185 protein-coding genes and 1 riboswitch (1 of these 186 cut by a window edge) are annotated in these 191,178 nt (G+C 58.2%); of the genes, 80 read left to right on the forward strand and 105 right to left on the reverse strand.

Annotated features, from left to right (window positions below; all coding sequences use genetic code 11):
- A protein-coding gene (locus AC2FF7_RS09395) for an S-methyl-5'-thioadenosine phosphorylase (RefSeq protein WP_496905553.1) crosses the window boundary here: on the forward strand, window positions 1–808 show its 3' portion. Its footprint begins 65 nt before the window's first position; the window shows 808 of its 873 coding nt (coding positions 66–873); the start codon falls outside the window, past its left edge; it ends in the stop codon at window positions 806–808.
- Between the two features lie 6 nt (window positions 809–814).
- On the opposite strand, the gene AC2FF7_RS09400 is transcribed toward AC2FF7_RS09395, so the two are convergent.
- Entirely contained in the window at window positions 815–1,675 is an 861-nt protein-coding gene (locus tag AC2FF7_RS09400; RefSeq protein WP_480866151.1) for an alpha/beta hydrolase, read from the reverse strand.
- Between the two features lie 247 nt (window positions 1,676–1,922).
- Between AC2FF7_RS09400 and AC2FF7_RS09405 the strand changes: the two genes are divergently transcribed.
- Together AC2FF7_RS09405 and AC2FF7_RS09410 are read left to right on the forward strand one after the other, a co-directional pair.
- Window positions 1,923–2,927: a DUF418 domain-containing protein gene (locus AC2FF7_RS09405; RefSeq protein ID WP_480866153.1), complete on the forward strand. Its 1,005-nt coding sequence runs from the start codon at window positions 1,923–1,925 to the stop codon at window positions 2,925–2,927.
- Window positions 2,928–2,979: 52 nt separating this feature from the next.
- Window positions 2,980–3,609, forward strand: coding sequence for a LysE family translocator (locus AC2FF7_RS09410; RefSeq protein ID WP_480866154.1), 630 nt, complete (start codon window positions 2,980–2,982; stop codon window positions 3,607–3,609).
- Here AC2FF7_RS09410 and AC2FF7_RS09415 read toward each other — a convergent pair.
- Window positions 3,606–3,779, reverse strand: a complete 174-nt coding sequence (locus tag AC2FF7_RS09415; protein WP_170354960.1) for a hypothetical protein — start codon at window positions 3,777–3,779, stop codon at window positions 3,606–3,608. The genes AC2FF7_RS09410 and AC2FF7_RS09415 overlap by 4 nt on opposite strands.
- A 320-nt stretch (window positions 3,780–4,099) precedes the next feature.
- Between AC2FF7_RS09415 and AC2FF7_RS09420 the strand changes: the two genes are divergently transcribed.
- Both AC2FF7_RS09420 and AC2FF7_RS09425 read left to right on the forward strand, forming a co-directional pair.
- A complete protein-coding gene (locus tag AC2FF7_RS09420; RefSeq protein WP_170354959.1) occupies window positions 4,100–4,639 on the forward strand; it encodes an adenine phosphoribosyltransferase in 540 nt (179 codons plus the stop codon).
- 171 nt (window positions 4,640–4,810) lie between these two features.
- Window positions 4,811–5,290, forward strand: coding sequence for a fasciclin domain-containing protein (locus AC2FF7_RS09425; RefSeq protein ID WP_170354958.1), 480 nt, complete (start codon window positions 4,811–4,813; stop codon window positions 5,288–5,290).
- Between the two features lie 40 nt (window positions 5,291–5,330).
- Here the strand turns inward: AC2FF7_RS09425 and AC2FF7_RS09430 are convergent, their stop codons facing one another.
- From AC2FF7_RS09430 to coxB, 11 genes are all read right to left on the reverse strand, one after another.
- Window positions 5,331–6,743 (reverse strand): FAD-binding oxidoreductase, encoded by a 1,413-nt coding sequence (locus AC2FF7_RS09430; RefSeq protein ID WP_496905554.1) that lies wholly within the window; start codon window positions 6,741–6,743, stop codon window positions 5,331–5,333.
- Window positions 6,744–6,781: 38 nt separating this feature from the next.
- Entirely contained in the window at window positions 6,782–7,600 is an 819-nt protein-coding gene (locus tag AC2FF7_RS09435; RefSeq protein ID WP_170756468.1) for an MBL fold metallo-hydrolase, read from the reverse strand.
- Between the two features lie 102 nt (window positions 7,601–7,702).
- Window positions 7,703–8,287, reverse strand: a complete 585-nt coding sequence (locus tag AC2FF7_RS09440; RefSeq protein WP_496905605.1) for a GNAT family N-acetyltransferase — start codon at window positions 8,285–8,287, stop codon at window positions 7,703–7,705.
- Window positions 8,287–9,549 (reverse strand): M16 family metallopeptidase, encoded by a 1,263-nt coding sequence (locus AC2FF7_RS09445; protein ID WP_496905555.1) that lies wholly within the window; start codon window positions 9,547–9,549, stop codon window positions 8,287–8,289. Before AC2FF7_RS09445 ends, AC2FF7_RS09440 begins: the two co-directional genes overlap by 1 nt.
- Complete coding sequence (thrC, locus tag AC2FF7_RS09450; RefSeq protein ID WP_480866159.1) at window positions 9,546–10,934, reverse strand: threonine synthase; 1,389 nt, start codon at window positions 10,932–10,934, stop codon at window positions 9,546–9,548. Before thrC ends, AC2FF7_RS09445 begins: the two co-directional genes overlap by 4 nt.
- Window positions 10,931–11,608: an SURF1 family protein gene (locus AC2FF7_RS09455; protein ID WP_496905556.1), complete on the reverse strand. Its 678-nt coding sequence runs from the start codon at window positions 11,606–11,608 to the stop codon at window positions 10,931–10,933. The genes thrC and AC2FF7_RS09455 overlap by 4 nt, the downstream gene beginning before the upstream one ends.
- A gap of 155 nt (window positions 11,609–11,763) precedes the next feature.
- Window positions 11,764–12,579 (reverse strand): cytochrome c oxidase subunit 3, encoded by an 816-nt coding sequence (locus AC2FF7_RS09460; RefSeq protein WP_480866162.1) that lies wholly within the window; start codon window positions 12,577–12,579, stop codon window positions 11,764–11,766.
- A 22-nt stretch (window positions 12,580–12,601) separates the two neighbouring features.
- Window positions 12,602–13,177, reverse strand: a complete 576-nt coding sequence (locus AC2FF7_RS09465) for a cytochrome c oxidase assembly protein (protein ID WP_480866164.1) — start codon at window positions 13,175–13,177, stop codon at window positions 12,602–12,604.
- Window positions 13,177–13,338, reverse strand: coding sequence for a cytochrome c oxidase system small membrane protein (locus AC2FF7_RS09470; RefSeq protein WP_209194069.1), 162 nt, complete (start codon window positions 13,336–13,338; stop codon window positions 13,177–13,179). Before AC2FF7_RS09470 ends, AC2FF7_RS09465 begins: the two co-directional genes overlap by 1 nt.
- The gene (gene cyoE, locus AC2FF7_RS09475) at window positions 13,335–14,291 is read right to left on the reverse strand and encodes a heme o synthase (protein ID WP_170354947.1); all 957 of its coding nucleotides are present in this window, start codon (window positions 14,289–14,291) and stop codon (window positions 13,335–13,337) included. The genes AC2FF7_RS09470 and cyoE overlap by 4 nt, the downstream gene beginning before the upstream one ends.
- Before the next feature lie 73 nt (window positions 14,292–14,364).
- Window positions 14,365–15,276 (reverse strand): cytochrome c oxidase subunit II, encoded by a 912-nt coding sequence (coxB, locus tag AC2FF7_RS09480; protein ID WP_170354946.1) that lies wholly within the window; start codon window positions 15,274–15,276, stop codon window positions 14,365–14,367.
- A gap of 176 nt (window positions 15,277–15,452) precedes the next feature.
- Here coxB and tldD point away from each other — a divergent pair, with 176 nt between their 5' ends.
- From tldD to AC2FF7_RS09505, 5 genes are all read left to right on the forward strand, one after another.
- Window positions 15,453–16,874: a metalloprotease TldD gene (gene tldD, locus AC2FF7_RS09485; RefSeq protein ID WP_480866166.1), complete on the forward strand. Its 1,422-nt coding sequence runs from the start codon at window positions 15,453–15,455 to the stop codon at window positions 16,872–16,874.
- A gap of 239 nt (window positions 16,875–17,113) precedes the next feature.
- Window positions 17,114–18,244, forward strand: coding sequence for a DNA-processing protein DprA (dprA, locus tag AC2FF7_RS09490; RefSeq protein ID WP_496905557.1), 1,131 nt, complete (start codon window positions 17,114–17,116; stop codon window positions 18,242–18,244).
- A 152-nt stretch (window positions 18,245–18,396) separates the two neighbouring features.
- Window positions 18,397–21,036 (forward strand): type I DNA topoisomerase, encoded by a 2,640-nt coding sequence (gene topA / locus AC2FF7_RS09495; protein WP_480866169.1) that lies wholly within the window; start codon window positions 18,397–18,399, stop codon window positions 21,034–21,036.
- A gap of 91 nt (window positions 21,037–21,127) precedes the next feature.
- A complete protein-coding gene (locus AC2FF7_RS09500) occupies window positions 21,128–21,832 on the forward strand; it encodes a CoA transferase subunit A (RefSeq protein WP_170354942.1) in 705 nt (234 codons plus the stop codon).
- Window positions 21,832–22,458 (forward strand): 3-oxoacid CoA-transferase subunit B, encoded by a 627-nt coding sequence (locus tag AC2FF7_RS09505; protein WP_496905558.1) that lies wholly within the window; start codon window positions 21,832–21,834, stop codon window positions 22,456–22,458. The genes AC2FF7_RS09500 and AC2FF7_RS09505 overlap by 1 nt, the downstream gene beginning before the upstream one ends.
- Before the next feature lie 34 nt (window positions 22,459–22,492).
- Here AC2FF7_RS09505 and AC2FF7_RS09510 read toward each other — a convergent pair whose 3' ends face one another.
- Window positions 22,493–23,353 (reverse strand): lytic transglycosylase domain-containing protein, encoded by an 861-nt coding sequence (locus AC2FF7_RS09510; RefSeq protein ID WP_496905559.1) that lies wholly within the window; start codon window positions 23,351–23,353, stop codon window positions 22,493–22,495.
- 355 nt (window positions 23,354–23,708) lie between these two features.
- Between AC2FF7_RS09510 and AC2FF7_RS09515 the strand changes: the two genes are divergently transcribed.
- From AC2FF7_RS09515 to pdeM, 15 genes are all read left to right on the forward strand, one after another.
- On the forward strand, window positions 23,709–23,918 hold the full coding sequence (locus AC2FF7_RS09515; protein ID WP_170354939.1) for a Flp family type IVb pilin: 210 nt from the start codon (window positions 23,709–23,711) through the stop codon (window positions 23,916–23,918).
- A gap of 86 nt (window positions 23,919–24,004) precedes the next feature.
- A complete protein-coding gene (locus tag AC2FF7_RS09520) occupies window positions 24,005–24,208 on the forward strand; it encodes a hypothetical protein (RefSeq protein ID WP_480866171.1) in 204 nt (67 codons plus the stop codon).
- 154 nt (window positions 24,209–24,362) lie between these two features.
- Complete coding sequence (gene cpaB, locus AC2FF7_RS09525; protein ID WP_170753757.1) at window positions 24,363–25,238, forward strand: Flp pilus assembly protein CpaB; 876 nt, start codon at window positions 24,363–24,365, stop codon at window positions 25,236–25,238.
- 191 nt (window positions 25,239–25,429) lie between these two features.
- The gene (locus AC2FF7_RS09530; RefSeq protein WP_480866173.1) at window positions 25,430–26,836 is read left to right on the forward strand and encodes a type II and III secretion system protein family protein; all 1,407 of its coding nucleotides are present in this window, start codon (window positions 25,430–25,432) and stop codon (window positions 26,834–26,836) included.
- A 17-nt stretch (window positions 26,837–26,853) separates the two neighbouring features.
- On the forward strand, window positions 26,854–27,477 hold the full coding sequence (locus tag AC2FF7_RS09535) for an OmpA family protein (RefSeq protein ID WP_480866175.1): 624 nt from the start codon (window positions 26,854–26,856) through the stop codon (window positions 27,475–27,477).
- A 200-nt stretch (window positions 27,478–27,677) separates the two neighbouring features.
- Window positions 27,678–28,913 (forward strand): CpaE/TadZ family protein, encoded by a 1,236-nt coding sequence (locus AC2FF7_RS09540; protein ID WP_480866176.1) that lies wholly within the window; start codon window positions 27,678–27,680, stop codon window positions 28,911–28,913.
- A gap of 24 nt (window positions 28,914–28,937) precedes the next feature.
- Window positions 28,938–30,377 (forward strand): TadA family conjugal transfer-associated ATPase, encoded by a 1,440-nt coding sequence (locus AC2FF7_RS09545; protein ID WP_480866178.1) that lies wholly within the window; start codon window positions 28,938–28,940, stop codon window positions 30,375–30,377.
- Window positions 30,378–30,389: 12 nt separating this feature from the next.
- Window positions 30,390–31,358 carry a type II secretion system F family protein gene (locus tag AC2FF7_RS09550; protein WP_170354932.1) on the forward strand — a complete coding sequence of 323 codons (969 nt, stop codon included), beginning with the start codon at window positions 30,390–30,392 and terminating at the stop codon, window positions 31,356–31,358.
- 10 nt (window positions 31,359–31,368) lie between these two features.
- The gene (locus tag AC2FF7_RS09555) at window positions 31,369–32,358 is read left to right on the forward strand and encodes a type II secretion system F family protein (RefSeq protein WP_496905560.1); all 990 of its coding nucleotides are present in this window, start codon (window positions 31,369–31,371) and stop codon (window positions 32,356–32,358) included.
- Window positions 32,359–32,407: 49 nt separating this feature from the next.
- Entirely contained in the window at window positions 32,408–32,962 is a 555-nt protein-coding gene (locus AC2FF7_RS09560) for a tetratricopeptide repeat protein (protein ID WP_480866182.1), read from the forward strand.
- Window positions 32,963–32,973: 11 nt separating this feature from the next.
- Window positions 32,974–33,825, forward strand: a complete 852-nt coding sequence (locus tag AC2FF7_RS09565; protein ID WP_170753748.1) for a tetratricopeptide repeat protein — start codon at window positions 32,974–32,976, stop codon at window positions 33,823–33,825.
- 4 nt (window positions 33,826–33,829) lie between these two features.
- Window positions 33,830–34,375, forward strand: a complete 546-nt coding sequence (locus AC2FF7_RS09570) for a prepilin peptidase (protein ID WP_496848690.1) — start codon at window positions 33,830–33,832, stop codon at window positions 34,373–34,375.
- 115 nt (window positions 34,376–34,490) lie between these two features.
- Window positions 34,491–35,798, forward strand: coding sequence for a DUF8689 domain-containing protein (locus AC2FF7_RS09575; RefSeq protein WP_170724506.1), 1,308 nt, complete (start codon window positions 34,491–34,493; stop codon window positions 35,796–35,798).
- Window positions 35,799–35,837: 39 nt separating this feature from the next.
- Window positions 35,838–38,261 (forward strand): ligase-associated DNA damage response DEXH box helicase, encoded by a 2,424-nt coding sequence (locus tag AC2FF7_RS09580; protein ID WP_496905561.1) that lies wholly within the window; start codon window positions 35,838–35,840, stop codon window positions 38,259–38,261.
- An 18-nt stretch (window positions 38,262–38,279) separates the two neighbouring features.
- On the forward strand, window positions 38,280–38,942 hold the full coding sequence (gene pdeM / locus AC2FF7_RS09585; protein ID WP_496905562.1) for a ligase-associated DNA damage response endonuclease PdeM: 663 nt from the start codon (window positions 38,280–38,282) through the stop codon (window positions 38,940–38,942).
- 5 nt (window positions 38,943–38,947) lie between these two features.
- Here pdeM and AC2FF7_RS09590 read toward each other — a convergent pair whose 3' ends face one another.
- The 14 genes from AC2FF7_RS09590 to ybgC all read right to left on the reverse strand — a co-directional run bounded on the left by AC2FF7_RS09590 (window position 38,948) and on the right by ybgC (window position 52,529).
- Window positions 38,948–39,694: a LytTR family DNA-binding domain-containing protein gene (locus AC2FF7_RS09590; RefSeq protein WP_480866190.1), complete on the reverse strand. Its 747-nt coding sequence runs from the start codon at window positions 39,692–39,694 to the stop codon at window positions 38,948–38,950.
- Window positions 39,695–39,897: 203 nt separating this feature from the next.
- A complete protein-coding gene (folD, locus tag AC2FF7_RS09595; RefSeq protein WP_480866191.1) occupies window positions 39,898–40,788 on the reverse strand; it encodes a bifunctional methylenetetrahydrofolate dehydrogenase/methenyltetrahydrofolate cyclohydrolase FolD in 891 nt (296 codons plus the stop codon).
- Window positions 40,789–40,836: 48 nt separating this feature from the next.
- Entirely contained in the window at window positions 40,837–41,142 is a 306-nt protein-coding gene (locus AC2FF7_RS09600; protein ID WP_170354923.1) for a chorismate mutase, read from the reverse strand.
- Between the two features lie 58 nt (window positions 41,143–41,200).
- The gene (locus AC2FF7_RS09605; RefSeq protein WP_170769970.1) at window positions 41,201–42,877 is read right to left on the reverse strand and encodes a formate--tetrahydrofolate ligase; all 1,677 of its coding nucleotides are present in this window, start codon (window positions 42,875–42,877) and stop codon (window positions 41,201–41,203) included.
- A gap of 186 nt (window positions 42,878–43,063) precedes the next feature.
- On the reverse strand, window positions 43,064–43,639 hold the full coding sequence (locus AC2FF7_RS09610) for an MOSC domain-containing protein (protein ID WP_496905563.1): 576 nt from the start codon (window positions 43,637–43,639) through the stop codon (window positions 43,064–43,066).
- Between the two features lie 94 nt (window positions 43,640–43,733).
- Window positions 43,734–45,650 (reverse strand): ATP-dependent zinc metalloprotease FtsH, encoded by a 1,917-nt coding sequence (gene ftsH, locus AC2FF7_RS09615; protein WP_170354920.1) that lies wholly within the window; start codon window positions 45,648–45,650, stop codon window positions 43,734–43,736.
- A 76-nt stretch (window positions 45,651–45,726) separates the two neighbouring features.
- On the reverse strand, window positions 45,727–46,980 hold the full coding sequence (gene tilS, locus AC2FF7_RS09620) for a tRNA lysidine(34) synthetase TilS (RefSeq protein WP_480866195.1): 1,254 nt from the start codon (window positions 46,978–46,980) through the stop codon (window positions 45,727–45,729).
- Window positions 46,977–47,801, reverse strand: a complete 825-nt coding sequence (gene ybgF, locus AC2FF7_RS09625) for a tol-pal system protein YbgF (RefSeq protein ID WP_170753733.1) — start codon at window positions 47,799–47,801, stop codon at window positions 46,977–46,979. Before ybgF ends, tilS begins: the two co-directional genes overlap by 4 nt.
- Window positions 47,802–47,805: 4 nt before the next feature.
- The gene (gene pal, locus AC2FF7_RS09630) at window positions 47,806–48,318 is read right to left on the reverse strand and encodes a peptidoglycan-associated lipoprotein Pal (protein WP_496905564.1); all 513 of its coding nucleotides are present in this window, start codon (window positions 48,316–48,318) and stop codon (window positions 47,806–47,808) included.
- 87 nt (window positions 48,319–48,405) lie between these two features.
- Window positions 48,406–49,725, reverse strand: a complete 1,320-nt coding sequence (gene tolB / locus AC2FF7_RS09635; RefSeq protein ID WP_480866197.1) for a Tol-Pal system beta propeller repeat protein TolB — start codon at window positions 49,723–49,725, stop codon at window positions 48,406–48,408.
- On the reverse strand, window positions 49,722–50,828 hold the full coding sequence (gene tolA / locus AC2FF7_RS09640; protein ID WP_496905565.1) for a cell envelope integrity protein TolA: 1,107 nt from the start codon (window positions 50,826–50,828) through the stop codon (window positions 49,722–49,724). Before tolA ends, tolB begins: the two co-directional genes overlap by 4 nt.
- A 9-nt stretch (window positions 50,829–50,837) precedes the next feature.
- Window positions 50,838–51,314: a protein TolR gene (gene tolR, locus AC2FF7_RS09645; RefSeq protein ID WP_170753725.1), complete on the reverse strand. Its 477-nt coding sequence runs from the start codon at window positions 51,312–51,314 to the stop codon at window positions 50,838–50,840.
- Between the two features lies 1 nt (window position 51,315).
- Window positions 51,316–52,011: a protein TolQ gene (gene tolQ, locus AC2FF7_RS09650; protein ID WP_170354913.1), complete on the reverse strand. Its 696-nt coding sequence runs from the start codon at window positions 52,009–52,011 to the stop codon at window positions 51,316–51,318.
- Between the two features lie 110 nt (window positions 52,012–52,121).
- Window positions 52,122–52,529: a tol-pal system-associated acyl-CoA thioesterase gene (ybgC, locus tag AC2FF7_RS09655; RefSeq protein ID WP_480866201.1), complete on the reverse strand. Its 408-nt coding sequence runs from the start codon at window positions 52,527–52,529 to the stop codon at window positions 52,122–52,124.
- Window positions 52,530–52,720: 191 nt separating this feature from the next.
- Here ybgC and AC2FF7_RS09660 point away from each other — a divergent pair, with 191 nt between their 5' ends.
- Window positions 52,721–54,415, forward strand: coding sequence for a SulP family inorganic anion transporter (locus tag AC2FF7_RS09660; protein WP_480866202.1), 1,695 nt, complete (start codon window positions 52,721–52,723; stop codon window positions 54,413–54,415).
- Between the two features lie 8 nt (window positions 54,416–54,423).
- Here the strand turns inward: AC2FF7_RS09660 and AC2FF7_RS09665 are convergent, their stop codons facing one another.
- The 4 genes from AC2FF7_RS09665 to ruvC all read right to left on the reverse strand — a co-directional run bounded on the left by AC2FF7_RS09665 (window position 54,424) and on the right by ruvC (window position 57,304).
- Window positions 54,424–55,047: a hypothetical protein gene (locus AC2FF7_RS09665; RefSeq protein WP_496905566.1), complete on the reverse strand. Its 624-nt coding sequence runs from the start codon at window positions 55,045–55,047 to the stop codon at window positions 54,424–54,426.
- Window positions 55,048–55,108: 61 nt separating this feature from the next.
- Window positions 55,109–56,128 carry a Holliday junction branch migration DNA helicase RuvB gene (ruvB, locus tag AC2FF7_RS09670; RefSeq protein WP_480866206.1) on the reverse strand — a complete coding sequence of 340 codons (1,020 nt, stop codon included), beginning with the start codon at window positions 56,126–56,128 and terminating at the stop codon, window positions 55,109–55,111.
- A 4-nt stretch (window positions 56,129–56,132) separates the two neighbouring features.
- Window positions 56,133–56,810: a Holliday junction branch migration protein RuvA gene (gene ruvA / locus AC2FF7_RS09675; RefSeq protein ID WP_496905567.1), complete on the reverse strand. Its 678-nt coding sequence runs from the start codon at window positions 56,808–56,810 to the stop codon at window positions 56,133–56,135.
- On the reverse strand, window positions 56,807–57,304 hold the full coding sequence (ruvC, locus tag AC2FF7_RS09680) for a crossover junction endodeoxyribonuclease RuvC (RefSeq protein WP_480866209.1): 498 nt from the start codon (window positions 57,302–57,304) through the stop codon (window positions 56,807–56,809). The genes ruvA and ruvC overlap by 4 nt, the downstream gene beginning before the upstream one ends.
- Before the next feature lie 333 nt (window positions 57,305–57,637).
- Here ruvC and AC2FF7_RS09685 point away from each other — a divergent pair, with 333 nt between their 5' ends.
- A complete protein-coding gene (locus tag AC2FF7_RS09685; protein ID WP_480866211.1) occupies window positions 57,638–57,850 on the forward strand; it encodes a DUF1127 domain-containing protein in 213 nt (70 codons plus the stop codon).
- A 106-nt stretch (window positions 57,851–57,956) separates the two neighbouring features.
- Here AC2FF7_RS09685 and AC2FF7_RS09690 read toward each other — a convergent pair whose 3' ends face one another.
- The 4 genes from AC2FF7_RS09690 to AC2FF7_RS09705 form a co-directional block, all read right to left on the reverse strand.
- Window positions 57,957–58,301 (reverse strand): hypothetical protein, encoded by a 345-nt coding sequence (locus tag AC2FF7_RS09690; protein ID WP_170355063.1) that lies wholly within the window; start codon window positions 58,299–58,301, stop codon window positions 57,957–57,959.
- A 104-nt stretch (window positions 58,302–58,405) separates the two neighbouring features.
- A complete protein-coding gene (locus tag AC2FF7_RS09695; protein ID WP_496905568.1) occupies window positions 58,406–59,278 on the reverse strand; it encodes a 50S ribosomal protein L11 methyltransferase in 873 nt (290 codons plus the stop codon).
- A gap of 64 nt (window positions 59,279–59,342) precedes the next feature.
- Window positions 59,343–60,575, reverse strand: coding sequence for an MFS transporter (locus AC2FF7_RS09700; RefSeq protein WP_496905569.1), 1,233 nt, complete (start codon window positions 60,573–60,575; stop codon window positions 59,343–59,345).
- A gap of 73 nt (window positions 60,576–60,648) precedes the next feature.
- Window positions 60,649–62,874: a primosomal protein N' gene (locus AC2FF7_RS09705; RefSeq protein WP_496905570.1), complete on the reverse strand. Its 2,226-nt coding sequence runs from the start codon at window positions 62,872–62,874 to the stop codon at window positions 60,649–60,651.
- A gap of 59 nt (window positions 62,875–62,933) precedes the next feature.
- Here AC2FF7_RS09705 and fsa point away from each other — a divergent pair, with 59 nt between their 5' ends.
- The 4 genes from fsa to AC2FF7_RS09725 all read left to right on the forward strand — a co-directional run bounded on the left by fsa (window position 62,934) and on the right by AC2FF7_RS09725 (window position 66,177).
- The gene (gene fsa, locus AC2FF7_RS09710) at window positions 62,934–63,587 is read left to right on the forward strand and encodes a fructose-6-phosphate aldolase (protein WP_170354905.1); all 654 of its coding nucleotides are present in this window, start codon (window positions 62,934–62,936) and stop codon (window positions 63,585–63,587) included.
- A gap of 200 nt (window positions 63,588–63,787) precedes the next feature.
- Entirely contained in the window at window positions 63,788–64,495 is a 708-nt protein-coding gene (locus AC2FF7_RS09715; RefSeq protein ID WP_480866218.1) for a DUF484 family protein, read from the forward strand.
- Window positions 64,492–65,412: a tyrosine recombinase XerC gene (locus AC2FF7_RS09720; protein WP_496905571.1), complete on the forward strand. Its 921-nt coding sequence runs from the start codon at window positions 64,492–64,494 to the stop codon at window positions 65,410–65,412. The genes AC2FF7_RS09715 and AC2FF7_RS09720 overlap by 4 nt, the downstream gene beginning before the upstream one ends.
- Before the next feature lie 69 nt (window positions 65,413–65,481).
- Window positions 65,482–66,177: a CDP-alcohol phosphatidyltransferase family protein gene (locus AC2FF7_RS09725; RefSeq protein WP_170354902.1), complete on the forward strand. Its 696-nt coding sequence runs from the start codon at window positions 65,482–65,484 to the stop codon at window positions 66,175–66,177.
- Here AC2FF7_RS09725 and AC2FF7_RS09730 read toward each other — a convergent pair.
- From AC2FF7_RS09730 to AC2FF7_RS09765, 8 genes are all read right to left on the reverse strand, one after another.
- Window positions 66,174–66,641: a hypothetical protein gene (locus tag AC2FF7_RS09730; RefSeq protein ID WP_170354901.1), complete on the reverse strand. Its 468-nt coding sequence runs from the start codon at window positions 66,639–66,641 to the stop codon at window positions 66,174–66,176. The two genes, AC2FF7_RS09725 and AC2FF7_RS09730, sit on opposite strands and share 4 nt — an antisense overlap.
- A 76-nt stretch (window positions 66,642–66,717) precedes the next feature.
- Window positions 66,718–67,173: a methylated-DNA--[protein]-cysteine S-methyltransferase gene (locus AC2FF7_RS09735; RefSeq protein ID WP_496848661.1), complete on the reverse strand. Its 456-nt coding sequence runs from the start codon at window positions 67,171–67,173 to the stop codon at window positions 66,718–66,720.
- A gap of 124 nt (window positions 67,174–67,297) precedes the next feature.
- Window positions 67,298–70,201, reverse strand: a complete 2,904-nt coding sequence (gene ileS, locus AC2FF7_RS09740; RefSeq protein WP_480866222.1) for an isoleucine--tRNA ligase — start codon at window positions 70,199–70,201, stop codon at window positions 67,298–67,300.
- A gap of 162 nt (window positions 70,202–70,363) precedes the next feature.
- Window positions 70,364–73,057 (reverse strand): DUF2339 domain-containing protein, encoded by a 2,694-nt coding sequence (locus AC2FF7_RS09745; protein WP_496905572.1) that lies wholly within the window; start codon window positions 73,055–73,057, stop codon window positions 70,364–70,366.
- Window positions 73,058–73,320: 263 nt separating this feature from the next.
- Entirely contained in the window at window positions 73,321–74,031 is a 711-nt protein-coding gene (locus AC2FF7_RS09750; RefSeq protein ID WP_353390645.1) for a VIT1/CCC1 transporter family protein, read from the reverse strand.
- Between the two features lie 54 nt (window positions 74,032–74,085).
- Window positions 74,086–75,075 carry a YcjF family protein gene (locus AC2FF7_RS09755; RefSeq protein WP_480866226.1) on the reverse strand — a complete coding sequence of 330 codons (990 nt, stop codon included), beginning with the start codon at window positions 75,073–75,075 and terminating at the stop codon, window positions 74,086–74,088.
- Window positions 75,068–75,523 (reverse strand): GNAT family N-acetyltransferase, encoded by a 456-nt coding sequence (locus AC2FF7_RS09760; RefSeq protein ID WP_480866227.1) that lies wholly within the window; start codon window positions 75,521–75,523, stop codon window positions 75,068–75,070. The genes AC2FF7_RS09755 and AC2FF7_RS09760 overlap by 8 nt, the downstream gene beginning before the upstream one ends.
- The gene (locus AC2FF7_RS09765) at window positions 75,520–76,932 is read right to left on the reverse strand and encodes a YcjX family GTP-binding protein (RefSeq protein WP_496905573.1); all 1,413 of its coding nucleotides are present in this window, start codon (window positions 76,930–76,932) and stop codon (window positions 75,520–75,522) included. The genes AC2FF7_RS09760 and AC2FF7_RS09765 overlap by 4 nt, the downstream gene beginning before the upstream one ends.
- A gap of 107 nt (window positions 76,933–77,039) precedes the next feature.
- Between AC2FF7_RS09765 and truA the strand changes: the two genes are divergently transcribed.
- Window positions 77,040–77,807, forward strand: a complete 768-nt coding sequence (gene truA / locus AC2FF7_RS09770; RefSeq protein ID WP_496905574.1) for a tRNA pseudouridine(38-40) synthase TruA — start codon at window positions 77,040–77,042, stop codon at window positions 77,805–77,807.
- Here truA and AC2FF7_RS09775 read toward each other — a convergent pair.
- The 4 genes from AC2FF7_RS09775 to AC2FF7_RS09790 are packed head-to-tail and all read right to left on the reverse strand — an operon-like array spanning window position 77,804 to window position 81,501.
- Window positions 77,804–78,745, reverse strand: coding sequence for a nickel/cobalt transporter (locus AC2FF7_RS09775; protein ID WP_480866231.1), 942 nt, complete (start codon window positions 78,743–78,745; stop codon window positions 77,804–77,806). The two genes, truA and AC2FF7_RS09775, sit on opposite strands and share 4 nt — an antisense overlap.
- Window positions 78,730–79,431, reverse strand: coding sequence for a DUF1007 family protein (locus AC2FF7_RS09780; RefSeq protein ID WP_331251870.1), 702 nt, complete (start codon window positions 79,429–79,431; stop codon window positions 78,730–78,732). Before AC2FF7_RS09780 ends, AC2FF7_RS09775 begins: the two co-directional genes overlap by 16 nt.
- 19 nt (window positions 79,432–79,450) lie before the next feature.
- Window positions 79,451–80,257, reverse strand: a complete 807-nt coding sequence (locus AC2FF7_RS09785; protein WP_480866233.1) for a thioesterase family protein — start codon at window positions 80,255–80,257, stop codon at window positions 79,451–79,453.
- An 8-nt stretch (window positions 80,258–80,265) separates the two neighbouring features.
- Window positions 80,266–81,501, reverse strand: a complete 1,236-nt coding sequence (locus tag AC2FF7_RS09790; protein ID WP_480866235.1) for an acyl-CoA dehydrogenase family protein — start codon at window positions 81,499–81,501, stop codon at window positions 80,266–80,268.
- 123 nt (window positions 81,502–81,624) lie between these two features.
- On the opposite strand from AC2FF7_RS09790, the gene AC2FF7_RS09795 reads away from it, so the two are divergent.
- Complete coding sequence (locus tag AC2FF7_RS09795) at window positions 81,625–82,560, forward strand: 2-hydroxyacid dehydrogenase (RefSeq protein WP_496905575.1); 936 nt, start codon at window positions 81,625–81,627, stop codon at window positions 82,558–82,560.
- 6 nt (window positions 82,561–82,566) lie between these two features.
- Here AC2FF7_RS09795 and AC2FF7_RS09800 read toward each other — a convergent pair whose 3' ends face one another.
- Complete coding sequence (locus AC2FF7_RS09800) at window positions 82,567–82,923, reverse strand: hypothetical protein (RefSeq protein WP_170753687.1); 357 nt, start codon at window positions 82,921–82,923, stop codon at window positions 82,567–82,569.
- A gap of 176 nt (window positions 82,924–83,099) precedes the next feature.
- Between AC2FF7_RS09800 and AC2FF7_RS09805 the strand changes: the two genes are divergently transcribed.
- The 3 genes from AC2FF7_RS09805 (at window position 83,100) to AC2FF7_RS09815 (ending at window position 85,387) form a co-directional block, all read left to right on the forward strand.
- Window positions 83,100–83,933 carry a bifunctional allantoicase/(S)-ureidoglycine aminohydrolase gene (locus AC2FF7_RS09805; RefSeq protein WP_480866238.1) on the forward strand — a complete coding sequence of 278 codons (834 nt, stop codon included), beginning with the start codon at window positions 83,100–83,102 and terminating at the stop codon, window positions 83,931–83,933.
- Window positions 83,934–84,022: 89 nt separating this feature from the next.
- Window positions 84,023–84,346, forward strand: coding sequence for a hypothetical protein (locus tag AC2FF7_RS09810; RefSeq protein WP_170354885.1), 324 nt, complete (start codon window positions 84,023–84,025; stop codon window positions 84,344–84,346).
- 54 nt (window positions 84,347–84,400) lie between these two features.
- Complete coding sequence (locus AC2FF7_RS09815) at window positions 84,401–85,387, forward strand: type I glyceraldehyde-3-phosphate dehydrogenase (RefSeq protein ID WP_480866240.1); 987 nt, start codon at window positions 84,401–84,403, stop codon at window positions 85,385–85,387.
- Between the two features lie 9 nt (window positions 85,388–85,396).
- Here the strand turns inward: AC2FF7_RS09815 and AC2FF7_RS09820 are convergent, their stop codons facing one another.
- Together AC2FF7_RS09820 and puuE are read right to left on the reverse strand one after the other, a co-directional pair.
- Complete coding sequence (locus AC2FF7_RS09820) at window positions 85,397–85,882, reverse strand: ureidoglycolate lyase (RefSeq protein WP_480866242.1); 486 nt, start codon at window positions 85,880–85,882, stop codon at window positions 85,397–85,399.
- Entirely contained in the window at window positions 85,879–87,297 is a 1,419-nt protein-coding gene (puuE, locus tag AC2FF7_RS09825; RefSeq protein ID WP_496905576.1) for an allantoinase PuuE, read from the reverse strand. The genes AC2FF7_RS09820 and puuE overlap by 4 nt, the downstream gene beginning before the upstream one ends.
- Before the next feature lie 161 nt (window positions 87,298–87,458).
- On the opposite strand from puuE, the gene uraH reads away from it, so the two are divergent.
- Complete coding sequence (gene uraH, locus AC2FF7_RS09830; protein WP_170354881.1) at window positions 87,459–87,815, forward strand: hydroxyisourate hydrolase; 357 nt, start codon at window positions 87,459–87,461, stop codon at window positions 87,813–87,815.
- 200 nt (window positions 87,816–88,015) lie between these two features.
- On the opposite strand, the gene AC2FF7_RS09835 is transcribed toward uraH, so the two are convergent.
- Window positions 88,016–88,936 carry a LysR family transcriptional regulator gene (locus tag AC2FF7_RS09835; RefSeq protein WP_170354880.1) on the reverse strand — a complete coding sequence of 307 codons (921 nt, stop codon included), beginning with the start codon at window positions 88,934–88,936 and terminating at the stop codon, window positions 88,016–88,018.
- 96 nt (window positions 88,937–89,032) lie between these two features.
- Here AC2FF7_RS09835 and AC2FF7_RS09840 point away from each other — a divergent pair, with 96 nt between their 5' ends.
- The 3 genes from AC2FF7_RS09840 (at window position 89,033) to AC2FF7_RS09850 (ending at window position 96,300) form a co-directional block, all read left to right on the forward strand.
- A complete protein-coding gene (locus tag AC2FF7_RS09840) occupies window positions 89,033–90,256 on the forward strand; it encodes a urate hydroxylase PuuD (protein WP_496905577.1) in 1,224 nt (407 codons plus the stop codon).
- Window positions 90,257–90,415: 159 nt separating this feature from the next.
- The gene (locus AC2FF7_RS09845; protein ID WP_353390668.1) at window positions 90,416–92,221 is read left to right on the forward strand and encodes an autotransporter assembly complex protein TamA; all 1,806 of its coding nucleotides are present in this window, start codon (window positions 90,416–90,418) and stop codon (window positions 92,219–92,221) included.
- Window positions 92,218–96,300 carry a translocation/assembly module TamB domain-containing protein gene (locus AC2FF7_RS09850; RefSeq protein WP_496905578.1) on the forward strand — a complete coding sequence of 1,361 codons (4,083 nt, stop codon included), beginning with the start codon at window positions 92,218–92,220 and terminating at the stop codon, window positions 96,298–96,300. Before AC2FF7_RS09845 ends, AC2FF7_RS09850 begins: the two co-directional genes overlap by 4 nt.
- Here the strand turns inward: AC2FF7_RS09850 and AC2FF7_RS09855 are convergent.
- The 5 genes from AC2FF7_RS09855 to AC2FF7_RS09875 all read right to left on the reverse strand — a co-directional run bounded on the left by AC2FF7_RS09855 (window position 96,294) and on the right by AC2FF7_RS09875 (window position 103,164).
- Entirely contained in the window at window positions 96,294–96,803 is a 510-nt protein-coding gene (locus AC2FF7_RS09855) for a thioesterase family protein (RefSeq protein ID WP_480866251.1), read from the reverse strand. The genes AC2FF7_RS09850 and AC2FF7_RS09855 overlap by 7 nt on opposite strands.
- On the reverse strand, window positions 96,796–97,584 hold the full coding sequence (locus AC2FF7_RS09860; protein WP_496905579.1) for a cyclase family protein: 789 nt from the start codon (window positions 97,582–97,584) through the stop codon (window positions 96,796–96,798). Before AC2FF7_RS09860 ends, AC2FF7_RS09855 begins: the two co-directional genes overlap by 8 nt.
- Before the next feature lie 111 nt (window positions 97,585–97,695).
- A complete protein-coding gene (gene fdhF / locus AC2FF7_RS09865; RefSeq protein ID WP_496905580.1) occupies window positions 97,696–100,479 on the reverse strand; it encodes a formate dehydrogenase subunit alpha in 2,784 nt (927 codons plus the stop codon).
- Window positions 100,480–100,493: 14 nt separating this feature from the next.
- A complete protein-coding gene (locus tag AC2FF7_RS09870) occupies window positions 100,494–102,197 on the reverse strand; it encodes an NAD(P)H-dependent oxidoreductase subunit E (RefSeq protein WP_480866257.1) in 1,704 nt (567 codons plus the stop codon).
- An 85-nt stretch (window positions 102,198–102,282) separates the two neighbouring features.
- Window positions 102,283–103,164: a LysR family transcriptional regulator gene (locus AC2FF7_RS09875; protein WP_170753949.1), complete on the reverse strand. Its 882-nt coding sequence runs from the start codon at window positions 103,162–103,164 to the stop codon at window positions 102,283–102,285.
- A 156-nt stretch (window positions 103,165–103,320) separates the two neighbouring features.
- On the opposite strand from AC2FF7_RS09875, the gene AC2FF7_RS09880 reads away from it, so the two are divergent.
- Window positions 103,321–103,677 carry a YybH family protein gene (locus AC2FF7_RS09880; protein WP_480866259.1) on the forward strand — a complete coding sequence of 119 codons (357 nt, stop codon included), beginning with the start codon at window positions 103,321–103,323 and terminating at the stop codon, window positions 103,675–103,677.
- Window positions 103,678–103,699: 22 nt separating this feature from the next.
- Here the strand turns inward: AC2FF7_RS09880 and ychF are convergent, their stop codons facing one another.
- Window positions 103,700–104,797: a redox-regulated ATPase YchF gene (gene ychF / locus AC2FF7_RS09885; RefSeq protein WP_170354871.1), complete on the reverse strand. Its 1,098-nt coding sequence runs from the start codon at window positions 104,795–104,797 to the stop codon at window positions 103,700–103,702.
- 193 nt (window positions 104,798–104,990) lie between these two features.
- Here ychF and AC2FF7_RS09890 point away from each other — a divergent pair, with 193 nt between their 5' ends.
- From AC2FF7_RS09890 to AC2FF7_RS09920, 7 genes are all read left to right on the forward strand, one after another.
- Entirely contained in the window at window positions 104,991–105,476 is a 486-nt protein-coding gene (locus AC2FF7_RS09890; RefSeq protein ID WP_480866261.1) for an acyloxyacyl hydrolase, read from the forward strand.
- Window positions 105,477–105,554: 78 nt separating this feature from the next.
- A complete protein-coding gene (gene trpA / locus AC2FF7_RS09895; RefSeq protein WP_170753947.1) occupies window positions 105,555–106,346 on the forward strand; it encodes a tryptophan synthase subunit alpha in 792 nt (263 codons plus the stop codon).
- Window positions 106,347–106,506: 160 nt separating this feature from the next.
- A complete protein-coding gene (locus AC2FF7_RS09900; protein WP_170354869.1) occupies window positions 106,507–107,673 on the forward strand; it encodes an alpha-hydroxy acid oxidase in 1,167 nt (388 codons plus the stop codon).
- Between the two features lie 249 nt (window positions 107,674–107,922).
- A complete protein-coding gene (locus AC2FF7_RS09905; protein ID WP_170354868.1) occupies window positions 107,923–108,570 on the forward strand; it encodes a 50S ribosomal protein L25/general stress protein Ctc in 648 nt (215 codons plus the stop codon).
- A 129-nt stretch (window positions 108,571–108,699) separates the two neighbouring features.
- On the forward strand, window positions 108,700–109,377 hold the full coding sequence (pth, locus tag AC2FF7_RS09910) for an aminoacyl-tRNA hydrolase (protein ID WP_480866263.1): 678 nt from the start codon (window positions 108,700–108,702) through the stop codon (window positions 109,375–109,377).
- 82 nt (window positions 109,378–109,459) lie between these two features.
- Complete coding sequence (locus AC2FF7_RS09915; RefSeq protein ID WP_496905581.1) at window positions 109,460–110,623, forward strand: serine hydrolase domain-containing protein; 1,164 nt, start codon at window positions 109,460–109,462, stop codon at window positions 110,621–110,623.
- Between the two features lie 9 nt (window positions 110,624–110,632).
- Window positions 110,633–111,007 carry a DUF2237 family protein gene (locus tag AC2FF7_RS09920; protein WP_480866267.1) on the forward strand — a complete coding sequence of 125 codons (375 nt, stop codon included), beginning with the start codon at window positions 110,633–110,635 and terminating at the stop codon, window positions 111,005–111,007.
- Between the two features lie 66 nt (window positions 111,008–111,073).
- Here AC2FF7_RS09920 and trpB read toward each other — a convergent pair whose 3' ends face one another.
- From trpB to AC2FF7_RS09960, 8 genes are all read right to left on the reverse strand, one after another.
- Window positions 111,074–112,321: a tryptophan synthase subunit beta gene (trpB, locus tag AC2FF7_RS09925; RefSeq protein ID WP_170354864.1), complete on the reverse strand. Its 1,248-nt coding sequence runs from the start codon at window positions 112,319–112,321 to the stop codon at window positions 111,074–111,076.
- Window positions 112,322–112,413: 92 nt separating this feature from the next.
- Entirely contained in the window at window positions 112,414–113,064 is a 651-nt protein-coding gene (locus AC2FF7_RS09930) for a phosphoribosylanthranilate isomerase (RefSeq protein WP_170753650.1), read from the reverse strand.
- A 6-nt stretch (window positions 113,065–113,070) separates the two neighbouring features.
- Entirely contained in the window at window positions 113,071–113,421 is a 351-nt protein-coding gene (locus AC2FF7_RS09935; protein ID WP_170355059.1) for a lipopolysaccharide assembly protein LapA domain-containing protein, read from the reverse strand.
- Between the two features lie 6 nt (window positions 113,422–113,427).
- On the reverse strand, window positions 113,428–113,712 hold the full coding sequence (ihfB, locus tag AC2FF7_RS09940) for an integration host factor subunit beta (RefSeq protein WP_170354862.1): 285 nt from the start codon (window positions 113,710–113,712) through the stop codon (window positions 113,428–113,430).
- 270 nt (window positions 113,713–113,982) lie between these two features.
- Window positions 113,983–115,659 carry a 30S ribosomal protein S1 gene (rpsA, locus tag AC2FF7_RS09945; protein WP_170354861.1) on the reverse strand — a complete coding sequence of 559 codons (1,677 nt, stop codon included), beginning with the start codon at window positions 115,657–115,659 and terminating at the stop codon, window positions 113,983–113,985.
- A 237-nt stretch (window positions 115,660–115,896) separates the two neighbouring features.
- Window positions 115,897–116,217 carry a DUF6525 family protein gene (locus AC2FF7_RS09950; protein ID WP_480866650.1) on the reverse strand — a complete coding sequence of 107 codons (321 nt, stop codon included), beginning with the start codon at window positions 116,215–116,217 and terminating at the stop codon, window positions 115,897–115,899.
- A 126-nt stretch (window positions 116,218–116,343) separates the two neighbouring features.
- Complete coding sequence (locus AC2FF7_RS09955) at window positions 116,344–118,023, reverse strand: tryptophan halogenase family protein (protein WP_480866270.1); 1,680 nt, start codon at window positions 118,021–118,023, stop codon at window positions 116,344–116,346.
- Between the two features lie 137 nt (window positions 118,024–118,160).
- On the reverse strand, window positions 118,161–118,694 hold the full coding sequence (locus tag AC2FF7_RS09960) for a hypothetical protein (protein WP_170354858.1): 534 nt from the start codon (window positions 118,692–118,694) through the stop codon (window positions 118,161–118,163).
- Between the two features lie 218 nt (window positions 118,695–118,912).
- Between AC2FF7_RS09960 and AC2FF7_RS09965 the strand changes: the two genes are divergently transcribed.
- The gene (locus tag AC2FF7_RS09965; protein WP_170753648.1) at window positions 118,913–119,392 is read left to right on the forward strand and encodes a YHS domain-containing (seleno)protein; all 480 of its coding nucleotides are present in this window, start codon (window positions 118,913–118,915) and stop codon (window positions 119,390–119,392) included.
- Window positions 119,393–119,419: 27 nt separating this feature from the next.
- On the opposite strand, the gene cmk is transcribed toward AC2FF7_RS09965, so the two are convergent.
- The 10 genes from cmk to miaB all read right to left on the reverse strand — a co-directional run bounded on the left by cmk (window position 119,420) and on the right by miaB (window position 129,953).
- Window positions 119,420–120,037, reverse strand: a complete 618-nt coding sequence (gene cmk, locus AC2FF7_RS09970) for a (d)CMP kinase (protein ID WP_496905582.1) — start codon at window positions 120,035–120,037, stop codon at window positions 119,420–119,422.
- Complete coding sequence (aroA, locus tag AC2FF7_RS09975) at window positions 120,034–121,380, reverse strand: 3-phosphoshikimate 1-carboxyvinyltransferase (protein ID WP_480866273.1); 1,347 nt, start codon at window positions 121,378–121,380, stop codon at window positions 120,034–120,036. Before aroA ends, cmk begins: the two co-directional genes overlap by 4 nt.
- A gap of 69 nt (window positions 121,381–121,449) precedes the next feature.
- Window positions 121,450–122,160, reverse strand: coding sequence for a tRNA (guanosine(46)-N7)-methyltransferase TrmB (gene trmB, locus AC2FF7_RS09980; RefSeq protein WP_496905583.1), 711 nt, complete (start codon window positions 122,158–122,160; stop codon window positions 121,450–121,452).
- 123 nt (window positions 122,161–122,283) lie between these two features.
- A complete protein-coding gene (gene metK, locus AC2FF7_RS09985) occupies window positions 122,284–123,465 on the reverse strand; it encodes a methionine adenosyltransferase (protein WP_496905584.1) in 1,182 nt (393 codons plus the stop codon).
- A 5-nt stretch (window positions 123,466–123,470) separates the two neighbouring features.
- Window positions 123,471–123,519: riboswitch (SAM-SAH riboswitch) on the reverse strand.
- 47 nt (window positions 123,520–123,566) lie between these two features.
- Window positions 123,567–125,027: an apolipoprotein N-acyltransferase gene (lnt, locus tag AC2FF7_RS09990; RefSeq protein ID WP_496905585.1), complete on the reverse strand. Its 1,461-nt coding sequence runs from the start codon at window positions 125,025–125,027 to the stop codon at window positions 123,567–123,569.
- 26 nt (window positions 125,028–125,053) lie between these two features.
- On the reverse strand, window positions 125,054–125,941 hold the full coding sequence (locus tag AC2FF7_RS09995; protein WP_480866281.1) for a hemolysin family protein: 888 nt from the start codon (window positions 125,939–125,941) through the stop codon (window positions 125,054–125,056).
- 36 nt (window positions 125,942–125,977) lie between these two features.
- Window positions 125,978–126,469, reverse strand: a complete 492-nt coding sequence (gene ybeY / locus AC2FF7_RS10000; protein ID WP_480866283.1) for an rRNA maturation RNase YbeY — start codon at window positions 126,467–126,469, stop codon at window positions 125,978–125,980.
- Window positions 126,470–126,510: 41 nt separating this feature from the next.
- Window positions 126,511–127,530 carry a PhoH family protein gene (locus tag AC2FF7_RS10005; RefSeq protein ID WP_170354849.1) on the reverse strand — a complete coding sequence of 340 codons (1,020 nt, stop codon included), beginning with the start codon at window positions 127,528–127,530 and terminating at the stop codon, window positions 126,511–126,513.
- 159 nt (window positions 127,531–127,689) lie between these two features.
- A complete protein-coding gene (locus AC2FF7_RS10010; protein WP_480866284.1) occupies window positions 127,690–128,451 on the reverse strand; it encodes an outer membrane protein in 762 nt (253 codons plus the stop codon).
- 182 nt (window positions 128,452–128,633) lie between these two features.
- Window positions 128,634–129,953: a tRNA (N6-isopentenyl adenosine(37)-C2)-methylthiotransferase MiaB gene (gene miaB / locus AC2FF7_RS10015; protein WP_480866286.1), complete on the reverse strand. Its 1,320-nt coding sequence runs from the start codon at window positions 129,951–129,953 to the stop codon at window positions 128,634–128,636.
- Window positions 129,954–130,074: 121 nt separating this feature from the next.
- Here miaB and AC2FF7_RS10020 point away from each other — a divergent pair, with 121 nt between their 5' ends.
- Window positions 130,075–130,938, forward strand: coding sequence for a hypothetical protein (locus AC2FF7_RS10020; RefSeq protein ID WP_170753945.1), 864 nt, complete (start codon window positions 130,075–130,077; stop codon window positions 130,936–130,938).
- A gap of 68 nt (window positions 130,939–131,006) precedes the next feature.
- Here AC2FF7_RS10020 and AC2FF7_RS10025 read toward each other — a convergent pair whose 3' ends face one another.
- Window positions 131,007–131,804: a phytanoyl-CoA dioxygenase family protein gene (locus tag AC2FF7_RS10025; RefSeq protein ID WP_480866288.1), complete on the reverse strand. Its 798-nt coding sequence runs from the start codon at window positions 131,802–131,804 to the stop codon at window positions 131,007–131,009.
- Window positions 131,805–131,890: 86 nt separating this feature from the next.
- On the opposite strand from AC2FF7_RS10025, the gene AC2FF7_RS10030 reads away from it, so the two are divergent.
- Window positions 131,891–132,781, forward strand: a complete 891-nt coding sequence (locus tag AC2FF7_RS10030; protein ID WP_480866290.1) for a LysR family transcriptional regulator — start codon at window positions 131,891–131,893, stop codon at window positions 132,779–132,781.
- A gap of 2 nt (window positions 132,782–132,783) precedes the next feature.
- Here the strand turns inward: AC2FF7_RS10030 and irrA are convergent, their stop codons facing one another.
- On the reverse strand, window positions 132,784–133,200 hold the full coding sequence (irrA, locus tag AC2FF7_RS10035; protein ID WP_170354845.1) for an iron response transcriptional regulator IrrA: 417 nt from the start codon (window positions 133,198–133,200) through the stop codon (window positions 132,784–132,786).
- 189 nt (window positions 133,201–133,389) lie between these two features.
- Between irrA and fabA the strand changes: the two genes are divergently transcribed.
- From fabA to AC2FF7_RS10050, 3 genes are read left to right on the forward strand one after another with little or no spacing between them, the layout of a single operon-like run.
- A complete protein-coding gene (gene fabA, locus AC2FF7_RS10040) occupies window positions 133,390–133,899 on the forward strand; it encodes a bifunctional 3-hydroxydecanoyl-ACP dehydratase/trans-2-decenoyl-ACP isomerase (RefSeq protein WP_480866652.1) in 510 nt (169 codons plus the stop codon).
- Between the two features lie 31 nt (window positions 133,900–133,930).
- The gene (fabB, locus tag AC2FF7_RS10045; protein ID WP_480866291.1) at window positions 133,931–135,160 is read left to right on the forward strand and encodes a beta-ketoacyl-ACP synthase I; all 1,230 of its coding nucleotides are present in this window, start codon (window positions 133,931–133,933) and stop codon (window positions 135,158–135,160) included.
- A gap of 5 nt (window positions 135,161–135,165) precedes the next feature.
- Window positions 135,166–135,957 (forward strand): enoyl-ACP reductase FabI, encoded by a 792-nt coding sequence (locus tag AC2FF7_RS10050; RefSeq protein WP_480494153.1) that lies wholly within the window; start codon window positions 135,166–135,168, stop codon window positions 135,955–135,957.
- Window positions 135,958–136,227: 270 nt separating this feature from the next.
- On the opposite strand, the gene AC2FF7_RS10055 is transcribed toward AC2FF7_RS10050, so the two are convergent.
- Entirely contained in the window at window positions 136,228–136,656 is a 429-nt protein-coding gene (locus tag AC2FF7_RS10055) for an FKBP-type peptidyl-prolyl cis-trans isomerase (protein ID WP_170354841.1), read from the reverse strand.
- Between the two features lie 126 nt (window positions 136,657–136,782).
- Here AC2FF7_RS10055 and AC2FF7_RS10060 point away from each other — a divergent pair, with 126 nt between their 5' ends.
- From AC2FF7_RS10060 to AC2FF7_RS10100, 9 genes are all read left to right on the forward strand, one after another.
- Entirely contained in the window at window positions 136,783–137,469 is a 687-nt protein-coding gene (locus AC2FF7_RS10060; protein WP_496905586.1) for a haloacid dehalogenase type II, read from the forward strand.
- The gene (locus tag AC2FF7_RS10065; RefSeq protein WP_480866295.1) at window positions 137,469–138,296 is read left to right on the forward strand and encodes an alpha/beta fold hydrolase; all 828 of its coding nucleotides are present in this window, start codon (window positions 137,469–137,471) and stop codon (window positions 138,294–138,296) included. The genes AC2FF7_RS10060 and AC2FF7_RS10065 overlap by 1 nt, the downstream gene beginning before the upstream one ends.
- Window positions 138,293–139,267: a threonine ammonia-lyase gene (locus tag AC2FF7_RS10070; RefSeq protein WP_480866296.1), complete on the forward strand. Its 975-nt coding sequence runs from the start codon at window positions 138,293–138,295 to the stop codon at window positions 139,265–139,267. Before AC2FF7_RS10065 ends, AC2FF7_RS10070 begins: the two co-directional genes overlap by 4 nt.
- A gap of 59 nt (window positions 139,268–139,326) precedes the next feature.
- A complete protein-coding gene (gene pcaD, locus AC2FF7_RS10075; RefSeq protein ID WP_496905587.1) occupies window positions 139,327–140,115 on the forward strand; it encodes a 3-oxoadipate enol-lactonase in 789 nt (262 codons plus the stop codon).
- Between the two features lie 12 nt (window positions 140,116–140,127).
- Window positions 140,128–140,859 carry an alpha/beta fold hydrolase gene (locus tag AC2FF7_RS10080; RefSeq protein ID WP_480866298.1) on the forward strand — a complete coding sequence of 244 codons (732 nt, stop codon included), beginning with the start codon at window positions 140,128–140,130 and terminating at the stop codon, window positions 140,857–140,859.
- Window positions 140,860–140,919: 60 nt separating this feature from the next.
- Window positions 140,920–142,119 carry a TCR/Tet family MFS transporter gene (locus tag AC2FF7_RS10085; protein WP_496905588.1) on the forward strand — a complete coding sequence of 400 codons (1,200 nt, stop codon included), beginning with the start codon at window positions 140,920–140,922 and terminating at the stop codon, window positions 142,117–142,119.
- A gap of 81 nt (window positions 142,120–142,200) precedes the next feature.
- Window positions 142,201–143,295: a Zn-dependent alcohol dehydrogenase gene (locus AC2FF7_RS10090; RefSeq protein WP_496905589.1), complete on the forward strand. Its 1,095-nt coding sequence runs from the start codon at window positions 142,201–142,203 to the stop codon at window positions 143,293–143,295.
- 23 nt (window positions 143,296–143,318) lie between these two features.
- Window positions 143,319–144,551: a mandelate racemase/muconate lactonizing enzyme family protein gene (locus AC2FF7_RS10095; protein WP_496905590.1), complete on the forward strand. Its 1,233-nt coding sequence runs from the start codon at window positions 143,319–143,321 to the stop codon at window positions 144,549–144,551.
- A 109-nt stretch (window positions 144,552–144,660) separates the two neighbouring features.
- Window positions 144,661–144,948, forward strand: a complete 288-nt coding sequence (locus AC2FF7_RS10100) for an ArsR/SmtB family transcription factor (RefSeq protein WP_170355056.1) — start codon at window positions 144,661–144,663, stop codon at window positions 144,946–144,948.
- On the opposite strand, the gene AC2FF7_RS10105 is transcribed toward AC2FF7_RS10100, so the two are convergent.
- Entirely contained in the window at window positions 144,945–147,941 is a 2,997-nt protein-coding gene (locus tag AC2FF7_RS10105; RefSeq protein ID WP_496905606.1) for a cyclic nucleotide-binding domain-containing protein, read from the reverse strand. The two genes, AC2FF7_RS10100 and AC2FF7_RS10105, sit on opposite strands and share 4 nt — an antisense overlap.
- A 244-nt stretch (window positions 147,942–148,185) precedes the next feature.
- Here AC2FF7_RS10105 and AC2FF7_RS10110 point away from each other — a divergent pair, with 244 nt between their 5' ends.
- The gene (locus AC2FF7_RS10110) at window positions 148,186–148,545 is read left to right on the forward strand and encodes a DUF3307 domain-containing protein (protein WP_170355054.1); all 360 of its coding nucleotides are present in this window, start codon (window positions 148,186–148,188) and stop codon (window positions 148,543–148,545) included.
- Here the strand turns inward: AC2FF7_RS10110 and AC2FF7_RS10115 are convergent.
- The 7 genes from AC2FF7_RS10115 to AC2FF7_RS10145 form a co-directional block, all read right to left on the reverse strand.
- Window positions 148,542–149,273 (reverse strand): hypothetical protein, encoded by a 732-nt coding sequence (locus AC2FF7_RS10115; protein ID WP_480866306.1) that lies wholly within the window; start codon window positions 149,271–149,273, stop codon window positions 148,542–148,544. The genes AC2FF7_RS10110 and AC2FF7_RS10115 overlap by 4 nt on opposite strands.
- A 57-nt stretch (window positions 149,274–149,330) precedes the next feature.
- Window positions 149,331–150,635 carry an NAD(P)/FAD-dependent oxidoreductase gene (locus AC2FF7_RS10120; protein WP_480866308.1) on the reverse strand — a complete coding sequence of 435 codons (1,305 nt, stop codon included), beginning with the start codon at window positions 150,633–150,635 and terminating at the stop codon, window positions 149,331–149,333.
- Entirely contained in the window at window positions 150,632–151,303 is a 672-nt protein-coding gene (locus AC2FF7_RS10125) for a TetR/AcrR family transcriptional regulator (protein WP_170354830.1), read from the reverse strand. The genes AC2FF7_RS10120 and AC2FF7_RS10125 overlap by 4 nt, the downstream gene beginning before the upstream one ends.
- Window positions 151,304–152,845, reverse strand: a complete 1,542-nt coding sequence (locus tag AC2FF7_RS10130) for a trimethylamine methyltransferase family protein (RefSeq protein WP_496905591.1) — start codon at window positions 152,843–152,845, stop codon at window positions 151,304–151,306.
- Between the two features lie 2 nt (window positions 152,846–152,847).
- The gene (locus AC2FF7_RS10135; protein WP_496905592.1) at window positions 152,848–155,250 is read right to left on the reverse strand and encodes a GcvT family protein; all 2,403 of its coding nucleotides are present in this window, start codon (window positions 155,248–155,250) and stop codon (window positions 152,848–152,850) included.
- Between the two features lie 111 nt (window positions 155,251–155,361).
- On the reverse strand, window positions 155,362–155,991 hold the full coding sequence (locus tag AC2FF7_RS10140; RefSeq protein ID WP_480866316.1) for a glutathione S-transferase family protein: 630 nt from the start codon (window positions 155,989–155,991) through the stop codon (window positions 155,362–155,364).
- 11 nt (window positions 155,992–156,002) lie between these two features.
- Window positions 156,003–156,533, reverse strand: coding sequence for a class I SAM-dependent methyltransferase (locus tag AC2FF7_RS10145; RefSeq protein ID WP_170753598.1), 531 nt, complete (start codon window positions 156,531–156,533; stop codon window positions 156,003–156,005).
- A gap of 200 nt (window positions 156,534–156,733) precedes the next feature.
- Here AC2FF7_RS10145 and AC2FF7_RS10150 point away from each other — a divergent pair, with 200 nt between their 5' ends.
- Genes AC2FF7_RS10150 through AC2FF7_RS10170 form a run of 5 tightly spaced genes read left to right on the forward strand, consistent with a single transcriptional unit; the run spans window position 156,734 to window position 163,954 of the window.
- Window positions 156,734–158,506, forward strand: a complete 1,773-nt coding sequence (locus tag AC2FF7_RS10150) for an ABC transporter ATP-binding protein (protein WP_170354825.1) — start codon at window positions 156,734–156,736, stop codon at window positions 158,504–158,506.
- Window positions 158,499–160,409, forward strand: coding sequence for an ABC transporter substrate-binding protein (locus tag AC2FF7_RS10155; RefSeq protein WP_496905593.1), 1,911 nt, complete (start codon window positions 158,499–158,501; stop codon window positions 160,407–160,409). Before AC2FF7_RS10150 ends, AC2FF7_RS10155 begins: the two co-directional genes overlap by 8 nt.
- A 13-nt stretch (window positions 160,410–160,422) precedes the next feature.
- On the forward strand, window positions 160,423–161,451 hold the full coding sequence (locus tag AC2FF7_RS10160; RefSeq protein WP_170753594.1) for an ABC transporter permease: 1,029 nt from the start codon (window positions 160,423–160,425) through the stop codon (window positions 161,449–161,451).
- The gene (locus AC2FF7_RS10165) at window positions 161,448–162,602 is read left to right on the forward strand and encodes an ABC transporter permease (protein WP_170354822.1); all 1,155 of its coding nucleotides are present in this window, start codon (window positions 161,448–161,450) and stop codon (window positions 162,600–162,602) included. The genes AC2FF7_RS10160 and AC2FF7_RS10165 overlap by 4 nt, the downstream gene beginning before the upstream one ends.
- Window positions 162,599–163,954 (forward strand): CoA transferase, encoded by a 1,356-nt coding sequence (locus AC2FF7_RS10170; protein ID WP_496905594.1) that lies wholly within the window; start codon window positions 162,599–162,601, stop codon window positions 163,952–163,954. Before AC2FF7_RS10165 ends, AC2FF7_RS10170 begins: the two co-directional genes overlap by 4 nt.
- 88 nt (window positions 163,955–164,042) lie before the next feature.
- Here AC2FF7_RS10170 and AC2FF7_RS10175 read toward each other — a convergent pair whose 3' ends face one another.
- Window positions 164,043–166,418, reverse strand: coding sequence for a mechanosensitive ion channel domain-containing protein (locus tag AC2FF7_RS10175; protein WP_480866319.1), 2,376 nt, complete (start codon window positions 166,416–166,418; stop codon window positions 164,043–164,045).
- A gap of 368 nt (window positions 166,419–166,786) precedes the next feature.
- On the opposite strand from AC2FF7_RS10175, the gene AC2FF7_RS10180 reads away from it, so the two are divergent.
- Genes AC2FF7_RS10180 through AC2FF7_RS10210 form a run of 7 tightly spaced genes read left to right on the forward strand, consistent with a single transcriptional unit; the run spans window position 166,787 to window position 173,290 of the window.
- Complete coding sequence (locus AC2FF7_RS10180) at window positions 166,787–168,001, forward strand: glycosyltransferase family protein (RefSeq protein ID WP_496905595.1); 1,215 nt, start codon at window positions 166,787–166,789, stop codon at window positions 167,999–168,001.
- On the forward strand, window positions 167,998–169,245 hold the full coding sequence (locus tag AC2FF7_RS10185; protein WP_480866322.1) for a glycosyltransferase: 1,248 nt from the start codon (window positions 167,998–168,000) through the stop codon (window positions 169,243–169,245). Before AC2FF7_RS10180 ends, AC2FF7_RS10185 begins: the two co-directional genes overlap by 4 nt.
- Window positions 169,245–170,321 carry a glycosyltransferase family 4 protein gene (locus AC2FF7_RS10190; RefSeq protein ID WP_496905596.1) on the forward strand — a complete coding sequence of 359 codons (1,077 nt, stop codon included), beginning with the start codon at window positions 169,245–169,247 and terminating at the stop codon, window positions 170,319–170,321. The genes AC2FF7_RS10185 and AC2FF7_RS10190 overlap by 1 nt, the downstream gene beginning before the upstream one ends.
- Window positions 170,318–170,902 carry a histidine phosphatase family protein gene (locus AC2FF7_RS10195; RefSeq protein WP_480866326.1) on the forward strand — a complete coding sequence of 195 codons (585 nt, stop codon included), beginning with the start codon at window positions 170,318–170,320 and terminating at the stop codon, window positions 170,900–170,902. Before AC2FF7_RS10190 ends, AC2FF7_RS10195 begins: the two co-directional genes overlap by 4 nt.
- The gene (locus AC2FF7_RS10200) at window positions 170,899–172,041 is read left to right on the forward strand and encodes a glycosyltransferase family protein (protein WP_480866328.1); all 1,143 of its coding nucleotides are present in this window, start codon (window positions 170,899–170,901) and stop codon (window positions 172,039–172,041) included. The genes AC2FF7_RS10195 and AC2FF7_RS10200 overlap by 4 nt, the downstream gene beginning before the upstream one ends.
- Window positions 172,038–172,802: a polysaccharide deacetylase family protein gene (locus AC2FF7_RS10205; RefSeq protein WP_480866330.1), complete on the forward strand. Its 765-nt coding sequence runs from the start codon at window positions 172,038–172,040 to the stop codon at window positions 172,800–172,802. The genes AC2FF7_RS10200 and AC2FF7_RS10205 overlap by 4 nt, the downstream gene beginning before the upstream one ends.
- A complete protein-coding gene (locus AC2FF7_RS10210; protein ID WP_480866331.1) occupies window positions 172,799–173,290 on the forward strand; it encodes a class I SAM-dependent methyltransferase in 492 nt (163 codons plus the stop codon). Before AC2FF7_RS10205 ends, AC2FF7_RS10210 begins: the two co-directional genes overlap by 4 nt.
- Before the next feature lie 9 nt (window positions 173,291–173,299).
- On the opposite strand, the gene AC2FF7_RS10215 is transcribed toward AC2FF7_RS10210, so the two are convergent.
- Window positions 173,300–174,439 (reverse strand): alpha-D-ribose 1-methylphosphonate 5-triphosphate diphosphatase, encoded by a 1,140-nt coding sequence (locus AC2FF7_RS10215; RefSeq protein ID WP_480866332.1) that lies wholly within the window; start codon window positions 174,437–174,439, stop codon window positions 173,300–173,302.
- A 52-nt stretch (window positions 174,440–174,491) separates the two neighbouring features.
- Between AC2FF7_RS10215 and AC2FF7_RS10220 the strand changes: the two genes are divergently transcribed.
- Window positions 174,492–175,175, forward strand: coding sequence for a DUF1045 domain-containing protein (locus AC2FF7_RS10220; RefSeq protein ID WP_496905597.1), 684 nt, complete (start codon window positions 174,492–174,494; stop codon window positions 175,173–175,175).
- On the opposite strand, the gene phnN is transcribed toward AC2FF7_RS10220, so the two are convergent.
- Genes phnN through phnG form a run of 9 tightly spaced genes read right to left on the reverse strand, consistent with a single transcriptional unit; the run spans window position 175,157 to window position 181,142 of the window.
- Window positions 175,157–175,705 carry a phosphonate metabolism protein/1,5-bisphosphokinase (PRPP-forming) PhnN gene (phnN, locus tag AC2FF7_RS10225; RefSeq protein ID WP_480866334.1) on the reverse strand — a complete coding sequence of 183 codons (549 nt, stop codon included), beginning with the start codon at window positions 175,703–175,705 and terminating at the stop codon, window positions 175,157–175,159. The genes AC2FF7_RS10220 and phnN overlap by 19 nt on opposite strands.
- Window positions 175,702–176,385, reverse strand: a complete 684-nt coding sequence (phnL, locus tag AC2FF7_RS10230; RefSeq protein WP_170790316.1) for a phosphonate C-P lyase system protein PhnL — start codon at window positions 176,383–176,385, stop codon at window positions 175,702–175,704. Before phnL ends, phnN begins: the two co-directional genes overlap by 4 nt.
- Window positions 176,386–176,388: 3 nt before the next feature.
- Entirely contained in the window at window positions 176,389–177,159 is a 771-nt protein-coding gene (gene phnK, locus AC2FF7_RS10235; RefSeq protein WP_480866336.1) for a phosphonate C-P lyase system protein PhnK, read from the reverse strand.
- A 4-nt stretch (window positions 177,160–177,163) separates the two neighbouring features.
- Window positions 177,164–177,568 carry a VOC family protein gene (locus AC2FF7_RS10240; RefSeq protein ID WP_496905598.1) on the reverse strand — a complete coding sequence of 135 codons (405 nt, stop codon included), beginning with the start codon at window positions 177,566–177,568 and terminating at the stop codon, window positions 177,164–177,166.
- On the reverse strand, window positions 177,565–178,425 hold the full coding sequence (locus tag AC2FF7_RS10245; protein WP_170354806.1) for an alpha-D-ribose 1-methylphosphonate 5-phosphate C-P-lyase PhnJ: 861 nt from the start codon (window positions 178,423–178,425) through the stop codon (window positions 177,565–177,567). The genes AC2FF7_RS10240 and AC2FF7_RS10245 overlap by 4 nt, the downstream gene beginning before the upstream one ends.
- A complete protein-coding gene (locus AC2FF7_RS10250; RefSeq protein ID WP_496905599.1) occupies window positions 178,422–179,018 on the reverse strand; it encodes an HAD family hydrolase in 597 nt (198 codons plus the stop codon). The genes AC2FF7_RS10245 and AC2FF7_RS10250 overlap by 4 nt, the downstream gene beginning before the upstream one ends.
- On the reverse strand, window positions 179,015–180,106 hold the full coding sequence (locus AC2FF7_RS10255) for a carbon-phosphorus lyase complex subunit (RefSeq protein WP_496905600.1): 1,092 nt from the start codon (window positions 180,104–180,106) through the stop codon (window positions 179,015–179,017). The genes AC2FF7_RS10250 and AC2FF7_RS10255 overlap by 4 nt, the downstream gene beginning before the upstream one ends.
- A 2-nt stretch (window positions 180,107–180,108) precedes the next feature.
- Window positions 180,109–180,684: a phosphonate C-P lyase system protein PhnH gene (gene phnH / locus AC2FF7_RS10260; RefSeq protein WP_480866345.1), complete on the reverse strand. Its 576-nt coding sequence runs from the start codon at window positions 180,682–180,684 to the stop codon at window positions 180,109–180,111.
- Window positions 180,684–181,142, reverse strand: coding sequence for a phosphonate C-P lyase system protein PhnG (gene phnG, locus AC2FF7_RS10265; protein ID WP_480866347.1), 459 nt, complete (start codon window positions 181,140–181,142; stop codon window positions 180,684–180,686). Before phnG ends, phnH begins: the two co-directional genes overlap by 1 nt.
- A 103-nt stretch (window positions 181,143–181,245) precedes the next feature.
- Between phnG and phnF the strand changes: the two genes are divergently transcribed.
- A complete protein-coding gene (gene phnF, locus AC2FF7_RS10270; protein ID WP_480866348.1) occupies window positions 181,246–181,956 on the forward strand; it encodes a phosphonate metabolism transcriptional regulator PhnF in 711 nt (236 codons plus the stop codon).
- A gap of 162 nt (window positions 181,957–182,118) precedes the next feature.
- Here the strand turns inward: phnF and AC2FF7_RS10275 are convergent, their stop codons facing one another.
- The 5 genes from AC2FF7_RS10275 to phnC all read right to left on the reverse strand — a co-directional run bounded on the left by AC2FF7_RS10275 (window position 182,119) and on the right by phnC (window position 186,837).
- The gene (locus tag AC2FF7_RS10275; RefSeq protein WP_496905601.1) at window positions 182,119–182,733 is read right to left on the reverse strand and encodes an LbetaH domain-containing protein; all 615 of its coding nucleotides are present in this window, start codon (window positions 182,731–182,733) and stop codon (window positions 182,119–182,121) included.
- A gap of 22 nt (window positions 182,734–182,755) precedes the next feature.
- Window positions 182,756–184,102, reverse strand: coding sequence for a phosphonate ABC transporter, permease protein PhnE (gene phnE, locus AC2FF7_RS10280; protein ID WP_496848574.1), 1,347 nt, complete (start codon window positions 184,100–184,102; stop codon window positions 182,756–182,758).
- Entirely contained in the window at window positions 184,099–184,980 is an 882-nt protein-coding gene (phnE, locus tag AC2FF7_RS10285; RefSeq protein WP_496905602.1) for a phosphonate ABC transporter, permease protein PhnE, read from the reverse strand. Before phnE (AC2FF7_RS10285) ends, phnE (AC2FF7_RS10280) begins: the two co-directional genes overlap by 4 nt.
- 69 nt (window positions 184,981–185,049) lie before the next feature.
- Window positions 185,050–185,952, reverse strand: a complete 903-nt coding sequence (gene phnD, locus AC2FF7_RS10290; RefSeq protein WP_480494071.1) for a phosphonate ABC transporter substrate-binding protein — start codon at window positions 185,950–185,952, stop codon at window positions 185,050–185,052.
- Window positions 185,953–186,015: 63 nt separating this feature from the next.
- Window positions 186,016–186,837: a phosphonate ABC transporter ATP-binding protein gene (gene phnC / locus AC2FF7_RS10295; protein WP_209193932.1), complete on the reverse strand. Its 822-nt coding sequence runs from the start codon at window positions 186,835–186,837 to the stop codon at window positions 186,016–186,018.
- A gap of 168 nt (window positions 186,838–187,005) precedes the next feature.
- Here phnC and rpe point away from each other — a divergent pair, with 168 nt between their 5' ends.
- Complete coding sequence (gene rpe / locus AC2FF7_RS10300; RefSeq protein WP_170753549.1) at window positions 187,006–187,692, forward strand: ribulose-phosphate 3-epimerase; 687 nt, start codon at window positions 187,006–187,008, stop codon at window positions 187,690–187,692.
- A 113-nt stretch (window positions 187,693–187,805) separates the two neighbouring features.
- Entirely contained in the window at window positions 187,806–188,024 is a 219-nt protein-coding gene (locus AC2FF7_RS10305; RefSeq protein WP_480866358.1) for a hypothetical protein, read from the forward strand.
- A gap of 85 nt (window positions 188,025–188,109) precedes the next feature.
- Here AC2FF7_RS10305 and AC2FF7_RS10310 read toward each other — a convergent pair whose 3' ends face one another.
- Both AC2FF7_RS10310 and AC2FF7_RS10315 read right to left on the reverse strand, forming a co-directional pair.
- Window positions 188,110–188,856 carry an FkbM family methyltransferase gene (locus AC2FF7_RS10310; RefSeq protein WP_496905603.1) on the reverse strand — a complete coding sequence of 249 codons (747 nt, stop codon included), beginning with the start codon at window positions 188,854–188,856 and terminating at the stop codon, window positions 188,110–188,112.
- Between the two features lie 349 nt (window positions 188,857–189,205).
- Window positions 189,206–190,918: an amidohydrolase gene (locus AC2FF7_RS10315; RefSeq protein ID WP_480866361.1), complete on the reverse strand. Its 1,713-nt coding sequence runs from the start codon at window positions 190,916–190,918 to the stop codon at window positions 189,206–189,208.
- Between the last annotated feature and the right edge of the window lie 260 nt (window positions 190,919–191,178).

The raw sequence follows: 191,178 nt of genomic DNA on the forward strand, positions 1-191,178 counted from the left end.
CGCTGAATGGGTCACTGTTGAAACACCATGGGGCAATCCGTCAGATCAAATCCTGACGGGATCACTGAACGGGGTCGAGATGGCGTTCCTGCCGCGCCACGGGCGCGGCCACGTGCATTCCCCTACCGAGGTTCCATATCGCGCGAATATCGATGCGCTGAAACGGCTGGGCGTAAGCGATGTCATCTCGGTCTCGGCCTGCGGGTCATTTCGCGAGCATATGGCGCCGGGTGATTTCGTGATCGTGGATCAATTCATCGACCGGACTTTTGCCCGCGACAAAAGCTTTTTCGGTACTGGCTGTGTAGCCCATGTCAGCGTCGCCCACCCGACGTGCCCCCGCCTGTCGGATGCATGCGAAACCGCTGGCAAGGCGGCAGGGATAAACATCCACCGGGGCGGAACCTATCTGGCGATGGAGGGACCGCAATTCTCGACGCTGGCGGAATCCAAAATGTACCGCGAACACTTGGGCTGCGACGTGATCGGAATGACCAACATGCCCGAGGCCAAGCTCGCCCGTGAGGCCGAGCTGTGTTACGCCTCGATCGCGATGGTCACCGACTACGACAGTTGGCACCCGGACCATGGCGAAGTCGACGTGACCGCAATCATTGCAACTCTGACCGGGAATGCCGAGAAAGGGCGCGCACTGGTCAAGGGGTTGCCCGATCTGCTTGGGCCGGACCGTGCGCCTTGTCCTCATGGCTGTGACCGGGCGCTGGAATATGCGATCCTGACCGCGCCTGAAAAACGCGACCCGGCCCTGCTGGCTAAACTGGATGCTGTGGCTGGTCGGGTATTGTAATCCGGCCTACCGCGACAGGGCTGTTTGCACCTCATCCCACAGGCCATGTGACCATAGGTCGTTATGCGTTCCGCCCGGGATGACGAACAACTGAACGGTCTCGCCTGCCAGTGCGGCCAAAGCCTGACCGTGCGCAACCGGAATGGTCTCATCCAGAGTTCCGTGGAAGATCAGAGTCGGCACTTTAACACTCTCAATCAGGTCCCGAGTTCTAAACTGGTCCTTCATCAGGGCAGAGACAGGCAGAAAAGGATAGCGCTCGGCCGCGATGTCCACTGTCGCTGTGTAAGGAGCCTCAAGCACCAGCATTCGGGCATTCGGGCGTTTGGCTGCTACGGCCGCTGCAATTCCTGTCCCCAGGCTTTGACCATGCAAAATGACCGAGGCACCATCGGCCTTTAGCCGGTCATACATCAAAATCGCATCCGCGATCAGCGCCTCCTCTGAAGGTTCGCCGGCACTTCCGGGAAAACCACGGTAACTTGGGGCGAACAGGCCAAACCCACTGTTGAGAATTTCGCGCAACCTGTCGGATCGGTCGCTCAGGTTCCCGCTCTGACCATGAAAGAACAGTACCGTCGGCGCACCTTCTCGCACCGCAGGGGCTGACCATGCTGTGAGCAAAGTGCCATCAGCCATGGGCAGTGACACAACCTCCATGTCCGCTAACCCAACTTCTGATGGTTTCGGCAATTCACCATCGGGTTTGAAAACCAATGATTGCTGGTTGAAATAGATGTACCCAAGCACGCCTGAATAGAGCATTCCGACCAACAGAAAAGCCACTACAAGGCACAGCTTCAGCCGCCCGAACCCGGACCGGGCAGAATTTGTGCGCGCGTTCGTAGCGGTCGTCTCAGTCACCATTATCAACTCCTTTGCGCTGCACGTGGTTTCGTCCGAGGTCGTGCATCACGTGCCACGTTTCAAGGCGCAACTCGCGAGTTTAATCCAATCTTTATCTGCGGCGGTGGGGCAGGTCACCTCTTGTGTACCGAACCCAAAATGATCCGTTGCCCGCGCTCGCGATTTGTTTATCCCGGTTGGGAATTTAAGCCGCAGTTGCGCCACAATGGCGTGTCAAACCGAGGTCGAGACCGCATCAGAGGGCAGTATGCAAAGATACGAGGCTTTGGACGCAGCCAGGTTTCTGGCCTATTGCGGCATGGTGTTGGTGAACTTCCGCATCGCAGCACAGGTCGTTCCGGGTCAGGATTGGGCCTCTGGTTTTATAGACGCATTAGAAGGGCGCGCGGCGGCCTTGTTTGTCATTTTAGCAGGCATTGGGATCGGATTGGCCCGGCTCTCGGTCAGCTTGTTGCTTCGACGCGCGGCGTTTCTGTTTGTGCTCGGCCTAATCAACATGACGGTGTTTGACGCCGATATCCTGCATTTCTACGCGTTGTATTTCCTGATTGGAGCCGCATTTCTGGCATCCTCTCCACGCGGTTTGTGGCTTGGGGCACTGGGAATCGTTGGGCTATCTGTTCTGGCGCACCTGACCTTCGATTATGATCGGGGTTGGGATTGGCGCACGCTGACCTACACCGACCTTTGGACCCTGCCCGGCTTTCTGCGCAACGCTGTTTTCAATGGCTGGCACCCAGTGTTGCCATGGGCTGCTCTCCTTTTGATCGGCATGGCCATCGGGCGGTCGCAACTGCATACGATCTGCATTCAACACCGCCTGATCATGTGGGGATTTGGAGCCGCGGTGTTGGCCCTGTTTCCCAGGATACTGGTCTCGGACCCTTATCTTGGTACCGCGTCGATACCGCCCGGCCCGTTCTATATCCTGGCAGGAACCGGATCATCCTGCGTCGTAATCGGGTTGCTGCTGAAGCTTTGGCCACGCATTCAGCGACTGGGAATTGCTGCAGCCCTAACAGCACCGGGACGCATCAGCCTGACGCTGTATGTGGCGCATATTCTGATTGGCATGGGTATTCTGGACGAAGCCGGATTGCTGAACGGTTCCCTGAGCGCGGTTCAGATTTTAGGGTATGGCGTTGGGTTCTGTGTCGCATCCTCCGGATTTGCACTGGTTTGGCGTCGGAGCTTCTATCGCGGTCCGCTTGAAGCTTTGATGCGCTTCGTGACGGATCGTTCGAGGGCTTGACCTGACGCCAGCGCACAGGCTTTGTGGTGCAAAACGTTTAACAGGATGCCTTATGTCCCTTGATCTCTGGCTTGCCTTTGTGGCTGCTTCGACCGCTTTGCTGCTGATCCCCGGCCCAACCGTTCTGCTGGTTCTCAGCTATGCGTTGTCCAAAGGGCGCAGCGTCGCTGTCGCCTCGGCCACAGGGGTCGCTTTGGGCGATCTGGTCGCGATGACAGCGTCATTGCTTGGGTTGGGGGCGTTGGTTCTGGCATCAGCAACCTTGTTTTCGGTGCTGAAATGGGTAGGCGCGGCTTATCTGATCTGGCTTGGAGTAAAGCTTTTACGCAGCGCGCCCATGGGCGGCGTAGAGACGGTAGAGACCGGTCGCGATGTTACAACGCGCAGTGTCTTTGGGCACGCTGCAGCTGTCACGGCCCTGAACCCGAAATCGATTGCGTTCTTCATCGCATTTGTCCCGCAGTTCATTCGTCCAACAGACCCCCTGGGCCCGCAATTCGCCATCTTAATCGCGACATTTGTCGGCCTCGCATGGCTGAACGCTCTTGCCTATGCGTTGATGGCTGACAGGTTGCGCATGATGATCGGACGCGCAGGCGTCCTGAATGCCATGACAAAATTTGGAGGGTTGACCCTGATCGGAATGGGCGTGGCGACCGCAGTCCTGCGGCGCCCGGCCTAATCCTCGGCGTTTTCCTTCATGAAACCGCGGATGAACCGCCGGATTTCCCGTGCGGCCGAGGTATCCAATTCTTTGCACAGCTCAACGAAAGCATCACGCTCGTCTTTGTCTAAACGCAGAACCAATTGACTGTTTTTCTTGGTAGAACCTTTACCGTCTTTCTTAGCCACGCGCCCTATCCCTGACAGACCCTTGATTCTTTGTGCGATGCAATGTATATACATAGCATAGAAATTGTAGTTATCGAGCACCTAACAATAAAAAAGGATTATGGCAATGAATCTGCATGCTGCTCAGGCATTTCTTTTGCGAGACCAACGCAATTGGCGCAAACCCCATTTGTCGTGGCTGCCTTCGTCTCTGTACCGATACAAGAGCTTGCCGAACGTTCTTTTGAAACGCCGCAAATAAGATCACACAATCAATCCTTGCATGACTGACCCCAATGGGCCAAACAGCCCAGCGTATTCTGACGCCAAAGGGGTCCGCCATGTCCAGAAACAAGTCGGTCAAGGATTACATCCGCACCATCGTCGACTTCCCACATGAAGGGATCATGTTCCGCGATGTGACCACCCTGTTCGCAGACCCACGTGGGTTTCGCATGGCGATTGATCAGATGCTGCATCCCTATGCGGGCGAACGCATCGACAAGGTCGTGGGCCTAGAGGCACGTGGCTTTATTCTGGGTGGCGCGATTGCTCATCAGCTTAGCGTTGGCTTCGTTCCAATCCGCAAGAAGGGCAAGCTGCCCGGCACCACGATCAGCCAAGACTACAAACTGGAATATGGTGAGGCCATCGTCGAAATCCACGATGACGCGATCCAGCCCGGCGAGAAGATTCTTGTCGTGGATGACTTGCTGGCCACAGGTGGCACCGCAGCGGCTGGCATCAAACTGATCGAACGATTGGGCGGAGAGATCGTGTCCTGCTCGTTCATCATCGACCTGCCCGAGCTAGGCGGCCGCAAAGTTCTGGAAGATCTGGACATGGATGTGCATGTTTTGTGTGAATTCGAAGGTCTTTGACGGCCCTTCGATCACAAAAACGTGAGTGGAAATTCCAACCCGCGTCGGCTTAGCGCGGGTCACTGCATATTCAATAACAATTTATCGATATATTCAGTGATCTTGTTGTGATTGGGCGCCGTACCCCTTGTCGATGCCACTGACGGCATTCCAACAAGGGAATCTGTTACCATGTTTCGCAAACTCGCTATTGCCGGTGTGTCCGGCGCTCTGATCGCATCGGCTGCATTCGCCGGAGCCAAGAAAGACATCGTGGACACCGCTGTCGGCGCGGGCAGCTTTGAAACTCTGGTCGCCGCCGTTCAGGCCGCCGAGCTGGTTGATACGCTGAAAGGCGATGGCCCGTTCACTGTCTTCGCGCCGACCGATGAAGCCTTCGCAGCTCTGCCCGAAGGTACCGTCGAGACACTGCTGAAGCCCGAGAACAAAGATCAGTTGATCGCCGTTCTGACCTATCATGTGGTACCGGGCAAGGTGATGTCGGGCGATCTGTCCGATGACATGACGGCTGCAACCGTTCAAGGCGGCGAAGTGACGATTGATCTGGACAATGGCGTGATGGTCAACGACGCGTCTGTCGTTCAGGCAGATATCGAAACAACGAATGGCGTTATCCACGTCATCGACAAAGTGATTCTGCCGGCCTCGTAAAACGGCCACAAGCGGCTCGGGGACACCCGAGCCGCATCTATCACTTCAGAACAGCCCCGGGGTTCATAATACCCTTTGGATCAAGCGCTGACTTGATAGCCCGCATGGCGGCCAGCTTGGCCGGATCCCCATACCTTTCAAGATCATCCGTTTTCAGGCGACCGACACCATGCTCGGCGCTAACTGACCCGCCGAGCTTATCCACCAGATCGTGGATAACGCGTTTTATTTGTCCGCGCTGCGCATCATAGTCCGACCTTTGGCGCCCGGCCGGAGGGAACACGTTGTAGTGCAGATTCCCATCACCCAGATGGCCAAAGCAGTTGATACGGAACGGTCCAATCCGCGCAAGTTCGTCCGGACCCTGCCGGATGAACTCGGGAATATCCGAAATCGGCACTGAAATATCATGACTAGAAACCGAGCCGATTAACTGGTTCGCCTCGGGAATGCGCTCGCGTACTGCCCATAAGTCCGCCCGCTGGGCCTCGCTTTGCGCGATCACGGCATCCATGACAAGGCCCCGTGTGTCCGCAGCAGCGTACAGCGTCTCTAGCGCTGTCTGAGGGTCCAATCCGCCGAACAAACCAACCTCGATCAGTACCGACCATTCGGGTGAAATCGCGAAAGGCTGGCGAACGTCCGGCAACACCTCGGACAAAAACTGCAACCCCTGCCTGTGGATCAGTTCGAACGTGCTGACACCATCGCCCAACTGATCCCGCGCCAGAGCCAACAGATCTATGGCCGCCTCAGGCGACGTAACCTGTACCATCGCCGTTCCGACCCCGGCCGGACGCGGGGACAGCTTGAGAGACGCCGCCGTGATGATGCCCAACGTTCCCTCGGACCCGATCAGCAGATTGCGCAGATCATAGCCGGTATTGTCCTTGCGCAACCGGCTGAGCCCGTGCCAGACCTCACCATTCGGCAAGACCGCCTCAAGCCCCAGGCACAGATCGCGCGCATTGCCATAGCGCAGCACATTGACCCCGCCCGCATTGGTCGCAAGATTGCCGCCTATCCGGCACGATCCTTCTGCAGCCAAGGACAAAGGAAACAGGCGGTTGTTACTCTGGGCGGCGGCCTGCACATCAACAAGGACAGCGCCTGCTTCGGCAATCAGGATATTCTCCGTCGGATGAACAGCGCGGATCGCGGTCATCCGCTCTAGCGATATCAAAAGGGGCGCAGGTCCGGCGGAAATGACTTGTCCTCCAACCAGTCCAGTCCCGCCTCCATAGGGGACAACAGGCACCGACGCGGCAGAAGCCAGCTGCACCAGGGCCGCGACCTCTTCTGTTCTGCGTGGGGCCGCCAATAGGCCGACCTGCCCTGAAAACCTGCGACGCGGCTCCTCAGCATAGCGCGGTTCAGGCTTGCGCAAGACCTCGTCGCCAAGGGCGTCACGGACGGATTGGGCAAAGGCGTCATCAGCGGGATTCAAAGTCATAGGCTTTCCTTGCCCAAGTCCGGCAGACCCGACAAGCTTTATTCGATGTCAATCAGGTATTGAGGCTCCAAAACCACGACCGTTGGCCGGTCCGGAAGGGTGCGAAGCGAAACGACCAACTCAGAAACACCTTCCCGCTCGACTGGAAATTCGTCCCGGATATCGACGAGAAACCGATCCAACGAAAAGCCTGAAAACCAATGCATCGGAATAATGACCGAACTTTTCAACCGTTTCAGCACCTGCACCATCTCGGGCAAAGGCATGGTCGTCCCCCCATCCACGGCTGCCATGACCACATCCAACCGTCCCAAGGCCGCAAACTGCGCATCTGACGGGATATGGTGCAAATGCCCCAGATGCCCGATGCAGAGCCCTTCAATCTCAAATACAAAAATCGAATTCCCACGTTCCTCGACGCCGCCATAAACGGATCGAATATCGGTCGAAACATTGCGCACCAGCATCTCACCCAGATCCAGATGATGCTCGATCCCCTGCCCGAACTCTCCCCAGCCTGGCAACACATGGGGAATCGCCGGGTCCGGGTTCGCGGTCCAATGGGTGCTGTGCGCATGGTTCATCGTCACCACATCCGGGATCAGGTCCGCACCGCCAATGAAACCCGTAAAGTCCGTGACCGCGTTCAGCCCCCCCTGCGTCTGGATCAGAAACGAAGCATGAGCGACATAGCTGATCCGAACCGAGAACTCAGGCACCGGGTCCGTCCAAGCCGCCTTGTGAACATATTCAATGCCGGGCGCCGCATCGGCAATAGCAATGCAATGGCTCGGTCGTCGCTCCTGCGCGACTGCCCCGCCTGACATCACCAAAACTGCTGCAACCACCCAGCGCATAACCCGATATTAGCGCAGTTGCGCCCCAAGTCATGCCCCTTGTTCATCTGGCCATAAATATCTCGGGGGAGGCGCGGCCTGCCGCTACGGGGGCAGAGCCCCCTACCCCGCGTCGGTCTTGCCGCGCCGGTCGGAACGCAGACAGGCATACAAAACATGGGTCCGCCATCGCCCGTTGATCTGCAAATAGGACTGCGCCACGCCCTCGTATTTGAACGCAGACCGCTCCAGCAATCCCCGCGACGCTTTGTTCTCGGGCAGACACGCTGCTTCGATCCGGCTCAGGTCCAGCCGGGTAAAGGCGTGGTGAACAACCGCCCCGATCGCTTCCCGCATATACCCGTTGCGGGCATAGGCCTGACCAGTCCAGTACCCCAGTGTCCCAGCTTGTGCAGGGCCACGTCGAACATTGTCCAAAGTGATCGCGCCAACAAGCGTGTCATCTTTCCGGCGAAACAAAAACAGCGGTATCGCCGTGCCGCTGGCCACCGACCTCTGCGCCCAATAGACCCGGTTGGTAAATGACTTGCGGCTCAGGTGATCCTTGGCCCAGATCGGTTCCCAGGGGGTCAGGTACTCTTTCGAGGCCCGCCGCAGAGCCGCCCAATCGTTGAAATCAGAATGCACTGGCGGGCGCAGGCTGAGGCGCGCTGTCTCGAGTTTCAGCTTGCGTCGGCCCAGAAGCATCACGCCGCGCGCCTCTCCTGCAATTCCACCAAAGTGGGCGCGCCCGAGACCGGACCATAAAGCGCCAGCGCCGCCGGGGCCTGCACCGCCATGGTTTCGGCAAAGGCGCGCACGTCCTCGGTGCTGACCGCGTCAATCTTGGCGACCGTATCCTCAAGCGAGGGCACCCGGCCCCAAATCTGCACCAGCCGCGCCAGACGTTCGGCCCGGTTCGATGGGCTCTCCAACCCCATCAGCATCCCGGCTTTCATCTGGGCACGGGCGCGGGCGACTTCTTCCGGGCTCATATCCTCGGCAGCGCGCTTCATCTCGTCGATGGTGATCGTCGCCAGCTCACCCACCTGATCGGCCGAGGTTCCTGCGTAGATCGTCGTCGTGCCGGTATCCGCATAGGCCCCGGTCTGAGCGAAGATTGTATAGCAAAGCCCGCGGCTTTCGCGCACCTCTTGGAACAGGCGCGAGGACATGCCGCCGCCCAAAGCCGTGGAATAAATCTGCGCCGTATAGATCGCATCATCACGATAGCCTGGGCTTTCCAACGCCAGCGCGAAATGCGCCTGTTCTAGCGATTTTTCCTGCCGCGCTTCGCCACCGGTGAACTTCGCGGCCTCAACAATCAACCCTTTACGCGGTTGCAGATGACCGAACATCTCTTCGGCCATTTTCATCAGTGCATCATGATCCACAGCACCCGCCGCCGACAGGATCATCTGCTCGGGGCCATAATGCTCGGACACAAAGCCCGACAGGTCTTCGCGCGAAAACGCGCTGACCCGCTCGGTCGGCCCCAGAATGGTGCGGCCCAGGGGCTGATCGTGATAGCTCTGTTCTTGCAACCAGTCGAAAATCACATCGTCTGGCGTGTCATAAGCCTGACCGATTTCCTGCAGGATCACGCCACGCTCGACCTCGATCTCGCGCGGGTCGAAGATGGGGTTCAGAACGATGTCGCCGATCACATCCATCGCCAGCGCGACGTCATCTTTCAGAACGCGGGCGTAATAGGCCGTCACCTCGCGCGAGGTATAGGCGTTGATATAGCCGCCCACATCCTCGATCGCCTCGGCGATTTGCAGCGCAGACCGCCGCTCGGTTCCCTTGAACGCCATGTGTTCTAGGAAATGCGCGATGCCGTTCTGTTCGATCCGCTCGTTCCGCGCACCCGCGGTCACCCAGATGCCGATGGCCGCAGATTGCAGCCCCGGCATGTTCTCACTGACGATCCGAAATCCGTTCTTCAGTTGGTCTTGTCTGACAGTCACTCGGCGATATGCCCTTTGATATGATCCTCGAGGGCACCCAGATCATTGGCAATCCGTGTCACCCGTTCCGGACGTTCATACAGATCAGACATGCGGGATGGAAGAGGCGGATGTTCTCCGCTCGCCTTCTCGACCGCCGCCGGGAATTTCGCTGGGTGAGCAGTGGCCAGAGTGATCATTGGTACATCCGCCGTACGGTGATCTTCACCCACCTTGATGCCGATGGCCGAATGCGGGCAAACCAGCTCAGCGCTATGGGCCAGCGTGTGTTTGATCGTCTCTAGCGTTTCATCCTCGGAGACACGACCCGAGTCGAAGCTTTCGCGCAGGGCTTCCATCGCGCCCTGACTGACGTTGAAGCCACCGCTTTTCAGCTCATCCATCAACTGCGCCACAGCGCTGCCATCCTCGCCATAGGCATAGTACAGCGCCCGTTCAAAGTTCGAGCTGACCTGAATATCCATCGACGGGCTGATCGAAGGGATGGTGTCGCCCTTGAAATACCCCTCACCCGATAGGCAGCGATGCAAAATGTCGTTCTGGTTGGTCGCCACAACCAGACGGTCTATGGGCAAACCCATGCGCTTGGCCAGGTAGCCCGCAAAGATGTCGCCAAAGTTGCCGGTTGGCACAGTAAAGCTGACCTTGCGATGCGGCGCGCCAACACTGACAGCCGCCGAGAAGTAATAGACGATCTGAGCCAGCACCCGCGCAAAGTTGATCGAGTTCACACCGGCCAGTTTCACACCGTCACGGAAATCGAAATCGTTGAACATATCCTTAAGCGCGGCCTGGCAATCGTCGAAATCACCATCCACGGCGAGCGCATGCACATTGCTGTCCGCAGGCGTCGTCATCTGGCGGCGCTGCACCTCGGACACGCGGCCATGCGGAAACAGGATGAACACATCCACCGCGTCCAGTCCGCGAAACGCCTCAATGGCTGCGGAACCCGTGTCGCCACTGGTCGCGCCAACGATGGTCACACGATCATTGCGCCGCTTCAGGGCCACCTGGAAAAGCTGGCCGATCAGCTGCATGGCAAAGTCCTTGAAGGCCAGCGTGGGGCCGTGGAACAGTTCCAGCAGGAAGTGGTTCTCGTTCAGCTGCTTAATCGGCGCGCGGGCGTCATGGCCGAAACCTTCGTAAGCGCGGGCAACGATGTCCTTGAACTCCTGCTCGGTGAACGAGCCGCTGACATAGGGCCACATCACGCGGAACGCGATCTCTTCATAGGGCAGACCAGCCAAAGCGGCAATCTCATCATGGCTCATCACCGGGATCTCGGCGGGCAGGTACAAGCCGCCATCGCGGGCAAGGCCGGTCAGCATCGCCTCTTCAAAGGTCAGTTCCGGCGCTTGGCCACGGGTCGAGATATATTTCATTGCTCTTCACTCTGTGCAGGGGCGCGGTTGCGCCACAGGAAATAACCGGTCATTGCGGCCCAGACCAGAGCCAGACCAAACCATGTGATTGCATATTGTAGGTGATCGTTGGGGATGCCCGCCGTGTCCACCGGCAAAGGTGTGATGCCCGGGTCGGTTTCCGACCGGGCGATCAGCAGGATGGGTTCGGCCCCCAACGCGGCGGCCAGATTGGGCACGTCTCGCGCGAACCAGATGTTGTCGTCGATATCGGGTTCGGGCGTGTAGCTGTCGATCTCATCCGGCCAATGCAGGTTGCCGATCACTGTCATCGAACCGGTGAGACGCTCGGCCTGTTTTGCCGTGGTCGGTACAAAGCCGCGATCCACCAGAATGGTGCGGTCCTCAGTGCTGAAAGACTGGATGATCCGATAGCCCGCGCCAACCTGCTTGACCGAGACCAAAACGTGGATTTCCCCCGGCTCCATATCGCCCGAAATTGTCACGGGCAGGTATTTGTCGCCATCTTCCGATACGCTCTGGGGCAGGCTCACAGGTTCAGCAGCGATACGCGCGTCGATCTCGGCCAGAACACCTTCTTTCCAGGCCAGTCGCTGCACCTGCCAGAGGCCCAGCGAGATCAGCACGCCCAGACCGGCAAAGCCAAAGATCAGCAGGAACAGAATGCGGCGCATAGTCAGGTGAAACCTTGTTACAGAAACCGGCGTCTTGTTAAGGGCGGAGCGGCCCCGATTGCAACCGCGCAATTGTATCGGGCGCAATCTTGCGCCCCTGACAGAGAAAAAGCCGCCCCAACGGGCGGCTTTTGCAATTTACCGATCTGAGCGGATCAGAACAGCGGGGCCTGACCCCAGATGTAGACGGCGAAGAACAGGAACAGCCAGACAACGTCGACGAAGTGCCAGTACCATGCAGCCGCCTCAAAACCCACATGTTTCTCAGGCGTGAAATCCCCGCGTAGAGCCCGGATCAGGCAGACCGTCAGGAAGATCGTTCCGATGATCACATGGGCACCATGAAAACCGGTTGCCATGAAGAAGTTCGAATAGAACTGGTCACCACCAAACTCCCAACCTTCATGGGCCAGCAGTTCGTAATATTCGTAGCCCTGCAGCGCAGTGAAGAGGATACCCAGAACGATACCGATGGCCAGACCGTTGATCAGCGCCTTGCGGTCGTTGTCGTGCACCAGCGCGTGGTGCGCCCATGTGATCGCGCAGCCCGACAGCAGCAGGACCAGAGTGTTGATCAGCGGCAGGTGAAACGGGTCAACTGCGTGGATATCGGGCTGGATGTACTCTGTTCCGGCATAGTCGTACATCGGGTACATGCGATGTTTGAAGAACGACCAAAACCAGGCAAAGAAGAACATCACCTCGGACATGACGAACAGGATGAAGCCATAGCGCAGGCCGATGCGCACCACCGGCGTGTGGTCGCCCGCGCGGCTTTCGGCCACGACCTCGGACCACCAGGCGAACATGGTGTAAAGAACGGCGACCAGACCCATCCAGAACATGAACGATGTGATGCCGTGCATCCAAAGGACAGCACCGAACAGCATCACAAAGCCACCAATGGCCCCTATCAGCGGCCATACCGACGGCGGCAGAATATGATAATCGTGGTTTTTAGCGTGTGCCATCAGCGTCCCTCACCTAAAGGCGTTAGTTCGTGTTTGTATCAGCCTGCGCGTCAAGGGCGGCATAGCCCTCGGGCAGGTCAATTTCGTAGAATGTATACGACAGAGTGATCGTATGCACATATTTCGCTTCCAGATCCTCGACCATGTCAGGGTCGACGAAAAAGCTTACCGGCATCTGAACCCGTTCGCCGGGTTGTAGTACCTGTTCTTCAAAGCAAAAACAGGCAATTTTCTGGAAATACCCACCCGCCGAATAAGGCGCGACATTGTACGATGCCTGCCCAGCGATCGGGCGGTCTGTCGGGTTGTACGCCTCGTAGAAAGCCAAGCCAGTCTCGCCGATGCGCACTTCCATTTCGCGTTCGACCGGTTTGAACTCCCACGCCATATCCTTGGCTTTTGACGCGTCAAAACGGACGGTGACAGTGCGGTCCAGAATATCCTCGGGCGCGGTTTCGGCCACGCCAGTCGTGCCGCCGAATCCGGTGACGCGGCAGAACCAATCGTAAAACGGCACAGCCGCCCAGGCGAGGCTGCCCATCAGCACCACGACGCCCACGGTCTGCGCAACCGTCTTTTGAGGACCGGACAGAGCCATCAGTTCTGCACCTCCTGCGGCGCCATGTTGAAATCCGTGCCCGAGACTTTCACGATCGTCAGGCCGAAAATAATCACGATGAACGCGGCCAGCGTCAGACCCACGCCCAGATTGCGGCTAAAGCGGCGTTCGTGCAATTCATGGCTTTTGCGCAAGCTCATGACCAGCCTCCCAGCCCGTAGGGTTTCAGCAAAGCCTCAACCAGAATCGCGCCGAAATGCAGGAACAGATACAGCAGCGACAGTTTGAAAAAGCTCCGCTCAACCTTGAAGTTGTCCGCCTCGGAATCTTCCTCGGTCCGTCGCGAGATCTGCCATGCGCCGCGCAGGAACAATGCATTCATCACAACGGCGACAGTCAGGTATATCGGACCACCAATGCCCGAGAACGCGGTGCCCACGGCCAGCGTGGCAAGCAGAGCCGTGTAAACCAGAATATGCCAGCGCGTCGCGCGGCGACCATGGGTCACGGTCAGCATCGGCACGCCTGCATCGTCGTAGTCCGAGCGCATGAACAGCGCCAATGCCCAGAAATGCGGCGGGGTCCACATGAAGGTCAGGGCGAACATCAACCAAGGCTCGATCGACATCGTCCCAGTGGCCGCGACCCAACCGATCACCGGAGGGAAGGCCCCTGCCGCACCGCCGATTACGATGTTCTGCGGCGTCGAGCGTTTCAGCCACATCGTGTAGACGACGACGTAAAAGAAGATGGTGAATGCCAGAAACGCACCGGCAAACCAGTTGGTCGCCAGCCCCAGCATGATCACCGACAGGCCCGACAGTGCCAGCCCCAACGACAGCGCCTCGCCTTCCTGCACTTTACCCGCCGGAATCGGTCGGCCCTTGGTGCGCTTCATCACCCGATCAATGTCCGCATCCCACCACATGTTCAGCGCGCCAGACGCGCCGCCGCCGATGGCGATGAACAAAATGGCACAGAACCCGACAAAAGGGTGCACCGGCACTGGCGCGGCCAGCAGACCCACCAAGGCCGTGAACACGACCAGTGACATCACGCGCGGCTTCAGCAGGGCGAAATAATCGCCAAAGCTGGCCTCATCCGCGTGCGCCGGGGCGGTCACTTGGCTGGCATTGATGCTTGCGTCGCTCATGTCGGGTCCTTCTGGGGCAGAAGCTGCGCGCTCCCCGCGCAGCCTGCGTGTTTCAACCTAGGCCGCGAAGGGCTTAGTTCGAGGCAACTTGGTACGAGACAGGCTGGCCAGCATACTCTTCCAGAGCACCTTGCAGCCATTCCTCGTACGCTTCTTCGCTGACCACTTTGACGGTGATCGGCATATAGGCGTGATCCTTGCCACACAATTCGGAACACTGACCGAAATAGATGCCTTCTTTATCGGCCTGGAACCACAGTTCGGCCAAACGACCAGGCACACCGTCCTGCTTCACACCGAACGAGGGAATGGTCCACGAGTGAATCACGTCTGAGGCCGTAACCTGCATCACGATCACCTTGCCGACAGGGACGACAACAGCCGTATCGGTTGCCAGCAGCCACTCGTCATCGCTGTAACCCGCGTCAGCCAGTTTGGCGCGCATCGCATCATCCAGAACGAACGGCGTTACATCAGCATCAGCCGGGCGCGCACCTTCGTCCAGTGTCGCAGGATGGCCCAACAGATAGCTATCGAAGGCGAAGTCGTGATCGACATACTCATAGGTCCAGTACCACTGGTTACCCACGACCTTGATGACCACATCGCCTTCGGGAATTTCCTGTTGTTTGAACAGAACCGGCAATGAAAACGCACCGATGAAAACAAGAATCAGAATCGGGCCAAGCGTCCAGGCGATCTCGACCGGAGTGTAATGCGAAAACCGCGCCGGTGTCGGGTTGGCACGTTGATTGTAGCGCACGATGCAGTAAACCAGCAGGCCCGCAACAAAAATACAGATTGCGGTGATGATCACCAGAATCATCCCGTCCAGCCTTTGGATTCCTGTTGCCAAATCCGTCACAGCGGGCTGGAAGCCAACACCGCCTGCGACCGGTTTGCCAATAATCTCAAGCTCCTGAGCCATGGCGGGCAGGCTGGATAGGGCTGTCATAAAGCCCGAAAGCATCAAAGCATTCTTCATATTCTGTCCTGATCGTTTGATCTTTGCGTCCCTGGCGAAAAGGTGTGAATCAGTCGCACCTCTCCCGTTGTCTTTAGCCGCGTTAAAAACCATATTCCGGTGGGTAGATAAAGCAAAATGCTTGCGTCAAACAGACGCTATTTTTGATCTGGATCAAACCCGAAAGGTCCCAACCCATGCCCAACGACCCGTTTCGACCATTTGAAAGCGCTTTACCACACGACGAAGCGCTTGCGGTTTTGCGCTCTGCCACTGCCGGCGCCGAGGACGGAGAATTGTTTGTCGAACGCAGGAAATCCGAGTCGCTGATCTTTGACGACGGGCGTTTGAAAACGGCATCCTACGACGCCTCCGAAGGATTCGGCCTGCGCGCCGTGCAGGGTGAAGTGGCCGGTTACGCCCATTCGACTGATGTCTCGATTGGTGCGTTGAAACGGGCCGCGGAAACGGCTCGCCTGGCGGTTGGCGATGGCGGCGGCACCTTGGCGGATGCGCCTCGGGCCACCAACACGCGGCTTTATACGGACGAAGACCCGATCGAATCCGCCACCTTTCCGGTCAAGATCGAAACGTTGCGCGAGATCGATGCTTTTTCCCGTGATTTGGACACGCGGGTCGTACAGGTCAGCGCCACTATCGCCGCGTCAGTACAAGAAGTCGAGATTCTACGCCCCGACGGCCTGATCGTTCGGGACGTGCGCCCTATGACCCGTCTGAATGTCTCGGTCATCGTGGAACAGAACGGACGGCGCGAAAGCGGCTCGGCGGGCGGAGGAGGTCGCGTGGGCCTGGACGGTCTGATAGACCCCGCCGATTGGCAGGACAAGGCACGCGAAGCGCTGCGGATCGCATTGGTCAATCTGGACGCCGTCCCTGCCCCGGCAGGTGTAATGGAAGTCGCGCTCGGCCCTGGCTGGCCAGGCATCCTGTTGCACGAGGCGATCGGCCATGGACTAGAGGGCGACTTCAACCGCAAGGGCAGCTCGGCTTTTGCCGGGCTGATGGGGCAGCAGATCGCCTCAAAAGGGGTCACGGTTGTGGATGACGGCACGATTGTGGATCGGCGCGGCTCGATCTCGGTTGATGATGAGGGCACGCCCAGTTCGCGCACCGTCCTCATCGAGGACGGCGTCCTGACCGGCTACATGCAGGACCGCCAGAACGCGCGCCTGATGGGGGTTTCGCCAACCGGCAATGGCCGCCGCCAAAGCTATGCACATAAACCTATGCCACGTATGACCAACACTGTGATGCTGGGCGGAAATGCCGACCCCGCATCACTGGTGGCCGAAATCAAAGACGGAATCTGGGCCGTTGGTTTTGGTGGTGGTCAGGTCGACATCACCAATGGCAAATTCGTGTTTTCCTGCACCGAGGCGTATCGGGTGGAAAACGGCAAAATCGGAGCGCCGGTAAAGGGCGCAACCCTGATCGGGGATGGACCATCCGCGCTGAACCGCATTCGAGGGTTGGGCAATGATATGGAATTGGACCCCGGCATGGGAACGTGCGGCAAAGACGGTCAGTGGGTGCCTGTAGGCGTTGGACAGCCGACTGTCTTAATGGATGGGCTAACCGTCGGCGGATCAGCGGCATAGGTCAGAATCAAAACGGTTTTCTCGGGGTGCAGGGTTAACACGGCGCCCCGATGACTGCTTATTGGCTCCAGAAACACTTCGGTTTATCGCGCAGCGCCTCGAAATTTTTCCCATTCTTTTCAGAGAATTATAGCATCTTCACGACTCAATTCGAAAGAATATTGGGAAAATTTGAAGCGATTCAGAAGCTGTTAACTCCTGCAGTCGTAAACCAGTTCTGCAATCAGGCGGAGCAACGGATGACCGAAGAGCAGCTTTCTTCCTATCACCCCACACTCCCACCCACCACGGAAGAGGATCGGTTTTCCTGGCTTCGTCTGTTGCGCTCTCGCAAGGTTGGTCCGGCGACGTTTCGTCGGCTGCTGCGGGAACATGGCTCAGCGCAGAATGCGCTGGCCGCGCTGCCCGAAATGGCACGCGCCGCCGGTATTGAAGGGTATGAAACGTGCCCGCCCGGCGTGATTGAGGCGGAACTCAAGGCCGCAAAAGCTGCCAAAGCGCAGCTTTTGTGCCTTGGGTCCGCCGATTTTCCTGACGCTTTGAACGATCTCAATGATGCCCCGCCAATGCTGTGGGCCATCGGCGACGTGTCGATATTACACCGCCCTACGGTGGCGATGGTTGGCGCGCGCAATTGCTCGTCACTCGGCGCGCGGATGGCGCGAGGGCTGGCGACGGATCTGGGCAAAAAGGGACATGTCATCGTCTCGGGCCTTGCACGCGGGATCGACACCGCGGCGCATATGGCCGCTTTGGATACAGGTACTGTTGCTGTAATGGCCGGTGGCGTCGATGTGATCTATCCCGCCGAGAATACTGATCTCGCCCATAAAATCGCCGAATCCGGGTTGCGTGTATCGGAGCAGCCCATGGGCGTGACACCGCTAGCCCGGCATTTTCCGCGCCGCAACCGGATCATCTCGGGTCTGGCCCAAGCGGTTGTGGTGGTCGAAGCTGCCGCAAAATCCGGCAGCCTGATCACCGCGCGCGACGCGCTGGATCAGGGGCGCGAGGTTCTGGCCGTCCCCGGCCACCCGTTTGATGCCCGCGCGGGCGGTTGCAACCTGTTGATCCGCGATGGCGCGACTTTGGTGCGATCGGCCGAGGATGTGATCGAATCCTTGCCGAAACGCGATCTTCTTACTGCCGACCGACCCAAAGAATCGCCTGTTCAATCGACAACCCCCACGACGGTTGCAGCGTTGCACGAGACGATTTTAGCATGCCTTGGCCCCTCGCCTATAGCCGAAGATCAACTTATCCGCGATATCGCGGCGACGGCGGGCGAGATCGGGCCCGCGCTTGTCGATCTGGAGTTAGATGGGCGGATACAAAGACAGCCCGGCGGGTTGTTGTCCCTCTCGACCTGACCTGCCGGACGCACCGTTATTCTGTGCGTATCAATTTGAAATTCCCGCCAAATTCCTGTGCCTAAAGGAACGCATTGACAATTCGCTCTTGCCCTCCACATTTTGCACCATCATAGAAGGCGCATAATCCGTCGAGCGAGGTTTCACCTTAAATGCCTGTAGTTGTTGTAGAATCCCCTGCCAAGGCCAAAACGATCAATAAATATCTTGGCCCCGACTACACGGTTCTGGCGTCTTATGGCCATGTGCGCGACCTTCCACCCAAAGATGGATCCGTCGATCCCGAACATGAATTCGAGATGAAATGGGAGGTCGGCAATGACAGCCGCAAGCATGTCAAAGCCATCGCTGACGCGCTGAAAGAAGACAACGCCCTGATCCTCGCCACTGACCCCGATCGCGAGGGCGAGGCGATCAGCTGGCACCTGCAAGAGGCGCTGACCAAGCGCCGCTCGATCAAGAAGGACACGCCCGTCAGCCGTGTGACTTTCAACGCCATCACCAAGGACGCCGTGACCGAAGCGATGCAGAACCCGCGTCAGGTCGATATGCCGCTGGTCGAGGCTTATCTGGCCCGCCGCGCGCTGGACTATCTGGTGGGGTTCAACCTGTCCCCCGTCCTGTGGCGCAAGCTGCCCGGTGCGAAATCGGCAGGACGCGTACAATCCGTCTGCCTGCGCTTGATCGTCGAGCGCGAGATGGAGATCGAGGCGTTCAAACCAGTCGAATACTGGTCGGTCAAAGCTCTGTTCGAAACTCCGCGCGGCCAGACTTATGAGGCGCGTCTGGTCACGCTGGCCGGGAACAAGCTGGACAAGCATGATCTGAAGAACGCTACGCAGGCGGAGCTGGCCGTTCAGGCGATCACCAGCCGCGCGCTAACCGTAACCTCGGTAGAGGCGAGACCGGCGGCTCGGAACCCCAGCGCGCCATTCATGACCTCGACCCTGCAGCAGGAAGCCAGCCGCAAGTTCGGCATGGGCGCGCGTCACGCGATGCAGGTGGCGCAGCGCCTGTATGAGGCAGGCTACATCACTTATATGCGGACTGACGGCATCGACATGGCCCCCGAGGCCGTGGCCGCCACCCGCGATACAATCACCGACCGCTATGGCGCGGATTACGTACCCGACAGCCCGCGCATCTATAAAAACAAGGCCAAGAACGCGCAGGAAGCGCACGAATGTATCCGCCCCACGGATATGACCCGCGATGCCAGCGACCTGAAGGTCACGGATGAGGATCAGCGCAAACTTTATGATCTGATTTGGAAACGCACCATTGCCTGTCAGATGGCCGCCGCACGGCTGGAACGCACCACGGTCGAGATCGGCAGCGATGACGGTCAGGTCGGCCTGCGCGCCACTGGTCAGGTGGTCATGTTCGACGGATTCATGCGCGTCTATGAGGAAGGCCGCGACGACGTGGCCGATGACGACGACAAGCGCCTGCCGCAGATCACGCAAGGCGATCCGGCGCGGTTCGCCAAGACCTCGCTGAAGGATCAATTCGTCAAGGCCACCAGCGACGACAAACAGGCCGTGCTGGCCGAGAATGAAGCCGTGCTGGCCCTGCAACACCACACGCAGCCACCCCCGCGCTATACCGAGGCCACTTTGGTCAAACGGATGGAGGAGCTAGGTATCGGGCGCCCGTCCACCTATGCCAGCATCGTGACCACGATTCAGGACCGCGAATATGTGCGCAAGGACAAGAACCGGCTGATCCCCGAGGAAAAGGGCCGGATCGTCACAATCTTTTTGCTGAACTTCTTCCGTCAGTATGTTGGCTATGAGTTCACGGCCAATCTGGAAGGCGAGCTTGACGATGTGAGCGCCGGCGACCGCGACTACAAAGACCTGTTGGGCAAGTTCTGGCGTGATTTCTCGGCCGCGATTGGTGAGACATCCGAGCTGCGGATTTCCGAAGTGCTAGACAAGCTGGATGAGGCATTGGCGCCCCAGCTGTATCCACCGCGTGAGGATGGGTCCGACCCGCGCGTTTGTCCGAAATGCGGCGTGGGACAACTGCACCTGAAAACCTCGCGCACCGGCGGGTTTGTGGGCTGTGGCAACTATCCCGAATGCACCTATACCCGCCCCATCGCAGGCGAAGGGGCCGAGGGCGACGAACGTCTGCTGGGCGAAGATGCGGGCGATGAGATCTGGTTGAAATCCGGTCGGTTCGGGCCTTATGTCCAGCGCGGCGAACCCACGCCCGAGAACAAGAAACCGCCCCGTGCGTCCCTGCCTCGCGGCTGGAGCAAGGACGACATGGATCTGGACAAGGCACTGACCCTGCTGTCCCTGCCCCGCCAGATCGGTGAACACCCCGAGGGCGGCATGATCAGCTCGAATTTCGGGCGGTTCGGGCCGTATATCATGCACCAGATGCCGGAAGAGGCTAAGCCGGTCTACGCGAACCTCAAAGACCCCAATGACGTCTTTGAAATTGGTATGAACCGCGCGGTTGAGATGCTGGCTGAAAAACGCGCCAATCCGGGGCGTGGACGGCGGGCGGCGGCCAAGCCGCTGAAAGAGCTGGGTGATCACCCCGATGGCGGCGTGATGCAGGTGCTGGACGGGCGCTATGGGCCTTATGTGAAATGGGAAAAGGTCAACGCGACCATTCCCAAGGACATCAAGCCCGAAGACGTGACGCAGGAAATGGCCATCGAACTGGTCAACGAACGCGCGGCCAAGAAAGGCACCAAGAAGAAGGCTACCCCCAAGAAGAAAGCCGCGCCAAAGAAAACCGCAGCCGCCAAAAAGACGACCAACAAGGCGGAATAGGTAGAAATACCACCACCCCCTTGGTTTCATTGACTTCCCCGTGACGTGGCGGCACAACTCGCCCAACACCATGTCATTGGGGGAGTTTTCCATGAAGAAAATCTATGCCAATGCCTCTGAGGCGCTCGACGGAGTGATCTCGGATGGCATGTTGATCGCAGCGGGCGGGTTTGGCCTGTGCGGCATCCCGGAACTTCTGCTTGAGGCGATCAAAGCCTCGGGCGCGAAGGATCTGACCTTTGCCTCGAACAATGCGGGCGTCGACGATTTTGGGATCGGCATTCTGCTGCAAACCCGTCAGGTCAAGAAGATGATCAGCTCGTATGTCGGAGAAAACGCCGAGTTCATGCGTCAGTATCTCAGTGGCGAGCTGGAACTAGAGTTCAACCCGCAAGGCACGCTGGCCGAGCGGATGCGCGCAGGTGGCGCGGGTATTCCCGGTTTCTACACCAAGACAGGCGTAGGCACCGTGATCGCCGAGGGCAAAGAGCATAAGGACTTCAACGGCGAGACATATATCATGGAGGAAGGCATCTTTGCCGACCTCGCCATCGTCAAAGCGTGGAAGGCGGACGAGACCGGCAATCTGGTGTTCCGCAAGACAGCTCGTAATTTCAACGTGCCAGCGGCCACATGTGGCAAAGTCTGTGTGGTCGAAGTCGAAGAGATCGTGCCCACCGGGTCGTTGGACCCCGACAGCATCCACCTGCCCGGCATCTATGTGCACCGCATCATTCAGGGCAGCCACGAAAAGCGCATCGAACAGCGCACCACCCGCAAGAAGGAGGACGCATAATGCCTTGGGATCGTAATCAGATGGCCGCCCGCGCGGCGGATGAGCTGGAAGACGGTATGTATGTGAACCTCGGCATCGGTATCCCGACGCTGGTGGCAAACTATGTGGGTGACAAGGACATTACACTGCAATCCGAGAACGGAATGCTGGGCATGGGCCCTTTCCCTTTTGAGGGCGAGGAAGACCCCGACCTGATCAATGCGGGTAAGCAGACGATAACCGAACTGTCTCGCACCGCTTATTTCGACAGTGCAACCTCATTCGCCATGATCCGCGGCGGCAAGATCGCAGCGGCCATTCTGGGCGCGATGGAGGTGGACGAGAAAGGCGATCTGGCCAACTGGATGATCCCAGGCAAGCTGGTCAAAGGCATGGGCGGCGCGATGGATCTGGTGGCTGGCGTAGGCCGCGTGATCGTCGTTATGGATCACACCAACAAACACGGCGACTCGAAAGTGCTGAAAGAATGCACCCTGCCCCTAACCGGTCAGGGTGTGGTCGATCGCATCATCACCAACCTGGGCGTGTTGGACGTGGTTGAAGGCGGCCTGCGCATCGTCGAACTGGCCGATGGCGTCAGCGAAGACGAGATGCGCGCCGCCACCGAGGCGACAATCTTCGCCTGAACCAAAGAAGGCCCACCAACCTGCGTGGGCCTTCTTAGTTTGCCGTCTGGAAAACGCACCCGTCCGAGATGAGCTGCGGAGGGGTCAGACACAAAGCCCGCGCGACCTGAAACGCGGCAAGCACTTTGGGCACGTAGTTGCGCGTCTCTTTATAGGGCGGTACCCCGCCATGTTTGCGGACGGCCCCTTCACCTGCATTATAACCAGCCAACACAAGGATCGGGTCGTTTCCGAACTCTTCCATCAACCAGTTTAAATACTTCACCCCGCCCGAGATGTTCTGACCGGGATGGAAGCTGTCCTCAACGCCAAACCGCCTTGCCGTTGCTGGCATCAATTGCATCAACCCCTGAGCACCCGCGTGGCTGACCGCGTCAGCCCGGCCAGCAGATTCAACCGATATCACGGCCAACACCAGCGCAGGCGAAACATTCGTACCAACTGTCGAGCGCAGGATATCGACCCCTTGCTGCTGAGCGATGTTCTGCAAAGTCTGCAATCGCGGAGAGGACACGTTGACGGCTACTAATGCCTGTATCGCTTGATCAAGACGTCCTGCGCCGGCTTGATCTAGCGCGGGCGACACTTCTTCCCAAAAAGCCGTATAGGACCCGGCGGGTTTGTCAGCCCCGCCCGGCAAACTCGGCGGCGCGACTCGTGTACGTGTAATAATCTCGGATTCTTGCAGGTCCGCACCAGTGCTGGGCGCCGAAGGTCGGGCTGCGTGTTCCTCTGGCGATATCTGCACGGTGATCTTGGGCCGCGATCCAGGTTTCGGCGGCTTCACCCTTTTATAGACGCCACGTGGTTCAATTGTCTGAGCAACAACAGAGCCCGGCCCTGTCAACAGCATTGCCACCGCACCGGCGCAGAGTATTGCGTCCCGCAGATTCATTTTGCCCGCCTCATGAATTTTTCTTTTGACTGATTTGAACCAAGAATCTGCGTTCAAAGCCATAAAAACAACGTGAATTGGGGCATTTTCGCCTCATTTGCCGTAAAATTACATCGGAACAGTGAGGTCGACATACGTTTTTCGATTTTTTATTTATTTATTTTCAATGCGTTACCCAAATTCCTGCGAAAAAGTTAAACTTCCGCGAAAAAAAATGTGATTTGGCCCAATTCCTGCCACGCCTGACCGTCAAACATAATGCCATACCGAGACGGTCGAGAGCGGACTGAGAGAGAAAGCTCTGAAAGACGCCAAGGTTTAATTGACTTTTTTGATCCTTTAGGAGGGACGTAACATGATCAAGTTCATCAAGAACTTCCGCAAAGACGAAGACGGCGCAGTAACAGTTGACTGGGTTGTTCTGACCGCAGCCATCGTTGGCCTGGCAGCAGTTGCTTACACCCAGGTTGGTGAAGGTACCAACCAGCTGGCGAACACCGTCGAAGGCGCGCTGTCGGGTACTGCAGTTTCGACTCCGGTGACCACCATCACACCGCAAAGCTAAGTTTAGTACTTAACGTACTTGAAGGGGGCCACGGTTTCAGAGCGTGGCCCTTTTTTTATAAACTTTCTTTATATGTTGGGTCTCTCATGATGCACAGAATTGCAAACTTTGCTGCACACGAAGATGGGGCCGTTACCGTTGATTGGGTGGTTCTAACGGCCGGTTTGGTTGGTTTTGGGTCAATCATTTTCCTGAACCTTTCAGATCCGATTCAACACGTTGATTCGGAAACAGGAACTGCGCTTTCTTCGATGGAAGTTCATCAACCTGAATTCAATATCAGCTACTGACTCATCAGTCGGTGACCAAACTCATGATTTGGCACGGACGAAAAAAAAATCAAAGATTGTCCCCCTTTTCGACACAATTCGTCGATAGCTGTGATTGAGATTAGCTGCGCATGACGGCAGCAAAACCAAAACAGAAAAATACGAGGGTACGCAAATGCGCGCAGTATTTGGACTTGTCCTGATTGTCGGGGTCGCTTTGGCCGGTGGCGCTGTTTATCTGGCGCAAGACTACATCGCACAAACTCAAGCCCAGCTTGAACGAGAGAAAAAAGCCGCGCAAGACGCGATGGCAAATGCCACCAACATCGCCACCGTGGACGTTTTTGTATCGAACCGCCCGTTGAAATACGGAGAGCGCCTGGTTCAAGAGGATGTCCGACTTGTCAAATGGCCTGAAGACGCACTTCCAGAAGGTACCTTCCAGGAACTGGCCACATTGTTTCCCGAAGACGCAAAAGGCGACAGGTATATTCTGAGAGCCATGGAGAAAAATGAGGCTCTGCTGGAAGTCAAGGTCACCAAACCTGGAGAATCTGCTGGATTGACCTCGCGCCTCCAAAAGGGAATGCGCGCCTTTGCTATCAGAGTCGACGTTGCGTCAGGAGTATCCGGCTTTTTGCGTCCAGGTGACAATGTCGATGTTTACTGGACTGGTTCAGTTTCAGGGGCCCTTGCGGGTGAAGGTGGTGAAATCACGCGCCTGATCCAAACCAACGTTGAACTGATTGCCGTCGACCAAACGGCAGGGTCTGATCTGACGGGCGCAAGCATCGCGCGTACGGTGACCGTGGCCGCAACGCCTGAACAGATTGCGTCTCTGGCGCAGGCACAAAACACCGGACGGATGTCTCTGGCCTTGGTGGGTGTTCAGGACGAAACGGTCGCCAGCGCGATTGAGGTTGATCAGCGAAAGCTATTGGGAATCAAGGAAGCCGCGCCTGTCGAGGCAAAGGTGGAAGAGCGCAAGTGCTACACCAATATCCGGCGTGGTGCAGAAATTGTTCAGAGTCAAATTCCCTGTACAAACTAACGTTAAATCAGGGATTTACTGGCACAAGCCGCGCACCCAGCGCGGCTTGTTTCATTTTGGTTGTTGCGAATTGTCCACATAAGGAAAATTCCAGAAACCATTGATTATTGCAATAAATTAGCAATTGACGCAGTGTTATTGCACATAAGGCATTAGCCCTAAAACGAGGCGTGATCGGAGAGGCAGGTCACATGAAAATACATTCTTGGATTAGCGCAACCCTTCTGGGGTTGGCGCTTGTAATGAGTTCCGTCGGCGATGCCGCCTGGGCTCAAAATCTTCGTGTGGTAAAGAAGGGCACAGCGGAAACGCTGGACGTCCCGATGAACCGCGCAATTGTTGTTGAGAGTGAGGAACCGTTTGCCGAACTCAGCATTGCCAACGCGGGAATCGCTGATATTTCGTCGCTTTCGGACCGTACCATTTATGTATTGGGCAAGGCGCCCGGTCTGACCACTCTGACATTGTTCGACGGTGCTGGCAATTTGCTGGCCAACGTGCGCGTTCGGGTTTCCCCGGATGTATCCGAATTCAAAGAGCGGCTGCGGCAGATCCTGCCGAATGAGCCGATCGAAGTGCGGACCGCAAATGACGGTATTGTACTGTCGGGCACCATCTCTAGCTCAGCCAAACTGGCGCGGGCATTGGAACTGGCCGAGCGCTACGCGCCCGAGCGTGTTTCCAACCTGATGTCGGTCGGCGGCGTCCAGCAAGTCATGCTGAAAGTGCGCTTTGCCGAAATGAGCCGATCAGTGGCAAAAAGCCTGACGGCGTCGCTGGGCTTTGGAGGAAGCGACGTAACCGGGGGTTTCAACACACTTAACTCTGCCGGTGCTTTGGCTAACGCGTTGAATAATAACATTCCTCTGCAACAAACCAACACAGGTGCGATCCTGTTCGGTTTTGGCGCAGGGTCCACACAGGTTCGCTTGTTGCTGGAAGCGCTCGAAGCTAAAGGTTTGGCGCGTAGCCTTGCGGAACCGAACCTGTCCGCGCTGTCGGGTCAGGAAGCAGAATTCCTTGCTGGTGGCGAAGTTCCGATCCCGGTTCCCGCGGATGACGGCAACATCGCGATTGAATACCGCGCATTTGGTGTTCAGATCCTGTTTGTTCCGCGCGTTGTGGACGGCGACTTGATCAACCTGGAAATGGGTACGTCAGTGTCGGCAATCGACAACAGCTCGGACTTCACGATTGCGGGTAACAACGTACCGTCCTTTATCACCCGTCGGACCAGAACCACGGTTGAGCTGCGGGATGGTGAGAGCTTTGCGATTGCGGGGCTTATTCAGGATGACTTCAGCGACTTGAACAATCAGGTTCCGTGGCTCGGCGATGTTCCCGTACTGGGTGCGCTGTTCCGCAGTGCTGAATACCAGCGCCAGCAAACGGAACTCGTCGTGATCGTCACCGCGCATCTGGTCTCGCCCACACGTGGTGAAGCGCTGGCTCTGCCGACCGACCGGGTCAAGCCCCCAAGCGAGTTTGATCTGTTCATCAACGGCAAGACAGCACGCACCGAACGTTTAGGATCAGGTGGTGCGTCTGAAGTCGCCAAACAGGATTTTGGTAGCTCCTACGGCTACATCCTGGAATGATTAGGAGGATAGGACCAATGCAGAAGTGGATTATAGCACTGGGTCTTTCGGTCGCTGTCGCCGCTTGTACGCGTGAGGCCGGATATGAAATCGACCAAGGTGCCTTCGGAAACGCAACTCTGAACAACCAGCAGGTTCTGACAGGTGAACTCACCTATGCTCAGATCCTGGGTCGCAGGTTCGCGGCGGAAGTGCCAACGCAGATCAACTTTGCGTTCGACAGCGCACAGCTTGATGCAAACGCACAGCGTGTACTGTTACGGCAAGCCGATTGGATCAAGCAGTTCCCCGAAGCGCGCTTCCGCGTGTACGGCCATACGGACCGAGTCGGCTCTCAGTCGTATAACCAAAGCCTAGGCCAGCGTCGCGCCAATGCAGCGGTCGCGTTCCTGACACGGCAAGGTATTTCGCGGTCACGGCTAGAAGCTGTTGTTTCCTTCGGTAAAACGCAGCCTCTGATCGACACGCCGAACAGGGATCGACGCAACCGCCGTACGATTACAGAAGTGTCTGGCTTTGTAGATCGCAAACCTCAGTTGCTTGACGGCAAGTACGCAGAAGTCATCTACCGCGAATACGTTGAAAGCGCGACAACCGAGAGCTTCATCGTAGACACAGACGCCGCCGAGGCATCTGAGTAATAATAACGCGAATTGGGCGACATCGTCGCCCAATTCCCAACAATTGGTTCTTTTGCGCCCCATTCTCGCCTAAGTTCCAAGCCAAATTCTCAACAATTGGGTGTAGTGCGGCAAAAAAAGCCGCAACCGGGCATCAGCTCGCCGAGGCAAACCTGAACGGTTCGTCGCGGTTTGCTGCCCTCTGGACGAGGATTTTGTTAATGACGAACGCCACGACAAACGAAGACAACAACGCCATTCTGGCCTGCACGATCAGTCGTGACGTCCAGAACTTTGATCTGCTGATTGAAGACATGGAAGCGGCACTGGGTGAGCGTTGGGGCGATCTGGGATTTGCAGAAGCTCTTGCGTTTTTCGGCCAGCCTGAAGCCGACAGTTTAGAATTCGTGGCCCTAGCTATTGATGGTGAGGACGAAGATGACCTGACCATGATGGGTGAAATCATCTCTCGCGCGAAGGAAAAGAGGATCAAAGTGGTCCTGATCGCCGAGGACGTGACTCCTGCTGCGTTGCACCAACTCTTGCGGAAAGGCGCTGATGAATTCGTCCCCTACCCGCTTCCGGAAGGTGAGTTGCAGGAAGCCATTGCGCGTATGAACAAATCTGATCCCGCGGTTGTGACACAGGAAACGGCCGTGTCTCTGCCCCAAGGGGCATCAAAGGAAGGTGCCTTGTTTGTGGTTCACGGATTGGCCGGTGGAGTCGGATCTACCACCATGGCCGTGAACCTGGCTTGGGAACTTGCGACCACGTCGGACAAGACTTCTCCCAAGGTATGCCTGATCGACCTGGATCTTCAGTTTGGCACGGTCTCGACTTACCTGGATCTACCGCGCCGAGAAACAGTGTTCGAAATGCTGTCTGACACGGCGTCCATGGATGACGACATGTTCTCTCAGGCGCTGCAGTCCTACGAGGACAAGATGGAGGTTCTGACCGCGCCGTCTGATATGGTGCCGTTGGATCTGATCACTCCGGAAGATATCCAGCGCGTTATTGACACTGCGCGCAAGCATTTTGACTACGTGATTGTCGATATGCCGTCGACTTTGGTGCAATGGTCTGAGACCATCCTGCAAGCGGCCCATGTGTATTTTGCAGTCATCGAACTCGACATGCGCTCGGCCCAAAACGCCCTGCGTCTGAAGCGCGCTCTTCAGGCGGAAGAGCTACCGTTCAACAAACTGCGTTTCGCGTTGAACCGAGCTCCGAAGTTTACCGATCTGAACGGGAAAAGCCGCGTCAAGCGGATGGGTGAAAGCCTTGGAATATCCATCGACCTGCAACTGCCGGACGGGGGAAAACCCGTCATGCAAAGCGGTGACCATGGTTTACCGCTGGCAAGTTCAGCCGCCAAAAACCCACTGCGCCGTGAAATCGCAAAGCTGGCAAAATCGCTCCACAGCCTTGGCAGCAGCGACGCAGAAGCTGCGTAAGACAGGTCCGAAAGGGGAACCGCCGTGTTTTCAAGATACAAAAAACAGCCCGAAGCGCAGCCTGTTCAGGCCGAGGTCAAGGCGACAACGCCCACCTCTGCAGCCCCACAGGCACCCACAGCAAACGCGATGATCCGCAAGCCTGTGGCAAAAAAGGCCGCTGAACCGACAGCATCCGATCGCGAGCGCAAGCGCAAAGAGCGGTTGAGCGAGATCAAGATCGAGTTGCACCGTGAACTACTTGAAAACCTGAACCTTGCTGCACTGGAAAACGCCAACGAATCCGACCTTCGCTCAGAAATCAGTGCCATTGCGAGTGAAGTCCTTGAGACCAAGAACATTGTTCTGAATCGGGACGATCGTTTCCAACTGAACAAAGAGCTTTATGACGAAGTTACCGGTCTTGGCCCGCTTGAGACCTTGCTGCAAGACGACACGGTCAACGATATCTTGGTGAACGGTCCGCAGCAGATTTTTGTGGAGCGTGCCGGTAAGCTGGAAATCAGCGACATCACCTTCAAGGACGAAAAGCACCTGATGCGGATCATCGACAAGATCGTATCCGCTGTGGGTCGCCGTGTTGATGAATCCAACCCTTATGTTGACGCCCGCTTGGCAGATGGGTCGCGTTTCAACGCCATGGTGCCGCCGATTGCGGTTGATGGCTCGTTGGTGTCCATTCGTAAGTTCAAAAAGGACAAACTGGGCATCGACGACCTGGTCAATTTTGGTGCGTTCACCGAAGAAATGGCCGCCTATTTGCAAGCTGCGGTGTCGACACGCCTGAACGTGATCGTTTCGGGTGGTACGGGTTCTGGTAAAACGACCACGCTGAACGCTCTGTCCAGCTTTATCGACGATGCCGAACGCATCCTGACCATCGAGGATACGGCGGAACTTCAGTTGCAACAGACCCATGTAGGCCGGATGGAAAGCCGTCCACCAAACGTAGAAGGCAAAGGCGAAGTCAGCCCGCGCGACTGTCTGAAGAACGCCCTGCGTATGCGTCCCGACCGCATCATCGTGGGTGAGACGCGTGGCGCCGAGGTGATCGACATGTTGCAGGCCATGAACACTGGCCACGATGGTTCGATGACGACAATCCACGCCAACTCGGCCCGAGATGGCATTTCGCGTTTGGAAAACATGATCGCAATGGCAGGTATCGAAATGCCGATCAAAGCGGTCCGCAGCCAGATCTCAAGCGCTGTGAACCTGATTGTACAGGCCAGCCGTTTGCAGGATGGTTCACGCCGAATGACCTCGATCACCGAGATCACGGGCATGGAAGGTGATGTTATCTCAATGCAAGAAATCTTTAGATTTCAGCGTGTTGGACTTACACCCGACAACAAGATTATAGGCCATTTCACGGCCACCGGCGTACGCAGCCACTATTCCGAACGCTTCCGGTTGTGGGGCTTTGACCTGCCCGCCGCCATCTATGAACCAACTACGATGTAAGGAGAACCTGAGATGCAACTGCCTATTGAGGCTCTCATATATGTCGTGATCTTCGTCGCCGTTCTGGCTCTGGTCGAAGGTATTTATCTGGTCGCATTCGGCAAATCCATCAGCCTGAACAGCCGCGTAAACCGGCGTTTGGACATGTTGGACAAGGGCGTCGGCCGAGAACAAGTGCTTGAGCAGCTGCGTAAAGAGATGCAGCAGCACATGCAAACGCAGTCCATCCCGCTTTATTCACTGCTCGCGGATAAGGCGCAGAAGGCTGCGATTGCGTTCTCGCCGCGCCAATTGATCATGATAATGGTGCTGGTTTCTGCTTTCGCCTTTGTCGGGCTCAGCATCGGCACCGCCACTGCAACATTTCTGAGGATAGCCATCTCGATCGCTATCGGTGTCGGTGGCGTTTATGCTTGGGTCAATCATAAAGCTTCGAAAAGGATGGCTTTGCTAGAGGAACAACTGCCCGACGCAGTAGAGCTGATGGTTCGTTCTTTGCGGGTGGGCAATCCGTTTGTATCCTCGATCCAGATTGTTGCAAATGAAGTCCAAGATCCCCTGGCAACCGAGTTTGGCGTCATCGCAGATGAGTGCGCCTATGGCCGTGACGTCGGCGAAGCGCTGAAAGACCTGGCGCAGCGGCTGGACATGCAGGACCTTCGCTTCTTGTCTGTTGCGGTCGGCATCCAACAGCAATCCGGTGGTAACCTGGCGGAAATTCTGGCCGGTCTGGCACAGGTGATCCGCGCTCGTTTCCGCCTGTTCAGAAGGGTCAAGGCCATCACCGCCGAGGCCAAATGGTCGGGCAAGTTCCTGTCAGGTTTCCCTGTCTTCTGTCTTGTCTTCATCCTTGTGAAAGACCCCGGTTATTATGACGAGGTGATTGACCATCCGTGGTTCATTCCGGCCTGCTTCTTTGTCGGCATCATGCTGACGTTGAACCTGATCGTCATGCGCATTTTGACAAACATTAAGGTCTGAGGGCAGTACCATGGAATTTTTGAACCGAATCAACACCTTACTGACTGAAAGCCTTGGACAGTTCGGTCCGCTTATTGTCGTCGGTGTCCTCGGCCTGATCATGATCCTGGTCGCGGTTCCTTTGATGATGAACCAACCAGAAGATCCGTTGAAAAAGCTACAGCGTTCAACGGCAGCTCCGAAGAAAACGAAAAAGGGCAAGCAGGATCGCCTGCGCAACGCCGGCCGCAACGAACAGCTTGAAAAGTTTTCTACGTTCCTGGAACCGCAGAACCAGGAAGAGCTGTCAGCGATGCAGCTTAAACTGCGGCAGGCGGGATATCACTCTAAGGACGCGGTACGGTTCTTTCACTTCGCCCAGTTTGCTTTGGGGATGGTCGGTATAGCGATCGGCGTGATGTTGGTGACCGTTTTGGCTGGGGACAACGAGTTTACCGGCCAACAAATGGCGATCCGCATTGGTTTCCCCGCCATCGCCTTATACTTCCTTCCACGGTATTGGATCACCCGCCGTGTAGCAGAACGCGAAGAAGCCATTGTCGCCGGTTTTCCTGATACCCTTGACCTGATGCTTGTCTGTGTTGAGGCAGGCCAGTCTTTGGATCAGGCTATCGTGCGCGTCGCGGCTGAGATGAAGGCTTCCTATCCCGACATTGCGCAGGAATTCGAGGTTGTAGCCCACGAAATGAAAGCTGGTAAGGACAAGGACACTGTTCTTCGGGATTTCGGAACACGTTGCGGCGTTCAGGACGTCAGTTCATTCGTGACCGTTATGATCCAATCGGCCACATTCGGTACTTCGATTGCCGAAGCTCTACGTGTTTATGCCGGCGAAATGCGTGACAAACGCGTGATGCGTGCAGAAGAAGCTGCTAACAAGTTGCCAACGAAAATGACACTTGCCACAATGATGCTGACGGTGCCGCCGTTGCTGGTCATTCTGGTTGGACCTTCGGCAAAAGGTATCGCAGAGTTTGCAGGCGGTAATCCAGGGGGCTGATAGCCTTATGATTTCAACACTCAGGTGTGTCCGGCCAAGGATTCGCCACGTGATCGGGGCCGCCATGGTATGTGCCATGGTGGCCTCTTGCACAGAAAACCTGCCTGGTGATTTGGATGCTCCGGGCATTGATCCACAAGGCCAAGGTCAGGATCCTTTGGTGGTCGGGAACCGACTGCTGCGGGCCGGTGAGTATGACTTGGCACTGGATTCCTTTGCCCGCGCCGCGCTGAACCAGGGCATGACCGCCGAAATCATGGCTGCCATGGGCACTGCCAACCTGGGATTGCGCCAGTTGAAGCCCGCCGAAACTCTGCTGCGTCGCGCCGTTTCCGAGGAACCCGACTGGCCGGTTGCATGGAACAATCTGGGCGTCATTCTGATGGAGAAAGGCGAGTATCCAGAGGCGGCTCAGGTGTTTCGACGGGCTTTTGCGTTAGACAATGGCGAAAGTGACGCAATTCGGGACAATCTGCGCTTAGCACTCGCAAAAATGGAAAATTCTGATAATACTGACGTCGAAGAACAAGAATACACGCTGGAGCAACAAGGCGACGGGCAATTCAAGCTTCGCAAGCTTCAGGAAAACAGGCAAGAGCAGTAAGGGACGCAAAAATGCGCCAACAATTCTTGATTATGTCATTGGTGACGTGCGGGCTGATCCTGTCCGCCTGCGCGAAAGAAACCGAGGAAGAAAAGGTCGAAAAGACGTTTCAGGAAGTGAACGTTATCGACGAAACCAACCTGAACGAAGTGTTGCTAACAGCAGCCGATCCTAATGAGGCCGTCACCTATTTTCAGGGTGCTGCAGCCAAGAATCCCGGTCGCATTGACCTGCAAAGAGGGCTGGCGATTTCGTTGGCGCGGGCAAAGCGCACCACCGAGGCAGCAGCCGCCTGGAAAAAAGTGACCACCATGAAGGGCTCGGCCAGTGTTGATCGGGTCGAATATGCCGACGCACTGGTTCGCGCAGGAAACTGGACCGAGGCGAAAAAAGTACTGGATTCCGTTCCGCCGACTTTCGAGACCTTCAAAAGGTATCGGTTGGAGGCTGTTGTCGCCGACTCAAACCAGGACTGGAAACGGGCGGATCAATTCTATGAAACGGCGATTGGCCTGACCACGCGGCCTGGCGGCGTGATGAACAACTGGGGCTATTCCAAACTGACACGCGGTCAATATGAAGAAGCCGAGCGCTTGTTCGCTGAAGCCATTCGACAGGACAAGTCTCTGTTCACAGCCAAAAACAACCTAGTTCTTGCCCGCGCGGCGCAAGGCAATTACAGCATGCCGGTCGTGCCGCTGACACAGGCCGAACGGGCCATGCTGTTGAATACTATGGGCATTTCCGCGGTCAAACAGGGCGATGTAACAACTGCAAAGAACCTGTTCCGCGAAGCGATTGCCACGCATCCGCAACATTTCGAAGAAGCCGTCCGCTCGTTGCGCGCGCTCGAGGAAGCCTAAGTTGATGCAAATTCCGGCAGCCGCGGCGGGGTGGTTCTTGCCTTTCGTTCTGCCGATCTGCTTTTATGTCGCGTTCACCGATATGCGCGACATGTTGATCAAGAACCACGCGGTTATTGCCTTGGCCGGAGTATTTGCCTTTGTCGGTCTGATCGTCATCCCGCCATGGACGACCGATTGGTCCGAAGGCTGGATCGGCCCCTTTGCGGTAACGCTTCCGCCCTACCTTTGGCAGTTGCTGCACATTCTTGTCGCTTTAGTAATAGGCATTCTTGCCAACGCCGCCGGGGTCATGGGAGCGGGCGACGCCAAATTTATTGCGGCTGCTTCCGCGTTCGTTTGGGGCGGCGACTATGTGACGATGATGTTCATTCTAATGTCCACAACGCTCGCAGCGTTTGTAACGCACAGGCTGGCCAAAAACACTGCTTTGCGCGCTATCGCACCTAATTGGGAAAGTTGGTCCCGCGACAAACAGTTTCCCATGGGATTTGCACTTGGCGGCAGCCTCGCCATCTACCTGATCCTTGGGACTGTTTACGGCTCGTAAACTATCATTACTCCGCCTTGTCCCCGCCTTGGTGATGCCACAAAGCGGGACCAGATTTTTCGCAAGCGGCCCGAGTGGGCCAATGGCGTGAATACTGGATGGATGAGCACCCCTCATGAATATGCAGACGACCTCGGTAATGGCCCCCCCTGCCCCCAAAGGCTTGGGCGAAATGCAATTGCCCATCGTGATGATGCGGGACATTTTGTTGAAAACCATTTTTCGCAAGAACGTTGATACGGTCTCGGAAGTGGCGGAAGCGATCTGCCTTCCGGGCTCGGTGACTCAAGAACTGATCGATATCTCGCGCGAACAGAAACTGATCGAGGCGACAGGTACCCTGAACGCCAACAGCGGCAACGAGATGGGCTATCAGTTGACAGATGCAGGTAAAGCCCGTGCACTGGACGCGCTCAGCCAGTCGGAATATTTCGGTGCCATGCCGGTTCCACTGGATGTCTACCGCGAACAGGTCAAACGCCAATCCATCCGAAACATTCAGGTCACCCGCGACCAGCTAACCGGGGCAATGGGGCATCTGGTTCTGCCCGACAGTCTTTTGGATCACCTTGGACCTGCAGTAAGCGCAGGCCGTTCGATCCTGATGTATGGTCCTCCGGGCAACGGTAAGTCGTCCATCTCAAACGGTATTCGTGACGCGCTTGGCGACAATGTCTATGTCCCGCGCGCAATTGAATATGCCGGTCAGGTGATCACCGTTTATGATCCGATCGTTCACACAGCCATCGAGCAAGAGGCCGACGACCCCAACAGCCTACGCCGCCGCAAACGGTTCGATTCACGCTATGTACAATGCGAGCGCCCCACCGTTGTGACCGGTGGTGAACTGTCGCTCAGCATGCTGGACTTGGTCTACAACCCCACTGCGCGGACCTATCAGGCCCCACTGCAGCTTAAATCGACGGGCGGCATCTTTATCGTGGACGACCTTGGACGTCAGGCCGAGCCTCCGCAGGCACTGATCAACCGCTGGATCGTTCCGCTGGAAGAAAGCAAGGATATCCTCGGTTTGCAGTCAGGTGAGAAATTCGAGGTGCCTTTTGACACGCTGGTCATCTTCTCGACCAACTTCCACCCGAATGAAATCTTCGACCAAGCGGCCCTGCGTCGGATTTTCTTCAAGATCAAGATCGACGGGCCGAACCAGGAAAACTTCCTGAAAATCTTTGCAATGGTCGCCCGCAAACGCGGGATGCCGCTGGATGAGGCCGCGCTGGTGCATCTGCTGAAGGTCAAGTATCCGACCATTAACAATATCTATGCGAACTATCAGCCGATCTTCCTGATCGACCAGATGATCTCGATCTGCGAATTCGAAGGCATCCCCTACCAGATGAGCCCCGACCTGATCGACCGCGCCTGGGCCAACATGTTCGTGCGCGAAGAAAAGATCGTTCACTAAGCCACTGTCATTTCGATGCCGGGCAGGTAGTCTGCGCCCATGACGCAGATTCCCACCCGGATCACCGACTGGTTCACCGCCAAAGGTTGGTCGATCCACCCTCATCAGCAACAGATGTTCGACCGGGCTGCCGATTCGGCAACGCTGCTGATTGCGCCGACGGGTGGGGGTAAGACCATGGCCGGATTTCTGCCGACTCTGGCGCAGTTGGCCGATGGCGCGCATAGCGGTCTGCACACGATCTATGTCTCGCCCCTAAAAGCGCTGGCCGCCGATATCCGCCGCAACCTGCGCGGCCCTGCTGACGAAATGGGCCTGCCCATCCGGATCGAGGACCGCACTGGCGACACCTCGGCTACGCAGAAGAAACGTCAGCGCGTGGACCCGCCGCATATCTTGCTGACGACGCCGGAAAGTCTTGCTCTGCTGACCTCGTATGAGGACGCGCCGCGCATGTTTGCGGGGGTGCAGCGGGTGATCATCGACGAAATTCACGCGCTGGCCGAAAGCAAGCGCGGTGATCAGTTGATGCTGGCGCTTGCGCGTTTGCAATCATTGTGCCCTGATCTGCGCCGGGTGGGTCTGTCGGCCACGGTCGAAGACCCGCAGGCCATCGCGCGCTTTCTGGCACGCCACCCTGACCCCTGCCAGATCGTGCAGGCCGATCCAGGTCCGGACCCCGACATTCGGATGCTGGAAACGCAGGAGCTGCCGCCTTGGGCCGGGGGCGGTGCCGCCTATGCCATCCCCGCTGTGCTGGAGCAGATCAAACAGCACAAGACCACGCTGATCTTTCACAACACCCGCGCGCAAGCCGAGATATTCTTTCACAATCTCTGGCTGGCTAATGACGATGCGTTGCCCATCGGTATCCATCACGGCAGCCTTGACCGGCAACAGCGCGAGCGGGTCGAGGCCGCCATGGTACGCGGCGATCTGCGCGCCATCGTCTGCACCGGCAGCCTTGATCTGGGCATCGATTGGGGCGACGTGGACCTTGTGATCCAGATCGGTGCGCCGAAGAACGTCAAACGGCTGGTCCAGCGGATCGGGCGGGCCAATCACCGATACAACGCGCCCTCCAAGGCCCTACTGGTGCCGGCCAACCGGTTCGAGGTGGTAGAATGCGTCGCAGCGCTTGAGGCCGCCCGCGCGCATGATCTGGACGGAGAGCCACGCGGCGCAGGCCCCCGTGACGTGCTGTGCCAACATATCCTGATCGCGGCGGCGGCGGGGCCGTTTGATGCGGATACGCTCTATTCCGAAATGACAACCGCCGGGCCTTTTGCCGATCTCAGCCGCATGCAGTTCGATGATTGTCTGGAGTTTTGCGCCACCGGCGGCTACGCCCTGCGCGCCTATGACCGCTGGCAGCGGCTGCAACAGCGCCCTGACGGTCTATGGCAACTGCGTGATCCCCGTGCCGCGCAGCGTATCCGCATGAACCTTGGCACCATTCAGGACACCGATACGCTGAAAGTGCGCCTGAAACGCAGTCGGGGCGGCAGGCCACTGGGCGAGGTCGAAGAGGCCTTTGCCGCCTCGCTGACCCCCGGCGATACCTTCCTGATCGGCGGTCAGATCGTGCGCTATGAGGGGCTGCGCGAGATGACGGTCGAGGTCAGCCGCCGCGCGGACAAAAAGCCCAAGATCGCCACCTTCTCGGGCACCAAATTTGCCACCTCAACCCAGTTGAGCGATCGTATTCTGCGCATGTTCGCGCAACCTGGCTGGCCGCAACTGCCCGCGCATACGGCCGAGTGGCTGACGCTCCAGCGGCAGGTCTCGCGCCTGCCCAACCGCGACAGGCTGCTAATCGAAAGCTTTCCCGATAATGGGCGCGAACACCTCTGCGTCTACGGTTTTGCGGGTCGCAACGCGCAGCAAACACTGGGCTTGTTGCTGACAAAACGGATGGAAGAAACCGGCCTTGCCCCCTTGGGCTTTGTCGCGACCGACTACGCAACGTTGATTTGGGGGTTGGATGCCGTAACGGACCCCCGCCCACTGTTTCAACTAGAGGCACTGCGCAATGGGCTTGAAACTTGGTTGGCCGGGAACGCCGTTATGAAGCGAACCTTCCGGGCCTCAGCCACTATTGCAGGGCTAATCGAACGCAACACGGGCGGACAACGCAGAAGCGGTCGTCAGGCAACGTTTTCTTCGGATATTTTGTACGACACATTGCTGAAATACGACCCCGATCACCTGCTGATGCAAATTACCCGTGAAGAAGCCATGCGAGGCCTGGTCGACTTCGGGCGGATCGAAGCCATGATTGCGCGAATCGGCGACCAGATCGACTTGAAACGGCTGAACCGGGTGTCACCCCTTGCGGCACCGCTGTTTCTTGAGGTTGGAAAGGTCCCAGTCAAAGGATCAGCCGAAGAGCGCCTGCTGGCCGAAGAGAGCGCGCGTTTGCTGCAAGAGGCGGGCTTGGAATCACTTGCCTCGGGCGCGTAAACAAGCAAAGAACGTACCATGAACGAATTGTCGTTTTCCTTCGCCGGTCATGACCTGCGCGCACTTGGAACCGGGGCTTTGTGGTGGCCGGAAGAAAGCCTTCTATGCGTTTCGGATTTGCATCTGGGAAAGGCAGAACGCATCGCACGGCGAGGAGGCGCTTCACTACCGCCCTACGACACGCTGGACACGCTGGTGCGGTTAGCAAACGATATGGAATACACCAAAGCAACCACAGTGATTTGCCTTGGTGACAGCTTTGACGACCTAGATGTGGCCTCGGCCCTTGGAAATCGGGAAAAGCTGCAACTCGCGGCGTTGCAAGCCGGTCGGACCTGGATTTGGATCGAAGGCAACCACGACCCCGGCCCGGTCGAATTGGGTGGCACCCATCTGGCTGAGCACAAGCTGCGATCGCTTGTGTTCCGACACATAGCCCTACCGGACGGTCAAGCAGAGGTTTCAGGTCACTACCATCCCAAGGCTCGGTTCCGGCTGCGCGGACGAACAATCACGCGTGCTGCGTTTCTGGTCGACGAAACGCGCCTACTGTTGCCCGCGTATGGTACATACACCGGCGGTCTATACAGCTCTGACGAGGCGCTAAAAGGACTAATGAGCGACCGCGCTATGGCGATTCTAACGGGCCAATCCCCGCAGATGATCCCGATGCCTCGCTGAGGCGTTTAGATCACGCCGTCTTTTTCAAGTATGGGTTTGTACTTGCGACTGACTGGGACCAGTTCGCCATTTGTCAGGCGTAGAAAAGTTTTTCCGTGACTCTTTTCAATCCCGGTCACAGCAGCGTCGACCACCCAGTGCGAGCGGTGGGTGCAATGCCCACGCTCGGGCTCCATCTCGGCAATGGCATCGGTAAACCTTGATCGGATGGTGAAAAGTCCCTCGGTTGTGACGACGTCAACGGAATGATCCCGGACTGCCAAACGCAGAACCTGCCCCGTGAACTCTTGCGGCAATCGTCTGTAAAGTCGTGGCGCAAAGCGGTTGATGTCATGATCCGTAGGAGGCTGAACCGGAGCCCGCCGGATGATCAACAACCCGGTCGTAAACAAAGCTCCGTAAGATACCACTGACAGAACATCTGGTGCCTGCTGCCCACCAGCCGAGAAGACAAGCAAGGTCATCAACCACAGCGAAGGAACGAACAGCGCAAAAGCAACAAACGTAAAAGCAAGATCCCACCCCGTGAAAGAGGTTTCAGCGAACCATTTCTTCAGCAGTTGTCGCGCCGCCCATGTCACCCCCAAAGCCAAGGCTGTGACCCCGGTCCAAAATATCAAGCGCAAGGAAAAGCTCAGATCCATATTCTGGAACGGTTGAAATGCAATGGCCATTAAGGGCAGGAAAATCGCACCGGCAACCACCCGGCGCATCGTAAACTCGGCAACCAATGAGCTTAGTTTATTCGGCATGACAGCTCAGATACTCTCTCCTGTTTCCAGTCGAGCATGACACTGAAACGTCTAACTCGCTGAGATCATAGGTTTATCATCGTTCTCGCCATATTCAAACCCTGCCAGATTAAGTTTCGTTGATTGTTCCGTGAAACAATCGGGCCGGTAAGTGTTTCCACTCCCGGCCCGTCGTATTCTTTGGTTCGCGCGGATCGTACGCGCTAGACCGTCAGCCCTTCAGGTTCCGGCAGGCTGTTTGCACGGCAGCAGGCGGTCAGGGTGTTGGCCAGCAGGCAGGCGATAGTCATCGGACCGACACCGCCCGGAACCGGGGTGATTGCGCCTGCACGCTCGGCCGCGCTGGCATAGTCCACGTCACCGACCAGCTTGTTCTTGCCGTCACGCTCGATCCGGTTGATGCCTACGTCGATTACGGTTGCGCCTTCTTTGATCCAGTCGCCCGGCACCATTTCGGGGCGGCCAACGGCGGCGACGACGATGTCGGCCCGGCGCACAACGTCTGGCAAGTCCTTGGTGCGCGAATGCGCGATGGTCACGGTACAGCTGTCACCCAGCAGCAGCTGCGCCATCGGCTTGCCCACGATATTCGAACGACCAATAACCACCGCGTCCATCCCCGACAGGGACCCGTGGTAGTCACGCAGCATCATCAGGCAGCCCAGCGGGGTGCAGGGCACCATCGATTTCTGGCCCGTCCCCAGCAAACCCACGTTCGAGATATGGAAGCCGTCCACATCCTTGGCCGGGGCGATCGAGTTGATCACAAGGTCTTCATTCAGGTGCTTGGGCAGCGGCAGCTGGACCAGAATACCGTGTACGGCCGGGTCGTTGTTCAGCTTGTCGATCAGCGCCAGCAGATCTTCTTCCGAGGTCTCGACATCCAGCTTATGCTCGTACGAGTTCATGCCGACCTCGACGGTCTGTTTGCCTTTCGAGCGCACATAGACCTGGCTGGCCGGGTCTTCACCAACCAGAACTACGGCCAGACCGGGCGTGATGCCGCTTTGCTCTTTCAGCTTCGCAACCTGATCCGCCACCTGCACGCGCACTTTCGCCGCAAAAGCTTTACCGTCGATAACCTCGGCTACCATCCTGTCATCCCTTCTATCAAAAACGGATCAGGCGCCTGAAACGCCCGATCAGTCGGCGCCGAGCACACGTTCCTCGCGTGCGATCGACCAATCAATCAATATGCGCCACAGCCGTTCGGCCAGGTCCGGGTCCATACCCAGATCGTCCGAACTTGCGCGCACGCGCTGCACCACTTCCTCGACACGGTCCGGGATGCGGGCGGGCAGCCCCTCGGCAGGTTTCAACTGCGAGGCGCGGTCGATATATCCCGCACGCATCACCAACATCTCGATCAGTTGGCGGTCCAGCTTGTCGATCTGAACCCGCAGTTCCTGCATCGAATGACAGTCCTGCGGAGGTGTCAGAGTGGGCATGTTCGTCTCCTCATGGCCCGGGGATATCCCCGGACCACGAGATGTCTTATTTGGGGGCTTAGAACAAGCCCTCGATCTCGCCTGCGTCGTTAAGGCAGATGGTTTCCGCGGCCGGTTTGCGGGGCAGACCGGGCATGGTCATGATCTCACCACAGACAACCACGATGAAGCCGGCACCAGCGGACAGGCGGACTTCACGCACCGGGACCGAGTGGCCGGTGGGCGCACCGCGCAGGGTCGGATCGGTCGAGAACGAGTACTGGGTTTTCGCCATGCAGACCGGCAGGTTGCCATAGCCCGCGTCTTCCCACTCGCGCAGTTGGTTACGGATTTTGTTGTCGGCCAGAACCTCATCGGCGCGGTAGATGCGCTTGGCGATGGTTTCAACCTTCTCGAACAGCGGCATGTCATCGGGGTAGATCGGCGCGAAGTTAGCAGTGCCACCTTCAACGATTTCCACGACTTTTTCGGCCAGCGGTGCCGAGCCTTCCGAGCCCAGTTCCCAGTGACGTGACAGAACCGCTTCGACTCCGTGATCGGCGCAATATTTCTTGACCGCATCAACTTCGGCATCAGTGTCGGTGACAAAATGGTTGATGGCGACAACAACAGGCACACCGAAGGATTTCACGTTCTCGATGTGGCGACCCAGGTTAGCGCAGCCGGACTGAACCGCATCGACGTTTTCTGCGCCCAAGTCAGCCTTGGCGACGCCGCCGTTCATCTTCATCGCGCGCACGGTGGCAACCAGCACCACGGCAGACGGGGCAATGCCCGCCTTGCGGCACTTGATGTTCATGAACTTCTCGGCACCCAGGTCGGCCCCAAAACCTGCTTCGGTGACGACATAGTCAGCCACTTTCAGCGCGGTCTTGGTCGCGATGACCGAGTTACAGCCGTGCGCGATGTTCGCGAAGGGGCCGCCATGGACGAAGGCCGGGTTGTTTTCCAGTGTCTGCACCAGGTTCGGCTGCATTGCGTCTTTCAGCAGAACGGTCATTGCGCCTTCGGCCTTGATGTCGCGGCAGTAAACCGGGGTCTTGTCGCGGCGGTAAGCAACGATGATGTCGCCCAGACGCTTCTCCAGGTCTTTCAGGTCGTTGGCCAGGCACAGGATCGCCATAACTTCGGACGCAACGGTGATGTCAAAGCCAGCCTCACGCGGGAAGCCGTTCGACACGCCGCCCAGCGAGGCGGTGATCTGGCGCAGAGCACGGTCGTTCATGTCAACCACACGACGCCATGCAACGCGACGGATGTCGATGTCGCACTCGTTGCCCCAATAGATGTGGTTGTCGATCATCGCCGACAGCAGCGAGTGGGCCGAGGTGATGGCATGGAAGTCACCAGTGAAGTGCAGGTTCATCTCTTCCATCGGAACAACCTGTGCGTAACCGCCACCTGCAGCGCCGCCCTTCATGCCGAAGTTCGGGCCTAGCGAGGCTTCGCGGATACAGATCATCGCGTTCTTGCCAATGCGGTTCAGACCGTCGCCCAGACCAACGGTGGTGGTGGTCTTGCCTTCACCCGCAGGGGTCGGGTTGATCGCGGTGACAAGGATCAGCTTGCCGTCTTCGCGGTCTTGAACCGAGTTGATGAAGTCCTGGCTGACCTTCGCCTTGTCGTGGCCATAGGGCAGCAGATCGGCGGATTCGATGCCGATCTTGGCACCGATTTCCTGAATCGGCTTCTTATTCGCTTCGCGGGCGATTTCGATGTCGGATTTATAGCTCATTGGGCAGGGTCCCTGATTGAATGCCGTGCAAAACCGACGCAGGGCGTCGGCGCTGGTCAACCCATACCGTCGTGTACCGTGGCGATAGATGTGGATTCCGACATAATCATGTCTTGAAACGGCGTAGCGTCACTTACAGGGTGGCGTCACGTAACTTTGATCGTTTCGCATCGGAAAGCCTGTGTCTTAAGGTGCCCAAGCGCGCTGATCGGGAACAAACAACGTCAGGGAATCACCCAAGCTCAGAACTCCGGGGCGTTCGACCCAAGCCGTCACACCGCGCCTTCCCTGCGCGGCAGGCTTGAAAGCGGCACCGTGACCGGGCAGATCGGCTTCGACCTCGCGTCCCGGTATCACACAGGGGCGGTTCTCCATGTCGATCGTGATCGTTACTCCATTCGGCCCTTGCAGGCGCGATGACGGAGGCACATGGGTGAAATCAGGGATACCCTTCAGTAGGATACTGACCCCAAGATAGGACGGATCGAGCGTGTCCAACCCCATCTCGGCCGCAGTTTCCTGCATTTCCTCTTGGGACAACACCGAGAGCTGCCGCACATTTCGGATTTCCGTGCCCTTCGGATAGATGTTTGTCATTCGCACACAGGACGCGCGGTTTTCCCCCTCGTGTCGCTCTCCTGCAACCCACGCGAACCCAAGAGACAATGAGGCCGCGGCCTCGGCCCTGATGGAGGCCCCAGCCGGCACCTGACCAAGCCAGACAACTTCGGCCGTGAATTCCGTTTTGCGTAAGACCGGCATCGTCTCTCTCTCCTTCGCTCTGTTCCAGCCGCCACTAGAATGCAGGCACACGGGAAAGAAAAGAAAAACCCGGGTCTTAGCCCGGGTTTTTGAACTATGCCGTCGGTTCCGGCTCCATCCCGCCATCGGGTGGAGATTTTTTGACCTTGGTCTTTGGGATAGCCGTCACGCTGGGTGCGCTGCCTTCGTCCGGCTTGTCACTTTCGTCATCATCTTCGGTTGGCTTGTCACCGTTCATGACGCGCTTGATCTCATCGCCGGTCAGGGTCTCATACTCCAGCAGACCTTGGGCCAGACGCTCCCATTCCTCGTTCTTGTCGGTCAGGATTTGGTGAGCGCGCTCATACCCTTGCTGGATCAAGCGCTTTACCTCTTCCTCGATCAGCTCTTTGGTATGGGCCGAGACCGAGAAACCTGCGGTGTTGCCCTGATAGCCCTCATGCGCTTCGGCATAGTCGATATTGCCAACCTTGTCCGACATGCCCCAGCGCATCACCATCGCGCGCGCCAATTGACTGGCCTGCATGATGTCGCCGGCAGGGCCGTTCGAGACGTGATCTTCACCATACTTGATGACCTCGGCGGCTTTACCGGCCATAGTCATGGCCAGCTTTTGCTCGCACTCATCGCGGTGATAGTTCAGGCGATCCATTTCCGGCAGCGACACAACCATACCCAACGCACCACCGCGCGGAATGATCGTCGCCTTATAGACCGGATCGCAAAGCGGCAGTTCCAAACCAACCACAGCGTGGCCGGACTCGTGATACGCGGTCTTTTCCTTCTGGTCCTGCGTCAGCACCATGCTGCGGCGCTCGGCCCCCATCATCACTTTGTCTTTGGCGTTCTCGAAGTCTTCCATGGTTACAAAGCGACGGCCTACACGCGCAGCCATCAGAGCGGCCTCATTCACCAGGTTCGCCAGATCGGCACCCGAGAAACCCGGTGTCCCCCGCGCGATGATGCGCAGATCGACATCGGGGCCCAGAGGCGTCTTGCGCGCATGCACGCCCAAGATCTTCTCCCGGCCTTTAATGTCCGGGTTGCCGACGGTCACGTTGCGGTCAAACCGGCCCGGACGCAGCAGCGCGGGGTCCAACACGTCCTTACGGTTGGTAGCCGCCAGAATGATAACACCTTCGTTGGCCTCGAACCCGTCCATCTCGACCAGCAACTGGTTGAGCGTTTGTTCGCGCTCGTCATTGCCGCCGCCATAACCGGCACCACGATGGCGGCCCACGGCGTCAATCTCGTCGATAAACACGATACAAGGTGCGTTTTTCTTGGCCTGTTCGAACATGTCGCGCACACGGGACGCACCAACACCCACGAACATCTCGACAAAGTCCGAGCCTGAGATGGTGAAGAAGGGCACGCCTGCCTCACCTGCAATCGCACGGGCCAGAAGTGTCTTACCAGTGCCCGGAGGACCCACCAGTAGCGCGCCTTTTGGGATCTTGCCGCCCAGACGGCTGAACTTCTGCGGATTGCGCAGGAACTCTACGATCTCTTCCAGCTCTTCCTTGGCCTCGTCGATACCGGCCACGTCGTCAAAGGTCACGCGGCCATGTTTTTCGGTCAGCATCTTAGCCTTGGACTTGCCAAAGCCCATCGCGCCACCTTTGCCGCCGCCCTGCATCCGGTTCATGAAGTAGACCCAGACGCCGATCAACAGCAGGAACGGCAGCAGAGTGATCAGGAAGGACTGGAAACCCGACTGCTGCTGTTTGACCGCCTGCACAGGGATGTTTTCATCGATCAGCAGTTTTGTGACTTCGGCGTCAGCTGGCTTGATGGTCACATAATTTGCGCCGCTTTGCGTGGTATAGCGAATCTGTTCACCATCCAGCGTAACGTTTTTGACTTCACCGCTCTGCGCGGCGGCCACGAAATCGGAATAGGTTCTTTCATTGCTCTGAAGCGTTCCACCCGGTCCGCTGAACAAATTGAACAGTGCAAGGATCAGCAAAAACAGAACGACCCAGAAGGCGATGTTACGAGCGTTGCCCAAGGAAAATCTCCCAAAAGATTTCGGCGGATGCGTGTCCGCCGGGTTGCTTCTTAAAATAGAGAGGATTCAAGCAGGTTCAATGCGATAAAAACGAAGAGTGAAAGTCGGGCCATTTCGACACGATTTCTGCGCGCCATCCGTTGCCAAAACCGGCCAATGGGGCCGAAATTAACACATCTTTGTGCCAAATCGCGGGCGAGGCGACTAAAGCCGCACGTGGTTTTCCAAGATCACGCCAACCTGAAACCTGCGCGATGCCATGTTCACCAAGTGGTTTTACTTGCAAATCGCTTCCGGAGGGGCCGGACAGAATCCAGCGTTTATCCCAAGTCTGGTCGGGATCGCATGTTTCGTACGAAATCGCGTTTAGTTCTCGACAAATCCATGTTTTCTGCGCTTTTGTAACAAGAACACAGCCCCCTAGTGTTGCCCCGTTTCCCTGTTTGATCGCATGAAGGGCGACATCTACCGCTGATTGGCGCGGCGGGTAGTCACCTCCCGCAATCCATCGGATGCAGCCAATCAACAAACGGCGCTGAATCTCTTGGGGCAGAGCATCAAAGCCCTCGCGATCCAAACAGACATCACCGGACACCGGAACCAACACCTTGGCAGCGGATTCCTGCGTAAAGTGATCCAAGGCATCACGGGCTTGTGCAAGATTATCAGCAACCCGTGCCAAAGACTCGACCGTTATGCCGATTTCACCAAGCCCGACCAACTCATCACGGGCTTTGACACGATCAAAACGACGATCCTGATTCGAAGGATCTTCGATCCATTCGACCCCGATCTCGGTCAGGTATTCCCGCAGGGTCTGCCGGGTGATCTTCAGCATCGGACGCAATAGGACAAACCCGTCACGATTGCGAACAGTCGACATGCCGGACAGACCGGTAACACCTGCCGCGCGACCCAAACGCATCAGAAAGGTCTCGGCCTGATCATCCGCAGTATGACCCAAAGCAACCGCACCGATCTGGTTTCGCCGCGCCCAGTCCGTCAGCAAATCGTACCGTGCGCGACGCGCTTGATCCTGAAGGTTTCCCGATTTTTTCCAACCGTGCCACTCCAGAATGTCATGCGACACACCCATAGACTTTGCGTGGTCCGAAACCCACAGCGCCTCGGTCGCTGCTTCCGCGCGCAGATGGTGGTTTACTGTCGCCGCACGCAGTTCAATACCTTCGGCATGAGCGAGATCATTCATCAGATGCAACAAGGCGAGCGAGTCGCCTCCGCCCGATACGGCAACGCCTAGTCGAGAAGGCAACTGTTCAGGCAAACCTGCACGAATCTCGGATCGTAACCTGTCGGCAAGTGCGCTCAAGGACAGCCCAGCGAGGTCATTTCCTGCGTTGCGCTAGTCGCTGCAGAAGAGGCGGGAAACCGCACCCCGACTTCCCCAAGCGTGATGCACGCCTGATCCCGCTGCCCAAGACGCCCAAGGGCCGAGCCAAGTTCAAACAACGCTTCGGGCGCAAATGCGCCCTCGGAGTCGCCGGTAAAGCTGGCAAGGAAAGCACGCGCAGCTTCACGCGTGTCGCCCAGGCCCTCAAGCGCGTGCCCGCGCTTCAGATTGGCTTCAGGCGCCAGTGGGCTGCCCGGGTAAGAGACGTCAAAATTGGCAAATTGGTCAGCCGCTGCTTGGAAACTACCTTCAGCCAATGCCTGCGCCGCAGCATCAAAATCCGCCCGTTCACCTATTGCCAGCTCTCCCTGATCAATCGCAACCGGTGCGCTGGGCGAGGTCGGGGCCGCGGTAGCAATCTCGGTGTCCCCTCCAAGGCTCGAGGTCTCTCCTAGCGCGCTCAGGTCACCGCCTTCCAGTTCGACCAGACGGAACTCCAGATCGCCGATGCGGTTGGTGCCGTCGGTAACGATATTCTGCACCCGCTGGTTCAACTGCTCGGTCTGGCGGGTCAGGCGCTGCAACTCGGCCTCGATCGCGTCCACACGCTCCAATATCGAACTGCCGGACAGGTTCGGTGCCGGAGAGCCCGTTGTCGAAAACTCACGCTTCAGACGCTGGATTTCCACATGCAACACAGTCAGTTCTTGCCGAATATCCGCCAGAGTCTGCTGATCTTGCGCTTGCGCCACGCTGGCGGTGGTCAGAACCGCCGCCAGAACCCATCCTGCAACTTTCATCGCCTTACCCCAGTGTTGACCCGGTCAGCACAGTAACCGCACGGCGGTTCTTGGAATAGCATTCCTCGGTGCTGCAAATCTCGATTGGGCGTTCTTTGCCAAAGCTGACCGTAGTCAAGCGATTGCCTGCCACCCCGCGCGAGATCAGATATTCCCGTGCCGCATTCGCCCGGCGTGCGCCCAATGCGAGGTTATATTCACGGGTGCCTTGTTCATCCGCGTGACCTTCTATGTTCGCCACGAAATCCGGGTTTGCCAGCAACCAATCCGCCTGCCCTTGCAAAACAGTCTGCGCCTGCGGTGTCAGCGTTGATTGATCGACCGCAAACAACACACGATCGCCGACGGTCTGCTGGAAATAGGCAGGTGAGCGCGGATCACTTGGTGACCCAGCCGCCAATCCACCACCATTCGCGCCACTGCCAAAGCCCCCGCCCAAATCGGATGGATCGTTACTGGTACAGGCAGCCAGAATGCCAAGCGCGCCCACTGCTACCACTTTGCCCAATACGTTCATTTCAAGTGCCTCGTTGTTTTATCAGTTTATTGCCGCCTGTGTATCACAGCGCGGGTTTCTTGTGAACTTTTCCGACCGCCCCCGCGATCAATTCTGCAAAGGCCCCCAGGACGGATCGCTGCCACCATCCGGCGTGCGCACCGGGCGCAGGTTCCGGCCCGAAATATCCACCGAATACAAAGTCGCCCGACCGCTCGCCCCTTGGGTTTCGCGGGTAAACATGATCACCCGGCCATTGGGCGACCATGTCGGCCCTTCGTCCAGAAAAGACGAGGTCAATAGGCGTTCCTCACTGCCATCGGTGCGCATCACGCCGATATGGAACCGGCCTTTGTTCTGCTTGGTAAACGCGATCAGATCGCCGCGCGGAGACCAGACCGGCGTGCCATAACGCCCCTGACCGAAACTGATCCGCGTCGCCTCACCCCCATTTGCGGGCATGATATACAGTTGCGGCGTGCCCGAGCGGTCGCTTTCGAACACGATTTGCGACCCATCTGGCGAATAGCTGGGCGCGGTCTCAATCGCCGGCGTGTTAGTCAAACGCACGCTTTGCCCCGAGGCCAGATCCATCTTCCAAAGATCGGTATTCCCCCCTTGAATCAGCGAATAGACAATCGAGCGTCCATCCGGCGAGAAGCGCGGCGAAAAGCTCATCGTGCCGCCGGGCGTGTTCAGCTCGGTGCGGCGGACACGGTCCACATCCAGCACATAGATGCGCGGCTGGCCGGTTTCATAGCTGGTATAAAGCAACCGATCCCCCGTCGGCGAAAAGCGCGGGGCCAGCACGATGGCGGCACTGTCGGTCAGGTACTGCACGTTTGCACCATCGTAGTCCATGATCGCCAGACGTTTAAGCCGCTGATTCTTGGGACCGCTTTCCGACACAAAGGCCACTCGGCTGTCGAAGTAACCGCCCTCACCCGTCACGCGACTATAGACCTGATCGGCCACCTTATGCGCCATGCGCCGCCAGCCATCTGTAGTGCCTGCGAACTGCAGACCGTTACCAAGCTCCTGCCCGGAAAAAACGTCCCAGACCCGGAAGCGGACCGTCAGCCGATTGCCCGAAACATTCACCGCCCCGGTAACAAGTGCCTCGGCATTGATCGCCTTCCAGTCGGCAAATTGCAGCGCATCTTCAAAGCTGCTGACCCGGCTGATAAACGCATCGGATGAGATTTCGCGGAACAGCCCGGTGCCGGTGAGGTCCGCTGCGACAACCCGCGTGATATCCTGCGCGTACTGAGCCGCAGCCGGACCGTCGGGCACGAAACTGGGCACCGCGAAGGGCAAGGGTTCGATAATCCCCTGATCCAGTTCCAAGCGCAGCGGTCCGTTCTGGGCATAAACCGGCGCTGTCAAAAGCGTCAGGCCAAGCAACAGGCTGGTCAGAAATCTTATCATTTGATCCGCATCCTCTCGGGATTGAATGTAATCTCAATATCCTGCCAATGCTCATACTTGTCAGCAGGCAGGTCATATCCTCTGGCTCCACAGCGCAAGATAGCACGCCGGGCGGCTTCGTAGGCCTGTCTTGAAGCGCCGGAAGATCCGCCGGAACTCTCGATCAGGCGCAAGCTGCCGCCCACCACATTGCCATCCGGCGTGAGTGAAAACCCGACGACGACCACAGTCTGCAACGCGTCAGTCGACAACGACCCTACATTCCAACACTTGGACACTGCCAAACGCATCGCATCTTTCTCACCGCTGGTCAGTGGCGGGCCCGAGGGTTCGTTGCCCTGCCCCAACGCTTCAGCCAACGCATCCTCGATGGCGCTTTCATCCGCAGGCTGGGGTGCAGGCGTCTCGGGCTCGGCTTCAGGCGCTTCCGCCACCTCGGGCTGCGCCGGAGGGGTCGGTCGGTTTGGCCGAACCTGTGGCCGCGGAGAACTGCGGGGCGCGTATTCCTTGGCTTCCTCGGCCTCGGTCACGATCTCATCTGTCGCCTCTTCGGGGGCGGTTTGATCCTGCTGTTCCTGCTGAACCTCGGCGCCTTCGTCCAAAGACACAGCGGGTGTTTCGATATCATCCGGTGCGGCCTCGGGCGGAGGCGGCGCGACGGGCTCGGGCGCAACCCTGTCCGCAGGGCGCGGCTGTGCTTCGGGTCCCGGCGGTGTTGGCAAGGCAACTACGTCCGGCTCGGGAGGCTCAAGCGTCGGGGGTTGTTCTATCACAACTGGTTCAGGAGGGGGCTCAACCGCTTCCGGAACCGTATCAGGCTCCGGCTCAGCCGGTTCCGATACCTCTGGCACCGGCTGCTCTTCTTCGACCTGTGCGGGGGGCGTTGCATCTTCGACCGGAGCTTCGGGTTGCTGCAAAGCGGCCGGGGTGGCCACTTCGGGCGCGTCCCGTTGGGCGGTCATTGCCGCAAATTGCTCAGCCGAAATCACAGAGACATCCTGTACGGCCATAGGCAAGGGTTCGGACCGGAACGTGCCGCCGAATAAGGCCCATCCGATCAGACTGACATGGGCAATAGCCGAGATCTTGGTGCCGGTATCCACCGTGCCGCCTCACTCTCCACCTTCGTCAAGCGTCGGGCCGCCGGTGTCAGTCACAAGCCCGACATTGGAAAACCCGCCCGCATTCAACGCACCCATTACCTGCATCACCTGCGCATAAGGGATCGAGCCATCCGCCCGCAAGAACACGCGGTCACTGCTGCGCTCGGACGCGATGGCGCGCAATCTGCCAATCAATTCTTCACGCTGAATGTCAGTAGTCTGGATCTGCACTTGCCCATCAGCCGTCAGCGTCACGGTCAAGGGTTCTTCGTTGTCGCCGGGCAATGCGCTTGCCGCGGTCTTGGGCAGATCCACCGGCACCCCGACCGTCAACAAAGGTGCGGCCACCATGAAGATGATCAGCAGCACCAGCATGACGTCCACAAACGGGGTCACGTTAATCTCGGCCATGGGCTGTGCACGACCGCGACGCCGTCCGCGTCTGCGCCCATTCCCGCCCGAGCTTTGCTGAACCGCCGCACCCATCTTAGCTGTCCAACTGGCGCGACAGGATGGTGGCGAACTCGTCGGCAAACGCCTCGTAGCCACCCACGATCCGATCACTATCGGCGCTGAGTTTGTTGTAGAAAATCACCGCCGGGATCGCGGCTAACAGGCCCAGACCGGTCGCCAGCAAAGCCTCGGCGATACCGGGGGCCACAACCGCCAGATTGGTGTTTTGTTGTTCGGCAATCTCGATAAAGGCGTTCATGATGCCCCAAACAGTTCCGAACAGGCCGATAAAGGGTGCGGTCGAACCTACCGTTGCCAAGACAGGCAGGCCCTTTTGCAGAGTCTCAGCCTCTTTCGCGATGGCCACATCCATCGACCGGTCGATCCGGGCCGTTGCGCCGGCGATCAACCCGCCATCTGTACGGTGCGAGCGACGCCACTCGATCATACCCGAGGCGAAAATCTTTTCCGAACTGCCGTCAGGCTGTGTGCCAATCTGTTCGAACAACTCATCCAGGGGGTTTCCGGACCAGAACGCCTCATCAAACACCTGCGCCTCGCGCCGGGCGGCCCGATAGTTGATGATTTTCTGAATGATAATACCCCAAGACCAAACCGACGCACCGATCAGCATCAGCATCACCAGTTTTACGATAAAGGTCGCGCGGGCATACAGCCCCCACATGGAGAAGTCGATCTCCTGCGCCAGCGCCAGCGTTTCAGCTTCCATGAACCTGCTCTTTAGTTTTGCCTGACGGCCGTTTCTTTGGCCTTGTTTTGATGAACGCTAACGCAGTTGGGTGTGAAAAGCCAACAGAACCACCCCGGCGGCTGAAATTGTTACAACAATGCGCGAATCTCTGCCGGAAGACGCACCGGTTTGCCCTGTGCATTCATACAAACTGCCGTGACCGAGGCAGTGAATACCTCGATTTCCCCTCGCGACACGCGCTGTGCCATCGTTAATCTGGCACCCGAAAGTGCCGTGATCCAGGTTTCGATCTGCAGTTCATCATCGAATTTGGCTGTGGCCAGGTATTCAGCTTCGATTTTTCGCACGACCCAGACGATGCCAGCATCCCGCATCGCGTTCTGGTCGTTACCAATATTGCGTACATAGTCCGACCGGGCACGTTCGATGTATTTCAGATAGTTCGCGTGGTAGACCACGCCGCCCATATCCGTGTCTTCATAATAAACCCGGATCGGGAAAATGTGCTTTTTCAACGCGTCTGAATCTTGGGTCATGATCTGAATTCCGGCCACATAAGGACTTCTGAACAAACGGGGCATCCCCCACTCCAAACAGATGCATGTCCGCCGTGCCACCTGCAATCCCCAAGACCTGTTAATTTTCGTGATCAGGTACAGATGCTCGTATTCCAACGCTCCTCCCGATACACTCTCACTCAAGAAACCGACATTGCATAGGGGGCAACGTGGCAGGTAAAGGCCGAGAAAACAGGGCGCTACCGATTTTTCAGGGCATTCTGCCGCTGAACCTGCCCAGACTGCCGGCCGAGGTTCTGGCAGGGCTGACTTTTGCCTGCCTCGCGATCCCTGAGGTGATGGGATACACCAAAATCGCAGGCACTCCGGTCGTGACTGGCCTGTACACTATCCTCATCCCGATGGCACTGTTCGCAATCTTCGGATCTTCGCGGCATTTGGTGGTGGGCGCAGATTCAGCGACGGCGGCAATTACGGCTTCGGCGCTGGCGGGCATGGCGGTTTCGGGATCCAACGAATATCTGGCCCTTGCCTCACTCCTGGCGTTGATGGCCGGGGTATTGCTGATAGTTGCCCGAGTTATCGGCTTAGGTTTTCTTGCGGATTTCCTGTCCAGAACGGTGCTTGTTGGATTCCTTGCCGGCGTCGGTATCCAGGTCGCGTGCGGTGAACTCCCCGGCTTATTGGGGATCGAGACTTCCGGACATGGCACAATCGCAAAGCTGGCAGATGCCGTGCAACAGATTGATCAGATCAGTTCCGGTACGCTACTGGTATCCGCTGCTGTTTTAGTCATCGTCGTCGGCTGCAAACGCTTGTCGAACAAAACTCCGGGGCCTTTGATCGCCATTATCGGCGTCATCCTGTGCAGTTGGGCGTTCCAACTCAGCGCATCAGGAATTGCTGTGCTTGGCCCTGTTCCCAGCGGTTTGCCCTCCTTGTCCATTCCAAATGTCGACTGGAGCTGGAACCTGTTCAAACAATTGCTGCCGACGGCCATTTCGATCTTTGTTGTCATCCTGGCACAAAGCGCAGCAACCTCGCGCGCGTACGCTGCCCGGTATGAAGAGCGCTTCAACGAAAACACTGATTTGATCGGGTTGAGTCTGGCCAATATTGGCGCTGCGTTCAGCGGGACTTTTGTGGTTAACGGTAGCCCCACAAAAACCGAAATGGTCGCAAGCGCGGGTGGGCGCAGTCAGATTGCGCAGCTGACCACCGTGCTGATCGTGCTTATTGTCATTCTGTTCCTGACCGGTCCACTGGCGTATCTGCCTAACGCCGCCCTGTCTGCAATCGTGTTTCTGATCGGACTCAAACTGATCGACGTAAAGGGTCTGATTGCGATCTATCGCCAGGCACGGTCCGAATTCTGGATCGCAGTGGCAACCGCTGCAGTTGTGGTGCTGGTTGGAGTCGAACAAGGGATCATTCTGGCGATGGCCCTATCCCTGATCGACCATACGCGACGCGGCTATCACCCCAGAAACACCGTGATCGTGCGCAATGAAACAGGCGAAGGCTGGCGCGCCAAATCCATCGAGCGCCCCAACCAGTTTGACCCCGGACTGGTGATCTATCGTTTTTCCCACAGCCTGTATTATGCCAACACGCAACGGCTTGCAGATGAGATCCGGGCGATCACGTCGGACCCACAAAACGATATACGCTGGTTCTGCCTTGAAGCATCGGCCGTAGATGACGTGGACTTCTCCGCCGGTTTTACGTTGCGCGACATGGACCGGGTGCTGGACGCACAGGGCATTCGGTTGGTGTTCTTGCTTGTCTCACCAAAGGTGCGCGCGGAACTGGACAGGTACGGCGTCACCGATCTGGTCGGAGAGGAAGCCTTTTTCACCGACGAGACCGCATTGCTGTCAGCGTTCCACAGCAAAATCCCCTGAGGTTCGACCTAGTGGCTTGCTTGCAGACGCGCGAACAATCGTAAAGCATGTGCAGAATCCTGCGTTGCCCCTGGCAACACGGGGTCGTAAGCGGCCCGGATCAACGCGGCGACATCGGGGCGCAACACTGTTGTTTCACCTGCCACAGCCAACGGTGATTGCGCCCGAAAAGCGGTGTCAGACCAAAGCAGTATTGTCTGTACCACCTGGCTAAGCGCCAGAGTTTCAGCCGGAACTTTCGACAGCTCATTGTCCATGCGCAGAAAGACAAACGCCGCCCGAATTGCACCATCCTCTTCGAACCGAAAAACGCGGTATTGATTGGCATCTGCCGCGACCAGTCGAGCCACCAAAGGCGCAAGGTCGGGGATGAGGCGGTCCAGATCGGGAACCTCCAGCAACTCCTTCCAGTCGCGGAAAAAGAAGACCATGCAATTTGCGCCCAACTCGGGGTCGGTTTCGGCCATCTTGTGCCCGGCCAAGGTTACAACCGCCTCAAACGCACCTTTGACGGTGGCGAGCGTATCGTCCTGCACCCCAAAAACGATCGGGACGATTGGGCGTCCCCAGCGGGCGAACAGAAACTCTCCGCTTTCGCGGGTGAACAGGGTTTGTATGTCTTCAGGGGTCACACGCAATCCTCGACACTGGGTGGCTGCTATGGCGCACCCATAAAAGTTCTGGTCTCAGGCTTCAACCAAACAGATCGCTTTGCCCCTTGGGCGCGGCCATACCCAGATGCGTCCACGCCTTTTGCGCCAGCATCCGCCCACGGGGCGTTCGTTGGATCAAACCCTGCTGCAACAGGTATGGCTCAATCACCTCTTCCAGCGAATCCCGACTTTCCGACAGCGCCGCCGAGAGCGTTTCGATCCCCACCGGTCCCCCAGCGTAATTTTCGGCAATCAGCTTGAGATAGCGCCGATCCGCACCGTCCAGACCCAGATTGTCCACGCCCAAACGGGTCAGCGCGCCATCGGCCAGTTCCTGCGTGATCCGCCCGTCGCCTTCGACGATGGCGAAATCCACCACCCGACGCAGCAGCCGCCCCGCGATGCGCGGCGTGCCACGCGACCGGCGCGCGATTTCACGCGCGCCAGCGTCATCCGCTGGGGCGCCCAGCTTGCGGGCATTACGGGTGACGATCTCGTGCAGTTCATCGACGGTGTAGAATTGCAGCCTTGTCGGAATGCCGAAACGGTCGCGCAAGGGCGTGGTCAGCAGACCCATTCGCGTGGTCGCTCCGACCAGCGTAAAGGGCTGTAACTCAATCCGAACGGTGCGCGCGGCGGGGCCTTCGCCGATCACCAGATCCAGCTCAAAATCCTCCATCGCCGGGTACAGCACTTCTTCGACGGCGGGGTTCAGCCGGTGAATCTCGTCGATGAACAACACGTCGCGTGATTCCAGATTGGTCAGGATCGCCGCCAGATCACCCGCCTTGGCCAGCACGGGGCCAGAGGTCATGCGGAAATTCACCCCCAGCTCGCGCGCCATGATCTGTGCCAGCGTCGTCTTGCCAAGGCCCGGAGGGCCATGAAACAGCGTATGGTCCATCGCCTCGCCCCGCTGACGGGCCGATTGGATAAAGATGCGTAGGTTGGCGCGTGCTTCGGCCTGACCGATGAACTCATCCAATCCCTGAGGACGCAGGGCGCGATCGTTATCCTCGGGCAAAGGGTCAGCGCGCAGGGTTGGATCGGCGTCAGTCATTCATTCAGCCTTTCGGAGCCAGCAGTTTCAACGCCGCCCGGATCAACTCGGCCTCGCCCGCATCCGGCAGGCTGGCGGCCGCTTCAGCCACAGCCGAGGCCGCCTCGGACGGGCCGTACCCCAGATTGGAAAGCGCCGACAGCGCACCAGCCGAGGCCGCCGCATTGCTCGAGGCCGATTTCGCCGCGCGTTTCGGCGCAGGCGCGGGCTCAACCAATTCGACCGTTTCCAGCACAGGGCCATCCATCGCCTCGGTCACGGTGCCGCCCATGGCCATCACACCCGGCGCTTTGTCTTTCAGGTCCAGAACGATGCGCTGCGCCGTCTTCGGCCCCACGCCCTTGGCCGCCTTGACCGCGCCCCAATCGCCCAAGGCAATCGCGCGGCTGACGCCATCTGGGCCAAGCGCCGACAAGATCGCCAAAGACACTTTGGCCCCCACGCCCTGAACGGAACACAGCAGCCGATGCCATTCCTTTTCGACCAGAGACAAGAAACCATACAACTGCATCAGGTCTTCGCGCACCACCATGTCGGTATAGATCGAGACCGCCTCACCCACACCCGGCAGCGCCGCCATGGTCCGGTCCGAGCAATAGACGATATACCCAACCCCGCGCACGTCGATCAGGACGTGATCCGCCGCGCGGTAATCCAGTCGTCCTGTGAGTTTTCCGATCATACCCGTACCTCTTTCATCCGCGTCTGCGGCGCCGTGCCGTAGTAGGAATGACAGATCGCAATCGCCAGCGCATCTGCCGCATCCGCGCCTTTGGGCTGACACCCGGGCAGCTGCAGCTTTACCATGTGCAAGACCTGCTCTTTCTCGGCGTGCCCGACACCTACCACCGTTTTCTTAACCCGGTTCGGCGCGTATTCCCCTACTGGCAACCCCGCCTGCGCCAGAGTAAGCAGGGCAACCCCGCGCGCCTGACCCAGTTTCAGCGTTCCAGCGCCATCCTTGTTCACGAAAGTCTGCTCGATCGCGGCTTGATCGGGGGCGTGTTCGGCGATCACCTCGACAATCTGGTTGTGCAGAGACAACAGCCGCTCGCCCAAATCATCCCCATCCGATTTGCACAGCCCGTTGGCCACATGGCTCAGGCGGCTGCCATGCGATTCGATGACGCCCCATCCCAGGGTTCGTAGCCCCGGATCAATGCCCAAAATTCGCATGTTGTGCCCCAGCCTGCTCGGGTTTTTGTGATCTTTCTTACGGGTTAGCACGAAGCGTGAACATTTTCCAAGCGAATTGACGGGCGGGCTAAAAACGACAGACTTGTTTCGCCACCGACAAATCAGTCAATTTACGACAGCGGAAAGCCTGTTTTCGACATGTTTTATGACCGTAAAATGGCCATAGTATTAAGGGGTTTTCACAAATTCCGAGACTTGCAAAAAACGCATAGGACACATGCGTTTTCATCACTTGCAGTGTCAGAACGACATCCCTAAATGCCCGTCAAATCGAATGACACTCATGGAACTCTAACCAGAAGGAAACAGGATATGGCTGCACTGGATACCACCCGCGCCACCACTGGCTCATTCGGCCCTGCTGGCCGTATCGGCGGAATTTTTGCATCGGCCGTAAGCGCCGTTATCGAATGGAATGACGCCCGCATGACCCGTAATGCGCTGAGCGGTCTGACAGATCGCGAACTGGAAGATATCGGTCTGTGCCGGGGCGACATCGACGTCGTGGCAGAAGGCCGCCGGTAGGGATTAGCACACCCCCACCACTCACAAGCCCCTTTCTCCCTCGGGGGCAAAGAAGAACGCCGCGCATTCATCTATGCGCGGCGTTTTTCGTCAGAGCAGACGAAACTCAGGGCAAATATTTGGCGACCTGAGTTGAGAGAAACGAAGAAAGCGGATCAATCTGCATGATCCACGCACCAGCTTTTTCGACCTGAGTGCCTTCGGCAAGGCTGTCCACGCGATACTGATATCCGCCAGAACCTAAGCTCGTAAGCAAGAAAGTTTTGAAAGCGATAAAGCCCAAAAAAGCCATCACAAGAACTTTGAACGGCACAGCCGACTGAACACGCTGCGGCCTCATTACTACAAGACCATCTTTTCGCATCGTCGCGCGATAGCCTCGGCTGAGTTTTGCGTGCTTTTTGTTCAGGCGATGAATGCGCTGATCAAATTCCAGTTGTTTTCCAGTCATGGCAGCCTCCACAAACCGCCCCCGATATCCATGCTTGAACGGTAAAAAGAGATTGCGCCAAAAAAGTGGCAGGAATCTACAAAACTCCTGTAAATGGCCCGAATTTAGCCCTGTTTGCTTAAGATTAGCGTCGTCCACTCGCCAATCTGGGATCTTTGAGTGAGATTGAACTCGTTTTGAGAATAAACCGAGACTACATCATCGGCCTGTTCGTTCAGGATTCCAGATAGAATCGCATATCCGCCAGTGTTCAGATTCGCCCCGATCTCGGGTGCCAACGCAACTAGAGGGCCTTTCAGGATGTTGGCAAAAATCAGATCGTAGGGCGCATGCGCTTTCAGGTCGGGATGGTCGAACCCTGCCGCCTCGACGCATTCCACCTGTCCGGCCATGCCATTGGCTTTCAAGTTCGCCTCGGCCACATCGACGGCCACCTGGTCAATATCGCTGGCGATGATATCACCCCGCCATACCCGCGCTGCGGCCATGGCCAGAACAGCGGTGCCGCAGCCGATATCGGCCACCTTCGTCGCCTCGAACCCCTCATTCAGCAGATGATCCAGCGCCTTGAGGCACCCCAGCGTCGTCCCGTGGTGTCCGGTGCCAAAAGCCATCGCGGCCTCGATCAGCAGGGGAATGCGGCCTTCGGGCAGTTTGTCCGCGTCGTGGCTGCCATAGACAAAGAACCGCCCGGCCTCGACCGGGGCGAGTTCGCGTCGCACATGAGCGACCCAATCGGTTTCGGGCAGTTCCGAGACGACAAAGGGCTTGGCCTCGAATGCGGCGGCCAGAACGGCCAGCGCGGTTTCATCCGGGGTTTCGGTGAAATAGCCACCAACTTCCCACAGGCCCGAGCCATCCTCGACCTCGAACACACCAACGCCGGTGGGTTCCGGCTCCAGACGCTCCATTGCTTCGCCCAAGCCTTCGGCGGCTTTCTTGCCCATCAGAGTGGTCAGCGCAGTGAATGTGGGCATGGGGGCCTCCTGTTTGGGTTTCCCCTGCGCCTAGGCCGCCGGGCAGGCAAGGTCAAGCGCTGGCTTATTCGGCAGGAGCCGGGGCGTATTTTGACAGGATGGTTTCATTGCCCGGCTCGGGATGGCGCGGGATCAGCAACGACAAGGCCAGCGAGATCATCGCCATCGCTGCCGCCAGCGTAAACACCGCGCCGGGCGAGACCACCCACAGCAAACCCAGCAACGCAGGCAAGAATACAGCGGCAATGTGGTTGATCGTGAACGCCACGGCTGCGGTTGGTGCGATATCGGCAGGGTCGGCGATTTTCTGGAAATAGGTTTTCAGCGCCAATGCCAGCGCGAACAGCACGTGGTCGATCACGTAAAGGATCGCGGCCAGCACCACGCCCCAGCCAAACCAATAGATGCCGCCATAGGCCGCGAACACGATGGCCAGACCGGCATATTCAAAGATCAGCGTGCGGCGCTCGCCGAACACGGACACGGCTTTGCCCAGCATCGGAGCGGCGGCCATGTTGATCACCAGATTGATCAGATACAGGCTGGTCAGCTCATGCACCTCGAACCCAAATTTCTCGACCATCATGAAGCCTGCGAAGACGACAAAGATCTGCCGCCGGGCACCGGCCATGAATTGCAGCGCGTAATACAGCCAATAGCGTTTGCGCAGGATCAGTTTCTTGGTCTGCGGCGTTGGCGCATCGAATTGCGGGTAAGCCAGCAGGCAGAACAGCGCCAACAAGGCCGTCACGCCGCCCGCTGCCATGAAGACGAGGTTATAGGACAGATCGAACCGGTCCCATGTCAGCACGATCAACCCGTAAACCACTGCTGTCGCCGCTGAACCCATGGCCACCAGCCAGCCCAACACCTGCGGTGCGCGATCCTTGGGCAACCATTGCAGCTGCAGCGACTGGTTTACCGTCTCGTAATAGTGAAACCCGATCGAGCTGAGCAAGGTCACAAACAGCAGCCCGCCAAGGCTGGGGAACCACGCCGTGATCGCAGTCGCAACGCCCAGCATCATCAGCGAGATCATCGCCAGCACTTGTTCACGGATAAAGATGATAACCGCAATCACACCAACAGCCAGAAAGCCCGGAATTTCGCGAACGGTGTGCAGCAGACCAATATCCGCTCCGTCGAAATTCGCCACTTCGATGACGAAATTGTTCAGCAGCGCGCTCCATGCGTTGAACGCAATGGGCATCATCAACGCCATCATGAACAAGAGCGTTATGGGACGGCGCCAGAACGGAAGGCTCTGCGCGTCAGAGAGCGGCATGGGTTTCAGCATGACACCGCTCTACGCTCATTTTTACAGTTTGGCGAGGGGGCAGACGCACAAGCGACCTGCACAGGTGCAGAGGTCAGTAAAAACTCTGTGGGTCGATATCGACAGTTAGGCGAATGTCGCCCTTCAGACGCAAGGGTGCGATCCAGCGGGCGATGGCGTCCTGAATGGGCGCTCCCTTGGGGGCTTTGACCAGCAGGCGCACACGATGTCGCCCGCGTATCCGCGCAATCGGCGCGGGCGCAGGACCAAAGACCTGTGCATCAATCGCGCGCAGCGGCGCATCGTTGCGCGCCATCGCGTTACCGATGTCGAAAACCGGCCCGACCTCGGGCCCGGACAACACGATCCCGGCCATGCGCCCATAGGGCGGGACGCCAGCGGCCTGACGCCCGGCGGCCTCGGCCTTCCAGAACCCTTCTTCATCGCCTGACAGAATGGCGCGGATCACCGGGTGTTCAGGCTGAAACGTCTGCAACAGCGCTTGCCCCGGCTTATCCGCCCGTCCCGCCCGGCCTGCAACCTGCCGCATAAGCTGGAATGTGCGCTCCGCTGCCCGCAGGTCGGCCCCGTGCAGCGACAGGTCGGCATCAATCACTCCTACCAAAGTCAGCTTTGGAAAGTTGTGCCCCTTGGCCACCAGCTGCGTACCGATGACAATATCCGCGTCGCCCTCGGCAATTTCTTCGATCTTGGCCTTCAAAGCGCGGGCCGAGCCGAACAGATCGGAACTCAGCATTGCGATCTTGGCCTCGGGGAAGGTCGCCTCCGCCTCTTCGGCCAGCCGTTCGATCCCGGGGCCGACCGGGGCCAGCTTGCCTTCGACCCCGCAGGACGGGCAGGTGTCGGGCATCGGCTTGGTCTCACCGCATTGGTGGCACATCAGGCGTTTCAGGAACCGGTGCTCAACCATCCGCGCGTCGCAATGATCACAGGCGATCTGTTCACCGCACGCCCGGCAAAGCGTCACCGGCGCATAGCCACGGCGGTTGATGAAAAGCAGTGATTGTTCCCTGCGTTCGATCCGTTGCCGCACTGCCTGCCGCAGCGACGGCGAAATCCACGTCCCCGGCTGCATCTGCTCGGTCCGCATGTCGATGGGCTTCATCTCCGGCAGCACTGCCGCCCCAAAGCGCGAGGTCAGGTCCAGCCGCTCATATTTTCCGGCCTCGGCATTGGCCCAGCTTTCCAGCGATGGCGTCGCGCTGGCCAGAATCACGCGTCCCCCGCAGATCGAGGCCCGCAGCACCGCCATGTCCCGCGCGCTGTAGTGCACCCCGTCTTCCTGTTTATAAGAGGTGTCGTGTTCCTCATCGACCACCACCAGCCCCAGATCGCGAAACGGAAGAAACAGCGCCGAACGCGCACCAACCACCAGTTGCGCTTCCCCCTGCCCGACCATGCGCCAGACCCGGCGGCGTTCGGTCATGGTAGCACCCGAGTGCCATTCAGCAGGCCGCGCACCAAACCGCGCCTCGACCCGCGTCAGGAATTCGGCGGTCAGGGCGATCTCGGGCAACAGAACCAGCGCCTGCCGCCCCATGCGCAGGGCTTCGGCGACGGCCTCTAGGTAAACCTCGGTCTTGCCCGAGCCGGTGACGCCCTTCAGCAGTGTCGTGCCATAGTCGCCGGACCGTTGCCCGGCCTTCAATCGCGCGACAGCGTCGGCCTGATCCCCGGTCAGCGTCTTGCCCGGCAAGTCCGGATCCAGCCGGGGATAGGGCAAATCACGCGGGCTGTCTTCTTCGCGCACCGCGCCTTGCTTAACCAAGCCCTTGACGACCGAGGACGTCACCCCCGCCTGCTCGGCCAGTTCCTTCAACGTGAACGCCAACCCGCCATAGTCGCGCAGCACCTCAAGCACACGGGTCCGCGCATCGGTCATGCGGTCGGGCTCTGCACCACCCAAACGATAGATTTTCCGCATCGACGGCGGATCGCCCAGCCCCGGCGCGCGGGTTGCCAGCCGCAGCATCGCAGGCATCGGTGTCAGCGTGTAATCAGCCACCTTGCCCAGAAACAGACGCATCTCTTCGCGCATCGGCGCGACCTCAAGCACACGGATCACGGATCGCGCCTTGGCCAGATCAAAACCGCCCTGCCCCGGCCCCCAAACCACACCCAGTACCTTGCGCGGGCCCAGCGGCACCTCGACAAACGCGCCCATAAAACACCCGCCCTCGGGCGCTTTATAGTCCAGCGTCCGGTCCAAGGGCTGTGTGGTCAGCACAGCCACCAGCTCACCCTGGTCGAAATACTCCTGCGCGCTCACCGCATCTCCTCGGGTCGGGGGTTTCAGCATCGGTGTTATTGGGGTAAAGCCATCCGCGACCAAGGCCAACCCATCAAAGGACTGCCCTCATGAAATTCTTCGTAGACACAGCCGAGATCGACGCCATCGCCGAACTGAACGATCTGGGCATGGTGGACGGTGTGACCACCAACCCCTCGCTGATCCTGAAATCAGGTCGTGACATTCTGGAAGTCACCAAAGAAATATGTGATCTGGTCGACGGCCCCGTATCCGCCGAAGTCGTCGCCACCGAAGCCGACGACATGATCGCCGAAGGCCGCAAGCTGGCCCAGATCGCGCCTAACATCGCCGTGAAAGTTCCGCTGACATGGGCAGGGCTGAAAACCTGTAAAACCCTGTCTGACGAAGGCCAGATGGTCAACGTGACGCTCTGCTTTTCGGCCAATCAGGCGCTGCTCGCCGCCAAGGCAGGTGCGACCTTCATCTCGCCCTTTATCGGACGTCTGGACGATATCAACCTCGACGGCATGGACCTGATCGCCGATATCCGTCAGATTTATGACAATTACGGGTTCGAGACCGAAATTCTAGCCGCATCCATCCGCACCGTGAACCACGTAACAGACAGCGCCCGCATCGGCGCCGACGTGATCACCGCTCCGCCTGCCGTAATCAAGAAACTGGCCGATCACCCGCTGACCGACAAGGGGCTTGAAACCTTCCTGGCCGACTGGGCCAAAACCGGTCAGAAAATCCTCTGATCCTTGACACTGCCGCGCGGTGCCGCAAGGCACCGCGCCCGGCCCAACTGCCAGCCCTGATCGCAGATCAGGTTCTTGCAGGCGGGAGGAGCCCCCGTTGCGTAAAAGACGGGAAATCCTTCCGCAAGCTCACTTTTCCCAAGGCAAATCGGTCCAGCCGTGCTATAAGGCGGCAAAACATAAAAAAGACCGGACGGGACATGAGCAGCAATACCAAACTCAAGGACACTCTCCGCGAGGCGATTCTGGCCGAGCCTGACGCAGTTCTCGACGACAAGGACCTGATGCAGGCGCTTGTCGCCGCCAACGAACGGGCGCGCGGAGACAACATCATCGACCTACGTGGCATCGCCATGCAACGTCTCGAAGCACGACTGGATCGGCTTGAAGACACGCACCGTTCGGTGATCGCCGCCGCTTACGAAAACCTTGCAGGCACCAATCAGGTCCACCGCGCAATCTTGCGCCTGCTGGAGCCCACAGGGTTCGAAGACTTCCTGCGCACGCTCGGTACGGATGTGGCCGAGATATTGCGCGTTGATCGCATCACTCTGGTGCTGGAAACTACTGCTCTGCAGCAAGACCCGGCTATCGAGAAACTGGGCGGTGCACTGGCCATTGTCGAACCCGGTTTTGTCGACAACTACCTGACATTCGACCGCAGCGGCCCCGCACGTGAGGTCGTGTTGCGTGAAGTCATTCATCCCACCCACCGCATATTCGGCGAGCAAGCCGACCACCTGCGGTCTGAGGCGTGCATGAGACTGGATCTTGGCGAGGGTCGCCTGCCGGGCATGATTATCATGAGCGCGAAGGACCCCAACCATTTCACTCCGCAACTGGGAACAGATCTGCTGACCTTTTTCGCCGGCGTGTTCGAACGTTCCATGCGCAACTGGCTGTCATGAGCCTGATCTCTCCGGCCTGCCGCGACGCGTTGCAGCATTGGCTTGAGGGACTTGTAGCCCTGTCCGGGCGCGCGGAAAATACGCAGGCCGCCTATCGCAGCGACGTGGCCGAATTCTTGTCGTTCATGACTCTGCACCACAGCGAACGCCAGGGGCTGGCCGCTTTGGCGCGAATTACAGTATCCGACATGCGCGCCTGGATGGCCGATCAGCGCAGCTCCGGCGTCGGCGCAAGGTCCTTGGCGCGCAAGCTATCTGCAGTCAAAACCTTTTATCGCTGGCTGGCGGAACGGGAAGGGTTCGAGCCGACAGCCGTTTTGTCAACGCGTGCCCCCAAATTCACCCAAAAGCTACCCCGCCCCGTGGCCGAAGACGCCGCCCGCGCCTTGATAGAAACAGTCGAGCTGCAATCGACCAGCGATTGGATTTCGGCTCGCGATGCGGCCGTAGTCACCTTGCTTTATGGCTGCGGCCTACGGATTTCCGAAGCCCTTTCCCTGACTGGTGCCGACGCTCCTCTACCCCAATCGCTGCTAATCGTCGGCAAAGGCAACAAAGAACGGATCGTGCCGGTCTTGCCTGCCGCACGGGCGGCCGTCGATCGTTACGCGATCCTGTGTCCGCATCCGCTGGCCAAAGACAAACCTCTGTTTCGCGGTGTGCGGGGTGGGGCGCTGAACCCTCGCGCCATTCAGGCGGTTATGGCAAAAGCCCGTCAGCAACTTGGGCTACCGGCCACGGCGACCCCGCACGCCATGCGGCACAGCTTTGCAACCCACCTTTTATCCGCTGGAGGGGACCTGCGCGCGATACAAGAATTGCTGGGTCATGCCTCACTTTCAACCACACAGGCCTATACCGCCGTCGACACAACCCGCCTGATGGAGGTGTACGACCGCACCCATCCCAAGGCATGACGCAATGCATTTTCGCATGTCCCGGCTTTTTGCTTTGCATCTTGGGCACGCTTCGTACATGACACGCGAATGACACTCAGATTCAAAGCTCTATCCGTTCATCTTTTCACTGCAACCGGTGCAGTTTTTGCCATGCTCGCCATGCTGGCCGCCGTCGAGGAAAAGTGGAGCCTGATGTATCTGTGGCTGGTTGTGTCTTTCATCGTGGATGGAATCGACGGCCCTTTGGCGCGGCATTACCACGTCAAGCACAATGCGCCTGAATTCGATGGTGTTCTGCTAGATCTGATCATCGATTACCTGACATATGTTTTCATCCCTGCCTTCGCCCTGTTTAAATCCGGACTGATGGACGGTTGGACCGGCTGGTTCGCCATCATCGTCATCACCTTTGCCAGCGCCATGTATTTCGCGGATACGCGGATGAAGACCAAGGATAACTCGTTCTCCGGCTTTCCCGGCTGCTGGAATATGTTCGTCATCGTGATCTTCGCGCTCGAGCCGAATTTCTGGGTGATCCTGCTGCTGGTCTCGCTGCTGTCGCTGGCGATGTTCCTGCCGCTGAAATTCGTCCACCCCGTCCGCACCGAGCGCTGGCGCAATTTGACCCTCCCAATGGCGCTTGCCTGGACCTTCTTCGCAGGCTGGGCCGCCTGGGTCGATTTCCACCCCGAAAGCTGGGCACACTGGGGGCTCGTGATCACCAGCCTCTACCTGGTGTTTGCAGGGATCGCCCAGCAGGTGATCCCCCAGCGCAAGAGTTAAAGAACCTCCTGCACCTCGAACTCGGTGCCATTATGGGTGAAAACGTCGCCTTCTTGCAGCCCCGTCATCGTTAGATAAATCGGGCTTTGGGTTGAGATGCCCATATAGGTCTTGCCCTCAACCTCGAACCGCGTGGTCGATACACAGACGACAAAGCGCCGATTGTTGAACTTGACCACGGCTCCGGGCTTGACCGTATCAGTCACACTGAAATCGGTGTTCTCGATCACGTCGATCTTGGCGTGATGCGCCTGAACCGGCGCATCAAACGCCGCCGCCAGATCCGCACTTTCCCGAGAGGCCGCAATGTCGTCCTTGTCATGTCCTTCGCGATCATCCAGCTGCGACTCTTTCATGAACGCATCGTAATGGGCCTGAGCGGTTGCCAGTTCCTGTTCTTCCAACGACATCAGGCGGTCAATAATGGCCTTCTTACGAGCGGCAGGGTCTGTATGAGCTGTCATGATCTTTGATCCCTTGAGTTCTCAATATGAGATAAATTGAGCTTCAAGCAACGGGATTGCAACAGAAATCCGCTCCTCAGATCAGCAAACCCGCCGCCCGTTCGTGTCGCAGTAAGGCTACCTTGGTCTCCACACCGCCCTCGCCCGAGAACCCGCCCAGCCCGTTTGCCGCCAACACCCGATGGCACGGGATGATAACGGGAATTGGATTGGCTCCGCAGGCTTGTCCTACGAGTTGCGGCGGCTGGCCCAGCTCTTTGGCGATCTCGCCATAGGTCCGCGTTTCACCCAGCGGAATGGCAAACATCAGGTCGCAAACCTGCCGCTGAAACTTCGATCCGGCGATGTGGTATGGCAGATCAAACCGGTCCAACTGCCCCCGGTCATAGGCCCGCAATTGCGCCGCAGCCTCACGCAACAAAGGCGTGACCGGCCCGTCATCCACCCCGTCCCAAACCAGACGCGTCAGCGCCCCATCGGTTTCCTCAACCCCAAGGCGGCCAAACTGAGTATCAACGGCAATCATCGGCATAGAAAAAGGGTTGCAGATGTTTCGCCACACCCGCAACCCCAATCAGAGCGATCCGCCCCTTCATCTGGCCATAAATACCTCGGAGCGCGAGGCAGAGCCTCGCAAAACTCCAAAGCCAGAGACGCTAAGCCAACGCCTCGTCACAGCGCCCGCAGACACCCGCATGGGCGTGAAGACCCACATCCGGCAAGATCTTCCAGCACCGCTGACATTTCTCGCCTTCAGCCTTTTCGAACACCACCGCAACGCCCTCGATCTCTGGCACACGGAAAGCCTCTGCCGGAGCAGGATCACCACTGACTGTCAGGCCTGAGGTGATGCACATGTCGTCTACATCAAACGTGGCCAGCAGATCGCGGGTTTCCTGATCCTCGACATACACAATCGGAGCAGCCTCAAGGCTGGACCCGATCACTTTGTCCTGACGCTGGATTTCCAGCGCAGCGGTCACGGCGCGGCGCACGCGGCGCACCTTGGCCATGGCGGCCTCAAGCTCAGCATGTCGCCAATCGGCGGGCGTGTCCGGGAAATCCACAAGATGGACCGAACTGTCATCGCCCGGGAACCGCTCCAGCCAGACCTCTTCCATGGTGAAGACCAGAACCGGGGCCAGCCATGTGGTCAGGCGGTGGAACAGGATGTCCAGCACAGTTCGCGCGGCGCGGCGGCGCAGGTTGTCGCCATCGCAATAGAGCGCATCCTTGCGCACGTCGAAATAGAACGAGGACAAATCGACCGTGGCAAAGGTGAACACGGCGCTGAACACACCCTGGAAATCGAAGGCGGCATAGCCTTTGCGCACCTGTACATCCAGATCGGCCAGACGGCTCAGCACCCAGCGCTCCAGACGCGGCATGTCTTGCGGTTCAACCCGGTCGGCTTCAGTGAAATCCGCCAGCGATCCCAGCATGAACCGCATCGTGTTGCGCAAACGGCGATAACTGTCGGCAGTGCCTTTCAGGATCTCAGGCCCGATCCGCTGGTCGGCGGTATAGTCGGTCTGAGCCACCCAAAGACGCAGGATATCGGCACCGTATTGCTTGATGACCTCTTCCGGCACGATGGTATTGCCCAGCGATTTGGACATCTTGTTGCCCTTGGCATCCAGCGTAAAGCCATGAGTCACGACGTTGCGATACGGCGCACGGCCCTTGGTGCCACAAGCCTGCAGCATGGACGAATGGAACCACCCACGATGCTGGTCGGTACCTTCCATATAAACGTCGGCGATTCCATCCTCGGTCCCGTCCTCGCGGTCGCGCAGAACAAAGGCGTGGGTCGAGCCACTATCGAACCACACATCCAGCACGTCGAACACCTGATCATATTCATCCGGGTTGGCGATACCGTCCAGGATCTGCTCCTTGAACCCGTCGGTGTACCAGATATCCGCGCCGTTTTCTTCGAACGCAGCCTTGATCCGCGCGTTCAGATCGGCGTTGCGCAGTAGGTAGTCCGCGTTGGTGGGCAAGGCGCCCTTCTTGGTGAAACAGGTCAGAGGAACACCCCAGGCGCGCTGGCGGGACAGAACCCAGTCCGGGCGCGCTTCGATCATCGAATACAGGCGGTTACGACCCGTCTGCGGGGTCCATTTCACCAGTTCATCAATCGAGCGCAGGGCGCGTTCACGGATGGTGTCGCCCATCTCTCCCATGCCATCGTCCAGCTTGCGGTCCACGGATGCAAACCACTGCGGCGTGTTGCGATAGATGATCGGAGCCTTCGAGCGCCACGAATGGGGATAGCTGTGCTTGATCTTGCCGCGCGCCAACAGCCCGCCGACCTCGACCAGCTTGTCGATGACGGCTTTGTTTGCATCACCTTCGCCACCTTTGCGGGACAGAATGTATTTGCCGCCAAAGAAAGGCAGATCGGCACGGAACGAGCCGTCGTCCATCACGTTATAGGTGATGACCTGCTCGAGCATGCCCAGATCGCGGTACAGCTCAAATTCTTCCATACCGTGGGACGGCGCGCAGTGGACGAACCCCGTACCTTCAGTATCGGTCACAAACTCAGCGGCGCGGAAGTCGCGGATGTCGTCCCATTCGCCATTGCCGCCCTCGGCCCCGGCCAGCGGGTGGGTCAGTTGCACACCTGCCAGCTCATCCGCGGTCACGTCGCGGACACGGGTCCACTGGTCGTCGTTCAAACGGGCACGGCCTAGCACATCAGCAGCCAGATTATCGGCCAGCAGGAACTTGTCACCCACAGCGGCCCAGCATTCCTCGGGCGCTCCGATGACTTCGTAGAGGCCATACGAGATATCCTTGCCGTACACGACCGCCTTGTTCGATGGCATGGTCCACGGAGTCGTCGTCCAGATCACCACAAACGCATCATCCAGATCACCCGCATTCACGACCTTGAACTTCACCCAGATGGTGAAGCTTTCCTTGTCGTGATACTCGACCTCGGCCTCTGCCAGAGCGGTCTTTTCCACCGGCGACCACATCACGGGTTTCGATCCCTGATAGAGCGTGCCGTTCATCAGGAACTTCATGAACTCATCGGCGATCACGGCCTCGGCGTGGTAGTCCATGGTGATATAGGGATCGGCCCAGTTGCCTGTGATGCCAAGGCGCTTGAACTCGTCGCGCTGGATATCGATCCAGCCCTCGGCGAACTTGCGGCATTCCTGACGGAAATCGACGACGTTCACCTCGTCCTTGTTCTTGCCCTTCTTGCGGTATTGCTCTTCGATCTTCCATTCGATCGGCAAGCCGTGGCAGTCCCAGCCGGGAACATAACGCGCGTCGTGGCCCATCATCTGATGGCTCCGCACGATCATGTCCTTGATGGTTTTATTCAGCGCGTGTCCGATATGCAGGTGGCCGTTCGCGTAGGGAGGGCCATCGTGCAAAGTAAAGGGCGTGCGGCCTTCCTTCTCGCGCAGGCGGTCATAGACGCCGATGGTTTCCCAACGCTCCAGCCATGCGGGTTCGCGCTTGGGCAGGCCAGCGCGCATGGGGAAATCGGTTTTGGGCAGGTTCAGCGTGTCTTTGTAATCAGGTGTTTCGGCGCACATTGGGGGCGTCCTTTGGATGATCTGGTCGTGTGGATCGAAGCGGTCGGTGCGAGGTCTCAAACACCTTTGCCCGGCGTCTCAGGATGTCAGAGCGCCGGGGATATAATTCGAATAATGATGGCCATCCGGTCATACATGGCCGCGCTTATAGGACGCCCGCCCTCAATGGTCCAGAGGTTCCAGCGCATGCGGCGAATGGCGCAACTGCGCCCAGCGGTTAAGCCACGCCAGACCCGCCAAAGCCAACCCTAAAGCCAGCAACGAGAACACCCGGATCAGTCCGCCAAGCCCGGCGATATCGATCAGGAACACCTTGGCCACCGCCAGCCCAATCACCGCCAGCCCGGCTTTGCGCATCAGGTCGGATCGGCGCGCCAGCGACTGGTAGAAAACCACCGCCCCGATTACCAGAAGAGCAATGGTGTAAGTGTAAAGCTCGGGCTGGGTCACGCCGTTGCCCTCATACATGCCGGCCGCGCCCTGCCAAACATGACGGATCATCAGCCCTAACCAGACAGCCGTCAATCCACCGCTCAAGCCCCAACTGGCGCGCTTCAGCCACAGCGGAGTCGCATGAATCCTCCAGACCGAGAGCCCAATTGCCAGTGCAGGCAACAAGTAAGCGACCGCAAGCGTGTTCAATAACGGCAGACCCAGAACCGGTGACGCAACCTTGTTAAGCAACGGGTTCGCATCAACCAACGCCTGAACCAATCGGAAAAGACCATGCCCAGCAAAAAACGCCGCAAGCAAATAGCGAGCATAGTTCAGCTTTCCGCCCAGTTCGAACCGCTGAACCTGCGCAAAGGCCAGAAGCAACCAGATTATCGCCAGTAAGCCCAGCCCCCAGTGGCTATTAGTGGCGTTGCCCTCGCCAAAACTCTGCAACCAGCGTTCCAGCAGCAAAGACAGCAATATACCCCCGGTGGCCCAGGTGGCGCTCTCTAGCAATAGAGTTGCAACAGGCCGATTCAGTGAGCGGATCAGCAACCAACCCGACAGGAAACCAAGGGTTGCGACTGCGTAGACCAACGTCATTTCAAGGATCGCGGCGGAACCGGCCCAGTCAAGCCCCGGGTTCAACACCAGCCGCACCGTGACCGTGAAGACACCAGCCCAGATGAACCAGCTCATCGGCGGCAGGTTGAATTTGCGATCCAGCGCGGCGGCCACGACTACCATCGCGACCAGAGCAATGGTCAGCGCCGCAGAACTCAGGACAATGACGCAGGCAAAGGTCAAACAGGATAAAGCCGAGAGCGTCGCCAGCGACGCGCGCATCCGTTGATCTCCGTCAACGCGCGAAAAACGCTCGGCAAAGACTACCATCAACGCACTCAATGCGATACAATGCAGTGCCCACGGGTAGGCTCCGATCACAGTCGCAGGGTGCCAGCCGACCTCAAGAGCGATGGCCAACGCAGGCGCAAAGACCGCAGCTGCGCCAGCCCACCCGGCCGCATATTTGTGCGCATGCATCGAGCGCCAGGCCGCAGTGACGGAAATCACCCCACCCACAATAATCAAGACTGTGACCACCCAGGGGTAGTCCGCTTCGGCGGTTGCGGCATAGGTCTCAGCGAAGTGGCGCAGAACGATGCCGTTATCCCAGCCATGCATCAGAACGAACCAGACAAGGCCCAGCGCTGGCAATTTCGTCGCATCCTGCAATGCCTCCGCCCGCCTACCCCACAGCATCAATCCAAGCGCCAGCCCCGCCAGCAAGGTAACGCCCAGCCAGAACTCCGCCGGGCTATCAGCCCAATGCACCGAAAGAATCGCGGAACTAACGGCGACCGCGCCAAAGGCAACCCGCGTGGGAAATTCGGGCCATGCATCGCCCGTTTTGCGACTGATGATCTGGCTGATCATCGCGCCCTCATGATCGGGCCAGACACGCCGAATTGGTATGGCAATGGAAATCACGGCCAACGCTGTGACGCAGATCAGGTAATACGGTTCTGTCAGCGGTGAGGACAGCACCAGCAGCAGGCAAGCGGCATAGGCACCAAACAGAGTCAGGACGGATATCCACGCCCAGCGGCGCACTGTGTCGATCCCCAATCCCAAAACGGCGATCACAAAGAAATAGGCATATAGCCAGCCCGGATCCTTGGACGTGCCGCCAACAACAAAGGGGGCTGCAAAGGCCCCGATCAGACCGACAGCAGCCAGCAAGGGGCCGTGGAACCAGCCAAGGATCAATCCCAACAGGGCAACAACGACCATTGCAATCAACGCGCTTTCGGGGCCGATCAAGTCGTAGAGCTGCCTAGCAGCCAGAATACCTCCGAACAGGGTAACCAGACCGGCGCCCGAGAAAACCGAGGGCAAATATGCGGTGGCCGAGGCTTCATCATCTCCAAACCTGCGGCGGATCACTTCTCCGGCCACGATCAACACCACACCGAAACTCAACGCGGCAATCACACGGGCGGACGGAGGCAACATCCCATTTTCGACACCGTATTGAACCAAGAATATCCCTGCCAACGCCAGTGAAAGGGCGGACACCACATAAAACCAGTTCTCTCGCAACCAGGTCGAAAGCGCGGTAAACCGGTCCTCACGAAACACTACGGCGGCAGGCGGTGTCTGCTCGGCAGCGGGTTGGGGTGTCTGCGCCTTGGACCACGGGGCGGGTTTCAGCGCTTTGTCCGGTTTTTCGGTCGGCTTGCGCGGTTCGGGTCGGGGTGGTGCATCGCTGGTTTTGGAAACATCCCCACCCAGCGCGCGAAGATCCTGCTCTAACTGCTCAACCCGACGGCGCAGGCGGGTGTGACTTACAATCAGAAAAACGATGCCTACCGGGATGGCCAGCACGATCAATCCAACAAGAACAAGCAAGGATTCCAATGGGCTCTCCGGTTGGGTTCACCGTCAGGCTACCCGAGACGCCCGTTGGGCAACAGTCAGAAAATCCGCCAGTTCGCAGGTATAACTCACGGCTAAATGCAGCCAGACGTGAGGCGCGGGATTAACTGCCCGAAGATGATCTGCACCACCGCAATCGCCAGAAACCCGCAATTAACGTAGTTGCTGGACAGGCAATGAAAGGCCCGAGTTTATGTTTGTTACCTTCAACAACCACCTGCGCCAAGCTGGATCAATCTAGCCCGTCAAGGATGAAACAGCGACCCGACTAGATACGCGATCAAGGCAGCAGCACCACCGATCAACAACGTCTCGCCCCCGGATCGCCACCAAGGTGCCAGCGACCACCTGCTTTTGAGCGCACCGATGGCAAAAAACACGGCCATTGTCATCCAGGCGGAAATAGTAAAAGCCTGATCCACCCCAGCGAGGAAGGGCAACAGCGGCACCATCCCCGCGATCAGGAATGCCCAAAAGGTCGCCATCGCAGCCTTGAGAGGATGAGGGTCGACACTGCCCAGCCCGTATTCCCCTTCGATCATCAGATCGATCCAGTTGTCGTGGTTTGCAGTGATTGCGTCGGTCGCCTCGTCCAGCACCCGCCCCGACAGACCTTTCTGCGCCAAAATCTCGCGCACTTCCTCTCGCTCGCCGTCGGGGTACAGGTGGATATGCCGTTCCTCGATCGCGCGGATGCGGCGAATGTTGTCCAATTCAGCTTTTGTGCCAGAGTAATTGCCCGCCGCCATCGAGAAGCCATCTGCCAAAACATTGGCCAGCCCCAACGCCACGATAATGAACGGAGAAAGGCCAGCCCCAGCAACCCCAGCCACGATCGCAAAGGTGGTCACTGATCCGTCGATGCCCCCATAAACGACATCGCGCAGCACGCCGCGGCCAGGTGGCGCGTTGATACGTTCGGCTATTTCCTGTTGGCTGTGTCCGTGCTCGGTCATGGCTGGCTCCGGGTCTGGTATGCCATCCAGTGGACGTCAGCACCTTGCGGCAGGTCAAGTTTTGGAAAACAAACCCGCCAAGGCCCGCTTGATCATTCCCCTTGTCGAGGGTTTGTGACGGTCAGAGAAGGGCAAAGGTCGACAAACCTCCATTGCGGCCACACCGACACGGGCACTGAGGGCCCCATTGACCAGACCTTCGCCGAATCTTCTGGACAGTTTGCTAAGAACCGAGCCGCCCAAAACGGGCTCCAGCAGGTCATCGCCAACCGCGACTGCTCCGGTTGCGACCAGATGAACAAAAACCGCACGGGTCAGCCGCCAACTCCCCAGAAACCCGGCGCGACCGCCATAGATTTCAGCAACGCGCCGGATCATCCGAAGCGACGCAGCCAAAGCGGTGGCGACATCTGCCAACGCCAAAGGCACCAGGGCCGTAACAGTGGCCACCTGACGAGCGGCCGCTTCGACCTCGCGGCTGGCGGCGGCGTCCAATGGGACAAGCAATTCATCTTCGGCCAAGGTCAGCAGCCCCGAGGCGTCGAACTGTTCCCCCATACGTTCGGTCAGCTTGTCACGACCCCATTTGGTTTCATCCCGACCCTTGTAAAAAGCAATAAGCTTGGTCGTAACCGCGCGTGCCTGTGCCAGATCATCCTCGGCCAGCGCAGTGTCCGCCGCTTGCCTTATCCCGTCAACACGAGACAAACGTGCGATTGCCGCCAATTCACGCAGCGCGATGATCAGGGCGACCAACACCAACGCTGCAAAAAGCCCCGTCACGACCCAACCCAAAACCGGCGCACGCAGCAAAAGCCCGTTCACAAAGTCCCACGCCGCGATGGACACAACTGCGCCAACAGCAGCTAAGGCCAGCCCCCAGAACCAACGCGCCAGCCGCGAGGGCCTGCGAGCCGCAAGCCGGACCACACCCTGCATCGCCTGCCCTTGAGGTTGCCCGATCTCAGGCACCGGAGGCGCCTTCGCCACGTCCACGGTGGGCTCGTCCGCTTCGAGGTCGATCAGCACGGGACCTTTAGCCATTTTCTGCCCCCTCTCGTATCCAGACATATCTAATGTCCGGCAGGTTTTCATCGTTATCGGCCCCATCGCTACGCGCAACTTCGACAAACCCGTTATGTTCGTAGAACCGCCGCGCGGGCAGATTGGCTTGAAACGCGAACAGCGAAAGCTGTGTGCGCCGGGATTTGGCATGGTCCAGCAGGTGTCGTCCGATGCCTTGCCGTCGGGCAGAGGCCATCAGGTACAAGGAATGAATTTCTGTCCCGTTCAAAGCCAGAAAACCCACCACGCGGGCGTCCAGTTCAGCCACTGTGACCCAATCCTGATCTATCATACGGCCACAGAACGCGATGGTCTCGGCCTGAGTGTGCAGCTCTGGCATCCAGTCGTTCTCGCGCGCGAAACCGTGCAGAATCTCTCCGGTCGCACCGGCATCGGTGCTGCGAGCCGGGCGCAGAGTTGCGATCACAGGCGATCTCCGATCAGAAACTGCGCTGCGCGATCCAGCCGAATATGGGGCGGCCCATCTCCGGGGCGCAGGGTCAGTTTGGCAGGGGCGAAGGACATGAACCCGTATTCGGCGTCAAGCCAACCTTCGGCCCCATTGCGCGCCGCCCCCAACAGTTTCAAAGGGTCATCCGGCAATTCGCCCGGGTAAAACGCCGCCTGCTTGCCATCCATCAACGTTCCTCGAACGCAGGGCAATTCTACCCCATCATGCAAACGCATTTCCTCGGTTGTCGCGCGCAATGAGGCCATCGATAAGGCCGTCGTGTCCGCCCCGGCAAAGCTGGCCCTGTCGCGGGCGTCACGAATTAGCGCCTCCATGATATGGGTCAGACGTTGATGTTGTTGGTGGTGCAAGTGGTCGGCCTTGGTGGCGGCAAACAGAATGCGCTCGACCCGTTTTCCAAGCAGCAATCGGCTTAGCCAAGCGTTTCGGCCGGGACGGAATGCGGACAGGATATCTGCCATCGCGCGGCGCATATCTTCGACCGCTTGCGGACCCTTATGAATCGCGCCCAGCGCATCCACCAGAACGACCTGCCGGTCGATCCGCGCGAAGTGATCCCGAAAGAACGGCTTAACGACCTGCGACTTATATGCCTCGAACCTTCTGGCCATTTCGCGGTGCAGGCTGCGCCGGGGCGCAGGTCGATCAACCGGCAGCGGCGCGAATGTCAACACCGGCGAACCAGCCAGGTCACCGGGCAACAAAAAACGCCCCGGTGTGCAATCATAGAACCCCGCATCACGGGCCGCGTTCAGATACTCTGCAAACGCTTTCGCAAGCGCCTGAGCGGTGGGTTCGTCATGCGTGTCCGCCGGATCGGCAGCATTGGCCTGAGTGAGAAACGTGGCAGCCTGTGGACGCGCGGTAATGCGTTCGAGCGTCTCTGCCGACCAAGCCTCATAGGTTTTGTCCAACAAAGCCAGATCCAGCAGCCATTCACCCGGATAGTCGACAATATCCAGATGCACAGTGCGTGGTCCCTGCAAACCCGACAAAAGCCCGGATGGACGTGCTTTGAAGGACAAGCGCAACTCGGACACGGCGCGGGTACTGTCTGGCCAGTGTGGCTGAGGCCCGGTCAACGCCGCAAGGTGGTTTTCATAATCGAACCGAGGCACGGTGTCGTCGGGTTGCGGCTGCAGGTAAACCGCATTGATCCGCCCCTCTTGCTGCGCCACCAATCCGGGCATTCGCCCACGGTCCAGCAGGTTTGCCACCAGTGACGTGATGAATACCGTTTTGCCGGACCGCGCCAAACCGGTCACGCCCAGCCGGATCACTGGTTCAAAAAAGGCTTCTGACACGGTATCGCCCACGGACTCGACGCCGCGCACCACACTGTCTGCCAGGGAAGAGATGACCAAACCGTCGCCCCGCTTTTATTGTTTCGCTCAAGATAGGTAGCCACCGCCTGACATGCCAGCGCTTTCCCGCTCTTGCCCGTGGCGGCGCGTCGCGCTACCAGCGGCCCATGCCAAGATACGCGTTGAAAGTCGAATACCAAGGAGAGCCGTTTGCCGGATGGCAGCGGCAAAAGGATCAGCCATCCGTGCAAGGGGCGATCGAAGAGGCCCTGTCGCGCATCCAACCCGGCGCGCATACCATCGCAGCTGCCGGCCGCACCGATGCAGGCGTTCACGCACTGGGACAGGTCGCCCATTGTGATCTGATCAAGGACTGGGATCCGTTCCGTCTATCCGAAGCATTGAATTATCACCTTAAACCCCACCCTGTGGCGATTGTGCAGGCGGCGCAGGTCGATGACGACTGGCACGCCCGGTTTTCGGCGGTCGAACGGCAGTACCTGTTCCGTATCCTGATGCGTCGTGCGCCAGCCACACATGATGCTGGGCAGGTTTGGCAGATCAATCATCGCTTGGACGTGCAGGCGATGCAGGACGGTGCGGATACGCTGATTGGGCGGCATGATTTTACCACCTTCCGGTCCTCGATCTGTCAGGCGGCCAGCCCGTTCAAAACACTGGATGAATTGCGGGTGGAACAAACCGACGGGTTCTCGGGCCCAGAGGTGCATTTCCACGTTCGCGCCCGCTCTTTTCTGCACAATCAGGTGCGCAGCTTTGTTGGCACTTTAGAAAGGGTCGGCGCAGGCGCTTGGACACCTGAGGATGTGCAAGACGCGCTTGCGGCCCAGAACCGCGCCGCCTGCGGGCCAGTTTGTCCGCCGCAAGGTCTGTATCTGGCGCGGGTTGGATATCCTCAGCCGGTTTTCGATTAAATCGCGCGCAGCAGCAGCCCGCTGGCAATAACGGCGATCACCAGACCCGCGACGAGTTCGATCGTCGGCGCCAGAACCTGCGCAAAGCGGGTGGCCGAGGCCGAGGCCAGCAACCCGCCGCGCAAACCAAATGAGGTCCAACCGACCAGTGTTGTCACTGTCGCCGTGCCCAGTGCCATTGCAAAAGCACCGGCGATTCCAACCATCGCGATGCCCATTTGCCACGTCAGGATCAACACAAATAGCGCCCCGGTGCAGGGACGCGCAGCGATGCCCACAATCAGCAGGGCAGCCTCTTTCCAATTCCCGATCTGCGCAACTTCTTCCGCCGTCGGACCGTGCCGATGCCCGCAATCCGAACAAACCTCGTGGTCATGACCGTGATGATGATCGTGGCCGTCATGATGATGATGGTGATGATGCACCTGTGTCCGATCCGCCCGGTACCGCCTGGCGAAACTGCGTAACGCCCGGAACACCAGCCAAAGGCCAATTGCAGCGATGGCGCCATAGCTTACGGGCGCCATGACCTGCTCGGTTGTGCCAACCAAACTGTCCCGCGACATCTGGAACACCAGAACCCCGGCATACACCAGAACCACTGCAGTGACGGCCTGCCCCAAACTGGACAGCACGCTGATCGCGGACAAACGCCAAAAGGCCACCTTGCGCCCCAGCCCGTACCCTCCGATCAAGACTTTGCCGTGACCCGGGCCTACGGCGTGGAAAAATCCGTAAGCGAAACAAACAGTTAAAAGGGTCGCGACAGCTTCGGGTTGTTCCGCGCGGGCGGCGCGCAGGGATCGGGCGATCTGGTTCTGGAACTCGCGCTGTTCGCCAGCGGCCCAGGCAGCAAGGCTGTCAAATCCTCCGCTGCCCCAGAACCACAGCAGCAGGCCAAACGACAGGAGGACAGGGATAATCAGGTACTTGGACATGAAACGCGGATCTCGGTCGCAAAGCTTTCACCAACCAGCGGGATGTCGTTCTCCTCAAGATCATAATTGGCATCAAGGGTCAGCAGGAACGCCCGCATCTGGGCGAGCTGGCCGTCAATATCGGGATCCGTCCGCTCTATCTGGCACGTCAGCTTACTGGACACTGTTACCGGGCGCGTAACCTCATATGCTGTGTAGTAGGTTTCATCGAACGCCTTGGCTGACAAAGCCGCCGCTGCGACCGGTTCTCCCTCAACCGCCCTCAGGTGGGTCGAGACAATGCGGCCGTTATCAGTGGTGGCCGTAGGTTCCATCGGACCCGACAGAGGGATGATCTGGCCATCTGCACGCACCACCAGATCGCCGTTATACCCTTCGATCCACTGCGCGTCGAACCCGGCCAGAAAGGCCTGTTCGCTCTCGCTCAGAATACCGTCGCCATCCTGATCAAGTTTTCTGTCCTCAAGCTCGAAAAGCGAATACAGCTCATCATAAGCCCAGGTTACCCGCACATGTGTCAGATTGCCTGCGTCATCGACGATGAACTCCAGCCCCGTGTCGATGAACACATGGGGATGAGCCAAGACCGGGACCGGCAAGCAAAAGGTGAAAAGGGTCAATATCCAGCGCATGTGAGAAAGATAGGGTTTCGGCCCCGCAGCGACAACGCACTTTTGAGAAAGCACGCAGAATCCGGCCAACTGTTTAATCCGGCGGAAATAAGACAAGCGTTTGCAGCGCCGTCGCGACCGGACCTTCTGTGTCATAAAGTACGGACTGAGACATCCCGATGCCCGAGTGTTGCCAATGGCACAATGACTCTGACGCCAACCAGTCCGAGACCGGCTCGCGGTGAACTTGCACTGTCAGGTCGGTGTTCATGAACCCCATCTCGGTGGTGGGCGCGTTCCACGAGATACCATTCCCGCAGTCTGCCAGCGGACACAGGGCCTGTATCGGCGATTGTGCCTCATCGGCCAAAAGCGGCGGCGTGCGCATCCAAACGGTTTTTGGACCGGCTGCCTGATTTCCGCCTTTGGGATACAGAATGTCCGAATGGTTGGCGAAGCCCGGCAGATTGTGACGTGTTTCGCCAATCGGAAAAGGACCCGTGACCGCATCATCCAACCGAGGGGGCTGCATCGTCACGTTTGGCACTGGCCCAAGATCACGGCGCACCAGATGCATCGTCGTTGCAACGGCGCAAAGCGTGTCATCCAAATCGTGCACGGTCACCCGCGTTGTCGCCAATGTCTTTGTATGGCGCGTGGTTTCGGCAGCGACTCGCAATCCGGCCAAAGGCAATGGCCGCAATAAATCCACCGTCAGCCGGGTCAACATCTTCTCGGGCCCGACTTCGGTTTCCGCCGCACGCACGACCAACCCGCTGACCGGCCCGGCATGACAGTGCACGGCCGACCACGGGCCGCGCGCGGGGTCGTTACCCACAAACGCACCGTCCGGTCGAATGTGGAAATAGGATTGCGCCCTCACGTCCGGATTGGAAACCATGGCCTTGCTCAGACTTTTTCCTGCGTGTGTTTCTTCAGCTCAGCCCGCGCGACCTGACGGCGGTGCACCGCATCGGGCCCATCGGCCAACCGCAAAGTCCGCACATGGGTCCAGGCCGTGGCAAGCGGTGTGTCCTGACTGATCCCCTGCGCACCAAACATCTGCACCGCCTCGTCAATCACCTTTAAGGCTACGCGCGGGGCCACAACCTTGATCTGGCTGATCCACGGTGCTGCCGCGCGTACATCGCCCTGATCCATATACCACGCAGCCTTGAGGCACAGCAGGCGCGCCATCTCAATCTCCATCCTGCATTCGGCGATGATGTCGAAATTCGCCCCAAGCTGGGCCAGCTTCTTACCGAACGCCTCGCGTTGCAGGGACCGTTTGCACATCTGATCCAGCGCGCTTTCGGCCTGCCCGATGGCGCGCATGCAATGGTGAATACGCCCCGGCCCAAGGCGACCCTGAGCGATCTCGAAGCCACGCCCCTCACCCAACAGTATATTTTCAGCCGGAACGCGCATGTTGGTGAACCGGATATGCATATGCCCATGCGGCGCGTCGTCATGGCCATAGACCTCCATCGGGCGCAGAATTTCGACACCCGGTGTGTCGGCCGGCACGACGATCATCGACTGCCGCTGGTGTTTAGGCTGCTCTTCCCCGGCGGTTTTGACCATCACGATATAGACCTTGCATCGCGGATCACCGGCCCCCGACGACCACCATTTTTCGCCGTTCAGGACATAGTCATCGCCGTCCCGCACGCAAGACATCGACACATTCGTCGCATCCGACGAGGCCACATCCGGTTCGGTCATAAGATAGGCCGAGCGGATTTCACCTTCGAGCAGCGGTTTCAACCACTGCTCTTTCATCTTTTCGGTTCCGTAGCGTTCGAAGACCTCCATGTTGCCGGTATCTGGGGCGGAACAGTTGAAGACTTCGGCGCCCAAAGGGGTCTTGCCCATCTCTTCGGCGAAATAAGCGTATTCCACGGTGGAAAGACCAAAGCCTTTGTCGCTGTCGGTCAGCCAGAAATTCCAAAGCCCCGCAGCCTTGGCCTTGGCCTTCAGGCCCTCAAGGATTTCGGACTGACGTTCTGTATATTGCCAACGATCCCCTTTGCCGATCTCTGCGTGATATTCTGCCTCCAGCGGCATGATCTCATCGCGGATCATGTCTGCCACACGTTGTAACAGTTGAGCGTTCTCATCACGCAGGCCGAATGACATGTTCATGGGTTTTCCTCCTCCGACCCGGTGACCGGGCTTTACCTTTGGCCCGAGAATGACTTAGCTGCCGTCAAGATGTCCAGCTAGGACGGGACGTCAAGTCAATCAAACTGTTCGGGGGAAGTTAAAATGGCATTGTTGATAGAGACAGGTCTGTCCGATTGGATGAGCGACAGCGATATCGCGCGGGATGTTCGGGCACTGAAGCCCGGTCTGGACGTACGCACCCCTGCCACGATCGGAGACCCCAGCGACATTACAATGATCGCATTGGCAGGACTCAGCGATGATCAACTTGCCCGCCTGCCCAATCTGCAGCTTGTGCAAAAACTGGGCGCAGGCGTCGAAACGATTGTCGGCAACCCCAACCTGCCCGACCATGTGCGTGTTACGCGCCTGAAACCTGACGCGCCTGCGCAAGGCATCGCCGAGTGGTTCGTGGCCTACATCCTGCGTCAACAGCGCAACATGCCCTTTCACGAGGCTGCGCAGGACCGGTCGGAATGGTCCCCGAAGGCGCCGCTCTATTCGCCGGACACAGTGGTCGGAGTGCTGGGTTTGGGTCATATCGGCGCCCGCAGCGCAAAGATGCTGCGCGCGGTTGGGTTTCAGGTCATGGGCTGGAGCCGCTCACCCAAGCAGATCGACGGTGTCACATGCCTGCATGGCGAGGACGCCCTGCCCGATCTGTTGTCCGCATGTGACCATGTCTGTGCCATTCTGCCATCGACCCCGCAAACGGTCGGCTTGTTCGGACCCGATATGCTGGCGGCCATGAAACCCGGCAGCCAGTTGCTGAATGCAGGACGCGGAGATTTGATTGACGAGGCCGCGTTGATCACGGCTTTGGATCAGGGAAGGCCCGGTCGTGCCGTTCTGGACGTCACCCGAACCGAACCCTTACCCGCAGACAGCCCTTTGTGGACACATCCGGGTGTAACAATCACCCCGCACGTTTCTGGCTGGCATCTGGGCGACGCTCTGCGCGATGTGGCCGAGAATTTCGAGCGCCTCAACAGTGGCGCGCCCTTGTTGCACGAAGTGGACCGGGCGCGCGGATACTAGCGCTCTTTAAGGCGTGAGAATCCAATTGCCGCCCGCGTCGCGGCAACGTCGCGTTCTGACCTCACGTATCTGATCGGTATTGGCCGGTTCAATCAAGTGCTGCAAATGCACGCAATTGCCGCGGACATCCCGCACGGTGACGGTACCCTTTGCGTCGGTTTCCGTGCTGGCCCACGTAGCTTCTGAACCAACCTGTGGCGTACTGCCCTGAAACAATCCGTCTGCCGCGGCCGTCAGCAGTGTGAAATCGTCCGGGCTCAACCCCGATTCTGCGATGATCCGCGACAATGGCTTGGCCTGCGCAGTAACGCTGAGGCCAATTATCACAGCGCCTGCTGCTGTAAGAGAGAAAAGAGAATTCATGGGGCCTCACAATTCTGAAATGCACTTTCATTCAAGGATAGACATGTGAACCCGCATGGCCAACCCCAAGAGGTTTCAACCTTCAAATATTCCCGAACAAACCTATTGCGATCGCGCCGCTATAAGCGCCTGTCTAATCCCCCCATAGTGCGAGAAACCTGAACCAGAGGCATCAAATGGCACAGCCCACCTATTATGCGCCGTCAGGCGGACATCCCGGACAAGACCAGCTTTTGACTGACCGCGCCATGTTTACTGACGCCTATGCGGTGATCCCCAAAGGGACGATGCGTGACATCGTCACCAGTTACCTGCCTTTTTGGCAGGACACCCGGCTTTGGGTTCTGTCCCGCCCGCTGAGTGGTTTTGCCGAAACATTCTCGCAATATATCATGGAGGTTCAGCCCGGTGGTGGCAGCGACCGCCCCGAAACCGACCCGAACGCACAGGCCGTAGTGTTCGTGGTCGAAGGCTCGGCAACCCTGACGCTGAACGGCAATGTTCATGTGTTGGAGACAGGGGGTTATGCTTATATCCCAGCCGGGTCCGAATGGACCCTGCACAATCGCGGCAAAGATACTGCCCGGTTTCACTGGATCCGCAAAGTTTATGAAGCCGTTCCCGGCCTGCCCGCCCCTGATCCGATCATCACCAATGAACGCGACATCGCCCCAACCCCGATGCCCGGCACCGAGGGGCGTTGGGCCACAACCCGTTTCGCCGATCCGCAAGACCTGCGCCACGACATGCATGTCAACATCGTCACGTTCGAGCCGGGCGGCGTGATCCCGTTTGCCGAAACCCATGTGATGGAACACGGGCTTTACGTGCTTGAAGGTAAAGCCGTCTATCGGCTGAATCAGGACTGGGTCGAGGTCGAAGCCGGCGACTATATGTGGTTGCGCGCTTTCTGCCCGCAAGCCTGTTATGCCGGTGGACCGGGGCGGTTTCGTTATCTTCTTTACAAGGATGTGAACCGTCACATGCCCCTAACCCTGTCTAAACGCTGAGTTTCCGGTGGGTTTCTTGGGCTCGGGGCTTCACAGGACCGGTTGAATCTGATGAAATACCCGCAGTTTTTAGCACTGGAGATTGTTCAATGGTACTGCGTGGATCAATGTTGGCGCTGGCCGCCGTCATCGGCCTTACGGCTATTAACGCGACCCCTGTGGTCGCCAAGGAACCGACCAAATCGGTTTCGGTCTTCAGCCGGACCTGGGCGATCACGCAGGTCTCGGATGCTCCGGTCGTGTATCGCGCGACGCGGGACAACAACAACCTCAACCCTTTTGGGCCGCCGCCGCGCCTGCGCACCCTTCAGGCCATCGCAGCGATCCAGCAGGCCACCGGGTGCACCCCCATCCGAGGCAGCATGTACCAGAATATCTCGGGCCAGTTCTTTTCGCAGGTCAGTTGCAACTGACCCCAAGGCGAAACGGGCATTGAGGTCAGCGCAGCCCGCTGCCATAGCTTGCGCATGAAACTTGCGATTAACGGATTCGGCCGGATCGGCCGCACGATCCTGCGGCAGCTTCTGGCCATGCCGCAGGACAGTGGTATCCAACTGGTGCTGATCAACGACATTGCACCGCTGGAAACCTGCACCTACCTGTTCAAATACGACAGCACATTCGGTCCCTATGCGGGCGATGTTAAACACTCTGCTGACGAATTGATCGTCGACGGGATGGCGATACCAGTGACCCACAGTGCGGATTTGTCTCGTGTGGATCTGACCGGCGTCGATGTCCTGATGGACTGCACGGGCGTTGCACGCACATCAGATGTCGCCAGCCAGGGCCTGACGGCGGGTGCGGGGAGAGTGCTGATTTCCGGCCCGTCTCCGGCGACCGAGGTTACCGTAGTACTGGGCGCAAACGAAGACCAGCTGGGCGATGCGAGCATCGTGTCGAACGCCTCGTGCACGACGAACGGTCTGGCGCCTTTAGTCAAGGTTCTGGATGAGATCGGTGGCCTGGTATCGGGCCACATGACGACCATCCACTGTTATACGAACAGCCAGCCAATGGTGGACGCACCGCGCGGAGATCTGGCCCGATCTCGCGCGGGCGCACTTTCGATGGTTCCCACCACCACCAGTGCCATGCACCTGATTGACGAGGTTTTGCCTCATCTGGCCGGTCGCGTCTCGGGCGCGGCGGTGCGGGTTCCCACGGCCAGCGTCTCGGCGGTTGACCTGATCGTGACGCTTGAACACCCAGTGTCTGCGGATTTGTTCGAGGCCAACCTGCGTCAGGCCGTTGCGCAATCTCCTGTTCTGGGTTGGACGGACGAGCCCTTGGTTTCGTCCGATTTGCGGACCCGCCCCGAGTCGCTTGTCATCGCAGGCCCAGAGACGCGGCAGATCGGCGAACATCAGGTCCGCGTCTTTGGCTGGTACGACAACGAATGGGGTTTCTCGGCCCGGATGCTGGATGTCGCCCAACTGATGGTTGGCCGCTGATTGGCGACGTCAGCGGGCGACAATTTCATAGGGCGTGTCGAACCAGTGTTCTTCAAGGTTCGCCCCGGCACCGATGCGGTCAACAACCGCGAACAGGCCCGGACCATGCAGCGGCGTTAAAACGCCATGCCAAGTGCCCCTATGATAGTTTACGGCCTGACCGGGTGACGTCAGGAAGGCAACGGGCTGGCCGGGCATTCCATTGGCATCTGGTGCGACCACGACCAGAAACGGTTGATGTGTCATCGGTATAAAGGCTTGGCTGCCTTCGGGATGCCGCTCGACCATATCCAACACATAGGGGAAAGCGCGCGGATTGGCGTTAAACAGGCTGATACCCGCGCGTCCGTCAGCGAAATCCATCTGGGCACGGTCATGGAAACGGCCGCATTGTCCCTGGTTTATGATTTTGTCTGGCTGACCCGCAGCCTCAATCACGTCTCCGTACGGCGCAAAGGCTTGAGCGGTCAGCGGACGGGCGACGATCTGCATCATGACGGAAGAATGTCCCGCAGCCGAAACTCGGCAATGCGTTCAACCTGACGGCAGGCCTCGCGGAATTCCGTTTCGCGATCCTGCTCAATCCGCCGCTGAAACGCCTGCAGGATCGAGGCTTTGTCGTGATCCCGCACCGCGATGATGAAAGGGAACCCAAACCTCTCGGTGTAACGAGTATTCAGGTCCGTAAACGCCGCGCGCTCGGCGTCTGTCAACGCATCCAACCCGGCTGATGCCTGTTCAGACGTGCTTTCCTGTGTCAGACGTTTCGCCTGCGCCAGTTTGCCGGCCAAATCCGGGTGCGCGGTCAGAACGCTAAGTCTTTCGTGATCCGAGGCAGACCGGAACATACGCGTCAGCGCATTGTGCAATCCACCCGCAGTGTCATTAGCCGGGCCAAGCTCTAGCTGGAACGCGCGCTCGGCAATCCAGGCCGAATGTTCAAAGATGCCGCCATAAGTGCCGACGAATGTTGCGCGGTCCATCTGGGACGGTTTCCGATGGCGGCTCGGCGGGTGATGTGCGGCCCAATGCTGTGCGATTTGCAAGCGGGTGGCGAACCATACGTCCTCAAAACTCTGCGCATAGTCTAGAAACCGTTTCAACGCCATAACCCGGCCGGGACGCCCGATCAGCCTGCAATGCAGCCCGATTGACAACATCTTGGGCGCGCCCTCTTGGCCTTCGGCATAGAGCGCGTCGAAACTGTCCTTGAGATAGGAATAAAACTGGTCGCCCGCGTTAAAACCCTGTGGGGTGGCAAAGCGCATGTCGTTGCAATCCAAGGTATATGGAACGATCAGCTGATCCCTTTCGCCTGCGTTGACCCAGTAGGGAAGATCATCCGCATAGGTGTCAGCGACATAGTCAAACCCGCCCTCTTCAGCGACCAATCGAACCGTATTCTCGGAACAGCGCCCCGTGTACCAGCCGCGCGGACGATGGCCGACGACTTCGGTATGCAGGCGGATCGCTTCGGTAATCTGGGCGCGTTCCTCTGCTTCGGGCATATCCTTGTGCTCAACCCATTTCAGACCGTGGCTGGCGATCTCCCATCCCGCAGACTTCATTGCATCAACTTGGTCTGGGGACCGGGCCAGCGCGGTCGCGACACCATAGACCGTAATTGGCAGGTCTTTCATAAGCCGGTGCAACCGCCAGAACCCGGCGCGTGCGCCGTATTCGTAAATCGACTCCATGTTCCAATGCCGCTGACCCGGCCATTGCGCGGCCCCGACGATTTCAGACAGAAAAGCTTCGGAGGCCGCATCGCCGTGAAGTATGTTGTTTTCCCCGCCTTCTTCGTAATTCAGCACGATTTGAACCGCGATCTTGGCACCGTCGGGCCATTGAGCGTCGGGCGGTGTCAAACCGTATCCGATCATGTCGCGAGGATAACGAGGGGGCTGCATATGGGTGTCCGTTCTTTTGTTTGTCCTCAGCCATAGCCCAGAAACAGCCGGATGATTATCAAACTAATCCGAATGCAGTTTCCGGTTCTTTTGGCATTTCCATATTTTAGAACTTTGCGCCAGACTGTGGCAAAGCAAATTGCAGATCACAGGAGAATGCCGTGGCAGGCTATCTGACAACGCACGTTCTGGACACCGCGCGCGGCTGTCCGGCCCAAGGGTTGAACATCACGCTCTACAGCGTAGCGGGTGAGGCGCGCCATATCCTCGCCCAGATGACAACAAACGCTGATGGCCGAACGGATAGTCCCATTTTGCCAAAGGACGCCTTTGCGATCGGTACATACGAATTGGTGTTTGACGCTGGCGATTATCTGCGCACAACGGGGCAATCGGCAGAAGATCCGCTGTTTCTGGACAAGATCCCAATACGTTTCGGCATGTCAGATCCTGATGCGCACTATCACGTACCGCTGCTGCTTTCACCTTTTGGCTATTCGACCTATCGCGGCAGTTAACGCAGGGCCCCTCCCGCCCGTCGATCACCCTGCCGGGTTCCTCCCGTTGGGCCAGGCGCCGCACCTTTCAGGTACGGCGCGGTTTCTCCTGATCTAGGCGTTCCGCAACTCAAGGGCGTTCCCACGCTGCGGCCATGCCGCAGCGCCGGGCCCAACGCTGTGCAGCGCCCGAAGGGCGCGAACAGTGGCGGGAGCCCCAATCAACCCCCTTCGCCCAACGCGTTGACGATCTTACCAATTCTCGCGATCATAAAATCCATAAACAGACGTGCCTTCGGGTCCTGATGGCGCCTATGCGTGTACAGGCAGGCCATTTGCACCGCGACCGGGGGCGTCTCGACCGCAACTGGAACAAGTTGACCTGATTTCAGGTGTTCGGCGACTTCGAACACCGGTTTCATTGCAATACCCTGCCCAGACAAGGCCCAATCCGTCAGAACGTCGCCATCGTCGCATTCGAACCGTCCGGAAACCGCAAACCGCCGAGGACCGTCTTGCGTTTCCAGCAGCCACTGGAACTCGGTCGCGCCCGGAAACCGCAGGTTCAGGCATTCATGTTTGTCCGAAACAAGATCAGCACCGGTGCGCGGCATCCCCCGTCGAGAGACATATTCCGGCGCGGCGCACAGAACACGCGGGCAGTCTGCGATCTTGCGGATACGCAATGTGCTGTCTTCGGGCTGACCAATAAAGAACGCCAGATCCAAGCCTTCAGTCGTCAGGTCAACCGATCGATCCGTTAAACGCAGCCGAACGTCAATCTCGGGGTATTCTGACAGGAAATCAGGCACATGCGGGGCCAACAATCGCCGCCCCACCCCTAACGGAGCAGCAACGAAAAGCGACCCGCGCGGTGCTTCGGTCAGATGCACCACCTGCGCCTCGGCTTCATCCACTGCGTCAAGAACGGCCACTGCGCCTGGATAGAACGCCCGGCCCTGCTCGGTTGGGGAAAGGTTGCGTGTGGTGCGCTGGAACAGGCGCACGCCTAGGTGATCTTCAAGTTGCGATATCCGCGCCGAAGTCACCGCTGGGGAAATACGCAAATCCCGACCAGCTGCAGACATACTGCCTAAATCATAGACGCGGACGAAGGTTCGGATATTGTCGAGATAGGACATCTTATCGTTTTTTTTGATACAGTTTGGCAATATACGGGAATACCGAATAAAAAGCGGTTTGCCTAGTGTGGCCCTAACCAATCGGAGAGACCCCACATGTTCGAATTTGCCGTGTTCTGGGATTGGATGGCATTCGCCGTGCGCTGGTTGCACGTGATCACCGCCATTGCCTGGATCGGATCGTCTTTTTACTTCATCGCACTGGACCTTGGCCTGAACCGCGACATTTCAGGCCCGGCAGATGGTGAGGAGTGGCAGGTACATGGCGGCGGCTTCTATCACATCCAGAAGTATCTGGTCGCGCCCGAGCGGATGCCCGATCACCTGACCTGGTTCAAATGGGAAAGCTATGCCACCTGGCTGAGCGGCGCGGCGCTGCTGATGATCGTCTATTGGGTCGGCGGAGAGCTGTATCTGATTGATGCGCAAAAGGCCAATCTGGCGCTGTGGCAGGGCATTGCGATTTCGGCGGCTTCGCTGACTGTGGGTTGGCTGATCTATGACTTTTTATGCAAATCCAAGCTGGGGCAGCGTCCCACCCTGCTGATGGTGCTGTTGTTCGCGCTGCTGGTGGCGATGGGCTGGGCATACAACCAGATTTTCACGGGCCGCGCGATGATGCTGCATCTGGGGGCGTTCACCGCAACGATCATGACAGCGAATGTGTTCTTCATCATCATGCCCAACCAGCGCATCGTGGTCGATGATCTGAAGAATGGCCGAACGCCGGACCCGAAATACGGCAAGATCGCCAAGCTGCGGTCGACGCACAACAACTACCTGACGCTTCCTGTTGTATTTCTGATGCTGTCGAACCATTACCCGCTGGCCTTTGCGACTCAATATAACTGGATCATTGCGGCGTTGGTTTTCCTGATGGGCGTTACCATCCGGCACTATTTCAACACGCGCCACGCACGCGCCGGAAACCCGACGTGGACATGGCTGGCCACAGCGCTGCTTTTCATTGGGATCATGTGGCTGTCGACTGCGCCGATGTACAAACCTGTGGAAGATGCCGAAGCGCAACCCCTTACGCGATATGAACAGAAATTCGCCGCGGCAGAGGGTTTTGAGGAGGCACATGACGTCGTTCTGGGAAGATGCTCTATGTGCCACGCGCGCGAACCGGTCTGGGAGGGTATCCAATGGGCTCCGAAGGGCGTTTTGCTTGAAACCGAAGGCGACATTGCCCGCAACGCCAGGCAAATCTACTTGCAGGCTGGTGTCAGCCACGCCATGCCTCCGGCCAACGTCACTTATATGGAACCCGAAGATCGCGAAGCCATCATTCGCTGGTTCCGCAGTGTGGGGTCCTGATCCAGCGACTCTCTGATCACACAACCCGCTAATTTCTGGTCTGTTTCGATTATTTTTCCCCCTGACCGGCGATGAATGCTCTAACATGAATGTCATGACGCGCCGCTTCTTCCATGACGGCGAAAACTGATTTCAACTTGGGGCAGTTGAGGCCAATTGATGCAGAAGACCGGACCGCGCGCTTGTGTGAGAACTTGCCTGTTTGGCCTGCTGGCTGCGGTTCTGCCCACTTCGCTAATTGCGCTAGAGACAACTCTGACCGCTCCAGGCGCGCCCAAAGCTCTGATCGAGCGTCTTGAAGAGACCTCATCCGTTGCCACCGCCGAGTCGCGCGGACTGGGCACACCACTGGAAATTTTATCGGCCGCGTTGTCGGATTATCGGACCATTGTTCAGATTCTATACGACGAGGGGTATTTCAGCCCGGTCGTCAGCATCAAGCTGGACGGTCAGGAAGCGGCCGAACTGAGTTCCCTGAGCGTACCGACGCAGATCAACCGCGCCGCCATCACTGTGCAGACCGGACCTAAGTTCCGGTTTGGTGAAGCGATCGTACAGCCTTTGGCCCCACAGACCGTCCTGCCCGAAGAATTCGCGATCGGCGAACTGGCCACCACCGGGGCGATTCAGCGTGCCGGTTCCGCAGGGGTCCAAGGCTGGCGCAATGCAGGCCATGCCAAAGCCGATATTCAAGGTCAAAGAGTCATCGCCCGACACGCGCAGGCCCAGTTGGACGCTCAGATTGATCTGGCTCCGGGGCCGCGCTTGACGTTCGGGAAAATGATCATCTCGGGCGATACGGATGTGAAACACTCGTCGATCGAAAAGATTGCAGGTTTCCCAGAGGGCGAGGTTTATTCCCCCGAGGACATCCAAAAGGTCGGGACCCGTCTGCGCAGGACCGGAACTTTTAACGTTGTCGCGCTTGAAGAACGCGAGACCCCGAACCCTGATGGCACGCTGGATTTCGACGCCTATTTCGAAGATCTGCCCAAACGCCGCCTGACTTTCGGATTCGAGATCGCCTCTCGGGATGGGATCGATCTGACCGCAACCTGGACCCATCGCAACGTGTTTCGGCGGGCAGAACGGCTGCGGTTCGAAGCAGCGCTGCGCAATATCGGCGGCGCCGAGGATCTGGACGGGCGCATCGGTCTTCGACTGGACCAGCCAGATCGGCTGGGACCAGATGACAACACGTTCTGGAACGCCCTGCTGGAACGCCGCAACACCGACAATTACAACGTTACTATAACATCGCTGGCGTATGGTGCGCGACGTACTTTCTCGGATCGGCTATACGCCGAAGCTTCGGCCGGGTTTCAATGGTCCGACGCGGATGACGCGTTCGGCGACGGGCGCAAGTTCCGATACTTTATTGTCCCCACCCGCACCGAGTGGGATCAGCGCGACAGCAAGGTCAGTGCGACGAAAGGGTTTTATCTGGACGCACAGATCATGCCCTTTCTGGGAATTTCAGAAACTGAGACCGGCATCAGGTTCTTTGCTGACGCGCGCACCTATACCAGCCTGGGAACTGGCGGGCGCATTGTACTTGCTGGGCGGGTGCAAGCGGGTTCAGTCCTGGGGCCGTCACTGAACGCAGTTACCCCAGACTTCCTGTTTTTTTCCGGTGGCGCCGGCACCGTACGTGGGCAACCGTTCGAAAGCCTCGGCATTCCGGTCGGAGACGAAATTGCCGGCGGCAAATCCTTCCTTGGCCTCTCCGGAGAAGTCAGGGGCAAGATAAACGATGCGATTTCGCTGGTCGGGTTCTATGATTACGGCGTGGTGGATTCGTCCTCATTCGTCACCAGCGCCGCGGCGTCCCATTCTGGCGCAGGTCTAGGCGTCAGATACGATTTGGGTGGCTTTGGCCCATTGCGTCTTGACCTCGCCGTTCCCGTTCAGGGCGACACCGGCGATGGACTGCAGTTCTACATCGGGATCGGACAGGCATTTTGATAAGGCGATATTCATATACAGTCCTGACCGCCACGCTGGTCCTCTATGCCCCTCCTCTGGCCGCGCAGGAAGACAGCGGTGGCAGTATACTTGAGAATTTCCTGCAAGATACGCTGTCGGGTGACAATCAGAACGTTACGGTCAAGGGTCTGCAAGGCGCCCTGAGCGCGCGCGCCACCATCGAGGAAATCACAGTCGCGGATGATGAAGGCGTCTGGTTGACCATCAAGGACGCGCAACTGGACTGGAACCGCCTGGCGCTGATCCGAGGCAGATTCTCGGTTAACGCGCTGACAGCGCAGGAAATCGACATCGCTCGCGCGCCCGGCGCGACAACCGCACCGGACGAACCTGCACCTTCTGCCGAAACTCAGCCATTTCAACTTCCTGAACTGCCCGTTTCCATCGAGATCGGCGAAATTCGTATAGACGAGATTTCCCTGGGCGAGCCGTTGATAGGCGTGGCCGCAGACCTGTCGGTTACCGGCAATCTTTCCCTGGCCGACGGAACGTTGGACACCAATCTCGATATCACCCGGCTGGACCGCGCGGGCGACGAAATCACTCTGACCGCCGGGTTCCAGAACGCCACCAGCGAGATCACCCTTGATCTGAATGTGACCGAAGCATCCGGCGGTCTGATTTCTACCGCCCTGAACATTCCCGACAGCCCACCTATCGGATTATCCGCCAAAGGGTCCGGCCCGCTGACGGATTTCAGCGCCGATATCGGCCTGAGCAGCGACAACCAGCAACGCGTGACCGGTCAGGTTCGCCTGCGCGCGGCCACCGAAGGTGCATCAGAAGGCATTGCGTTTACCACCGACCTCAGTGGTGATCTGACCCCATTTCTATCAGCCGATATCGATCCGTTCTTTGGCACCCAGACACGACTTTTCGTAAACGGCCAAACCAAACCCGAAGGGGCGCTGGATGTCTCGGACCTGGAACTGACCACGCAAGCGTTGGACTTGAAGGGCGAGTTGCAACTGGCCCAAGGTGGAACACTGGCACTTGCGGCTTTGCAGGGACGTATCACGCCTCCAGACGGTCAGGCTGTGATCCTGCCTGTGGCTGGCGGGGATACATCCCTTCAGGCCGCACAAATTTCCGCACTTTTCGATCAGAAAAACGGCAACCTTTGGGACCTGAGCCTGACGGCGGACGGCTTTAAATCCCCTCAAGCCAACCTGCAAAACGCCCGGATTACGGCGCAAGGAGTTCTGGATCAGGCCGAAACCCTGTCAGTAAGTGGCGACCTTCAAGCCAGCGTCACCGGTGTTGATTTGACTGATCCTGCTTTGAACACGGCCATCGGCCAACGCATCACGCTGGACGGCCAGTTTGACTATGGCAGTGATCAGTCGCTGAACCTATCGGGGTTCGAACTGGTCGGATCGGATTATACGCTTGCGCTGGATGCTTTGGTCGATGGCCTGAACAGCGGTTTGAACGTGGACGGTTCAGCTACGCTCGAAGCGTCTGACTTGGCCCGATTTTCGGACCTCGCACAGATGGACCTTGGGGGGCGGGTCTCGGCCAGAATTGATGGGTCGGGATCGCCACTGGAAGGCAGCTTTGACGGCAAGCTGGCTGTCGAGGGCAGCGACCTGTCAACCGGGCGCGACGACATCGACCCGGTCATCACTGGCGAAACGACAATCACGCTGGATGCCAAACGTGATTCAGACGGCATTACCATCCGCGCCTTCGATCTGAACAGCGAAGCTGCGCAGGCTCAGGCAAGCGGCGATGTGACCACACCCGATGGCAATCTGACCATCGACGGGCAAGCGCGGGTAAATGCGGCGGACTTGTCGGTGTTCTCGGGCTTGGCGCAGCGTGAGCTGGGGGGCTCAGTACGGGCAGAAGTCAGCGGCACGGGGACAGTACAAACGTTGGAGTTTGACGGCACCGCCAATGTCGTCGGTCGGAACATACGAACGGGCATGGCGGATATTGATCCCCTGTTGACCGGTCAGACCACAATCCAGTGGGATGGTGCACGGACTGCAGATGCCATTGATATACGAAGCGCAACAATCAACGCCCAAGCCCTGAGCGCGCAGGTTCAGGCCACGATAAATGACCCGACCGAAGAACCCTCGGGCCAGGGTCAGGCGCGTTTGACCGTGCCTGACCTGTCGCTTTTTTCGGGACTGGCCGGGCAAGATCTGGCCGGATCGGTGAACGCCAACCTACAGGGCAGCGGCGACCTCGCCACGCGCGCTTTTGACGTTCAAGGGAACGTGGACGCCAACAACATTCGGGCCGGGATCGAGGTGCTCGACAAGCTGATTGAGGGGCGTACAACCCTGACCATAGACGCTGAAAATGGAGACGAGGGTCTGGATGTTCGCACGTTCCGACTGACAGGAACGGCAATCTCTGCAAACGCCTCGGGCAAGGTCTCGCGCGAAGCCGGAGGGCTGGATTACTCGGTGACACTGGACGACGTCGCCCGTGTGACCCGGACTCTGTCTGGCCCCCTGACTTTGGAAGGCAACGTGGCACCAACTCGGACCGGGTTGGGAGGAACTGCAAATTTAAGCGGACCTGACAGTTCTTATGCCAATCTCAAAGGGACAGTCGAAACAGACGGCGACGCAGATGTGGAATTTGACGCCAAGTTCAATCGCATTGAACGATTTGCACCCGACTTCCCCGGCACCATTGCTGCCACGGGTACTGCGCAACGCAAAAGTGGCATCTGGACCATCGACACCAGCGCCGAAGGCCCCGCGCAGATTAACAGCGACGTTTCGGGTACGTTTGACGAAAGCACGGGTGAAGCGGATCTGAAGGCTGTGGGCGGTTTGAACATAGGAATTGCCAACCTGTTCATTTCACCCAATAAAATCGACGGAACTGCCCGGTATGACGTTACTCTTAAGGGCAAGCCAGCGCTTGATGCCCTTAGCGGGTCGATCACCACCTCTGGCACATCGCTGGCCATTCCGGGCGCCGCGCAAACAATCACTGGCATCAGCGGGTCAGTCGATCTGTCGCGAAGCCGAGCAACGGTTTCCATTTCCGGCGGCACCCGCGCCGGCGGATCGTTCTCGGTCGCCGGGCCGGTTGACCTGACCCCGCCCTTCAACGCGAATATCGTAACGACTTTGAATAACCTGGTTCTGACGGACCAGCTTTTGTATGAGACCACACTGGCTGGACAAATTGCCATGACCGGAGCGTTGGCAGGAAACAGCTCGGTTTCAGGGCAGATCAATTTCGTTGAAACAAACATCAACCTAGCAGCCGCCTCTGGCGCGGTAGGGGCGGCGGCGATCCCCGACATCCAGCATGTTGGCGAAAGTGCTGCAGAACTGCTGACACGGGAACGCGCCGGTCTGGTCAAGGACGAAGAGACCACACAAAGCGACTCGCGCATTGCTTTGGATATCGCATTGCTGGCCCCGAAAGAGGTCTTTGTGCGCGGTCGCGGCGTGAACGCGGAACTGGGTGGGCGGCTGTTTATCGGCGGGACCACATCATCCGTCATCCCGTCAGGGCAGATAGAATTGATCCGCGGTCACTTTGATATTCTGGGGCGTCGATTGGCGTTGACCAAGGGTATCGTAACGCTGCAAGGCGACCTCACACCGTATATCGAGTTCGAATCTTCAACCAGCACCTCGGACGGTACTGCTACGATCGAAATCGCCGGGCCGCTGGATTCACCCGAAGTCGACGTATTCTCTGACCCGGAACGCCCCGCCGAAGAGGCTCTGGCCATGTTGTTGTTTGGCAACCGGTTCTCGGAACTGTCGCCCTTTGTGATTGCCCAGATGGCGGCATCGCTGGCACAACTTAGCGGCGCAGGTGGTGATGCCACCAAGGGGCTGCGTGACAGCACAGGGGTAGACACGGTCGATATAGGCGCGACGGAAGGCGGAGCGGGACGCTTGGGCGCGGGCGCTTACCTGAGCGACAACCTCTACACCGATTTCACCGTCAACACAGAAGGCGACACCGAAGTGAACCTGAACCTTGACGTCACCGATAACTTCACCGTCCGGGGCACTGTCGATGGCCGGGGCGAGACTGGGCTGGGTGTGTTCTTTGAACGCAATTACTGACGCCGGATCGCAATCGGTTGACCGATCTGAGGCGCCGGCTCAAGCTCTGCATGATCACGCGCCATCCGCGCCAACCGGGCTGTAGCCCAAACTGGATACGCAACAGATCGACCTGTTGTATGGCTGACATTCATGAAAAGCGCTTCTTGTGTAGCGCACACCTCGCCTGAAGCCGAAAGCATCTGGGCAAAATAGTGCCCGCGTTTGTGATCGGCATTCAACATGCGAAAGCGAAAGGTCAACGACTGACCTTCGAGAACTTCGCGCAGGAAAGACATTTGCGATTGCAGGACGTAAGGCCCCTGCCCCAACGCGCCGACCTGAACTTCGCCCAGTCCCAGATGATCAACCATCAACCGTTCCAGCGCCATATCAAATGCCACTCCGTAATAGCCCACATTCATGTGGCCATTATAGTCAATCCATTCCGGCAGAACCTTGAATCCGTGAATTTCGACAGGTGCGTCATAGGGGCCATCATGGCCGCCCAATGGTTCAGTCATCTGCATCATCCTCAAATATGGCGACGGCGCGCGTGAATCCCGCCGAAGCGCCTTTGATCTTGAACGGAAAACACGAGATTTCGAAACCGGTCGGCGGCAGGCTTTCCAGATTGGTCAGTTTTTCCATGTGGCAATACCCAATGTCTATCGAAGCACGGTGGCCTTCCCAGATAATTGAGGCATCTTGTGTCTCGGCGTATTCCTGAGCGGTCAGGGCAAAAGGGGCATCCCAGCTCCAGGCGTCGGTGCCGGTGACGCGCACACCGCGCTCGGTCAGATACAGCGTTGCTGCGCGGCCCATGCCGCAACCTTTCATCAGATAATCAGGTTGCCCATAATGCGTGCCTGCGGACGTGTTGACGACCACGATGTCCAATGGCCGCAACGTATGGCCGATGCGTTTCAATTCAGCCTCAACATCTGCGGCCGTCACCACATAGCCATCATCAAAATGGCGGAAATCCAGTTTCACACCGGGATTCATGCACCATTCCAGCGGCACCTCGTCGATCGTGATCGCGCGTTCTCCTCGATTCATGGTCGAGTGATGATGGTACGGCGCATCCAGATGAGTGCCGCTATGGGTCGCGATCTGCAAACGTTCTATGGCCCAGCCCTCACCGCCCGGTAGATCGTCCTTCTGCAGGCCGGGAAAGAAAGACATGACCTGTTCTGCAGTCTGTTCATGGGTCAGGTATTCGATTTCAGGCAGCATGATCGGCGGGTCGGATATGATCCCGGTTTCCAGCGGAACGGACAAATCGACAAAGCGGCGCGCCATGGAACCCTCCACCACCAAAAGCGGTGACAGGTTTGGCCGTCAATAAATCTCTGTCAAGAAAAGAAAAAGGCGACCCGCAAGGGCCGCCTTTCCAAGATGAGTGGTGGTCGGCTATTCCGCCGCGATGGCGTCTTCGATCTTTTCAACCCTGATGGCCGAGAACTTGAACTCGGGGATCTTGCCATACGGGTCGATGGCCGAGTTGGTCAGGATATTCGCTGCTGCCTCAACATAGGCAAACGGAATGAACACCATATCCTCGGCAATCGCCCGGTCGGCGCGCACCATAATGTCGATCGAGCCGCGCCGGGTGGTCAGGCGGATCGTCTCACCCGGCTCAATCCCCATCAGTTTGAGGGTCCGCGGGTTCATCGAACAGTTCGCCTCGGGCTCGACGGCATCCAGAACGTTGGACCGGCGGGTCATCGACCCGGTGTGCCAATGTTCCAGCTGACGACCTGTTGTGGCGATCATCGGATATTCGGCATCTGGGGCCTCATCCGGCGGGATGACGCTGGCGGGCGTGAATTTGGCTTTGCCATCAGCCCGGGGGAATCCGTCGCCGAACACGATGGACTGACCCGGATCGGTTTCGGACAGGGACGGGTAGGTGATCGTTTCGTTTTCCAGACGTTCCCACGTGATGTTGTCCAGCGACTCCATGGTCAGCTTCATCTCAGCAAAGACCTGAGACACATCGGTGTAATCCCAGTTGAGACCGATGCGCTGCGCCAATTCCACAGTGATCGCCCAGTCTTCACGCGCCTCACCCGGAGGAGCGACAGCCGGGCGCACACGCTGCACCTGACGGTTGGTGTTCGACACGGTGCCGTTCTTTTCATACAGCGCCGAGGCCGGCAGGATGATGTCAGCGTAGTTTGCCGTCTCGGTCAGGAAGATGTCCTGAACGATCATCAGGTCCAGCTTTGACAGCGCTGCGCGGGCATGGTTCACATCCGGGTCAGACATGGCCGGATTTTCGCCCAAAATATACATGCCCTTGATGTTTCCGGCATAAATCTGGTCGATGATTTCGGTGACCGTCAGGCCCTTTTCGTTCGAGAAATCCTCTGATCCCCAAACATCGGTGAACTTCGCCCGGATGTTGTCGTCTGTGACCGTTTTATAGTCCGGCAGGAACATCGGGATCAGACCAGCATCCGAGGCGCCCTGCACGTTGTTCTGACCACGCAACGGGTGCAGACCCGCGCCCGGTTTACCAACATTCCCGGTCATCAGCGCGAGGCTGATCAGACAACGCGAGTTATCCGTTCCATGGATATGCTGACTGACACCCATGCCCCAGAAGATCAGGCCGGCCTTGGCCTGTGCAAAGGTACGGGCCACCCGGCGGATCTGATCCGGTTCAATACCGCAGATCGGAGCCATCGCTTCGGGCGTGAACTGGCGCAGGTGTTCTTTTTCAGCCTCCCAGTTCTCGGTCCACCGATGGATGTATTGGCTGTCGTAGAGCTCCTCTTCGACGATCACGTTCATGATCGCGTTCAGCATCGACACATCCGCTCCCGGTCGGAACTGCAGCATTTCATCGGCGAACTTGCGCATCCCGACACCGCGCGGGTCCATTACGATCAGCTTGCCACCGCGTTTGGTAAACTGCTTGAAATAGGTCGCGGCAACCGGGTGGTTCTCGATAGGGTTGGCCCCGATGATGATCGCCACATCCGCGTCTTTGATGTCGTTGAACGCAGCCGTAACCGCACCCGATCCAACGTTTTCAATCAGCGCGGCCACCGACGACGCGTGGCACAGACGGGTGCAGTGGTCGACGTTGTTGTGGCGGAAACCCTGACGGATGAACTTCTGGAACAGATAGGCTTCTTCATTCGTGCACTTGGCCGAGCCAAAACCAGCGACATTGCGCGGATCATCGTCGCGCAGTTCCTTCAGCTTGGTCGCGGCCAGATCCATCGCCTCTTCCCAGGTCGCTTCGCGGAAATGGGTCGACAAGTTCGAAGGATCGACGTTCAAGCCCTTGGCAGGTGCGTCCTCGCGCCGGATCAGCGGCTTGGTCAAACGGTGCGGGTGGTGGATGTAGTCAAAGCCGAACCGGCCTTTGACGCACAGGCGACCTTCGTTAGCCGGACCGTTGATGCCTTCGACATACTTGACCTTGCCGTCCTTGACCTTCAGCGAAACTTTACAGCCCACGCCGCAGAACGGGCAGACGCTTTCGGTCTCAGAGTCGTAATCTTTGCTGTCACCCTTCTGCTGGTCATCCAGCACGGTCGCAGGCATCAGCGCGCCGGTCGGGCAAGCCTGAACGCATTCACCACAGGCGACACAAGTTGAATCGCCCATCGGGTCGTTCTGGTCGAAAACCACCTGCGCTGTGTGGCCACGACCAGCCATGCCAATTACATCGTTCACCTGCACGTCGCGGCAGGCGCGCACGCAGAGATTGCAGTTGATGCAGGCATCCAGATTGACGCGCATCGCAACGTGGCTGTCATCCAGCAGCGGGATTTTCTCGGCCTCTTTCGCCGGGAACCGGCTGTCGCTGACATCATTCAGCTTGGCCATGTCCCAGAAGTGGCTGGACGCGTCATGTGCCTCCTCCGGCTGGTCAGCGACCAGCAGTTCCATGACCATGGCGCGCGATTTCTCGGCGCGGTCGCTGTCTGTCTTGACTACCATACCATCCGCTGCGGGTCGGATGCACGAAGCGACCAGTGTGCGTTCGCCCTCCACCTCGACCATACAGGCGCGGCAGTTGCCGTCGGGTTTGTAGCCCGGCTGCGGTTTGTGGCACAGGTGCGGAATGGTGAACCCTTGGCCTTTGGCGGCTTCCCAGATGGTCCAACCCTCGGGCACGGTGACATCTTCGCCGTTCAGGTTGAAGGTGACGGTCTTGTTTGGGCTTGCGTCTAGCATGGCTCTGTCTCCCCTCAGATTTCGTCAGCGAAGTGTTTCATGACCAGGCGGATCGGGTTCGGGGCAGCCTGCCCTAGACCGCAGATCGAGGCATCGCCCATGACCTGACACAGGTCTTCCAGCAGATCGGTGTCCCACTTGTCGGCCTGCATCAGCTTGACCGCCTTTTCGCAACCAGCGCGGCAGGGTGTACACTGGCCGCAGCTTTCATCCTCGAAAAACCGCAGCATATTCAGCGCCGCGTCGCGGGCGGTGTCCTGATCGGACAGGACAACCACTGCGGCCGAGCCGATAAAGGTGCCATGCGGTTGCAGCGTGTCGAAGTCCAGCGGAATGTCATCCATAGATGCGGGCAACAGCCCCGAAGACGGACCGCCCGGCTGGTAGGCCTTGAAGGTCTGACCTTCGGCCATCCCTCCGGCCGCTTCGATCACGTCCAGAATGGTCGAACCGGCGGGCAGTAGATAGACGCCCGGCTTTGCCACACGCCCCGAGACCGAATAGCTGCGCAGGCCCTTGCGGCCGTTCTTTTCGGTGCTGTTGAGGCATTCCGGCCCCTCGCGACACACCTTGGTGACCCAATACAGCGTCTCGACATTGTGCACCAACGTCGGGCGGTTAAACACGCCGACCTGCGCCACGAACGGAGGACGGTGACGCGGCAGGCCCTTTTTGCCCTCGATCGATTCAATCATCGCAGATTCTTCGCCGCAGATATAGGCACCGGCCCCCCGGCGCAGGTCGATATAGCCAGGCGCGACGATCCCGGCCCGTTCCAGCGCGGCAATCTCACGGCGCAGAATTTCCAGAACCGCTGGGTATTCGTCGCGCATGTAGATAAAGCAGGTCTCGGCCTCAACCGCCCATGCGGCGATCAGCATGCCCTCAAGGAAGACATGCGGCGTGCGCTCCAGATAGTAGCGGTCTTTGAACGTGCCGGGTTCGCCCTCGTCGCCGTTCACGGCCAGATAGCGGGTGCCTTCGTTCATACGAACAAAGCCCCATTTTTTGCCCGACGGGAAGCCCGCACCGCCCAGACCACGCAGGCCCGAGGACAGGATGTCTTCCTGAACTTGTTCCCAATCGCCACCGTCGCGCAGCTCTTTCAGCTTGGCATAGCCGCCGTTCGCCTCATAAGCAGCAAAGGCTTCGTAGTCGGGCAGATGCGCGTGGGTGTCATCAGCCGCAATCGCAGCCTGCACCTTTTCGGGGGTCGCATGATCGATATGGTTGTGACCGATCTCAAGCACCGGCGCAGTATCGCAGCGGCCCATGCAGGGCGCACGCACGACGCGAACCTCCGACGCATCCAGACCGTCCTCCAGCGCCTTTTGCAGCTGCTGGGCACCGGCCATTTCGCAGGACAGGGAATCACAGACACGGATGGTCAGCGCGGGCGGAGGCGTCTCATCCTCTTTCACCACATCGAAATGGGCATAAAAGGTGGCGGTCTCATAGATCTCGGCCTGACCGATGCGCATCTCAACCGCCAGAGCGGCGATGTGGTCGGCGCTGATATGGCCGTGTTCGTCTTGAATCAAATGCAGGAATTCGATCAGCAGATCGCGGCGGCGCGGGCGGTCGCCCAGCAGGCGTGCGATTTTAGCCTGCGCCTCATCCGTGAACTGACGGCCTTTGGGCGTGTGCCGCCCTTTGCCTTTACCTGACTTCCAGACGCCCTTGGGTGCGCCTGATGGCTTGGTGTCTAATGGTGCCATGATGCCCTCCGATTAAGGCCCCGTGTCTCATCAGACTAGCATATCGTCAAATCGCATATTTCAATCGCACGATAACGAATCCTTATCACCGTAAGGAGGCGACAACCGCCCGTAGCGCCTCAACCGTTGGCAATTCCGGATCACGGCTGAGCGTGGCGAGGCAAATCGGCTTGCTGACGACCGGATCGACCAGAGGCAGCACTTTCGTCCCCTTCAACTCGCCCAGCGCCCGTACCAGCACGCGGGGAACAACCGTGGCCGCCAACCCCTCGCGCGCCATGACCATCGAAGCGGTGAAGCCGCTGGTTTCGGCCACCACATGCGGGTGCAGGCCCTGTTCAGCGAAAATCCGGTCCAGAATACGCCGGTTCTGCATCTGCGGCTCAAGCAGGCTGATCGGAAACTCAGCCACCTGCGCCCACGGGATCGGCCCGGTTTCATCAGTCATATGCGCAGGAACCAGCAGCACATAGGTTTCTTCGTACAGGGGCTGAACCTGCCGCAGATCGGTGCCGATGCTGTCACCATAGGTGATGCCCGCATCCAGACTGCCCTCATCCAACCGGTGCTGAATGGCGGTGGCCGACATGGTTTCGATCCGCGACAGGATGCGCGGGTGGGCCTGCTGCAACCGTTTGATCAGACGTCCGGTAAAGGCAATTGCGGTGGGGATCACGCCCAGGATCAGCGTCCCCGTGATCTCACCCTTGGACGCCTGCACCTGCTGTTCCAACGCCTTGGTCTCATCCAGAATACGCCGCGCCCGCTGGACGATCATCTCGCCTTCTTCGGTGAGGCCCTGAAACCGGTTGGCACGGCGGACGATCGAGACGCCAAGCCTGTCCTCAAGGTTGCGGATGCGCATGGAAAAGGCGGGCTGCGAAATCCCGCATTCCTCGGCCGCTTTGGCAAAATGCTGGTGCCGCGCAAGGGCGCTAAGGAGTTGGAGGTCGCGGATTTCGATCATATTCGAGTTTTCCAATAACGGGCCGACGACCACTTTAGCCGTATTAACCTGCGGGAAAAGCACCGTTTGCATGCGAGCATACCTTTGAACGCATTCTTGTCTCACTCAAGAAACTCGCCTCTAATACATGGCAAGGGCAACACGGAGAGGCTTCGGATGACCGCTGTAGAAGTTTTTCAGAAATTGTATGACAGGTATGTTGATTGCTATCGGTCAAAAGATGCAACTGGTTGCGCGTCGTTCTTCCTGGATAACGCACAACTATTTTCGCCCTACGGTCCTGCAGCCAACGGTCGAAAGGCTATCGAAGCGACCCATGCTGAATGGGTTGAGGAAGGTGGTGAGGACAAAATCGTTACGGTTGTTCAGGCCGGCATCGACGGTCAAATCGGCTGGTGCCTTGTCCACTTTAGTGAAGGGACGACCGGTCACGGGACATCCCTTAACGTTTTGCACCTGCAACCTGACGGCGGGTGGCTGATCAGCCATTGCAGCCTGAACGAAAAGCTCTGATACAGACGTTTGCCAGACGGGCTCAGTTGTTAAACAAGAAGTGCATCACATCGCCATCCTTGACGATGTAACCCTTGCCCTCAGCCCGCATTTTACCCGCCTCTTTCGCGCCCTGCTCACCATTGGCGGCGATGTAGTCGTCATAGGCGATGGTCTCGGCCCGAATGAAGCCCTTTTCGAAATCACCATGGATCACGCCAGCCGCCTGCGGTGCCGCGGTGCCGGTGCGGATGGTCCAGGCGCGGGCTTCTTTCGGGCCTACGGTGAAATAGGTTTCCAGTTTCAACAGGTCGTAGCCCGCGCGGATTAGACGGTCGAGGCCGGGTTCTTCCAGGCCCATCTCGCTCAAGAACATTTCGGCTTCGTCCGCTTCCAGCAGGCTAATCTCTTCTTCGATCTTGGCGCTGATGATGACGTGAGAATTGCCCTGCGCGGCAGCCATTTCAGCGACCTTGGCGGAATATTCATTGCCCTCGGCGGCTTCTTCTTCGGACACGTTGCAGACATACAGAACCGGTTTGGTGGTCAGCAGTTGCAGCATCTTCCACGCCTTGGCGTCCTCGGCCGTAACCTCAACCAGCCGCGCGGGTTTACCGCTTTCCAGCATAGCTTGCGCTTCGGCCAGCAGGCGGTCTTGTTGCTGCGCCTCTTTGTCGTTGCCCTTCAGCTTGCGCACCAGATTGGCGCGGCGCTTTTCGATGCTTTCCAGATCGGCCAGCATCAGTTCGGTCTCGATCGTGTCAGCATCAGCCACCGGGTCAACGCGGCCATCCACATGGGTCACATCACCGTCTTCGAAACAGCGCAGCACATGGGCAATCGCGTCGGTTTCACGGATATTGGCCAGAAACTGATTGCCCAGCCCCTCGCCCTTTGACGCCCCCTTCACCAGACCGGCGATGTCCACGAAGGTCATGCGCGTCGGGATGATTTGCTTCGAGGACGCAATTGCCGCCAGCTTGTCCAAACGCTCGTCCGGCACGGCCACGTCGCCCACATTCGGCTCGATGGTGCAGAACGGGAAATTCGCCGCTTGTGCCGCGGCAGTCTTGGTCAGCGCGTTGAACAGAGTCGACTTGCCTACATTCGGCAGACCCACGATTCCCATTTTAAAGCCCATTGCGGCCTCCTGAAGCGATGTGACGGCGTCTTCTAGGCAGGTTGTGGAAAATGCGCAACCCAACCGGTGCAACCGGCAGATGGCCACCGCAGCTTCACTAAACCGTTACGGTATTTGTACTTGCGTGAGTTGAACCGCGCGGGTCATGGTCCCCAAGTAGGAATTCACACACAATTAATTGACGAAGAACCCAATGAAAGCGTTACTTACTTCTGTCGCCTTGCTCGTGGCTGCAACCTCGGCACAGGCCCAATCTGTCATCTTTGGCGCGGGTTTTGCGGATTTTTCTAACGGCAACGGCGACGATCAGGGCGTGTTTTCACTGGAATACCAGCACCGTCCGTTTCACGAAGCAACGCGCTTCAGCGCTGGTCTGGGTGCGGCGCTGACCGTCGACACCGACGGAGACACGCATATCGGCGCAGGTTTGGTGGGCATCTATTCCTTTTCGGATCGCTGGTTCGCTGAGTTGAGTGTGATGCCAGGCTATTTTAACGCCTCTAATGGCGACAATGACTTGGGTGGTGGCTTTCAGATTCGCAGCCTTCTGGGTCTTGGCTATACCTTGGACAGCGGCAACGCCATTTCGCTGGCAGTCACTCACAAATCGAACGCCAGTACCGAAAGCTTTAACCCCGGCGTGAATGCGCTGCTCCTACGCTATCACCTGGGGTTCTAGGTCAATCTGGTCAGTCGGGATTGATTTCCGGCCAAAGTTTCTGCACATCAGGATCAAACCTGAATGCAAGGATCACAGATGACCCGTATCGACGCCAAATTCGCCGCCCTCAAGGCCGAAGGTAAAAAGGCATTCGTTGCCTATATCATGGCCGGAGATCCAGATTTCGACACCTCGCTTGAGATCGTTAAGGGCCTTCCGGCAGCGGGCGTCGACGTGATCGAGCTTGGCTTGCCCTTTACCGACCCAATGGCCGACGGGCCAACCATTCAGGCCGCCGGACAACGCGCGTTGGATGGCGGTATGACCTTGCAGCGCACGCTGGATTTGGCCCGCAGCTTTCGCGAAACCGACGACACGACACCGATCGTTCTGATGGGATACTACAATCCGATTTACAGCCGCGGCGTCGACAGCTTCCTGAAGGACGCAAAGTCCGCAGGCATCGATGGCTTGATCGTTGTCGACCTTCCGCCAGAAGAAGATGACGAGCTGTGCCTGCCCGCGCAAGCCGCCGGATTAAACTTCATCCGATTGGCCACCCCGACGACCGATGACAAACGCCTGCCCCGTGTGCTGCAGAACACCTCGGGCTTTGTCTATTACGTATCGATTACCGGAATTACCGGCGCGGCCGAGGCGCAAGCCACTAATGTCGGCCCCGAAGTCGCCCGCATTAAGGCCGCAACCGACCTGCCGGTCATCGTTGGGTTTGGGATCAATACACCCGAAAAATCGAAGGCCATCGCCAGCGTGGCAGACGGCGCAGTGGTCGGCTCGGCTATCGTCAGTCAGATCGCAAAGGGCCAGCCCGTCGCCGAGGTACTCGACTTCGTCAAGACGCTCTCAGATGGGGCACATTCCGCCTGAGACGGCTTGCGACCACTTAATCGCTTTGAAACCGCAGTTGGCCTATGCCGCTGCGGTTTTTCTTTGAACAATCCAATCACCTACCAACACCAAATGCAGCGTTGCGACGCGGGTCGGGTATTGGTAAACAATTTATACCAATCCTTCGAAAGCTGACCTCATGCCCGTCATCACGAATATTGAAGATCTCAAACGCATCTATGAACGGCGTGTCCCGCGCATGTTCTATGACTACGCAGAAAGCGGAAGCTGGACCGAACAGACCTTTCGCGACAACAGCTCGGATTTCGAAGATATTCGGCTACGCCAACGGGTGGCTGTTGACATGTCTGGGCGGTCAACTGCGTCCAAAATGATCGGGCAGGATGTGACAATGCCAGTCGCGCTGGCTCCGGTTGGTCTGACCGGTATGCAACACGCAGACGGAGAGATGAAGGCCGCCAAAGCCGCCGAAGATTTCGGAGTGCCTTTCACTCTGTCCACCATGTCCATCAATTCGATAGAAGATGTAGCCGAACACACTTCGGCACCATTCTGGTTCCAGCTTTACACCATGAAGGATCAGGATTACGTCAGCCGACTGATCCAACGGGCCAAAGACGCCAAGTGTTCCGCTTTGGTCATCACGCTGGACCTGCAGATCCTGGGGCAGCGCCACAAGGACCTGAAAAACGGCCTGTCCGCGCCGCCAAAGCTGACCCCCAAAACCATCGCGAACCTGATGACCAAATGGTCCTGGGGGATCGAAATGCTGCGCGCCAAACGGCGGGAATTCGGCAATATCGTTGGCCATGTGGACGGTATCTCGGACGCGTCGTCGCTGGGCGCGTGGACGGCCGAACAATTCGACCCCAGCCTCGACTGGAAAAAAGTCGAAAAGCTGATGGAACAATGGGGCGGCAAGGTCATCCTCAAGGGTATCCTGGATGCAGACGACGCCCGGATGGCGGCCAAACTTGGGGCTGATGCCATCGTGGTATCCAATCACGGTGGACGGCAACTGGACGGTGCTCTCAGCTCGATCCGTGTTCTGCCCGAGATCATGGACGCGGTCGGAGGCGATATTGAGGTCCATCTGGACAGCGGCATCCGGTCCGGTCAGGACGTTTTGAAAGCAGTGGCCCTGGGTGCGCAAGGCACCTATATCGGCCGAGCGTTTGTCTATGGTCTGGGGGCGATGGGACAAAAAGGTGTGACCACCGCGCTGGACGTCATCCAAAAGGAATTCGACACAACCATGGCACTGTGTGGTGAAAGAAAAGTCACCGACCTGGGCCGGCACAATCTATTGGTGCCCGAAGATTTCGGCGGACGTTGGCGCAAGTGATCAGGGCGTCAGGGGGCTCTGCCCCCGCGCCGCCCGTTCCGGGCGACTCCCCCGAGATATTTGTGGCCAGATCAAGCAAGGGATCTGCACTTCATCTGGCTGAAAATACCTCGGAGCGCGAGGCAGAGCCTCGCAAATGGTTGAACCTGTAAAAACCCCTTTCCAAAACAGATGAATCAAGCTAAGGACGCGGCTTCACGCGGGCATACAGCCTTGGAGGATGCCCGCCCTAACATTTGGAGAATTATCATGGCTGGAGAGATTCCTGATCTCGTAGCTCTGGAACGGACGGGGACAGGCAAGGGCGCCGCTCGTCAGACCCGCCGCGAAGGCATGGTTCCGGGCGTTGTATTCGGTGGCGACAAAGACCCACTGGCAATCAAGATCCCGTTCAACGAACTGTTCAAGCGTCTGAAAGCAGGCCGGTTCAAGTCCACTCTGTGGAACCTGAAGGTTGAAGGCCACGAGGACGTCCGCGTCATCTGCCGCGACGTTCAGCGTGACGTTGTCAAAGACCTGCCGACCCACCTGGACCTGATGCGCCTGCGTCGGACCACCAAGATTGCGCTGTTCATCCCCGTTGAGTTCGTCAACGAAGAAGCAGCCCCCGGCATCAAGAAGGGTGGCGTTCTGACTGTTGTGCGTCCTGAGGTTGAGCTGGTCTGCACCGCCGGTGACATCCCCGAGAAGATCACAATTGATCTGACCGGTCTGAACATCAACGATGTTGTCACCATCTCGGCCGTGGATCTACCTGCAGGCACCAAGCCCACCATCGACCGTGACTTCGTGATCGCGAACATCTCGGCACCGACCGGTCTGTCGACCAGCGACGACGAAGAAGGTGAAGAAGTGGCCGCAGACGAGGTTGAAGTCGTCGGTCAGGAAGAAGAATAAGTCCAGACGCTTGAGTGACTGGATTGGAAACGGGGTCCGGATGGGCCCCGTTTTCTTTTGCAGGGTTGGGGTGGAAAACCGGTCGCGATCCGTGCCATCAACCTTGTGCAAAGCAACGGGGACGAGATCATGAAGCTGTTCGTCGGTTTGGGGAATCCGGGGGCGAAATATGCCCGCAACCGCCACAATATCGGCTTTATGGCTGTAGACAGGATCTCCCAAGATCACAGCTTTGGCCCTTGGAAGTCCAAGTTTCAGGCCGAGATCGCCGAAGGGCGGCTGGGTCGCGAAAAAGTGCTGTTGATCAAGCCGCAGACTTTCATGAACCGCTCGGGTCAATCTGTTGGCGAAGCGATGCGGTTCTACAAATTAGACTCGACTGATGTGACCGTCTTTCATGATGAGCTTGACCTCGCTCCCGGTAAGGTTCGGGTCAAGGCGGGCGGTGGTCACGCCGGTCACAATGGGCTGCGATCCATCCACGAACATATCAGCCCCGCCTATGATCGTGTGCGACTAGGGATCGGGCATCCGGGGCGCAAAGAGATGGTCTCTCCTTACGTTCTGGGCGACTTTGCCAAGGCTGACTCGGACTGGCTGGAGGACGTGCTGCGCGGCGTATCAGATGGGGCCGCGCATCTTGCCGATAACGAAAGCGGCAAGTTCATGAATGCGGTTGCCCTACGGACTGCGCCACCGAGATCGTCAAAAACGCCTCAACCGTCCCAATCGGCACCAAAGCCCGCGCCTGAGCCCGAGGTCGATGAACGATCGGCCATGCAAAAACTGCTGGATAAGTTCAAATAGACTCATAGGTCTTGCCGTAACGTCCCGATTGCAGATCGCATCGGGGCGCGGTCCAATACAGCACGCATATGGGAGGAGACATATGAGAACGCTGTTGAAGTGGGTGCTGCGCATCACATTGATGCTGGTACTGGCCGCCGTGGTTGTTGGCTTCTGGAAACGCGAAGAAATTCAGCGACTTATGGCAGTGAATTCGCTATTCAGCGAAGACAAGATTGTCCATAACTTCTCGCATATGGATCAGGCGTTCCTGACGGTCGACCTGCCGCGCGGTGACGGCCCCACCTGGGACCTGCCCTATGGCACTGGCTTTGATCTACCCGAAGGCACCGATCAGTGGATCGAAGACCGGGCTGTGACGTCTCTTCTCGTGATGCAGGATGGTCAGATCCGGTTCGAGGAGTATTACCTGGGCACCACGCCGGAAGACCGCCGGATTTCCTGGTCGGTCGCCAAAAGCTACCTTTCGGCTCTGTTCGGTATCCTATTGGAGGAAGGCGCGATCACCTCGTTGGATGATCAGGTGGTTCAATACGCCCCGCAACTGAAGGGTACGGCCTATGACAGCGCGACCCTGCGCAATGTGCTGAATATGGCCAGCGGCGTCACATTCAACGAGGATTATTTTGACCCCAAGTCAGACATCAACCGTATGGGGCGTGTCGTGGCGTTGGGTGGAAAGCTGGACGATTTTGCAGCCTCGCTGCAGGACAATTTCACAAAACCGGGTGAGACCTGGCAGTATGTCTCGATCGACACCCATGTGATTGGAATGGTGATCCGAGGCGCAACCGGGCGCAGCGTCACTGACTTGCTGACCGAAAAGATCATTCAGCCGCTGGGTCTGGAATACGACGGCTATTACGTGACCGACGGTGCCGGGGTTGCCTTTGTTCTAGGTGGCTTGAACTTCACAACTCGGGATTTTGCCCGGTTCGGTCAAATGATCCTGCAGAATGGGCAGCACAACGGTCAGCAACTCGTACCCGCGGATTGGGTCGCCGAATCCGTCCTGCCCAGCGCTCCGACCGAGGTCGGGAAGATCGGTTATGGCTACCAATGGTGGATTCCGATAGGTGCGCATGAGGGCGAGTTTCTCGCACGGGGCGTTTACGGTCAGTATATCTATTTCGACCAACCCCGCGGCGTTTTGATCGTGACGACCGGAGCGGATCGCAAGTTCCGCGACGATGGCGTAAACGAAGCCAATGTCGAAATGTTTCGCAGTATTGCGCAAAGCCTGTAGGGTGTCGCCATGCAAAAACAGGACAGCATCAACGTGCTGGGGGGCGTTCTGGCCCCCTGCTCCCAAGACCCTCTGACCGGGTTCTTTCGTGACGGGGCCTGCAATACGTGCCCCGAAGATCAGGGCAGCCATACGGTCTGCGCCGTGATGACGGCCGAGTTTCTGGCCTTTTCCAAGTATGTCGGCAACGACCTCAGCACACCGCGCCCCGAGTTCAACTTTCCCGGCCTCAACCCCGGAGACAGTTGGTGCCTTTGCGCCAGCCGTTTTCTACAGGCCCATGACGAAGGGTGTGCACCCAAAGTGCACCTTGAAGCAACCCATCAGCGCGCTTTGGACATCGTCTCTCTGGCGATTCTGACAGAGCATTCCAACGCAGATTAAGCAGGTGGGCGGACAAAAAAAGGCGCGCTCAAGCAGGCGCGCCTTTTGTGGTTTTCGCAATCGGGTTTAGTCGGCGCTGCGGCCTTCTGTATCCGACATGTCAAAGTTCAGATACTTGGCTACGGTCTGCACGTCCTTATCGCCCCGTCCACACATGTTCATACAGATCAGGTGATCTTTGGGAAGTTCGGGCGCAATTTTCATAACGTGAGCCAGTGCGTGGCTGGGCTCCAGCGCGGGGATGATGCCTTCGGTGGCGCAGCACAGCTGGAACGCCTCCAGCGCCTCTTTGTCGGTGATCGACACATATTGCGCGCGGCCGATGTCGTGCAGCCAGGAATGCTCGGGCCCGATGCCCGGATAGTCCAGACCGGCAGAGATCGAGTAGCCCTCAAGAATCTGCCCATCATCATCCTGCAGCAGATAGGTGCGGTTGCCGTGCAACACGCCGGGTCGCCCGCCGGTCAATGATGCGCAATGCTCCATCTTCTCGTTCACACCTTTGCCACCGGCCTCGACACCGATGATATTCACCGATTTGTCGTCAAGGAACGGGTAGAACAGGCCCATCGCGTTTGAACCACCACCGATGGCGGCAATGATAGTGTCGGGCAGACGGCCTTCGGCCTTCATCATCTGCTCTTTCGCTTCCTTACCGATGATCGACTGGAAATCGCGGACCATCGCCGGGTACGGGTGCGGCCCGGCCACGGTGCCGATGCAATAGAACGTGTCGCGCACATTGGTCACCCAGTCGCGCAGCGCATCGTTCATCGCGTCTTTCAGCGTGCCTCGGCCGGACGTGACCGGAATCACCTCGGCCCCCAGCAGGCGCATACGGAACACGTTGGGGGCCTGACGCTGCACATCATGGGCGCCCATGTAGACGATGCATTTCAGGCCGAACTTGGCGCAAACGGTGGCTGTGGCCACGCCGTGCTGCCCTGCGCCGGTCTCGGCGATGATCCGGGTCTTGCCCATACGGCGCGCCAGAATGATCTGCCCCAGCACGTTGTTGATCTTATGCGCACCGGTGTGGTTCAGCTCATCACGTTTCAGGTAAATCTTCGCGCCGCCCAAGTGTTCGGTCAGACGTTCCGCGTAATACAGCGGCGAGGGGCGGCCCACATAGTTCGCCCACAGATCATCCATCTCGGCCCAGAAAGTCGGATCGTCTTTGGCCTTCTCGTATTCCTCTTCCAGCGACAGGATCAGCGGCATCAGGGTCTCGCTGACAAACCGTCCGCCGAAGATGCCAAAACGGCCCTGCTCATCAGGACCGGACATGAAGGAATTGAAAAGATCGTTGGCCATGGCTGTCTCCGTCATCTTACCTTTCGTTCATAGGAGGTAGCGGCGGGATTTGCCATGGCAAAACGCACTCGCTCGATGCTTTGCCAGACGCGTCAACCGGTCGCGTTTGCCGCAGCGATAAAGGCACGCATCAGATCGGCATCCTTGATACCCGGCGCGCTCTCCACACCCGAGGCAACGTCCACCTGACGTGCACCGGTCATCCGGATCGCCTCGGCCACGTTATCGGGGTTCAAGCCACCGGCCAGCATCCAAGGCTTGCGCCAGTATTTACGCCCAGCCAGCAAACGCCAATCAAAGGCCAACCCGTTTCCACCTGGCAAGACCGCGTTTTTAGGGGCCTTGGCATCAACCAGCAACTGGTCGGCAACATCACTGTAGGTGTCTATTGCTTGCAGGTCTTTGGCATCGGCCACGCCAACCACCTTTATGACGGGCAGACCGTAACGCGCTTTGACTTCTTGCACACGTTCTACGCTTTCCGACCCGTGTAGCTGTAACATGTCGAACGGGGCAGCTGCGGTAATGCTGTCCAGCAACGTATCAGATGCGTTCACCACCAAGGCCACTTTTGCCACACCGACAGGGACGTGATCCGTTAGTTGGGCGGCTTGCTCCGGCGAGACATAGCGCGGTGATTTCGGAAAGAAGTTGAACCCTAGATACCGCGCGCCTGCGTCCGCTGCGGCGCGCACTTGGTCAGCGGCGGTCAGGCCGCAAATTTTGACCGCTACATCGGACATGTTAGCTTAGCTGGCCTCGTCCAGAATGGCGAGGACCTCATCCTTGCCTTCGTTCTGCTTTTTCTTGAGCTTTTTGACTTCGCGTTCAAGTTTGCGAACTTCACCGGTTTTGGCCGACGCATCTGCACGGTGCTTATGCTCACGCAGCCATTCCCAGAGGAACCCGATAACCAGGCCCGCAACAACGCTGCCCAGAACCACAAGAAACAAGGGCAGAGAGGTGCTGATATTGAACCCAATCAGATCGGCAATCGCCTGAGGCATCAGTGTCAGCTCAACGGCTTCGCGGTTGGCCAGCGAAACCGAGATCAGAACGATCGCGAGGATCGCCAAAAAAGCATATCTAACGTAGCGCATCATGCCTTAGGCTTTACCGTTCAAACGGTCCCTTAGCAACTTGCCAGTCTTGAAAAACGGAACACTTTTTTCTTCGACCTGAACGGTCTCGCCAGTACGGGGGTTTCGGCCCACCCGCGCGTCGCGCTGTTTGACCGAAAACGCTCCAAAGCCACGCAGTTCAACCCGATCACCACGGGCCATGGCATCGGTCACTTCTTCGAACACAGTATTCACGATCCGCTCGACATCGCGTTGGTAAAGATGTGGGTTCTCGTCGGCGATTTTCTGAATCAGTTCTGAACGGATCATATGCGTTACCCTCCCAGGCGACCGGATTACCATGTCTATTATTCTGAACAGTATAGGAAAAAACTTAGTTCGGGGGAACGTTGACTCTGTCTGCTGAGCCTTGATTCTGCCTCAAAGTCACGCGATTTTTTGCCCGTTCACGGGAATTGACCCCCTAAAGCATGAACAGCAGGTGAATATAGCTCAAAATTCAGAACATATTGATTCGCAACAAAAACGGCCCCGCACTCTTGTACGGGGCCGTAAAACTGTTTGGACTGAGGTCCGGACTTAGTCGCCCGACTTCAGCGCTGCGCCCAGGATATCGCCCAGCGACGCGCCCGAGTCGGAAGAACCGTACTGTTCCACGGCCTCTTTCTCTTCGGCGATTTCGCGTGCTTTGATCGACAGGCCCAGACGGCGAGTCTTGCTGTCGACATTGGTGACGCGGACGTCGACCTTGTCGCCAGTGTTGAAACGCTCGGGGCGCTGCTCGGCACGGTCACGCGAAAGGTCCGAACGGCGGATGAAGGACTTCATGCCTTCGTATTCCACCTCGATACCACCATCTTCGATCGCGGTGACCTCAACGGTGATGACCGAACCACGCTTCACGCCGCCCACGGCTTCGGCGAACTTGTCACCGCCCAGGGCTTTGATCGACAGCGAGATACGCTCTTTTTCGACGTCAACTTCCGAAACGACGGCCGAAACCATGTCGCCTTTGCGGTAGTTCTGGATCGCATCCTCGCCACGCTCGTCCCAGGACAGGTCCGACAGGTGAACCATGCCGTCGATGTCGCCTTCGAGGCCAATGAACAGACCGAATTCGGTGATGTTCTTGACTTCGCCTTCGACCTCGGTGCCCTCGGGGTGTGTTTCTGCAAACACTTCCCACGGGTTGCGCTGAGTCTGCTTCAGGCCCAGAGACACGCGACGCTTGGCGCCGTCGATTTCCAGAACCATGACGTCGACTTCCTGGCTGGTCGAAACGATCTTGCCGGGGTGGACGTTTTTCTTGGTCCAGGACATCTCGGATACGTGCACCAGACCTTCGACACCGGCTTCCAGCTCGACGAACGCGCCGTAGTCGGTGATGTTGGTGACACGACCCTGATGGACCGAGCCCAGCGGGTATTTCGCAGCAACCAGATCCCACGGATCTTCTTGCAGCTGCTTCATGCCAAGGCTGATGCGGTGGGTCTCTTTGTTGATCTTGATGACCTGAACCTTGATGGTTTCGCCGATCGTCAGGATCTCGGACGGGTGGTTCACACGGCGCCATGCCATGTCGGTGACGTGCAGCAGGCCGTCAACGCCGCCCAGGTCAACGAATGCACCGTATTCGGTGATGTTTTTGACAACACCCTCGACGGTCTGACCTTCGGACAGGTTGCCGATAACTTCGGCGCGCTGTTCGGCACGCGATTCTTCCAGGATTGCGCGACGCGAGACAACGATGTTGCCACGGCGGCGGTCCATTTTCAGAATCTGGAACGGCTGCTTCAGACCCATCAGCGGGCCAGCGTCGCGCACGGGGCGCACGTCAACCTGGCTGCCGGGCAGGAACGCAACTGCGCCACCCAGATCGACGGTGAAGCCACCTTTGACGCGGCCAAAGATTGCACCTTCGACGCGCTGGTCGTCGGCATATGCTTTTTCCAGACGGTCCCATGCCTCTTCACGGCGGGCCATCTCGCGCGAGATGACAGCTTCGCCACGGGCGTTTTCTGCGGCGCGCAGGTAAACTTCGACCTCATCACCAACAGCGATTTCAGGGGCTTCGCCGGGATTTGCGAATTCTTTCAGATCAACGCGGCCTTCCATTTTGTAGCCTACGTCGATGATGGCCTGGCCGGCTTCGATCGCCAGAACCTTGCCTTTGACAACAGAGCCCTCTTCGGGCGTGTCCATTTCGAAGCTTTCGTTCAGGAGGGCTTCGAATTCCTCCATGGATGTATCAGCCATGTGGCAGTGTTTTCCTTTACAAGTGTTTTTTCTGGCCGAGCGGTTGTCTCCGCCGGTCTTGTTTCATGGTGCCTTGCAAGCGTAATCCGGTGCGCATCTGACTACACAAACACAAAGGGCCGAGGTAACCCGGCCCTGCTCAGATACGTCATCCGGACGTTGACCGCCCGTGTTAAGACAGCGCGCGTATAGGCCGATTTCAGGCAATGCGCAAGAGCAAAGCCCTTAATTGCCAGCTTACGCGCATTCTTTGCCCGTCCAGACAACCGAGTCCCTTCTCAACATAGACTGCTCGATTGCATCAAGCCGGGACAGGGCTTCGGCAGCATTTACCGATCCACCCGAACGATTCCAGATTTTCAGGGCCGAGGAAGGGCTCCAGGGCAAGCACGCTTCTGCCAGCCAGGCGCGTAATTCAGAGGGCAACGAGTCGTATGCCTGCATCGGGCACGTGCACCGCCGCCGGCGTTTCAGATTACTGCGCAGGTTACGGCCGCTTCGCCTGACCGTCCCGCGCTTAAAATGTGTATCATCTTCAAAATGCACCGTTGGCCTCATCGCAATTTGTGATGTTATTACATACCAAAGGGCGACCAACAAGAGTTCCCTTCAAAGAAAAGGGGCAGGATTTTGCCCTGCCCCCAAGTTTGGTCTGAACATTTTTTTGCACCGCGCAAGGTGCTGCTAAAAGAGTTGCAAATCCTTTGCGCCGCTTTGAATTTCAGCAAAGTTCGGCATGTTCTGAACGGCCAAAGGTGCCGGTTTTACCCCTGGCATCGCCACTGTCGGCCTTGCCGGCTTACCGAAGGCCGGTTTTTCCAACTCACCGCGAATGTCGCGTAGCAATGTCTTATGATCTGGCATGGACTTAAGGATCTGAGCCAGATCCACCTTCGCGCCCTTCCACCATTGGAACCAAATCGGTTTTTTCAACGGACGAACGCGGTCGCGAATACCAGTTCCATAGCCGGTGTCGTAGACCTGTTTGCCTAGTAACACTGTTTGGAAAACGCGATGGTCGAACAGAGTGGCAAACTCGACATCGTGCTGCATAGGCAAACGGTGCTGCCAAAGCTCAAGGTTCTCAGCCAACCGGTCGGGAATTTTCATCTCGGTCCGTGCGTCGATCCAATATTGATCATCCGTGCGGTTGCCCAGCCGGTAATGCAGACAAATGAATTCAAGCACCTCGTCATAGAGCTTATCCATCTGCCGGTTGTAGCGCGCGCGCAGTGACGGCTCGATATCACGCGTCGGCAGGTGTTCGGCAAACCAGCGGATCGCATGGTCGATCATGTGGATCGCAGTGCTCTCCAACGGTTCGATGAAACCGCCAGACAGACCGATGGCGACGCAGTTCTTTACCCAGGCGTTTCGCACCCGCCCAACGCGCATCGGGATAACGCGCGGCGTCAGTCCCTTGCCGCTGTCTCCCAACCATTCAAGATACTCGTCCGCCGCCTGATCATCCGTGCGATGCGCCGAGGAATACACATAGCCGGTGCCCACTCGGTTAAACAAAGGCACGCGCCAGGTCCAACCGGCCCCCAGGGCCGTGGACCGTGTGGCACTCTCGATCTTGTCCGGATCAGGATGTTCGATCTGCAATGCCATCGCCCGGTCATTTGGCAGATAGTCCGAGTAATCCATGAACGGCTCACCCAGAGCCTGATTGATGATTAACCCACGGAACCCGGTGCAATCCACAACCATCTCGATGTCATGGCGACCTTTACGCTCTAACATCAGGTGGCTGACATTGCCTTGCTCGTCCAATTCAACCGACTGGACCTCATCCTGAATGTGCTCGACACCGCGCTGGGTGCAAACCCTGGTCAGCATCCCTGCGAATTTCACCGCATCCAGATGATACGCATAGCCAAATCGCTGCTCGAATTCTGGTGCGCCCAGCGGTCGCGCGCCTTTGCAGAGACGGGCCAAATCGTCATGCGGAGCGATCGATTGCGTGAAATCCCGATCCCCATTGCCAAATCGCAAGTAATACTCGGCCGCTTCAAGCCCTTCCAGCATTTGGCCATGAGCAAATGGGTTCATATAATCGATACGGTTACCTTTGGCGTCCTTGTTCCAGTTGCAGAACTTCACACCCAGCTTGAAGGAAGCGTTGGTTTCGCGAAAGAAATCCCGTTCAGCTATTCCAGCCTGCCGGAGCGTCACCGGCATACGAGGAACCGTTGCTTCGCCCACACCCACAGTCGAAATATTCGGGCTTTCGATCAGACATATCCGCGGTCGATCTTTTGGCGCCGATGTCCGGGACAACACCATCTCAAGGATAAGTGCGGTCATCCACCCGGCTGTACCGCCACCCACAATGGTGATTTTGCGCAATCGATTGTTCATTCTGCTCTGCTCCCCCCTTTTTATTTTGGGGAACTATAACAGTTTTCCCGCACCGGGCCAGAGCCTATGACATAGGCGTTGAGCGCGCCAAAACGGCGTGTCAGACAAGCATCAGAACGCGCATAGTTGCGCCTGCCTCAGATCTCTTCGCCTTTCTTCAAAAGCTCATCAATCAATTCGCGCTGTAGGCCCTGACTGTCACCACCACCGAATTCTGCAGCACCGCCGGAATAGAGGGTGCCGTATGTCTTGGCGATGTTAACCGTTTGGGCCAGACCCGAGATCAGCTGGTCTTTTTCCAACGTGGACAACGGATGAATATAGGCCGCCCACAAGGTACCGTTGGCGATCGCATAACGCGCATCTAGCGTACTGTCGAAATTCGCCTGCATCATGCGCTGCAGGTCCGCGGGTGACAGATCAGCCGCGCTGCTAATCGACACCATGGCCCGCATCCGATCGGCGTTCACATCCGTGATGACCAGAACCGGAGTATCCCCGACCGTCAGCTGAAAACCAGGCCCCTGCGGCAGCGCCTCCGGGTCCAAAGCGAAAAGAATTTTTCCTAGCCGCTCATAGGTCATGGGCGGTTCCAACTCAGGAGCGTCCTGCGCCTCTTGAGCGGCCAGACCTGTGGCCAGAACTATCAGAAAAAGGGCTAGTCGGATCATCGCATCGCTCCTGCAGGTTGCCCATTGAACATATGTGGATCAAACGACACTGGCCAAACAAAGCTTGGTGAGGAGAACCTTCCAAACGATCCGAGTATCGGACGATCTGCAATGTTTTCAAGCTCATCAATCATAGTCCGTTCAACTCCTGACGCCTAGGTTTGTTTCAGCGGCGGGCAATCCGGCCGCGCCCAGCTTAAATGATGAAAGGAAACGCAATGAAATCCCTGGTTCTGACCACTCTGATCGCCACCCTGCCCCTGATCGCCGCCCCGGCCTTTGCCGCAGATGAAATCAACGTCTCGAACGGTATCTCGGCGGCGGGCGCTCCTCTGGCCGCACATGGGGTCGATCTGGTGGCACTGGTCAATGACGGCAATCCGGTTGATGGTTTTGCCAACCATTCGGCCACCTATGACGGTGCCTCCTACTATTTCACCACCGCCGAGAACCTTGCCGCGTTCGAGGCAAACCCCGCCGCCTATCTGCCGCAGCATGGTGGGTTCTGCTCGTTCGGGGTGTCGGTTGGCAAGAAATTTGACGGTGATCCGGATCAATACCTGGTCGCCGACGGCAAGCTGTACCTGTTCCTGAATGCCGAAACCCGCGCCGCGTTTTTGAAAGACGTACCCGGCACGGCAAAAACCGCTGATGGCAAATGGTCAAAGATCAAAAGCGTCGCAGTCGGCGAGCTTTAACCCACCTCCAAGCGAAAGCTCGCGGCGTTACGGCGTCGCGGGCTTTTTCTGTTCGATTAGCTCGATGGCCTGCGCCAAAGCGTCCTCGATGCTCAGTTGCGATGTGTCCAGTTGCACCGCATCCTCGGCCGGTTTCATCGGGGCCGTGCTGCGTTCTGCATCCCGCGCATCGCGTTCGCGCACATCGGCCAGAACCTGATCGCGCGTGACATTGGCCCCCTTGGCACTCAATTCAAGGTAACGCCGCTCAGCCCGGACCTCGGCACTGGCGGTTACGAACAACTTCGCCTCGGCATTGGGGCAAATGACAGTGCCAATATCGCGCCCGTCCAGAACCGCACCCCCGACCCGCCGCGCAAAGGCGCGCTGGAAATCGACCAGAGCCGCGCGGACCTCGGAGATCACCGCCACTTTCGAGGCCGCCTGCGCGATCTCGGCCGTACGCAGGTCACCCTGTTGCAATTCTTCGGCTGTCAGGGCCTGCGCCGCTGCGATCGGGTCCATCCCCTCAAGCGTGCGCCGCCCCACCGCGCGGTAGAGCAACCCGGTATCCAGATGGGCAAAGCCGAAATGCGCCGCGACGGCCTTAGAGATCGTGCCCTTCCCTGCAGCCGCTGGCCCGTCTATGGCAACCGTGAAACTCACGCGCGTTCGACCTTGGCGCCCAGCGTCGCCATCAGCGGTTCAAAGATCGGGAACGAGGTTGCAATCGGAGCGCCATCATCAACCGAGACCGGCGTTTTCGCTCCCATTCCCATCACCATGAACGACATGGCGATGCGGTGATCCAAAAAGCTCTCGCAGGTACCGCCGCCGGGAACATTTCCGATGCCCAGACCGTCAACCGACCACCATTCTTCACCCTCTTCCACGGTCACACCATTGGCGCGCAACCCGCGGGCCATTGCGTCGATCCGGTCGCTTTCCTTGACGCGCAGCTCTTTCACGCCGCCCATCATCGTGGTGCCGGTGGCATTGGCCGCAACCACGGACAGCACCGGGTATTCGTCAATCATCGAGGCCGCTCGTTCCGGCGGCACGTTGATGCCCTTCATGTTAGGCGAGTATTTCGCCCGCAGATCGGCAACGGGCTCGCCGCCTTCTTCGCGTTCGTTTTCATAAGTCAGGTCCGCGCCCATCTCGCGCAGCGTGGTAAACAGCCCCGCGCGGGTCGGGTTCAGGCCAATGCCCGGCACCAAAACATCCGAACCGGGCGTGATCAGCGCTGCGCAAACCGGAAACGCCGCGCTGGACGGGTCGCGCGGAACGGCAATAACCTGGGGCTTCAACTCGGGGCGACCGGTCAGGGTGATCACCCGGCCCTCATCTGTATCCTCAACGGTGATCTCTGCGCCGAACCCGGCCAGCATCCGTTCCGAATGGTCGCGGGTGGCCTCTTTTTCAACGACAACAGTTTTGCCCGGTGCGTTCAGACCTGCCAGCAGCACAGCAGATTTCACCTGCGCTGACGGCACCGGCACCTCATAGCGTACCGGAACGGGTTCGGCCGCGCCCACGATGGTCATCGGTAAACGCCCACCCGAGCGACCAACCGATTGCGCCCCAAACAGCGCCAGCGGGTCCGTCACCCGCGCCATCGGGCGTTTGTTCAGGCTGGCATCGCCGGTAAACGTGGCCGAGATCGGACAGGTTGCCATCGCGCCCATGATCAGCCGTACCCCGGTGCCCGAGTTACCGCAATCGATCACCTGATCCGGCTCGGCGAACCCGCCAACGCCCACGCCATGCACGGTCCATTCGCCGCCGCCGTGATCTGTGACCTCGGCCCCAAAAGCGCGCATGGCCTTGGCGGTGTCCATAACATCTTCGCCCTCTAGCAGGCCGGAAATCTTCGTCTCACCCACCGCCATCGCGCCCAAGATCAGCGATCGGTGCGAGATCGACTTGTCGCCGGGCACCTCTGCCGTTCCGGTCAGCGGACCGCAGGGATATGAGGTCATCGGGATGGGCGTGCCGTGTCCGGACATGGGGGCTCCTGTTTTCGCTATCAGTGCCTTAGCCGATTAGCGAATTGGGGCCGGTTGGTCCAGCGGCAATCAGCCTGTGCGGCGGAAGGTCAGGTAATGCGGCGTGCGCCCTTCGCGCAGAGCCTTCTGTTCGTAACGGGTGGAAATCCAATCGTCCCATGGTTCGCGCCAGTCAGCCGGGCGCTCGGCCAGCCACTCGAACCCGGCGCGTGGCACTTCCTCAAGCGTTTGGCGAACATAGTCGGGAATATCAGTCGCGACCCGAAAGATCGAACCCGGTTTCAGCGCCCGCGCCAGCGGTTGCAGATGTTCCTGTGTCACAAAGCGGCGACGATGGTGCCGCGTCTTGGGCCACGGATCGGGATAGAGCAGGAATACACGCGAGATGCTGGCCTCGGGCAAAACATCGAACAGGTCGCGCGCATCGCCAGGATGCACAGCGAGGTTCTCGACCCCAGCCTGCCGGATCTTGCCCAGCAACATGGCGACGCCGTTGATGTAGGGTTCGGCCCCGATGATGCCGATATCGGGGTTGTTCGCCGCCTGATGCACCAGATGCTCACCGCCGCCAAAGCCAACCTCAAGCCAGACATCCCGCCCGCCAAACAGCGCCTGCAGGTCCAGCGGCGCGCGTTCGGGGTTACTCTCCCAATCGACCGCACCGGGGGACAGCGCATCGAGGTCTTCGCTCAGATACGTCTTTTGACTGGGCTTCAGGGTTTTGCCCTTGAAGCGGCCATAAAAGTTCCTGCGGGGGCGTTGGGGTGTCTCGGTGCTCATGGCCGTGCCCATACTGCGCAGACACCACAGACGCAAGAGGCGGCCGGTCCACTCAACAGACCCGCCGCCCCCAAAAAGCACCAGAAAAGAGCGCGCCCGTCAGGGCGCACCTTTGGATACCGATCAGACCGCCGCTTTCAGCGCGTCCACAAGGTCGGTGCGTTCCCAGCTGAAACCGCCATCCGCATCGGGTTCACGGCCAAAGTGACCATAAGCTGCAGTGCGCTGGTAGATCGGCTTGTTCATCTGCAGATGTTCACGAATACCGCGCGGTGTCAGGTCCATCGCCTGTCCAACGGCCTTTTCGATTTCGGCGTCGGAAACCTGACCTGTGCCATAGGTCTCGGCATAGATCGAAAGCGGCTTGGAAACACCAATCGCATAGCTCAGCTGAATGGTGCAGCGTTCCGCCATGCCAGCAGCGACTACGTTCTTGGCCAGATAGCGCGCCGCATAGGCCGCTGAACGGTCCACCTTGGTCGGGTCTTTGCCCGAGAACGCGCCGCCTCCATGAGGTGCGGCACCGCCATAGGTGTCGACGATGATTTTACGGCCGGTCAGGCCCGCATCCCCGTCGGGGCCGCCAATCACGAATTTGCCGGTTGGGTTCACGTGCCACTCGGTCTCGGCCGTCAGCCAGCCTTCGGGCAGGGTTTCGCGGATATAAGGCTCGACAATAGCGCGGATATCATCCGAAGACAGCGCTGCATCCAGGTGCTGGGTCGACAACACGATCGAGCTGACCCCCACAGGCTTGCCATCGCGGTACACGACCGACAGTTGCGATTTCGCGTCAGGGCCCAGCGCGGGCTCGGTACCGTTTTTACGGACCTCTGCCAGACGGCGCAGGATCGCGTGGGAATACTGAATCGGGGCCGGCATCAGCGCAGACGTTTCGGTCGTAGCGTAGCCGAACATGATCCCCTGGTCGCCGGCGCCTTCGTCCTTGTCGCCCGAGGCATCAACGCCCTGTGCGATGTGGGCAGATTGCTCGTGCAGCAGGTTTGTAACCTCGACGGTCTCGTGGTGGAACTTGTCCTGCTCGTAGCCAATATCCTTGATACAGTCGCGCGCGATCTCGTCGATGCGACCCATGTAATCGTGAAGTTTGTCTTGATCCGACAAACCGACTTCGCCACCAATAACAACCCGGTTGGTCGTGGCAAAAGTTTCACACGCCACGCGCGCTTCAGGTTCTTCGTTCAGAAATGCGTCAAGTACCGCATCCGAAATCCGGTCACAGACCTTGTCGGGGTGCCCTTCGGATACGGACTCCGAAGTGAAAGTATAGTTCTGTCGGGACATAAAAGTGCTCCATTAAGATTTCCCCATCACGCCAGGAAGCCGTTGTGACGGGCACATGGGGGATACGCTCAGAGTTTGAAAGCGTCAATCAGTAATTGCTATCAAGTCCGCCGAGCAGGTCGCCACAGTGCGATCGTCGCGAAAAACAGTGCAAGGAAAAGAGGATAGTCGCCAAGCCTGGAATAAAGGGTCGCTGCCAAAGGCGCAGGAAGCTCAGCGTCTATGAAACCCGCGTTTCCCAGCGCCAAAGACTGCGTCACCTGACCCAGCGGGTCGATCATGGCGGACACACCGGTATTAGCGGCACGCATCATCGGAAGACCCTGTTCAACAGCGCGCATCTGCGCCTGCGCAAGGTGCTGATATGGTCCCGAACGGGTTCCAAACCAGGCATCATTTGTGATCTGAAGCAAAAAATCAGCCCGCGCCGGAGCCGATAGAACATCTTGCGTAAAGACGGCCTCATAACAAATCAATGGCAGTGCTTTGCCCAGCTTGCCCGCCTCGAACAGTTCGGCCCCTGGCCCTGCACTGAAACCATGTCCCGTTGTAGTCGCCATCCCGTAAACACCGAAACGCGCCATTAAATCGCCAAAAGGAACATACTCGCCAAACGGGGCAAGGTGATGTTTGTCATACAACGCGTCTTGCTGGCCATTTTCGCCCAGATAGACCAATGAGTTGTAGATCCGAGGCCCCTCGCCTCTTTGTATCCCAAAGACAACTGGCACACCCTTGGCTGCATCCGCGATTGCATCCAGATAGGGTTGCGCGCTACCCAACCAAGCCGGGACAGACGTTTCAGGCCAAACAATCATATCCGGTCGGGGCTGCGCTGCTGAAAACTCCAACTGTAGTGCAAAGAAAAGCGGAGCGTAGTCAGGGTCCCATTTCTGGTGTTGCGGCGCATTGGGCTGCACAATCCGGACAACATGACCGGTAAAGGTCACTGCAGGCACAGACAACGCACTAGCCACTACCAGCCCGATAGCACCAACAGACAACGTGGCTGCCGCCCCGATCCTTGAGCGCTGCACCAACGCCGCCCCGAGAGGTAACGTTGCCAACAAGGTCACGGCGCCCAACCCATAAGGGCCGATCAACGCCAGAACATGGACCACCGGAGTGTCAACCCATATTTGCGCCAATCCAGCCCATGGAAATCCCGTCAGAACATACCCCCGCGCCCCCTCGGCAAGCGAAACCGCCAATGCAAGCAAGACAGCCTGACCAAGTGCAGACGCGCTCGGACGGCGCACCAGCCAAAAAGCGCAGGTCCAGAATAGCGCGAGCCCTCCGGCCATGAAAATCAGGGCAAATGGCGCCATCCAGGCGTGACGCTCGGCATCGACCAGAAAGGGCTCGACAATCCAGCTGAGAGCATGCGCAAAATACCCGGTGGCAAATGCCCAGCCGATCCAGGCCGCGCGTGACCGAGAAGGCGCAGTGACGAACAACGGCCCAAGACCAAGCAGCGCGGCCACAGTTGCAAACCAATAACCGAATGGCGCTAGCCCAAACGCCGCAATGGCGCCCAGAAACGCTGCCAAACCAAAAGTCATCCAGAATGGCCACCTCGCGGCAGGGTTCATGCAACGAGATCCGGCAACATGACCCGCAGTCTTTTGATCCGGCGCGGATCGGCATCTATGACTTCGAACTCGGGCCCCTCGGGATGCAAGACAACTTCGCCACGGGCAGGAACGCGCCCCGAGAGCATGAAGACAAGCCCGCCCAGGGTATCGATTTCCTCTTCGTCGACGTCCTCATGGCTGGTCAGGGAACGTCCGATCTCGGCCTCGAAATCCTCGAGCGGTACGCGGGCCTGAACGATATAGCAACCCGGCTTTTCTTGTAGCCAAAGCTGGCTTTCATCGGCGTCATGCTCATCCGCAATTTCGCCTACAACCTGTTCGATCAAATCTTCGATCGTTACCAAACCGTCGACGCCCCCATATTCGTCGATCACCAACGCCATGTGTCTGCGCTCGGTCTGCATTTTTGTCATCAGAACGCCGATTGGCATCGAGGGTGGCACGAACAGCAAAGTGCGCAACATTGAGATTAGGTCGAATGTGGATGAGGTTCCGTTAAACCCATGGGTCAGCGCGAAATCCTTGAGATGCACAAACCCTAAAGGCGTATCCAGAGTGCCGTCATAGACCGGGATACGTGACAGGCCGCTTTCGCGAAACACCTGCGCAAGTTCGTCCTTGGTTATGGTTGATGGGACCGACACGATTTCTGCTGTCGGGATCGCAACATCCTCGACTCGCATTCTGCGCAGATTGATCATGCCACGTGGTTGCGTTTTGTCGGTTTCATGCCCATTGGCGCCCGAAACCTGCTCATCATCTTGCGACGAGAATGCATCCACTATTCGAGAGAAAAACCCAGCTTTCTCTTTGATGTTTTCTGTGCCTTCCTTTGGTTGCGCGCTTTGCGCTGCCATAGAACTGCCGTCTGTATCGCCCATTATCCCATTCCAAATGATCGGCCAAAATGGCCCCTATTAAACAGTATATGGGTCATCAATACCCAATTTGCCAAGTATCTCGACTTCGACCCCCTCCATCAAAGTGGCGTCCGGGTCACGGATGTGATCGTATCCCAACAAATGCAACATTCCGTGAATGATCAGATGTGTGACATGATCATCCATGGCTTTTCCTGCCTCAGCCGCTTCACGTGCACAGGTGTCAAATGAGATCGCGATATCCCCCAAAGCTGTCTCTCCGGTAAAATCCGGGGTCGGAGATAACGGCGGCTGACCTGCGATGTCCGCGGCCAAATCTTCGGCAGGCCAACTCAGTACATTAGTCGCCGAGGGTTTTTCCCGGAATTCAGCGTTCAGATCCGCGATACGGACATCGTCGCAGGCCAATAGGCTGATTTCACAGTCTTCTTGAAGGTTACAATGGTCCATAACCGCCTGAATGGCGCGGCGTGCCAAGGGCTCCAGCCCCTGCCAGCGGGTGTCTTCCACCGTCAGTTCAAGGTTCATGTCTGTCGTCCAAAGCCCCGGGCATCGTAGCCTGAAACCTCTCAGGTTTCACGGCCCGCGTCGGCCTCATACGCCTCGATGATCGCGGCGACAAGCGGATGGCGCACGACGTCTTTCGACGTGAAATAGTTGAAGCTGATATTCGGGATCGTCTTAAGCAACCGTTCCGCATCGGCCAGACCTGACTGAACCCCGCGCGGCAAATCCACCTGCGAGCGGTCACCGGTGATCACCATTCGGCTACCCTCGCCCAAACGCGTCAGGAACATCTTCATCTGCATAGTCGTGGCATTCTGTGCCTCGTCCAAGACAACAAACGCATTTGCCAAAGTTCGACCGCGCATAAAGGCCAAGGGCGCAATTTCGATTCGCTTTTCCTCGATCAGCTTGGCCAACTGTTTACCCGGAAGGAAATCGTTCAACGCATCGTACAGCGGTTGCATATAAGGATCGACCTTGTCCTTCATGTCACCCGGCAGATAGCCCAGTTTTTCACCGGCTTCGACCGCAGGGCGGCTTAGGATTATACGGTCCACATGTCCGCCGATAAACATCGACACACCAACAGCGACAGCCAGATAGGTTTTGCCCGTACCCGCTGGTCCGATGCCAAAGGCCAGTTCATTGTTGAACAGCGACTGGACATAGGCTTTTTGGGCATCTGTGCGCGGTTCGACCAATTTCTTTCTGGTTTTGATCTCGACCGTTCCGCCCTTGAACATCTCGAGCTGATCACCTTCGCGACTTCCCGTTCCCTTCTCGGACCCGCCCATGCGCAATTCGCGATCCACGTCGGCGGCTTCGACATCCTTACCGGTTTCCAGCCTTGTATAAAGCGCCTGTAACACTTCGATCGCTTGTTTCTGGGCGTCTTCGTCGCCCATGACCACAAGCTGGTTGCCACGGCGCACAATCTGCACCGAGAGTTTTTGTTCGATGTCGGTCAGATTACGGTCATATTCGCCGCACAAATCAATCAACAACCGGTTGTCGGGAAATTCAACAAACGCCTCACGCTGGGGCATTTCATCTTGCGGTGGGGTAAGGGCACCGATGGCCAATCCGTTCTCCTGTCTTGGCGTTTCTCCCCGAGCGTGACAACAATTGCCGGTGGGCGCAAGCCACAGATTCAAATTTTCGCAAACGAATGACAAAACCGCCGATTGCACTCGAGTATATCGAACCGACTTCAGGCCCACAGGCCACCAGACTTAAGGAGGTCAGAAGGTGTAGTTCAAACCAAACCGAAGACTGCGATACTCAGGCGTCGAACGAGTCGAAAACCCGCTGCCAAACTCGACATCCTTGCCCTCAAACTGAACATACTCGTATTCACCAGTAATCGACCAATCGTCGTTCAGGCTATGCTCAGCTCCGATACTGACAGAAAAACCATTCCTGCTGTCGGATTCCTGGAAGGACTGGGCTGTCGGGCCAAACGTAAGGCTGTTCGTCGTTTCGACATCTCCGCGAACATAACCAGCAGACACAAAATACAAAATACTGCCGCTTTTGTTCGTTAGGCCACTGCGAAACCGTACAGAAAATATATCAGACACCTCGGAGCCGCCGGTAACAGATACGCCATTGACCGAGGTGGTGACTTCATCATCTATCGAGCCGAACTCGTACCCAATCTCTAGCCCATATACGTAGTCGCGCCCACTTCGCGCAGGAAGCACTCCACGCCAACCTGCGCGAACACCGCCGAATGACCCCTTCAGATCCAAGTCTCCAACAGGAAATGTGGCCCCGGGCGTTGCCAACCCAAACTCATCTGTTCCTCCGAGAGAATATCCACCGGTAACGCCCAGGTAAAATGCACTTATGTCGCCGTTAGAACGCTTGGGGTTGACTACTGGCGGATCGGTGAGACCAGGTTCTGAATTCCCGGCCAAAGCGCAGGACCCGAAGACAATGGAAGTAAGTAGCCCCCACAACAGACGCAAACCAGAGCTTTTCAGAACCGTCAATTCAAACACTCGCAATCTCCGACATCTCGACACACTGATCTGCCTAGGAGACTAGAACTCCTGATACGTATGGAACCCTAGACCCCTAAAAAATCTAGCATTTCTCCGAGCATAGATCGAAGTCATAAATCAAGTATTAATTTTCGGTTCAGAATCAGGCGTTGGTGTTTTCACCACAGTTTCAGCCGGGTTCAGAGCAGCTCGCCCGCAAGCGAATTTGCCCCCGACGCGGTGATGCGCACGTCGCGCAACTCACCCACCTCGACATTGGCGCCCGAGACGTGAACCGAATGAAGATACTCGGATTTTCCGACCATTTGGCCAGGCAGGCGACCGGGCTTCTCGAACAGAACACGGACATTCCGGCCTACCATGGCATCCTGAATTTCGCGCTGATGGCGGGTGATCACAGCTTGCAAACGTTGTAGGCGGTCATCCGCCGCCTCAGGATCAACCTGAGACCGCTCGGCCGCCGGCGTACCGGGTCGCGTCGAATATTTGAACGAATATGCATATCCGTATCTAACTTGCTCCACCAGATCCAACGTGGCCTGAAAGTCCTCTTCTGTCTCCTCGGGGAAGCCCACGATGAAGTCGCCCGACATCATGATATCGGGCCGTGCTTCACGGATGCGTTCGATCAGGCGCAGATAGCTGTCCGCCGTGTGGCTGCGATTCATCCGTTTCAGAATCCGGTCCGAGCCCGACTGAACCGGCAGGTGCAGATAGGGCATCAGCTTGTCGCAGGTTCCGTGCGCTTCGATCAGGTCATCGGCCATGTCGTTGGGGTGCGACGTGGTGAATCGGATACGTTCCAGCCCGTCAACCTTGTTCAACTCCCAGATCAAGCCCGCCAGCGTCATGTCACCGTTCGGGCCAGCCCCGTGATAGGCGTTGACGTTCTGACCCAGCAAAGTGATTTCGCGCACGCCGCGTTCGACCAGATCCTGCGCCTCGCGGATGATGCGATCCGCCGGGCGGCTGACTTCGGCCCCGCGGGTATAGGGCACAACACAGAAGGCACAGAATTTGTCGCAACCTTCCTGAACGGTCAAAAACGCCGTGGGGCCGCGCTTGGCTTTGGGTCGGTTCTTGAGCTTTTCGAACTTGTCTTCTTCCGGGAAATCGGTGTCCAGCGCCTTGGCACCCTCGCGGGTCTTGGCTTCCATCTCGGGCAGACGGTGATAGCTTTGCGGCCCCACCACCAGATCGACCAGAGGCTGACGACGCATGATCTCTTCGCCCTCGGCCTGTGCAACACAACCGGTCACCCCGATCTTAAGATCAGGCTTTTCCGCCTTCAGACCTTTGAAACGACCCAACTCGGAATAGACCTTTTCAGCGGCCTTTTCACGAATGTGGCAGGTGTTCAACAAGATCATATCAGCGTCATCGGGGCTTTTTGTCTTTACATATCCCTGACCGCCGAGCGTTTCGGCCATACGTTCGCTGTCATAGACGTTCATCTGGCAACCATAGGTCTTGATGTACAGCTTTTTAGGTTCCGACATGGGTAGGGCCTTTTGCGTTCGCGGGATCGGCGTCATCTATACCTTACGAACGCCGCTTGCAATGCCCGCGCGATTACCCGATTTTGACCCAAAACACCAGCAAGACGAGCGCGAACAGGCCATGCAGTACGACTCTGTAAACTCTTTCCTGCAATCCGGCACGGATGCGCTGAAAAAGGGGCCGATTGCCCTGATCTTTGCCGAGGACGATGTCGAACTTGAAAGTACAATACGCCATCACCTGAAACTTGGGTTTACCAATCTGATCGCCTTTATGCCCGCAGAATTCACACTGCCGGAGGAATTGACAAAACGTATTCACCGGGTTGCGTTGACCTGCGCACCGCGGACCGTCGTTTTCGACACGATTAACAAGGTGATTGAAGCCGCTCCATCCAATTGGATGTATTACTGCTACAACGCCGAATACCTGTTCTTCCCCTTCTGCGAGACCCGCACCATCGGTGAGATGCTAGCCTTTCACACCGAAGAACGCCGCGATGCGATGTTGACCCATGTGGTCGATCTGTATGCCGATGACCTTACGGCTTTCCCCAACGGAGTGGCTCCGGATCGTGCTATGCTGGACCGCATTGGATACTATGCCCACACTCGCCACACTCCTGACGGTCAGCCGCTAGAGCGCCAGCTGGACATGTCCGGTGGTTTGCGCTGGAGGTTCGAAGACCACATCCCCTATGAACGCCGCCGCATCGACAGGATTGGCCTGTTCAAGCCCCGCAAAAATCTGCGCCTGTTGCCCGATCACACCTTTAGCGAACCAGAATATAACACGTATTCCTGCCCCTGGCACCACAACCTGACCGCAGCGATCTGCTCATTCCGTGCGGCTAAAGCACTGAAATCAAACGCCGGGTCGACCTTCGACATCCCAAGCTTCAAGTGGCGGAACTCGGTCGCGTTCGAATGGAACTCGACCCAATTGCTGGATTTGGGCCTGATCGAATCCGGTCAGTGGTTCTGATCCAACCTTCATCTGGCCAAAAATATCCCTGGAGAGGTGCGGCCCCGCCGCGCCGGGGGCAGAGCCCCCTATCGTGGCCACACCATCGGAAACCAATCCTCACGCAGACGCTGCCCGGGCACCATGTCATGGCCCGGAAACGGCGGTGAGGTTCGACCGGGTCGCTCTACATAGCGCGCGTCATCGCCCACCAGACGCAGTGAAAACGCACGACGGCGGCTGTCAGAGTGATTCCCGCGCGCGCCGTGCAGCGTGTGATAGTTGAACGCTACCGCGTCACCTGGCTGCATCTCGAACTCGACCACGCGCATCCCTTCAGCATCCGGGTCAGGGACAGGAATGTATTGGCCCTCATCGGGAAAGAACCCTTCTTCGGACACCCAGCGAGTCGGTAGAACCTCTTTCTCCCACTGGTGCGATCCGGCCACGCAGCGCAAGGTCGCTTTTGTCACCGGATCAAGCGGTGACCAGAAACTGATCGTCTGCTGACCTTCAACAAAATAATACGGCCCATCCTGATGCCACGGCGTTGCCATCGAGGTGCCCGGTTCCTTCACCAGGACGTGGTCGTGAAACATCTGAACAGTTTGTGACTGCATCAGATCGGCGGCAACCTCAGCTGCCGGAGAGTTGTGGATCACATCTTGAAACTGTTTGACCCTCGTCCAATTGCAATAATCGTCAAAAAACAGTCCGGTCTCGCCCTGTTTCTTATTGTCCGAAGCGTATGGGCCAGGCTCAGCCATGTTCGCCGCAACCCCATCGCGCAAGGTTTCCACATAATCGGCAAACAGTCTCCGGATCAGAACAACACCGTCGCGCTGATAGGTGTCGATCATGTCTTGCGTCACAAGGGGATGGGTCATGTCAGTCTCCGTGCCGATTGCGTTGTGATCTGCGCATGGCATTGGTCTCTGTTCAAGTCATATCTTTTGAAGCTAAATATAAAACCATGTTATACCTTTCACTTAGACAATACGAATATGTCTGCGCCATTGGACGATACGGCGGCCTGTCCGCGGCGGCCCAACATCTGAATGTTTCGCAACCGGCTTTGTCCAACGCCCTAACACGGGTCGAAGACCAACTGGGGTACCCATTATTCACACGAAAGCGCGGTGCTGCGATGACCGTGACCCCGCAAGGGCGCTCATTCATCGAACAGGCCGAGGCATTGCTGTCGCGCGCCGCGAAACTGGAAAACGCAACCTCCACGGGGCCTGCAGCGGCTCGTTTGCGATTGGGATGTTTCGACGATCTTGCCCCCTTCCTGCTCGCCCGCGCCTTGCGCCTGTTGCGAGAGGGCCTTCCAGATGTCCATGTGACTTACCGGGTAGATAATTTCCAAGGTTTAATCTCAGGCTTAGTTCAGGGTGAGATCGACTTTGCGATTACCTATGGGCTGACGCTGGATGCCGGGTTCACGACCACGTCGCTCTGCATCACATGCCCGAACGCGGTGATGTCTCCGGATCATCCGCTTGCGGAGCACAGGCATCTCTCGTTGAAGGAAATCGCGGCGTATCCCTTGATCCTGTCGGACGAAGGACTTTCTGCCCAACATTTTCTGACTTTGTTTCGCAAAGCTGGGCAGACACCCAATGTCGCACACCGCGCTGCATCACTTGAAATCCAACGCAGCCTGGCCGCAAACAATGAAGGAGTCGCTATGACCTATGCGAATATCCCCGCTGCAGTTAGCTACGATGGGAGGCCACTGGTTAGTCGACCTGTCACCGATGATTTCGCAGCCGAGCCCGTCGTGCTCGCGCGGCATGGAACGGGTCCAATGGACACCCTCTTGGACAGAGCGCAAGATATCCTGTCGGAATTAACGACGTAAGGTTACTTCTTTCGCAACCGGATCACGACATCGACCGAAGCGATCTCGACCCCTTCGGGTGCTTCGGGCAGGCGCTGGATCACAAGCTGTTCGGATGGTGCATCGCTCAGGCGCCCTTCATCCTCCCAGAAAAAATGCGGGTGATCATGCGTGTTGGTGTCGAAATAGCTTTTCGACCCGTCTACAGTGATTTCCTGCAGAACGCCCGCGTCGCAGAATGCCCGCAGAGTGTTGTATACAGTCGCTAAAGACACGGCATCGCCGTTCTTTTTAGCTGATTCAAACAGGCTTTCCGCCGTCACATGACGGTGCTTTCCGTCCCCGACCAAAAGCTCGGCCAGGGCCACACGCTGACGCGTCGGGCGCAGTCCGGCGTGAACCAACCAGTTCGTGGCTATGCTCTGGCTTTCTGGTGTCATGAATCCGATACCGTTTTGTTGCTGAATTATATATAGGTGCTGAAGTCAGGTAATTTCAAATGAAATTCATTCGCAAAGAACGGACAGAACACCGCATGATGTTGGCCACCGCTCTTGCAGGACCTTGCATACGGGTGCTAGACGAGGCCAGATTGAATGAACAGACCCCTGGCAGGAGAGGCGGCAAGAATGGCCCAATTCCCGAGCAGCTTTGACAAGGATGATCTGCTGAAATGCGCCCGTGGCGAATTATTCGGCCCCGGTAACGCGCAGTTGCCTGCCCCGCCGATGCTGATGATGGACCGGATTATCGATATCTCAGCCGATGGTGGCGCGTATGGCAAAGGTCATGTTTTGGCTGAATTCGACATTACTCCGGATCTGTGGTTCTTTGACTGCCACTTCCCCGGAAACCCGATCATGCCCGGCTGTTTGGGGCTGGATGGCCTGTGGCAGCTGACCGGCTTTAACCTGGGCTGGCGCGGCTGGCAGGGGCGTGGCATGGCTGTTGGCGTGGGCGAGGTCAAGCTGACCGGCATGGTCCGCCCCGACCGCAAGATGCTGACTTACAAAATTGATTTCAAAAAAGCGATCCAGACGCGCCGCCTGACCATGGGTGTGGCGGATGGCATCGTCGAAGCGGACGGTGAAATGATTTACGACGTCAAGGACATGAAAGTCGTCCTGTCCGAAGCCTGAGCCTGATCGGCCCGAAATAAGGAGCACGCATATGCGTCGAGTAGTTGTCACCGGTTTGGGGATTGTCTCCTCCATCGGGAACAATGCCCAAGAGGTTCTGGCCTCACTCAAAGCTGGCAAATCCGGCATTGAGGCCAACGACCAGATGGTCGAACACGGTTTTCGCAGCCAGATTGCCGGCTCGCTGAAGATCAACGTGACAGAGCATGTGGACAAGCGCACCTTGCGTTTCATGGGGCCCGGCGCGGCTTATGCCCATATCGCGATGAGCCAGGCTATCGCAGATTCCGGTCTGACCGAAGATCAGGTGGTGAACCCGCGCACAGGTCTGGTGGCAGGCTCGGGTGGCCCCTCGACCAGCGCCATGCTGACAGCGCATCAGACCGTGCTGAAAAACGGCGCGACCAAGCGGATCGGGCCGTTCGCGGTGCCGAAATGCATGTGCTCGACGATTTCGGCCAACCTTGCAACGGCGTTCAAGATCAAGGGCATCAACTACTCAATTACCTCGGCCTGCTCGACCTCGCTGCATTGCATCGGCAACGCGGCGGAACAGATCATGCTGGGCAAGCAGGATGTGATGTTTGCAGGCGGCGGTGAAGAACTGGACTGGACGCTGTCCTGCCTGTTCGACGCGATGGGCGCGATGTCGTCGAAATACAACGACACGCCGGACAAAGCCTCGCGCGCCTTTGATCAGAATCGCGACGGGTTCGTGATTTCCGGTGGCGGCGGCATCGTCGTGCTTGAGGATCTGGATCACGCTTTGGCGCGTGGGGCCAAGATCTACGCAGAAGTCACCGGCTATGCAGCCACTTCGGATGGGCATGACATGGTGGCGCCTTCGGGTGAAGGCGGCGAACGCGCGATGCGTCTGGCCCTGTCCACCCTGCCCGAAGGCCGCAAGGTTGGATACATCAACGCCCACGGGACCTCGACCCCGGTCGGCGATGTGGGCGAGGTTGAAGCCGTGCGCCGCATCTTTGGCGAAGGCAACGTGCCGCCGATTTCGTCGACCAAGTCGATGACCGGCCACGCGCAAGGCGCTGCGGGCGCATTGGAGGCGATCTTCTGCCTGCTGATGCTGGACAATGATTTCATTACACCGTCGATCAATGTCGAAACGCTCGCCGAAGGCATCCAGCCCGGTGAAATTGCAACGCAAGTCGTTGAAAATGCGGGACTCGACTCGGTGATGACCAACAGCTTCGGCTTTGGCGGCACCAACGGATCCATGGTTCTTTCAAAGTATAACGGGTGAATGTGATGTCGGATCTTCTTAAAGGCAAACGCGGCCTTATCATGGGCGTGGCCAATGACCGCTCGATCGCGTGGGGCATCGCCAAGGCCATGCACGAAGCGGGCGCCGAACTGGCTTTCACCTATCAGGGCGAAGCATTCGGAAAGCGGCTGGAGCCCTTGGCGCAAAGCCTCGGCAGCGACTTCATGGTCGACGCGGATGTGACCGACGACGAATCGCTGGATCGCGCCTTTGACGAACTAGCCCAGCGTTGGCCGACGATTGATTTCGTGGTCCACGCAATCGCCTATTCGGACAAGTCGGAACTGACCGGCCGGTTCTTGAACACAACGCGGGCGAACTTTAAACATTCGATGGATGTATCGGCCTACTCTTTTATCGAGGTCGCCCGCCGCGCCTATCCCATGATGAAGGACAATGGTGGCACTTTGCTGACGCTGACCTATCAGGGCTCGAACCGCGTGGTTCCGAACTACAACGTGATGGGTGTCGCCAAGGCGGCGCTGGAATCGGCTACGCGCTATCTGGCCAATGATCTAGGCCCCGAAGGCATTCGCGTGAACGCCATCTCGCCCGGTCCGATGAAAACACTGGCCGGTGCGGCCATCGGTGGCGCACGCAAGACCTACAAGTTCTGCGACCAGAATGCGCCAATGCGCTCGAACGCGACGCTGGAGGCCGTGGGCGGCACTGCTGTGTACTTGGCATCAGAAGCCGGAGCCTGCACCTCGGGCGAGATTATCAAGGTAGATGGCGGGTTCCACGTACTGGGCATGCCGCAGCCAGACTTTATGTGACCCGAGTTTTCCCTGCCGGTGCCAAGATTTGACCATCTTTCACCGGCAAAACAGGCGGCATGAGCAAAGCTGATCATATTGTTGCAAGCAACGCGCGCTCCTCTAGGTCCCGTCGTAAATCGGGTTTTCTAGGGGTACGCGGGCGGATTGCATTGCTGGGCCTGACAACATTGTTAATGTTGTTTGTGTTTTTCACGCAGCCGCAGGTTCGTGCTGAGTTCGAATCCTGGACCAGCCTGATTACAGGCTGATCCTCTCTGCTACGATAGGTCAGTTGACCGAAATAACCTCGACGTCGAAAATCAGATCCTGACCAGCCAATGGATGATTTGCATCCAGCGTCACTGTTGCGTCGTCAGCCTCGACCACCGTGACTGGCAGCACCTGACCTTCAGGCGTCTGCATCTGCAGTTGTGATCCTGGTGTCAGGGGAATGTCATCCGGGATACCTTCGCGGGGGATACTTTGCCGCATTTCTGGATTAATCGGTCCATAGGCATCAACGCAGGCAATCTCGACTCGCTTCTTTTCGCCAACCGTCAGACCCGGCATCGCACTGTCCAGACCCGGGATGATCTGGCCCGAGCCTACCACGAACTCCAACGGGTCGCGCCCGTCCGAACTGTCAAAGACGTTTCCGTCCAACAGCGTACCGGTGTAGTGAATGCGAACAGTGTCGCCCTGTTTGATTGCGGTCATTCTGGCCTCCGGCCGTTAAAGAGTTGAACGGCCAACCCTAGGGGCTGACACGTCATTGTAAACCCTTCCCCCTTTCAAGCGACCACCTGTTGTGCAAACCTGCGCCGGATGGATGGAGGGGACACGATGCCGATCACAACATGCGTTTTCGACGCCTATGGCACGCTTTTTGATGTCGCGGCTGCGGCACGACGGGCCGCGGCAGAACCGGGCTTTGAATCATTGCAGGAAAAGTGGCCCGACCTGGCGAATTACTGGCGCCTGAAACAGTTGCAATACACATGGCTGCGCGCCGTTGCCGACGCTCATGCTGATTTCTGGGACGTGACCCAAGATGGGTTGGACTGGGCGCTGGAGGCCACTAGTCTGGACGGCAACGCGACCTTGCGACAGCGCTTGCTGGACCTGTATTGGGAATTGCAGGCTTACCCCGAGGTTCCCGCCATGCTAGCCGCTCTGAAAGCCGGCGGCCTTCAGACTGCAATACTGTCGAACGGCTCCCCTCCGATGCTGGACGGAGCGGTCCAATCGGCCGGCATCGGCGATGTACTAGACGATGTTCTGTCGGTCGAAAGTGTCGGCGTCTTCAAACCGCATTCCAAAGTCTATGATCTGGTTCAACAACGTTTTGGATGCGCGCGGGACGAGGTTCTGTTCGTGAGTTCAAACGGGTGGGACGCCGCGGGGGCCAGCGGGTACGGCTTCGTGACCACTTGGGTCAACCGGGCACAGGAGCCGATGGATCGCTTGCCATGGAAGCCTGCGCATGTACTGTCCGACCTGACGACCATTCCCCAAATCGCAGGACTGTAATGCCCTTTTTCACGACCACTGACGGCAAGAAACTATATTTCGAGGACACCGGGTCCGGCGCGCCTGTTTTCTGTCTTGCAGGGCTGACCCGTAACACGCAGGATTTTTCGTTTCTGGCGCCACATATGGCCGATCATCGAATGATCGCGATGGATTACCGGGGGCGTGGACAATCGGATTATGACCCCGACCATGGAAACTACAACGTCTTGCGCGAAGCGCATGACGCCATTGAATTGCTGGATCACCTTGGCCTTGAGCGGGTATCAGTGATCGGAACGTCACGCGGGGGTCTGATCGCCATGGCACTGGCTGCCAGCCACCCGGAGCGTCTGGCCGCAGTTGTGCTTAACGATATTGGCCCTGTCATCGATACGTCGGGTATCGCCAAGATCATGGACTATGTCGGCAAACAACCCGTATCAAAGACCTATGACGACGCGGCGCGTGCCCTGCCGCACATGATGCAGGCGCATTTCCCCGGTGTCCCACTGCAAAGGTGGCGACAAATGGCTGAGTTCCAGAACGAGGAAACCCCGCAAGGTTTGAAACTGCGCTATGACCCAAGCCTGCGCACCGCTCTTCTGGATCAGGCAGCGGCAGGCGCGATACCGGACATGTGGCTGTTCTATGAAGCTCTGCGAAACATCCCGACCGGTGTTATTCGCGGCGAAAACTCGGACGTGCTAAGCGAGCAGACCCTGGCCGAGATGCATGATCGACATCCGGGGCTGGTCTCTGTCTCGGTTCCAGACCGGGGCCATGCGCCTTTTCTGGATGAACCTGAGTCGCTTGATCTGATCCGAAAAACACTGGACGCCCTATGAGCACATTGCAAATGATCGAAGCCGCCGCTGAGCGGCTGAAAGGACATGTGCGGGAAACGCCGCTGCTGTCTTCTCCGTTCATTGATGAACTTGCCGGCCGTCGGGTTCTGGTTAAACCCGAGTGCCTGCAGCACACGGGCAGTTTCAAGGTTCGAGGGGCTTGGTCGGCCATCTCCGCATTGGGTGAAGCCGAGCGCCAGAGCGGTGTGATCGCCTATTCGTCGGGCAACCACGCACAGGGGGTAGCGTATGCCGCCGCACAACACGGCATATCCTCCGTCATCATCATGCCCTCGGACGCGCCTCAGCTGAAAATCAACAACACCCGCGCTTTGGGCGGAGAAGTGGTGTTGTACGATCGCGCTAATGAAAGCCGTGAAGAGATCGGCGAAGCCCTTGCAGCCGAGCGTGGCTTGACGCTGATCCGACCCTATGACGAACCACAGGTTATAGCGGGTCAGGGCACGACGGGATTGGAGATCGCCCGGCAAGCCACTGCCCTCGGCGTCACCCAAGCCGACGTTCTTGTCTGCTGCGGCGGAGGCGGGCTGACGTCTGGAATTGCGCTGGCATTGGAGGGTCACGCTCCGGGGCTTCGCCCGCGCCCGTGTGAGCCCGAAGGATTTGACGATGTGAAACGCTCATTGGCGACCGGGCATATTCAGGCGAACAAGGCGACATCCGGAAATCTTTGCGATGCGATCCTGACACCGCAGCCCGGCGACCTCACCTTTCCCATCCTGAACCGTTTGTGCGGTCCGGGCCTTTCGGTCACGGAAGAGGAAGCCCTTCGCGCCATGGCCCAAGCGTTCTTGCGATTGAAAATAGTGTTGGAGCCCGGCGGCGCTGTGTCGTTGGCGGCCGCTTTGTACCGTGGCGCCGAAATTGAAGGTGACACGGTTATCGTAGTGGCATCTGGCGGCAACGCTGACCCGGAAGTCTTTGGAAAAGCGCTGGAATTCCTGACCTGACAACACAGGACCGATAAGGCAGGGTGCTGGCTGAACGTATGACGAATGGGGATTGTGTCATGCAAATTGCAGATTTCGGGGACATAAAGCTCCATTACCGTGAGGATGGCGATCCAAGCGGGGCACCGGTCGTATTCGCCAATTCGCTGGGCACGGATATGCGGCTTTGGGACGCCGTATTGCCTCATCTGCCGGCCGGGCTTCGCCTGATCCGGTATGACAAACGGGGGCACGGGCTGTCTTCTGCACCACCTGCTCCGTATTCTATGGGGGCGCTGGTTCGGGATGCAGAATCCCTGCTGGATCACCTCGAAATCCGGGATTGTGTGTTCGTGGGCCTTTCGATTGGCGGGCTGATCGCACAAGGGTTGGCCGTCAAACGGTTGGACTTGATCCGGGGGTTGGTCTTGTCGAATACCGCGGCCAAAATCGGCACCCCAGCGATGTGGAACCAGCGTATGGACGCCATTCGTGAGGGTGGGATCGAAGCGCTGGCAGACGCCACAATGGAACGCTGGTTCTCAAAAGCCTTTCGGGCGACGCCAGATCACCTGTTATGGCGCAACATGATGGCGCGACAACCCGAGGACGGATACTTGGGATGTTGCGCGGCGATTTCAGGCACGGATTTCTATACGCCAACCAGCGGCTTAAGATTGCCTTCACTGGGCATTGCCGGCAGCGAGGATGGCTCAACTCCGCCTGATCTGGTACGGGAAACCATTGATCTTGTCCCCGGCTCTCGTTTTGAACTGATGCGCCGAGCCGGGCATCTGCCCTGTGTCGAGCAACCCCAGGAATACGCAGCGATTCTAAGCCGTTTCCTGGCGGATATCGGGCATATCTGAAGGAGAACAGCATTGGCAGATTTCCTTTTGGTCCATGGGTCATGCCACGGTGCGTGGTGCTGGCGCGATCTGATCCCCGAACTTGCCGCCTTGGGGCATACGGCACGCGCAATCGACATGCCTAGCCACGGTGCTGATCCGACACCGGTTTCCGAGGTCACATTGCAGGGATGCCGCGACGCGGTACTCAAGGCGTGTTCGCCGCAGACGATTGTCGTCGGGCATTCATGGGGCGGCTACCCGATCAGCGCCGCGGCCGAGGCCCAGCCGACAAGGATGCGCGCCTTGGTGTATTTGTGCGCCTACCTTCCCAAAGACGGGATGTCGATGATCGAGATGCGCCGACAGTCCGCTCGTCAGACCATCGGAGATGCGGTGGATAAATCGGCAGATGGTCTATCCTACACGGTCAAGCCCGAGCGGGTTCAGGATCTGTTTTATCACGACTGCCCGGCTGAAACCGTACCCTATGCGCTTTCGCGGCTATGTCCTCAGGCCATTGCGCCGCAAGATACGCCCCTGCCGCTCAGCGATGCATTCGCGCGCGTATCCAAGGCTTATATCCAAGCCACCGACGACCGCACGATCCCGCCCGAGTATCAAAAGCAGATGAGTTTCGGCGTTCCCGAAGCCATGCGGCATAGCATCGACAGCTCTCACTCTCCGTTCTTTTCCCATCCGGGTCAGCTGGCCGAAATATTGGACAGTATCGCAATTGACTTGCCCCACGAGGGCGGGGCGTAAGCCACTTTTCAGCGATAAACTCTGTGGCTAGAGTGCCGGAGTATTCACTCAGCGGTTTCCATGCGTCTTCCCTTTCTCTTTGTCCTGCTCACAGTCATGATCGACGCAATGGGCATTGGGCTGGTTCTGCCGATCATGCCCGAACTCATCGTCGAAGTTCAGGGCAGTACGCTGGCCGGTGCAGCAGTTTGGGGAGGTGTTCTCAGCACTGCATTTGCGGCAATGCAATTCGTCTTCGGCCCCATCCTCGGCAATCTTTCAGACGCCTATGGGCGCAGAGCAGTTCTGCTGGTGTCGCTGTTCGTTATGTCGTTGGACTATGTGGTGATGGCATTGGCGGGCAGTATATGGCTGCTATTGGTTGGGCGGATTGTCGGTGGTGTCACAGCGGCCACCCACGCCACTGCAGCAGCCTTTATGGCAGATGTTTCCAAACCCGCAGAAAAGGCGGCCAATTTCGGTCTGCTCGGCGCAGCTTTCGGCGTCGGGTTCGTTTTGGGCCCCGTGACCGGCGGCCTGCTGAGCGAATACGGGACCCGCGCCCCCTTCTGGGCAGCCGCAGCATTATCGTTGGTAACCTTTGCAATTGGCCTTTTCGTAATGCCCGAAACCGTGACCGACAAAACGCGCAGAGCTTTCAATCTGCGCCGCGCAAACCCAATCAATTCCCTCCGCGCCATTGCGGGATTGCCCGGCATTCGCCCGATGCTGTGGGTATATTTCCTCTATTCGATCTCAATTTACGTATACCCTGCCATCTGGGCTTATTTCACCACCGAACGGTTTGGGTGGTCCCCCCAGATGATCGGCTTGTCCCTTGGTGTTTATGGAATTGGCATGGCTGCCGTTCAAGGCGGGTTGATCCGGCCAGCTACCCGGTATCTGGGCGAAAGAGGAACGATCATCTACGGCATGGTCATCGAGATTATCAGCTTCGCTATTCTGGCGTTTCTGACAAGTGGTCGGATCGCATTGCTGCTGATCCCTCTCACCGCGCTGGGTGCGGTTGTGACCCCCGCCTTGCAAGCGATGATGTCCAAGGCTACGCCGGACAGCCAGCAAGGCGAGTTGCAGGGCGTCCTTACCTCACTGCATGCCCTATCGATGGTGATTTCCCCCTTGCTGATGACCAGCGTCTTTGCGCAGTTTGCCAGACCAGATACGGGACTTTATCTGCCGGGTGCCCCTTTCTTGCTGGCCATGGCCTTGATGGTCGTCGGCTTTGCAGCCTTTCTGAAAGCAAAACCAAAAAAAGTGTAACAGCGACACCGCTGTGACGGATTCCACCTTGCAGCCTGCAATCCGGCGCGCCACCGTGGCCCAAAGGAAATGAGGGAAGAGATGCAAACAATCAAAGCCGCCGTCTGCCGGGCCTTCGGTGACCCCTTGGTCATCGAGGACATCCAAATCGCGCCACCTCAAACGGGCGAGGTCGAAGTCACTCTGGACGCGGTCGCGATCTGCCACTCGGATATATCCTACGCAAGCGGTGCCTGGGGTGGGTTCCTGCCTGCCGTTTACGGGCACGAGGCCGCGGGCGTCATTACTGCGGTTGGTCCGGCAGCTGGGGGCTTTGCCATCGGCGACCCGGTTGTCGTCACCCTCATCCGCGCCTGCGGATCCTGCCCGTCTTGTGCAGGCGGTAACCCAACGATTTGCGAAACGCCATATGACACCGTTAAAGGGCCGCTGCGCACGGCCGACGGTGGACCGCTGGAACAGGCCATGGCCTGCGGTGCCTTTGCCGAAAAAGTTGTGGTCAGCCACCGTCAGATTGTGAAAATCCCGGCAGACATGCCCAAGGATGTAGCCAGCCTATTGTCCTGCGGTGTGATCACCGGCGTGGGGGCCGCGGTGAACGCCGCCGGTCTGCGTCCAGGGCAGGACGTGGTCGTGATCGGCGCTGGCGGCGTGGGGCTAAACGCCATTCAGGGCGCGCGTATCGCCGGAGCGCGGCGCATTGTGGCCGTCGATATGACCGAAGATAAGTTGGACATCGCTGCAGAGTTCGGTGCGACGCATGGTGTTTTGGCGACGTCGAAGTCACCATGGAAGGACGCCTACAAAGCCTTGGGCGGGCGTGGGGCCGACGCCGTGCTGATCACGGTAGGCGCCATCCCGGCCTATGATCAGGCACCCCGATATCTTGGGCCCGGTGGGAAGGCTGTCATGATCGGGATGCCTCATTCTGGTGATCAGTCAAGCTATGAACCCGTTATCCTTGCAGCGCTAGGGCAAGGCCTGATCGGATCGAAAATGGGCGACGTGGTCATACAGCGCGATATTCCCTGGATGATTGACTTGTATGAACAGGGGCGGCTGAAGCTGGACGAGCTGATCTCGGGCCGGTGGTCGTTGTCGCAGATCAACGAGGCGATCGCAGACACCAAAACCGGCTCGGCCAAGCGAAACGTGATCATGTTCGACAAAGCCTAAGGCAAACGACCGGAGGAGACGCCATGAAGCTGCAGGACCTCGACATCATTGTGACCGCTCCGCCGGCACCCGGTTGGGGCGGGCGCTATTGGATATTGGTCAAAGTCACGACCGACACGGGTATAACCGGTTGGGGCGAATGCTATGCTTCATCTGTAGGCCCTGATGCTATGCGCCACGTCATTCGGGACGTCTTTGAGCGTCACATGCAGGGCGAAAACCCCGAAAACATCGAGCTTATGTTCCGCCGCGCCTATTCCAGCGGCTTTACACAACGACCCGATCTGACAGTCATGGGCGCGTTTTCGGGGCTTGAGATCGCCTGCTGGGACATTCTGGGCAAAGATCGCGACCGTCCCGTCTACGCTCTGCTGGGTGGGCTGGTGAATGATCGGATCCGCGCCTATACCTATCTGTACCCCCTACCCCAGCATAATCTTAACGACTTTTGGACTGCACCTGATCAGGCAGCTGAATGCGCTGCTGAAATGGTCCGGCGCGGCTTTACAGCGGTCAAGTTCGACCCTGCCGGGCCTTATACAATACGCGGCGGGCATATGCCTGCAATGTCCGATATCTCGATGTCTGTCGCCTTCTGCAAGGCCATCCGTGAGGCCGTGGGCGACAAGGCCGACCTGCTGTTCGGCACCCATGGCCAATTCAATACCGCCGGTGCGATCCGCCTGGGTCAGGCGCTAGAGCCATATTCGCCACTCTGGTTCGAAGAACCCACGCCCCCCGACATGATCGAGGACATGGCCCGTGTTGCCCGCAATATCCGAATTCCTGTGGCAACAGGCGAACGAATGACCACGAAGGCCGAGTTCGGAGCCGTCCTGCGCGCAGGCGCAGCCGAGATTCTTCAACCTGCACTGGGCCGTGCCGGTGGCATCTGGGAAATGAAGAAAGTCGCTGCAATGGCCGAGGTCTTTAACGTACAAATGGCTCCGCACTTATACGCGGGGCCGGTGGAATGGGCCGCGAATATTCATCTGGCGGCTTCGATCCCAAATCTGCTTTTGCTGGAAACGATCGAGACCCCATTTCACGACGCCCTGATCAAAAGCACGTTGCGCGTTGAAAACGGTTTTGTAACGGCACCGGCGGCTGCAGGCTTGGGCATCGATGTCGACGAAGACTTGGCGCGGGCGCATCCTTTGACAGGTGACGGATTACACCTTCAGATGCAGGAAGAACCTTGCAATTACGTCGACGGCAATGCGTTTCAGGGCGGTGCCCCTGCAACCGAGGGGTGACAAACTGCTGCGGTTTGGGGCATATTACCTTGACCCCCTATCACAAGCAGGCCCCTACGTGACACTTAAGGAAAAAGACGCTCAGGATCAGGACAGCGCCCTTTCAGATATGCAAGAGAGCGCCGCGCATGCCGCTGCGTTCCTGAAAATTCTGGCCCATGAAGGCCGCCTGATGATCCTTTGCCATTTGGGCGAAGGTGAGAAATCAGTGGGTGAGCTTGAGAACCTGCTGAATATCCGACAAGCCGCCGTCAGCCAGATGCTGGCGCGATTGCGCGGCGAGGGGCTGGTGTCGACCCGGCGCGAGGGGAAAACGATCTACTATTCGTTGCAGGACGGAAACACGGCCCAAATGATTGGTTTGCTTTACGACCTGTTCTGTAAACCGCAAGACTAGTTTGACACATACCCTGCAATCACCTGCATCAGCTTAAAGGCCGTGGCGGCATCGTTTTCGACAACGGCCAAGAACTCTTCTTCCCCGATCCGCAGGCAGGACAGATTCGTCTCGGCAAGCATGCTCAGTGCGCGCGGCTCTTTGCGGATCAGGCCCAGCTCTCCGACCAGCGCTCCTGCACCAACTTTTGTGATCAACTGATCCGGTCCGTCAGGTTGTGGCAGATACAGACCCGCTTCGCCTTCCAACACCACATAGGCCCCATCTGTGGGTTGGTCGTCCTTGAGGAACACAACCTCGCCAGGCTTGGCGTCAAACCAGCGGGCACCAAAAGCCAAAAGGCGCAGCTGACGACGGTCAAGACCCGAAAACAGCGGCGTCTGCTCAAGCGCGCGCAGCTTGCGCGCCAAGTCGGCCGAGGCTGCACTGTCTTCTTCCACGTCCGCAGGTCCTTCATCTGAAACCACCCGACCCTGCCGGATTTCGGCATACATGTCGAATACATCCGGATTGTCATACTGATCGTTCAGATAAATGACGGTCGTCTCAGGTAGCAAAGAGCGTATATTCTTATAGACCGCCACCTGCGTGGCCATGTCATAGCTGGCCAGCGCATTATCCAAAATCAGGATATCCGGTTTCTTGATCGTCGCGCGCGTGAACGAGAGCGGCTCGGCAAAAACCGCCGGGAGATTCTGACCACCCAGCGCCACCGGAACGTCATAGATCAATTCGACCACCTGTGGCCGTGCCCCGTTGCGGTCAAGAACATCCACGATCAGTTTGCGCACCTCATCTGAACGCGCACCCCCAATCTGGCTGACCTTGCCGAACAACGCATTCTCCATCACCGTCAGGCCGGGCGCAAATTCTTCGGCATTCAGTGGCACAAACACGTCGTGCAAAGTCTCAAGCAGTTTATGCGAATGACTGTGGCGCAGTTCAAGAATGCGGTTCTTCAGTTCATCTGAAAATGCCGGACCGATTTGCTCGGCCGAAATCACAACGGGAACCGCAAGCAGGTTAGCGAGCTGTTCGTCATTCAGACCCGAGACCCCCTCATCCCGCGTCTGCTCCAGCAATTCTATCGCGCTTTCATAAGTCTGTGCTTCAAGGCCCAGCTTTCGAAACAGCGGATGGTCTGTGCCGTCCAGACCAAAGATCTGCCGCAGCATATCCACCACATCGCGCGTCAGGTTGACCAGTGTCTCGTCCAGGCCCAGTTCTCGCAGCTCTCCCAAAAAGACAGGTTGGCGGGCCAGCAAGTCCTGCGTCACAGGCACACGCGGGGTCGCGAACAGCAGGTTTTCGGCAACGGGTAAGGCAGGATTGTAGCAGCACCAGTCGAAGATCAGGGCCTGCTGTTCAAGCCCGGCATCTCGCACCGCTCGCTGTACGAGGGGTCGCAATTCAATAAGCTTCCGGGCCAGATCCTGGTGTTCGCCCGGTTCAAAGACCTGTTCTGCCCCACGTTGAAAAAGCGCCGCGCCCGAGCCCATGCCGTCGATCAGATGCAGCCACCAGTCGCGCAGAGATTCGGCGTTTTCAACACCAGCCCGCGAAGGGTCAAGCCATTCGGCTCTGTAGGGATCGTCGCTATTCCCTGCCCGCCGGGTCTCTGCAAAGTCGTGATCTTCGACCCCGCCTGTCACCGGCTTGAACCGCATCGGCATCATAACGTTGTCGCCCAACGAGCCTTGAAACATCACCGGACGCGAAGACGCGTATCCAACTCGTGCAGCAACGACGCCTTGGTGCAGGTCGGCCATGTTTTCCGCCCCGATTTCAACCCGACCGGACGAAGGCATGATCTCGCGCGTCAGCAATTCTGCCAGGGCGCGCCGATCTTCTTCGCTGGGGGCTGCGACGCCGATGGTTTTTCCACCGGGAAAGGTCAGGTTCAGGTCATCAAGAACCTGATTGCCGTCCATATCCCGGACCGAGACGTGACCCAGTGTTATATCGCCGTTCAGGCGCGGCGTGCTGTCTGGTTCGCCTTCGAACAGTTTTTCGTCAACCATTCCCGCGGGTGCAAACCGTTCAACCACTACGTCCCAGCGCAATGACATGTCCTGAGTCTGATTGTAGTAGGTCAGCAGCTCTTTCCACGGAGAGCTCAGGTCCTTGTAGGCCGCCAGCGCCGCGACAAGCGCACCCAGCGAGACCGAGCCCTGTAGAACCAGCAATCCGCCGACCAGATAAAACAAGAACGGCGTCAGTTGCGAAATGAAGTTGTTGATGAACTTCATAAAGAACTTTTTCTGGTAAATCTCGAAACGAATGCTGAACAGCCGCCCCAGCTGGTCCGAGATCATCGCACGACGATACCGCCACCCCCCATTCGTGCGCAGCGTCGACGCGCCCGCCGCGTTTTCCCCGATTTGGGCGGCCAGAATACGAACTTCTTGAATCCGGCTTTTGTTCAGCAGGTTGATCTGGCGTTGCAGCTTGGGGATCAACCAGGCCTGCACCGGGATTAAGGCAACCGCGGCAAGGCCGAACCAGACACTTTGCAGAAACAGGAAAGACAGGATGGTGATCATCTGCCCGGCCTGCAGCACGGGTTGGCTGATCGCGTCCCCCATCAGCCCGCCCATCGGCTCGCTTTCGGCAGTGATCATCGAGACCATCTCACCCTGGCTGACGCGCTCGAAATAAGGTTGGGGAAAGCGCAGCGCGCGACTGATTAGTTGATACCGGAAACGACGCAGCATCCGCTCGCTCAGAACGCCTTTCATCGTGTTGATCCGCATTTTCATCAGGCCGTGGGCCAGAACCGCAGCCAGAAACGCGAAACACAGGATGATCAGGAAGGTGGTCTGCGGCAACTGATAGCCCATCACGTTCACCACCGAGCTTCCGGCCCCGATCGCATCGTTGATGATCCGTTTTGGCAATTCCAGCGTCAGGTAAAGCAGCGGAAACAGCGTCGCAGTCACGGCCAGCAAGATCAACTGATCGCGTTTGGAGTATTTCCAAATAAAGCGGAAAATCGTGCGTTCTATGGAACCTGCCCCTGTTGCGGATCACTGACCCGATCTTGGCGACATTGTCGCAAATCCAATGGTTTGAATTTACCGCAATCGTGGCCAGCGACGCAAACAGTTTCCAATTTGATCAGATTTTCGCCGAATGTAAACAAGTTCATTTGCGCAACCACAAGTTACCGCCTAGTGTTTAAATCAGGACGATGTCGGGAGGATTCATTTGCCTGCCAATTTAGGCGCAGTGTTTTTGATGCTCTGCTTATTGCAGATCAAACATATGTTTGCGGACTATTACCTCCAAACGCCGAAAATGCTGGCGGGACGCGGGGAATATTTTCATATGGGACGCGCACAACATGCGGCAGTGCATGTTGTGGGGTCCGTCATTGTTTTCCTACTATTTGGCTCGCCTTGGGCATTTATTCTTATCATCGCCGCGCTGGAATGGATCGTTCATTTCAATATTGATTTCGCAAAGGCCAGCTATTCCGACAAAAAGCAACTAATGCCAACGCAAGCGGCCTTTTGGCGCGCGGCCGGGCTGGATCAGTGCCTGCACAATCTAACCTATGTCGCAATGGTCTGGGCCTGGGTGAAATTCGCAGCTTAGGCGACCTTACCCAACGCACTCTGCCGGTAAGCTGACAGCCACATCTTGTCCAATTCATCTATTCGGTCGGTGTCAAACGCATCCGAATGCTCCCAATAGCGACCCGACGGCACGTAGTAACCAAGCTCTTTTTCACGCTGCAATGCCGCACTCATCCCATGCGTGCACGGCAGATCGACCGAACCAAGCGATGTCGAAGCGACCGAAGGATAGACCAGCCTGCTTTCCCCGTTGGAAAGCCGCACGATCCGACATCCCTGAGCAGCACCGAACAACCCAAGCCGAGCCGATTTTGCTTCAAGTGACCTGAGCGTAACGTCAGCACGCAAAGGATCGGCCGCCCCGGTTCCATAAAAATGTGTCTTTCCAGCGCTGGGGTATACCATGTCACAGCCGAAATATGCCAACACAGAGGGGCGCAGCGCAGCCAGTGCCCAGTACCCTGCGGTAAAGGCCATCGTGCCGCCCGCGTAGACGAACCCACCATAGTCATTTTGCAAAGGTACGTAGTCTGCGGCACCAACAATGGATTGACTGCTAAGCGTCGCGGCGGGTCGGTTCTCGACCGGGAAGTCCTCGGGGTGGATCAGTACATCCCAATCATTACGAATACGCCAGGCGTTGTTGATCGCCACTATGTGCGTAAATGGCGAACGCTCCCAATCTTTCGCTGCAACGGCAGCCGGCGCGCTTCCAATAATCAAAACTCGGGTCTGAGTATCGGTCATTCTGGGGTCCTGCCTTGTTGCAGTCCCCAGAAAGGTTAGAGCGTTTTACGCGTCAAACTACCCCAAAACTGAAAAACTGCTTTCCTCGTTGATCGGGCGCTTCCGGGAATAAAACCCCACGTCGATCACGCGATTGATATAGGGCAACGTAAACTGCAGCGGTTGGGCGTCATGATCAGCGCCACCTTCGACATAGTCTATCAGAGCAGCCATCATCTTGCCGGCAATCGGCGCATTCTTGTATTGGTTCCCGCTTGTGCCGCAGGCCATGTAGAACCCCGGCAGGCTGGATTTGTCATAGATCGGAATCCAATCGGTCGAGGCGTCATATAGGTCCACCACACCACGCGTCTTAGACGGGATGCCCAGGCTAGGAACCCGCTGGGCATAGCGCATCGCCTGCGTGGTCCATTGGTCGGTGAAATCACGGTTGTAGTTGACATCATCCTCGCACCACTGATGCGGATCGCACTCCGGGTCTTCCGAGCCCACAAGGATGTGGTTGCCATGCTCGGGGCGGCAATACAGCGCGATGTCGCTGTCCGAGACGATGGTGCCATCGTTTTCAAAATCGAACCCTTCGGGCGCAGGCACATGCACGACTTCTTGCCGAAGAGGGCGCGTCTCGATGGTCATATCATCCAGCACCCCTGCCATACCGTTGATGATGGCCGACCCCGGCCCGGCCACATTCACCACCACCTTGGCACGAATCTCCTCACCATTGGCCAGCTTGACCCCGGCTACGCGCCCGGCCTCTGTCAGAATTTCAACCACCTCGGCCCCTGTTCGCACCTCGGCCCCGTGCTGTTTGGCGGCATCCATCAGGTTCTGCGCCGACAATGCCGGATCAGTCACATAGCCTGCCTGTGGCCAGAACACTCCGCCTTGCATCTTCCGTCCGTTGGACAGGCCAAACTCAGGATCGTCCATGCGTTTTGGCGGTGTGAAACTGTCCATGGAATAGACAGGCAAGCGCTCGGTGATCTTCTCGGGTGTCCATTCCTCGAACGGGCAATCCAGATCCGCGCTGTTAACCATGTGTTTTTCCAACGTCCCGTTGGCCTCGGTCTTCATCACCAGGCACCCGGTCTCGCGGAACTGCGCCAGATTAGCGTTTTCTGGCAAGCCCAGATACGCGGCCCAGTCGCGCCAATAGTGATAGCCCTCCCACGCAAAGGCGGTGCCATCAAAGGTGGAGTAATGCATCCGAATAATCGCGCATGACCCGGCGGTCGAGCCATGCCCAACCTGCGTATTGCGATCCAGTGACAAGGTTTTCCACCCGGCCTTGGCCATCTCGAACGCGATAGCTGCGCCGATCACGCCTGTTCCGATGATGATTGCGTCTGGTTGGGTCATGACGGATCTCCTGTCCAGTAGCGCCGGGAATAGGCGCTGAATTCCTCGATCTCTTCACGGCGCGGCTCAACCCCGGTGAAGACAAACAAATAGTGCGGCACCATGGCGATCCGCACAGACATGGGTTCGTTCAGTTGCGCCAGATCGTATCCGATCTGCATGTAGTACAGCACGCGGGCTCGGGTTTCGGCCTCGACCTCGGGATACCCATAGCGCGCGAACATCGCGTGCAAAGCCTCTAGCCGCCGCGCATCCGACTGATCCAGCGCACGACGCACTTTGCCCGATTTACGCGCCCAGTCGCGGATGGCGAAATCCAGCGCGGTGTCGAACAGATCGGTGTTCACCACGCAGCGATGCACATTGCACACCGCGCCCGTGATCGTGTCTGCCGGGGCCTCGGCCTGACGGATCAACCCAGCGGTGTTGGTCGCCTGCCAGCGTGCCAACAACGCGTCCAGCAGCTCTTGCCGCGATTTGAAATACCAATAGAACGAAGACCGCGACACAGCCATCCGCTCGGCCAGATTCAGCACTTTGATCTGGTCGATCCCGTCCGAGATCAGGACGTCCATCGCCACGTTCAACCAGTCGTCGCGCGTGACCTTTATGTTACCCACCAGAGGCTCGGCCTCGGGGTCGTCGCGGTGCAGGATCGGTTTGCTCATTCAACTCTCGGGCGGCGCACCGCCCTCCTCTGTGCGTCGGGCAATGAAGTCGTGCAGATCGCCCAGCCGGTCAGAGTTCTGAACGGGGGATTCGAAATTGGCAAGGATGTCCTTCCAGACCCCGGTCGCGCGATGGTTGGCATCGACCGATCCGCGTTCCGTCCACGTGCCGAAATTGGCATAGTCGTGCAGATGGGGTTGGTAGAACTCGGTGTTATAGCGCTCCATTGTCTGACTGGTGGCAAAGAAATGTCCGCTGGGGTCGACCTCGCGCAGCGCGCTATCGAACCCGATCTCGGAGGCGCCGGCCTGCGCGCCATTGCACAGCTCGGCCACCATGTTCAGCACTTCGGCATCGCTAACCAGTTTTTCGTAGGATACGGTCAAGCCGCCTTCGAGCCACCCGGCCGAATGGATGATCACGGTTGCCCCGGCCATCAGACAGCCCCACAGGCCGAACTGGTTTTCATTCGCCGCCTGCACGTCATTGATATTCGAGGCCGACCCCGCAGCCGACCGCCATGGCAGGCCCAGATGCCGCGCCAACTGCCCCGCTGCCAAGGACGCCTGAAAGTGCGAAGGCGTCCCGAAGGCAGGCGCGCCCGATTTCATGTCTACGTTACTTGTGAACGTCCCATAACACACCGGCGCGCCGGGGTTGGCCAGCTGCGTCAGGGTCAACGCGGCCAGCGCCTCGGCATGGGACAGAGTGATAGCACCCGCCACGGTGATCGGAGCCATCGCGCCCATTAGCGTGAACGGTGTGATGATCGAGATTTGGCCGTGCCGCGCAAAGTCGATCAACCCTTGCGCCATCGGAATATCCAGCGTGCGCGGGCTGTTGGTGTTGATGATCGTATAACAATGCGCGTCCGCGCGGAATGCGTCATCCGAAAGCCCTCGTGCGATAGACAGCATCTCAAAACTGTCCAAAACCTGCGGTTTCCCACGTGAGAAGAAGAAAGGGAACTTGTCCGTCAGCTCCATCTGCGCGCGCGTCGTGAAGTAGTGTCGCACGTTGGTCGGAACATCCTGCGGTTCGACCAAAGGCGAGATCATCTGGAACACGTCGAAATGATGGGTGAGCTTCAGGAATTCCAGATAGTCGCGTCCCGATCCCGGCCGCCGCCCTCGTTCAAGGTCGGTGGCGTTGGGGGCCGCGGCACCAGGTTGAAAGACCAAGGATCCCAATTCCAGCGTGAAATCCCGATGCCGCGCCCCTGCCCGACAAGCGATGGATTTGGGGGCCGAGGCGGCAGCGGCCTCGACCATATCCTTGCCAATAAACACCATCTCGGTGTCTTCATCGACCTTGGCCCCAGCCTTGGCGAACAACGACCGCGCTTCGGGCAGCAGCACCTTGATGCCCAGTTCCTGCAACAGACGTAAGGACGACGCGTGCATGTCGGCGATCTGATCCGCCGAGAACACCTCCATCGGCGGAAACGGGTTTCTGAGCTGGCGGTAATTCACATCCCGTTTGGGTGCGGGGGCGGCTTCGGCCCCACGTCCCCGCCTGCGTCTGCCACGTTGAGCTTCCATGTTCAGCCTCGCATCGCTTTGCCTTGTGGGTCGTACGGTGATGGCGCAACGATCCGTGCAGAGCGTTCGACACCGACCACATGCACTGACAACTCGGTCCCCGGCTCGGCCTTGTCTCGGTTGACCAGCGCCATTGCCAGCGATTTGCCGGTATAGTGGCCGTACCCGCCCGAGGTCACAAAGCCCACGCGTTCGCCGTCCGCCCAGATGGGCTCGTACCCGCTGGCGTCAGCGTCCAATGCGTCGACCTCCAGCGTGACCTGCACTTGGGCCGGTCCGTTGCCGTCGCGTTCCGCCAAGGCAGCCTCTTTGCCGACAAAGGATTTGTCCCAGTCGATCCAGCGATCCATCCCGGTCATGCCCGGCGTATAAAGCTGCGTGAATTCCGCCGACCAGATGCCAAAGCTCTTTTCAAGCCGCGTGGACAGCATCGCGTTGAAGCCACATTCGCGGATACCTTCGTCGGCCCCGGCTTCCAGCAAAATCCGACGCAGTTTGATGTGGTCGCCATAGCGGCAGTTGATCTCATAGCCCTTCTCGCCGGTCACAGACATACGGGCCACGCGGGCGCGGACCAAACCAATATCGAACTCGCCGCAGCCCATGAATTTCAGGCCCGAGATATCCTGCTCGGCCAGCTTCTCGACCACCGCCTGCGATTTCGGGCCAACCACCGCAAACCCGCAATATTCTTCGCCCAGATCGCGGACCGAGACACCGTCGATCATGTGGTCATCGAACCACCGCATGTGCCAGGCGCGCAGGTAATAACTGCCCATGATCCACCACGTCCCGTCGCCCCAGTTCAGAACGGTCAGGTCACCCTTCAGCCGCCCGTTCTCACCCAGCATCGGGGCCAGCTTGGCACGCCCCGGCGCAGGCAGTTTCGAAGCCATCACCCTGTCCAGCCAAACCTGCGCGTTGGGGCCGCTGACTTCGAACCGCGAGAAGCCGGTAATATCCATCAAACCGACACCCTCGCGGATCACCTTGCACTCCTCAGCCACGATGTCATGCGCGTTTGACCGTTTCAGGGTTGGCGTTTCCTCGAACCCTTTCGGCGCAAAATAGAGTGGCACTTCCAGATCCCAGCTGACGCCCCACTTACACCCGGCTTCGGTCATAGCATCATGCGCCGGGGCCATTTTCAGAGGACGCCCCGCAGGCAATTGCTCGTTCGGATAGGTCATCACGAAGCGGCGTGAATAGAACTGCCCCGTGGTTTCGCGGATATAGCGCTTGTTTTGCGCAAAATCGCCAAAGCGGGCCACGTCCATCGGCCACGCGTCGGCTTCGGGCTCGCCATGGATCATCCACTCGGCCAGTGTTTTGCCAACGCCGCCACCTTGCAGGAAGCCCGCCATCACAGCACAGGCCGACCAATAGCCACGCTTGCCCGGCACCGGCCCGACCAGAGGGTTGCCGTCCGGCGCAAAAGTGAAGGCGCCGTTCACCCAAGTCTTGATACCCACATTCTGGATCGAGGGGTAGCGTTCGAAACCCAGTGTCAGCTCATTCTCGATCCGATCCAGCTGTTCCTGAAACAGTTCCTCGCCATAGTTCCACGGCGCGCCGTCCATGGCCCAGTGTTCGTGCTCGACCTCGTAGATACCGACCAGAACGCCTTTCTGGTCCTGCCGCATATAGGTGAACCCTTCTAGGTCCACGGTCATCGGCATCTCGAAATCGGCCTGCGCGACCTCGGGCACGGTATCGGTGATTAGATAGTGGTGTTTCAGCGGAGAAACCGGCAGTTCTACCCCCGCCATGCGCCCGACCTGCTTCGCCCAGAGCCCCGCCGCGTTGACCACATGCTCGCAGGTGATCGTGCCCTTGTCGGTCACAACCTCCCACCCATCGGCCGTCTGCGTCAGGCTTTCGACCTTGGTTTCCTCATAGTATTCCGCACCGCGCTTTTTCGCCGCCGTCGCGTAGGCCTGGACCGTACCAGTCGTGTCGATATTGCCTTCGCGATCAGCCCACATCGCGCCCAAGACGCCATCGGTGGACATGATCGGGCAGCGTTTCTGCGCCTCTTCCGGCGACAACAATTCGCAGTCATCAATGCCGATGGACTGGAAAATACGGTAATTCGCCTGCAACCACTCCCACCGTTCGGGCGTACCTGCCAAGGTCAGACCGCCGGTCATGTGCAAACCGATATTCTGGCCTGATTCTTTCTCGATCTCACTCAGCAGGTCGATCGTATAGGCTTGCAGCGCCGCCATGTTTGGATCGGCATTCAGCGCGTGAATACCGCCCGCTGCGTGCCACGATGACCCCGAGGCCAGCCGTCGTCGCTCAAGCATCACCACATCCGACCAGCCGAACTTGGCCAGATGATACAAAACCGAAGCGCCTACGACCCCGCCTCCGATAACCACAACGCGATACTGAGACTTCATCCCGCTCTCCCCTGCATGACTTAAACGGGACGCTAGACGCACTGTTCACTTCTGTCTAGACATTTATGTACAGTTCGTGACGACGAATTGTGTCGATTGAATTCAACGAAATTAAAGTTGGGCGCTGGGGCGCGCTGCGACCTTATCGAACCATGCCTGAGTCGCTTTGTTTTCTTGCGGAATCCGCATTTTTATGACGCGCGCAAAATCTACAAATACAAAGGCCGAGATATCAGCCAGGGTAAACTCCGGACCTGCGACATAGGCACTTTCCGCTAAGCGCCCTTCGAGCATGTCGAGGAATCGCCTCACCCTTTCGATCCCGCGTTGGGCCAATTCCGGGATTTGCGCATAATTCGCCGGGCCGGGAATCGCGCGACCTTCGAAAACGGGATGGGTATTGCGCAGCGCCTCGGCGACCGGCGCACCGCCTTGCTGTTCGACAATACTGTTCCACATCAGAACCAACCCCTTTTCGTCAGAGGTACGGCCCATCAGCGGCGGTTCGGGGAAGCGGGCTTCGAGGTACGCCGCGATGCCAAGGTTTTCGGTCAACGCGGTCCCCTCATCTGTGACCAGTACGGGAATAGTGCCATTTGGATTGACCGCAAGGAATTCATTGCTCAACTGCTCGCCTTTGGCGATCGAGATGTCACGCGTCTCAATTTCAAGCCCTTTTTCAGCTAAGAACATCCGCGCACGGCGCGGATTAGGTGCGGTCGAGCAATCATAAAACAGCATTGGCCTCCCCTTCAGCGGCGATAGACGAAACAGCGCCCCGCGACGGCCCCGTCGGGCAAAGGCAACTCGGTCAATCCGTCAAAATACATGCGGTCGCTAGACACCATCAGTCCGCCCTCGGCCAGCAACGGCTCGATCAGAGGGGATACAAACCGCGCGAAAGCGTCGTTCTTTTCGCGGTTATGCCCGCCAAGGTCAGCATGAATCAGGCTGGCGGTTGCGCCAAAACGGTCCAGCGATGCCGGCAACGTCTCGCGGACATCCCCCAGAATCACCAGATCGTCCGGAGGTGTCGAGTCCGGGTGTGACGCGACCGCGCGTTCGAACACATAGACCGGTCGGTTCCGCACATACTGCACCATGTGATGATAGGTGCGACCATTGCCCAGCCCCAATTCGAACACCGGTCCCGGCATGTCCTGGGTCTGGTCAATGGCAAAGTCCAGACAAGCCCTTTGCGAGACCATACGGTCGATAAACAGATCAAGACGACTTTGGGGATCGGACACTGGGAAATCTCTCCTTGATAGTTGCCGACGCATAACAAGGCAACGACACCGCCTGTGATGACAAATCATCAAGGGTTTGTGTAGGCAATTTCGCCGCAGTTTCATATTTACGCGACATTTCAACACAAGAACGGGTTTGACTAAACAGGGGCAACCGCGCGAAACTGTGTCAAAAAACACGGGGAGTTGATCAAGCCTATGCCGAGTGACGGCCGAACGGGTGGAAAACCCGCATGACTGCGTTGTTGTCTGTCAGGGATCTTAGCATCGGGTTCGGTGCTGGTGAGGCCGTTGTTCAAGGTGTCAGTTTTGACGTCGAGGCCGGGCAGACTTTGGCACTGGTGGGCGAGTCCGGCTCTGGCAAAACCATCTCGTGCCGCGCAGCACTTCGGATCCTCCCACGCACGGCGCAAATTCGCAGCGGGACCATTACTCTGAATGATTCCAAAGGCATGGAAAACCTGACCGCGATCAGCGAGCGCCAGATGCGCGACATTCGCGGCAATCGGGTCTCGATGATCTTTCAGGAACCGATGCGGTCGCTGTCGCCGCTGCACAAGATCGGCAATCAGGTCAGCGAAGTTCTGTGGTTGCATCGCGGCGCATCTGAGGCGCAAGCCCGTAAAGAGGTTCTGACCCAATTCGAACGCGTTGGGTTCCCCGATCCGCAACGCGCCTATGATTCTTATCCGTTCGAGCTGTCCGGCGGGATGCGGCAACGCGCGATGATCGCGATGGCGATGGTCGCCAAGCCAGAGCTGCTGATCGCGGATGAGCCGACCACCGCGTTGGACGTGACCACTCAGGCGCAGGTGCTGGGGCTAATCAAGGAGCTGCAGCGCGAGACGGGCATGGCGCTTATCCTTGTGACACACGATCTGGGCGTGGTGGCGAACATGGCCGAACAAGTGGTCGTCATGCACAAAGGCCGCGTCATGGAGGCCGGCGCTGCTGCGCCAATTCTGACCGCGCCAGCGCATCCATACACGCAGCAATTGTTCAATGCCGCGCCCGCGATTCCTGAAAAGGACGCAGTAGGGCTGCCCATGCCCCATGAGGACCTCATCCTGCAAATGAAGGATGTGTCCAAAACCTATACGATGCGCTCCAGCAAGGGTTGGCAGGGCGATCGAATGATCTACGCGTGTCGGGGCGTCGATCTGAATCTGGCGCGCGGCAAGACACTGGCCATCGTCGGTGAAAGCGGATCGGGCAAAACCACCGCAGCCCGTATTGCACTAGGGGCCGAGCCCCCCGATCCGGGCGGCGAGGTGCTGTTTCGCACCGCGCCCGACGCCGATCCGATCACGGTCCATAAAATGACCCGCGCCCAGCGCACCGCGTTTCAGCGCAAGGCTCAGATGGTGTTTCAGGACCCTTACAGCTCACTCAGCCCGCGCATGCGCATTCAGGACGCCATGACCGAGCCGCTTGAGATTCACAATATCGGCTCACCAGCTGAACAACGTGACAAAGCGGCAGACATGTTGAAACGCGTCGGTTTGAATGCCGACATGCTAAAGCGCTACCCGCATGCGTTCTCGGGCGGCCAGAGACAGCGTCTGTCGATCGCACGGGCAATGATGCTGGACCCACAGCTGATTGTCTGCGACGAGCCGACCTCGGCATTGGACGTTTCTGTGCAAGAGCAGATCCTGACCTTGCTGGAAAACCTGCAGGACAGCCTGAACCTGTCTTACTTCTTTATTTCTCACGACCTTGCTGTCGTGGCCCGCATTGCCGACGAAGTCGCGGTGATGCGCCGGGGTCTTGTGGTGGAACAAGCGCCGCCCGAGACCCTGTTCTACAACCCGCACCACCCCTACACAAAGGCGCTGATTGCCGCTCAACCGGAACCCGACATCAACCGGCCCATTGACCTGAATTTGGTTGCTTTGGGCGCCGGTTCCCCCGACAGTTGGGAAGACGCCTTCCGATTTACGGACTCCGTGATACCTTCGTTGGTAGAGATGGAGCCCGGCCATAAGGTACGATGCCATGTTTAAGACCCCTCGCCCCCTGATCCTGGCAGCCGCCCTGTCTGCGTTTTGGTTTCCGCCCGTCGTGGCCGAGACACCCACCCCGCAGGAAAGCGCTTTCTGGCAAGCCGAAGTGGCTGCCGGGAACCTCCCCCCTGTGCAAGAACGCCTACCCGCCGAACCACTGATCGTCGATCTGAACGCCAAGGGGCGCGAATTCGGCACTCCGGGAGGAACCTTGCGAACCATGGTTACCCGTTCGAAGGACGTCCGGCAGATGGTCGTCTATGGCTACGCCCGGCTGGTAGGGTTCGATGAGAACTACGAAATCGTGCCCGATCTGCTGGAATCCTTTGACACCGAAGACAACCGGAAATTCACTCTGAACCTACGCGAAGGCCACAAATGGTCGGATGGATCCCCCTTCACATCCGAGGATTTCCGGTATTGGTGGGAGGACGTGGCAAACAATGAATTGCTCAGCCCGTCGGGACCACCAGATTTTCTGATCGTCGAAGGCAAGACACCGACCGTCACCTTCCCGGATGAAACAACCGTTGTTTTTGAATGGGAAGACCCAAACCCGGATTTCCTGCAGTCGCTTGCTCAGGCGCGCCCGCCGTTTATCTACCGCCCATCTGAGTTTTTGAAACAATATCACGAGAAGTTCGCAGATGCAGAGGAGCTGGCCTTTTACGTCGAGGACGCCCGCGTCAAAAGCTGGGCTGCACTGCACAACAAACTCGACAACCTCTATAAGTTCGACAATCACGAGTTGCCGACACTGCAACCCTGGCTGAACGCCAGCTCAGGTAAAAAGATCCGGCACAATTTCGTGCGCAATCCTTACTACCACCGTATCGACAGCAAGGGCGTCCAACTGCCCTATATCGACGTGGTCGAGATGGAGATCGTGGCACCCGGTCTGGTTGCCGCAAAAACCAACGCAGGCGAGACCGATCTTCAAGGTCGCGGGCTGGCGTTCCGGGATGCGTCGATCCTGAAAAAAGGTGAAGCCGGCGGGGACTACAAGACACTGCTTTGGAAAACTGGTGTTGCGTCCCAGATCGCGATTTATCCCAACTTGAACTATTCCGATGAAGGCTGGCGTGATGTACTGCGTGACGTGCGCGTACGGCGCGCGCTTTCGCTGGCCATCGACCGCAAGACGATAAATCAGGCGCTATATTTCAAACTGGCACAGCCGGGCGCGATGTCGGTCCTGCCGGCCTCTCCTTTCTACAACGAAGAAAACGCCAAGGCCTGGGCGCAGTATGATATCGACAAGGCCAACGCATTGCTGGATGAAGCCGGGCTGAACAAACGCGACAAGAACGGTGTTCGCCTTCTGCCTGACGGTCGCCCGATGGAGCTGATCATCGAAACCGCAGGCGAGCGTCAGGAGGTCGAGAATGCCCTGCAGATCGTGACAGATACGTGGCGTGAGATTGGTGTTGATCTGGTAATGCGCCCGCTGGACCGCGACATCCTGCGCAACCGAGTATTTGCGGGCAACACCATGGCCTCGGTCTGGTTCGGCTGGGATGACGGCATTCCGCAAGCCCACACATCACCTGCCTATCTGGCCCCAACGGATCAGGTGTTTCTGGCTTGGCCGAAATGGGGTCAATATTATCAAACCGGTGGTGATGTAGGGGAAGCCCCTGATATGCCTGAAGCCGCACGGCTGATGGAACTGGCTCATGACTGGGAAATCGCGACCACAGATGATGAGCGCAAAGCCGTGTGGACCGAGATGCTGAAGATCCACGCTGACCAGCTTTATGCGATTGGTATCCTGAATGGTGCCCCACAACCCGTCGTAGTATCGAACCGTCTGCGCAACGTACCCGAACAGGCCATGTGGGCATGGGAACCCGGCGCGCATTTTGGTATTCACCGACCCGACGAGTTCTTCTTCGCCGACTGACAGGAGCAGCTAAATGGTAATGCTGCGCTACGTGGTGTATCGCTTTTTCACGATGCTGCTGACGCTGCTTGTGGTGTCAGTGCTGATCTTCGTGATCATCAACCTGCCGCCCGGAGATTACCTCAGCAACCAGATCGCAGAGCTTCAGGCATCGGGTCAGTCTGCAGGTGTAGCCAAGGCGGAATTTCTACGCACAGAATACGCTCTGGACCGTCCGATGTGGGAACAATACCTGATCTGGATGGGGTTCTGGCCCGGGCCACATGGGTTTGAAGGCCTGATACAAGGCAACTACGGCTGGTCCTTCGAGTTCGATCGTCCCGTAGCCGAGATCGTGGGCGACACCCTGTGGCTGACCGTTGTGGTGAACCTTGCCGCGATCCTGTTTGTTTATGCCGTCGCCCTGCCGCTGGGCGTACTCGCGGCGGCGCGGTCACGGACCTGGATCGACTATACCTCGGCTTTCGTAGGGTATCTGGGTCTGGCCACGCCAAACTTTCTGCTGGCGTTGATCTTGTTCTACTACGGTCACCAATATTTCAACCTACCCATCGGGGGTTTGATGGATCCGATCTACGAGGGGCAGCCGATGAGCTGGGACAAGCTGAAGTCCATCCTGATCCACCTGATTGTTCCAACCTTCGTGATCGGCACCTCGGGCGCGTCCGCGATGATGCAGCGGCTACGCGCGAACATGCTGGACGAGCTGGGCAAACCCTATGTGGAAACCGCCATAGCGAAGGGTATGGCACCGTCGCGGATGTTGACCAAGTATCCCCTGCGCGTGGCCTTCAACCCGTTTGTGGCCGATATCGGCAACTTGCTTCCCTCTATGGTGTCGGGGTCGGTCCTGGTCTCGGTGGTGCTGGGTTTGCAGACCATTGGCCCGACCCTGCTGACGGCGCTCAAGACGCAGGATCAGTTCCTGTCGGCCTTTATCCTGATGTTTGTGGCCCTGCTGACGCTGATTGGGACCATGATCTCGGACATCTTGCTGGTCATGCTGGACCCGCGAATTCGGTATGAGGGGCGTGAAGCATGACCAAACGCTCTGATGATCGTTATGTCGACGATGCACCCTTCGATCCAGACGCCGCCCTGCAACAGCTTGAGCGCGCCGATCTGGACGCCCCCAACTGGCTGCTGGTCTGGCGCAAATTCCGCACCCACAAACTGGGCCTGATTTCGGGCATCTTCCTGCTGCTGTGCTACCTGATGCTGCCCTTTGCTGGGTTCATTGCCCCCTATGGTGCGAATGAACGCAATGACGAGCATCTTTATGCCCCGCCCCAAAGCGTCAACTGGTTCCACGAAGGCGAATTCGTCGGTCCGTTTGTCTACCCGACGGTGATCGAGGCCGACCTTGAGACCTTCCAGTGGAAAGCTGTGACCGACACCAGCGATCCGCGCCCGCTCCAGTTCTTCTGTGAAGGGGCCGAATACAAGCTGGCGGGGCTGATCAAGTCGGACACGCATTTGTTCTGTGCGCCCGAAGGCGCAACGCTGTTCCTGTGGGGGTCCGACCGTCTGGGTCGGGATGTCTTCAGCCGCATTCTCTATGGCGCGCAACTGTCGCTGACGGTGGGTCTGATCGGTATCTCGGTGTCGTTCTTCCTGGGCATCTTGTTCGGGTCGATGGCGGGCTATTTCGGCGGCAAGATCGACTGGGTCATCAACCGCGTCATCGAGATTCTACGGTCACTGCCCGAACTGCCGTTGTGGCTGGCCTTGTCTGCGGCGGTGCCCTCGAACTGGAGCCCCGTGGCTGTGTTCTTCATCATCTCGATCATCCTCGGGATATTAGACTGGCCTGGCCTTGCGCGATCCGTGCGCGCCAAGTTCCTGTCGCTGCGCGAAGAAGAATACGTCCGCGCTGCCGAGATGATGGGCGCAAGTTCGGGCCGCGTGATCCGCAAGCACCTGCTGCCGAACTTCATGTCCCATCTGATCGCCTCGGCCACGCTGTCGATACCTGCAATGATCCTTGGGGAAACAGCACTGTCCTTCCTTGGACTTGGTTTGCGGGCTCCAGCCGTCAGTTGGGGCGTAATGTTGAACGATGCCCAGAACCTCGCTTCGATCGAGATCTACCCGTGGACAGCAATTCCGATGCTACCAATCATCGTGGTGGTTCTGGCCTTCAACTTCCTTGGCGACGGGCTGCGTGACAGTCTGGACCCCTATCAACAATGACCCTGCTCTCTGCGCTTCCCGCTTCCGACAGCTACCGCGTGACCGGCAGCGGGGCGCGGCCCAGCGCTTTTGCCGTGTCCGAGCTGGCAACCGCGAGCTTTGCGGCCGTCGGTCAGGAACTCATCCGATTGATGAAGTCGCTGAACCTTGTCAGCGACGCGCCCGAATTAACGGTTGATCACCGTTTGGCCTCGCTGTGGTACGGTTTCTCGTTCAAACCGGAAGGGTGGGAAATGCCCAGCCTCTGGGACGCCATCGCCGGAGACTATCAGGCATCCGACGGTTGGATCAGGTTGCATACGAACCTGCCCGCCCATCGGCAGGCCGCCCTGAAAGTTCTCAAGGTCAAGCCTGACAGGGATGCCGTGGCCCAAGCAGTCAGAACATGGTCTATCGTCGATTTAGAAGCAGCCATAGTGGCCGAGGGAGGAGCAACAGCCGCAATGCGCAGCCGCTCGGAATGGCTGGAACATCCACAGGGCCGGGCTGTCTCCCGCGATCCGTTGATCGGCTGGCACAATCCGCGTCAAGTTACGTTACGCGACCGACCGCAAGCGACAGCCGAACGTCCGTTGGCAGGGTTACGCGTTCTGGACATGACCCGCGTACTTGCAGGCCCGATTGCGACGCGCACGCTGGCGGGGTTTGGCGCCGAAGTTCTACGCATCGACCCCCCTGGCTGGGACGAACCCGGCGTGATCCCCGATATTTCGCTGGGCAAGTGTTGCGCCTATCTGGATATGAAAACACCCGCCGGCCTTGAAGCCGTGCAAGACCTTCTCTCTCAGACGGATGTGTTCGTGCATGGTTATCGCCCTGGCGCACTGGACGCGCTTGGCCTGACACAGACGAAACGGGATGCGCTGGCACCCAACCGCATTGAAGTCACCTTGAATGCCTATGGCTGGTTGGGACCTTGGTCCAATCGGCGCGGTTTTGACAGCCTTGTGCAGATGAGCGCGGGCATCGCGGATGCCGGGCGCAGCTGGGCCAAAGCAGATAAACCAACGCCGCTGCCGGTTCAGGCGTTGGATCACGCGACCGGCTATCTGATGGCGGCCGCAGCGCTGTCGGCGTTGTCCGAAGCAGCCTTGGGCAATTCGATCATGCAGGCGCGACTGTCTCTGGCCCGAACGGCCGAGTTGCTGGCCGTGTTGGGTAAAGCCGAAACCTCAAATGAAATCACTCGCGCCAACCCAACCGATTATGCGCAGGCCCCTGAGAAATCCGACTGGGGTGTCGGCCATCGCCTCAAACCAGCCCTTCGCGTGGGTGGCACGGATATGATCTGGTCCCGGCCTGCCTCCAAACTGGGAACGTCTGATCCCATCTGGCCTTCGCTTAAGCCATAGCGCAACCGCCGCGCGGAACGCGCGGCCCGGCCCAACGCTTTTGAGTGCGTCTCGTCAGAGACGCGTCCAAAAGAGGCGGGAGCGCGTCCTACCTGTCATCCCCTCCACCAGGGCCGATATCGTCCAGATAGTCCTCGTCAATCGCGGCCTGAACAGCGCCCGTTACTGCCTCGCGCTGTTTCGGCGTCAGATCTTCGGTAGCTTTTTCATCGGCCAAGCGCACTGTCACTTCTCGATGGGCGAAGCGGATACCTTCGCGCGCGAACAGTTCGCGAATTTCCTGATAAACCTTCTTGCGTACCAGCCACTGATCGCCAGGCTTGGTCATGAACTTGACGCGGATGATCATCGCTGAATCCTGCATCTCGATCACACCCTGAGACTTGAGCGGCTGAATGAAATTGTCGCCGATCACAGGGTCACTCAGCAATTGCTGACCCAGCTTCTTGATCAGCTTACGCACCTTCTCGACATCGGTGTCATAAGTCACCCGCAAGGGCAGCTTCATAATCACCCAGTCACGAGAATAGTTCGTCAGCACTTTGATCTCGCCAAAGGGGATGGTGTTCAGCGCACCTAAGTGGTGGCGCAACTGGAACGACCGGACCGAAATCTTTTCGACCGTGCCTTTCACATCGCCAATGTCGATATATTCCCCTTTGCGAAACGCGTCATCCATTAGGAAGAATGCCCCCGAGAAGATATCCCGCACAAGGGTCTGAGAGCCAAATCCCACGGCCAGACCAACGACACCCGCGCCAGCAAATAGCGGGCTGACATTGATGCCCAGCTCCATCAGTGCGATCAGGACAATGGTGACAACGACCACAGCCAATATGGCCCCCCGGAACAGGGGTAGCAAAGTGGCAAGGCGGCTCTGCCCACCTTCACCTCCTTCATCACCCAACTCGGCCTCGGCACCGCCATCGTCAATCTCTTCTGCGATCTTCGTATCGATCCAGATGCGGAAGAAATGGAACAGGATATAGCCGATGAACATGATGACCATCACATCCAGGAACCGTTCGATGGGCAGTTCCTCGCTCCAGCTGGCATCCGGGTTCCAGATGACAACCAGCGCATAAAGGCCCACCACAAAGGCCAGGATACCCGCGACACGACGGGCCAGATCCTCATAGGTCACAATCGAATGCGCGCGTTTTTCGGCCAGAGGGGTCTCTATAACCACTTCCACTGGGCTGACCTCACCTTCGGCGTTCATTTCTTCTATCTGACGGTTTCGGTCAAAATACCGCTCGAGCAGATAGTTCATCGCGCCATAAGCAATCACGACCGACATGAAGATGGCATAGCTGCTGGCAACAATAGGGATCGAGTTTTCATTCTCCAGCACAAGATCGACGGCCAGTTTGAACCAACTGAAAACGATATACAGGATCAAAACTGGCGCCCACGCCAAAGAGATAAAGCGCAGTATCCATGACACTTGTTCTTTGGCTCGCCCGCCCCGGATGGCATTGGAAATTGCACGGCCGTTGAACAGTATCATCAGAACATTGCCCAACGCGCCCAGCATAGTCAGACCGCCATAGACCATGGCATAGACGTTGTAGTTCAACCCGAAATCCGCAACCCATGTCGAAAACATCACGACCGAAATGTCGTAAGTCGCGATCGCCGATGCCCAGATATAAAGCCGCTTGGCGTCCCGGTCGGAAAAGGGCGGCAGCCGGTACTGGCTGAGATACGGTGACAATACCATGCGCCAAAGATCAGAGACCGTGCGCGACAGGAAGAAGGCCGCGAAAATCGCTGTTACCGTAAACTGGATCGAGATGTCCTCAGCCTCGCCAAAGAACAGGAACCCGACGATCAGGGCCATCAGCATGGCAAAGATCGTGCCCCCGATCCCCATAAGGAAGCGGAACACCAGAAACGGCATTTTTTCGCGATAACCTTGCGGGTTTTCCTTGGACCGCGCGACGACAATCCCTTTGGCAATGCGCTTGCCGTAAATCTCGGTTGAGAGCCAACGCCCCAGCAGCAGGAACAGGATGTTCCAGAACAGCACCTCGACATAGGTCTGTATCCGACCATCGGGGCTGGTCTGACGCAGGACGTATTTGACCTCGAAGATCGAATAGGGAAGCGCCTCGAGCCGGGATTGCATCGACTCGCGGAACTTAGAGAACCTCTCCTGCGCTTTCATAAGTTGAGAGCCATCAGACATCGGGTCTGAAGGGCCCGCACCGTCAGCCGATACTGTTTGTTGACCCGAAGACACGACTTTGCCCGCACTGTCGATAACGATGACACTGGCTCCGGCCTCGGTGGCCGACCGGATGGCAGTAGCCAGGTCGCCCTCTTCGGTCGTAGATGCTGCAGTATCAGAGTTCGTTGTATAACCGGGTATAAGCGAGGTCTGCGCTGTGGCCCCGACTGCAAACACCAAAGTGGTCGCCCAGATCAACAGGGCAAGGATGGCACCAAATCTTGGTTTCATAGGGGATTCTATCCAGTTCGACATTTGCAACGCACAATACAAAAGCACATTTGCGTGTTCAAATCATCAACCGCTTGTTTTCGGGAACGGTTTTTTACTGGGTGCGCGGTACAATAGGCACGTGTCGAGTGTTTCCAATCTGACAAAAACTGAATATGAGGAGCGGGGTGCGTTGCACGGCTTAGATGGTTGTATCCATTGGTGGAAAACACGGCGAACCACAGAAAGGATCTACAACATGTAGCCAATTCGCCATGTTTGTCGGTTTCGGCAGGTCAAAGCAGAGTTTTTTACAAGCAGCCGAAAAACAAATACGATAGACGTGCAAGCGCGCGGAGTTGCACTCAGACACTAAGACGGGCGAAAGAATGAGCCTAGGAAAACAAAACGACAAAACCGGCCGTGCGCCTCGCATCCTGTTCTACAGCCATGATACGTTCGGATTGGGGCATTTGCGCAGATCCCGTGCTTTGGCAGCTGCAATAACTCAGGCTGATCCTTCGGCTTCGGCGTTGATCTTGACCGGGTCTCCAGTTGCAGGCCGCTTCACCTTTCCCCGTCGCGTCGACCACGTACGCCTGCCGGGGGTTACCAAGCGCGCCGACGGGTCTTATGCCTCGCAGACGATGGGGATGGGGATTGAAGACGTGACGGAGTTGCGCTCGAGCCTTATCCAAACTGCCGTTCAGCAATTCTATCCTGATGTTCTGATCGTTGACAAAGAACCCACCGGATTTCGCGGGGAACTTTTGCCAACGCTGGACTGCCTTTTGAAAACCAAACGAACCCAGATCGTCCTGGGCTTGCGTGACGTGTTAGACGAGCCCGAAGTGCTGGCCGCTGAATGGGACCGAAAAGAAGCCCTGGATGCCACCGAGACCTATTATGATGAGATTTGGGTCTATGGGTTGCGGTCGATCTATGATCCAACACAGGGGTTGCCTCTTAGCCCTGCCACCCAAGCGCGTATGCACTGGACCGGATATTTGCGCCGCGATCTGGGACCGGTCGCAGAACCGCCCGAGCAGCCTTACATCCTGATCACGCCCGGCGGCGGAGGCGATGGCAAGGCGATGGTAAACCTTGTGTTGTCCGCCTACGAGCACGACCCGACGCTTTCGCCTCGGGCTGTTCTAGTTTACGGCCCCTTCCTGTCAGGAGAACTGCGCGAAGAGTTTGAAACGCGCGTCGCAGCCCTGAACGGTCGCGTAACGGCCGTCGGATTTGAATCCCAGATCGAAACCCTGTTTGCCGGTGCGGCGGGTGTGGTCTGTATGGGCGGCTACAACACGTTTTGCGAGGTGCTGTCATTTGACAAGCGTGCCGTGATCGTGCCCCGCACCACGCCCCGGCTGGAACAATGGATCCGGGCCTCGCGCGCCGAAGAACTGGGCCTTGTTCGAATGCTCGACGAAAGCCGCGATGGGTTGACGACCGATGCGATGATCAATGCCATCCGAGCATTGCCCAATCAGTCCCTTCCATCCGAGGTCATCTGCGATGGGCTGCTGGACGGTCTGGACTATGTCACAAGTCGAGTACACGCCTTGCTGACCGGAGAGCAGGAACGGGCCACCGGATGAGCCTTACACAACCGAAACTGGCGGTGCTGGTCAAAGGATGGCCGCGCCTGTCGGAAACGTTTATCGCGCAAGAATTGGTAGCATTGCAGGATGCGGGCCACCGGTTTGACATCTGGTCGCTTCGCCATCCTACTGACGTCAAACGTCATCCCCTGCACGAAAGGTTCACAGGGCAGGTCCATTACCTACCCGAATACCTATATCAGGAACCCCAGCGCGTTTGGGCCGCCCGCGCTGTTGCACGCGCCATGCCCGGCTATGGCGAAGCATACCGAATCTGGCGCGCTGATCTGCGCCGCGACCCCACACATAACCGCATCCGACGCTTTGGGCAGGCGTGCGTTCTGGCCGCCGAACTGCCGCAGGATACACGTGTCCTGTATGCGCATTTTATGCATACCCCGTCTTCGGTCGCACGCTATGCCGCCATCATGCGGGGACTACCGTGGAGCTTTTCCGCCCATGCCAAAGACATCTGGACCTCGCCCGAATGGGAAAAGGCCGAGAAACTGCACGCTGAAACGCATGGTGCATCTTTTGGCGCCACATGCACCGCCGTTGGCGCAAACCATCTGCGCAGCCTTGCCGATGACCCCGCGCGCGTTGATCTGATCTATCACGGGTTGGACCTGAGCCGTTTTCCGTCTCCTCCGAAACGTAACCCACGCGCGCCCGATGCACCCTTCCACATGCTCTCCGTAGGGCGTCTGGTCGAGAAAAAGGGCTTTGACCGCCTGCTCGACGCTTTCGCCTTATTGCCCACAACCCTGGACTGGCACTGGACCCATATCGGCGGCGGCGCTTTGGGGGACGCGCTACGCACCCTCGCACAAGATTTAGGGGTCGCGGACCGCCTGTCTTGGAAAGGCGCGTGCGACCAACCCGAGGTGATTGCCGCCATGCGCGAGGCGGACCTGTTTGTGCTGCCCAGCCGCATTGCCACGGACGGAGATCGCGACGGGTTGCCCAATGTGCTGATGGAGGCTGCGTCTCAGCGGCTGCCGATCCTGTCGACCCCGGTCTCGGCCATTCCCGAATTCATCGAAACAGGAACCCACGGTGTGCTGTCCAGTGATGACCCCACCGCGCTGGCGGCGGCCATTTCCAGCATGGCAGCCGACCCTGGATCAACTGAAAACATGGCGAAAGCGGCCTATGACAGGTTGATCGCTGACTTCCGTATGGACCCCGGAATCGCACTTTTGTCCAAACGTCTGACCGCTCTGGGGGCGGACAGGGGCTGATGGCGCGGGTTGCGTTCTACGCTCCGATGAAATCCCCGGACAGCCCGGTGCCGTCCGGCGATAGGGAAATGGCCCGGAACTTGATGACCGCAATCGCCGCGCAGGGTGATACGGTCGAGCTGGCCTCGTCCCTTCGCCTCTACGACAAAACCGGGGACACGCGGGTTCAGACGCAGCTGCACGAAGCCGCGGAACGCGAAGCAGAGCGTCTTGTAACAGAATTGCCCACAAACACCGCGCTTTGGGTGACCTACCACAACTATTACAAGGCCCCCGATTTGCTGGGTCCACGTGTCAGCTCCGCCCGAGGAATTCCCTATGTTCAGTTGGAAAGCACGCGCGCGACCAGCCGCTTGACCGGCCCTTGGGCGGGTTTCGCCAAAGCCGCACACAATGCTTGTGACGCGGCCGACGTGATCTTTTATCACACCGCGAACGACCTGATTACCCTAGAGCGCGAAAGGTTCGGCTCGCAGAAACTGATCGAGCTGCCGCCGTTCCTGCCCGCAGAAGACTTGCCAGAGGCGTCTTCATGTGATGGGCCGATGTTGACGGTCGCGATGATGCGCCACGGCGACAAGCTGGCTTCTTACGACATACTGGCCCAAACATTGGCGCATCTGAAAGGCCAATGGGCTTTGAACATTGTCGGCGATGGGCCCGTCAGACCCGAAGTTGAGGCCATGATGGCCCGGTTCGGGTCCAAAGTGCGCTTTCTGGGGCAACTTGACCGTGCTGCAGTTCAGATGTGCTATGACACCGCGTCGGTCCTGCTCTGGCCGGGCGTGAATGAGGCGTATGGTATGATCTACCTTGAGGCGCAGGCCAGCGGTATTCCAGTTGTTGCGCAGGATAGACCCGGCGTGCGGGATGTTTTGCTGCCCTCGACCTACCCCACGGCCGAGACAGGGCCAGCAGGGCTAGCGGCACATTTACAAAGCCTGCTGCGTGACCACACGCAGCGCCTGAAAACCGGAACCGAGGCGCGCGCCTACGTCGCTGCCCGTCACCTTTTGCCGAACGCAACCGAGACTTTTTGGAAAGCTGTCCGCCCCTTGATCGAGGGTCGGGGATGACGAGACTTGCGCTGCTCCGCCATGGTCATACACCTTGGAACCGCGCAGGCCGGATTCAGGGACGCAGTGATATTCCGTTGGACGATGATGCCCGTCAGGATCTTGCGGGTTATGCTCTGCCCGAACCTTGGGATAAAGCCGAGCTCTGGTCCAGCCCGCTGCAACGCGCAGTTGAAACAGCGCGTCTGGTCTCTGGGCGCACCCCAGACACCCACGACGCTTTGACTGAGATGAACTGGGGCGAATGGGAAGGGTTGCGCGGGGTCGACCTGATCGCGGACCCTGACAGCGGTTATCGCCACATCGAAGATTGGAGCTGGCAGTTTCGCCCACCCGGCGGAGAAAGCCCCGCAGAGCTTTGGCACCGCGTGCGCCCCTGGCTTGACGGCTTACAGGCCGATACGGTGGCCGTCTGTCACATAGGCATCATGCGTGTCATTCTGGCCAGTGCATGGGATTGGAATTTCGACGGGCCGCCCCCCTTTAAAATCAAACGCAACAGACTGTATATCGTTGAAACACAACCTCTGCGCGCGTGGCCTGAGCCCGTGCGCCTGATCCGCTCGGAGCCCGTCGCATGAAAGTGATGATCGTGGTCACCCACCTGCTGGGCACCGGACATTTGAGTCGCGCCTTGACCCTTGGACGCGCTTTTGTGCAAGCGGGGCACGAAGTTCTGACAGTATCTGGTGGCATGCCTGCGCCCCAACTGGACAGTTTTGGGATGTCTTTGCTGGGGCTGCCCCCACTGCGGTCAGACGGTACCAACTTTACGCGCCTGCTGACGCAATCAGGTGAGGTGGCAGATGCGGATTACATGTCCGCTCGTAGTGTTGCCCTGACCAAAGCTGTCAGAAGCTTCTCACCGGACGTACTGATCACCGAGTTGTACCCGTTCGGGCGCAGGTCGTTGTCGGCCGAGTTCACCGCCGCCTTGGACGCGGCCCGTGCGTTCCCCCGACCTCCTGTCATCTTGGGATCGGTCCGAGACATTCTTGCGCCGCCCTCGAAGCCCTCCAAGGCTGAACGGACAGATCAGATCATATCCGAACACTACGACGGTGTCCTTGTGCATTCGGATCAAACAGTCATCCCGCTTGAGGTCAGCTGGCCGGTTTCCGAGCAACTTCAGAAGCGGTTGCACTATACCGGATTCGTTGCGCCTGACGCGCCGACCGCGCACCCACAGCGCACTGGTGAAGGTGAAATCCTTGTCAGTGCAGGCGGAGGGTCGGTTGGACAGCCGATCTTTCAGACAGCCATCGAGGCTGCCCGAAAGATGCCCAACAGGCGCTGGCGCCTGCTGGTCGGAGGCCAGGATGCCCAAGCGCGCATCAAACAGCTGACGCCTTTGGTCAAGGATGCGCCGGTTACGTTGGAACCGGTGAGGCCCGATTTTCGACAAATGCTGCCAATCGCAGCCGCATCGGTCAGCATGTGCGGATACAACACCGCCCTGGATATTCTGCAGACCGGAACCCCATCCGTGTTTGTCCCTTTCGACGACGGCAGCGAAGTTGAGCAGACGCTGCGCGCACGAACACTAGACGCCCTTCCAGCCATCGAAGTCATTCCAAGCCAGATGCTAGATGCAGAACTGCTGGCTCGGGCGATAGTAAGTGCGACATCGGGCCCTGAACGAACCGTTCCCGACCGTGGGTTTGACGGGGCTGCCAAAACCGTCGAGATCGCGAAGACGCTGTTGGAGGGCCGTATATGATTCCCAACTGGCGCCCACTACAGGACGAATTGGCCGTGTGGGAACAGCACAGACTGTCTTTGCCCCTATGGTGGCGTGACGATGATGCTATCTCGGCAACACCGCAGCTTGACCGACTGATCGCCCTGTCGGATACACTTGGGGTACCAGTTCACCTGGCTGTCATTCCAAAGACGTGCGACACAAGCCTTGTCGCCCGGGTCGACAGCAGCACTCTGATCCCCGTCGTCCATGGATGGGCGCATCTGAACCACGCGCCCAAGCAGGAAAAGAAATCCGAGTTTCGGATGCACCGGTCGATGCCAACGATCATTGGCGACGCACAGCAGGGGTTGGACCGGCTGCAGGATCTGTTCGGCGAGCGTTTGGCGCCTATGTTCGTACCGCCCTGGAACCGTATCGCGCCCGAGGTCGTCGCGGAACTGCCTGCACTGGGCTATCGCATTTTGTCCACGGCCACGCCTCGGGCCACGCCCACCGCCGCGCCCGGGTTGCACCTGGTCAACACGCATCTTGATCCGATAGATTGGCGCGGCTCGCGGGGGCTAGTGTCGCCCGAGCGTCTGATTGACACGACAACCGCGTTATTGCGAGATCGACGAGAAGGCCGCAGCGATAATTCCGAACCCTTCGGCATTCTGACCCACCACCTCGCGCATGATGACGCGATCTGGGCCTTTACCCACGACCTTTTGCACCTTCTTCTGGATGGACCCGGCGTCCCCTGGGTCGCGACCAACGAAATACGGAGACCCGAATGAGCCGACTGGATTCAATGCTGCGCCGCCTGACCGCCCAACGCGATGGGCTGAACTGGGCCGTAGAACAGATCGCGGATCACCCCGGCGACGTTCTGGACATGGGCCTGGGCAATGGCCGCACCTATGACCACCTGCGCGAGATCCTGTCCGACCGGCGCATCTGGGTGATGGACCGGGTGCTACAATGCCATCCCTCCAGCACTCCGCCGGCCGAGGATTTCCTGCAAGGCGAGGCCGAGCCGATGTTGGAGAAGCTGGCACAAGGCGGCCCCAAGATTGCGTTGGCACATTATGATTTCGGGCGTGGCGTCAAGGAAGACGATGTGGCCGAGGCAGCCCGCCTCAGCCCGCTGATCGCGCAGGTCATGCTGCCCGGAGGGCTATTGATATCGGGTCAGCCACTGGTTGGTTTCGACCAGATTGCCGGGCCGGAAACCATTGCCCCGGACCGATATCTTTTCTACCGAGCCCAATTGGTAGTGATTTAACGCGCCCTATCAGGCGACACGCCGCCCGCGCGACCATACCCCGTTCAACGCTGGTGCGCCTTCGCGGATACGAAAGCGGATAACATCGGCGCGGGTGCCCGAGCGCAGCTCGCCCCGGTCGCCCAGACCGACCACCTGAGCCGGCGTCTGGGTAACGGTACGCAGGCCACGCGCCATATTGCCCCACATATCTCCCAGGCGGGTTGCCGACAGCAGCAGCGCGGCGGGCACGTAGTCTGACGACAGAATATCCAGATGGCCCAGATCAGCCAGTTCCTGCGCCGCGACATTGCCGGAATGAGACCCGCCACGGATCACATTGGGTGCCCCCATCATAACCTTGATTCCGTGATCGTGGCAGGCCCGGGCGGCCTCGACCGTGGTGGGGAATTCGGCCAGCGTGATGCCATGCCCCGCCGAAACGGCCACCTGATCCTGCGTCGTGTCATCGTGGCTGGCCAGCATCGCCCCGAACCGTTTGGCGGCCTTGACCGTCTCAACCTCGTGCTGATCGCCAAACCGATCGCGCAACGCCTTCAGTTGTGCCACGTGCTGCAGGAAGTCATCATCGTTCATGCCATGCTTGCCCTTCATATAGGCCTCAAGCTGGGTCATGTCGCGGAATTGCCGCTGGCCGGGCGTGTGATCCATCAGCGACACCAGACCGACGCGATCCTCGGGGCCGAACTCGTTCAGCTCGGCCACGAGGGTTTCCGAGCAGACCTCGGCCCGCAGGTGTAAAAAATGGCTGATCTTCAGCGCATCCTGTTCGCGCAGATCCCACAGCTCGCGCGACAGCTCGCGGGCGTATTTCTTGTAGCGGTTGCCCGATGGGATCGAACCGATGCGCATCGCATCGAATACGGTGGTAATTCCGGTGCTGGCCAGTTCCGCATCGTGGGCCAGAATCGCCGCCGCGTGGGGCCAGTCGACTTTGGGGCGCGGCTGAATATGGCGTTCCAGATTATCAGTGTGCAGCTCGACCAGACCGGGGCAGACATAGTCGCCGCAGCAATCCACCGCGCCGGGCGGCACGGTGCTGCCCGTGGCGATCTCGGCAATGGTTTCGCCGGTGATGCGGATGCTACCTGTGACCGTTTCATCGGGCAGAACCAGCGTGGCATTGGCAAGGATCATTTCTTCTGTCATCTGAACTTCACACGGTCTGAGCTATTGGGTAGGCCACGCATAGGAGGCCAATGTGACATTCACGCGATACGCGATCTATTTTGCGCCACCCGCCGGGGCCGAGTGGACCCGGTTTGGCACAAGCTGGCTGGGCTGGGACATAGAGGCCGGCGCTTCGGTCGCGCACCCCGATATCCCCGGCGTGGATGTGGCCGCCGTCACGCAAGTGCCGCGCAAATACGGGCTGCACGCGACGATGAAGCCTCCGTTCCGACTGCGCAATGGGCAGACGGTTGAGGCGCTGCGCGAGGCTTGCGCGCAATTGGCCGCTGCGCAAGCCCCGGTCAAATTGGATGGACTTGAGACCGCGCGACTGGGTCGGTTTCTGGCCCTGCGCCCCACAGGCGACGAGGCGGCGCTGAACGCGCTGGCGGCTGCCTGCGTGCGCGATCTGGATCCCTTCCGTGCGCCCGCATCCGACGCCGAATTGCAGCGTCGTCGTGGCACCGGACTGTCGCCCGCGCATGAGGTCAATCTGGTGCAATGGGGATACCCTTACGTGATGGACTCGTTCCGCTTTCACATCACCCTCAGCGGCAAGTTGGACAAACCCACGCTGGCCACCGTTCAGGATGCGCTGGACACGCGGCTTGCACCCCTGCTGCCCGCACCGTTCCACATCACGGATCTGGCGCTGATGGGCGAGGCCGAGTACGGGCGGTTTCACCTGATCCATCGCTATGCACTTTCCGGCTGAAGCTTGGTCAGGATGGTGTTGACCGTCTGGTCCAGCGGACCGGAATTGTCGATCTGCACCACCCGGCGCAATCCATCGGGCAGCGTAGTCTGCGCGCGTTCAAGCCGCCGTGCCTGATCCGTCGCACTTTCGCGCCCACGCGCCGACAAGCGCTGCGCCAGCACCTGCGGGTCGGCGGTCAGCGAGATCACGACCAGATCGCCAAATACCTCTTGCGCGCGCAAAAGCACGGATCGGGACAGGTTCACCAAAACTGCATCCGCCTGGCCCCGCAGCTGCTGGATGCTTTGGGGCACCCCATACAGCAACCCATGGGCGGGCCAGTGCAGGGCAAAGGCATCCTCATCCACCATCTGCTGAAATGTGCCTTCGGAGACCCGGTCGAAATCCTCACCCTCTTCGCCCTCGGGGCGGGTGATCACCCGGCGCATCCGGTGAATTCGTGCGGAGCGCGCCTCCAGCGCCTCGATCACGCTGTCCTTGCCAACGCCCGAGGGTCCGACAACCGCGATGATCGGCGCAAGGGTCATGCGGCCATCCCCGGCGTGAAATCCGAGACGTTGATCTCACGATCGCATACACGCTCTCGCGCGCCGACATCGTGGAAAATGCCGATGATGGCCGCTCCACGCGCTTTGGCCTCTTCGATCAGGCTCAGCACGGTTTCACGGTTCTGCACGTCAAGCGAGGCGGTGGGCTCATCCAGCAGCATCGCGGGATAGTCGTGCGCAAAGCCCCGCGCGATGTTCACGCGCTGCTGCTCACCGCCCGAAAAGGTCGTGGGGCTAAGCGTCCAGAGGCGTTCAGGAATATTCAGCCGCGCCAGTAGCCCTGCCGCCTTGTCGAGCGCCGCCTGACGGTCGCATCCGACGGCCAGCAGAGGCTCGGCCACCACCTCAAGCGTCGGCACGCGCGGCACCACCCGCAGGAACTGGCTGACATAGCCCAGAGTGTCCCGCCGCAGGGCCAGAATCTCGCGCGGTTCAGCCTGCGCCACATCCACGCCGCCCACCATGACTTGCCCCGAGGCAGCCAGATAGTTGCCGTAGATCACCCGCATCAGGGTGGATTTGCCCGCCCCGGACGCTCCGGTCAAAGCCACGCATTCCCCGGGGGCCACGCTGAGTGTCGCGCCCTCCATCACAGGGATCACCGCGCTGCCCTGATTATGCAGGGTAAAGCTTTTGCTGACGTTGTTCAGTTCAATCATCTCTCACACCTGCAACACGCTTGAGACCAGCAACTGCGTGTACGCATGTTGCGGATCGTCCAGCACCTGATCGGTCAGGCCGGATTCGACCACGTGACCGTCTTTCATCACCATCAGCCGATCCGCCAGCAGGCGCACCACGGCCAGATCATGCGTGACGATGATGGCGCTCAACCCCATCTCGCGCACCAACCCGCGCAGCAAATCCAGCAGACGCGCCTGAACCGAAACATCCAGCCCGCCCGTCGGTTCATCCATGAACACCAGCCGAGGCCCCGTCACGAGATTGCGGGCGATCTGCAGGCGTTGCTGCATCCCACCAGAAAAGGCGGTAGGGCGGTCATCGACTCGGTTCGCTTCGATCTCGACCCGGCCCAGCCAGTCGATGGCCTTGTCGCGGATGTCACCATAGTGACGGTCGCCCACGGCCATCAGACGCTCACCAATATTGCCGCCCGCGCTGACAGACATGCGCAGCCCGTCGCGGGCGTGCTGGTGGACAAAGGCCCAGTCGGTGCGCCCCAACATCCGGCGCTCGGGTTCTGACATCGTCACCGTATCCACCGGCCCATCGGCACGCGTGTCAAAGACCACCTGCCCTGCGTCTGGTTCCAGATGACCGGCCAGACAGTTCAGCAGCGTCGACTTGCCCGAGCCGCTTTCACCGACGATCCCCATCACCTCACCGGGATAAAGGTCAAAGCTGACGTCGGTACAGCCGATCCGGGTGCCATAGGTTTTTCTGATATTCCGAACGCTTAACAACGGGGTCATGGCTCTACCTCGGGTCATAGGCAAATTCGATCCGATTGCCGCCCGGCTCTCGGATCATGAAATGGATTTTTGGCCCGGCACCTGAAGGTTCAGGCGCAAACTCCACCTGAACACCCGGCCAGTCTTTCACAGCGGCAAACACCACATCCAAAGACTCGCGCGATGGGATTTTGAACGCCACATGGTGCAGTCCGACATTGGCGTGACGATCGAAGCCGTGCTGATCTTCGCCCTTTTGCTGCCACAGCGTCAGAACCGCCGAGCCGTTGCTGATAAAGGCCGAGGGGTATTCGGGCCGTCCACCGACCACATCCCAGCCCAGCGCCTCGACAAAGAACGCCTTGGTCGCCTCAAGGTTCGAAACCGTCAGGCCCAGATGATCAATTCCCAGTACGTGTTCACGCATCATGCTGCATCCTCCTTGGCCAAACGCCCTTCGTGCCCGGCAGCGCGGCGCGAGCGGCAGTAATCGGTGTCGGAGCAGACAAACATCCGGTTGCCCGCGTCATCCATGATCACCTCGTCCAGATAGCTGTCTTCGGCCCCGCACAGGTCGCAGGGATGGTCTGCCTTGGTCGCCTCGAACGGATAGTCCTCAAAGTCGAGGCTGACGACCTTGGTGTGCGGCGGCACCGCATAGATGCGCTGCTCGCGCCCCGCGCCGAACAGCTGGATCGCGTCCATTTCCAGCTTGGGGTTATCGAATTTAGGGATCGGAGACGGATCCATCACGTAGCGTCCGGACACTTTTACCGGATAGGCATACGAGGTCGAAATCGCGCCGTGCTGGCTGATATCTTCATACAGTTTCACATGCATCAGCCCGTATTCTTCAAGCGCGTGCATCTTGCGCGTTTCCGTCTCACGCGGTTCCAGAAAGCGCAGAGGCTCCGGGATAGGCACCTGATAGACGAGGATTTGATCCTCGGTCAGTTCCGCCTCGGGGATCCGGTGGCGGGTCTGGATGACAGTGGCCTTTTCGGTTTCTTCGGTGGTCGCGACCCCGGCGGTGTTCTCAAAGAACTTACGGATCGAGACCGCGTTGGTCGTGTCATCCGCGCCCTGATCAATCACCTTGAACGTATCATCCGGCGTCAGCGTCGCGGCCGAGACCTGCACCCCACCGGTGCCCCAGCCATAAGGCATCGGCATTTCACGGCTGGCAAAAGGCACCTGATATCCGGGTACCGCCAGTCCTTTGAGGATCGCCCGCCGGATCATCCGCTTAGTTTGCTCGTCGAGATAGGCGAAATTGTACTCGCTCATAGTATTCCCCTCTCGGACAATTCGGCTTCCAGTGCTCGGGCGCCGACAAAATGAATAGCGTCCATTCCCACAGCACGCGCACCTTCGACATTGTGCAAACCATCGTCGATAAACACGCAGTCTTGGGGCTGAACAGCGGCACGTTCGCACAGAAGTTTGAAAATACGCGGGTCGGGCTTCATTACGCCTTCCTGACCGGACACCACCAACGTTCCGAACACCTCACCCAACCGGGGGTGCACCTTTAGACCCTCTGGCCAGGTTTCAGCCGACCAATTGGTGATGGCGTGGACGGGGGTTCCATTTGCCTTGAGGCGATCGAGGATATCCCAAGTGCCGTTAACCGCGTTCTGAACAGTGAGTGTATATCGCTCCACGTAGGAGGCAAACAGGTTCTGATCCTCCGGGTCCGCCAACTCTTTGGCCATATCGGAGAACAGCTCGCCATTGTCTCCCCGCGCGTTTTTCGCTTTGAACCCGGTGCGTTCGATAAAAGCATGGGCGGCGTCCTCGGACCCCAGATCGTAAACCCAGGCAAGATGGGGGTGCCAATCAACCAATACGCCGCCGATATCGAATACAACGACCTTCATTCCGCAGCCTCCTTTGGCGCGATCCGTTCCTCAGCCTCGCGGCGTAGTTTTCGGACCAGTTCCAGTTCGGACTGGAAATCCACGTAATGAGGCAGTTTGATGTGTTCCAAGAAACCGGTGGCCTGAATGTTGTCGGCATGGCTTAGGACAAATTCCTCATCCTGTGCAGGCGCGCCCAAATTGTCCTCGCCCAGCTCCTTCCAACGCAGCGCGCGATCGACCAGAGCCATGGCGATAGACTTGCGCTCGGACTGACCAAAGACCAGACCATAGCCACGGGTGAACTGCGGCGGTTCGGTTTTCGAGCCCTTGAACTGGTTGACTGTCTCGCATTCGGTTAGTTCAACCTCACCAATCTCAATGGCAAAGCCCAGCTCGGGAATGTCCATTTCGAAGGCGACTTTTCCGATCCGCAACTCTCCCACAAAAGCGTGGTTGCGGGCGTATCCGCGCTGGGTTGAGTAGGCCATGCCTAGCACGAACCCCTCATCGCCGCGTGTCAGTGATTGCAAGCGCAGCGGGCGGGTGGAGGGAAACTCCATCGGTTCGCGGGTCAAGTCGCCCGGCAGGTCGTCGCTAGTGGGTTCGTCCTGAATGATATTTTCACCCTTTAGGAACTCGGCAATGTGAGGCGTAGGCTCAGTACGCGGCCCGGCCATGGGTGCAACCGTGTCGTTGCCATCTGCAGCTAGTTTGAAATCCAGCAGCCGGTGGGTGTAGTCAAAAGTCGGCCCCAGCACCTGCCCGCCCGGAGCGTCCTTGAACGTGGCCGAGATTCTGCGGTCGCAGGCCATATCGCCGGTATCAACCGGGTTGGAATAGCCAAATCGCGGCAACGTGGTGCGATAGGCGCGGATCAGAAAGATCGCCTCGATCAGGTCGCCGCGCGCCTGTTTGATCGCTAGCGCGGCCAGATCGGGATCGAACAGAGAGCCCTCAGCCATGACCCGATTTACCGCAAGGCTCAACTGTTCTCGGATCTGGGCGATCGACAGTTCGGCGATATCCGTTGATCCCCGCCGCTCCTCTGCTAACCAGGAATGCGCGTTGTCGATGGCTTTTTCGCCGCCCTTGACTGCTACGTACATTCTTATGATCCCGCCGTTATTTGCGTGCTGCGCGGCAAGGCCGCGACTTTGTCTCTGCAGGTGAAAAAGAAATCACATCCCAGAGGATAGAGATCCGAATTGCCCTGAAAGACCGCGACATCCGGTAAAGGCAATTGTGATCGGTCCCGAATACCCGGCCCTGTCAGCGTTGCCCCGTTCTGCGCAAGCGTTTCACACTCGATAATCAGAGTAGCCGAGCGGTCAGGATATTCCGGTGTGCCTATGCGATAGTTGGAATTGCGTTGCAGGTCCGCCCATGTCCCTACTGCGAAATCCGCGCTGGACGCTTTGACAATCGGCGCGCCGGTGTGAAAGGTCAGCCATTGGCGCACTGCGTCAGTGTCTGCTGCGCCTGCAAGAAAGACCCCTGTATCCGGGTCACACAAGGTCAGCAACAAAGTACCCGCTGCTTGGGACAATGGCTCGGGTGGGCGCGCGCCCGCAATTGATCGGATTTCGCCAGGTCGCGCCATGACCGTCATTGCGGCCCGAAAGGCGTGGGCCGCCTCGATCGGGGCATTTGCAAAACCACCTGAGAATTGAGGATGCGCGCTCATCAGTCTTCTCCTCGGACCAGAGTAAAGAATTCGACCTTTGTCGCCGCCGCCTTGGCCGCCCGCTTGGCTCGCGCGTCCTGCAACTGCCGTGACAGGGGGGAAATGATTTCGGCGCGGATGGCGTCGGCTGCTGTTGTCTGCATCAGCGCATCAACAAGGGCAGCGACTTCGGCTTTGGGCTTCGACCGGCCCTGAACATAGCCATGACCGACGGCACCGCCCTGCAACACCAGCGAACACCGGGTTACGGTCATTTCACCAAGATTGAACGGCGCCCCCGTGCTGCCGGTGCGCCCCCGGACCATTACCCCGCCAATCTCGGGCGCGCGTAGCCATTCAAATGTCGGGCGCAGTTGGACTCTGTCCCAAAGGGCCATCAGCGCGTCCTCGGGCGCGCGGGCCAACACGCCCATCCATTGCCGACGTTCTGCATCCGTTGGTTTATCGAGATCTGCCATCGAACCCTCTTGGCTGGGTTGTCTACACAAGCTATACAACTAGACAAATAATACATCTTAACCCCGCGGGCCGCAATCCGCTTACTTGTGAAGATTTAGTGACATGGGCAAATCGCCAGTTTGGAAAAGCATCGCTCTTGGTCTGACAACCGACATTGCAGAAGGCCGCTATAACACTGGTGATCGCCTCCCGACCGAAGCGCAGCTGGCTGCCAAATACGGGGTCAATCGCCATACGGTCCGCAGGGCTTTGTCAGATCTGTCTGACCAGGGCTTGGTACGCTCGAGACGAGGAGCCGGAGTTTTCGTGACGGCGCGCCCGACGGATTACCCCATCGGGAAACGCGTACGTTACCACAAGAGCATTTCGGCCAGCGGCAAGATTCCTGGCAAGAAAATCCTTACCCTCACCACGCGAACGGCTGATGTGGCCGAAGCTGAAGCTTTGGAACTGTCCGAAGGTGAAGCCGTTCATGTCTACGATGGTCTTTCCCTGGCCGACGGTCAGCCGATAGGGCTTTTTCAAAGCGTCTTTCCAGCTGGGCGTCTGCCGGGCATTCTTGCCGCACTGGTAGAGACCCGGTCGGTGACCAAAGCGCTGCAGCAATGCGGGGTCGAGGATTACGTTCGTTTATCGACACGGCTGACGGCCCGCGCCGCGACGCCGACACAAGCGCTGCATCTGCAACTCAGCGAAGGCGCTCCGGTCCTGTACTCAGTGGGCGTAAACGCAGATACGAACGGAATTCCCGTTGAATTCGGACGCACCTATTTTGCCGGCGAAAGAGTCACACTAACGATGGACAACGAGTAGGGACCAGAACGCTCCCGCCCGTCTTTGTCCTCCTTCCGGAGGTCTCGTCCCGTTGGGCGTAGCGCCGCGCAAAGCGCGGCGCCCGGCCCAAGGCCGCCAGAGCGCGTCGGCGAAGCCGATGCGCACGCGGGCGCGAGAGCACATGTCAAACAGGTTCTCGGCCTATTCGTATTTCTCCAAAAAGGCTTCGGCATCGAGCATTCGAAAGTCCGGCAAGGCGGCTCGTAAACGCGCGTTGTCCCAATCCCACCACGCCAAAGTCAACATACGCTCTGCTACGCCATCCGGGTAGCGTGGACGGATCAGACCGGCCGTAACCCCACCCACAATGCTGTAAGGCGCAACGTCTTTGGTGACGACCGCACCAGAAGCAATGATTGCTCCGTGACCCACGGTAACTTCGGGCTTGATAATAGCTGCATGGCCAATCCATGTGTCATGGCCAATTTCCGTCACCCGGCTTGCGCGATGCTGGAACCAATCCGCGTCATCTTCGGCGTCATCCCAGTAGTCTGCTGAGCGGTACAAAAAATGATGCAAGGAAGCCTTGGCATACGGATGATCCGTCGCACCGATCCGGGTATAGCTGGCTATGTTCGCAAACTTGCCGATCCGCGCATTTGCAATGTCACACGTTCGGTCGCAATACGAATAATCCCCGAAGATCGCGTTTGCCAAGCGCGTCCCGGCACCTATTTCGACGTATTCCCCAAACGTGCTGTTGGTGATCGCACAATCGGGATGGATGAATGGCTGATCCGCTCGCAGTCTTGGCATGAAAGTTCCTCTGGACCAACACTCAGGCGGTCTTGGTTTTTACCCGTTTGGATTTCGTTTCGCCCTGGATCAATCGGCGGCGCAACCAGCCCGAGAACCAATCCATCAGCATCACCATCAGGATGATCAGAACGATGTAGTAGGCAACCTCTTCCCAGTCTTTCTGGGTGATAATCGCCTGCGTCAGCAACAAACCGATCCCACCGCCCGTAATCGCACCAATCACAGTGGCGCTGCGTGTGTTGGATTCGAGGAAATAGAGCAACTGGCTGAGCAGCACCGGCGTCACCTGCGGGATCACCCCGAACCGATAACGTTGCGGCGCATTGGCTCCGGTCGATTGGACGCCCTCGATCTGTTTTTGATCCACATTCTCCAGCGCTTCCGAGAAAATCTTGCCGAACGTCCCCGTGTCTGTCACCAGAATGGCCAGCGCACCCGTCAGCGGACCGGGTCCAAAAGCCCGCGCCAGAACGACGGTCCAGATCAGAGCGTCCACACCACGCACAAAATCAAACACACGGCGCGTGAGAAACCGTACCGAACGCAACGGGTTGAAGTTACGGGTCGCAAGGAAAGCCAGTGGCAGTGCCACCATGCCCGCCCCCAATGTCCCGAGGAAGGCCATCAGGATCGTCTCGAAAATGGCCCAGGCCACGTCCTGATGGCGCCACATCTTGTTGGTCCAGAAATCATTCAGGATCGCGCCCGCCTCACCATTTGCGGCCAGCCCCATGAGTTGCGGGAACGACTTGCCATAGTAGGGGCTATCGAGGGTGAAGAAGAACAGCTCCCACCCGTTGAAATAGCGGAACACCTCGGATCGGTTGCGCGTCACGGTCAGTCGACCCGCATCCGTGGTGATCGCCATCCGGTTCTTTGAGACATTGATCCAGTCGGGCACGTCGCCTGCGGGCAGCTCGGCCTGAACGCCCGCCGAACGGGTCGGCGTTGCACGCACCGTGCCATAACCGGGGATGTCATATTCCACCGTCTCGGGGCCGAACCGCACGATATGGCCGTCTTTCAGATCAATCACCGTAGTCTCGCCCAGAGCGACCCAATCCGGCGCTTGGCCTTCGGGATATGCACCCTTGCGCTCACCTTCGATAGCGGCCGAGACTTCACCTGTGCGATTGTCACGCTCGATGTGGGTTTTGTAACTGTAGCTGTCAGCCACAAGCGTCTTGCCGTTTTCCCAGTTGGCGCGTCCGGCCAATCCGGGCACGTCGAAAGCGAAAAACACATAGGTCAGATAGACCAGCACCAACGCAGGCAATCCAAAATTGATCAGGCGCTTTCGGCTGAACAGACGATCAGCCTCGGCCTTCAACTCATCAAGGGTGAGGTCAGTGGCGAAGGTGCTCATGCCCGCGCTCCTTTCTCGGATCCGTGGGTCAGGCGATCACGCAGATGGCCCGAGATTTGGTCGACCACAACGATGGTGACGAACAACAGCAAGAAAATCGCGGCAGCCTGATCGTACTTGCCCTGCCCCCAGGACATCGAGTTGCGCAGCTCATAGCCAAGACCACCTGCACCGACGAAACCCAGAATGGCCGAGGCGCGAATGTTGATCTCGAACCGCAGCAGCGCGTAGCTGACATAGTTCGGCCCAACCTGAGGGATCACGCCCAGGTACATGCGCTGCGACCAGTTCGCGCCGACCGAAGCCAAACCTTCAACCGGTTTCAATGAGGCGTTCTCATTCACCTCAGAAAACAACTTGCCCAGTGCGCCAGCCGTATGGATTGCAATGGCGATCATCGCCGGAACCGGGCCACCACCCAGAATAAAGATCAGGACCAGAACGATCACGATTTCAGGAATTGCGCGGCAGATATCGGCGATACGCCGGAACAGAGGGATCAGCGCAGGCCAGAGCGCCATTCCACGTGTGGACATCAGCGCAAGGAACGTACCCGCGATGGTGCCGATCAGTGTGGACGCAGCGGCGATGTTGATCGTCTCGACCAGCGCAGGGAAGAACTTGACCAGATTGGCAGGCAACGCGTCGATCTTTTCCCAGGCTTCGGACAGCACCTCTGCCGGGTAGTCAAAGATACGGTGCCAACCATCCGCGAAACTGCCCGCGTTGCGGTCATCCGCAGTGCGGAACCCGGCGGCCATCAAGGCCACGAAAACGATCAGAAGAATACCACCATAGACCCGCTTGCGTCGTGTCATCTCGGTATAGTCGGCCCGGATCTGGTCGACGGTCAGGGACCCTGCGGTCAGGTCTGTCATGGAATGCTCCTGAGTGGAAAACGGGGCCCGGCTTGGAACACCGGACCCCGGTCTTAGGGGTGTACAGGCTTAGTTGGACTTCAGCTTGCGTGCTTCGATAATGACTTCGTAGGCTTCGTGGGTGATCGGCTCGAACGCGCGGGCTTCACCAGCAGCAACGCCGTAGAAGCATTCACGGTCTTTCTCAGCCAGACCAGCCATCAGAGCGGTCATTTTCTCTTTTACATCTGCAGGCAGTGCGGTGCGCAGAACAACCGGGCCTTCGGGGATCGGCTTGGATTTCCAAATCTGGACCATGTCGTTCATGTCGACCAGACCGGCATCAACAGCGCGACGCAGCGCGCCCGACTGATACCCATCTTCCCAATCGCCCAGACCGTCCGCCCAGGTCACGCCGCCATCGACGTCACCGTTGTTCACGGCAACGATGGTCTGCTCGTGGCCACCGGTGAATTTCACCTCACCGAAATAGTCGCCCGATTCCATGGTGGAACCCGTTGCCGCAGGGATTTCGATCGACGGGATCAGGTAGCCCGAGGTCGAGTTCGGATCGCCAAAACCAAAGGTCTTGCCCTTCATGTCCTCCAGCGAGGTGATGCCGCTGTCTTTGCGCGCAAAACCGATCGAGAAATAGCCATAACCGCCATCGGTGTTGACCTTGACCAGAACCGGCTCGACCGCTTCGGGATCAGACAGGTAGGTTTTCGCATAACCCGAAGCACCCAGCCACGCCATGTCGATGGTGCCGCCCAACAGGCCTTGGATCACGCCGTCATAGTCAGCCGGTGCGAACAGCTTGGTTTCAACACCCAGTGTTTCCTCGGTGTATTCGCGCAGGCATTCGTTGTTGTTCAGACGGTCCTGAGCGTTCTCACCGCCCAGAATGCCGATGCGGAATTCGTTGATATCCGCGGCCAGGGCCGGCGCGGCCATTGCAGTTGTGGCCACCAGGGCTGCCATCAGTTTTTTCATCTGTCTCTCTCCGGTTTGATATGCCGGCCTTTCATCGGCCGGTCGATGAAAGGGGTGGTTGGCTTAGATGGTTGCTTCCGCTTCCATCAGGGCCTTCTGAGTCGCATCCAGCGTCTCAATCTCGGTCGATGTCGCCTCTTCCGAGAAGCTGGCATCAGCGCCATAGATCTCGCGGGCGACGCCGGTTGTCAGTTGCTCGGGCAGGCCGTCGAACACGATGCGACCGTCACGCATACCGACAACGCGGTCGCAATAGCGACGAGCCGTATCCAGCGTGTGCAGGTTGGCGATTACTGTGCGGCCGTCTTCTTCATGGATGCGGCGCAGTGCCTGCATGACGACCTGCGCATTCATCGGATCCAGCGAGGCAATGGGTTCGTCCGCCAGAATGATGCTTGGGTCCTGCATCAGAGCGCGCGCGATGGCGACCCGCTGTTGCTGCCCACCTGAAAGCGCCTCGGCGCGTTTAGGCGCGTGTTCTGCAATGCCCAGACGGTCCAGAATGTCGATGGCGCGGTGGATATCGGCCATAGGAAACAGGTTGAACATGGTCGCCAGCGTAGAATGGCGGTTCAACGTACCGTGCAAAACGTTTGATACCACGTCCATGCGCGGCACCAGATTGAATTGTTGGAAGATCATCGCGCAATCGGCCTGCCAAGCACGCTTGTCGCGGCCCTTCAGCTTGGTGACATCACGGCCACCGAAAAGGATTTCTCCGTCGCTCGCGTCGGTCAGACGGTTGATCATCCGCAGGAGCGTCGATTTACCGGCCCCCGAGCGACCGATGATGCCGATCATGCAGGGTTTATCTATTTCCAACGTGGCTGAATCGACTGCGACGTTTTCACCGAAGCGCTTGGTCAGTTTCTTGATGTGCAGCACAGGCCACCCCCAGTTCGTGTTGGCGGTCTGCTAAAGGCAATCTTCAACGGCTATGTGTAACTTGGGTGAAAGTTTTGTAACGCAGCGCCAAAGATCGATGGCTCTACACTTCTGCGCCTACCGCAGGTATATGCGGGCCGACTCTTAGACATTGAAACGAGGCCACACATGTCCTTTGACCGCAGCATCAAGATCGCACCGTCGATCCTCTCCGCCGATTTCGCCAATTTCGGCGCCGAGATTCAGGCGATCGAAGCGCAGGGGGCCGATTGGGTCCATGTGGACGTGATGGACGGCCATTTCGTTCCGAACCTGACCTTCGGCCCGCCTGCGGTCAAAGCCTTTCGCCCACACGTGAAGACGGTGATGGACGTCCATCTGATGATCGCTCCGGTCGACCCTTATATTCAAGCCTATGCCGACGCCGGGGCCGATATCCTGACCGCGCATGTTGAGGCAGGGCCGCACACTCACCGAACCCTGCAAGCGATCCGCGCTGCTGGCATGAAGGCTGGTGTTGCCCTGAACCCCGGCACCCCGGCCGAAGCGGTCGAACACCTGTTGGACCTGACCGATCTGGTCTGCGTCATGACGGTGAACCCCGGTTTTGGTGGTCAAAAATTCATTGATATGACAGCCAAAGTTCGCCGCCTGCGCCAGATGATCGGCGATCGACCTGTCCATATCGAGATTGATGGAGGCGTCGACCCAAACACCGCACCGTTGGTAGCAGCCGCAGGCGCGGATGTTCTGGTCGCTGGCTCGGCAGTATTCAAGGGTGGCTCGGTTTCCAACCCTGAAGTCTATGGCGAAAACATCCGCAATGTGCGCGCGGCAGCAGAGTCAGCGCTCTAACAAGGCGCTTCATTGCGCGTGCTGCACATCGGATATGAACAATCCGGGCTACCTGAGCATCCTTCAATCGTTTAGATGCCGAAGGCCCATTTCAAAACCTGCGATACACGTCCATGGCTAAAACAACCACACCCCGCCCGTATACCGCCTACCCGGTCGGGTTTGTCGGCATCCTGCCCCAAAAACTGCGCATGTTACAGAACCGGGTCGCCGCGGCCCGGTCTTCAGTGCGCCGAATTCGCGCATATTGGTTGATGAACGACGACGAGCTGCGCGCACGCGGCCTGAAACGCGAAGACGTCATTCGTCTGGTGCTGGCTGACGTCATCTAGCACAGCACCAGTCCTTGGCTGGGGCAGACCGGATTTTGATAGCCAGGCAGTATATCCACACCCTGCCCGGTCGAATGTTCTTGGTTTACTTGCTTTTCTGAACGATGCGCGACAGCTTGGCGTCTCGATAATCAAATCTCGGGCCTTCAAACGGTGCGAAGATTGCATCGCAGTCGGTCGCCTCGGGCGAAGGTGGCCGAGTAAAATCGTGTAGTTCAAATCCATGCGCAGCCATAACGGCTACAAAATCACTGAACTTATAGCCACCTTCATAACGGCGCCGGACCGAGACCTCGGCCAAGACAAAGGCGCAGTTTTTCAGCATTTCTGAAGCACCCTGGATCACCTCGACTTCGAAACCCTCGGTATCAATCTTCAACCCGTAGGGCCCCTGATAATCCACGGCGATGTCGTCCAACGTCCGAACCGGGACCTGACGTTCTTCGATGGCCTTAGTATGGGCACGCGCAGCCTCGTCAAACGTCATCATGGTAGCTCTCGTGCCCATGGGGCGGTGGCCGACTGTTGGAATACGCAGCGTCGTTTGCCCGGCCTGGGAGCCGACTCCGCAGGCATGAAAGTCAAAGTCGATCTTGTCGCTCCAATTTCGTCTCAGCTTGTCCTCATACTCAGAGATCGGCTCGATCAACACAAATTTTGTCGTCGGAAAAGCCTCGTACAGGTGCGCGGTCCCACCGGCGACACCGACATCGAAAACTGTCGCAACATCGAACCCCAGACCTGCGATGTAACTGCCTGTCTCTTTGTCAGGGGAAACTTGGTACCCTCGACGTTTCAGACGGCGGGTCAAGCGTATTTCGATGTCGTCCATTCTTAAGCTCTCCTATGCGCGGGGAAGGCATCCCATGCGACAGCACGGCTAAAGAAACACCATGACTGACAAAGCACAATCGGGAATCTCGTTGGTGGAATGGAATATGCGTTCCCAAATAACCTATTTGCAAAACGCAGCATTATAAGCGGTTGAATCAACATCAGGGCCTGAGATTATTCGGCGATTAATCCCATCCGCGCCGCCGCATACTCAAGACCACTACAAGCAATACGGGCGCTGTCGAAATGACTTCCTTCGCTCGTCATCGCAATGAGAGCACCATAAAGTCTTACCCTGCAACCAGACTCGAGTTGACGCCTCTGCAGTTAAACCCATCAACCATACCTTAGTTCTTTACAAGCCAAGGCTCTTCGACCTTCAGACCTTGATAGACTGCGTGCATGAAAAGATGGGCAATGACAGGGTCTGTTGAAAACGGGAAAAACTGCAGTTTGCCTTCTTCGACGCCTTCCTCAGCCTCGTAGACAATCTCGTCCCCCTTGACGGTTACAAGCACTTTGAGGCCCGCCAAAGTCTCTGGATTCACAGACGTGGGATCGTCGGACAAGATCACAAAATCCGCAACTTTTCCGACCTCAATTGAGCCCTTGCTGTCCTCTTCAAAGTGCTGCCACGCGGGCCAGATCGTCATCGCCTTCAAGGCGGTCATGACATCAACCCGCTGATGAGGCCCAAGAATATCACCCGATCTGGTGCGGCGGGTCACCGTTGCCGCAAGAACACGCATACTGTCTGGAAAGGCGACGGGCGCGTCGTGATGCGTGCCGAAAATCATATCCCGTTCGCGGAGCCATCCAGTGGGCGAGATATTGTCGGCGTTCACTGGTCCAACAGTATGATCACGGTGCCAGTCGCCCCAATAGAAGGTGTGCATCGGGAAAAGTGATGGAAAGACCCCGAGGCGCTTGAAGCTGGCCACTTGATCTTCCCGCAGAAACTGCCCGTGCACCAGAACCGGGCGGTTGCCCGGATCGCCATATTTGAGTTGCGCTTCTTCCAGTGCGGCAATCAGCATGTCCGACGCGCCTTCTCCGTTTGAATGCACAAGGATCTGGAACCCATTCTCATTACACCAGTTCACAGCGTCCTGCAGTTGATCCATTGTTATTGCAGCATATCCTGCGTAGCCGGCATCATAGGTGCCGACTGGATCATAGTAGGGACGATCCCGCAAAGCAGTAAAACCCTGCGGTGACCCGTCGATTGTAAGTTTGCAGCCGCCGACCCGAACCCGGTCGACGTAGTCCGCAGAGGTGTTGTCGCGAATATAATCCCGGGCCTCCAATACGTCAGGAAACGCGACAACGTCGATGGGAAGTCCTTCCGTGGCACCGACCTTTCTTAGTACCTCTACGATCTCACCAGAAGATCGCCCCTCTTGTCCGGTCGTATACCCAAACTTGGCCCAAAGGTCGGCTCCGGCACGGGCGAAGGCCACTAGACCTTCCTCACCCAGATTTCCCAGCATCGGCACAAGAACCGAGAAAAAGGCATATTCCTCCAGAACACCGTTGGGTTCGCCTTCTTCATCGCGCTGAATCACGCCACCCGGCGGAGCTTCTGAAGCGGCCGTAATGCCAGCCAACTCCAAAGCCCTTGTGTTCGCGACTCCCAGATGCCCGGACTGATGGATAATTATGACGGGCAAGTCCTTGGAAACTACATCAAGGTCTTCTCGCGTGGGATGACGCAGCTCTTGCAGTTGAGCGTTGTCGTATCCAAAACCAACGATCATTTTCACCTGTTCGACGGCCTCTGAATTTTCTTCTGCCCAATTCGACAGTGTGGCTTGCAGGCTGGCGATATCCGTGACTTCTCCGTCAGGTGGCGAAAGCAGGTTGGCCGACAATGCCTGCAGCCCGCCCATCACAACATGCCCATGACTGTCAACAAAGCCCGGAAGAAGTGCGCGCCCATTCAGATCGAAAGTTTGTGTGCCCTCACCTTCATGCACCGAGAGATCAGACAGAGATCCAACCGCCAGAATACGACCGTTCTTGACCGCGACCGCTTGGACGGAAGGGAGCGCATCATTCATCGTTACAATGGGGCCGCCTGAATAAATACGATCGGCAATTTGTTGTGTAAACGCACAAGTGGCTGAAAAAGAAATTGCTGCGGCAAAACAAAGCGAACGTATTGCTAAAGGCATCCTGAGGTTCCTTTTCAATCCAAACATTTCAATGTGATATATTTTAGCATCGATTTGAGCCTCGCCAAAAACGAAAAAGGCCGCCCCTGTGGAACGGCCTTCTTTAGTGCAACGTTTAGGCCCGAGATTATTCGACGAATAATCTC

It is taken from the genome of Ruegeria sp. YTSC325, from assembly GCF_059609525.1.

Coding starts and splice junctions, on each gene's coding strand:
- AC2FF7_RS09520 (WP_480866171.1), top strand. CDS start 24,005: ATGATGCACAGAATTGCAAACTTTGCTGCACACGAAGATGGGGCCGTT.
- AC2FF7_RS09735 (WP_496848661.1), bottom strand. CDS start 67,173: ATGCCGATGATTGCCGTTGATACTCAGTTTGGCCGCCTTGGGGTTGAG.
- ychF (WP_170354871.1), bottom strand. CDS start 104,797: ATGGGCTTTAAAATGGGAATCGTGGGTCTGCCGAATGTAGGCAAGTCG.
- fsa (WP_170354905.1), top strand. CDS start 62,934: ATGAAATTCTTCGTAGACACAGCCGAGATCGACGCCATCGCCGAACTG.
- AC2FF7_RS09905 (WP_170354868.1), top strand. CDS start 107,923: ATGGCTGGAGAGATTCCTGATCTCGTAGCTCTGGAACGGACGGGGACA.
- AC2FF7_RS09755 (WP_480866226.1), bottom strand. CDS start 75,075: ATGGCTAAAGGTCCCGTGCTGATCGACCTCGAAGCGGACGAGCCCACC.
- AC2FF7_RS09695 (WP_496905568.1), bottom strand. CDS start 59,278: ATGCCCACATTCACTGCGCTGACCACTCTGATGGGCAAGAAAGCCGCC.
- AC2FF7_RS09405 (WP_480866153.1), top strand. CDS start 1,923: ATGCAAAGATACGAGGCTTTGGACGCAGCCAGGTTTCTGGCCTATTGC.
- AC2FF7_RS09515 (WP_170354939.1), top strand. CDS start 23,709: ATGATCAAGTTCATCAAGAACTTCCGCAAAGACGAAGACGGCGCAGTA.
- AC2FF7_RS09795 (WP_496905575.1), top strand. CDS start 81,625: ATGGCATTGTTGATAGAGACAGGTCTGTCCGATTGGATGAGCGACAGC.
- ybeY (WP_480866283.1), bottom strand. CDS start 126,469: ATGAACCTTGAACTGACGGTGGAAGACACCCGCTGGCAGGGGCTGGAG.
- aroA (WP_480866273.1), bottom strand. CDS start 121,380: ATGTCCGGACACGGCACGCCCATCCCGATGACCTCATATCCCTGCGGT.
- AC2FF7_RS09920 (WP_480866267.1), top strand. CDS start 110,633: ATGCAAAAACAGGACAGCATCAACGTGCTGGGGGGCGTTCTGGCCCCC.
- AC2FF7_RS09720 (WP_496905571.1), top strand. CDS start 64,492: ATGAGCCTGATCTCTCCGGCCTGCCGCGACGCGTTGCAGCATTGGCTT.
- AC2FF7_RS10315 (WP_480866361.1), bottom strand. CDS start 190,918: ATGAATGATGCGCTCCCTTCCGTCCAAGCGGTCGCGGTCAAGAACGGT.
- AC2FF7_RS10200 (WP_480866328.1), top strand. CDS start 170,899: ATGAAAGTGATGATCGTGGTCACCCACCTGCTGGGCACCGGACATTTG.
- AC2FF7_RS09935 (WP_170355059.1), bottom strand. CDS start 113,421: ATGCGCTACGTTAGATATGCTTTTTTGGCGATCCTCGCGATCGTTCTG.
- AC2FF7_RS10155 (WP_496905593.1), top strand. CDS start 158,499: ATGTTTAAGACCCCTCGCCCCCTGATCCTGGCAGCCGCCCTGTCTGCG.
- AC2FF7_RS10240 (WP_496905598.1), bottom strand. CDS start 177,568: ATGATGCGTGAACACGTACTGGGAATTGATCATCTGGGCCTGACGGTT.
- AC2FF7_RS10245 (WP_170354806.1), bottom strand. CDS start 178,425: ATGAGCGAGTACAATTTCGCCTATCTCGACGAGCAAACTAAGCGGATG.
- AC2FF7_RS09810 (WP_170354885.1), top strand. CDS start 84,023: ATGGTACTGCGTGGATCAATGTTGGCGCTGGCCGCCGTCATCGGCCTT.
- phnN (WP_480866334.1), bottom strand. CDS start 175,705: ATGACCCTTGCGCCGATCATCGCGGTTGTCGGACCCTCGGGCGTTGGC.
- AC2FF7_RS10100 (WP_170355056.1), top strand. CDS start 144,661: ATGCAAGAGAGCGCCGCGCATGCCGCTGCGTTCCTGAAAATTCTGGCC.
- AC2FF7_RS09725 (WP_170354902.1), top strand. CDS start 65,482: ATGACACTCAGATTCAAAGCTCTATCCGTTCATCTTTTCACTGCAACC.
- AC2FF7_RS09775 (WP_480866231.1), bottom strand. CDS start 78,745: ATGTCCAAGTACCTGATTATCCCTGTCCTCCTGTCGTTTGGCCTGCTG.
- tolB (WP_480866197.1), bottom strand. CDS start 49,725: ATGATAAGATTTCTGACCAGCCTGTTGCTTGGCCTGACGCTTTTGACA.
- AC2FF7_RS09575 (WP_170724506.1), top strand. CDS start 34,491: ATGAATATGCAGACGACCTCGGTAATGGCCCCCCCTGCCCCCAAAGGC.
- trpA (WP_170753947.1), top strand. CDS start 105,555: ATGACCCGTATCGACGCCAAATTCGCCGCCCTCAAGGCCGAAGGTAAA.
- AC2FF7_RS09700 (WP_496905569.1), bottom strand. CDS start 60,575: ATGCTGAAACCCATGCCGCTCTCTGACGCGCAGAGCCTTCCGTTCTGG.
- AC2FF7_RS09440 (WP_496905605.1), bottom strand. CDS start 8,287: ATGCTTCTGGGCCGACGCAAGCTGAAACTCGAGACAGCGCGCCTCAGC.
- AC2FF7_RS10030 (WP_480866290.1), top strand. CDS start 131,891: ATGTTATACCTTTCACTTAGACAATACGAATATGTCTGCGCCATTGGA.
- AC2FF7_RS09800 (WP_170753687.1), bottom strand. CDS start 82,923: ATGAATTCTCTTTTCTCTCTTACAGCAGCAGGCGCTGTGATAATTGGC.
- AC2FF7_RS10180 (WP_496905595.1), top strand. CDS start 166,787: ATGAGCCTAGGAAAACAAAACGACAAAACCGGCCGTGCGCCTCGCATC.
- AC2FF7_RS10145 (WP_170753598.1), bottom strand. CDS start 156,533: ATGCGTCGGCAACTATCAAGGAGAGATTTCCCAGTGTCCGATCCCCAA.
- fdhF (WP_496905580.1), bottom strand. CDS start 100,479: ATGCTAGACGCAAGCCCAAACAAGACCGTCACCTTCAACCTGAACGGC.
- pal (WP_496905564.1), bottom strand. CDS start 48,318: ATGAACGTATTGGGCAAAGTGGTAGCAGTGGGCGCGCTTGGCATTCTG.
- AC2FF7_RS09600 (WP_170354923.1), bottom strand. CDS start 41,142: ATGCCCACTCTGACACCTCCGCAGGACTGTCATTCGATGCAGGAACTG.
- AC2FF7_RS09805 (WP_480866238.1), top strand. CDS start 83,100: ATGGCACAGCCCACCTATTATGCGCCGTCAGGCGGACATCCCGGACAA.
- phnG (WP_480866347.1), bottom strand. CDS start 181,142: ATGGCAGATCTCGATAAACCAACGGATGCAGAACGTCGGCAATGGATG.
- miaB (WP_480866286.1), bottom strand. CDS start 129,953: ATGTCGGAACCTAAAAAGCTGTACATCAAGACCTATGGTTGCCAGATG.
- AC2FF7_RS10020 (WP_170753945.1), top strand. CDS start 130,075: ATGCAGTACGACTCTGTAAACTCTTTCCTGCAATCCGGCACGGATGCG.
- ruvC (WP_480866209.1), bottom strand. CDS start 57,304: ATGCGAATTTTGGGCATTGATCCGGGGCTACGAACCCTGGGATGGGGC.
- AC2FF7_RS10250 (WP_496905599.1), bottom strand. CDS start 179,018: ATGAAGGTCGTTGTATTCGATATCGGCGGCGTATTGGTTGATTGGCAC.
- coxB (WP_170354946.1), bottom strand. CDS start 15,276: ATGAAGAATGCTTTGATGCTTTCGGGCTTTATGACAGCCCTATCCAGC.
- AC2FF7_RS09900 (WP_170354869.1), top strand. CDS start 106,507: ATGCCCGTCATCACGAATATTGAAGATCTCAAACGCATCTATGAACGG.
- phnL (WP_170790316.1), bottom strand. CDS start 176,385: ATGATTGAACTGAACAACGTCAGCAAAAGCTTTACCCTGCATAATCAG.
- AC2FF7_RS09435 (WP_170756468.1), bottom strand. CDS start 7,600: ATGCGCTGGGTGGTTGCAGCAGTTTTGGTGATGTCAGGCGGGGCAGTC.
- phnK (WP_480866336.1), bottom strand. CDS start 177,159: ATGACCCCGTTGTTAAGCGTTCGGAATATCAGAAAAACCTATGGCACC.
- phnD (WP_480494071.1), bottom strand. CDS start 185,952: ATGAAAAAACTGATGGCAGCCCTGGTGGCCACAACTGCAATGGCCGCG.
- AC2FF7_RS09580 (WP_496905561.1), top strand. CDS start 35,838: ATGACGCAGATTCCCACCCGGATCACCGACTGGTTCACCGCCAAAGGT.
- AC2FF7_RS10275 (WP_496905601.1), bottom strand. CDS start 182,733: ATGCCAAGACTGCGAGCGGATCAGCCATTCATCCATCCCGATTGTGCG.
- AC2FF7_RS10310 (WP_496905603.1), bottom strand. CDS start 188,856: ATGGACGACATCGAAATACGCTTGACCCGCCGTCTGAAACGTCGAGGG.
- cpaB (WP_170753757.1), top strand. CDS start 24,363: ATGCGCGCAGTATTTGGACTTGTCCTGATTGTCGGGGTCGCTTTGGCC.
- AC2FF7_RS09540 (WP_480866176.1), top strand. CDS start 27,678: ATGACGAACGCCACGACAAACGAAGACAACAACGCCATTCTGGCCTGC.
- pdeM (WP_496905562.1), top strand. CDS start 38,280: ATGAACGAATTGTCGTTTTCCTTCGCCGGTCATGACCTGCGCGCACTT.
- AC2FF7_RS09855 (WP_480866251.1), bottom strand. CDS start 96,803: ATGACTGAACCATTGGGCGGCCATGATGGCCCCTATGACGCACCTGTC.
- AC2FF7_RS10160 (WP_170753594.1), top strand. CDS start 160,423: ATGGTAATGCTGCGCTACGTGGTGTATCGCTTTTTCACGATGCTGCTG.
- AC2FF7_RS09815 (WP_480866240.1), top strand. CDS start 84,401: ATGAAACTTGCGATTAACGGATTCGGCCGGATCGGCCGCACGATCCTG.
- ruvA (WP_496905567.1), bottom strand. CDS start 56,810: ATGATCGGAAAACTCACAGGACGACTGGATTACCGCGCGGCGGATCAC.
- topA (WP_480866169.1), top strand. CDS start 18,397: ATGCCTGTAGTTGTTGTAGAATCCCCTGCCAAGGCCAAAACGATCAAT.
- AC2FF7_RS09880 (WP_480866259.1), top strand. CDS start 103,321: ATGACCGCTGTAGAAGTTTTTCAGAAATTGTATGACAGGTATGTTGAT.
- AC2FF7_RS09960 (WP_170354858.1), bottom strand. CDS start 118,694: ATGATCCGACTAGCCCTTTTTCTGATAGTTCTGGCCACAGGTCTGGCC.
- AC2FF7_RS10095 (WP_496905590.1), top strand. CDS start 143,319: ATGAAGCTGCAGGACCTCGACATCATTGTGACCGCTCCGCCGGCACCC.
- ruvB (WP_480866206.1), bottom strand. CDS start 56,128: ATGACTGACGCCGATCCAACCCTGCGCGCTGACCCTTTGCCCGAGGAT.
- AC2FF7_RS09455 (WP_496905556.1), bottom strand. CDS start 11,608: ATGCGCCGCATTCTGTTCCTGCTGATCTTTGGCTTTGCCGGTCTGGGC.
- phnF (WP_480866348.1), top strand. CDS start 181,246: ATGGGCAAATCGCCAGTTTGGAAAAGCATCGCTCTTGGTCTGACAACC.
- AC2FF7_RS10125 (WP_170354830.1), bottom strand. CDS start 151,303: ATGAGCAAACCGATCCTGCACCGCGACGACCCCGAGGCCGAGCCTCTG.
- AC2FF7_RS09840 (WP_496905577.1), top strand. CDS start 89,033: ATGTTCGAATTTGCCGTGTTCTGGGATTGGATGGCATTCGCCGTGCGC.
- AC2FF7_RS10085 (WP_496905588.1), top strand. CDS start 140,920: ATGCGTCTTCCCTTTCTCTTTGTCCTGCTCACAGTCATGATCGACGCA.
- AC2FF7_RS10025 (WP_480866288.1), bottom strand. CDS start 131,804: ATGACCCATCCCCTTGTGACGCAAGACATGATCGACACCTATCAGCGC.
- AC2FF7_RS10110 (WP_170355054.1), top strand. CDS start 148,186: ATGCTCTGCTTATTGCAGATCAAACATATGTTTGCGGACTATTACCTC.
- AC2FF7_RS09965 (WP_170753648.1), top strand. CDS start 118,913: ATGAAATCCCTGGTTCTGACCACTCTGATCGCCACCCTGCCCCTGATC.
- AC2FF7_RS09570 (WP_496848690.1), top strand. CDS start 33,830: ATGCAAATTCCGGCAGCCGCGGCGGGGTGGTTCTTGCCTTTCGTTCTG.
- trmB (WP_496905583.1), bottom strand. CDS start 122,160: ATGAGCACCGAGACACCCCAACGCCCCCGCAGGAACTTTTATGGCCGC.
- rpsA (WP_170354861.1), bottom strand. CDS start 115,659: ATGGCTGATACATCCATGGAGGAATTCGAAGCCCTCCTGAACGAAAGC.
- dprA (WP_496905557.1), top strand. CDS start 17,114: ATGACCGAAGAGCAGCTTTCTTCCTATCACCCCACACTCCCACCCACC.
- AC2FF7_RS10195 (WP_480866326.1), top strand. CDS start 170,318: ATGACGAGACTTGCGCTGCTCCGCCATGGTCATACACCTTGGAACCGC.
- AC2FF7_RS09510 (WP_496905559.1), bottom strand. CDS start 23,353: ATGAATCTGCGGGACGCAATACTCTGCGCCGGTGCGGTGGCAATGCTG.
- AC2FF7_RS09715 (WP_480866218.1), top strand. CDS start 63,788: ATGAGCAGCAATACCAAACTCAAGGACACTCTCCGCGAGGCGATTCTG.
- AC2FF7_RS09845 (WP_353390668.1), top strand. CDS start 90,416: ATGCAGAAGACCGGACCGCGCGCTTGTGTGAGAACTTGCCTGTTTGGC.
- pth (WP_480866263.1), top strand. CDS start 108,700: ATGAAGCTGTTCGTCGGTTTGGGGAATCCGGGGGCGAAATATGCCCGC.
- AC2FF7_RS10190 (WP_496905596.1), top strand. CDS start 169,245: ATGGCGCGGGTTGCGTTCTACGCTCCGATGAAATCCCCGGACAGCCCG.
- metK (WP_496905584.1), bottom strand. CDS start 123,465: ATGTCCCGACAGAACTATACTTTCACTTCGGAGTCCGTATCCGAAGGG.
- AC2FF7_RS10130 (WP_496905591.1), bottom strand. CDS start 152,845: ATGGAAGCTCAACGTGGCAGACGCAGGCGGGGACGTGGGGCCGAAGCC.
- AC2FF7_RS10090 (WP_496905589.1), top strand. CDS start 142,201: ATGCAAACAATCAAAGCCGCCGTCTGCCGGGCCTTCGGTGACCCCTTG.
- AC2FF7_RS09465 (WP_480866164.1), bottom strand. CDS start 13,177: ATGGCTCTGTCCGGTCCTCAAAAGACGGTTGCGCAGACCGTGGGCGTC.
- AC2FF7_RS10135 (WP_496905592.1), bottom strand. CDS start 155,250: ATGAAGTCTCAGTATCGCGTTGTGGTTATCGGAGGCGGGGTCGTAGGC.
- AC2FF7_RS09995 (WP_480866281.1), bottom strand. CDS start 125,941: ATGGGCGATACAGACGGCAGTTCTATGGCAGCGCAAAGCGCGCAACCA.
- AC2FF7_RS09420 (WP_170354959.1), top strand. CDS start 4,100: ATGTCCAGAAACAAGTCGGTCAAGGATTACATCCGCACCATCGTCGAC.
- AC2FF7_RS10185 (WP_480866322.1), top strand. CDS start 167,998: ATGAGCCTTACACAACCGAAACTGGCGGTGCTGGTCAAAGGATGGCCG.
- AC2FF7_RS09590 (WP_480866190.1), bottom strand. CDS start 39,694: ATGCCGAATAAACTAAGCTCATTGGTTGCCGAGTTTACGATGCGCCGG.
- AC2FF7_RS09875 (WP_170753949.1), bottom strand. CDS start 103,164: ATGATCGAAATCCGCGACCTCCAACTCCTTAGCGCCCTTGCGCGGCAC.
- AC2FF7_RS09685 (WP_480866211.1), top strand. CDS start 57,638: ATGGCTGCACTGGATACCACCCGCGCCACCACTGGCTCATTCGGCCCT.
- AC2FF7_RS09605 (WP_170769970.1), bottom strand. CDS start 42,877: ATGAGCTATAAATCCGACATCGAAATCGCCCGCGAAGCGAATAAGAAG.
- AC2FF7_RS10120 (WP_480866308.1), bottom strand. CDS start 150,635: ATGACCCAACCAGACGCAATCATCATCGGAACAGGCGTGATCGGCGCA.
- ihfB (WP_170354862.1), bottom strand. CDS start 113,712: ATGATCCGTTCAGAACTGATTCAGAAAATCGCCGACGAGAACCCACAT.
- AC2FF7_RS10165 (WP_170354822.1), top strand. CDS start 161,448: ATGACCAAACGCTCTGATGATCGTTATGTCGACGATGCACCCTTCGAT.
- AC2FF7_RS10065 (WP_480866295.1), top strand. CDS start 137,469: ATGCCCTTTTTCACGACCACTGACGGCAAGAAACTATATTTCGAGGAC.
- AC2FF7_RS09870 (WP_480866257.1), bottom strand. CDS start 102,197: ATGGCACCATTAGACACCAAGCCATCAGGCGCACCCAAGGGCGTCTGG.
- AC2FF7_RS09690 (WP_170355063.1), bottom strand. CDS start 58,301: ATGACTGGAAAACAACTGGAATTTGATCAGCGCATTCATCGCCTGAAC.
- AC2FF7_RS10210 (WP_480866331.1), top strand. CDS start 172,799: ATGAGCCGACTGGATTCAATGCTGCGCCGCCTGACCGCCCAACGCGAT.
- rpe (WP_170753549.1), top strand. CDS start 187,006: ATGTCCTTTGACCGCAGCATCAAGATCGCACCGTCGATCCTCTCCGCC.
- AC2FF7_RS09890 (WP_480866261.1), top strand. CDS start 104,991: ATGAAAGCGTTACTTACTTCTGTCGCCTTGCTCGTGGCTGCAACCTCG.
- AC2FF7_RS09425 (WP_170354958.1), top strand. CDS start 4,811: ATGTTTCGCAAACTCGCTATTGCCGGTGTGTCCGGCGCTCTGATCGCA.
- AC2FF7_RS09835 (WP_170354880.1), bottom strand. CDS start 88,936: ATGTCCTATCTCGACAATATCCGAACCTTCGTCCGCGTCTATGATTTA.
- AC2FF7_RS09750 (WP_353390645.1), bottom strand. CDS start 74,031: ATGACCGAGCACGGACACAGCCAACAGGAAATAGCCGAACGTATCAAC.
- AC2FF7_RS09790 (WP_480866235.1), bottom strand. CDS start 81,501: ATGAACATGTCATTCGGCCTGCGTGATGAGAACGCTCAACTGTTACAA.
- tolR (WP_170753725.1), bottom strand. CDS start 51,314: ATGGGTGCGGCGGTTCAGCAAAGCTCGGGCGGGAATGGGCGCAGACGC.
- AC2FF7_RS09730 (WP_170354901.1), bottom strand. CDS start 66,641: ATGACAGCTCATACAGACCCTGCCGCTCGTAAGAAGGCCATTATTGAC.
- fabB (WP_480866291.1), top strand. CDS start 133,931: ATGCGTCGAGTAGTTGTCACCGGTTTGGGGATTGTCTCCTCCATCGGG.
- AC2FF7_RS09930 (WP_170753650.1), bottom strand. CDS start 113,064: ATGTCCGATGTAGCGGTCAAAATTTGCGGCCTGACCGCCGCTGACCAA.
- AC2FF7_RS09860 (WP_496905579.1), bottom strand. CDS start 97,584: ATGGCGCGCCGCTTTGTCGATTTGTCCGTTCCGCTGGAAACCGGGATC.
- AC2FF7_RS10170 (WP_496905594.1), top strand. CDS start 162,599: ATGACCCTGCTCTCTGCGCTTCCCGCTTCCGACAGCTACCGCGTGACC.
- AC2FF7_RS10115 (WP_480866306.1), bottom strand. CDS start 149,273: ATGACCGATACTCAGACCCGAGTTTTGATTATTGGAAGCGCGCCGGCT.
- pcaD (WP_496905587.1), top strand. CDS start 139,327: ATGCAAATTGCAGATTTCGGGGACATAAAGCTCCATTACCGTGAGGAT.
- phnE (WP_496848574.1), bottom strand. CDS start 184,102: ATGAGCACCTTCGCCACTGACCTCACCCTTGATGAGTTGAAGGCCGAG.
- AC2FF7_RS10070 (WP_480866296.1), top strand. CDS start 138,293: ATGAGCACATTGCAAATGATCGAAGCCGCCGCTGAGCGGCTGAAAGGA.
- AC2FF7_RS09610 (WP_496905563.1), bottom strand. CDS start 43,639: ATGCCGGTCTTACGCAAAACGGAATTCACGGCCGAAGTTGTCTGGCTT.
- trpB (WP_170354864.1), bottom strand. CDS start 112,321: ATGGCCAACGATCTTTTCAATTCCTTCATGTCCGGTCCTGATGAGCAG.
- fabA (WP_480866652.1), top strand. CDS start 133,390: ATGGCCCAATTCCCGAGCAGCTTTGACAAGGATGATCTGCTGAAATGC.
- ybgF (WP_170753733.1), bottom strand. CDS start 47,801: ATGAAAGTTGCAGGATGGGTTCTGGCGGCGGTTCTGACCACCGCCAGC.
- AC2FF7_RS10060 (WP_496905586.1), top strand. CDS start 136,783: ATGCCGATCACAACATGCGTTTTCGACGCCTATGGCACGCTTTTTGAT.
- AC2FF7_RS10305 (WP_480866358.1), top strand. CDS start 187,806: ATGGCTAAAACAACCACACCCCGCCCGTATACCGCCTACCCGGTCGGG.
- AC2FF7_RS09550 (WP_170354932.1), top strand. CDS start 30,390: ATGCAACTGCCTATTGAGGCTCTCATATATGTCGTGATCTTCGTCGCC.
- ileS (WP_480866222.1), bottom strand. CDS start 70,201: ATGTGCGCCGAAACACCTGATTACAAAGACACGCTGAACCTGCCCAAA.
- AC2FF7_RS10175 (WP_480866319.1), bottom strand. CDS start 166,418: ATGAAACCAAGATTTGGTGCCATCCTTGCCCTGTTGATCTGGGCGACC.
- AC2FF7_RS09410 (WP_480866154.1), top strand. CDS start 2,980: ATGTCCCTTGATCTCTGGCTTGCCTTTGTGGCTGCTTCGACCGCTTTG.
- AC2FF7_RS10215 (WP_480866332.1), bottom strand. CDS start 174,439: ATGACAGAAGAAATGATCCTTGCCAATGCCACGCTGGTTCTGCCCGAT.
- tldD (WP_480866166.1), top strand. CDS start 15,453: ATGCCCAACGACCCGTTTCGACCATTTGAAAGCGCTTTACCACACGAC.
- AC2FF7_RS09705 (WP_496905570.1), bottom strand. CDS start 62,874: ATGCTGAAACCCCCGACCCGAGGAGATGCGGTGAGCGCGCAGGAGTAT.
- AC2FF7_RS09470 (WP_209194069.1), bottom strand. CDS start 13,338: ATGAGCTTGCGCAAAAGCCATGAATTGCACGAACGCCGCTTTAGCCGC.
- thrC (WP_480866159.1), bottom strand. CDS start 10,934: ATGAAATATATCTCGACCCGTGGCCAAGCGCCGGAACTGACCTTTGAA.
- AC2FF7_RS09460 (WP_480866162.1), bottom strand. CDS start 12,579: ATGGCACACGCTAAAAACCACGATTATCATATTCTGCCGCCGTCGGTA.
- AC2FF7_RS09820 (WP_480866242.1), bottom strand. CDS start 85,882: ATGATGCAGATCGTCGCCCGTCCGCTGACCGCTCAAGCCTTTGCGCCG.
- AC2FF7_RS09500 (WP_170354942.1), top strand. CDS start 21,128: ATGAAGAAAATCTATGCCAATGCCTCTGAGGCGCTCGACGGAGTGATC.
- cyoE (WP_170354947.1), bottom strand. CDS start 14,291: ATGAGCGACGCAAGCATCAATGCCAGCCAAGTGACCGCCCCGGCGCAC.
- truA (WP_496905574.1), top strand. CDS start 77,040: ATGCCAAGATACGCGTTGAAAGTCGAATACCAAGGAGAGCCGTTTGCC.
- phnE (WP_496905602.1), bottom strand. CDS start 184,980: ATGACAGACCTGACCGCAGGGTCCCTGACCGTCGACCAGATCCGGGCC.
- AC2FF7_RS10255 (WP_496905600.1), bottom strand. CDS start 180,106: ATGTACGTAGCAGTCAAGGGCGGCGAAAAAGCCATCGACAACGCGCAT.
- AC2FF7_RS09785 (WP_480866233.1), bottom strand. CDS start 80,257: ATGGTTTCCAATCCGGACGTGAGGGCGCAATCCTATTTCCACATTCGA.
- AC2FF7_RS09430 (WP_496905554.1), bottom strand. CDS start 6,743: ATGACTTTGAATCCCGCTGATGACGCCTTTGCCCAATCCGTCCGTGAC.
- AC2FF7_RS09555 (WP_496905560.1), top strand. CDS start 31,369: ATGGAATTTTTGAACCGAATCAACACCTTACTGACTGAAAGCCTTGGA.
- AC2FF7_RS09530 (WP_480866173.1), top strand. CDS start 25,430: ATGAAAATACATTCTTGGATTAGCGCAACCCTTCTGGGGTTGGCGCTT.
- AC2FF7_RS10205 (WP_480866330.1), top strand. CDS start 172,038: ATGATTCCCAACTGGCGCCCACTACAGGACGAATTGGCCGTGTGGGAA.
- AC2FF7_RS09950 (WP_480866650.1), bottom strand. CDS start 116,217: ATGAGGCCAACGGTGCATTTTGAAGATGATACACATTTTAAGCGCGGG.
- puuE (WP_496905576.1), bottom strand. CDS start 87,297: ATGCAGCCCCCTCGTTATCCTCGCGACATGATCGGATACGGTTTGACA.
- folD (WP_480866191.1), bottom strand. CDS start 40,788: ATGGTAGCCGAGGTTATCGACGGTAAAGCTTTTGCGGCGAAAGTGCGC.
- irrA (WP_170354845.1), bottom strand. CDS start 133,200: ATGACACCAGAAAGCCAGAGCATAGCCACGAACTGGTTGGTTCACGCC.
- AC2FF7_RS09915 (WP_496905581.1), top strand. CDS start 109,460: ATGAGAACGCTGTTGAAGTGGGTGCTGCGCATCACATTGATGCTGGTA.
- lnt (WP_496905585.1), bottom strand. CDS start 125,027: ATGACTTTTGGTTTGGCAGCGTTTCTGGGCGCCATTGCGGCGTTTGGG.
- AC2FF7_RS09565 (WP_170753748.1), top strand. CDS start 32,974: ATGCGCCAACAATTCTTGATTATGTCATTGGTGACGTGCGGGCTGATC.
- AC2FF7_RS10050 (WP_480494153.1), top strand. CDS start 135,166: ATGTCGGATCTTCTTAAAGGCAAACGCGGCCTTATCATGGGCGTGGCC.
- AC2FF7_RS10140 (WP_480866316.1), bottom strand. CDS start 155,991: ATGCTGTTTTATGATTGCTCGACCGCACCTAATCCGCGCCGTGCGCGG.
- AC2FF7_RS10055 (WP_170354841.1), bottom strand. CDS start 136,656: ATGACCGCAATCAAACAGGGCGACACTGTTCGCATTCACTACACCGGT.
- phnH (WP_480866345.1), bottom strand. CDS start 180,684: ATGAGCGCGCATCCTCAATTCTCAGGTGGTTTTGCAAATGCCCCGATC.
- ybgC (WP_480866201.1), bottom strand. CDS start 52,529: ATGACCCAAGATTCAGACGCGTTGAAAAAGCACATTTTCCCGATCCGG.
- AC2FF7_RS09955 (WP_480866270.1), bottom strand. CDS start 118,023: ATGAACAATCGATTGCGCAAAATCACCATTGTGGGTGGCGGTACAGCC.
- AC2FF7_RS09505 (WP_496905558.1), top strand. CDS start 21,832: ATGCCTTGGGATCGTAATCAGATGGCCGCCCGCGCGGCGGATGAGCTG.
- AC2FF7_RS10150 (WP_170354825.1), top strand. CDS start 156,734: ATGACTGCGTTGTTGTCTGTCAGGGATCTTAGCATCGGGTTCGGTGCT.
- tolQ (WP_170354913.1), bottom strand. CDS start 52,011: ATGGAAGCTGAAACGCTGGCGCTGGCGCAGGAGATCGACTTCTCCATG.
- AC2FF7_RS09535 (WP_480866175.1), top strand. CDS start 26,854: ATGCAGAAGTGGATTATAGCACTGGGTCTTTCGGTCGCTGTCGCCGCT.
- AC2FF7_RS09400 (WP_480866151.1), bottom strand. CDS start 1,675: ATGGTGACTGAGACGACCGCTACGAACGCGCGCACAAATTCTGCCCGG.